The sequence below is a fragment of the Salinibacterium sp. NYA9b genome (assembly GCF_976973725.1).
The window spans coordinates 57672-286168 of sequence record NZ_OZ333476.1 but is presented as its reverse complement, the minus strand read 5'-3'; the positions used below and the strand labels follow the sequence as shown (position 1 = coordinate 286168).

The following is a 228497-nucleotide window of genomic DNA, read 5'->3' as shown; positions in this document are numbered from 1 at the left end:
GTACGACGATATGTATGTCTGGCGCAATGCCGAGCGCCAAAGCCTTGTCGAAGTCGACTGGAGCGGAATCGGATCATCCGGTTGGTACAACACCTACTTTTTCAGCCAACCTGCGCTTGAAGACCGCATGGAGGCGGTGCTCCTGGCATTGCCCACTGTGACGGTGCTTCGCGGATGGTCGGCAGAGGTCATCGCCGACGACGACGTTGTCTCAACCCGACTGAGCAACCTCGCCACAGCAGACGAGCTCATCGTGAAATCCCGCTACTTGGTGGGCGCTGACGGAGCGAACAGCACTGTTCGCCGGTGGGCCGGTATCGACTGGCACGACATGGGATTCTTCTACGACTGGCTTGTCGTCGACGTCATCCCCGATCCCTCTCTCGACTTTCCTCACGTCGCGATTCAGACCTGCGACATCGCTCGCCCCGCCACGATGGTTCCCGGTGGCCCCGGGCGACGGCGCTGGGAGTTCATGCGCTTGCCGCACGAGACCATCGAGTCGCTCAACAAGACCGAACGGGCGTGGGAGCTGCTCGAACCGTTCGGAATTCGCCCCGACAACTCTGAACTCGAACGACACTCGGTGTACACCTTCCAAGCCGGTTGGGCCACCAGCTGGCGTCAGGGCCACGTGTTGTTGGCGGGAGACGCCGCCCACCTCATGCCTCCTTTCGCCGGCCAGGGTTTGGGCGCCGGTCTGCGCGATGTCATGAACCTGTTCTGGAAACTCGGGGCTGTGCTTGACGGTCGCGCCGCCGAGAGTGTTCTCGACACCTACGAGACCGAACGCCTCACTCACATCCGTGAGTTCATCGACTTCTCCATTTCACTGGGGCGCGTGATCTGCATCACTGATCCCGCAGAAGCAGCAGAACGAGACGAACGGATGATCGCCGAGCTCGCCAAGGGACACGCTCCCCCTGCGCCACCAGCCCCGCTTCTGGGCCCCGGACTTCATCTCTCCGACGGCGGACAGCTTTCGCCCCAAGCGACTATTCACTTCGACGGTTCCGCTGCCCGCTTCGACGACTTGTATTCAGGGGCGGTACTGATGATGGCGCAGGCCGAGCTCTACACGCTTCTCTCCCCTGAGGCCGCCGCTGCGATCCGCGATCGGGGCATCACCGTCGTGGCCCTCTCCGGCGAGCATCCCGCCGTCATCACGATTGACGAAGTCGACGGCACGTACGCTGCCTGGCTCGACCAGCTCAACGCCGAGGGCGTGCTCATCCGCCCTGACTTCTACACCTTTGGCGCCGCCACTGGGGTCGAGACCAGCGCCATGATCCTCGCCTTCAGCGACCAGCTCGGCGTCTCCACGCTGGAGGCACGAGCATGACCGATACCGGTTCGCTCAGCGGCTATCTCGTGCTCGACCTCACTCGCGCCTTGGCCGGCCCTCACGCCGGGATGATGCTGGGCGACTTAGGTGCGCGAGTCATCAAAGTGGAGACCCCCGGCACCGGCGACGACACTCGCGGGTGGGGTCCGCCCTTTGTCGGCGACGAAGGAGCTCGGGAGTCGACCTACTTTCTCTCCACCAACCGGAACAAAGAATCGATCACCCTCAACCTGAAGGATGCAGCAGACTCGGCTCTGCTGGCAGACCTCATAACGCGTGCTGATGTTCTGCTCGAAAACTTTCGACCAGGAACGCTCGATCGCTTGGGCTTTTCCCCCGCACGCTTAGAAGAGCTCAACCCGCGCCTCGTGTTGTTGTCGATCAGTGGCTTTGGCCACGACGGTCCCGAGGGCGGGCGGGCAGGCTACGACCAGATCGCTCAGGGCGAAGCCGGGCTCATGTCGATCACGGGCAGCAAGCCAGACGATCCCCAGCGCGTTGGTGTGCCGATCGGCGACTTGCTCGCCGGCATGTACGGCGCCTATGGCGTGCTCGCGGCGTTGCTCGAAAGAGAGCGCACGGGACGCGGGCAGGTTGTTCGCACGTCGCTTCTCGCCTCCGTCGTGGGAGTGCACGCCTTCCAAGGCACGCGGTGGACTGTCGCCAAGGAGGTCGGGCTGGCGAACGGAAACCATCATCCATCCATCGCTCCCTATGGGCTCTTTCACACGGGATCCGGAGCGGTGCAAATTGCGGTGGGGTCGGAGAGCCTCTGGGCACGGTTGTGCGCCATGACCGGGATCGCAGTCGATGACGAGCGCTGGGCATCCAATGGTCAGCGTGTAGACAATCGTGACTCGCTCATCGCCGCCTTAGAAGAAGTATTCTCGGATTGGAATGCGGATGCCCTGCTGATCGCTCTCGAAGAAGCGGGAATCCCCGCCGGGCGAGTGCGCAGCCTGCAGCAGGTCTATGAGTGGGACCAAACGCAGTCGCAGGGACTCATCGTGGATGTCGACCACGCGACCCTCGGCGAGATCAGCCTGCCTGGCCCGCCATTGCGTTTCTTCAGCGCCGACGGCGAAGAACACACGCGCACGACACACAGCGCGCCGCCGACTCTCGGACAACACAACGACTCTGTGCGTGATTGGCTTAACCAATGAACACCCATCCCAGCGCTCGCGAGCTCATCGCTATGACACTCGATGATGACACCTTCGTCAGCTGGAACTCGCCGCTGGCTCCGTTGGCCATCGAGGAGAACTACCGCAGCGAACTGGAGGCGGCCCGCGCCAAGACCGGTGAAGACGAATCACTCGTCACCGGCGAAGGCCTACTCAATGGGGCGCGCGTCGCTGTCGTCGTGGGTGAGTTCCGTTTCCTCGGTGGCTCCATCGGCGTCAACGCCGCGACCCGGATGGTGGAGTCAATCCAGCGAGCAACCAGAGAGGGCTTACCGGTGCTTGCCGCCCCCGTCTCGGGCGGAACGCGCATGCAAGAAGGCACCCGGGCGTTCTTGCAGATGGTCAAGATCACCGAAGCAGTCGTGGCGCACAAAGCCGCGAAACTTCCCTACCTTGTCTACCTCCGGCATCCCACGACCGGCGGAGTTTTCGCTTCGTGGGGTTCGCTCGGCCACATCACCGTCGCTCAAACGGGCGCTTTGGTTGGCTTCCTTGGCCCCAAGGTCTACAAGGCGCTCTATGGCGCCGACTTTCCGGACGGTGTTCAAACCGCCGAGAACCTTTTCGCCCACGGCATTGTCGATGCCGTGCTCGATGCCAAGCATTTGCGCACGATGGCGGGTGAGGCTCTGGCAATCATCGCTGCCGCTGATGATTCCGCTCCCCCGCCGGCGGAGGAACCCGCGACGCAGATTCCCTCGTCGTGGGAGTCGATTCAGATTTCGCGCCGCAGCGGGCGCCCCGGACTGCGTTCGCTTCTGCGCTACGCCGCGACCTCCATCGTTCCCCTGAGCGGAACCGGTCAAGGCGAGTCGAACAAGTCGGCTGTGGTGTCCTTGGCCACCATCGGCGGACGAGGAACTGTTGTTGTCGGGCTTGACCAGCGAGCACAGGGCGACGCCGAGCTGGGTCCGGATGCTCTGCGCCAAGCCCGTCGCGGAATGGCTCTCGCCGCTGAGCTCGGGTTGCCGCTCATCACCGTCGTTGATACTCCCGGAGCAGCCCTTTCTCGCGAAGCAGAGGAGGGCGGTCTCGGCGGAGAGATCGCACGCTGCCTAGCCGAGATGTTGGATCTTTCCGTACCGACCGTCGCCGTAATTTTGGGTGAAGGTACCGGAGGCGGAGCGCTCGCTCTGATGCCCGCCGATCGCGTTATTGCAGCTAGGAACGGGTGGCTCGCGCCGCTGCCGCCCGAAGGAGCCAGCGTGATCATGTTCGGCGACACCACGCACGCCGCGAGCATGACCGTCGACCAGCGCGTGCGTTCTCAGGATCTGCTCGACGACGGAATCGTTCATGAAATCGTCGAAGAATGGCCCTCTGCTGACGTCGAGCCCGCTGAGTTTTGCCGCAGAGTCGGTCACGCCATCGTGCGCCAACTAGCCGACTTGGAGCGCCAAGACAACGATCAGCGCCGGGCCGCGCGCACGGCCAACTACCTCGGTCTCGGCATCGCCGACAGCGGTGCAGCGCGCCCCGACCAGATCGGCGACCACGACTAGCGTTCACGTCGCAACGAGCGAAAGGGCGGGCATCCGATGATCTGGATGCCCGCCCTTCGCCGTTATGCGATTATTCCGAGCTGTCGCTGCCCTCGGTAGCGCCGGCGGAAGTCTCGCTGAGTGCTACTTCTGCAAGCTTTGCTGCGAGCGAGTCATCAACCGAGTTGGTGGGTGAGCTGCTGGCAGCGCTGCCGCGAGCACCTTCACCAACAGCCTGACCAACGGCACGGCCCTGGATGATCGAGGCGAGGTCGAGACCCGTTGCAGCCTTGATCGATTCGAAGGAGCTACGCAAAGCGATTGAGCTTTCGTTTCCGATGGTGTCTGCTGCACTTGATCCGCTACCACCGATGACGGTGACAGAACCGATCTGGCCATAACCCTTTGCCCACTGCTCCATGACGAGCGGCAGCGATTCGAGGGCACGCTGGGCGAGGAGTGCATCTTGGTGCTTGGCGAGAGCCGCAGCTTCCGCCTCGATGCTTGCTGCGCGTGCTTCACCGGAAAGGCGAACGGCATCCGCATCAGCGGCGGCGCGAACGCGAACCGCTTCTGCTTCGACAGCCGCGATCTGGGCCTGGGCTTCGGCACCCTTGACCAGACGGTAGGCGTCGGAGTCGGCATCCTTCTGAGCCTTGTACAGGTTGGCATCGGCTACACGCTTCACGTCAGCGTCGAGCTCTGCCTGACGGTTCTCGGCACGCTGCTGCAGAACGCCCTGCTCGGCCGTGGCGCGAGCGAGCGCTTCAGCCTGCTCAGCTTCAGCGTTGGCCTTACCGACCTCAGCCTTGGAGTCTGCGGTGTTCTTGTCGAGCGCGGTCTGCTCGATCAGGTTCGCCTCGGCAACGGTGATGTTGCGCTTCGAGATCTCGCGGTTGGCGTCGGCCGTGGCGAGTTCTGCTTCACGACGCTTCGACTCGATCTGCGGAGTTCCGAGCGACTGGATGTAGCCAACTTTGTCGCCGATGCCCTTGATCTGGAAGGAGTCGAGAATCAGTCCCTGCTCCGACAGTTCGGTCGAGACATCCGTCGCGATCTGGTCAGAGAACTTCTTGCGCTCACGCATGAGTTCAACAACCGAGAGGGTTGCGACAACACCACGAAGAGCACCTTCAAGCTGCTCTGTTGTGAACTGCTCGATGGCGGCATCCTGCGAAGCGAAACGCTCGGCAGCACGACGAACCAGGGCAGGGTCAGAACCGATCTTCACGATCGCTACTGCTTCGACCTGAAGCGTTACGTTGTCAGCCGACTGCGCCTCTGCAGTCATTGACACCTGGCGCGAGCGAAGCGAAATCGTCTCGTGGCGCTGTGTGATCGGGTTGACCAGTGCCTTGCCATTCACGATGACCGTGACGGCCGAGTCCTTGCCCGAGGAGTCCTTTTGCGAACGCCCCGAAACGACGAGAGCCTCGTCGGCGCGAGCGACCTTGAACCAGGCGCGAGCGATCAGCAACATGACCAGGAAAAGTACAACAAGGATGACCACCCCGATTCCGATGAGGAGGACGAGTCCGCCAGTGGCGAAGATTTCCATGTATGCACCTTTCAAAAAATGAGCGATCTGCACCCATTGTCCTTGGTTAGAGGCCGCGCATCCACTCTTCGATGCCGGTTGCCGTAATGGGCAGCGCTTCGGAGAGAACTTCGTGCCCTGTTGGGGTGACCATCACGTTGTCTTCGATGCGCACGCCGAGGCCGCGCAGCTCGGGTGGCACGGTGTTATCCCACTCGTGAAAGTAGAGTCCGGGCTCGACCGCCATGACCATTCCGGGCACGAGTTCGCCGCTCTGGTAGGCGGAGTAGCTCGACTGTGCGCAGTCGTGCACGTCGAGACCGAGGTGATGACCGATGCCGCACACAATGAACCGACGGTGGTGCTGACCCTGCGGGCTCAGTGCCTCATCGACCGAGACAGGAAGCATGCCCCAGTCGTGCAGACCGGTCGCAATCACTTCGAGCGCGGCGAGATGAAAGTCGCTAAAGATCTTGCCGGGACCAACCGCCGCAAGTCCCGCACGGTGCGCCTTCTCTACGAGGTCGTGCGCTTGACGCTGAGCGGGCGAGAACGTTCCGGATGCCGGAAGCGTGCGCGTGACATCCGCCGTATATAAGGAGCGGGCTTCCACTCCCATGTCGAGCAGCACGGCGGCGTCGGGATTCACGGGGCCATCGCAGCGCACCCAGTGCAGCACGGGCGCATTCTTTCCGCTGCCGACGATCGTGGTGTAGCCGGTGCCATTGCCCACGGTGCGGGCGTAGCGATCAAAAGTTCCCTGCAACCAGCGTTCGCCACCGAACTCGATGGCTTGCGGAATCTCGCGGGCGACGGCCTTGAAGCCTTCGATCGTGTGGTTCACGGCACCGCGCAGTTCGGCGATTTCCCACTCGTCTTTGATCATCCGGATCTCCGAAAGCACACGACCAAGATCCTGCGAGACCGGGATGTCGCGCAGCAGCGGGCGGGCGCCGTGCAGCGATCCGGTGAGCGCAATATCGCTCGCACGCGCCAAAGCTGCATCGAGTTCCGAAAGTGGACGCGTCTCGATCTGCAGCGCGGCCGTCCACTCGGGCATGCCGGGTGCGGAGCCGACCCAGAGTTCACCGTGGGCGGCATCCGCAAAGAAATCTGCCTCACCGGGATATGCCGGAGCAGGAATAAACAGCGTCGCGTCGTGGCCACCGGCCGTGGGGCTCATCACGAGCACGGCGTCTTCGGCCGAGCATCCGCTCAACCAGAAGAAATTGCTGTCGGGGCGGAAGCCGTAGTAGTTGTCGTTCACGCGCACCGGAGCCGTGCCGCCGGCCACCACAATTGTGCGTCCAGCAAAGGCGGGGCTCAGTCGTGCGCGGTGCGCTGCCGTTGCCGCGGCGATGCCCGGCACGGTGTCGGGCGTGCGGTCGGGGGTAGCCCACCCGGTTTCCATGTACTCGATGAACCCGGTCGCGTTGCGCAGGTGCGGCAACCGTGGGTCGCCACGATCAGGGTGCGGCACTGACGCTGAGGGAGCGGTGTGCGGGTGGGCATCGGGCATGGGAACGGATTCCGGCGACATGGTTTCCTTTGAGCGAAGTGTTGGTGTCACCAGTCGGGTGAGAACTGGCTGCACCGCCACGGTATCAGCGCTGCAGCGCCCGATAGTGCCACGCAATTCGGCCTGGGATCGGTCTGCGCCGCCAGCACGCTCAGACGCGAGTAACTAGCGTGAGGGTGCTCTTGTCCACAGGCGCGCCCTCGCTGCCGTTGCGCGCGAGCCCGCTCGCGTAGTCTGACCGCCATGACCAAGATCCTTGTCGTGGAAGACGACGCGACCATGGGGGCTCTTGTGCAACATGGACTCGAGGATGACGGCCACGAAGTCACGCTCGTCACCAACGGTGTCGATGCCCTGATCGCCGTCGCCCACGACACCTACTCGGCCGCCGCGATCGACGTCATGCTGCCCGAAATGACCGGATTCGAAATCTGCCGTCACCTGCGCGAGCAAGGCAACCTGCTTCCCGTGCTCTTACTGACCGCCAGGGATGCTGTCGAAGACCGCGTGGTCGGCCTCGATTCGGGGGCGGATGATTACCTCACGAAACCGTTCGCTTTCGTCGAATTCTCGGCTCGTATCCGCGCTCTCGTTCGTCGAGATTTAGCTATCAGCAGAGCGACCCTCATCATCGGAAACCTCACGCTCGATGCCGCTACCGTGCGCGCTACCGTTGGCGGCACTCCCCTGCCCATGAGTTCAAAAGAGTTTGCGCTGCTCTGGATGCTCGCCTCGCACGAAGGCGAACCGCTCACCCGTTCGGTGATCTTGGAGGAGGTCTGGGGCACGACCGCGCACATTGATGCCAACGTGGTGGATCAATACGTGAGCTACCTACGCCGCAAGCTGCAGCCCACTCAATCGGCGCTCGCGATCCGTACCGTGCGCGGTGTTGGCTACGCGCTGTCAGTAAAGGCGTAATGTTTTCGGCCCTCTCTATCCGTGCCCGCATCACGTTGGGCAGTGTTGCGGCCGTGGCGGTCCTGTTGACGATCGCCCTGTTGGTCGTCCGTGCCTCAGTCGATCAGATGCTGATTGAGGCCGATTACAGCCTTGCCTCGAGCGACCTAGTCCCGCTTATCGCCGCCATCACTGAAAACCCCGACGGCACGATTGAGAGTCCCGGCACCGGCGTTCTCGTGTATGTGTGTGATCCCTCCGGAGCGGTGCAGGTCAACTCGGTGCCGTTCACGGTGAGAGAGGTCATCGATAGCCACGAACAGGTCACCGGAACCTTCGATTTTCGTGACGATGAGAAACACGCCTTTGTCATCTCCGGTGCTGTTGTTGCGACTACCTCCGGGGACTGGGTGGTCTGGGCAGCACGCTCCACTGCCGCCAGTGAACTAGCCCTGCAACGCCTCAGCGAAATTCTCGTGATCGCCGCCATCGTTCTGCTAGTCGGCTTCGCTCTCGCCTCGTGGATTCTTGCGACCGTCGCCCTCCAGCCGGTGAATGCGATGCGTCGCAAAGCCGAAGAACTCAGCGCAGACTCCGAAGCTACCCTTCCGGTTGGCCCTGCTCGAGACGAACTATCGGCCCTCGCTGAAACCCTCAACACCTTTCTTGCCGGCAGCCGCGCCTCTACCGAACGCGAAAAACAGATGGTGTCGGATGCGGCCCATGAGTTGCGCACCCCTCTGGCGGCACTCAAAACTCAGCTTGAGCTCGCACACTCTGACCTAGGAGATGCGGCTGCCCTCGCCGCCCACGTGTCATTGGCCAAGGCATCCGTCAATCGCCTGACCTCGTTGGCGTCGAATCTGTTGGAGCTCAATCGACTAGATACAGACTCTGGCACGATGCAGACCGCAGCCAACGGCCTTCTCGATGAGTTCATGGGCAGCATCGACCGGGCGCGGCTTGTGGGCATGGCCAAGTCGGCGCGGGTGGAGTTCACGGTCGATGTGGCTGATGAGAGCGCACGCTATGCCGTGGGCGTTCACACTTTTGGTCGACTCGTCGACAATCTGTTATCGAATGCGGTGGCCGCTATCGCCGCGAAGGGTGAGGTCGTTGCCACGCTGCATCAGGATGCGACACAACTGCGGTTGGAGGTGCACGACACCGGCCCCGGCATGTCTGAGGAGTTCATCCCGATCGCCTTCAATCGCTTCTCCCGTCCCGACAATTCCCGCACTGCCATGACGGGAGGGAGTGGTCTCGGACTCGCTCTGGTGCACGCGATCGCTGTGGCTGCCAGCGGCACGGCGACGTTGGAGAATACGGACACGGGGTTACGCGTGATCGTCACTCTGCCAAACATGTGAGTTCACTCATGTTAGAGCGGCCCATTTCTTAGCGTTCCCTTAGTTTGCAGGAACAGAGTGGGAGGATGCCCGCTACCCAGGCCAATACCCAGGCCACTTCCCGTCGCGCTGCCTCACAACCGCGCAATTCCGCCGCCAAATACCGACGCAAGTATGCCCGTCGCAACCGTCGTTCCGACATCCTTGTCATTGCATTCTGGGCCTCCGGGCCCGCCGCCGCCGCCCTCTACCTAGCCTCGCAAACCGCCAGCCAATTCACTGTCGGCGAAACCATCACGAGTATGGGCATCGTTGCGGGCCTGATTGGTACTGACTTCATTCTCGTGATGTTGGTGCTCGCGGCCCGCATCCCCTTCATCGATGCGACCATCGGCCACGACCGCGCTATCGCCATGCATCGTTCACTCGGCAAACCTGCGCTCTATTTACTGCTCGGCCATGCCGTCCTGTTGATCATCGGTTATGGGCTGTGCACAGGAGTTAACCCGATTGCCGAGATCGGCCCGATGCTTGCCCTCCCCGATATGCCGCTCGCCTTCATCGCCCTCGGGCTCATGATTGCTGTCGTGGTGTCGTCGCTCGTCGCCGTGCGGCGCCGTTTCAGCTACGAGGGCTGGCATCTCATTCACTTGCTCAGTTACGCGTCTGTGGTGTTTGCTCTTCCGCACCAGCTCAGCGTCGGCGGGGTGCTCGCTGAAGGAACGTTTCAGCGCATCTACTGGATCGCCCTCTACGTTGCGGCGATCGGTGGCATCGTGATGTTTCGTTTTGTCGAGCCGATAGTGTCGAGCATTCGTCACCGCCTTCGCATTTCGGCGGTCGACGTGATCGCTCCCGGGGTGACCGCAATTCAGTTCAGCGGTCATGCGCTGCGTGAACTTGACGCATCCGGTGGCCAGTTCTTCATCTGGCGTTTCTGGACGAGACGCACGTGGTGGCACTCGCACCCTTTTTCACTCTCCGCGATGCCGACCAACAGGTCAGCGCGCATTACCGTTCGAGCCCTCGGCGAAGGCAGCACTCAACTAGGAACCTTGCCGGTCGGCACCCGCGTGAGCTTCGAAGGTCCCTACGGGCTGTTCTCGAATGTCGCACGCACCAGCCCGAAAGTGGCGATCATTGCCGCCGGGATCGGTGTGACACCGGTGCGTGCCCTTCTCGAGCAAGCCAGTTTTGACCCCGGCGATGCGACTGTATTATTGCGCGCCAGCACTCCAGACGAGGCCTACCACTGGGATGAGGTTCGGGCGATCGCCACCGCAAAAGGTGCCGCTTTTTATACAATGATCGGGCATCGGTCTCGCACCACCTCGAGCTGGATCTCTGCCGCCGATGTCGATCGTGGTGTCACCCTCGCCACTATTTTCCCTGACCTGGCCGACTCCGATGTGTACCTCTGCGGGCCGACCCCGTGGCTCGATCTCGTTGAAGCAGAAGTGCGAGCCGCCGGCCTGCGCTCTCATCAGATTCACTCGGAAAGGTTCGACTGGTGAGAACACGAACAATGCTGGCGAGCATTCTGGCCGCCGGAAGCGTGCTGATCGTCAGTCACCAAGCAGGCATGAGAGTTGTCACGAGCGACGGCACGTCGTTGACGGCTCCAATCGATCCAACACCAGCTATCACTCCGAGCGTGGTGATCACGCCAGAGGAGGCCGTGCTAGATCTCGTTGACGGGACATATACCGGATCACGCATCAACACTCGTTTCGGCGATGTTCAAGTCGCCGTGACGGTCTCAGCCGGCATCGTTACCGAGGTTGCGGCTCTCACTCTGGCCGACAAATACAGTCGCTCTGACCAGACCAGCAACAAAACGGCACCGATTCTGCGTGCTGAAGTTATCGAGTCGCAGTCTGCTCAGGTCTCCAACGTGAGCGGTGCGACCTACACGAGTCAGGCCTATCTTGAGTCGGTGCAATCGGCACTCGACCAAGCTGCTTCCTGAGGCGGCTCGCGAACCTCGCTCTTCCCAACCCGGATCTCGCTCAGCTAATAGGTGGATGGTTCCGGGCAATCCCATAGCTTGAAGCCACAGGGTATACACATGACCACCCACGCCGCGACCCGACGCGTCGTCGCCCAATCCCCTATCGCTGGCGGCGACTACCGGCGTACGTTCGCGCGTCGTGGGCGTCGTTCCGACGCGCTCGTGATCGCGCTATGGGCGTCCGGGGCCGCGGCCGCTGCGCTCTTTCTGGCCTCCGGAGGCCTCAGCCAGTTTTCTTCGATCGCCGAAATCGTCACCAGCGTCGGAATCCTCGCTGGGTTGATCGGCACTGACTTTATTCTGGTGATGCTGGTGCTCGCCGCCCGCATCCCTCTCATCGATGCGACGATCGGTCACGATCGCGCCATCGCTCTCCACCGTTCGCTGGGCAAGCCAGCGCTCTACTTGCTGCTCGCGCACGCGGCGTTGCTCCTCACCGGTTATGGGCTGTCATCGGGCATCAATCCGATCGCCGAGATCGGTTCGATGCTGACCTTGCCCGATATGCCTCTCGCGTTTATCGCCTTGGGGCTCCTCATTGTTGTCGTCGTAACGTCACTGATCGCCGTGCGCAAGCGCTTCAGCTACGAGGCCTGGCACCTCATCCACCTCCTCAGCTACGCCTCTGTGCTCTTTGCGCTGCCGCATCAACTCAGTGTCGGTGGCGTGCTCGCCGAAGGCAGCTTTCAACGGGCCTACTGGATCTCGCTCTACATTGTCGCCATCGGCGGCATCGTGACATTTCGATTCGCCAAGCCGATTGTCTCGAGCCTGCGCCACCGCCTCCGCGTGTCATCCGTTACTGAGATTGCCCCGGGCGTGACAACCATCGAGTTTTCTGGTCGCAGGCTTCGAGCGCTGGGCACCTCGGGCGGACAGTTCTTTATCTGGCGCTTCTGGACGGGGCGAACCTGGTGGCACTCCCACCCGATTTCGCTTTCCTCGATGCCCAACAACCTTTCCGCGCGCATTACCGTTCGCGCTCTCGGTAAGGGCAGCGCTCAACTCGCCACCCTGCCGATGGGCACACGCGTAAGCATCGAGGGGCCCTATGGGTTGTTCTCGTCCGTCGCACGCACGTCACCGAAACTGGCCATTATTGCCGCGGGGATCGGTGTGACCCCCGTGCGCGCTCTGCTCGAAAATGCTGCGCTTGCCCCCGGAGAAGCGACCGTTCTGCTGCGAGCTAGTACAACAGAAGAGACCTATCACTGGGACGAGATCCGAGCGATTGCCGCCGCGCAGGGCACAACCTGCTACTCCATGATCGGCCACCGACCACAACACACGCCCAGCTGGATGGCTGCAGCGGATGCCGAACGCGGCGTCACCCTCGCGACCGCCTTCCCCGACCTGACCGACTCCGACGTGTACCTCTGCGGCCCCACGCCGTGGCTCGACCTCGTCGAAGCGGATGTTCGCGCCACCGGAATCCACCCCCATCAGGTTCACGCAGAAAGGTTTGACTGGTGAGAACCCGAGCAGTTCTAGGCAGCATTTTGGCGTCGCTGAGTGTTCTTGTTCTTGGTTATCAGGCCGGTGCGACGGTTATCGCGGGTGATGCGACCTCTCTCGTTCTGTCGACAGATACTGGCACCGAAACCGACGCATCCGAGTCGGATGCCGCTGACGACACCGTCCCCAACGTGACAGATGACGATGCTGCGGCCGACGAGACGGCAACCGACGAGGTGCCGTCCGAAGACGCAGAACCGACCGGTCCAGCCGATGGCACCTACTCCGGCGCGACGGTTGCGACCCGCTACGGCGACGTGCAGGTCGCCGTGACCATTAGCGCGGGGACCATCGCCGACGTTGCGACCTTGCAGCTAACCGCGACGGGACGGTCCGCTCAAATCAGCAACGAGGCGATCCCCATTCTGCGCGCCGCAGTGATCGAATCGCAGACTGCCGACGTGGCGAATGTGAGCGGCGCGACGTACACGGCTGACGCGTATCTGGCGTCGCTGCAGTCTGCTCTAGATGCGGCGGGTGCCTGATGCGCCACACGTTTCAGACGATGGGCACGGTCGCGTCCATCGAGCTGCCGCAGGACTGGGCGTCAGAAGTTGCAGCGCTCGAACGCATCTTTTCCCTGATCGACGAGCGTTTCAGCCTGTACCGCCCCGAGTCAGAACTCAGCAAGCTAGCGACCGGTCAACTGGTCTTGCCCAGCGCCAGCGCTGAGCTTCTCGCCAGTTACGCTCGCGCGCTCACCTGGCGCAACGAGACGGCGGGGCTGTTTAGTCCACACCGTCCCGACGGCACGATTGACCTCAACGGGATCGTCAAGGCCGAAGCGATTGAGCAGGCTGGCGAATACCTTACGTCGGTCGGATGCCCGCAGTGGAGCATCAACGTGGGTGGCGACATTCTCGTCTCCCCCACCGGCGCAGCCACCGCGGTCACCTCTTCGGCCGGGCAACTCGCGCCCCCGCTTCTGCGTGCCGGGATCGCCGACCCTGCCGCCCCCACGCAGCTCTTGTGTTCGCTGGAGTTGCGGCATCGGCGGCGCGCGATCGCGACCTCGGGCAGCGCTCAACGCGGCGATCACATTTGGCGCGGCGGCAGTTCTGAGCCTGCCGAGTTCGTGCAGGTCAGTGTTGTCGCGAATGACATTGTGACCGCTGACGTTCTAGCGACCGCCATTGTGGCGGGTGGCCGGGCTGCTCTCGACGATGTTGCTGATCGTTGGGATGTCGACGTCATCACGGTAGATCGTGCGGGCGACTTGCGGGCGACACCCGGGCTCGTGAGTGCGTTAGCTTCAGCCTCTTAGAACGGCCACACTCGCGTGACGGTCCAATAGAGTCCGATGAGCCCGATCGCAATGCTCGCGCTGACCCGAATGATTTCGAAGCGTTTGGGCACCAGTCGAGTCAGCACTGCCGCAACGGCGAGCACGAGCAGCACGACGATGGTCTGTGCAATGTCGATTCCGAGGTTGAAGCAGATGAGCGCAATGACGTGGTCAGAGGTGACGAGCCCGAGTTCAGAGAGGCTGGATGCAAAGCCGAGGCCGTGCACCAGACCGACGACACCTGCGATCCACCAGCGGTATTCGCCAGCTTTTCGTCGGAGTGCGAGAACCGAGGCGGCAACGATGGAGAGGGCGATGAGCGGTTCGACGATGCCCGCAGGAATCGACACGATGCTGAAGTAGGCAAGGCAGAGACTGAGCGCGTGCCCGACGGTGAACGCGGTCACGAGTTTGATGGCGGGCCACCACACGGCGCGACCCTTCTTGACTCCGACTACGCCCAACGCGAGCACGACAAGAAAGAGGAGGTGGTCAGGGCCGAGCTGAATGTGCTCGAAGCCCTGCAAGAGAAATGAGCTTGCGGTCGCCCAGGCGCCCAGCGTGAACGAGACTGCGCCCTCTTCGCTGAGGTGGCCGAGAACGGCGCCTTCCGCGTCAGAAAGCAGAATCGCATTGCTCGGTGAGGGGAATGTCCACGTAACGGCTAGTTCATCCAGCTCGCCTTCAAATTCTGCTGAAGCGAAAGCGACGCCAACGTATTTGGATGCCGCGAGTTCGGTATCGGTGCTGGATCCCTGAAACGAGAGCCCGGCCCCAATAATCTCAAGCGCCTCGCCATTGACGGTGAGGGTCACGTTTTCGCGAATGGTACCTACAAGCGTCGCCGCAACCGCGGCTTCTTGTTCGCTTAGTTCGGTGGCATCGATCAGGCCGTCGCCGCTGGTGTCTTCGAGGCCCAGTTCGGCGAATTCGACGAGTCCCGTCCCGACAACTCTTCCCTGATCGACGGTAAGAATGAGGGCTTCACTTGTGCCGTCGTGAGCGTATGCCGCAGTCGGCATAACGAGGGCCAGCGTTGCAACGATAAGCCCGGCCAGCACGGTGAGCCTCGCCAGAGGCGAGAACCCACCGTGCCGTGCGGATCGTGCTGTGGTGCTGTGGTGCACTACCTAGTTTCCTTGGCCAGGAGCTTCGCCGTCGGGCGGGCCACCGTCACCGGGTGCGCCGCCTCCGCCACCAGCGGTGCCGTTCGGCAACGCGACGTTGTCGCCGTCAGGGCTAGAGAGTGTTACCTCTGCCGTTGCCCCTACTCGGCACAGCGGCAGGTTGGATGCGTCGGTGCTGAGGTGGTAGTGGTACACCTCACCGAACTCTTCGGTGTCAGAAACGTGGCCGCCGCACTCATCGAGGTCGGTAGGTACTGCGCCATCCTCTTCTGAGCCATAGATCACGTAGCCGTCGTAGGCGAGCGCGACGGGAGCTTCGTTATCTTGCTCGATCGCACAGGTTGCGTTCGCACCTGCGGCATCCAAGATCGACTGGATCGACTCGGCGCCGAAGTGCCAGTGGTAGTAACCCGAGGGGTCGATGTGTCCACCACAGGCATCAAGCGCCGGGAGTCCGCCGGTGTCGAGCACCGAGGGAGCGTCGCCGAAGATGGTTACACCGTCAAAGGCGAGGCCGATCTGCGAGATCACCGAGAGGTCCGTTACTTCGTCAAGAAGCTCGGGCGTCGTGGGGATCAGCACCTGCAGGTGATAGCTGTCATCCGGTGTGGCCTGCAGGCAGGAATTCTCTGTCGTCGATGACGACGGAGTTCCGCCAGCAGGGTCCACGATCGTGATGTCGCCATCCGCGTCAGCGAACTCGAAGCCCTGCGACTCCATGAGGGCCCAGAAGTCTTCATCGAGCGCGTAGAGACCAGGTTCGTCCCCATCCCAGACCCAAATTCCACCCTCGTCTGTGGTGGTTTCGGGGCAGAACGGGCCCTCAGTATCGACCGCTGATGAGAGACTCGCGACCTCAAATTGGTAGCACGTTGACTCGCTGCCGTTGGAGAGGGTGCAGTCAACGGTGATCGCGTCTGACGTCAACGCTCCGTCGGCGAAGAGCGCTGCGACTTCAGAATCCGTCGCCGACGATACCGCGTCGCTAGTGCTGTCCGTCGAGTCGTCAGCTGCTGTGCACGCGCTCACTAGCAGCGCGAGACAGGCCAAGGGCACCAACACAAATTGGGCGGATGTTTTCATACTGATTCTCCAGAAGGTTTCGTCAGAAACGGTTCAGTTGCAATCGCCTTTGGGGCTATTCGTTAGGGTCAGCGGGTGCGCCACCAGCGGGCGGGCCGCCCGCGCCTTCATCGTCACTGGCTACCGTCTCGCCGACGAGGCACTGAATAACCTGGTTCTTTTCAGCGGAGTTCGCGTGGTAGTGGTAACCGAGTTCGTCGGTGGTGTGTCCGTTGCACTCGTCGAGCTCCACGTTGGCGAGCTCTTCGTCGCTGTAGGGGCTGTGCACGGCGAAGCCGTCCATCGCGTAACCGAAGATCGGGGTCTCGCCTTCGGCGGCATCGCCAACTTCGGAGCACCCTGTCGCACCGTGCAGGTGGTAGCCCTCGAACGGGTTGAAGTGGGCGCCGCAGTCGTCGAACGAGGCGATCGTGTAGGCGCCGAGGATGGCGTCAACGGGAGCGGACTCGGCGATGACGACACCGTCAAGAGTGATGCCCTGGTTGCCCTGCGATGCTGCTGACGCGTCAGCGGCAACAGGAGTGGTGGGGATCAGAACGGTCGACTCGATCGGCTCACCGTTGTCGAGGAAGTCATAGCTGCCCTCGATGCAGTAGTTCTGGTACTCGGGGTCGACATCCGGACGCGCTGCGGCTTCGAAGGCCTCAACGGTGTCGGTGACGTAGACGTTGCCGTCCTCGTCATACATGTGCCAGCCGTCGTCGCCGTAGGTCTCCGCGAGGTTCGCGATGAACTCACCATCGAGGTCGTAGACCTCTTCTCCATCGAACCAAATACCGGCGTCGTCAGCCGAAGTGGAGGTCGTGTCAGGGCAGAACGGGCCGATCTCGTGGTCGGTGGGGTATCCGGAGATCGTGATCTCGTAACAGGTCGTTTCCGTGCCGCCGTTAAGCGTGCAGTCGACGGTCGCTGGGTCACCAACGATCGCTCCATCAACGAACAGGTCAAGGTCGAGTCCAGCCGACACGGCAGTGGTGGAACCGTCGGTTGAGGTCGAGCTGGTGGTGTCGGCCGAAGCGCACGCTGCCAGCGCGAGGGCTGACAAGACGAGCACGCCCGCGAACAGCGGGGGACGTTTGAGGCGGATGTCGCGCCGTACAGTTGTGTTCATAGTGACACCCTCGGCGCGGTTGCTGTGGTCACGCTGTGGAATTCGCCACAACTGTGCCACAGTTTTTCTTGCTAGATTCAGGCCGTGTCGAACGCACCGCAGTCACCCGCCCATCGCATCCTCGTAGCCGAAGACAGCGAAGCGATTAGTGACGTCGTGACCACCGCTTTGAGCTTTCAGGGCCATGCGGTTACGAGCGTCGCCGATGGCCATCAGGCGCTCAGCTCGGCGCTCGCCCAGCCCACTGATCTCATCGTTCTCGATGTGATGCTCCCCGGCATTGACGGTCTCGAAGTGTGCCGCCGACTGCGCGCCACCGGGTCGACGACCCCCATTCTCTTTCTCACTGCGCTGGCGGAGCCCGAGGATCGCATCCGCGGATTCGCCACCGGCGGCGACGACTACCTGACCAAACCGTTCACCGTCGACGAGCTGGTGTTCCGCGTTGCGGCGATCCTGCGTCGCACCAGCCCGAGGACGGCTACAACCATGCTGCAGGTTGGCTCGCTCACTCTTGATCTAGCCGGCCACCAGGCTCGTCGCGGCGGAGCCCTCGTTGATCTTTCGGCCACAGAGTTTCGGCTCTTGCACTACCTCGTGGCCAATCGCGGCGTTGTGCTCTCTAAGGCCCAGATCCTCGTTGAGGTGTGGCAAGACGACTTCTCCGGCAGCGAGAATGTTGTCGAGTTATATATCGGCTACCTGCGGCGCAAACTCGACGACGGGCATCCGCCCCTGATCCATACCCGTCGCGGCATAGGTTACGTGTTGCGTGAGGAGGCTTCGTGAGACGCCTCTCTCTGAGATGGATGCTGCTGCTGCCCGTTCTCGCGACGATCGTCGTAGGCTTCCTCGCCTTCGCCCTTGCTGTGGACGTCAGCGAAAGCGCTCGTCGGCTCGCAGAAGTGGATGCCGAACTCGCCCGTGCGGAAGTGACCACTGTTCCACCGCCCGCCGACGCCGACCCCGACGCCCCTGCCCCACGCCCCGATTCTCTGCCCGATAGCGGCCCGACCACGGAGTCGGAGCAAGCGCCACCCACTCCGAACATTGATGACCAGAGCCTCCCGGTCCAGTTCACCGTCGCACCCGACGGTACTGTTCTCGACAATCTGGGGATCACAAGCCCGTTCGCTGCGGCGGATCTCGCGTACTTCGGGGCAACGACCACGAGCACTACAGTCACGGTCGACAACTATCGGGTGTCAATCTCGCCGACCCCGGATGGTGTGGTTCGCGTGACCGCGTTATCGCTCGATTCCTACAACGCAGCGTTGGCGAGCCTGCGCGGCACGCTAGTGGTCGGCGGGGTCACGATCGCCGTGCTCGAAGCTGCGATGGCCTGGTTCCTCGCCCGGCAGATCGCACGGCCACTCGCCGGAGTTGCTCGGAGCGTTACGCAGATCGCGGATGGCGGGCTTGATACCCCGATTGCACCGGCGGGTGGCTCGCGCGAGATCGCGGAGCTCTCGACCGATATCGATCGGATGGTGAACCGACTGCGGGATGCCCTCGCCGAGCGAGAGCAGTCCGCCGCCGATGCTACGCGGGCTCGAAATGACATGCGTCGTCTGCTTGCGGATGTCGCGCACGAGATTCGCACCCCACTAACCGCCCTCAAGGGTTACAGCGACCTCTACGCGCAAGACATGCTTTCCACTCCGGGCGCTCTCGATCGCGCAATGTCCCGCGTAGGCGACGAAAGCATCCGCCTCAACGTGCTCGTCAACTCGATGTTGCAACTGGTGCGGGAGGGAAAACCGCTTAAGGCCGTGCAGGAGGATGTTGACCTGGTCACGGTGGCAGAGAACGTGGTCGACGATCTACGGGTCGCTTTCCCGTCGCGCACGATCACGACCGATCTCGGCGCAGTAGTGAACGTTCCGCTCACCGGCAATCCGGCGCAACTCCACCAAGCACTGCTTAACCTCGTTGCGAACGCGTGCCGCCATACCCCGACTGATACCGCCGTCGCTGTCGTTGCGAACCTCATTGACAACGAGGCTGTGATCAGCGTCGTGGATCACGGACCAGGCATTGCCGAAGACGAGCGAGACAAAATCTTCCAGCCCTTCTATCGCTCAGATCCGTCTCGCGTACGGAGCAGTCACGACGGCGCCGGTCTCGGCCTTGCCGTCACTCTGGAGATAGCACTCCAGCATCACGGCTCTGTGCAATTGCGGCCAACCCCGGGAGGCGGTGCAACCTTCGAGCTGCACCTCCCCCTCGCCGAGGAGCCGACCATTCGCGACTGAACGGCCGACTCCTCCCGCGCGCCGGAGACCGAGCTCAGACTGTGGCTCGGCTCCTAGCAATGCTGGTTACACCGATTGAACGCTCGTAGCTGACGCCACGGTTTCAATATTGAGTTCGCCTTTCAGCCCTGCCACGCGATGAACCGCAGCGGCTTTCCACTCGTCCGTGCGGACCATGTCCACAAGATCGGACCTTTGGCCATAGCGCGCGATCATGATCTCGTCCCACAGCTCTTCGACCTCGCCGGTGTTCAGGAACGTTACGTCGCCGTCGAAGGTCACTTCTCCGCCGATGCCCCGGATCAGTTCTTCCGCCACCTTCGCGTAGAGGTGGTACGCCTCGCGGCCAGTGAGCTCGGTTTCTCTGCCGTCGGGGTACTCGGCGTGATCTTTGAACTTCAGCATGTTGACCATGAAGATGGGACCTTCCGGACCGGGTTGCCCGATTTCCTCGAGACGCTCCTTGCTGGTGGGCAGAACTTCGTTCTCAACATCCATGTGTGATCCTTTGGTTGGTGCCGGCCAACGGCCAGCCACGCTAGTGCACGCTACACCTCCGGATGGAGTCAGCAGTACCGGAGCAGTGCACCCTTCGAGCTTCACCGCCACTGAGACCGCGCCAGCGGCGCAACGGAGTGCGCACCTCGGAGCGACGTCGTCGACGGTAGCGTGAGTGCGCTCTAGCGCGAGCCCTGCGGTGCTTCGCCAGCAGCCCAGTTCGTGCGCACGTGACTGAGATGGTTGCGCATGATCTGCTCCATCGCGGTGCGATCGTGCTCAAGCGCCGCATCGATCATCGCGTAGTGCTCGTTCGTGTTTTCGACAAGGTGGCCCGCATCGGCAACCCCCTTGAGTCCGTGCAGGCGAGTGCGATCGCGCAGCTCCCGCACGGTCGCCACGAGGATCTCGTTGCCGTGCAGGGCAAGGAAGTGGGTGTGAAAAGTCGCATCCGCACTGAGGTACGCCGTGAGGTCCTTACGGCGGGCGGCATCCACCATCTCGTCGACGATGGGTCGCAGGGCGTTCAGCTGTGCATCCCGCTCAGCACCGGATGCCGCAGCCACTTCCACCATGATCGGCACTTCGAGCAGCAGGCGTACTTCGGCGATCTGGTCGAGGTCGTGCGCGGTGACCTCCGTTATGCGAAAGCCCGTATTGGGCACAACATCGACCATCCCGTCGCGGGCAAGATCGAGCATCGCCTCGCGAATTGGCGTTGCCGAAACGTCGAGCTGTTTCGCGAGCGCCGGGGCCGAGTAGACCTGCCCTGGCACCAGCTCGCCCGCGATGAGTGCCGCCCGCAACGTGTCAGCAACGTACTGGCGGATGCTCGCGCGTGGCGGTCGCGACGCCGCCGTCTGCTCAGTCATCAGTACCCGTAACGCCGTAGCCATCGTCGACCCTCGATGGTGCCGTTGCACGACTAATCGCGGACGCAACAGCGAGGTCTTCCCAACTCATCCCCGAGCTCTTGAACACCACCGGACGGTCAGCCTGCAGTTCGACCCGGCCGCACACGACATCGGCCATCGCAAGAAGGTTGTCGGCCGAAAGCACGCCCTCCCCGGTCGCGAGGATCACGTCGCCACTTTCCCGCAGTGCGGTTGGCACGTCTTCGACGATCACTTGCGCGCGCGCCATGAGCGCGGAGTCGAGTTCACGGGCATCCGGTTCGTGCGAGCCAACGGCAATCACGACGGCGTCATCTCGAACGGCCGCGGAGTCAAAGAGCGGAGTGCGGGCTGTCGTCGCGCAGATTATGAGACCGGCCTCGGCGACGGCGGCTTCGGCATCGGCGCTCCCCGCCGCCACGACCGTGGCTTCAACGACGTCAATGGGCCGCGGAGTGCGCACCACGAACGTGACCGAGGCGAGCTCACGCTTCGAGCCCAGCACAGCTTTCAGCGTTGCAAAATGATCGATTCCCTGCGGCCCGGCCCCGAAGATGACGACGTGGAGTGGCTCCGCGCTGCGCAGTAGCGCCCCCTCAGTGGCAGCCAACGAGACGGCGGGCGTGCGAATGTTCGAGAGCGCGGCCCCCTCCATCAGCAGTTGTGGCGTCAACGTTTCGCTGTCGAACAACACGTAGAGGCCTTGGATGCGCGGCAGTCCCCGCGCCGGATTCTCCGGACTGATCGTGATGATCTTGATGCCGGCGTAGGGCCCGACCTCCGAGGGCATCAGGAGAAAGTCGCCCTGGGTCAGCTTCTCGGTCGACCGCACATGGTCGGTTCCCGTATCGAATCCGGCGAGCAGCGCATCCTGAATTGCACCAACGGCTTCGACAGGGCTGATCGCGGCATACAGAGCCGCGGTGTCGAGGTAGCGGGGCGCGGCGCTCATCGCAGCACGAACCCTGGGGTGAGGGTGTCGCGAGCGTCGACGGTAAAGACATGCTCGCCCGTCTTGAACGCCATCCCCGTCACCTGCGGCATCACCGCGTCGTGGCCTTCCGCCTCGACGCGCTCGAGCACTCGCGCGGTAAATTGCGAGCCCACGATCGAGTCGTGCACCAGCGTTGCATCCTCAGCGAGAGTGCCGTTCGCCGTGAGGGTCGCAAGGCGTGCGCACGTGCCCGAACCGCACGGCGACCTATCGAGCTCGCCGTCGGCAAAGATCGTGGCATTGCGTTGGTGAACAGCGCCGCCCGGATGCGGTGGCAACGTTTCGTACACGATAGTTCCGTAGATGCCGCTCAGTCGCTCGTCGGACGGATGCACGGCACACGCCGAATCGTTGAGAGCCCACTTGATCTCCCGCCCGATCGCGATCACGGCTGCCGCATCCTCGGGAGTAACTGTGAGCCCGACGGATGCCGCATCCAGTTGCGCGTAGATTGCGCCGCCAAAAGTCACATCGACTACGACCTCGCCCCGCGAAGTAGCGACGGGAACGCGTTCGGCAAGCACGTAACTCGCAACGTTAATGAAGTCGACGCCGGTGACGGTGTCGCCATCGGTGTGCACGCGCGCCGTGACTCGCCCCGAAGGAACATCGATGACAACGTCGGTAAGCCCACTCGGGTCTATGGCAACGAGTCCGCTCTCGATGGCCCAGACGCCGAGCGCAATCGTGCCGTGCCCGCACGCGGTTGAGAAACCGTCCTTGTGCCAGAACAGCACGCCGAAGTGTGCGCCGGCGTCGTTCGGTTCAACGATGAAGCCGCCATACATGTCAGCGTGGCCGCGGGGTTCAAAGCAGAGAATCTGGCGGATGCGCTCGATCTCCGGTGATTGCATCGCGAAGACGCGCTTCTCGGGAACTCCCGCGCCCTCAATGCTCACCGGCAGCGACGAAACGATTCGGAACGGCTCACCGCCCGTGTGGTAATCCACCGTCGTATACTGTTCCGCCACGATTGGCCAGCCTTCCCGCGCTTCTGAGTGACATTGCAATTGCAATGCCATTCAGTCTGCCAGCGGCGACCCACTTTGTCGATGCGAAGTCAGCGGCCCCGCGCGGCGCGCCGCGCCCCGCACGCCGCGCCCCGCGCACTGGGCACTGCGCACTCAGATGCAGAGCGCGCAGCACTAGGCTCGCGCGCACGCATTAACTCGGTTCAACCCCGCCCATCGAGCTGGCACCCTTGTGCTGGTCAGCGCGACCGAAGGTGGTCTCGAGCACGTGCTGCATCTTTCGAGTGGCGCCGTTGAGTGCGCCATCCACCGTTGACGCGTTGTCGCTGGCAAGCTCGGGGGTGCGGTTCTCGGGGCGGGCTTCAAGCTGGCAGCGGATGTCGTCGCCTGTGCTGCGACCGGCACTCTCGTCACTCAGGTGAACTTCAAGTCGCGTGAGGTGAGCGCTGAAGTGCGCGAGCTTGGATTCGAGCTCCGCCGTAATTGACGCAATGGTGTCTTCGCTGAGGGTGATGTTGTTATCGGTATTGACGATGACCTGCATGGTCGCCTCCTGGCAGTTGGGGAGTGCTGCGAGCGTGCCCTGAAGTGAGGAGTTCGCGGGAGGGCCGCTAGTGCATCCACTCCTCACGCTACGCCGCGAAGCTGTACGCCCAGGCATTGCCTTTGTGACGCCATAGGTGGTTAAAGCAAAATAGCCACACCCCGAAGGGTGTGGCTATTTTACAATTGAAGTCCGGCGGTGTCCTACTCTCCCACAAGGTCCCCCTTGCAGTACCATCGGCGCAGAGAGTCTTAGCTTCCGGGTTCGGAATGTAACCGGGCGTTTCCCTCTCGCTATGGCCGCCGAAACACTATTGATTTATGTATCAGTCTGGGCCAGTTCACATCACAGAGCATTCCACCGAGGTGGGTGCTCAGCAGTGTGTGCTGGGCGCAGTTCCCGACCGTAAATCGGGAACCACAAAGTGGACGCGAGAATTCTTCTCATTCACCATTCGACGACCCTAAGGTCGCCCAGTGAGGTGGGGTGTTATCAATTTATCGACTTATTAGTACTGGTCAGCTCCACAGGTCGTTAGTCCCTGCTTCCACATCCAGCCTATCAACGCAGTAGTCTAGCTGCGAGTCTCTCGGCCTAAGCCATGGAAATCTCATCTCGAAGCTGGCTTCCCGCTTAGATGCTTTCAGCGGTTATCCATTCCGAACGTAGCTAATCAGCGGTGCTCCTGGCGGAACAACTGACACACCAGAGGTTCGTCCATCCCGGTCCTCTCGTACTAGGGATAGATCTTCTCAAATTTCCTGCGCGCGCAGAGGATAGGGACCGAACTGTCTCACGACGTTCTAAACCCAGCTCGCGTACCGCTTTAATGGGCGAACAGCCCAACCCTTGGGACCTACTCCAGCCCCAGGATGCGACGAGCCGACATCGAGGTGCCAAACCATGCCGTCGATATGGACTCTTGGGCAAGATCAGCCTGTTATCCCCGAGGTACCTTTTATCCGTTGAGCGACAGCGCTTCCACAAGCCACTGCCGGATCACTAGTCCCGACTTTCGTCCCTGCTCGACTTGTCAGTCTCACAGTCAAGCTCCCTTGTGCACTTACACTCGACACCTGATTACCAACCAGGTTGAGGGAACCTTTGGGCGCCTCCGTTACTTTTTGGGAGGCAACCGCCCCAGTTAAACTACCCACCATGCACTGTCCCTGAACCGGATTACGGTTCGAAGTTAGATATCCAATATGACCAGAGTGGTATTTCAACAATGACTCCACCTGAACTAGCGTCCAAGCTTCACAGTCTCCCACCTATCCTACACAGGCCACACCGAACACCAATACAAAGCTATAGTAAAGGTCACGGGGTCTTTCCGTCCTTCTGCGCGTAACGAGCATCTTTACTCGTAGTGCAATTTCGCCGAGTTCGCGGTTGAGACAGCTGGGAAGTCGTTACGCCATTCGTGCAGGTCGGAACTTACCCGACAAGGAATTTCGCTACCTTAGGATGGTTATAGTTACCACCGCCGTTTACTGGGGCTTAAATTCACAGCTTCGCCTTACGGCTAACCGTTCCTCTTAACCTTCCAGCACCGGGCAGGCGTCAGTCCGTATACATCGTCTTGCGACTTAGCACGGACCTGTGTTTTTAGTAAACAGTCGCTTCCCACTGGTCTCTGCGGCCCTGCAGCGCTCCCGGAGCAAGTCCGTTCACGCCTTAGGCCCCCCTTATCCCGAAGTTACGGGGGCATTTTGCCGAGTTCCTTAACCACGATTCTCTCGATCTCCTTAGTATTCTCTACCTGATCACCTGAGTCGGTTTGGGGTACGGGTAACTTGAACCTCGCGTCGATGCTTTTCTTGGCAGCATAGGATCACTGATTTCGTCCGTGAGGACTACCCATCGAGTCTCAGCCTTAATGAGAGACGGATTTGCCTATCTCTCGGCCTACATTCTTAGACCGGGACAACCATCGCCCGGCTCAGCTACCTTCCTGCGTCACACCTGTTAATACGCTAACCGCACCAGAATAGGGTCGTACGCTAGGCCCCACGCCTCACCCCGAAGGGATTGGTCTAGGGGATTCAGATACTTAGCATTACTGGATTGGTTTGGGCGGTTCTTCGTCAGTACGGGAATATCAACCCGTTGTCCATCGACTACGCCTGTCGGCCTCGCCTTAGGTCCCGACTTACCCAGGGCGGATTAGCCTGGCCCTGGAACCCTTGATCATTCGGAGGACGGGTTTCTCGCCCGTCTTTCGCTACTCATGCCTGCATTCTCACTCGTGTAGCGTCCACGGCTGGTTTACACCGCCGCTTCACTCGCCACACGACGCTCTCCTACCACTCCGTACGGCTGAACCACGAAGGCTTACCTAAAATACGAAATCTACAACTTCGGTGGTGTGCTTGAGCCCCGTTACATTGTCGGCGCGGAATCACTTGACCAGTGAGCTATTACGCACTCTTTCAAGGGTGGCTGCTTCTAAGCCAACCTCCTGGTTGTCTATGCAACTCCACATCCTTTCCCACTTAGCACACGCTTGGGGACCTTAGTTGGTAGTCTGGGCTGTTACCCTCTCGACGATGAAGCTTATCCCCCACCGTCTCACTGCTGCGCTCTCACTTACCGGCATTCGGAGTTTGGCTAACGTCAGTAACCTTTTAGGGCCCATCAGCTATCCAGTAGCTCTACCTCCGGCAAGAAACACGCAACGCTGCACCTAAATGCATTTCGGAGAGAACCAGCTATCACGAAGTTTGATTGGCCTTTCACCCCTATCCACAGCTCATCCCCTCAGTTTTCAACCTAAGTGGGTTCGGTCCTCCACGTGCTCTTACACACGCTTCAACCTGGCCATGGATAGATCACTTCGCTTCGGGTCTAGAACCAGCGACTAAAACGCCCTATTAAGACTCGCTTTCGCTACGGCTGCCCCACACGGGTTAACCTCGCCACTGATCACTAACTCGCAGGCTCATTCTTCAAAAGGCACGCTGTCACAGCTACTAAGGCTGCTCCAACGGTTTGTAAGCAAACGGTTTCAGGTACTATTTCACTCCCCTCCCGGGGTACTTTTCACCTTTCCCTCACGGTACTTGTCCGCTATCGGTCATCTGGAAGTATTTAGGCTTATCAGGTGGTCCTGACAGATTCACACGGGATTTCTCGGGCCCCGTGCTACTTGGGATACTCTTCGGACCATTGCAACATTTCGACTACCGGGCTGGCACCGTCTATGGCTGGGCTTTCAATCCCATTCGTCTATATCACTTTGTAATCCTTGCTGTACGGCAGTAACAGCTGAAAAGTCCCACTACCCCGACCATGCAACGCCTGCCGGCTATCACACATGATCGGTTTGGCCTCTTCCGGTTTCGCTCGCCACTACTAACGGAATCACGGTTGTTTTCTCTTCCTGTGGGTACTGAGATGTTTCACTTCCCCACGTTCCCTCTACCCGCCCTATATATTCAGGCGGGAGTCACTGAGTCGTCTTGCAACGCCCAGCGGGGTTTCCCCATTCGGAAATCCTCGGATCAAAGCTCTATTATCAGCTCCCCGAGGCTTATCGCAGATTTATACGTCCTTCTTCGGCTCCAGATGCCAAGGCATCCACCGTTTGCTCTTAGAAAATTGATATCACATGAGTATAAGAATCGATCGCGACACCTAAGTGCCGAGATTGACCAATGAATTATTCCCCACAACCAAAGCTGTGAGGGTCATCGTTTATTTCTTGTGATCCGACCTTTCGGTCAGATCTAAGATGCTCGCGTCCACTGTGTAGTTCTCAAAATACGGGCGGTATCCTCCACCACAACCCCAAAGGGAAGCAGTACCAGGATCCGTTAGACCCAAACACCCTTGACGGGTGTTCACGGCCCTAAGGTACGAACACGAACCATCACAGTCCGTGGCCGGTCCCTCAGGACCCAACAACGTGCAAAGACCAGCACCCCTGAAACCCCTCGTTCCAACCGGCAAGCCGGCGTACTAAAGAAACAACAGTTCCTCTGATCACAATGTCAATGTTCCACCCATGAGCGCCGTCCAACCCGAACAGGCTGGTACGACTCGGCAACATAAATTCGTTCCCCACTAACTCTGTGTATACCGCAGAGACGAGAAAACGAGTTGCACGTGCTCCTTAGAAAGGAGGTGATCCAGCCGCACCTTCCGGTACGGCTACCTTGTTACGACTTAGTCCTAATTACCAATCCCACCTTCGACAGCTCCTCCCCTTGCGGGTTAGGCCACTGGCTTCGGGTGTTACCGACTTTCATGACTTGACGGGCGGTGTGTACAAGGCCCGGGAACGTATTCACCGCAGCGTTGCTGATCTGCGATTACTAGCGACTCCGACTTCATGAGGTCGAGTTGCAGACCTCAATCCGAACTGAGACCGACTTTTTGGGATTCGCTCCACCTCGCGGTATTGCAGCCCTTTGTATCGGCCATTGTAGCATGCGTGAAGCCCAAGACATAAGGGGCATGATGATTTGACGTCATCCCCACCTTCCTCCGAGTTGACCCCGGCAGTCTCCTTTGAGTTCCCACCATTACGTGCTGGCAACAAAGAACGAGGGTTGCGCTCGTTGCGGGACTTAACCCAACATCTCACGACACGAGCTGACGACAACCATGCACCACCTGTTTACGAGTGTCCAAAGAGTGAACTATTTCTAGCCCGTTCTCGTATATGTCAAGTCTTGGTAAGGTTCTTCGCGTTGCATCGAATTAATCCGCATGCTCCGCCGCTTGTGCGGGCCCCCGTCAATTCCTTTGAGTTTTAGCCTTGCGGCCGTACTCCCCAGGCGGGGAACTTAATGCGTTAGCTGCGACACAGAAACCGTGGAATGGCCCCTACATCTAGTTCCCAACGTTTACGGCATGGACTACCAGGGTATCTAATCCTGTTCGCTCCCCATGCTTTCGCTCCTCAGCGTCAGTAACGGCCCAGAGATCTGCCTTCGCCATTGGTGTTCCTCCTGATATCTGCGCATTCCACCGCTACACCAGGAATTCCAATCTCCCCTACCGCACTCTAGTCTGCCCGTACCCACTGCAGGCTGGGGGTTGAGCCCCCAGTTTTCACAGCAGACGCGACAAACCGCCTACGAGCTCTTTACGCCCAATAATTCCGGATAACGCTTGCACCCTACGTATTACCGCGGCTGCTGGCACGTAGTTAGCCGGTGCTTTTTCTGCAGGTACCGTCACTTTCGCTTCTTCCCTACTAAAAGAGGTTTACAACCCGAAGGCCGTCGTCCCTCACGCGGCGTTGCTGCATCAGGCTTGCGCCCATTGTGCAATATTCCCCACTGCTGCCTCCCGTAGGAGTCTGGACCGTGTCTCAGTTCCAGTGTGGCCGGTCACCCTCTCAGGCCGGCTACCCGTCGTAGGCTTGGTGAGCTATTACCTCACCAACTACCTGATAGGCCGCGAGTCCATCCTTGACCGAAATTCTTTCCAGCTCCTAGCCATGCGGCTGAAGCTCGTATCCGGTATTAGACGTCGTTTCCAACGCTTATTCCAGAGTCAAGGGCAGGTTACTCACGTGTTACTCACCCGTTCGCCACTAATCCACCAGAGCAAGCTCCGGCTTCATCGTTCGACTTGCATGTGTTAAGCACGCCGCCAGCGTTCATCCTGAGCCAGGATCAAACTCTCCATAAATGTTTGATTGCACCAACAAGCCGAAGCCCATCAATGCACATCTTGCGTCACCCGCACCCGGAATAGGGTGTCGAGGCAACAAGTTTGAAACTGACAGAACAAATCAATACTGACTTGCTTTGTTGTTTATATCTTTTTCCAAAGGAATCCGCTGCATAAACGAAACCGTTCTGATTAGAACAATTCCCATAAACACAGTCGGGTTTTTGGCATTTGACATTGTGCACGCTGTTGAGTTCTCAAGGATCGGACGCTCCTGACCTCCACCGCAAAACGGCTTCACCCCAGGGCTTTCAAAACCTATGTTGGCAACCTCCGCTGAAAGCGAAAGGCAACCTGTCTAACTTACCAGCAATACCGCGCTTGTCAAACCAGCAGAACTGCACCAGAACGGCACACAACAACTGATCAACACGCGAATAAAGCGGGTTCTCATCCTAAGATCTGACACCGCAACCCACAAGAGGTAAACCGATGTTTGACTCGACCCAAACCTAAAAGATTTCGGAGGATGGTGGCCCCCACTTGAGGCCGGAAACCTAGCAGCAGAACTGCCCGGGACTTCCGCACCTTTGGGGTGACAAGAGGAAACATTACGTGCATTTTGCCCCCCTCGCCAACACCGCCCACATCCCGGGCGTGTCGCAAAAATGAGGCCCCCAAAACACTGTGTTTAGGATGCTTCAAGTCGCACCCGGTATCCCGGAGCGAAGAGAGCAGGAGGCAGCTCGATACCTACGCGCCGATAGACCTCGCGAGGAATCCCAATGTCGGCTAGCCAGAGCGCGCCGACGGCTTCGGCATCCAACCCCGTCTTCGGAGCAGCGAGGGTCATCGTGTGGGTGGCGGTGACGTGATCCCCTGGCGCTACGCCGGTCGTGGAGTCGACCCCGGATGGGATGTCGAGGGAGACGACCGGGGCGGGGTGGCGCGACATCCATCTGATGAGTTCGGCAGCTGCCCCGTGCGGTGCACCACCGAGGCTGTAGCCCAACACGGCATCGACGAGCAGCTCAGCATCCACGGTGTCGAGGTCAGCGACCGTCGCAACTCGTGCGCCAGTGGCGCGGTAGAGCGCGAGTTGGTCAGCAGGAACGCCCTTGAGATGAGACGGGTTAGAGATCACCAGAGTGACATTGCCACCGTGGTTGGCCAGATGGCGGGCGGCGCAGATTCCGCCGCCACCATTGCCGCCGGTTCCGGCCAGCACCACTATCGGTGCTGACGGCCAGCGATCGCCGAGGAGCTCCACACACAGCGACGCCAGATTGCGGCCCGCGTTCTCCATCATTTGATAGAGATTGGGCCCCAGCTCCTCGACCGCAACCCGATCAACCTCGCGCATCTGCGTCGTCGTAATAGCAGGCACGACAAGCCCGGTTTTTGTTCGAAAGCTGCTCGCTGCCATGACCCGCGCTCTTAGCTCGCAGAAGTCGACGGAAAGAAGTGCGTCTTGGCCTGAGTGAGCTCGATGCCATCGATGAACATGTCGAGCTTCTCGTTATAGAACGCCACGAGGCCGGCAATTGGCAACAGTTGTCGCGTGGGGAACGAGTACGACCACGCCAAATCGTCGTGGACCGTGCCGCCCACCTCCACCGACCAGTAGTCGGTAGTGGTGCCCTTATAAGGGCACTCGGTCACGGTGTCATTGGCGACGAGATGCTGAAAGTTCACGTCCGTGCGGTTGAGGTAATACCGCGTCGGCAAACCCGTTTCGTAGACCATGACCGGAGACGAGGACTCGGCGAGCACAACCCCCTCGAGTTCGACGCGCACCGTGCGGGTCGAGCGCACGGCATCCACTCGGGCATAGGGGCTTCGAGGGTGCACAAAAACTTGCTCATCCTCCTCGAACCAGGAGTCGAGAGCATCCCACTCAAAACGCACCATGTCGGCGAGGCCCTCTAGCCCGTCGCCAGCGTAAACCTTGGCTGCTGCCGGATGCTCGCGCTCCCCCACCGCAAGACCCTGGACTTGATAGGTGCCGCGCGCGGGATGGTCCTCCTGCCCTTCATCGACGAGGAACTCAGACTTCACATCGGCGAGCGGGATGTAGAACTGCGGATACGGAGCCCACTCCCACACATACAGCGCTGCTGTCGTGTCGAAGATGAGCTCGCCCGCGAAATAGCCGCGAATGCGACGCGGGACAGGCTCGATGAGGTTTTTCTTGGAAATCATTCCTGGATAGTCGTTCATCAGAACCCTCTTTCGTCAGTGGGTCCAGCCTGTCACCGTCGCCTGTGAGCAGCAATCAGCCGCCGAGGGTTAGCTACCTAAAGTTCACTCCACCATTGATGTCGATGACCTGACCGGTCACGAACGACGCGAGATCGGAAGCCAAGTAGAGAACGGCGCCCGCGACGTCATCTACGTTTCCGGCACGGCCGATCGGGATGCCGGCGATGATTCCCGCGCGTGCGTCATCCGGAGTGAAAGTGTCATGGAAGGGCGTGCCCTCGATGAAGCCAGGGGCCAAAGAGTTGACCGTGATGTTCTTGGCAGCCAGCTCCTTAGCCAGGGCACGCGTGAAACCAACGACGCCCGCCTTCGACGTTGCGTAGGCCACAGCTCCCCCGCCGCCACCATTTTCTGCCGCCAGGGAGGCCATCGTCACGATTCGCCCAGCCGACGACATCTCCAAGTGCGCGATTGCTGCGCGGCACACGTAGAACGTGCTCGCGAGGTTGACGTCGAGCACCTTCATCCAGTGGTCATCTGACATCGTGGCGACGGGTGCACGCCCCACCAGATGGCCGGCGTTCGTAACGACGATGTCGAGCCCGCCGAGAAACTCCGCGGCAGTAGCGACAAGGCGGTCGGCCTGAGCCGAGTCGGTGAGATCAGCTTGCACGGCCAGCGCTTGACCGCCGAGAGCCTGGATGAGGCCCACGGTTTCAGCGGCCTCATCGGCACTGCCGTTGTAGTGCACGACAACATCGGCACCCGCGCGGGCGAGACCGAGCGCGATTCCTGCGCCAATTCCGCGCCCGCCACCGGTAACAAGCACTCGTCGAGAAGTGAGATCGATCATTGTGTTTTACGTCCTAACCATTCGCCGTCGACTAGGACGGCTGTTCCATTGATGTAATTTGCAGCGCGTGAAGCCAGAACTGTCACTACAGCGGAGTGCCGGTTCTGTCAGCGACCACGGTCGTGGCGACTGAGGATATTCCCGCGGCAGCCCTCAGGCTGAGAGACGAACGTTCGCGGATGCCCCGAGCAACTTGGAGATTGTGTCGGCGGTCTGTCGCACGAGAGGCCCCAACACCAAGTCCAACTCTTCAGTGACCTTTGCCGCTGGCCCTGCGATGCTCACCGACGCGACGACCGCATCAGTGTGGTCGAAAATGGCTGCGGCATAACCACGAATGCCCTCGCGGTTCTCCATGTTGTCAATCGCAAAGCCCCGCTCACGCGTCACCGCGAGATCTGCCATCAGCGCATCCCGCGTCGTGATGGTGTTCTCGGTGCGAGCAGTCAAGGTTGCAGGAAGACGACGCTCGAGCCGGTCAGCACTGGTCCACGCCAAGATCGCCTTGCCAACACCCGTAGCAAACGCGGGAACCGAGTCGCCGACGCGGCTGAAGATTCGAACAGGCTCAGGGCTATCGACGACCTCGATGTAGACGACATCCGACTCGCTCAGCGTCGCCAAGTGAGCGGTGTCGCGGCTCTCCGCCACGAGCTCCCGCATCGCCGGAAGCGCAATGCGACGCAGGTCGATCCGGCGCAAGTACTCAGAGCCGATTCGCAAGTTGGCCACGCCCAGGCTGTAGACCATCGTTTCTTCGTCGTACGCGAGGAAATCCCGCGCCACGAGAGTGCGGAGCATCCGATGCGTCGTGGCCTTGCTGTACTTCAGCATCGTGCTGCACGCTGCCAAAGTGAGCCCTGGCTCCGGACTGTCGGCGATCGTGATCAGTACTTCAAGCGCGCGATCGAGACTCTGGGTTCCCGCAATCGGCGCGTCGTCACTTAGCTTGTCGGTGCTCATAAGAACTCCTCAGTCAAAAAGTCAGATGCGATCGGGGCATCGCGGTCGGGATTCATTCGCCAAGCTCAACAACTGAGACTTGGTCCATATCGGTGAAGCTTTGATTCTCCCCCGCCATGACCCAAACGAACGAGTAATTCGTCGTTCCGGCACCGAGGTGAACTGACCAACTGGGCGAGATCACCGCTTCGTGATTGCGGACAGCCACAACTTTTGGCTCGGCCGGAAGACCCATGAAGTGCTGGATGCGGTGCTCCGAAGGTAGATCCATATAGAGATAGACCTCGGTGCGGCGGTCGTGCGTATGCGGAGGCATGCTATTCCACACGCTACCCGGCTTCAGGGCCGTGATGCCAAGAACGAGCTGGGCCGTGCGCACCCCGTCTTCGTGCAAATGCTTGTAGATCGTGCGTTCGTTAGCAGTCGAGGAGTCGCCTGCCTCGGCACGCAACGCCTCACCCAACGGCACGAGAGTAGTGGGATAGGTCACGTGAGCCGTGGCCGAGGCGAGATAAAAGGATGCTTCTGCCCCCTCAGACTCGAAGCTAATCTCCTTCGCGCCCCGGCCAACATAGAGAACGTCCTTGGCAGCCATCTCGTAGCGAACACCATCGACTGTTACCAAACCTGGCGCTCCGACCGCGACAATCGCGAGCTCCCGACGCTGGCAGAAGTACTCCGAGCGAAGTTGATCGGGAGCCTCGAGCGTGAGCGGCGCTCCTGCCATGGGCACAGCACCACCCAGCACCATGCGGTCATGGTGGCTATAAACGAGAGAAACCTTGCCTGGCGTAAAGAGGTCACCGACGACGAACCTCGACTTGAGGCTCGCGAGGTCAAGTGCGGCGAAGTCGTCGGGATGTGTTGCGTAGCGAGTCTGCATGGGAGGCTTCCTAGTCGATGACGTTCGTCGGTGTGCCTGCGGCAAACGCCACAATGTTCTCGCCCGCGAGACGGAAAACGTCGTCGGCTTCATCCGTGTGAAAACCGATGTGAGGCGCAAGAACGCTGTTTGTCGCTGCGCTCGGAATCACGGATGCCGACGGCGGCTCCTCCACGAAGACGTCGAGACCCGCACCGAAGATGGCTCCGGCCTCAACGATTTCTTTGAGCGCGACGTTGTCCATGACTTCGGCACGCGCGGTGTTCACGAGGATGGCGGTGGGGCGCATGCGCTCCAAGAGAGACCGCCCAATCATGCCGTCGGTCTCTTTGTTGTGGATGAGGTGCAGCGAAACCACGTCGGAGGTCTCGAAGAGCTCCTCGAGTTCCACCCGCGGCGCACCGAGCGCTTCGTCACGCTCCGGTGACGCTGTTCTGCTCCAGTAAACGACATCCATTCCGAGCGCCTTAGCCATGGTGATGACACGGGCGCCAATAGCTCCGGCACCCACAACACCGAGGCGGCGGCCGGCGAGCTTCAGGCCCTGGTTCTTCGCCCACTCCCCCGAACGTACGATTGCATCGCCTTCGACAACGCGACGCGCGACCGCAAACATCAGCGCGATGGCGTGCTCGGCGACACTCTGGCTCGCGAAGTCAGGGACGTTAGTGACGGTGACTCCGCTAGCTGCGGCTTCATCCATCGAGACAAATCGGCGAGCGCCCGTTCCGACAAAACTCACCATGCGGAGCCCGGGGTTGTTCTTCATGAGGCCGGCAGGGACCGGACCTTGATCACCCACGACGTAGAGCACGTCGTAACCAGCGGCGCGGGCCGTTGCTGCCTCGATGTCATCAAACGACTCTTCGAACCAGTCGAAGGTGTGGCCCAGCTTTTCGAGGGGGATCTTTACATCCCGCTCAACGATTTCTCGGTACTGGGACTCGCCGTCGATGCAAACGATCTTCATGGTGTGTGTTCCTTGTCTTCGTGCGGTGTGATGCCAAGAGGGGATGCTCGCGCCAAGTGATCAGCGCGAGCATCCGATTAGTTGATTACTGCCCGACCCAGCGGTTGAACTGGTCGAGAACCTCAGTGAGGCTCTCCAGGTAGTAGTCGCTGTCCTGAAGAACGGAGCCATCAACGTTCGAGCCCACGGGCAAGAACGCCTGAACCTGTTCGGGGAAGTCGGTCGGGCTCAGAGCCTTGACCGATGCCGGGATGGGCGTCGGAACAACAGAAGCGAAAGCGATCTGGCCTTCGGTGTTGTTGATCACGTGAGCGAGCAGTTCCTGCGCAGCGGCCGCGTTGGGCGCACCGGCGGGAATCGACCACACGCTGTTGGAGTACCCAGCTTCGTTCCACGTGATGTTCATCGGGAAGCCGTTGGCGTCCAATGCCGTGAATGCACGGTTGGCCCAGAGGATTCCGATGTCGCAGGAACCGTTCTCGAAGGATTCGATTGACTGAGCTCCGCTGGTCCACCAGGTGATGTCGTTCTTGATCTCATCGAGCTTCTCGAGCGCGCGGTCAACATCCAGAGGATAGAGGTCATCTGCTGCAACGCCATCGGCGAGCAACGCAGCCTCAAGGGTCCAGCCGTACTGGGGGTTGTTGAAGAAGCAGCGTTTTCCGGGGAAGGTGTCGAGATCCCAGAGGTCAGCCATTTCCGTCGGCTTTGTGTCGGGGTAAGCGTCGTCATCCCAAGCGAGCACCATTCCGAAGGTTCCCACCTCGATGCCGTACTCGTTGTAGGTACCGTCGACGAGCTTGTCGACGGGAACGATCGACGTGTCGATCTTCTCAAGCAGGCCATCCGCAGCGGCAGTGGCAGCATCGTTAACCGTGGGGAAGAGCATCAGGCTCCACGGCATCGATCCGGCTTCTGCGGAAGCGAAGAACTTCGTCGCGGCTTCGTTGTAATCATCAGTCACTGAGACGCCAGTGTCGTCAGTGAAGTCAGCGAAAAGCGTTGCCGCTTCCGCCTCGTAGACCACGCCACCGCTGGTGTCGTAGAACAGGATGTCGCCGGAAATGGCACCAGCCGAGCCGGAATCTGCTGGCTCACTGGTAGTACACGAACTCAGTGCGAGGGCCGCAACGAGTGAACTCGCTCCGACGATCGAGAGTCGTCTGATTGTCTTCTTCATGGATCTCCTCGTTTCTCTGGTATCTGTAACGTGCTGCTTTGGTGCTGTAGTGATGTGGTGCGGTGGTGAATCTCTAGGCGGTTTCGCGCGGTACAAGCGCTGACTCGCCAATGCGAACGGAAAGGGTGACCCGTTCGCCGACGGCGGGGATCTGACCGTAAGGATCAAGATCTGCCGAACATTCCATGGAGTCCGTCGCGATGCGCACGCTCTGCCTCTGGCCGAGGAAGCGGCTGTCGGTGACGACTCCGGTGGTGAGTTTGTGGTGGCCCTCGGGTACGACATCCCCGCTGAGCACGATCTGTTCGGGTCGAACAGAGCAGTACACCGACGATGATCCGCCGGGAACTCCGGGGCGTGCGGTGACCTGGTGGTCTCCGATTCGAACGACGGCACCCTCAGATGACTCGCTCAGCACTTCTGCCTCGAACAGGTTTGTCTTTCCCAAGAAGCGAGCCACGAACAGGTCTTTGGGTGCGCGGTAGAGCTCCTCGGGAGTTCCGATCTGAGAGACCTTGCCGTCGCGCATGACGCCCATCCGGTCGGAAAGAATGAAGGCTTCATCCTGATCGTGGGTGACATAGACCGCAGTGGTCTGAGCCTCACGCTGAATGCGTCGGATCTCGGCGCCCAGATCTTGACGGAGCGCACGGTCGAGAGCGCCAAGAGGCTCATCAAGCAGGAGCACGCGGGGGCGCTGCGCGAGCGCCCGACCGAGGGCAACACGTTGCTGCTGGCCACCACTGAGTTGAGCCGGGTAGCGGTCGCCCAACCCACCCAGCGCAACGAGTTCGATCATTTCGGCAAGACGAGCGGCGCGCGCTACGGACTTGACCTTGCGCACCTTGAGCCCGAATTCGATGTTCTCGGCAACCGTCAGGTGCGGGAAGAGCGCGTAGTTCTGGAACACGAACCCGATATCGCGGTGCTGAGTGTCCACGTCGGTCACATCAGCGTCGTCGATGGAGATGGTGCCGCGTTGCGGTTCGAGAAGGCCCGCGATGATGCGCAGTAGCGTTGTCTTTCCCGAGCCGGAGGGGCCAAGAAGGGTGAAGAACTCACCTGCGTGGACCTCTACCGACGCATTATCGAGGGCAACGTTCCCGTTGTAGTCCAGTCCGATTCCCGAGGCGAAAACCTGGCCGCGGCGTGAGTGTGAAGCGGTCATCGTGATTCCTCCTGTTGAGCTGCGCGTCGCCGCGCGGATATTGAGCCGACAACGCCTCGAACGACGACGATCAGCACGACTAATGCGATGAGTAGCGAAGCGACAGCGGGAACCGTCGGGATGATGCCACTCTCGAGATATTTGTAAATGGTGACGGGCAAGGTTTTGGTTGGGCCCGTCTGCAGGAAGAGAGCGAGCACGACCTCATCCCATGAGGTCACGAACGCAATCGCGAATGCACCCAATGCACTCGGCAGGATTCCTCGAACAACCACTGTCCAGAATGTCCGGATTCGCGATGCACCCAGAGTCCAGGCTGCAGCTTCGATTCCGCGATCGGCACCCGCCATGGACGCCGCGATGAGTGCGTAGGAGAGGGGCGCCGCAATCACGGTGTGCGCCAAGATGAGCCCGATCACCGTGCCCGTCAGCTTGAGCTGGAGTTCGACGTCGAAGATTCCGATAGCGAGCAGGATGCTCGGCGCAATGATTGGCGCAAAGGCGAGACCGCCAATGATTGCTTTTCCGGTAGTCGACGTCATTTCGCTTGTGACCCGGGCCAGCGCGAGTGCGATACCGACAGACAGCACTGCGGTACCCACGCCGACGATCGAACTCTGCATGATCGGGCCGAGCCAAGTGTCGGTCGTGAACACCTGAACGAACCACTCCAAGGTGAAGCCGCGAGGCGGGAACACCACTGTGCCGGTCTCGCCCGTTGACAACGGGAAGACGAACAACACGGGGATCACCAGAATGGCGATGGTGATTGCCGAAAGCGCGGCCGACATGATCATGATGGGCGACCAGCGGAAAGCCTGCCCCGCGCTCACACCCTTTGCTTGAACCGAGCCGACTCCGCCGGGCTGGAAGGTTCCCGCAATGCGCACCACTCCGACGTAGCAAATGACTGTCGCTATAAGCAGCACCATTCCCATGGCGCTAGCGGTGCCCCACTGGAAGATGTCGATCTGCTGCTGAATATAGACAGCGATCGTCTGATCCCGAGGCCCGCCAAGGATGGCAGGTACAACGAAGAAGCTCAGCGCGAGGATGAAGATCAGTAGCGCACCGCTCAGAAGCGACGAGCGAATCATGGGTATGTAGACACGGAAGAAGGCGTAGCTCGCTGATGCGCCCATCGTTCGAGCAGCCAGCATGAGGTTGCTATCGACTGCGACCATGCCGGCGTAGAGCACCAGAATCATGTACGGCAGAAGGTACATGACGGTACCGACCAGCGTTCCCGCCTGGGTGTATAGCAACGATGTTTCGCCGAACCCGAGCGCGAGACTCGCCTGATTCACCGGGCCGTTCGGGCTGAGGATCGAGGTGACGGCAAAGAGTCGAACCACAATCGACACCCAGAACGGGATCAAGATCAGCAGCAAGAGTACGGATGCTGTCTTCCGGTTGAGCCGGGAGATGAAATAGGCCGTGGGAAACGCGAGTGCCGTCGTAATCAACGTTGAGTTGATCGCGAGCAACAGCGTGCGGCCCTCGATCAGGAGCAGGAAGTCATCACCGATTAGTTGGGCGAAGTTATCGAGCGTGAAACTCGGTGCTGCCGCATCGAACTTGCCGTCGAGACTCAAGCTGCGAAGGACCACCGTGAGGATGGGCCACAGAAAGAAGATCACATAGAAAGCAATGATCGGGGTCAGCAGCAGCCACCGGGACACAAGGCCTCGAACGCGGCGCGAGGGCGGCCGAGCAGTCAGCGATATCTGCGTAGTTTCCGCCTCGGTACTCATGGCCTTGTCTCCCGTTCCTGTTAGGCCTGCGCCGGGGCGGTCTTGTAGATCGTGTAGAGCTTGCGAGTGGTCTCTTCGATGTACCAAGTGCCCGTCCAGCCGGGAAGGAACTCGACGACGACACCAGCGGCGATCGGCGATACAGTGCCGTCCGGGTGTTCAATGTGACCCGCGCCTGATACGAACTGAACAACCTCACCGATGTCGTGCTTGACCGAATCGAAAACTCCGGGGGTGACTTCCCACACACCGATCTCTAGGGATCCCGTGTCGACAATCACTTTTTCCTTGCACGTGGGGTCGCCCGAAACGATGCGTGCAGGTGCCGGGCTGGGAGCCAACTCGGCGGTAGCGATGTCGAGCAAGTGGCTGTTGAGCTCAGTCATTTCTGATCCTTCTTTTCAAATTATGGAACAACGTACCAAAAAGTTATTTCCGGGGTGTTTCCCCACGAATTCCGGTTCGCGCTAATTGCTAGCGAGTCGCTCGAGCGTGGCCCGATTGGCCACGGTCGGGGCGGGTTTTCCGTCGAGTACTCCCGCGCAACGCTCGGCGAGCAGGTGCCGCAAGCGACGCTCAGACTGCTCGGAGTACCAGGCAATGTGGTTAGTGAGAGTCACGCGCGGGGCGTCAAGAATGGGATCTCCCGCCGGCGGCTCCGCCTCCAACACATCCAGGGCCGCACCGGCGAGACGCCCATCGTGAAGAGCGGCAGCGAGGTCAGCGCTGTTGATCAGGCCGCCGCGCGAGACATTGACGAGAACAGCGCCGGGCTTGACGTGGGCGAGCGCGGCAGCATCAATGAGGTGACGAGTCTGGTCATTAAGCGGGCAGTGGAGGCTAATGACATCGCCAGCAGCCAACGCCTCTTCGAAGCCGAGCAGCTCGACTCCGTCGGCCGGAGCAGCGAACGGGTCGTGAGCGACGATTCGACCGAAGAACGGGCTCATCAAGCGAATGGTTTCGGAACCGATGTGACCGATTCCGATGAGCGACAGAGTCGACTGAGAGAGGGCCTGAATGGGGCGAAGTTCGCTCCACGAGCCCCACGCGCCGTCACGCACGAGCAGGTCTGCTTCGCGGATGCGGCGGGCCGCCCCGAGGATTAGTGCCGCGGCGTGCGTCGCCACTTCCTCTTCGCAGTAGTCGGGAACGTTGACGACGGGAATACCCCGGAACGCGGCAGCCTCAAGGTCGATCGTGTCGACTCCGACGCCGTAACGCCCGATGACCTTCCACGAGGGGTTCGCATCCATTTCGGCAGCGCCGATCGTGGCGTACTGCACCAGGACTCCGTCGGCAGGAGAGGTGTTCTCGCGAGCATCCCGCACCGTCACCCCATGCGCGGCTGCGGCTTCGGCTTCGAGCACGACGTCGCCGTAAGAGCTATCGAGAACGGCGAGCGAGCGTTGCATCTTTTATCCCTTGTTCGGATTTTGATACACCGTTTCATATTCTGCAAAAGCTGTCAATCATTTTTTTCTAGAGCCACTCACCACGCGCACAATTGTTCGCTGTCGAATGAGACATTCCGCTGCGGTCGGAGTGAACGGTAACCGCCGAAAACCCCACATTTCTGTGGGGTTTTCGGTTGCTGCACGAGGCGATGAGTGGCGCAGACCCGCTCCGCGACCGTCGCTTTACATGAGCTTTCATGCCGTGACGTCGCCCAGTGTTACGGGCGAGGCTGGCCTCCTCCGCCGCCGCTTTCGCTTCCCGCTGCTGCGACTCCGGCTGTCACGGTTCCGGCTGAGTCGCCGCCAACCGTGATCGTGTAGGTGTCGCCGTTCGTGATGGCGGCATCCGACAGCACGACCGACTGGAACGACTTGATCGAGGTGAACTCGGCGATCATCGTGCCGCTGCTATCGAGCACCTCCACGGTCTGGTCGGCGCCGTACGCCTGCTCGAGCGAAGCGCTCACCCAGCCCTGCGCGGATGACGTTTCGGGCGCGGTTGCCATGAAGGTCATACCGACCGCCAGGACCGTTCCGCCGTCGACCACGATGGTGCCGTTCGCATCGAGCGCACCCTCACGGTCTTCAGACGAACCGAACACCGTGGTGGTGCCGCCCGTCACGAGCATGGAACCGTTGGAGTCGATTCCATCGCCGGCAGAGTTGACCGTGGTCTCGCCGCCGGTGATCGACACCATTGCTCCGTCATCCGCTTCGACGATGCCGCCGATGTCGGTGGTGGTGCTGGTGCCGCTCGTGGCGTTGATGCCGTCATCGCTCGCGTTGACCGCGAGCGCGCCGCCTTCGATCGTGATGTAGTACGACTCGATGCCTTCGTAAGAATTGGTGACAGCGGTTCCGCCGCCCGAGATCACGATGTTGACCTCTGACTTGAGCCCGTCGTCTTCGGCCGCGAGCGTGGTTGAACCGCCCGCGATCACGATGTCGGTCTCGGCCTGCACTCCGTCATCCGCCGCTGTGAGGTCAACAGTGCCGCCCGCGATGTACACGTAGCCGCGCGTTTCGTCTTCTTCGTTGTCTGACTTGAGCGCGTCGCCGCCGGCATCCACCGTGACGGTGCCGCCCTCGATGGTCAGCGAGTCTTTGCCGCGCAGTCCGTCATCACCGGCAGTGACCGTGATATCCCCCGAGAGGATGACGAGGTCGTCATGGCTCGTGATGCCGTCGTTGACCGAGCTGCTTACTGTGAGCGATCCGTCGCCCGAGATGGTGAGGTCGGCGTCGCTGAAGAGTGCGGCGTTGTAGTCGGCGTCGTCTCCCGTGGAGGAGAGCGTGTTGGTTCCGCTAAGCGAGACCACCACGTCTTCGGCGTTGACGACCGCGATCGCGGCGCTCGTTGAGTTGGAAATTTCTACGCCGTCGAGCACCAGTGCGACGACGTCTTCATCGTCGGTGTCGACGACGACTTGGCCGTCGAGCTGTCCCGAGAGAACGTAGGTGCCGGCCGCCGTGATGGTGATCGTGGAACCCGAGACGCTGACGCCATCGCCGTCGGCGGTCGCAGTGGATCCGTCGAGGGCAATCGAAACTGCGCCATCGAGGGTCCACTCGTCATCGTTCGTGGTCGTGGAGTTCGCGTTTGCCGCAAGAACTTCTGTCGCAACTGGGCCGAGGCTAAGCTCGACGCTCGCATCGCTGACCTCGGCCGTCACGCTGGAGGCGACGGTGGGTGTTTCGACTGCGGTCGTGCATCCGGCCAACAGCACCCCGCCAATCAAAAACGTGCTGACTGCGGCGGTAAGGGTGAAGTGATTTCGCTTCATGATCAAGCTCCTCTGGTGGGTGACGTGTTCCACTACACCGGGCTTCCCTATGACATTCCTATGAACGGGATATGCGTGAGCCGTGGATGTCGAAACGGCGCGACTACCGCGTCTTCTCCTCGTTCAGGAGGGATCACGGTTTCGTGAGCGAAGATGTACGCATGACAGCCGCTAGCGCTTCCGCCGCACCGGTCGGCAACCTCCGCGGTTGGGCTCGCGCGCCGTTCGCCGCCGCGGGCCTGACCTATGACTGCTTCGAAAAGGGTTCGGGGCCAGGAGTGGTGCTCATCCCAGAGATCCCCGGAATCACACCGGAAGTGCTTGGCCTAGCCGAGCACCTCGTCGCTGCCGGTTTCACGGTCGTCGTGCCCTCACCATTCGGCCAGCCAGGCAAAGCAAAGACCGTGGGCTACATGACGCGGATCGTGCTGCGGTTGTGCGTGGCCGCCGAGTTCCGCGCGTTCGCGACGAACTCATCGCGGCCTGTCACCGACTACTTTCGGGCGGTTGCCTCCGACCTCGCTGCCCGCACTCCCGGGCGAGGTGTTGGGGTGATCGGACAGTGCTTCACGGGCGGATTCGCCTTAGCCGCAGCGATCGACGATTCCGTGGCGGCATCCGTTCTCAGCCAGCCCGCCGTTCCCTTTCCGGTCGGCCGTGCGCGCCAGCTCGATGCCGGAGTTTCGCGCGACGAGTTCGATCGCATCGCTGCCCGGGCGGATGCCGGCGATGTCTGCGCGCTCGGCTTACGGTTCAGCGAAGATACCGCCGCCCCGCGCGCCCGCTTCGACACCATCAAGGCCCGTCTCGGCGATGCCTTCGAGATCATCCAGTTGGACTCGTCGCCGGGAAACCCTGACGGCTACGCCGCAACCGCCCACTCGGTGCTCACCGGCGAAGTGCGCGAGAATCCGGCCAACTCGGCGGCGGCGGCCCGCGACCGGGTGGTCACGTTCTTGCGCGAACGAATCGGGTGAGCGGCGTTGGCTGGTTGGGCGCGGCTGCCGAAATCTGCAGCCGCCGGTGTCGCTGACTGCGTGAACTGAACTGATCTAGCCGAGGCTCGATCCCAGGGCACCGACGATGTACGGGATAAGCCAGATTCCCCACACGATGACAGAGAACCGGTGAAAGCTAGTCTTCTCGGCTTCACGGTTGCGCACCAGCACGACGATTGCCCAAGCGAGGTGCACGGCCATGAGCACGATCGCGATCACTCCTGTGACGCCCATCAGCTGGTTCAAAGCGCTCTGCTCGATGCCGGCTGCACGATTCTCGGTCGCGATCAGGTTCATCAAGAACGTGCCCGTGGCATCCGCCGCCAATCCCAGTCCGAAGAGCACGACGTGCCACGGCTTGAGCACCTTCTGCACTCGCTCGCTCCACACCCCGACGGTGTAAAACACGAGGGCAAGAGTGATGAGGATGATCGCGGGAAGCAGCATCCCCCTATCCTGCGCGCTTTACGGCTCGAGAGCGAAAGCGGTTCGGGTTATTCAGCTATTTGCCTCGACCCGCTCAACCTCGTCAAAGTGCTCGACGAGCGGGAACGGTTCGTAAAACTCGTGCAGCAATGCTCGCCATTGCTGATACTCGGGCGAACCCCGAAATCCAATCTCGTGGTCGTCAACGGTGTCCCACCGCACGAGCAGCAGATACGTTTCGGGATGCTCGACCCCGCGTGAGAGCGTCAGTCCGCGGAATCCCGGCATAGCCGCAATGATGCTCTTCGCTTGGGCGAAAGCCGCTTCGAACTCCGCCTCAAGGCCGGGCTTCACCGGAAGTATCGCGTGCTCTATGACATGGCCACGTGAATCGTCTACGTTCTCATCTCGGGTTCCATCTCGCTTCAACATTCTTCCCCTTAAGGTTGCGCCCAGGTTTTTGGGAACTCTGGATGCGAACTCGGCGCGTGCCGATTCTGTTCTAGCGCACATCGCGCCGTTGCGCGAAGATTCGAGCGGCGGCTTAGAATTTCGCGGGTCGCAGCACATCGATATCGCTCATGAACAGGATCATGGCGTAGTCGGCGTAGTAGTGCTCCTGAAGGTACGCGGCGATTGCTTCGGCCGTCTCCGCGTCGCACACCACCTCGATGCGGATGTTGCTACTGGCCTCCCAGCCAGCATCGCGAACGCCGCGGTTACCTTTGCCGCGGGCATCTGTAATGGTGTACCCGTGGGCATTCAGCTGGTCGAGATCTCGAACAAGGGTGCTCTCGAGTGCGGCTTCAGTGATGACGGTTAACAACCTGCGGTGATAGCTCTGCATGGCTCTCATCCTCTCGCGAATGTATGTGCCCACACGGCAAGTGCGTGGTAGATCGGGATGCCGAGCAAGACGTTGAAGGGGAAGGTGATTCCTAGCGCCGCGGCGAGCGACAGCGTGGGGTTCGCCTCGGGCACGGAAATGCGCATTGCCGCCGGCACCGCGATATATGAGGCACTCGCCGCCAGCGTCGCCAGGATTGCTGTTCCGCCGACGGAGAGGTCAAGAACCCAGCCCAGCCAGGTGCCCACCAGCGCTGAGAAGAGTGGCATCCCGATTCCGAAGGCGACCAGAAATGGCCCGTAGCGGCGAAGGCTGCCGATTTGCTTCGCGGTGATCAACCCCATCTCCAGCAGAAACACGGCGAGGAATCCTTTGAAGAGATCGAAGAAGAACGGCTCTATCGGCTTCAACCCGTCCGGCCCGGCTGCCCAGCCAATGAGCAGTCCACCCAGCAGCAAAACAATTCCCTTGCCCAGGAATACCTCGTGGGCCACCGATCGCCAGCGCGTCTCGCGCGAAAGGCCCCGCGCCAGCACGATTCCCACGAGGATGGCCGGCACCTCCAGCATGACCAGAAGCAGCGGCATGTGTTCTTCGAAGGGGATCTGCCTGCTGCCCAGATAGGCGACCGCCACCGCGAACGTGCCGACGCTCACGGAGCCGTAATGAGCCGCGATAGAGGCGGCATCCGCGCGCGTGAAGCGTCCCAGATAGCGCAGGACGGGGAAGGCGAGCAGTGTGAGGACGAAGCCCATGACTATCACTGCCCCCATGTGTGGCAACAGGGTGGAAAAGGGCTGCTTGGCGAGTTCGACGCCACCCTTGAGCCCGATGGAGAGCAGCAGCACGATGCTGACGAACTCGTACACTGCTGCCGGAAGACGCAATTCCGACCTCAGCAGGCCCGCGACGGCTCCGAGCAGGAAGAACAGGATGATGGGATCGATCACGCGGTGACTCTCTGGTTCGCTTACGGTCCGTAGCCCCCAGGAGGAGCCCAAGGGCCAACCTCCTGAATATACGCTGTGCAATACACGATAACCATAGCGTGTATTGCACAGCGCGTGTCACCTAGGATGGAAAGATGAACAGCTGGACCTTCCTGACCAATCACGCACACGTTCTGTTGTGTGTTTCCAGGGATCCCACTATGCGGTTACGGGACATCGCCGAAGCCGTGGGCATCACCGAACGAGCCGCCCAGCGCATCATCGCCGAACTTGTCGAAGACGGGTATGTCACGCGCAAGCGGGATGGACGACGCAACAGCTACGAGCTGTACCCGGATCTGCCGCTTCGGCACCCCCTAGAGCACCACCACCAGATCGGCGAACTGCTCAAGACGCTGGGGTCCGAACACCGCGTGTAGGCGCAGAGCAGCCGAGGGTTTACCAATTCGGCCTGGCGCCGGGAGCCTTCGCCGCAGAGACTGGCCAAACGAAAAAAGAAAGACCCCGCCAAAACAGGCGGGGCCTTTCTCGAGTGGTGCGCCCGGAGGGATTTGAACCCCCGGCCTATTGATCCGTAGTCGAAAACCATTCCCGCAGCACTATGCGGAAGTGCCCATAATCACTGCGAAACGCTGCTGACAGGGCACTACTCGGATGCCGCGAGTTGACCACGATGTTCGCCGAGTGTGGGTGAAATGTGGGCACGGGCAGGCTCGTTTATGATTGGCAAAAAGCCCGCCTCCAGCCAATTGAACGATTCCCCAGGCACGAGAAGGTCCTGTTTCCGAGTGCCTAGATTACGTCCCAAATTTTCGAGGAGGCTCTTGGGGCTGTGAAACTCGTTTCAGGAACGCTGCCACCTTCATGCTGCTCCCCGACGCAAGCATGGCGTGGCTCGCACGCCGATCTGCTCACAGCGTGGCCAGCGAATTTTCACCAAATGGTTACTTACCGTTCGACTCCTTCCAAGGCACGGGCTGGACGATGCGAGACGGCTCCGAAAGAAGCGTTCTTAGCGAGTAATCGGCGCATCAAGTTGGGGCTCACTTTGCAGCCGGTCAGGACAGCGCTTGAGAGAAAGAACTTTCTCTGACGGTCCTACATTCCACAGCGGTTTGTTCGCAGGGCTTGGCTGCGTTCTTAATATTTGTGTTCATCGCAACCAGTTTTTGACCCGCCCCCAATAGCCGAATGAAGGTGCGCGTTATCGGGTTCCCCTCGGAAGGGGACGTTGCTCGATTACATCAGGGTCGCAAGACTGGGAGCGATACAGCTAGCGATACAGCTAGCGATACAGCTAGCGATAAAGTGCGAGAGAGCGAAATTGAGCGCAATGGCAGACGGAATGACCAGCTACGAGCAGCGCGCCTGGTCGAAGCTCATCGCGGATGAGAGATCCCGGCGTAAGAGTCTTCGGACACGCGCGACGAACAAAGTTTCAAACGCCGTGTCAACGGCGGCAACCAAGGCTGCGGAAGCTGCTCAGAAACTCCCGGGCGGCGAGAAGCTGACGGGAGGCATCGATGCCAGCATCCAGTACGCGCTGACCGGGGCAGCAAAAGCAATCTTCATGCCAGCCATTGCGTCTGTTTCCATCGAACGCCGTTCAAACCGCCTCCGCAAGCGGCACCCGGAAATCGGCGATACCTCTCCTTTCTTTTTTCTGGATCTGATGGCTCTCGACAAGGGCAGGCCGAGACAGATCATCCCCCTTACGGGCGCACTCGGTTCTGCGGGAGCGTCGATCGCGATTACTGGCGCGGAAGTTTCGGCAACCGTCAGCGGAGGCGCCACAGCAGGGGTGATAGTTGTCGCGATCGCTGGGGACGTTGGCGTGTCACTAGCGCTCTTAGGCCGGGCGATTGCCGAGGTTGCGGTTCACTATGGTTTTGACCCGAACGAGCCGAGCGAGGAAGCCTTTCTCATGGGAGTGCTCACCTACAGCACTGCGACGAGCCTCGAAGGCAAGGCGACTGCCCTCACTGCACTCGCGCGTCTCAGCCAGCAGATGATGCGGAAAGCTACGTGGAAGGAGCTTGAGAAGGACGTTCTCGTCAAGTTCATCCAGACTGTATTCACGAAGATCGGCGTAAAGCTAACGCACAAACGTTTGGCGCAAATAGTGCCAGTGCTCGGCGGCGTCATTTCGGCTGGATTGAGCTACGACATGTTGAGCCGGGCACTCGGAGATGCGACTCGCATTTATCGCGTGAGATACCTTTCAGAGAAGTACGGGTTGTCTTTCGACGACTGGTTGGATCAGACGATGGCTCACGATATGACTGAATTCGGCGAAACCAGTGACCTGGACGAGGAACCGATCGACGTAGTTGCTGAAGTCCAAGCGGCGATCCTCGGGAGTGAGCGCGACGAGATTTCTGCAACCCCTGAAGCTGCGAATTGATAAAGGAACCAGCTACAAAACGGATCAGCGAGCAGTCTGTCGATATGATTTTGTCCTGCTCGACGCCTCGAGAGCCCAAGCTGTTCAAGCATTCTTACTAAGCGAATTAGTCCCGCAAAACCAACCGAAATCCTTGCACCTGCGCTAGCCAAGCTCGACTCTATCGCCATCAGGCAGAACCTTCATCGATGTCCTTGGGACTCGCTAGCATTGTGCCATGTCAGAGATCTTCGCTACCGTGCTCGGCGCCCTCGCTGTTATCGGGATCCCCCTTGTCGCTTGGTTCTCACGACGCGCGACTCGTGAGGGGCGACTTCTGCTCCGCATTGAGCGCCTCGGGGCCGCGTATGCGCTGATGCCAATTTCGCCTGAGAAGGACAGTTTTGAAGTCCACCTGATCGGAGCAATCACGGATCTTAATGAGTGGCTGGAGGCCGATAATGCGAAGCGCCGCAAGTTGATTCGGCTTATCCACGGCTGGATTTATGCGATTGGAGTAATCGCGGTCTTCATCGCCATTCCGTCCTTGGAAACGGCTGAGAGGCCATGGCAGTCTTTTCTAATCGGCAGCGTCCTTGGAATAACGATCGCTGCTGTGACGATAGGTGCGTCATTCCTCTTAGAGCGAGGCGCACGCGCCAAGTCGGCCCTCGCGGCGAAGGAGCGCGAAGAAGGCGCAGCTGCCCTGCGCATGAAAGCGTTGCTAAAGGGCGAGCCGATTCCGATGGCGCAAGATTTTAAGCCGCGCCTATGAGCGCCCCTAAAGCCTCGAAACCCACGTCCGCCGAGTTGGAGGGTTGGATTCGGAAGGTCGCCGACGACTTACCTCGCGACGAGTTCATCATTCCCAAAGAGCGAGCCAGAGATTTTCAATTGCTCTACGGACTCTGCCAGCAGGCAGCTCGGTTCGCATCTAGCTACGTCCTGCTAAGCAATCAAGGGTTCCAGCGCGAAGCTGCCGCTCTCGCTCGATGCAGCTTTGAACACGCAGTCACCGCGCATTGGTCTTACTTCACGGAGGGTGGAGTGGAGCGGCTCGCCATCGATGTGAACCGAGACTTCAAGGGCTACTACATGGCCATGAGCGAGTATCTCGATGACGAGGAATTTCGTAAACAAGCGGAGTCGCACAAGGCACCTGACGGCAAAGGACTGCCGCCCTTCTCCCACATGATGTGCGATCTAGACAGCGGAGGGTTCCTCCGCACCTCGTACCGGAACCTTTCGTTGAGCGTGCATCCTACTCACCTCACCGTGAGCACGTACCTCGAAGAGACCGAGCCAGGCACTCAACTCCGGCACGAGCCCAGGGGCGGGGCTGAGTACGCCACGCTGTACACAACAGCCATCGCTGCGATGCTCGCCTACTCACTCGTCGAATACATTTCGGATCCTCTTGCCGCGAAGGTCTTGGTAGACGGTCCGTCCAATAAGCTGCGGTTGCCGCCATTCCTGCACGACTCGCTTCCGGATAAAAAGCGACGAGTGTTCGCAACCGCAGATCAGAAGTAAGAACATGATCGAAGAGAACCGTGCCGACGCGGGCAAACCCACGGTCTACACCAATGGTGTGGAAGGCAGCGAAGAGCTTCGACGTCAGCTTATTGCCGCGAGTGCTTCTCTGAGACACGGCGAGTCATTGGCCGATTTCGCAGCACGTCGACCTCAAATAGTGCGAGAGGGCGTCGAAAAGATCATCCGTCGCCTCCGAGGAGTCGACGCATTCGATGTACTGGAGCTGCTCCGCAACCGGGAGATCATGGCCGCACGCATGGGCTACGAAGAGGAGGTGACACCAGCAAGCCCGCAGACGCTCGAGATCGTGGGCACCGCACTTCTTTCCCGTGGCGCTCGTACTGTTGGCACGGCGGTTCGGGACAATGAAGGCCTGCAAGCGATGGAGATGCTCCACATCGTGGGGGCGAGGATCGGCAAGGTCGGCAAGGTCGGCACGTTCTCCGCCCTCGCTGATGCCGAGAAAGCCGGAGACCCGTGGGCACGTCTCGGTGCGAACTACCGGCTCACACGCTTGTCCATTCGAAATCTGCACTACCGAAGTATCGATGACGCGATAAACCAACGCCTGTTCGGGCAGGGAGCTTTCGCCGAGGAGCTAACTAAGCGATTGGAATTCACTTGGGTCGACTTCCAGAACGTACGAAATGCGATTATCGATGGCTATTCGACGGACCTCTTTGATTCATTCGACAGGTTAGCTTCCGAAACGCGCGAGCTATACGAATCCGAGGCAGTCCCCACCAGCGAGGAACGCGAGCGACTTCGCGCACTTCACGCATCGGTCATGACTCATCCAGGGCACAGAGCATCTTTCACAGCGGAGGAAATTGCCCGGCGCAGCGGGGTTGCTGTCCAGGTTACGGACAAAATCCTCCACCTTTTCAGCGTCAGATTCTCTGTGAGGGACCCGGTTGAAGCCGTCGAGGCATATCTAAGTGGGGTGAGCCCATTCGCCGGTGCCGCCCTGATTCGCGACGACGAGGGCAACTACCTCCAGCTCGGCCTCGAGATTGGTGACGACAACTACCGGCAGATCACCGAACGATCCCTCGGCCGCGATGTGCTTCAGCAGATGTACAACGACCACCGCCGAGAGGTAAGCGAAGCCACGGCTGGCGACTACCTGAGCCAAATACTCAAGGTAGCCCCTGCCGCATCCGCGTATTACTACTACGCCGAGAAGCAAGGGTTCACAGCCTCCGACCTTGGACCTACTGCACAGAAGCCGACGGCCGTGGGCAAAGAGTGCGAGGGAGACTTGCTCTTCCTAATCGACGATGTCGCCATCTGTGTAGAGGTCAAAGGTGCGTCATTTTCACAACAAGCTCGCTCCACGCGTCTTGACTATTTCGAGAATGAGGTCAAGAAAACGATCGGTGCCGGTGCCCAACAGGCCCGCCGCGTCGCGAAGCTGATACGCACAAACGGAGGGCTGTGGAAGCGAGATCGCACGTGGCTGGACCTCAGCAATGTCCGCGAAGTTCGCACTATCGTCGTCACCCTGGATGACCTCGGACCCCTCGGCAGTGAGATCGCCGATCTGGATGCGGCTGGAGTCATGACCCGTGATGACCCGCCATGGATCGTCTCGGCCTATGACTTGGCGATCATTGCTGACCTTATCCACGATCCATCCCAGTTCCTTCTCTACTTGCGCCGAAGGACCGACCCGGAGTCGGCAGCTAGGTGGCGCGTCGTTGACGAGCTTGACCTAGTCATGTTGTTTTTCCACACGGCGCTCCAGCACCAGCCCAAGCCTGCGCGGGTCACTGCGGAACACCCACTTGCACCGGCCCCAGGGCCCGACGAGCAGTTGCTCTGGGATGAACAGCCGACCAACTCGCGTGTCCACGATTACACGACGGCGATGCTCAACCCTTGGTACGAATACAAACAAGGTGACGGACCCAAGGCTGCGAAGCCGGAACTTTCAGTCGAGCCTTCGAACGCGGTGCTGGTACGCGCTTTTAGCTCATCACGCATGATCGGGGCGACGGTCGCGGCCGCTGACCTGCTCGGCCTTACCGTGGCGCAGAGAGCCACCCTTTTGTCCGTCGTCAGTAAGGCACAAATGGCAGCTGCTAGCCGCCGTCGCTGGGGCGAAAATTTGTCTCTCGCCGGCAGCTCTGGAGCCGGGGCGATCATCGTGTTCTCATCACCACAAGGCAGTGACGCCAACGACATCGAAGGACAGATGCGTTACGAGTTTGAATCCGTACTTTCGAAGTGGGCGTGCGACCGAGCATTTGGCATCGCCATCGGCTCGGCTGGAACCCCAGTAGTGATCGGATACATATCAACGACGCTCAAAGCTCAGTTTGTCCGGATCAAGATCGCACCTCTGCCACCGTCGAAGAGGAAACGCAAAAACAACAACAAGAAAAGGAAGAAGCGATGACTGAGCGGTAGCGACCCGCTCATTCACACATCAGAAGAGCCCACATCGGTTTCAAGGACCTAGCGCGGTTGATTCCGAAGACCGAAATTTGGACGGTCGGTTGGCCCTCATGGGGCAACTAGTTGCCCCTGTGCGATTTCTCCTGGCAATTGACGGGCTCAGAACCGTCGCGCAGAGCGTGATGACGTCATCAGTTGCCCGATTTAGCCAGCCACCCCTCGCTCCCGAACGATCCCGGATTGGCAATTATGAGGTTAGCTAAGCACATGAGCACTCTTTTCAATCAAGGTAATCCTGCGCCGCCGCCGACTGATCACGACCTTGAGTTGCTCGCAGGCGCGACTCTCGAAGTCACTAGTATCGCCAGCGAGTTGATAGCGTCCGGCGTAAATAGGTCCGACGGCTCAGGATCACCTGCCGAAACGAACATGTGGAGCGCTCGAAATCTCGCGACTGGCGGCCCCGCGAGTCTCGTCTACGACGCTCACGTAGTCATGCTCGTCACTAGCACCAGTGCGGTCGATCATGTCGAGCTCTACGCTGAGGGGGCTCGCCATCAGCTAGCCACGGTTGCTCTCGCTAGCGTCGTGCGCTCTGCCCTCGAGAACATGTCCCGCGCAAGCTACCTTCTTCGGGCAGACTCGTTCGATGAGCTGGTAACGCGGCTCGTTACTCTCAGCCACCATGACGTGATCCATCCGGCGCGAGTAAGAACCAAGTTTCAGGACGCGACAGGGGGGATCGTCGATCCGGAAGCATATCCACAACGCCTCACAACCGCGCTTACTGAACTAGGTTTGACGGCTCCCAAAATGCCGAGCGCCGAGAACTTGGTCAAAATGCTGATGCGCCCGATGCTTAAGACCGAGGCCGCAGACGAGGCCCTCCGTGAGGTCTACTCTCAATTATCTGGTGTCGCGCACGGCAACGTCACTTCACTCGGAATGTACCGCCGACCCGACGGCGGCCTTGGATATCCGCTTGAGCTCGCGATCCAGCACTCGGCCTATCTGTACACGTCTGCCTGCTCAGTCGGCGACGCCGCGGTCCAGTACTTCGGATCCGAGCGCCGTGAACGAGAGAGGTGGAATGCCGCCCGCGACAGGGCCACGGCAGCCATGATCGAATTATCGGGACGTTCCAACATTTAGGAGCGGAAAAACCAACCACTCACCCCAAATCTCGCTCGGCGATCTACAAGTCCCGTCTCTAGACACTGCAACTGATCACTCGCTCGCCAACTAGGGCTTTGTCCAGCGGTCAATAGGTCGCATCACATGTCCGATAAAAATCAGGCAGCCGTTAGTTCTGGAAGAGTGACTCAGTCCGAATTTCAGTCGGAATCTCACCCAAGACTTTTCCAAGTGTGGGCAAAATGTGGGCAAAAGAAAACAGGCCTGACCGCACTCCACGAGAAAGTGCTGGTCAGACCTGTTTTAGCTGGTGCGCCCGGAGGGATTTGAACCCCCGGCCTATTGATCCGTAGTCAATTGCTCTATCCGCTGAGCTACGGGCGCATCTCATTGACTTTCGCCAACCAGAAAACTATACCAGCGGTTTTGGCCTCCCACTGCCACTTTTGACAGTCGGATGCCGCGAGCGCCTACTTTCTGACGCGAAGGTGCGTTACTCCACCATCAACTTCGAGCGCGGTGCCCGTGGTTGAGCCGGAGAGCGGGCTCGCCAAATACGCGACCGCACCGGCGACTTCTTCTGGTGTCACCATGCGTCCGGTGGCCTGGCGGGCATCCAGGGCGGCGCGTTCAGCGACGGGATCGTCGAAACCCTGCAGCATCCGTTCGACAAAGGGGGTGGAGACGGTGCCGGGGCTGACGGCGTTGACGCGCACCCCATCCGTCACATGGTCGGTTGCCATGGCGTAGGTGAGCGCAAGAACGGCTCCCTTGGATGCGCTGTAGAGAGCGCGCTGCGGGAGGCCGTTGAGGGCGGCGATCGAGCAGAGGTTGACGATGGCGGCGTGCTGCGACTTGCGCAACCACGGCAGCGCTGCGGCCGACACTCTGGCCATACCGGTGACGTTGATGTTGAGAACACGTGCCCAGTCAGTGTCGTCGTTGTCTTCGACGGTGCCGACCGCGCTGATGCCGGCGTTGTTCACGACGATGTCGATGCCGCCCAACTTCTCGGCCGCCGCTTCGACAGCAGCGACCACGGAGGCACGATCAGACACGTCTGCTGCGAAACCGTGCAGGCGAGCATCCAACCCCTCGGGGTTCAGGTCGAGCACGGCAACAGTCGCACCACGCTCGGCGAGAGTGAGTGCTGAAGCTAAACCGATGCCGGATGCTCCCCCGGTGACTACGGCGACGAGGCCGTCGAACTCGGCGCTCATGCTTGCACCATCTCTTGGCGTGCGCGACCGAGGCCGTCGATCTCGAGCTCAACAACATCGCCAGCGCGCAAATACGGCTGGCCTTCAATACCCATTGCGACACCGGCGGGCGTTCCCGTGTTGATGACATCGCCGGGGCGCAGCACCATGAACTGACTCAAGTACCAGACGACGTAGTGGACACCGAACGCCATATTCGCAGTCGTGCCGTTCTGGCGTTCGACACCATTCACCCACAGGCGCAAGCCCAAGGCTTGAGGATCGGCCACCTCGTCGGCGGTCACCAGCTCAGGCCCGAACGGATTGAAGGTCTCGCAGCTCTTGCCCTTGTCCCAAGTTCCGCCACGTTCGAGTTGGAAAGCGCGCTCGGAAACGTCGTGCGAGACGGCGTAACCAGCAATGACGGCGGCCGCGTCATCCGGGGAATCAAGGTAGCGAGCGGTGGCGCCAATCACGACGCCGAGCTCGACCTCCCAGTCGGTCTTGACGCTCGTGCGCGGGATGAGCACGTTGTCAAAGGCGCCGACCATCGTGCTGGGGTCTTTCATAAAGATGACGGGTTCGTCGGGCAACGTTGCCCCGGTTTCTTCGGCGTGGTCGCTGTAGTTGAGACCGACGCAGACGATCTTGCCGGGCTGGGCGATTGCCGCACCGACGCGAACGCCCTCGGTCTCGACGGCGGGAAGCGTGCCAGCGGCGATTGCCGCACGAGCAGCGTCGACTCCGCCGGACTCGAAGAAAGCACCGTTGACGTCTGCCGCGATGGGGCGCAGGTCGAACGCCGCTCCGTCGTGCAGGACGACAGGAATTTCTGAGCCAACCGGCCCGAGTCGCGCAAATCTCACTGAGTGTTCTCCTTCGTTGCTAACGCGATACCTTCGCGTTCTTGTGAATCGTATCCAGCCTCAACAACAGCCATAGTACGTATTATGTCTTCTACCGAGGTGGGAAGTTCAGAAATCGAACCCTCGACGTAGCGCTGGAGCGCGCTCATGGAGCCGATGAAAGCATCCGGGAACCAGCTGCCCTCGAAAGGTACCGGCTGCCAGCCGAGCTCGGGCTTGTCCGTGTACGCAATCTCGAGAGCATCCGGGCCACCCCGCGGATAGTCGAGCATGAGACCCATCTGAGCGCGAATGGCACCCTTGGTGCCCTCCCACTTGATGAAACTCTCTTCGAACTTGCCGCCGAATCCGTGATCGTGGTTCGTGCTGATCGTGACCCGCAGCGGTCGATCCCGATAACGCATGATGATCGTCGAGCGAGTGTTCGAGACTTGAGGCTTGGCAGGGTGCCGCACCGTGACCGCACTCACGCCATCCGGGTCGCCCAAGAATGAACGCACGAGATCCATGTAGTGCACGCTGTGCATGTTGAGCTCGAGGCGTTCGATGCCGAGCACATGCGGGAAAATCTCCCAGGGCGTCTCGGTAGCGACGCGGATCTCCATGTCATAGAGCTCACCGATCGCACCCTCGGCGATGAGCTTGCGCGCCTCCGCGACGTACGGCGCGAACCGCAGCTGCGTGTTCACGGCAGCAACAAGGTTCTTGCGGTGACAAATCTCAAGGAGCACACGCGCCTCGGCCAGGTTCTGACCGAACGGCTTCTGGATGAGCACGGCCGCGCCATCGGGAAGTTGGTCGAGCACCGTCGGGTATTGCTCGGGCATGAGTGCGAGGTCGTAGACGGCGTCTTTCGGGGCCGCCGCTACGGCATCCGAGAGCGACGTAAACACGTTCGGGATGCCGAACTCATCGGCCAGCGCCTGCGCCTTGGCCGCCGTGCGGTTTACGATCCCCCACACCTCGAACCCCGCCTTGCGGTAGGCCGGGAGGTGCGCATCTTTGACGATACCGCCGGCGCCAATCATAACGATCGGGCGTGGATGATCGGGCATCACGACCGTGTACGCCTCGGCTGGCTGACGTTCGGGAAACTTCGACACGGGGTGCTCCGGCTCTCATAGACGGTAAAACTCGTGATCAAACGATATATCAAACGTCTGCACGCGGCAACGCGGCGGGCTTGTAGCTGTCGACCGTCACCTCCCAAAGAGTGGAAACTCAGGACATTTGAGCGCGCGATGGCCGTATCGGCAGGTTGGGAACCTCGAAAAGCCAAATCTCCTGAGTTTCCAACGATGGCGGGCCGGAGACCGCGCCGGCACCGACGACAAAGTGCGGCCCACCCCGAAGGGCAGACCGCACTTAAGTTACGTCAGTGAGCAGGTTTAGATCGCACCCCGCGGGCCCTGAATCAGATCGTCGTGATGAATCTGGGCAACGTTGGGGTGCGCCCGCATTCGGTAGCGAAGCGCATTATCTCCATACGTTTCGAGTATCGGGCTGTTCGTGGGGTCAAGCGACAGTCCGCGGGCTTGAGCGGCGAGCTCCGGCGGCAATTGCAACTGGGGAATCACAGTGTCGAGGGCCGGATTGAAGAAGAACGGAATCGAGATGCGGTCATCGCCGATGAGTGGCGAGATGACGCGGTGCAGCGTCGCCTTGAGGTAGCCCTCGGTAGCGAGCTCGAGCATCTCGCCAATGTTCACAACAAACGCACCGGGCTTCGGCGGAACATCGACCCACTCGCCCTGGTAGTCGACCTGCAGCCCACCCTTGCCCGGCTCCACCATCAGCAGCGTGAGAACTCCACCGTCACGGTGAGCACCAACACCCTGCTTGGGTTCCGGGTTGGACTCGCCGGGGTACCGCACGATCTTCAACTGCGGGAAAGGCTTGTCGGCAAATGCGTTGTCGAAGACGTCCTCCGGAGCGCCGAGAGCGTGAGCCCACGCGCGCAGAAGGCGCAACGAGACGGCGCTGAGTTTGTCGTTCCACTCATTGACCAACTCACGAAGCTGCGGCACGGCATCCGGCCACAGGTTCGGGCCTTCAAGACGCCAGTAGTCAGCGAGCCCGGCAGCGTTGTCGACAACGTCGCGCTCGGGGCCAACATCGATTTGCTCACGCCAGTCGGTCTTGCCCTCGGTCAGCTCGCCCCCGACGCGCGTGTAGCCACGAAACTGCGGGCTGTTGATGTTTTCGACGGCCAACTTCTGCTCGGCGGGCAAGGCGAAGAATTCACGGGATGCCGCAAGCAGGTCATCCATCAACTTCTCATCGACACCGTGCCCGACAAGGTAAAAGAACCCGACATCGTGGGTGGCACACAGCAAATCATCCCGGAACTTGGCAGCCGCTTCTGGGCCGCCATCAAGTAGCGAGAGATCAATGACTGGGAGCGCGGAATCGTTCATTTAACGATGTTCACACGCCAAGTCTGAGAGTTTTCCTTTGTTACGCTCACAGCGTGAAGCGCGGGCGTAACACGATCACAGTTCGGAAAATTATGCTCCAACTACGGCGCGTTCGGGAATAACCTGCGGGTGCGTTTGCCCCATATGCTCAATCACGCGCACCACCTGGCTGGTGTAGCCAAACTCGTTGTCGTACCAGACGTACAACACGAGATGCTTGCCCGTGCTGATGGTGGCAAGGCCGTCAACGATGCCCGCACGGTGCGAGCCGGTGAAGTCGCTCGAGACAACCTCGGGAGAATCGATGAAGTCGATCTGTTGCTGCAGAGTCGAGTCGAGCGAGAGGTCGCGCAAGTAGCGATTCACCTCGGCGCGCGTGGTTTCCGTCGCGAGATTGAGATTCAGAATCGCCATCGACACATTCGGAGTGGGAACCCGGATGGCGCTGCCGGTGAGCAACCCCGCGAGCTCCGGAACCGCCTTCGCGACGGCCTTCGCCGCCCCCGTTTCGGTAATGACCATGTTCATGGGTGCCGAGCGTCCGCGACGGTCGCCGGAATGGAAATTGTCGGTCAAGTTCTGGTCATTCGTGTACGAGTGCACCGTCTCAACATGCCCGTGCTCTATGCCGTACTGGTCGTTGATCGCTTTCAGCACCGGCGAGATCGCGTTCGTCGTGCACGACGCGGCCGAGAGGATGGCATCGGTGTCAGCGATCGAATCGTGGTTGAGCCCGTACACAATGTTCTTGATCTCGCCCTTGCCGGGGGCCGTGAGCAAGACACGCTTCACTCCCTGCGACTTGAGATGCTGACCGAGGCCCTCTTCGTCACGCCAGCGGCCGGTGTTGTCGACGACGATGGCATCCGAAATTCCGTACTCGGTGTAGTCGATCGTGGCCGGGTCGTTCGAGTAGATCACCTGGATGAGGGTGCCGTTGGCCAGAATCGTGTTGGCCTCGGTGTCGACCGAGATCGTGCCCTCGAACGGACCATGAACACTGTCGCGTCGCAACAGGCTGGCACGCTTCACGAGGTCATTGTCTGAACCCTTGCGCACGACGATCGCGCGCAAACGGAGTCCCTCGCCGTTGCCAGCGTGCGCGATCAGGATGCGGGCCAACAGTCGACCGATACGTCCGAAACCGTAGAGCACGACATCCGCTCCCGCTGGTTTCGTTTCGCTGCCGTTCTTGAGCACAGGCTCAAGCTCAGCCGCCAAGAAGCCATTGAGCTCGCCGCCAACTTCGCGAAAACGGTTCACGAGCTTCGCCAAATCGATGGATGCCGAATTGAGCGGCATTGCCGAGAGCGCCACCATGATCGGCATAGTCTCTTCGATCGGCAACTCGCTCTCGTTGAGCTGACGCGCAAAACGGTGAGCCTTGAGCACCTCGACGGGCGACTGGTTGATGAGGCGGCGGCCGTGAATCGAGGTCACGACGCCGTGGTTGCGATACAGCCCGCCGATAAGGGGGATCATTGCCTCGGCCAGTTCTTGGCGGGCATTCCACCGGTCAAATTCGTCGCTGTGTTCGCGTTGCATCAGGTTCCTTCCGACTGCGCTGTCTCGGGGCCGCGGGCGCGCTTGTAGCGCGGCTGGTCCCGCATCCATTCTCCCAGAGGGAAGCGCGGCACGCGCGCTCAGGAAGCCACAGTTCGGGCAACACTTTAGAGATCGCTAAAGGGGACGATTCTTAACGGTGCGGATGCCGGTTTGGCTGCGGATGTGGTGCCGAATGTGGGCGCAACCCAGAGCCGACCAGACGCAGGCGACTGGCGGCTGGCGGCTGGCGCGGAAGCTAGCGCGCTGAGTTCAGTGCGGCCGCAGCACGGATTAGCGCGTGGAATGCATCGGCGTCGATCGTGTCGCCCTCATGGAGATCGATCGCTCGCCTGACCTTCGCATCAAGGCTGCTGTTGAAGAGCCCGGCGGGGTCGTCGAGCGAAGCGCCCTGTGCAAACGTCAGCTTGACCTTGTCTTTGTAGGTTTCGCCGGTGCAGATCAGTCCGTCGAGGCTCCATGCGGCAACGCCGGCGGGATTGGAGGGCTTTCGCCACTTGACCTCTTCAACGACTGTGGGCTCGGCCTGCACGATCAGGGCGCGAAGGTGGGCAAGCATTTGGACACGCCAGTCGCTGTGGTCCGGGGTGACGTCATCCATGATGCTCACTCTAGTTGGCGTCATTAGTAGGATAATAAGACTTACTAACGGAAGGGCCCGCCGTGAAGATTGCACGCATCGAAACATTCCTCGTTCCACCACGCTGGTTGTTCGTGCGCATCGAGACTGATAGCGGCATCGTCGGCTGGGGCGAGCCCGTTGTTGAGGGCCAGGCCGACATCGTGCGTGCGGCCGTGGAACAGCACGCCGAATACCTTGTGGGGCTCGACGCCACCCGCATCGAAGACCACTGGCAAGTGCTCACCCGCGGCGGCTTCTACCGCGGTGGCCCCGTCGCCTCTAGTGCAATCGCCGGCATCGACCAAGCGCTCTGGGACATCGCGGGCAAAGCTCACGGTGTTCCCGTTCACGATCTTCTCGGCGGCGCCGTGCGCGACCGCATCCGCATGTACGGCTGGGTTGGCGGCGACGAACCCTCCGAGCTGCGCGACAACATCGCGCAGCAGGTCGAGTCGGGCCTGACCGCAATAAAGATGAACGCAAGCGGACGGATGTCGCCCCTCAGCACCGTAAGCGCCGTCGCCGAGGTCGTCGACCGGGCTGCGCTCGCACGCGAAGTTCTTGGCCCCGAACGGGATTTCGCGATCGACTTTCACGGACGAATGACCGCCGCGAACAGCCGCCGCATCCTTCCCCTTCTCGAGCCCCACGCTCCCCTGTTTGTGGAAGAACCGGTCGTGCCCGACAAGTCGCACTTGCTCGATGGCATCGTCTCGTCAACGTCGATCCCGATCGCCACCGGCGAGCGCCTCTTCTCTCGCACCGAGTTCTTGGGACCGCTGCAGGCGGGCATCGCCGTCGTGCAGCCCGACCTCTCCCATGCCGGCGGCATCTCCGAAGTGCGCCGCATCGCCGCCCTCGCTGACATGTTCGATGCTCAACTCGCGCCGCACTGCCCTCTCGGACCGATCGCCCTGGCGGCGAGTCTGCAGGTCGGCTTCAACACACCGAACTTCTTGATTCAGGAACAGAGCATCGGCATCCACTACAACGTCGGATCAGACGTGCTCGAATATCTGATGGATACGAGCGTCTTCGACTTCACTAGTGGCTACATCGAGCGCCTCACTAAGCCAGGCCTCGGCATCGACATCGACGAAGCTGCCGTGCGTGCCGCCGACAAGATCGGGCACCAGTGGCGCTCCCCCGTGTGGCGTCACGATGATGGGTCGCTCGCCGAGTGGTAACCGGTCGGCAACGCCAGCGATAGCCGAGCGCGCGGCCGCGAGTGCCCGCTAAGCGCCGAGCGTCGTTGTCATGCCGCCGTCGACAACGAGCGAAGCGCCCGTGATGTACGAGGCACCGTCGCCAGCCAGAAATTGGATGACCGACGCGACTTCTTCAGGTTTACCCAGCCGCTGCAGGGTGGCCTGGCGTCGCGCCAACTCTTGCGCTTCAGGGGTTTGGTGATCCCACTGCCGAGTCTCGATCGATCCCGGAAGAACGACGTTCACGCGCACGTGCGGGGCATAATCCAGTGATAGCTGACGGGTGAGCGAAATGAGCCCGCCCTTCGCCGCACCGTAAGCAGGCTGCTCGGCCCAGGACAGCACCCCGTGCACGCTCGACACATTGACCATGCTGCCCTTGGCTTCGGTGAGAGTGTCGTGGAAAGTGCGCATTGCGCGGTAGACGGATGACAGCGTCACCGAGAGCTGCTGATTCCAGTTGTCTTCGCTCTGTTCGTGTGCGATTCCCGCGACTTGGAAAAACGCGTTATTCACGATGACGGCGGGCGGGCGATTCGCGGTGCGCAGCTCACGCGAGAGCTCCTGCCAGTGCTCGGAGTCTGCGACGTCGAGGCGATGGGCGGTGGCGGCGCCACCGGCCGCGACGATCTCGGCGGCAACCGCGGCAGCGGCATCCACGTCAATATCGGTGACGACAACATCGTCGCCGGAGGCAGCGAAGAGGCGTGCAGCAGCGGCACCGATACCGTGGGCTGCGCCCGTGATGAGCACCGTACGGGCCGCCACTAGAGAGCCTGCTTGCGGTTGGCGACGAGCGCGGCGCCGGTCGGGTCTTTGCTCACGATCGTGTGCGAATCGAGGTTCGACTGGTCCATCAGCAGCTTCATCGCGGTGTGGGCTGCCTCGGCATCCTGCGCGACAATCGCCGTCACCACTGCGCGATGGTCATCCAAAAATTGGGTTGTTGTTTCGTTCTCAAACGCAAGCTCGTTGCGGGCATGCAGCGCGGGTTCGAGCACAACCTCAAAGCGAGCCAACAGTTCGTTGCCGGATGCCGCCAAGATCGCCCGATGAAAAGCCAAGTCCGCTGCTACGTGTGACGTCACTTCGGTGCTCTCGAAGGTCGCGGCCAACGCCGTCATCGCTGCTTCGATCTCGGCACACTGTTCGTCGCTGCGGCGAACGGCAGCCAGTCGAGCCGCCGCGGGCTCGAGCACTTGCCGCACTTCGCTGAGTTCGAGCACGAGCAGCGGGTCGGGCATTCCTTCCGAGCGCCACGTCATGACGTCGCGGTCGAGTAGCTGCCAGCGTTCCCGCGCGGTGACGAAGGTACCGAGGCGCGGCCGCGCGTCCACAAGCCCCTTCGTCGTGAGCACCTTGAGGGCTTCGCGGATTACCGTGCGGCTGACCTGGAATTCGGTGAGCAGCGCATCCGGATCGATGATGTCTCCCGACGCTAGTTCACCGCGCATAATGCGACGGCCGAGCACATCAACAACGTGCCCGTGCAAACCTCGTCGAGAGAAAGTAGTCATCACCGCGATAATACTGTGCCTGTCGCGAGCGCGGGGCTGCGTTAGGCCATGACCCCTATCGGCGACACCTTCCATTCGGGGAAGATGATGCTGGCATCGGCCGCGCTGAGATCAAGGCGGTTCATGACGACCTCGCCCAGAAGATCGCGGAAGTCGTTGCTGCCGGGAACGTCGCCGTGATCCAGCACGTCGGCGCCCAGGCCTTCCCACTTGCCGTGCACGCCACCGGTGACGCCACCGCCGAGAACCATGGCGAGGCCGCCGTGACCGTGGTCAACACCCGAGCTGTCGTTCTGACCGACACGACGACCAAACTCACTCATGAGCACCACCGTGGTGGTGTCAGCCTTCGGACCAAGGTCAGAGAAGAACGCGGCGAGACCGTTGCCCACAGCGCTGAGCATGTCGTGCATGTCGCCCTTGTCTGGCGTGCCGATGTCGGTGTGCATGTCCCAGCCACCAAGGTCCAACGTGCCAACTCGAAGTCCCACGTTCGCCCGGATGAGACTGGCCAAGGTCGCAAGATCGCTAGAGAAGTTGTCGTCCCCATAGCCACGCGCTTTCGCATCACCAGCGGACGCTGCAATTTCGGATGCTTCGCTGGAGGCGCTCAAGGCGAGGTTGGCCTGCTGCGCGATGGGATGATCCAGCCCGGTGTAGAGGCTTGCAAGGGCCGTGCGAGTGGGCTCGAGGAGCGAGTCATCCACGTCGATCGCCATGCGTTCAAGGTCGGGAACGACCAGCGCATTCGAACCACCCACGAGAGAGCGAGCAAGTCGATCGCTTGCCCCCACCCCGCGCCAGGTCGTTCCTGGGCCGCTCTGCTCAAGCGCGCGGTTGAGCCACCCTGTCTGCGAAGCGCTGCCAGCGGAGCCACCGCGTTCGAGGCAATCTTGCGCCTGAAAATGGCTGCGGGACAGATCGGGGGTGCCAATCGCTGGCACGGCAGCGATCTTGCCTTGAGCCAACATTGGCTTCAAAGCAGACAACGCCGGGTGTAGTCCGAAGCCGCGTTCGAACGGGATCAATCCCGAATTCTCCTTAACGGCAATACCGGGGCGCGCCTTCAAGAGGTCGGCGTCGGTTGCCGGAACGAGCACGGAGAGGCCGTCCATTCCTCCGCGGAGGAAGATCACGATGAGTGCACCCGTGTCTGGCGAGCCGGGGGCCGCGTAGGACGCCTGCGTGGTGACAATCTGGGAGCCGATGGCGGCGACTCCGGCCATAAGCCCGCCCTGCAGCATCCGTCGTCGAGTGAAGCCTTTCGACCACAACTCGCGTCGGGCCGCCTCTTCGGCCACCACGATTTCGCTATGGGCTCGCACCGCGGAATCTAAGTCGGTTGGCCCCAGCTGTCGCCAGTCGGGGCAGTCAGGGTGGAGGAAACGGGTCTCGGTCATTAGGAGGTTCTTTCTCGAGTCGGGTTCGAGCTACTGGGGAGGGTAATGCGGGTCAGCGCGGTTGATTAGCGCGGTTGATTAGCGCAATTGAAAATAGGGCGAGTCGAGCACGAGCGCCGCGAGAGCCGGAACTTGCCACGCATCGCCCGCCTCGGCCTCGGCCGAACCATCGGCACCGAGATAGGACAGCAGCACCGCACGATGGGTGTCGCTCAGCGGACGGCCGATCATGTGCTGAGCAATGCTGTCGATCCATTGAGAGTTCGACTGGCCCACGGTGGGAGCCAATTCTTCACTGAGCTTGGCTGGCGGAGTAAGCCCCTTCATCCAGCCACCGGTCAGGCCCCGGTGCAGATTCCAGCGCGAGACCGTCTGGCTGGCAGAAAGCCACGCTCCCGTGACGTCGGGGAATCCGTTAGGTGGGGTCCACGTGAGCGGCGCGTGACCAAGATTCTGCAGAACCCAGTAAAGATTCTTGGCGCCATCGGCAAGCTTGTCGCTGGGCTTGGCACCAACGGCACGAGCCGAGCCCACCGCATCTTCGAGCGGACGCCGTGCCTTCTCGCCGATTGCCGACCAGAACTCGTTGCTGGCGAAAAGCTGCTTGAGCACCGGAAGGATCGCGGTGTCATTGTCGAGGTACGTCTGAGCCAGACGGTCGAGCAGGGCCTGGGGCGGTGAATCCGAGACGAAACGAACTGCGAGTTTTCTGACAACCGTTGCTGCTGTTGCCGGATGGTGCGCCAGCACACTCACATAACGGTCGCCCATGTCGAGCCCGCCTTCAGCGGTCGCGTTCTCGTCGGCAAAGAACGAGGTGGCTACGGGGCCGACATAGTGACGGTCTGCGCGATAGCGAAATTCGCCGGTCTCGTAATCAATGCCGCGGCCCGAGAGGATCATGGCGCTGTTGCGCACATCGCCCTCGGTGTAACCGGAGGCGACCCCCAGCGTGTGCAGCTCCAGCAGCTCACGACCGAGGTTCTCATTGACGTTTACCTTGTTCGACTTCTCGTTGTTGAGATAGGTCAACATGGCGGGGTGCCGCATCGCCGCGTGCAACATGGCGGCGTAGCTGCCGAGAGCGTTCGCCCGGATAACCGAGTTCGCATAGTCGGGACCGGTAGCCCAGACGCTGTCCGACGGAGTTGTGACATTGAGCAGGTTCGAGAACACGTCAACAACAACCTCGAAGAGCTGGCGCTTGCTGAAGACCTGAGCAGCCAGGGTTGCTTGACCCGTCTGTCGTGCGGCTTCCCAGCTGTACTGCTTAACGGACGAGCGCACTTTAGCGGTGGACGACTTTGCCAGCGGGAAGGCAGCCCACGCGGCATCGCCATCCGGGTCTGCGATGGATGCCGGAGCGAGCTGGGCACCCAACCATTTGTCGATACCCATGGTTGACACATCCACGAAGTCGCTGCTGCGGGGGCCAAACGTCGCACGCGCCAGTAGATGGGCGTGGGTTTGGTCGTTGTCTGCAACGCCGGTGGAGATGAACTCGGGAGCCGTTGAGCCCTTCTGCGGGGTTGGCTTGGTCGCTGGCTTCGCGGCCGATGGCGTGTCGGCACGAGGGGTTGTGCCCGTTCCCGCACCCGGGTTTGCGTAACTCTGGTCGCGGTCTGCCGGCGGGTTTGCCGTTGCCGGTGAACGCGGGTCTTGAGTCGCGGGTGGGTTCGTGCCCCCGGTCGGGTTCTTCGTGGCCGGCGGTTTCGTGGATGTCGCACTCGGCGTCGGAGTGGTCGGCACCGGGGTGTTGCGGGGAGCAGATCCTGTCGACGGAGGCGTGACGGGAGGGCTCGCCCCGTCGGGAAGCAGCGAGATTGTGCTCGCGGGGCCGAATGCGGCGCTGCTCGCCGCGGCCGCGCCCACAGCGGCAAGCGCTGCGACACCACTCGTGATGATCATGCGGCGAGCGAGTAGAGCCTCGCCGTCACCTCGCGGACGTACGTCGGGATCTACAGGAGGATTCACGCCAAAGTCCTTCGTCGGGCTCACGCACGCTGCTGCCGACTAGGTTTCGACAGCCCTACACGCACTACTGAATAACGATTCAGCATCGACCTTATGGCGAGAAACACCCCTCTGTCTACCCCCATCAGGGGGACACGCGGGTAATTGTGAAAAACTTTCGCCGAACGAGGCGTGCACGACTCAGTGCGCGGGCGCTACCGTTCCGCGCGCGGGATAATCGGTCTCGGTGACGTACTCGAGACCATGAATGATGGCCTTCACGGGCATCCGACCGAAAGGCATGCTGGAAACAGTACTCCAGAACACGGTGTTGTCGGCGTCAAGGATGAACATGCCCGGCTCGCTAAACAGCTCCGGTTCGCCCTTCTTGAATCCGCTCGAGAGGAAGAGACCCCACTCGCGAGCCTGCTCTTCGCTCAACCCATAAGCAATCGGAAGCCGACTGAGTTCCCAATCCTCGATCGATATCGTGGCGCGCTTGAGGGTGTCCATGCTGATGGCCACGACGCGACCCACCCCGGCTTCATGCAGCGCATCCATGTTGTCGTCAAGTTCGCGAAGCTGCTTGCGGCACACCGGGCAGTGCAAGCCGCGGTAGAAAATGATGAGAGTGAAGCGCCCGTCAACGCCCGTGCCGAGCGCGAGATCCTCAATGGTGCCGCCTCGCGCGAGGGGCAGCGAAAGGGCAGGAGGCTGGGTGCGCGGCAGAATAGTCATCTTCTAGACCAACATAGTGGTGGGCCGCATTCATTCCGCCATGTCGTGAACGTCTATTTATTCGACGTCGTGGGTGTGCAGCGCCGAACTCACCGTCGTGCCGTTGAGTTCCAAATAGAGTTGCCCCTCCGTCACCGACAGGGTGACGGCGTTGCGTCGTTCGAGAGCGGCCACAGCATCCTCGATGAAACCGGGATCAAAGCTGCGGAAGACGATCTCGCTTGCGTTGTGGATCTTCTTGCCCGCCCAGGGAGCAGCAACCTTCACCGGGTCGCGGTGCGTGTAGATGGCGACCCTGTCGGCCAGCTTGCTGCCGTAGTGAAGTCGCGCAGCATCCGGTGCCCCGATTTCAATCCAGGCCGTAATCGTGCCGGTGAGATCGCGCACGAGCACCGCAGGTTCATCGGTCGACGAGACTCCCTCGCTAAACACGATGCCCTCTTCATACTCGAGGCAGTACGCGAGCACCCGAGTGATCATGTACAGATCGGTTTCAGAGGGATGCCGTGCCACGCGAAGCGTGAAGTCGTCGTAGACACCGCGATCCACATCTGCCAGTTGCACCGTGAAGGTGTGGATCGTTGCGCCAGTTGCCATAACGCCCGAGCCTAGCCTGTGGATGCGACGGCGCCAGCCAGCCTTTACGTTGCCGTGACGACGGCGTCGGCTCGGTCACGCGTCGTGCGGATGAGCACGGCATTGGGTTCGTCGACGTCGGCAACCCAGCGGGCCGCATCCGTCGCCGACCGCCCGTAGCGTCGGTGGCGAGCGATGAGCCTGTCTCGACGCAGATCATCGTCGATGTCGAGATACCAAACCTCGTCGAGTAGCGGTCGAATCGCACCCCAGCCGTCTTGGTCGTGGAGAAGATAGTTGCCTTCCGTCACAATCAACGGGGCATCACTGGGGAGAAAGATCGAGCCAGCAATTGAAGCATCGAGGTCGCGATCGAACCGCGGAGCAACGACAGTGTCGCCCACGCGCAGCCGGTGCAATGTCGAGGCGAAGCCCGCGGCATCGAAAGTGTCAGGGGCACCCTTGCGCGAACGAAGACCTAGTCGGTCAAGGTGTTCATTGGCGAAGTGGTAACCGTCCATCGGGAGGATGGGCGCCGCGAGTTGTTCAACGAAAGTGGATTTGCCCGCGCCCGGCGGCCCGACCATGCCGAGGAGAAAGGGCACGGTTGTGTCGCGCTGGGCAAGAACGCCAATTCGCGCGACAGCTTCGGCGACAGTGTAGGTCTCCACGAGGTCCCTTCACGCTGGCAAAAATGTGGTGGCGCTTAACGCAAGAAAACCCTTGAAAAATCAAGGGTTTTCTTCGCAGAGCGGAGACGGAGAGATTTGAACTCTCGGTACCCTTACGGGTACTCCACCTTAGCAGGGTGGTGCACTAGGCCGGACTATGCGACGTCTCCAGACGTACTCAGCAATCATAACCGCTCATGAGCGGAACGACGAACCGAGCCACAAATCGACTGATTTAGTAGTTGTTGGTTACCGAGCACGTGTAGTCAGCAGCGTTCTGACCACGGATGTCGAGCACGGGAAGATCTTCCTCAACCGGTGCTGCCGTAGCGCCGTCAGTTGGCTCTGGCGTGGCCTCGGCTTCGGGAGCGTTGGGGTCGAGGATCGCGCCAACACCGTCGCCGGCTTCTTCAAGGCTGAACGGTTGGTCGGCAGCGATGAATTCCATCATCTGGTTGCCCAGGTACTCGTTGGGCTGAACCTTGCCCGAGTACACGCCCGTTCCGCCAGTGCCGCCTGGGTACTGCACGAACTGAACGCGTTCGAGGGGAATGTCTTTCAGCGCGAGAGCGATCGACACCATGGTCGGAACATCCGCGAGACTGTTCGAGAGCTGCATGTTGGTGATGGCAGCATCGGCGAGGTTGTACAGCTTCTTGTAGTCGCTGAGAGTGTCTGAACTCTTGAGTGTGCGCACGAGCGAGGAGAGGTAGACCTGCTGCGAGCTGATGCGGGTCAAGTCACTACCGTCGCCAACGCCGTGACGTGAACGCAAGAATGCGAGAGCCTTCCAACCCTTGAGGTTGTACGTGCCCGCCTTGGGAAGATCGATCCCGGTGTACGGGTCGACGAGAGGCCCATCCACACAGACGTCAACGCCACCGATAGCGTTCGTCATCTCAATAACGCCGTCGAAGGTGATGATTCCGGCGAACTGGATATCGAGGCCGGTGAATTCAGAAAGTGTCAGAACTACGCACGGAAGGCCACCATACGAGAGCGCTGTATTGAGGGGCTCAGTTGAGTAGTACTTGTTGTAGTCGCCGTCGAGACTCGGGCACTCAGGGATGCCCATCACCATGTCGCGCGGGAAGCTAATGGCCACGGCAGACTGTCGGTCTTCGGCAACGTGCAAAATCATGTTGACGTCATTGAGTTCGCCAGAAGCGTCCTCAACTGTTCCGCCGATTCCGCCCTGATCTGCACGCGTGTCGCTACCCGCAATGAGAATGTTGAAGCCACCCTCAAAGCTGCCGATCTGAGGCGGTGGGCCTTCGGTCTCACCAATGAGCGCAACAGTGTCGCGCTGACCGTAAATGCTGTCGAAGGCAACGGCTCCTACGGCCGCGCCACTCACCAAAAGGACGGCGAGCGTTGCAGCAACGACCTTGGCAATCGAACCCCACGGTCCCGGTTTCTTCAACCGACCGTGACGTGCCAGGCCTTGCACTTCGGGCTTTTTCTTAGAGTCAGTGCGGTCGACAGAGCGCGAACGCAACTCTGAGCGCGGACGAAGTTCACTCATCGCACTCCCCTTTCTATTACCGGAAACAAAACATGACACGCAGAGCGGAGGGCGTGGGATTCGAACCCACGAGACATTTCTGCCCACCAGTTTTCAAGACTGGCTCCATCGGCCGCTCGGACAGCCCTCCTTGCGTGACGCAAGTTCAGAGTGTATCTGATGCCCGCAATGCGTACCTGAATGGCAGGCTAGAAGGCTCGAAATGGGGGTAGAGAGGTCTACTCGCGCAACCGAAGCGCCGCCCACACCTCAAGTCGCCCCTCGAATGACTCCAGATCGAGATTCAGGATGCTCGCCGCCTGGTCGATGCGCGAGCGCACCGTATGCCGGTGAACACCGAGCTTCGCCGCGGTCGCACCCCACGAACAATCGTTCGCAAACCAGGACAGCAACGTCTCCACGAGGGCAGCCCCCTGCTCAGCATCGAAATTGGTGAGCGGCGTGAGGACCCGGTGCGCCACCCGCTCAGCACCAGCAGACTGCAGCACCCCGAGCATCCCGGTGTCCGCAATTTCGGCGAAATCGGTGAGGCCAGCACGACCACCGCGGGAGTGGAGAGCACTGGATGCCTGCCCGAGCACTACGCTCAAGGCCGCGTAGTCGGTGGCCGCGGCACTGCCCGCTGCGAGATCGTGGTCGGTGATGAGTTGTTCCACCTCGCGCTGCACGTCGGTCTGTTCAACAGGCCCGCCAGCTGCCCGCTGAGCTGCAGCCTCGACGAGCACCACAATCACATCGCCACGGACAGCGAAGAAGGCACGACCGTCAGCGTCGAGGGCCAGTACATCGAGCGCATCGAGCACGAAATGGCTCTGGGTTTGCCGCGCAATCACCACGACGCTCAGCGGTTCCACCGGAAATGCTCCCCAGACTTCGCTCGCGATTGCCCGCGCTGCGCCAAGGTTGCCGGCAAGCACCAGTTCCAACAACGACGACCTCAGCTGCCCACGCGTGGCATCCAGAGTGCGGTTTTGTTCCAGAGCGAGCGTTGCCATCGCGATCACGCTCGTCACCAGTTCATTCTCGGCACGGTCAAGCGGCACTCCACGTCCGAGGGCGAGCGCTCCACGCAACTCTCCATTTTGGCCGAGGGTCTGGATCGTCACCTGACCCGAATCGAGAGTGAGAGCCGTGGATGACCGGCTGCCCTTGCGCAGCGCCCGCGCCACCTCATCCCGCACCGGCTGCGCAAAACGATCGCCAGATCGCTGCTGCCCCGGAACAGGAACCGGATGACCAGTCGCATCGAAGAGCCCCACCCAGCAGGAAAGCTGGCGCTCAAGCTCGATGAGGGTTGACCGCAGGCCCGTGGGCTTGAGGGCGGCATACGAGATCGCCTTGTGCGCGGCAATCGACCAGGCCATTCGACGGCTGCGCTCGGCCGCGATCTGGTCGGCCACCTCGCGGATGACCGCAATAAAAGGAACGCGATCCGGAACGTCGATGAGAGGGAAGCCAGCCCGCGCGCACGCTGCAGCAAGCCCGGTCGGCATTCCCTGATGCAGAAAGTGAGTCGCGAAGCCGAGCCCCACAAGACCGGCCTCGATGAGACGCGCCACATAAGAGTCGTAGTCGTAACGTTCAGCATCCGCACCAAAACCGAACTGCGCGCCATCGGTGAGCAAGACGTTGCCACGGCTGAGGAACGGCGTCGGGTCATCGAGATCGGAGCTGTGCACCCACGTAATAGGAGCGGTCATTCGCGACGCGAGCGCGGTGTTGGCGATCAGGCTTTCGCGGGACTGCGTAGGGGTGCCGGCCTCGAGCACACTGAGCCGCAGCGTGCGCTTCGTGAGCAGCCATTCAATCGTCGGGAGCATCCGGTTCTCCACTCATCGCCCTGTTGTCACATTATGTCGAACTATTGCCCCAACGGTATACATATTGGCAGCCACAGGCGATTGCGGGCGGACGATAGTGGAGACATCAGCTCCGTCATGAAAGGTGCCCTATGAACTCCGCGCCCGCAACACCCCAGCACAGCAACGCCGACACTGTCGCGCTCGACCGCGCCCACGTATTCCATTCCTGGTCAGCACAGGGCGCGCTCAAACCGCTCGTGCTCGAAGGCGGCCTCGGAAGCATGGTCTGGGACGACGAAGGAAACGAGTACCTCGACTTCTCGAGCCAACTCGTCAACATCAACATCGGCCACCAGCACCCGGCCGTCATCGCCGGCATCAAGGCACAAGCCGACATCATGGCCACCGTCGCCCCGGCACACGCCATCAACATCCGCGGTGAAGCAGCCCGCAAGATCACCGACCACGCACCCGAAGGCATGAACAAGGTCTTCTTCACCAACGGTGGAGCGGATGCCAACGAGAACGCCATGCGCATGGCCCGCCTGCACACTGGTCGCGACAAGATCATCTCGCGCTACCGCTCGTACCACGGCAACACCGGATCAGCCGTCGTCGCTACTGGCGACTGGCGCCGTATCCCCAACGAATACGCGCGCGCCCACGTGCACGTGTTTGGGCCCTACGAGTACCGCTCCGAATTCTGGTCGGACTCCCCCGAACAAGAATCCGAGCGCGCCCTGCACCACCTTGAGCGCACCATCCAAGCTGAGGGTGCAGAGTCAATCGCCGCGATCCTGCTCGAGAGCATCCCCGGTACTGCCGGCGTGCTGACCCCGCCGCCCGGCTACATGGCTGGCGTTCGCGCCATCGCCGACAAGTACGGCATCCTGCTGATCCTCGACGAGGTCATGGTTGGTTTCGGCCGCACCGGAAACTGGTTCGCGTTCGAAGCATTCGACGTCAAGCCCGACCTCATCACCTTCGCCAAGGGTGTCAACTCTGGCTACGTGCCCGTCGGTGGCGTCATCATCTCCGACGAGATCGCCGCAACCTTCGACGAGCGCGTCTTTCCCGGCGGCCTCACCTACTCGGGCCACCCGCTCGCTGCCGCCTCCATCGTCGCCTCCATCACCGCGATGGAAGAGGAAGGCATCATCGAGAATGCAGCCATGATCGGTCGCGAACACATTGGCCCCGGCCTTGCCGCTCTCGCCGAGAAGCACGACTGCATCGGCGATGTTCGTGGAAGCGGAGTCTTCTGGGCCCTCGAGCTCGTCGCGAATCGTGAGACCCGCGAACCGCTGAGCGCCGCAGACATGGGCAAGATCAAGGGCGCGCTCGTCAAGCGCGGGCTGCTGCCGTTTATCGCCGACAACCGCATCCACGTCGTACCGCCGGCCGTCGTGACTCCCGAGGAAGTTGCTCGGGCCATGGCGATCTACGACGAAGCGCTCAGCGAGCTCTAACAGAGTTCTGCGCCGAAGGGGTTCAGCGCAGAAAAGGGTGGTTTGGCCGGGCCCGGCGTTCGGGCTCGGGCTCGGCTAAACCGGCGCGTTACGCGTCGAACGCGGCAAGAATGAGCGCGGCACCGTCGTTGACATCACTCTCGGTGACCTCATTGGCCACCGCACGCACGTCATCCGGAGCCTGCCCCATCGCGACGCCGCGGCCGTGACGTGATGCCCATTCGAGCATGTCGATGTCGTTGCGACCATCGCCCATAGCGAGCACTCGCGTGCGCGGGATGCCAAGACGCGAACGCACATTTTCGAGCGCCGTCGACTTGTTGACCCCATCGGGCGCGATGTCGAGCCAGGCCGTCCAGCCGACGTTATAGCTGACCTTGTGAAGGCCCATCTTCTCGACAACCGAGAGGAAATCGTCGACCTGGTGCTGCGGAGAAATGACAACAACACGCGTGGCCTGCACCTTCACGAGCTCCTCGAAGGCCACATCTTCGCTGATGGCACCGAGGGCGCCATCGGGGAACTTGCCGTTGACGAAGAACTTGCCCGTCGCATCCTCGACCGCATAGTTCGCCGACCCCAAATGCTTCTTGATGCTCGTGAGCACCTCTTGGGGGTTGAACATCTCCACAAATTCGCGAGCGTAGCCGCCCTCGCCCAGCGGGTCGCGCTTGAGCGTGATCGCCCCGTTGGAGCAGACCACGTACTGCGGCTTCAGGCCCAACTTGTGCAGAATGGGCAGCGTCATGGCGACCGAACGACCGGTGGCCAACATGACTTCGTGGCCGGCATCCCGAACCTTCGCGACCGCCGCAATCACGGAGTCGTTCATCTCGCCCGACTCGAGCAGCACAGTGCCGTCGATGTCGAGTGCGATCATCCAGCGGTCATCCTGTGCTGCGGTTGTCACGCGATTGGCTCCAAAATCTCAAGGCCGCCCAGGTACGGGCGAAGTGCTTGCGGCACCACGACCGACCCGTCGGACTGTTGGTGGGTTTCAAGAATGGCAACCAGCCAGCGGGTGGTTGCAAGAGTTCCGTTGATGGTCGCTACCGGGGCAGTCTTGCCCGACTCGGTGCGATAGCGGGTGTCGAGACGGCGCGCCTGGTACGTCGTGCAGTTCGAGGTGGAAGTGAGTTCGCGATAGGTGCCCTGCGTGGGAACCCAGGCCTCGATGTCGTACTTGCGAGCAGCACTCGAACCGAGGTCGCCACCGGCAACATCAATCACGCGGTAGCTGAGCTCGCACGCCTGCAGCATCGACTCTTGGAACGACAGCAGCCGTTCGTGCTCGGCCTGAGCATTCTCGGGCAGCACGTAGCTGAACATCTCGAGCTTGTTGAACTGGTGCACGCGCAGAATGCCGCGGTTGTCTTTGCCCGCAGAACCGGCCTCGCGGCGGTAACAGGTTGACCAACCGGCGTAGCGCAGCGGGCCCTTCGACAGATCGAGGATCTCATCAGAGTGGTACCCGGCGAGCGCCACTTCACTCGTACCCGTGAGGTACAAGTCGTCGGCGGGCAGGTAGTAAATCTCGTCGGAGTGCTCACCCAAGAACCCGGTGCCGGCCATCATTTCTGGGCGCACCAGCGTTGGCGTGATGAGCGGGATGAAGTCGCCAGCGATAGCGCGATCGAGGGCCATGTTCATGAGGCCGATTTCGAGGCGCGCTCCAACACCCTTGAGGAAGTAGAACCGGCTGCCCGAAACCTTCACGCCACGGGGGATGTCGATGGCTCCCAGGATTTCGCCGAGATCGGCGTGGTCGCGGGGCTCAAAGTCGAAGGTTGCGGGAGTGCCCACTTCGCGCACGAGCTCCCAGTCATCCTCGCCACCGACAGGCACGCCTTCGACAGCGATGTTGCCGAGAGAACCGACGATGCGAGTGAACTCAGCCTCCGCCTCAGTCGAAACCACCTGAGCAGCCTTTACCCGAGCGGCCAGCTTCTGCGCCTCAGCGACGAGTGCCTTCTTCTCCTCGGATGGCGCCTGAGCCACCTTCTTGCCGAAGCTATTTTGCTCGGCCCGCAATGCCTCGAATTCGCCAATGCTGGCGCGACGCTTCTGGTCGGCGGCAATAGCGTCGTCGACCAACTGGACCGAAGCTCCGCGCGCGATTTGCGACTGCCGCACGGCTTCAGGGTTTTCTCTAAGAATTTGGGGGTCAATCACCCCTACAGCCTACCGATTCATGGCGTAGCGTTTATCTGTGCCCACCCCTCGAAACTCAAAACCTAAAGTTGCGGTTGTTTACAACCCCATCAAGGTCGATCTTGCGAAGCTCAAGAAGATGGTCACTGCTGCCGCAAAGGCAGCCGACTGGGCAGCGCCGATCTGGTTCTCTACGACCGTGAAGGATGCCGGCCAAAACGTCACTGGCAGCGCCATCCGACGGGGAGCCACTGTCGTCATCGCGGCAGGCGGCGATGGCACCGTGCGCGCTGTGGCCGAGGCCCTGGGCGGCAGCGGAGTCGCGATGGCTGTCGTCTCGGCAGGCACCGGCAACCTCCTCGCCCGCAACCTTGAGCTTCCGACGAACAGCATCCGCGACAGCATCGAACTGGCCTTCCACGGCGCCGACCACGCCATCGACCTCGGCATGGTCGAGATCGTGCGCGACAACAACGACCACGAAAAGCACGCTTTCTTGGTAATGGCCGGCCTCGGGCTCGACGCCAGGATGATCAAGAACACGAGCACGAAGCTGAAGAAAGCTGTCGGCTGGTTGGCGTATGTCGACGGCATTGCACGATCCATCCCCGAACTGAGGCCCGTAAAACTGCGGTACAGCGTGGATGGCGGCCCCAACCGCTCGCTCAGCGCCCACACCGTGATTATCGGCAACTGCGGATCGCTGCCCGGCGGGCTGCTTCTGCTGCCGGAAGCCCAACCCGACGACGGCATCCTCGACATGGCAGCCCTCGTGCCCCGCGGCCGCTTTGGTTGGCTCAACATTTGGAACAAGATCGCGTGGGAGAACGGTGTGCTGCGCAAGAGCGTCATCGGCCGCCGCATCATCGACCTCTCGAAAGACGTGCGCGACGTTCGCTACGCCAAGGGCAGTGACCTCAACATGATTGTCGACACTCCCGAAGAGTTCCAGCTCGACGGAGACGACTTCGGGCTCGCCAAGTCAGTGCACGCGTGGGTTGAACCCGGCGCCCTCATCATGCGGGTGCCGAAGGTGCACACCCGTGCCGAAGTGAGGGCGCACTCCAAAGCTCAATCGCAGGCGCGAACACACGCCCGCGCGACTGCCCGGACAACCGCACGCACGACCGCTCAAGCCAAAGCGCTCAGCAAGAAGGCTACGGCTCGCGAGTAGCCGAAGGCTCACGGGCGGTGATGGCCCGCAACCAATCACGCGCCTCCACAAAGACGTCGTTGCCATAGCGCGGCGTCACCGTTGTGGCGAGCTTGTCGGCCCGCGGGTAGCTGCCCAAGAAAATCACGTTCGGGCTGAAGCGCTTGAGACCGAGTAGGGCATCTGCCACTCGTTCATCGAGGATGTGCCCTTCAAGGTCGATGACAAAACGGTAGCGACCGAGCTCGTCACCAATCGGTCGCGACTCAATCAAACTCATGTTGACGCCGCGCGTCGCAAACTGCTCAAGCATTTCGAGCAAGCGACCAGGAGCGTTGTCGGGGAGTTCGACGATCACACTCGTCTTGTCAGCGCCGGTCGGCTCAGGCAGTTCGGTGTTCGACGAGACCAGCACAAAGCGCGTCACAGAATTCTGATTGTTGGCAATGTTCTCGGCGAGAACCTCGAGCGGGTAATGCTCGGTGATGCCGGGCGGGGCGACTGCGGCATCCGCAATGCTGTTTTCCAGCAACGATGCCGCGGCAGCAACATTAGAGCTCGCGGGAATGTAGCCGTGTTGCGGCAACTCTGCGTCGAGCCAGCGCCGAGTTTGCCCATAGGCGACCGGATGCGCGTTCACCGTCGTCACGTCGGCGAGCGTCGTGCCTGGTCTGGCCACGAGCACGAAATTCACGGGAACCAAGTATTCGCCCAAGATCCGCAGATTGGGGGTGGTGGTCAACGCATCCTGAGTCACACTGACGCCACCATCGATCGAGTTTTCGATCGCGATCATCGCGGCAGTGCTGCGGCCACTAGTGACATCGTCGAGAGCTTCGCCAACATTGTTGACGCCCTTCCAGTGGGCACCCACCGCTTCGGGAACCTGCTTAAGGGCGGCCTCCGTAAAGGTTCCGGCAGGCCCGAGGTAGCTGTAGCTCACAGTGTCGGGGTGCGGCGTCGAAGTCATGACACGAGTTTAGGGTGCCAGCGGCTAGCCATAGTTCGGTGCGGCAGGCAGCCCAAAGAACTCCTCCAGAGTTTGGATGCCCGTGCTGTGAAGTTCAGCGGCAAGTTCCTTGCCCACGTAGCGCATGTGCCATGGCTCGTACTCGTAACCGGTGATGTCGGTTTTTCCCTCGGGATAGCGGACAGTGAAGCCGTACTTCCACCCATTTGCCGCCAGCCATTGCCCCTGCGGAGTGTCACCAAAGCACTGATCGAGGGTGCAATTCGCAGGCAACGCGCTCACGTCAATCGAGAGACCGGTTTGGTGTTCGCTGTGTCCTGGTCGCGCGCTCGTGAGGTCAGCTGCCTCCTGACCGAGGCTAGATACCCATCCCGCGTACACGCTCTCTTGCGACCAGTAGCTGCGGTACGAGCTCTGCGACTGCATCTGGAGCCCGGTTTCGGCGTTGAACGCGGTGAACATCTCGACCACTGCGGCTGCGGCATCCGGCGTCAGATACGGCTCGTATGCATACGCGACATCGACGAACACGAGGTTTGGTTCGTAGGTTTGCGGGTTGAGCGGACGCAACTTGTTCGCGACGACCCAGAGGCTGGTCGCGTCGTCGTTGGAGAACTGAGCTTTGTCGAACGTGGGCGTGGGGGTAGGTGTCGGCGTCGGGGTGGGCGTGGGAGTCCGTGTCGGCGTGCGGGTTGCGGTCGCAACCGGCTCGGGACTGGGCTCAAGCGCGACAAACGAAGCCACAGCAGCGATAACGATCAGCACAAAGCCTGAGACGGCAATGATGATCAATCGGCGGCGTGACCCGCCGGATTTGGGGGGAGGAGAATCAGACACCCATCGATACTATTCCCATGCTTTGACGCGCCGCAGAACACATCCCCAGCAGAGACGCCGCGACTAGGCTTTGAGAATGGCCAGCGAAGTTATCCACGACCCTGCAATGCACCGGTACGAGTTGCTTGTCGATGGCGTGCAGGCCGGGCTCGCCGACTACCAACTGCGCGACGATCAGATCGTTTTTGTGCACACCGAGATTGATCCCAAATTTCGGGGCCGAGGTCGCGGCAGCGAACTAGCCCGCGGTGCCCTCAATCTGGTGCGTGCCGAAAGCGAAACCCGCGTAGTCGCGAAGTGCGAATTCATCGATAAGTTCATCACCGATCACCCCGAGTACCGCGACCTTCTCAGCCGCTAGTCGCTCTTTGCGGCCGGTCTTCTCGCCGCTGCCGTCAGCGGCGAGGGACGACTACCGGATGCCCACCGACGTCGTGCAAGTCGACGGCGAGACCGTACACGCGCTCTACCCGATCGGCGGTGAGCACTTCGCTGGGAGTGCCAATCGCGTCGAGAGTGCCGTGAGCAATAAGGGCGAGTCGATCGGAGTAGGCACCAGCGAGGCTCAGGTCGTGCAGCACGACCACGACGGCACGGCCATCGGCAGCTATCGAGCGAGCGACTCGCATGACGTCTTCTTGGTGGCGCAGGTCGAGGGCCGCGGTCGGCTCATCCAAGAACACGACAGGGGTGTGCTGAGCGAGAACCCGCGCGAGCGAGACGCGCGCCTTTTCGCCGCCGGAGAGCGTGGTGAACCGACGCTCCCCCAGATGGGCAACATCCGTCACGGCTAGCGCGTTATTGACGACGGCAACGTCGTCGCGGCTCTCGAGCGATCGCGACCAGGGACTGCGCCCCATGGCGACTACTTCAGACACTCGGAACGGAAAACTCACCGTGTTCTCTTGAGTGAGCACGGCACGCAGTCGGGCGAGCTCCGCATGTCGGATGCCGCCAAGGTCGCGCCCATCAATGGTCACGGTTCCGCTGTCTGGCTTGCGGTCGCCGCTCAAGACTGAGAGCAGCGTCGACTTTCCGGCGCCGTTGGGCCCGACGAGTGCGAGGACTTCGCCGGGGGCCACGTCGAGACTGACGTCGTCGAGGATGGCCCGAGAGTCGAGCCGAACGCTGACGTTGCGTGCACTAATCATGCCCAGCCTCCGCTCTGGCGGCGTTGGCGGAACAGGAGGTAGAAGAAGAAGGGGCCGCCGACGAGCGAGGTGAGGAGACCGATCGGCAGGTCACCGCCGGGCACGACAGAGCGGGCGAGCAGGTCGGAGAGCACGAGCAGCACTGCGCCGCCGACAGCGCTCGCGACGATGAGTGGGCGGTGCGCTGGCCCTATTGCCATGCGCATCGCGTGTGGCACAACAAGACCGACGAAGGCAATGATTCCAACAAACGCCACGGCCACACCGGTGAGTAGAGCGACGATCACGATCGACACGATGCGCAGGCGCTCAACGTTCACACCGAGGTGGCGAGCGTTGCGCTCCCCCAACGCGAGCAGGTCGAACGGGCGCGCGAGCACCACCGCGGCAACAAGGCCGATCGCAGTGACGAGAGCGACGATGAGCACTTCGCTCCAGCGCGAACCATTGAGCGAGCCCAGTTGCCAAAACACGATCTGCTCGCGACTGCCCGAGTCGGCGACGAACAGCAAGAACGCGAGGCCTGCGCCAGCGAAGGCGTTCACGGCGATACCGGTCAAGAGCAGCGTCACGACTTCGGTGCGACCGTTGGCCCGCGACACGAAGTAGACGAGCAGGGTCGCGAGCAGCCCGCCGACGAAAGCGAAGAGCGCGATCGCACTGTCACCGAGCGCGGCAACGCCCACCACGATCGCAATCGCGGCGCCCAGAGCGGCACCGGATGAGACTCCCACGACGCCAGGCTCCGCCAGCGGGTTGCCAAAGATGGCTTGCATCACGGCACCGGCAACGGCGAGTGCTGCGCCCACGACCATGGCCATCGCAATCCGAGGAAAACGCACCACCCAGAGCGTGGATTCCACAATCGAATCGGTGGGTGCCCAGGCGTTCTGGATGCCGAGCGAGCGCAGCAGAGACCCGCCAACTTCGGCGGCGCTCACGGGCAGTTGCCCGAGCACCGCCGACGCCACGATGCCGCCCAGCAGCAGCGCGGCAAGGGTGAGCGTGAGGGTCAGGCCGCGGAGAGTGGTGTTCACGGAACGCGCTGCAACCATTCTTCGGTGCCGAACTTTTCTGTCACGAGTTCTTCAGCACGAGCGATCTCGTCACTGGTCAATTCGCTTGCGGTGAGACCGTGCAGGCCGCGGAAAGTGGCAACCATGGCGTCAATGATGTCGGCGCGTTCCATACCGGTTTGACTGCGCAGCGGGTCGACGCGCTTGGCCGCCGATTTGGTGCCCTTGTCGCTCATTTTTTCGCGACCGATGCGCAGCACCTGCACCATCTTCTCGCCATCCATGTCGTAGCTCATCGTCACGTGGTGCAGCACGGCACCCGCGCCAAGGCGCTTCTGGGCTGCTCCGCCGATCTTGCCGGTCGGGCTCGCGATGTCGTTGAGGGGTTGGTAGCTGGCGTCAATGCCGAGTGACTTGAGGGCGATGATGACCCACTCGTCGAGGAAGGCATAGGAGTCGGCGAAGGTCATGCCCTGCACGAGTTCGACCGGCGCGTAGATCGAGTAGGTGATGACGGTGCCGGCTTCCATAAACATGGCGCCACCACCCGAGATGCGACGAACAACCTCGAAGCCGAATTTCTTCGCGTTCTCAAGGTCAACTTCGTTGCGCAGAGACTGAAAGCTGCCGATGACAACGGCGGGCTTGTTCCACTCCCAGATGCGCAGAGTGGGTTGGCGGCGACCGGACGCGACCTCTTCGGAGAGCACCTGATCCATCGCCATTTGCATGCGCGGTTCAAGAGGCGGCCCGGTGACGATCTGCCAGTCGTAGTCTTTCCACGTTGTGGCACGTTGCAGTGCACGACGGATGGCCGTGGCGACCGACTCGGCAGAGAAGCCGAGCATCACGGTGCCCTCGGGCAGCGACTGCTGAATCGCGGCCGTGATCGTCTTCGCGTCAGAGTTGGCGGGGAGCCCGTTGATGGCGGCGTTGATGTCTTCGAGAGCGTCATCCGGCTCGAGGAAGAAGTCGCCGGCGAGCCGGAAGTTGGTGATGGCGTCGTCGACAACGTCGAGATCGACCACTACGAGTTTTCCGCCGGGCACCTTGAATTCGCCGTGCATCACTCACCCCTGTCTAGTTGTACTGAATCCAGCCTACTGGGCAGTGTCAGCGTGCGGAATTGACCAGTCGAGCGGCGGCACGAACTCACCATGACCGTGCTCGATCATGCGGGCTCGCAATCGCTGAAAAGCCTCGTCGAGAGCGGCGGCACCCGGGTCACGGTTGATGCCCGTGTGGCTGTATTCATACACATTCCACGACGGCCAGACGTGCAAGTGCGCGTGCGGCACCCGGTAACCCTCGAACATGAGACCGACCCGGTCGGCATCCCACTCGTCACGCTGGGCGAGACCAATAAGCCGCCCGACACGGAAAATATGCATCGCGAGATCTTCGTCGAGCTCGCTCCACCGATCGACCTCGAGGCGCGGGATCACGAGCACATGACCTGGCTTGCGGGGCTCGATCGTGAGAATGGCAAAGACACGGTCATCCGCCCAGATAAAGCGCCCGGGCGAGCGGCCGTTCAGAATCTCAGTGAAAATTGATGCCATTTATTTGGGTTCGGTCGCCTCGGGGTGGGCTGGCGCCGGAGGCGTCGCATCAGGATGCACGGGCTTGAGCCGAGCATCGAGCCACACCACGAGGTCGGTGATGACGTCGTCTTTGTTGGTCTCGTTGAAGATTTCGTGGCGGGCACCCGGATACACGATGGCCTCAACGTCAGTGAGCTTGGAGCGCACCACGTAGTCTGCGGCGAGCGCCTCAATGCTTGCTTCGCCACCGAGCGAATCTTCGTCGCCGATCATGATGAGAATCGGGATGTCGCGAGCGAAGTGCTTTGCTGGGCGCCCCATCAGTCGCAAACCATCAACGGGACCGAAGAGTTTGAGGGCATCCGCATAGAAGGTCAGCGGGTCGTGAACGAAGTCTTCGGCGATCTGCGGATCCCGGCTGAGCCATTCGTAGCCGGTGGTGCCGAGGTCTTTGTGCTTGGCGTTGAGGTTGCCGCTGTTCATGTGGGCGAAGGTGCGGTGGGCGGTGCCGGTAAGGACCGCTACTTCATATTCCGTGGAATGGTGGTTGAGCACGTCTTGCACCATGAGCGAGCCCCACGAGTGGCCGAGGAGCGCCAGAGGGAGGTCGGGGTTGTCGGCCCGAATAATCTTCGTGAGGTCGCGGATGTTTTCGGTCGCCGCCCGCAGGCCGCCCTTGCCGAGTTTGCCCAGTTTGCTGGCGTCGCCCGCGTTTTGGTCGAGACCGGTTGCACCGTGCCCACGGTGGTCGTCGGCATACACCGTGTAGCCGGCAGCGACGAGCGCTTGGGCGAGGTATTCGTAGCGGCGGGCGTGGTCGCCGAGGCCGTGCGTGAGCTGAAGCACCGCATGGGCTTTGGGCGACTGCCACACGTAATAGTGAATCGTCACTCCATGGGCATCCGTGTAGGAGTGATCAGTTCGTGGCACTGTGAACTTGGGCATTGGGCCTCCTTGCTGCACCCATTCTACGGCGGTGAAGTTCGAAGCAATATGGGTAAAGTCGGCCAGATTCCCATTTAGTTAGCAAGACTAATTTGCTAAACTAACGAAAGTGCCAGACAAACTAGACGACGAGCTTCGAATCACCCTCATGCGTATCGCTCGTCGCATCCGCCAGCAGCGTCACGACGACACCCTCAGCGACAGCCAACTCTCCGTTCTCTACGTGCTGACTCACCACGGCGGCAGCACCCTCGCCGCCCTCGCCGAACATGAACACGTCACCCCGCCCTCGATGAACCGCACCGTCAACTGCCTCAGCGACGAAGGCCTGATCACCCGCTCCAGCTCGCCAGACGACGGCCGCAAAGTGCTCATTGAAGCCACGGATGCCGGAGTCGAGTTGGTAGACAAGACCCGTCAACGCCGCGCAGCCTGGTTCGCCGCAGAGCTCGAGGGGCTCAGCCCCGAGGAGCATGCCGCCCTGCACGCCGCCATTCCCGTTCTACTGAAGTTGGCCAATTCGTGAGCGCAATGTTCCGCTCGCTTCGCCTCTTCAACTATCGCCTCTGGATCATCGGTGCTGTCGTCTCCAACACCGGCGCCTGGATGCAACGCACCGCCCAAGACTGGATCGTGCTCACCGACCTGACCGATTATGACGCCGCCGCTCTCGGCTTCACCATGGCGCTGCAGTTCGGCCCCATGCTGCTGCTGATGCCGCTCACGGGAATCATCGCCGACCGCTTCGACCGCCGCACGGTGCTGCTGTGGACCCAGTTCAGCCAGTTTGCTCTTGCTCTCGGGCTCGGCATCCTCGTGATCTCGGGTCACGTGCAGTTGTGGCAGGTCTACGTCTTCGCACTCCTGCTCGGAGTCGCGACCGCGATCGACGCTCCGGCCCGCCAAGCGTTTGTCTCAGAACTCGTGAGCGACAAAGACCTACCCAACGCGGTGGCGCTCAACTCAATGTCGTTCCAGACCGCTCGCCTCATCGGGCCCGCCGTCGCGGGCGTGCTCGTCGCCGCGATCGGCGCCGGGCCGGTCTTCATCGTGAACGCGGCATCCTTCGCCGGCGTGCTGGCATCGCTCTGGTTCATGCGGCGCGGGCAACTCTTTCCGGTGGCCAAGCTCGGGCGAGCGAAAGGTCAGATTCGCGATGGGCTGCGCTACGTTCGCGGTCGACCTGACATCCTGATCGTGCTCGTCATGGTCTTTCTCGTCGGAACCTTCGGCTTCAACTTCCCGGTCTTCATCGCGACCATGGCCACGGGAGTCTTCGGCAAGGGAGCGGCCGAATTCGGCCTGCTCTCATCGATGATGGCGGTCGGTGCCGTCGTCGGCTCCCTGCTCGCTGCCCGCCGCGAGCGCGCGCGCTTTGGGGTGGTCATCGTGGGTTCTGCCTTCTTCGGGCTCGCCTGTCTCCTCGCCGCCTTCGCCCCCAGCTATTGGACGTTCGGCGCCGCCCTCACCATCATTGGCGTTTTCTCGCTCACCATGATGACGACCGCCAACGCCTACGTGCAGACCTCAACCACGCCCATCATGCGCGGTAGGGTCATGGCGCTCTATCTCGCGATCTTCGCGGGCGGCACACCGATCGGCGCCCCCATCGTCGGCTGGGCAGCCAACGAACTCGGACCCCGCTGGGCACTCGGTATCGGCGCTCTCTCCGGTTTGCTTGCCGCTGCTGCCGCCATCATCTGGCTCGTCTACAGTCGCGGGATGCGCGTGGGCCGCGTGCCCGAAAGCCGCTTCCGTCTGCGCTTGCGCTTCCCACCCGAGCCCACGCCCGATGAAGAGCGTGAGCTCGCGACGCAAGAGATCGCGATCGTGGAAACCACGACCCGACGCACCAGTTAGGCCTCGCGGGTAATCTCCACACTCACGAACAGCTTTGAGCCGAAGGGGCCCGCATAGACACCACGGAGCGGCGGCACGTCGTTGTAGTCGCGGCCGCGACCCACGAGCACGTGCCGGTCACCGATGTCGATGAGGTTGGTGGGGTCGTAGCCACGCCACTGCCCGTTGCAGAACCATTCGATCCACGCGTGGGATTCCCCGACGACCGTTTCACCAATTGCAGCATCCGGTTTCGGGTGCAGATAACCAGACACATAGCGGGCAGGAACGCCAACGGAACGCAGCGCGCCCAAAGCGAGATGCGCGATGTCTTGGCAGACACCCTTGCCTCCAGTCCAGGCCTCTGTCGCCGTCGTCGCTACCCCAGTGACACCGCTCATGTACTGAATCGCGTTACCGATGGCCATCGAAATTTCGAGGGCACCAGCACACGCATCATCTGACTTTGCTGCGATGTCTTTCGCGAGCGCAATGACTTCTGCCGGAGGTTCGGTGCGCAACGTCTGGCTCAAGTTCTCGACAGCTTCCATCGAGAGCTCAGCCGTGGCTGCCATCTCCGCCCAGCCAATGGACTCGGATTCGTGGGTGCGCTCGTGAACCTCGACCAGACTCGTCGCAGTGAGCGACAACTCCTTGTGACCCGTCAGCACCTCGAACGAGGCAACGCGGGTTCCCCAATAGTCGACGTAGTTGCTCTGGCTCGAGAGCGGCAAGATATCCAAGTTGGAGAACAACACGAGTTGACCCTCAACACTGGCAGGAAGCATCCGCGCCTCGTTATAAGAGGCCGTGACTTCTCCGCCGTAGCTAAACCCTGTGGAGTGCACGATCCTGAGACGCTTCATGAGATCTCTCCAACCCACTCGGGAGCAGCATTCGTGGGGAAGTAGCGCTGACGCACTGCCTCCGAAGCCGCACTCGTTGCTGCCTGCACACGATCCATGTGGTGCGGCAGGTCATCCAAAATTTCGGCAATCGGTCGATATTCGAGCTCACTGCGGATCTTGCCCAACAGTCGCTGAGCATCGTCGCCGACCCCCACCCGGTTCATGCGGCGCGGCTCAAGCTCACGCATGCAATCCTCTGCCCGCGACACCGAGAACAGGATGCTGCGCGGGAATAACCGGTCAAGCAGCAAGAATTCGGCCGCATTGCTCGCACTCGGCACACCGCGGTAGGTGCGTAAGTAGGGCTCGTAGGCGCCACACGAACGAAGGATGGTCGTCCACGACGGACCACTGGCCTCTGTGAGACTGCGGGTGGCCAGCAGTCGCGCCGTCATGTCTGCGCGCTCGAGGCTGCGACCGAGCGTGAAGAACTGCCACGCTTCGTCCCGACTCGTCGCGGACTCGATGATTCCCACGGCAAGAGCGGAGCGTTCGCGAACCCAGGCGAAAAAGTCACTGACTTTGTCTCCGGAAATGCGGCGCGGCATCCGAGCCTGAGTCGTGTTGAGGCACTCCCACAGTTCGGTCGACACGATCTCGCGAGCACGACGAGCGTTCTCGCGGGCGGCGCCGAGCGAATACGCAATCGAGGCGGGCTCGGTGCGATCAACGGCGAGGATCGACAGCACATCGCCGCGGGTGAGTACAGCATCGGCCGGAGCCTCGCTGCCCATCACGCTCAAGAGTGCGCGGCAGGCATCGTCTTCTTCAATCCACGGGTCTTCGAGCAACAGCTGAAGGTGAACGTCGAGGATGCGGGCGGTTCCGTCGGCACGCTCAATGTAGCGTCCGATCCAGAACAGTGATTCTGCAATGCGGCTCAGCATGATTGACCTTCCTCGGTGTCGTCACTCTGCTGTTGCTGCTCTTCTTGGCGTTGACGCTGAGTGAGCGATCGCGTGCTGTCCTGATCTTCAACATGGTCAGCGTGCCCAGATGCTTCGAGAAGCATCTCGGGAGTGATGATCGTGATTGCCTCGGTGTCTGCCTGGCGCTCCACGAGACCCTGGAGCGTACTCTCGGACTCCTGGACTTTCTCACGACCCACAACCCAGGTGTCTTTCGAGCCACCACCCTGCGAGCTGTTGACCACCAGTTGGCCTTCCGGCAAGGCGACGCGAGTGAGGCCACCCGGCAACACCCAGACATCGTTTCCGTCGTTGACCGCGAAGGGGCGAAGGTCGGCGTGACGCGGGCGCATACCGTCGTCCACGACCGTCGGAATCGTCGACAGTTGCACGACAGGCTGCGCAATCCAGCCCCGGGGATCCTTGAGGAGCTGTTTCTTGAGCGTCTCCAGTTCAGCCTTGGATGCCGCCGGGCCAATCACGAGACCCTTTCCGCCTGAGCCATCAACGGGCTTGATCACGAGCTCATCAAGACGGTCGAGCACTTCTTCGAGTGCTCCCGGATCTTCGAGCCGCCACGTATCAACGTTCGGGATGATCGACTTCTCGCCGAGGTAGTACTCGGTGAGATCGGGCAAGTAGGTATAGACGAGCTTGTCGTCGGCCACACCGTTTCCGACCGCGTTGGCGATCGTGACGTTTCCGAGGCGAGCAGCGAGCATCATGCCCGGGCTGCCCAACATCGAGTCCGCGCGGAACTGCAGCGGGTCGAGGAACTCGTCGTCAACCCGGCGATAGATCACGTCGACGCGGGTGGGACCGGCGGTGGTGCGCATCCAGACCCGACCACCAGAACAAAAGAGGTCACGACCTTCTACGAGCTCGACGCCCATGAGGCGGGCGAGCAGCGTGTGCTCGAAGTACGCGGAGTTGTAGACACCCGGAGTGAGCACAACGACGTTGGGTTCATCTACGCCGCCGGGCGCACTGGCGCGCAGAGCCTGCAGCAGCTTGTGCGGGTAGTCGCCGACGGGGCGAACCCTCATCGAGACGAAAAGTTCAGGCAGCGTCTGCGCCATCACTCGACGGTTCGAGATCACGTAGCTCACACCGCTGGGCACGCGCACGTTGTCTTCAAGAACGCGCCACGCACCGACCTCGTCGCGGATGAGGTCGATACCGCTGACCTGAATACGCACGCCATTAGCCGGCTCAATACCGGCCGCCTGCCGATGGAAATGGCTGGATGAGGTGATCATCCGGGCAGGAATCACACCATCTTTGATGGCATTCTGTGGCCCGTAGATGTCGGCCAGGAATGCTTCGAGCGCTCGAACGCGCTGCTTAACCCCCGACTCGACCTGTTTCCACTCGGAGAGATCAATAACTCTGGGAACAGCATCCAGAGGAAAGGGTCTCTCTTCGCCAGCAAAGTCGAAGGTAACGCCCTGGGCGAGGTAGCTGTCGGCGAGTGCTTCAGTACGTCCGCGCAGCTCTTCCTGCGTCATTTGCGCCAGCGCGTCATGAATCTCGCGGTAGGGGCGACGTATCTCGCTATCGGCAGAGAACATCTCATCCCACGCGGCTGGTCCGGTGCGTTTGGAGGCGCTTGATGTGTATCCGTCAAACAAATCTGCCATGTACAGACCCTAGGCCGATTGTGTAATTTCCGCTCGCTAGTGCGTTGATTCAGCCGAAATGTCTTGCACAATTTACAGTTAAGTAATGGCTGCCAACCTCCCCACAATTCTTGTTCTCCCCGGCGGAGGGTATTCGCGACTCGCACCCCACGAAGGCGAGCCCGTTGCTGCCTGGTTGCGATCGATTGGCTGGAATGCCCGCGTCGTTGAGTACCCCGTCAGCACGAAGCATCCAGCCCCTTTGCTGGCAATTCAGTCTGAAATTGCGAAAGAACGTGCGCTAGGGGCCCCGTTGGTGGGTGTTTTGGGGTTCTCGGCTGGCGGCCATTTGGCCGGCCACGCCGCCGTCGCGCCCGTCGCTAAGCCAGAAGAGCGCCCCGATTTTGCAGTGCTCGGCTACCCCGTTGTCAGCATGATGACGCCAACGCACGCCGGGTCACGCGAAGAACTCATTGGGCTGGATGCCAATGACTATCTTCGCGAAGACACCTCCCTTGAGTTGCTGGTGACGCCCGCCACTCCCCCGATGTTTATCTGGCACACCGCCGCTGACGAGCCCGTTCCAGTCGCAGAGCACTCCTACCCACTCGCTGCGGCATTGGCAGCGGCCGGAGTACGCCACGAACTGCACGTCTTCGCCGACGGCAAGCACGGCTTGGGCCTAGCCGAAGGCACGCCAGCCGAAGCGTGGCAGGCGCTCTGCGAGATCTGGTTGAGCTCGCTTCGCTAACAGCCGCTCGCGCGCACCGACTGCTTGGTCATCCCGTTAGCGACGGAGGCTGAAGGCTTCCGCTTTGTTTGTGGGGCCGGAAACAAGAATGGTGTCGTCGGCGGCGATCAGAGTGTCCTGGTCGGTGTAAGTCCACGCTCCGCCCTGCGGGCGCACCGCGGTAATCGTCACGCCCGCAGTGGCACGCACGCGGGATTCGCCCAGAGTCTTGCCCACAATGCTGGCTGGCGGAGCCATCTTCACGAGCGAAAACCCGTCGCCGATCTCGAGGTAGTCCTGCATCGAACCCCGCACAAGATGAGCGACCCGGCGACCCATCTCCTTTTCGGGATAGATCACGTGGCTCACGCCGAGCTGCTCCAAAATCGTGCCGTGCGCGTCGCTCACCGCTTTCGCCCACACGTGGGCAACGTTGAACCGCAAGAGCAGTGAGGTCGTGAGGATGCTCGCCTGAATGTCACTACCGATCGCGACAACCACGCGGTCGAACTCGGGCACGGCCAGCTGCTGCAGCACCTCTTCGCGCGTGGAGTCAGCCGCAACAACATGGGTGAGCTGGCCGTTGAGTTCTTGCACGATCGACTCATCAAGATCGACTCCGAGCACTTCGGTGCCGTTGGCCATGAGCTCCAGTGCGAGAGCGCGACCGAAACGGCCAAGCCCGATCACCGCCACCGAATCTGCCGCAGCCACGGTAGAGGCATCCGAACCAGAAAACATGCGCAACTTAGCCAATGATCGGCCTTTCTTTGGGAAGTTCATACAGGACAGCGCGCTCACGCAGAGCGAGCGCGGTAGCAAAACCAATCGGGCCAAGACGGCCCACAAACATGAGCACCGCAAGAATCAGTTGCGCCGCCACTGGCAGCTCCGGCGTAATGCCCTCCGACAGGCCCACCGTTCCGAAGGCCGACACCGTCTCGAACAGCACGGGGCCCAGCGGCAGCCCCGAGAGCAGCATGATGGCGATGGTGGATGTCGCGACGACGCCCACCGAGAGCAAGACCACCGCGATCGCTTGGCGGTGCACCGCGCGCGACAGTCGCTTGCCGAAAACGTTCACGACGCCGTCTCCGCGCACCTCCGCGAGGAGGATGAAGAACAGCACCGCAAACGTCGTGACCTTGATGCCGCCGGCAGTGCCGGCGGGGCCGCCTCCGATGAACATGAGCGCGGTCATCCCGAACTGGGTCGCTTCGCTCATGGCGCCGATATCGATGCTGTTGAAGCCGGCGGTGCGGGTTTGCACGGATTGGAAGAAGCCGGCCAGAAGCTTGGTGTGCCAGTCGAGCGGGCCGAGGGTGGCGGGGTTGTTCCACTCGATGAGCGTGATGTAGGCGGCACCCGCGACAAGCAGCAGCGGTGTCGCGGCAACGACGATGCGCGTGTTCATGCTCCACTTGAGGCGGTTGCCGCCAAAGCGCAGCAGTTGAATGATCACCGGGAAGCCGAGGCCGCCCAGGATGATTTCGGCACACAGTGTGAGCGAGACCACCGGGTCGTCAACGAACGACATCATGTTGTCGCTGAAGAGCGCGAAGCCGGCGTTGTTGAACGACGAGACTGCGTGGAAGACCGCAAGCCACGCCGCCTCTCCCACACTGTAGCCGTAGCGAAGCAGGAACCAGAAGAACAGGATGAGCGCACCGGCGCCCTCGATGATCAACGAAATCTTGAGCACGCCGAGAACCAGTGACCGCACGTCACCAAAACCAACATTCTTGGTCTCTGCCGCGGCTGTAATCCGAGAGCGCAGCGAGAGGCGGCGAACCACCGCAATGCCGATGATGGAGGCGAAGGTCATAACTCCGAAGCCGCCCACCTGGATGAGCACCATGATGACGACTTGGCCGAAGCCCGTCCAGTAAGTAGAGGTATCGACGATCACGTGGCCGGTCACACACATCGCTGATACGGCAGTGAAGAACGCCTCAACGAGAGTGGCGCCGCCGGGACCGGTACGCGAAATAGGTAGCGCCAGCAGGGCGGTGCCCGCTGCGATACCGATCAAAAACCCGAGAAGGGTGAGCTGCGCTGGGTGAACCAGTTTTCGCTTATTACCCGTCCCGCGAAGGATGTTGTGCACCGGCATACAGTACGCCTGTTTGGGGCCAAACGTAACGACTTCTCATTCGCTATTCTTAACATCAACCACCGCAACGACCGGAGACCTCGCCGTGCCCGACACCCCGGACGACCGGACTCGGGGCGACCGCACCCCCACCGATCGAGCGCAGGCCGAAGCCGACGAACTCCACGCACCCCTCCGACGGCCGTGGTATTTCCCGCGCTGGCGCCGACGCCTTCGGGCGCGGCTGCCCATGAACAGCGACATTGAGATAACCCGCACCGTTGTGGGGATGCCGGAGATGATCCGCATCCGGCCCCGCCATCTTGCGCTCGCTGCCCTCGGTGGCGGTCTCGGTGCTGCAGTGCGGTTCATCATTGCGCAGACCACCCCGATTTGGGAGACCCTGTCGCTCGGCACCGTCGTCGTCAACATCGCCGGCCCGTTCCTGCTCGGGCTGCTGCTGCAAACCCTGGCCGAACGTCAGGAATCGAGACGGATGCGCGTCATCCGCCTGCTCACCGCCGTCGGCTTCTTGGGAGCCCTCACGAGCTATGCGCAGCTCGCGGTTGACATCGTGATCGTCTCGGAACACCACCACGTGCTGCTCGCTGTTGCCTATGGCAGCGCAACCCTCATCGCCGGAGCGGGAGCGGTCTGGCTTGGCGTCTTCACGTCGAAGAGCTGGTACCGCATTGTGCGCCAACACGAACGGTTGGTCCGATGATCATCGGGGCGCTTTTCATCACAGTCGCGGGCGGACTCGGTGCCGCTCTTCGACTGGCAGTGAACGCGTTCGTGCACCGCCGCATCCGCACCAACTATCCGGTGGCGATGTCGATCATCAACATCAGCGGATCGTTCCTGTTCGGCCTGATTACTGGCATGACGGCCGGCCACTTCGTGCCCGAAGAACTCGGTCTCTATGCCGGGGTCGGGATGGTCGGAGGCTTCACCGCGTTCAGCACGACGAGCTTTCAGACCCTGCGCCTGCTGCAAGAAAACCGGGTGTGGCTCGCGATCGCGAACTCCTTCGGCATGCTTGCCGTTGCCGTACTGATGGCGGCACTCGGGCTCATGCTGGGTCGGGCACTCTGACCCGACCGTCCGCTCGGTCCCCACGGCGCGCTTAGGCGCTGATCGGCTCCAACACGAAGACCGGAATATCGCGCTCGGTCTTGGCCTGGTAGTCCGCATAGTCGGGGTACGCCGCGACCGAACGCTCCCACCAGAGCGCCTTCTCGTCACCGGTCACTTCGCGGGCCATAAAGTCGCCCTTGACACCCACATCGTGCAGCTCCACGTGCGGCTGAGCGACGATGTTGTGGTACCAGACCGGATGCTTCGGCGCCCCACCCAGCGAGGCAACAACGGCATAGTGACCATCGTGTTCCACTCGCATGAGCGCGGTCTTGCGCAGCTTGCCGGATTTGGCGCCCACCGTGGTCAACACAATGATTGGCATCCCGCGCATGAGGTTGCCCTCATGGCCGTTACTGTTCTCAAAAACGTCGGCCTGATTGCGGGCCCACTCTGACGTGCTGGGTTCGTACTCTCCTGTAAGCGGCATGGCTCCACGTTACCCGCCGAGCCTGAGCCTGTTACTCAGAGATAGGTAGTTTCTACTCACGCGCCCGAGCATGGCCGAGGAGTTTACTTGGCGCATGATCACTTCACAGCGCGCGCTGAAAAGCGCCATCGCCATCTCCCTCGCGGCAGGGCTCTCCGTCTCCCTCTCCGGTTGCTTCGGCAACCCGCTCGAGGACTTCACCGACAACCTCATCGAGAACACCGTTGAGAACGCGATTGAGGGCGCCACCGGTGTCGACGTGGATGTCGATGGCGACGGCACGGGAGGCTCGTTGCCGAAGTCGTGGCCTGCAGAAGTGCCAGCGCCAGACGGCGACATCCTCTTCTCGCTCGGCATCGATGATGGCTACAGCGCCACCATCAACGTGGGCGATGAAGCGGGCGCTCAAGCTGGCTACGACACGCTCATCTCCAGCGGCTTTGAAATGGTGTCCGAGATCTCTCTCGGCGACGAGGGATTCCTCTACGGTCTGCAAAACGACAACTGGATCATTCAATATTCCTGGGGAACCACCGAAGAAGACGGCACGATCGTGAACATGATCGTGTCTGCAAACGAAGGGTAACGACCCGCCGCGTTCTCGCCGCAGCTACAGCTCGGCAAGAACCTCTTCAAGCTCAACCCGACCCTTGACACCCAGCTTGCGATAAATGCGAGCCAAATGGTTGTCAACGGTTCTCACAGACAACCCGAGCTGCTGGCCAATCTCGCGACTGCGTTTGCGGCTAGCAGCAGCCCGGGCAATCGTCCACTCCCGTTCAGTGAGCTCGGCAGCGTGCGACTCCCCCGGCACCTGATCCATATCGGCAGCGAGGCGGCGGGCGAGCAACGTTGCCTTGCGCTCCAACTCGCGCCGGTCTGCCTTAGCCGCGCAGCGCGCACCGTTGAGAAGACCATCGACCGCGAGCGCAGCCACTCCCGACGAGGCAAGGGCAGGGGCGAGTTCACAGAGGCGAGCGACATCCGCTTCGGCTGCCACCTCTGCCCAGTCGCGGATGCTGGCCACCAGCGGCGACGGCGAGAGGTGCGTCAGCAGTTCCAGTTGTTCGCGCGCGGCAGCGGGATGCCCCACCCGAATCGCCACAGTAAGAGTCAGGGCGCTCAGCAAGAAGTGACCGAGGATGATGCCCTCGGCGGCAGCAGCGACGATCACGCCGGCCGCTTCGTCGGTGCGCCCCTCGGCCGCGAGCAGCCAAGCCTCGCACTCGGCCCGCTGCAAAATGACTTTGGCGTCGCCGGCATTCTCTGGAGTGATTTCGGAGAGCAGCTCTCTGGCCGATTCGGGCTCGCCCAACTGCGCGTCGACGGTCGCGTGCAAGGCAATAGCGGTGCCCAGCAATCCCGTGAAGTCGCGCCATCTCAATTGCTCAACGGCGAGAGTCGCGAGTGATTGGGCGTCGCTCAGCCGGCCCTCGTGAAGGCGCACAGTGGCGAGTGCATAGGACCACACGCCTGCGGAGTCTGCGAAACGGTCGAGGCGGCGCTGGGCGGCAAAATCGCGGGCACGAACCATCTCCGCGGCGGCAACGAGTGCCAAAAACTCGGAAAGGTCGAGAAGCGAGCTCGCAAAGGGAGCTTCGAAACGGAAGGCGTCAGCAAGGGGGCGGGTGTGAGCAATTGCCGCAAAAGCATCCTCAGGGTGGCCCGCCATCGTTGCCATCATCGCCGCTGTGAGGCCCGCGTTGACGGCGCCGAGTCCGCCATCTGACGACACCGGGTCAGCGGCGTGGGCGAGGGCGTGAGCGTCTCCGGTCATGAGCTGCCACTTGGCGAGTTCTGGCCGCAGCACGGCCTGGCCGCGAGCATCCATTCTCGACAGTTCGCACGTGACCCGATCAACCGCATCGGAGGGGCGGGACAGCCGGTAAACCATGTGCTGCCCCCAGCGGGCGAGCGCCATGGCACGCTGTTCGTCGTCATTCGCAAGACGGATCGCAGACTCAAACACCGCAGAAGAACGATCAGACTCCGCTAGCGCAGAAAGCGCACTGGCCAACACGAGCTCGGGCGCAAAGCGCCGCTCAGTGAGCTGGGCGCGTTCCGCGAGTGAGGCCGCAACAGCATGGTCGCCCGCCGCATGCGCGTAACTCGCTGCCCAATCGAGGTCGTCGTCGCTGATCGCGGCGTCGGTCGAGGTAAGCAGAACAGTCGCGGTGAATCGCAGTTGCTGATCGCCCATCGGCAGCAGTCGGCCCGCGATCTCTTTCACTAGTTCCGCACGTTCGGCCTGCAGGAGATCGATCGTGAGTGCCTCCGCGAAGAGAGGGTGGGCAAGCCTCACCAGCGGGGTGAGCTCATCGCCGGTGTCTTCCACGATGCCCTCGCTCGTGAGGAAGGCGAGCGCATCGCCTTCGGCCTCACGGATCACGGCTCGCGGAATCGGCTGCGCAATAGCGATGAGCTGAGCGAGACGACGCTCGGCCGCAGTGAGCTGCTGAACTCGATCGGCAATCGTTGCGCGCACGTGCTTCGGTAGGGTCGCGACCGACACCTCGACACCAAAATCGCCGCTGCGGATGCCGCCAGCTCGCCCAGCCGCGAAGATCAGTTCGCGCAGCATCAGCGGGTTGCCGCGGCTCGCCTCGAACAGGGCACGAAGGCTCTCGGGGCGCAGTGTTCCGCCCAAATACTGTTGGAGGATCGACTGGCTGTGTTCGAGACTCAACCCGTCGAGCTCGACAATGTCGATGAGGTTTTCGTGCAGCAGCCGAGCAAGGGGGCCGACGACTTCGTGGGAGTCGCGCGCGGTCAGCAGCGTTGTGACGCCGAAGACGCGCACCAGTTGGTAGAGCACGCTCGCCGAAACAGCATCCAAGAGCGGAGCGTCATCGATGACGAGCACGAACTTCTGCGGGTTCTCCCCCACCACCCCAACGAGAGCTTGAACACGGTCACTCACGCTCTCGATGTCGTGCCTTCCCGAGCTCGCCAACACCGGGGCGAGGGCGCCGAGGGGAACATCCACGAGTTCAGCCAAGCCAATGACGGGGATCACGGTGCGTCCATCGGCGCGCAAAGCCTGCGAGATGTGGGCGCCCAATGTTGTCTTGCCGACGCCACTCGGGCCGCGCAACATCACCGAACGTGGTCGAGGGCCGCGAAGGGCCGCAAGCACAGCATCCCGCTCACTTTCACGGGGCAGAACCGGCCACCGTGCCATGACCTGCCTCCCCGCCTCGACCAATGATGTGGCCGCCAGCATAGTGGCCGGGCGTTACAACCTGAATAACCATCCATAAGGCATGCTGGAATGATCGCCGCCCGATGCCCCACTCAGGAGACCTGCGCCATGATCACCATCGCCCTACCGGACCAGCACATTCACGACCGACTGGCTCCGCAATTGCCCGACGTGAACGTCATTCTCTGGGGCCCAGCCGACGGTGCTCCCCCGGTGCACGTCGACCTCGCGCTCCTCGGCTACCTCGGCGCGAGTGGCGGTCTCGCATCCTTTGCCGGAATGGATGTCGCAGCACTCCAGTCGCAATCCCTCGGTTATGACGGCGTCGAGAGCCGTCTGCCGGCTGGCATCACTTACTGCAACGCCATCGGTGTGCACGAAGCCTCCACCGCGGAGCTCGCGGTCGGCATGATCATCTCTGAGCAGCGCGGCTTTCCTCAGCACTTCGCTCACCAACAGACCGGCATCTGGGACCAGCACGAACAGCCCGGAGTTGCGGGCACAACCGTCGTCATCGTCGGCGCCGGTGGCGTCGGCAACCAGATCGCCGACAAGCTTGCCCCCTTTGACGCCAACGTGGTGCGCGTCGCCCGCACCAACCGCAGCGATGCCCGCGGCGCCGTGCAATCAATGGATGCCCTGCCCGCGTTACTCGCCAAAGCCGACATCGTGGCGATCGCCGTGCCCCTCAGCGATGAGACCACCGGGCTCGTCGACGCCTCCTTCCTGGAGGCAATGAAACCCGGCGCGCTTCTCGTGAATGTGTCTCGGGGCAAGATCGTCGACACCGACGCCCTCGTGGCTGCGGCATCCGCTGGCCATGTTCGAGCAGCACTCGACGTCACCGAGCCGGAACCGCTGCCCAGCGATCACCCGCTCTGGACTACGCCCGGCGTCACCATCACCCCGCACATCGGCGGCGCAACCTCAGCGATGCACGCCCGAGTGGATGCCGTCATGCGCGAGCAAGCGCGTCGGCTCGTCGCTGGCGAGCCGCTTGCGCATGTGGTGATTGACGGGCACTAGGGCTTTAGCTACGCAAATGGCCCACCGGTTTCTCAACCGATGGGCCATTCGTGCGTTGCGGGAGACTTAGAAGTCGAAGTCCGCGATGTTGTCCTTGTTGAAGGTGTACGGGTCGCCCAACAGCACAACGCCGTCGGCGCCGACCGTGTAGCTTCCGAGCTTTCCAGCGTCGAACTCGTCGCCTTCTGCACCAGTGATGTCGCCCTCGATCAGTGCCTTGGCACCGTAAGCAGCAAGGTAACCGAGGTCACCCGGGTTCCACAGAGCGAACGCCGTAACGGTTCCGTCATTGACGAAATCGCGCATCTGGTTCGGGGTTCCGAGACCAGTCAGCTGAACCTTGCCCTTGAAGGACGAGTCCTGAAGGTAACGAGCCGCAGCCGAGATACCAACAGTGGTGGGCGAAACGATGCCCTTGAGCTCCGGGTAGGTCTGCAGCAGTGCTGCAGTCTTGTCGAAGGACGTCTGGTCGTCGTCGTCACCATAAACGACCTCGACGAGCTCGATGTCGGGGTGGTTGGCGGCGAGCTCAGTCTTCATGAGTTCGATCCACGCGTTCTGGTTCGTTGCGTTGGCGGTAGCCGAAAGGATAGCGATCTGTCCTGCGTCACCGATCTGCTCAGCGATCAGGTCAACCTGAACCTTAGCGATTCCTTCGGAGTCAGCCTGGTTGATGAAGAGGTCGCGGCAGTCGGCGCTGGTGTCAGCATCGAACGTGACGACCTTCACGCCAGCATCCCGTGCCTCGCCGATGGCGTCGCAGAGAGCCGAGGGGTCGTTAGCCGAGAGAGCAATCGCTCCAACACCCTGCTGGGTAAGCGTGTTGATGTAGCTGACCTGTCCGTCGGGGCTTCCCGTTGCGGGGCCAACTTCAGCGAAGGTCCCACCGAACTCGGCGATGGCTTCTTCTCCACCGGCATCCGAAGTATCGAAGTAAGCGTTTCCGAGGTTCTTGGGCAGGAAGGTGATGGCCAAGTTGCCATCGCCGTCGCCGCTGCTGTCGCCACCGGTTGCAGCACAACCTGTGGCCACAAGCGCGAAGCTCACTGCGAGTGCAGCGAATGCTCCGGCGCGCTTTGAAGAGTTAAACATCGTCGTTCTCCTTTGGGGATGTGAGTCGATGACTGTGACACCGACACTGGTGCAAGAAACTCAACCGGTCGCGGTCGGTGAGCTCCCTTTGGTTCCTCCAGGACGAGCGCGCTTATTGCGCACCCAAGCCAAGAAGCTTGTTCCCACCACAGACGCGATCAGCAGCGTTCCTGTGATGACGTTGATGACGTCAGACGTGACGTTGGCGAGCCGAAGTGCGCTCGCGAGGGTTCCGATGAGCAGCGCTCCGGCGAGTACACCGGGAAGAGCGCCACGACCACCGAAGATCGAGACCCCGCCGAGAAGCACTGCGGCGATGACCGACAGCTCAAGGCCCGTCGCGTTATCGCCACGAGCGCTGCCGAAGCGAAGGGTGTAATAGATCCCTGCGAGTGCCGAGACGATACCGCTCAGCATGAAGAGGATGAACTTGGTGCGTTCAACGTTCACGCCCGAGAAGCGAGCTGCCTCAGGGCTGAGCCCGATCGCGAAGATGCCCCGGCCGAAGGTAGTGAAGTGGAGCAGGATGCCGAACACCAGCGCCAGCACCACGATCAGAATCACCACACTGGGGATCGCAGTGTCGCCGATCTTGGACTTAGCGAGGTCAGTCCAGAACTTGTTGAACTCGGTGACTGCTGTCGTGCCGAGGAGGCCCACAGCGAGCCCGCGGTACAGCGCGAGCGTGCCGATGGTCACGGCAAGAGACGGAAGCCCCACCATAGTGATGAGCGCTCCGTTGATTGCACCGGCGATGAGACCCACCAAGAGCGCGACCAGCGCAGCAGCAGGAATCGGCACCCCATTTTGGTGAAGCACACCGACGGTGACACTCGACAGACCAACAATGCTGGCCACCGAAAGGTCAATCTCGCCGGTGATGATCACCAGAGTCATGGGCAGTGCGATCAAAAGAATGGGCGCAATGTCGAGGAACAGGTAAGTGACCGTGATCGGCTGAGCGAAAGCCCGCACGGAGATCATCGAGACGATGATGACGAGGGCGAGGGCGCCGATGACGGCGGCTTCGCGGGAGATGAGGAGACGGCGCCAGAGGGGCTGAGAGTAGTCGCGGTACGTACGTGCCGCTGTGGTGCCGGTCATGACTCGTCCCTCATTTCCAGTAGTTTGCGAGATTGTCGAAGCGCGAGGACGCGGTCAAGCACGATCGCGCCGATGATAAGAACGCCGACCACCGCTCGTTGCCAGAAATCCTGAACGCCCAAAATCGGCAGCGCACGGTTGATAGTGAGCAAGAGGAACGCACCGATTGCGGCACCCCAGACCGTTCCGCTGCCGCCGAAGATGGCGACACCACCGATCACAGCAGCACCGACGGCCTGCAGCTCAAGGTTGACTCCGGCTTGGGAACTCACGGTTCCATAGCGGGCGGCGTAGAGAACACCGGCGAGCCCGGCAAGAGCTCCCGAGAAAACAAACGCAACGAGAACGCGCTGAGTGACCTTGAGCCCGTAGAGGTTCGCGGCTTCAGGATCGGACCCGATCGCGTACAACTCGCGACCGGCGCGCTGCGTGCGCAGGAACCATCCGGCAGCCACCAGCACAACGAGGGCGATGATGGTGAGCCACGGGATTCCGAAGAGCGAACTCGTGCCGAGGCTCAAGAACGCGGTCGGAAGGTCCGAACCGTTGATGCGGTCGCTACCGGTCCACAACACATTGATGCCGCGGTAGGCATACAACGTGCCCAGAGTAATAACGAGTGCCGGTACTTTCGCGAACGCCACCAAGGCACCGTTGATAAGCCCTAAGAGGCCACCGAAGACGATTCCAATGAGAAACACCGCGATGATCGGGATGCCAGGCAGATCAATGAAGAGACGGCCGGTTAAGTAGGCCGTGAGCCCCAGCACTGAGCCGACCGAAAGGTCGACGCTGCGCGTGATGATGACGATCGCCTGGCCGACCGCGAGAAGCAGCAGGATCGACGGTGTCAGCAGCAGGTCCCGAAAACCGTCAGGGCTGAAGAGGAACGTAGGGTTGCGCGCTGTCGCGACAACCACCACGAGGATGAGCGCGATCATGATTCCGGTCTCGCGCGCCTTGATCAGTTTGCTGAGGACTCTCATGAGGCCACCTCCGCGTGGGTTGCGGCGAACATGACGGACTCAGCCGTGGCATCCGCTCGATCAATTTCTGCCGTGATGCGACCTTCGTGCACCACGAGAACTCGGTCGGCCATGCCCAATACTTCAGGCAGTTCGCTCGAGATCATGATGATGGCGAGGCCCTCAACGGCGAGTTCGGAGAGCAGACGGTGCACTTCGGCTTTCGTGCCCACGTCGATTCCACGGGTTGGTTCGTCGACAATGAGCAAGCTCGGGTTAGTGGCAAGCCACTTAGCCAGCACCACCTTCTGCTGGTTTCCCCCGCTGAGGGTGCCGACTTCGGTATCGAGCGCCGATGTCTTCACTTCAAGTTTTTGAGCCCAGGTGCGGGCGCTCGCGTTCTCCACGGCACTCGTAATAAAACCGAACTTGGCCAGTGCTGAGCGAATAGCGAGCGTCGCATTCTTACCGACGGATGATTCGAGAACGAGCCCTTGGCGACGACGATCCTCTGGCACGAGCGCAAGCCCGAGGTTCATGGCTGCAGCCGGATTGCGTTTCGGAACGCGCACTCCGTTGATGGTGACGGTGCCCGCCTTGTAGGGATCGACTCCGAAGATGGCTCGTGCGATCTCGCTGCGGCCGGCCCCGACGAGCCCCGCCAGCGCGACGATCTCACCGGAACGAACCGAGAAGCTGATGTCGTGGAACTCGCCCGGCTCGGTGAGCCCGGAGACCACAAGAACTTCGTCTCCGATGGGAGCATCAATCTTGGGGAACAACTCTGCGACATCACGGCCGACCATTTGACGAACGATCTCGTCTACGGTCGTCTCGGCAATGGGGCTGGTAGCGATGTAGGCACCGTCGCGCATGATGGTCACGGTGTCGCAGAGTTCGAAGACTTCCTCGAAACGGTGCGAAATGAAGAGGAGCGCCCGGCCTTCGTCGCGCAGGCTGCGGGCGACGGCGAAGAGCCGTTCAACCTCAACGCCGCTGAGGGCGGCGGTCGGCTCATCCATCACGAGCACTTTGGCGTCAAGGGAGATGGCTTTTGCGATCTCAATGATCTGCTGATCAGCGATTGAGAGCCCCTGGGTGGGGCGATCAGGATCGATGCGCACTCCAAGGCGTTCAAAAAGGCCGAGTGCTTCGGTATGCATCTTCTTGCGATCGATGCGCCCGAGCGACTTGACGGGCTGGCGACCCATGAAAATATTCTCGGTCACCGACAGATCAGGAAAAAGCGTCGGTTCTTGGTAGATGACAGCGATGCCCGCGCTCTTGGACTGAGCGGTCGAGGTGAAGTCGACGGTTGTGCCTTCGAGAGTGAAGTCGCCGCCATCGCGCTGGTAGAGACCGGCGATGATTTTCACCAGGGTGGACTTGCCCGCGCCGTTTTCTCCGACGAGAGCGTGAATCGAACCGGGGTGCAGCGCGAGGGTTCCGTCGGTCAGCGCGACGACAGAACCAAAAGTCTTGGCGATGTGTGAGAGCTCAAGCGTCGGTGCGCTTGGCTTCGTGCTTATCGACATCGTTGTCTACCTCGTTGTAATAGATGAGCTTAAGTGAAACGATTCACTGCTGTTCAGAAACGATAGGTGGCGATCACTGTTCCCGTCAAGTCCAGCCATCGAATTGGGCATACTCTGTGATCAGAAATGCCGGAACTGCGGTTATCCTCGAGCCTTTTCGCGGGATAGCGCCGCACGCCCCGCTGCGGCCGAGGGCGCCAACCGATCTACCAGAAGGAACAAAATGACTCGCGTGTGCTTCCAATTACAGGTTCGACCAGAGCGACTCGACGAGTACCTCGAGCGCCACACCGCGGTCTGGCCTCGAATGCTCGAGGTGATCGCCGCATCCGGCCGCCGCAACTACTCGCTCTTCGTGCGCCAAGACGGAATGCTCATCGGCTACTACGAAACGGACTCCGTAGAAGCGTCGCAGGACTACCTCGATCGCAGCGAGATCGCGGCCAAGTGGGAAGCCGAAATGGCCGAGTTCTTTGTCGCGCTCGACGGGCGGCCCGACCAAGTCGCGACGACACTCCCCGAAGTTTTCAACCTCGACGACCAGCTCGCCGCCGCGCGCTAGACAGCGTCGACAGCGCTAGCCGAGGTAGAGCGACGCACAACGAGCTCCGGCTGAAACTCGACGTGACGCGGAGCAGCCTCAGGGTCTGCGACCTCTTCGAGCAGGATCTCAAGCGCAGTGTGCCCGATCATCCCGGCCGGCTGACGGATCGAGGACAGCGGAACCACTGCGGCTGACGCGAAGTCGATATCGTCGTAACCAATGAGGGCGATGTCCTCAGGAACGCGAACGTTCGACCCCTGCAGCATCAGCGCTTGCAGCACTCCCATTGCCACCAGGTCGTTCGCCGCGAAGATAGCGTCAGGTTGCTCGGAGCGGGCAGCAATAGCCGCGCCGGCCTTGCGCCCCGCAATCACGCTGAGCGAGTCGAGCGCGACTACCTCGAGAGAAACACCCGCTCGCGACTGCACTGCAAGTTCTGCACCCTCGAGTCGGTCAGCGACCTGGCGGATCGAGAGCGGCCCACCGACGAACACGATGCGAGTGCGGCCTTCGGCAATCAGATGTTCGACCGCCATACGGCCACCGGCTACGTCATCGACCGTGACCGAGCTAAAGCTTCGATCGGGGCTTGCCCGGTCGACCAGAACGGCGGGAATGCCGCGCGCACGCAGTGCCCTGAGTCGGGCGCTAATGTCACCAATCGGCGAAATCAGCACACCATGGGAGCGCTGCTGCTCGAAGAGTTCTAAATAAGCCTGTTCACGCGCCGGGTCTTCATCGCTGTTGCCGAGAATGACCGAGAGGCCTTCTTGACTTGCCCGCGTTTCTGCGCCGCGGGCGACATCCGTAAAGAAGGGGTTGCGCACATCAAGAACGACAAGGCCAACAGTCTTGCTGTGGCCATCGCGCAGTTGCCGGGCCGCGTCGTTCCGAACGAAACCGAGCGCCTCGATCGCATGCTGGACTTTCGTGACGGTTGCTGGCGCGACTTTCGACGGGTGATTCATCACGTTGGAGACAGTGCCCACCGACACTCCCGCATGCCTGGCGACATCTTTTACGCTGACCCCGCTCATGCACTCCCACTTTCTCAGCCGCGTTGCTGACTAGCTTTTTGAATCGTTCAATAGTGGCACGAAATCGAACCACCTTGACGAAAACCCACACAAGACCTTATTCTCGATCTGAACAGTTAAAACGATTCAATGAAGAGTTGATGAGTGAGACACAGCCACTCGCTGCCCGAGTGTGCCCCGTCATCGCTTCGCAAGAACAAAGGACCAGCAGTGACCAGCTTCAGCTCAATCGCACCCCGCCTCGAAGAGCAGGCCATCGAGCTCCCGTCATGGGCCTTCGGCAACTCGGGCACACGATTCAAGGTTTTCGGCACCCCCGGCACTCCCCGCACTCCGGAGGAGAAAATCGCGGATGCCGCCCAAGTCAACAAGTACACGGCACTGTCTCCGACGGTCGCCCTGCACATCCCGTGGGACAAGGTCGACGACTACAGCGCACTGCGCAGCTTCGCTCAGGACCACGGTGTTGACCTCGGAACGGTGAACTCCAACACCTTCCAAGACGACGACTACAAGTTCGGTTCGCTCACTCACGTCGACCCCACGATTCGCCAGAAGGCCATCGACCACCACTTCGAGTGCATCGACGTCATGGACCAAACCGGGTCACGCGACCTCAAGATCTGGCTTGCCGACGGCTCCAACTACCCCGGCCAGGCCGACATCCGCGGTCGCCAAGATCGCCTCGCCGACTCACTTGAGCAGATCTATGGTCGTCTCGGGCAAGAGCAGCGCATGGTGCTCGAATACAAGTTCTTCGAACCCGCTTTTTACCACATGGATGTGCCGGACTGGGGAACCAGCTACGCCCAAGTAGCAGCCCTCGGCGAGCGCGCTCTCGTGTGCCTCGACACCGGCCACCACGCGCCGGGCACCAACATCGAGTTCATCGTGATGCAGCTGCTGCGCCTCGGCAAGCTGGGTTCGTTCGACTTCAACTCGCGCTTCTATGCCGATGACGACCTCATCGTGGGGGCGGCTGACCCGTTCCAGTTGTTCCGCATCCTGTACGAAGTGGTTCGCGGCGGCGGATACGGCACCGATAGCGGTGTGGCGTTCATGCTCGACCAGTGCCACAACGTCGAAGACAAGGTTCCCGGACAGTTGCGTTCGGTACTCAACGTTCAAGAAATGACGGCGCGTGCGCTTCTTGTCGACTCGGATGCTCTGACCGCTGCCCAAGAGGCGGGCGACGTTCTCGGTGCCAACGCCATCATGATGGATGCCTTCTATACCGACGTGCGTGCTGACCTCGCCGCGTGGCGTGAATCGCGCGGCCTACCTGCCGACCCGATGGCAGCGTACGCGGCATCCGGCTACCAGCAGAAGATCGCGGACGAGCGTGTTGGTGGCGTTCAAGCCGGGTGGGGTGCCTAACTAACGGCCTGGTGTGAGATTTCGTGGGTTGTAACATGAAATCTCACACGAACTCCGAGGAGCACCATGGCCACTGTCGGCACTCTGGGCGCACAACAACGCAGAGCGATGCTGCAAGAGCGCCTCAACCACGACGGCGCTCTGCGTCTCGACGACATCGCAGAAGAACTCTCGGTCTCCGCCATGACCGTTCGACGTGATCTCGATGACATGGAAGCCGAAGGCCTCCTGCGACGCGTCCGTGGTGGCGCGATCTCTATCGCCGGGCCCCGCCCCTTTGACGAACGCCGGGCAGTGCGCTCCCGCGCCAAGCAGGTCATCGCCAGCAAAGCCGCCGCCCTCATCCCCCAGTCGGGCTCGATTGCCCTCGACGCCTCCACCACCACCGGCACGATCGCCAGCACGCTTGGCCAACGCGAAGGCCTCTCGGTCGCGACCAACTCCCTCGAAAACTTTGTGGTGCTGCGAGCGATTCCCGGCGTCACCGGAATGGTGACCGGCGGCGAATCAGAGCCGAACACCGAAAGTCTGGTAGGGCTCCTCGCCTGCCAGGGTGCGGCATCCGTTCTGTATTCGCGTTTTTTCTCTTCGGCGAGCGCCGTTGACCCGGTACTCGGCAGCTCGGAGGTTTCGCTGGCGGAGAGCCAAGTGAAGCAAGCGTTCGCGAGTGCGGCCCGCGAAACAATCCTCTGCGTTGATTCGTCGAAGCTCGATGACCGCTCGATCTCTGTGAGCTTCAATTTGCGCGACGTGGCCATGCTCATCACCGAACTCGACCCCCGCGACTCTCGTCTCGATGCGTACCGCGAGCATGTTGAGTTGCTGTGATGCCCCCTTGCGCTCCAGCGTAAGTTATTGTTAGATTTCACAAATACTTACAAACGCGACGACACAGGACACTCGGATGACAAACCCCACTGCAGCTGAACTCATCGCACGCTCGAACCGTCTCGGTTCCGATCCGCGCGTCACCAACTACGCCGGCGGCAACACGTCGGCTAAGGGCACCGAAACGGATCCCGTTACCGGCGAGCCCATCGAGCTCATGTGGGTGAAGGGCTCCGGCGGAGACCTCGGCACCCTGAAGGAAGCCGGCCTCGCCGTGCTGCGCCTCGACCGCCTGCGTTCGATGACGAACGTCTACCCGGGCATCGACCGCGAAGACGAAATGGTTGCCGCGTTCGACTACACGCTGCACGGCAAGGGTGGCGCCGCGCCATCCATCGACACCGCCATGCACGGACTCGTGGATGCTGCGCACGTCGACCACCTGCACCCTGACTCCGGTATCGCCATCGCGACCGCCAAGGATGGCAAGAAGCTCACCAAGAAGGCTTTCGGCGACAAGGTTGTCTGGGTTGACTGGCGACGCCCCGGCTTCCAGCTCGGACTCGACATCGCCGCCATCAAGGAAAAGAACCCGAAGGCCGTCGGCTGCATCCTCGGCGGCCACGGCATCACCGCGTGGGGCGACACGAGCGATGAGGCCGAAGCCAACAGCCTCTGGATCATTAAGACTGCCGAAGAGTTCATCGCCGCCAAGGGCAAGAAGGCCCCGTTCGGTCGCACCGTCGCCAAGAACGCCGCGCTGCCCGAAGAGGAGCGTCGCACCAAGGCCGCTGCCCTCGCCGCCACCATCCGCGGTATCGCCAGCCACGACCGCCCCATGGTCGGTCACTTCACCGACGCCGACGTCGTTCTCGACTTCTTGGCTTCCGCTAACGCCCCAAAGCTCGCCGCCCTCGGCACGAGCTGCCCCGACCACTTCTTGCGCACCAAGGTGAAGCCGCTGCTGCTCGACCTGCCCGCCAACGCCTCGATTGAGAAGAGCATCGAGCGCCTGAAGGAACTCCACGAGGAGTACCGCAAGGACTACACCGCGTACTACGACAAGCACGCCACCGATGACTCCCCCGAGATCCGTGGCGCTGACCCGCTCATCGTTCTCGTTCCCGGGGTCGGCATGTTCAGCTACGGCGCAAACAAGCAGACCGCTCGTGTTGCCGGCGAGTTCTACGTCAACGCCATCAACGTGATGCGCGGCGCCGAAGCCCTCTCCACCTACGCTCCCATCAGCGATGCCGAGAAGTTCAACATCGAATACTGGGCACTCGAAGAAGCCAAGCTGCAGCGGATGCCGAAGCCCAAGTCGCACGCCACGCGCGTCGCTCTCGTGACTGGCGCAGCATCCGGAATCGGCAAAGCCATCGCTACCCGTCTGGCAGCGGATGGCGCCTGCGTCGTCATTGCTGACCTCGACCTCGAGAAGGCCCAGGCCGCTGCTGCCGAAATCGGCAACACGGATGTCGCCATCGGCCTCAAGGTCAACGTGACCGACGCTGCTGCAATCGAGCGCATGGTGCAGGATGCCGTCCTCGCCTTCGGCGGTATCGACATCGTCGTGAACAATGCGGGCGTTTCACTCTCGAAGCCCCTGCTGGAGACCACCGAGCAGGATTGGGACTTCCAGCACGACATCATGGCCAAGGGCTCGTTCTTGGTGTCGAAGGCTACCGCGCCGGTGCTCATCGAGCAGGCCATGGGCGGCGACGTCATTTACATCTCGTCAAAGAACGCGGTCTTCGCTGGCCCCAACAACATTGCGTACTCAGCCACGAAGGCCGACCAGGCTCACCAGGTTCGCCTGCTCGCAGTCGAGCTGGGCGAGCACGGTGTGAAGGTCAACGGCATCAACCCCGATGGCGTTGTACGCGGTTCGGGAATCTTTGCGGCAGGCTGGGGCGCCAACCGCGCCAAGACCTACGGCGTTGAAGAAGAAGACCTCGGCAAGTTCTACGCGCAGCGCACGATCCTCAAGCGTGAGGTTCTGCCCGAGAACGTTGCCAACGCTGTCTCGGTGCTCACGGGCCCCGACCTCAGCCACACCACCGGTCTCCACATTCCCGTTGATGCTGGTGTTGCGGCGGCCTTCCTCCGATGAACGCACAAGTTGTCGCCGCGGTCGATCTGGGTGCGACCAGTGGCCGAGTCATGCTCGGCCACGTGGGTCACAACGAGCTCACGGTTCGTCCCGTGGCACGTTTTCCCAACGGGCCAGTTCGCCGCGTCGATGGCTTGCACTGGGACATTGATGCGCTCTACTCGAGCGTGCTCGCCGGTTTGGCGGCGGCGGTTCGTGAAGAGCCGCAGTTGTCGAGCATCGGTGTTGACTCGTGGGCGGTCGACTACGCGTTGATGACGGACGGGCAGATGGTTGCTCCTCCGTTCCACTACCGTGACGATCGCACCGCGGCCGGAGTAGAGCGTGTGCACGCGATTGCCGATCACGCCGAGCTCTATGCCTCCAACGGGTTGCAGTTTCTCCCCTTTAATACGCTGTACCAGTTCGCCGCCGAGCAGAACCTTGCCGATGCCGATGGTTTCTTGCTCGTGCCCGACCTCATCAACTACTGGTTGACAGGCCGTCAGGTTGCCGAGCAGACCAACGCCTCGACCACGGGATTGCTCAACATTGCAACCGGCCAATGGGATGACGCGCTCATCGAGAAACTCGGATACTCCCGCAGCCTCTTCCCCGAGCTGGTTACTCCCGGCACAACATTGGGGCCGGTGCGCGACGAGCTCGGCATCCGTGCCGACGTGGTCGCCGTTGGATCGCATGACACGGCATCCGCTGTCGTCGCGGTTCCGGCAACGAACGACGACTTCGCGTACATCTCCTGCGGCACTTGGGGGCTCGTGGGCGTCGAACTCAACTCCCCCGTGCTCACCGAAGCCAGCCGTGCCGCCAACTTCACCAACGAGGGCGGCGTCGACGGACGGGTGCGCTACCTGCACAACGTCATGGGCCTGTGGCTGCTGAGCGAATGCGTGCGCGACTGGCAGAAGGATGACGCCAGCGTTGACCTTCTCGAACTGTTGGCTGCGGCATCCGCTCTCACGACAACGGTGCCGATCTTTGACGCCAACGACCCACGCTTTCTCGCGCCTGACGGCATGCCCGAACGTATCGCCGCCTGGTGCACCGAACACGATGTGCCAGCACCGCAATCGCGCGTGGAGTTTGTGCGCAGCATCATCGAAAGCCTCAGCGTTGCTTTTGTGGATGCCGTACGCACGGCATCAGACCTCTCAGGGAAGTCGGTGTCGGTCATCCATATCGTCGGCGGTGGCTCGCAGAACGAGTTGCTCTGCCAACTGATCGCGGACCGCAGTGGAATGCCGGTGCTCGCCGGCCCCGTGGAAGCGACCGCCATTGGCAACGTGCTCGTTCAAGCGCGGGCTCAAGGTTTCGTCGAGGGCTCGTTGGAGGCGTTGCGTTCGCTCGTCACCACCGCGTTCTCGCCTAAGCGCTACCTTCCGCGTTCGCGCTAGGGTCCGCGTTTTCGTTTAACAGCACAGCGCCTGCCACCGTTCGATTCGGCAGCAGGCGCTGTGTTGTTGAACCGCGTTAGCGCGCGCTAGCTTTCGTCGAGCATCGGGTAGGTCAGCCCGATCTGGCGGCGGATCTCGTCGAGCGTGTGCATGATCTCGATGGTCTCGCTCGGCGACAGAATGTCGTTGGCGATCTCGCCTGCGGTGACGAGCCGTTCAAGTTCTGCGGCCTGAAATTGCATGCCGCGACCGGTGACGGTGCCATCGAATTCTTCGACAACGTTGCCCTGGCCATCGAAGCGCGTGTAGGTCGTGGGCGCGTACCAAGTCTCGGCGATTTCGATGCGGCCTTCGGTGCCGACAATCACGGCGCGCGTGGGGCCGGCGAGGTCGAGCGTCGTCTGCAGCACTGCTTGAGCTTCGGTGCCGTAGCTAAAGATCATCGAGGTCTGGCGGTCGACATCCGTCACTGTCTTGGTGGCGACGGCCACGATGCTCGTGGGAGCGCCGAGGATGTCGTAGGTGAACGACACCGGGTAGATGCCGAGGTCGAGCAGCGCTCCACCGCCCAAGAGCGGGTTGTTGAGGCGGTGCAGCGGATCCATCGAGATGTTCTGGTTGTGGTCAGCCATCACGCTGCGGATCTTTCCGAGCGCGCCCTCGGCGATGAGCTGGCGGATGCGCACCATGTGCGGCAGGTAGCGCGTCCACATGGCTTCGAGCACAACAAGGTTCAGTTCGGATGCCCGGGAGACGACGTTCTCGGCCTGGGCAGCGTTCATCGTGAACGCCTTCTCCACGAGCACATGCTTGCCGGCGTTGAGGGCCAGCAGCGCGTGCTCTTCGTGGAACGGGTGAGGAGTAGCGACGTAGATGGCGTCAACGTTGGGGTCGGCAACGAGGTCTTCATAGCTGCCGTGAGCGGTCGGGATGCCGTACTCGGCAGCGAACTTGTCGGCCGATTCCGCGGTGCGTGATCCCACTGCAACGACGTTGTGGCCGTGCTCAATGAGGTCGCTGGTTTGCAGGCCCGCGATCCACCCGGTGCCCAGAATTCCCCATGCCACTTGCTTCGTCATGCCATCTCCTTTGTTGTGCACGAGAACATATGAAATCAATCTAACAGGTGTCTATTTTGCTTTGTCTTACATTCTGCTAGATTGTTTGACAATCCGAATCAACGAAGAGGGAGCGCACCATGATTGAGAACGCTGCAGTGCTCCCCGAGACCGTTGCTCAGAAGCTTCGCGCCGACATCATCGCCCAGCGCGATGCCCCCGGATCGGCCATCACCGAGTCGGCCGTCGCCCTGCGTTTCGGCGTTGCCCGCCCCACCGCGCGCATCGCCATTGACCGCCTCGTCGCTGATGGCATCCTGCGTCGCGAAGCTCACCGGGCCGCGCGCGTTCCCGAGCTCAGCTACGACGACGTGCTCGACCTCTTTGACACTCGTTCCATCGTGGAGACCGCCGCGATGGCGGCGCTAGCCGAGGCCGGCGCGATTCCGGCAGAAGCGCTGGCAGCCCATCGGGCGCTCACGGCCACCGATGATTTCGCGCACCACGACATCCAATTCCACCGCGCGCTCGTCGCCGGTCAGCCCAGCTCACGCCTCACTCGTCTGCACGAACTGCTCATGGGCGAAGTCGAGCTGTGTATTGGGCAGGTTCAGTCCGCTCAACTCATTACCGCCCACGAGGTGGCCGAACAACACCAGGGCATTCTCGATGCCATCACCGCCGGGGATGCCGCCGCCGCAGAGCACCTCACCCGCGACCACATTCTGGGGGCGCGCGATCGCCTCCTCACCCACCTCGACACCGACACCGATCTCGACACCGACAGCTAAGGCACCTCATGGTTAAGCGTCAATTTCCGAACCCCGTAGAGCTTGCGAAGCTCATGAAATTCAAGGGCCCCGAGCTCAACGGCAAGAAGCGCCGACTCGACAGCGCGCTCACGATCTACGACCTCAAGGACATCGCCAAGCGCCGCACGCCCAAGGCCGCCTACGACTACACGGATGGCTCGGCCGAAGGCGAAATCTCGCTGAGCCGGGCGCGCCAGGCCTTCGAAGACATCGAGTTTCACCCGTCGATCCTTCGTGACGCCTCGAACGTCTCCACCACCACCCAGATCCTGGGCGGCACCTCCGCGATGCCCTTCGGTATTGCGCCAACGGGATTCACGCGCCTCATGCAGACCGAGGGCGAGATTGCGGGCGCGGGCGCCGCAGCGGCAGCAGGCATCCCGTTCACTCTCTCGACGCTCGGCACGACATCCATTGAAGACGTGAAGGCCGCGAACCCGAACGGTCGCAATTGGTTCCAGCTGTACGTCATGCGCGAGCGCGAAATCTCGTACGGACTCGTCGAACGCGCGGCCGCCGCCGGCTACGACACCCTCATGTTCACGGTCGATACCCCCATCGCCGGTGCCCGCTTGCGCGACACCCGCAACGGATTCTCGATTCCGCCGCAGCTGACGCTCGGCACGATCGTTAACGCGATCCCCCGCCCCTGGTGGTGGTTCGACTTCCTCACGACTCCCCCGCTGGAGTTTGCGTCACTCTCCTCGACCGGCGGCCGCACCGTCGGCGAACTGCTCAACTCGGCGATGGACCCGTCGATCAACTACGAAGACCTCAAGATCATCCGCGCCATGTGGCCGGGCAAGATCGTCATCAAGGGAGTGCAAAACCTCGAAGACTCGAAGCGCCTTGCCGACCTTGGTGTTGACGGCATCCTGCTCTCGAACCACGGTGGCCGCCAGCTCGACCGCGCGCCCATCCCGTTCCACCTGCTGCCCGAAGTCGCCCGCGAGGTCGGCAACGACGTCGAAGTAATGGTCGACACCGGCATCATGAACGGTGCGGATGTTGTGGCTTCGATGGCGCTCGGCGCCAAGTTCACGCTCATCGGCCGCGCCTACCTCTATGGCCTCATGGCCGGAGGACGCGAAGGCGTCGACCGTACGATCGAGATTCTCTCCAGCCAAATCGTGCGCACCATGAAGCTGCTGGAAGTCACCAGCATCGAAGAGCTCGAGCCCAAGCACGTCACCCAGTTGCAGCGTCTCGCACCCCGTGCCGTCGCGCCGAGTGCCGCCGCCGCGGTTCCCGCTAAGCGTGCTGCGCCGCGCAAGGCTGCCACGTCGGCTCCGGCCACAGCGAAGGCCGTCACCACGAAGGCTGCCGTAAAGAAGTAAGACCACTCGTGCCGCAGGTTGTGGTGGGCTGCCGCGCGAGTTCTCTACCCCCGCCGAGTCTGGCTTCTGACGTGAGTCGGCTAGGACTCGGCGGGGCATAGGGTTAATCACCGTGACTCAGAACTCCCTCGATACTCCTCCGCCTGTGTGGCGCGCTCCCGGAATGCCAGCCTTGCTGGTGCTGACGGCGGCAGGCTTCGGGGGTTTCGTTGTGCTGATTCCCGTCGCTCCCTTGTGGGCCATTCAGGGCGGCGCGACAGAAGCAGGCTCCGGTCTCGTCAACGGTTTGTTGCTGTTCGTCACCGTCATGACGCAACCCTTTGTTCCACGCCTGCTTGATCATTTCGGCACCGGGCGCGTACTGGCCGCCGGGCTTGCGCTTCTGGGGGCTCCCCCGCTGCTACTCCTTCTCTCTGATCAGCTGGCATGGATTCTCACTATCTCGGCGGTGCGCGGTGTTGGCTTCGGCATCCTGACCGTCACAGGTTCGACCGTGGTGGCGAATCTCGTCGATCGCGCTCAGCACGGTGCCGCCGTCGGAATCTACGGTGCTGCGATTGCTATTCCGCAAATTCTGCTCGTGCCGACCGCAACGCTGCTTGCCGATTCCGTCGGCTTCTGGGCCGTCTTCGCCCTCGGTGCGCTCCCCCTCCTCGGCATCAGTTCTGCACCACGCCTTGCACGCATTCTTCGCGGGCAGGCCGCCGAACGCGACCTTCTGCCGCCCACCGGTTCCACGCCGATCGTGTCGACTGACGGCGGAAAATCTCAGCGACGGATGCTCGCCATCAGCCTCCTACGCCCGATGATGTTGCTCAGCGGTGTCACCCTCGCCGGTGGTGCACTGCTCACTTTCGCGCCGCAGATGAGCTCCTCGCCGGCAGCAACAGCCGGCGCGCTCGCGCTGTTGACCCTCAGCGCCGCCGTCACGCGCTGGGCCATCGGTGGGCTCTCCGACCGCTACGGCGCCCACCGCTTTCTGTGGCCGCTCGTCGTCATTTCGGTCGCGGGCCTCCTCGCGATCGCCCAAGCCGTGCAGAGCCCAGACGCGACCGGCATCCTGCTGTTCCTCCTCGGCATGACCCTTGTTGGCATCGCCTACGGCGGACTGCAAAACCTCACCCTCGTGATCTCGCTCGCCGCCGTGCAACGCAAGCAATACGGCACCGCTAGCGCCGTGTGGAACATCGGCTTCGATCTCGGAACAGCGCTCGGCTCCGTGCTCGTCGGAACCCTCGCGACCGCGTTCGGATTCCCGCCCGCCGTTTTGGTCGCAGCCGCAATCTCGCTACTGACCCTGCCACTCGCGTTTATGCGCAGACCAAAGGTCACCGACTAGCGAACGCGCGGGGCGCGATCAGCAGTGCTCGAAGGTGTACCCGGCTGCGCCAGACGGCGTGAGGGCGCTGGGCTCAGCTGTTAGCGGAGCTGAGGCCGAGCATCCGGCCAGCACGACGAACACCGCCGCGACACAGAGCGCAGGTAGCGAGGATCGCCGCGCGCGCTGTCATGCGGTGGAGCTTAGGCCGCTCCGGTGCGACGCGAGATGTACGTCGCACGCATGTGGGAGCGATGAGGTGGCAGCTCTGCCCGAATGAGCGCGAAGCTCGAAACGATTGCCAACAGAGCAGAAAGACCCAACACCAGGGTTGGGAGCGGCGGGATGCCCGCGGCTACGTCAAGCCCGGTGCCGGCCACGATCAGCCAGACGGCGGCTGCCGCAGCGGCGGTAAGGCTCGCCAGAAGAACCACTACCCACCCGAATACTTTCTTATTCATAATTGCCCCCGTGCTTTCAGCTCTGCCTGGTTAATGCGACTGTGTAGCGTGAGCGAAAGCCTGAGGCTTTCTCTCTACTTGAACGCTAGACCCCAAATGGGGGCCAATCTAGTCGTCATTAAGGCGGACTAGCTCGTGTCGCTCTAGGCGAGTCGAAGCAGTCGAGCGCGCAGTTCTTTAGGCGTCGATTCGGGCATTGCTGAGGAGAGTTCGCTGCGCTGGGGTAGCGCTCCGCCTTCGGAGACAATCGTGATGGCGCGGGCGAGGCTGCCACGGCCGACGTGCACGAGGGCGTTGTCATCGGCGTGCATTTCGAGCAAGAGGGCGACTTCGCGGGAGGCGTTGCGCGCGGTGGGCAGCCAGGGCAGCGACACTTTCCATGCGGTGAAGAAGATCAGCACGATGTCGTGGCGCAGACGAACGTGGGCTCGTTCATGCTCGATGACCGCTTGAAGTTCTTCTTCGTCGAGCAATTGCAGCAGCCCGGCGCTCAGCACAGTGATGGAGGTGAGTGCGCCGGGGAGGCAGTACGCGACGGGAGCGGGGGTGTTGATGACTCGCGTGCCGGGGCGATCAGACATCGGTTCGCTCAGCAGGGTGATGAGTTGGGAGTGCCGCGCGCGTTCACGCTCCGCGTAGACGACGGTGACGAGGAGATTGAGCAGCAGGTGCGCGGTGAGGAAGAGAGCTCCCGAGAGGGCGAGTAACGACCACACCGAGGAGCCTTCGGGGAGTTCGTTGTGGGTGACGAAGCGCCACATGCCGGTGGCGGCATCCGGAAGGTCGGTTGCGAAGGTCGCCGCACCGAGCAGCACGAGTGAGACGATCATGCTGAAACCACCGACGAGCGCGACAAGTTGCCACACCAGCAGACCGAGGGTGGGGCGACGGTAGGCCCAGGTTGCTCCGGCCAGCAGTGCGGGCAGAGGCCACGCCAGCAGGATTGCGATGAGGCCGAGTGTGATCGCGGCGGCTACCACTGCTAGCGTCCGGCGAGAATGCGGCGGAGGGTTTCGGCTTCTTCGTTCGTGACCTGCCCGACGAAGCGCTCAAGAACAGCGGTGCGGTCGTTGGCCCCGCCCAGCACTTCGTGCATGAGGTCGGCCATGTGCTCAGCACGAACAGAAGCGGCACGGTAACGGTGGGGGCGCACGTCGCGCTCACGCACCACGAAGTTTTTCTTTTCGAGACGCGAAAGAACGGTGAGCACGGTCGTGGCAGCGAGCTCGCGGCCCGACGATTCGGGGGATGCGAGTGCGGCCTGCAGGTCGTAGGCCGAGAGGCTTTCGCTATTCGCCCACAGCAGGTCCATCACGCTGCGTTCGAGTTCACCAAGGGAATTCATGAGCCAATTCTACCCTAAGTAGAAATAATTTCTACGAGGGTGTAGAAATGTATACACAGCAGTTCTACAGAATGTAGAACTAGAGCGCCGTCACACAGCAGCAGCAGAAAGGTCCGGAGTGGATCCCCTAGAAATCGCCAGATGGCAATTCGGAATCACCACCGTCTACCACTTCATCATGGTTCCGCTCACGCTCGGCCTCGGCCCTGTCGTGGCGCTCATGCAAACCCAGTGGGTGCGCACGGGCGACGAGAAGTGGCTGCGCATGACCAAGTTCTGGGGCAAGTTATACCTCATCAACTTCATTATGGGTGTGGCCACCGGCCTCGTTCAGGAGTTCCAATTCGGCATGGCCTGGAGCGAGTACTCCCGCTACGTCGGTGACGTCTTTGGTGCCCCGCTCGCCATGGAGGGCCTGCTCGCCTTCTTCTTCGAATCCGTCTTCCTCGGTCTCTGGATCTTCGGCTGGGATCGTCTCGGCAAGAAACTTCACCTCGCGACCCTCTGGATCGCCGTTGCCGGTTCCGTCGTCTCCGCCTTCTTCATCATCGTGGCCAACTCGTGGATGCAGCACCCGGTGGGTGTTGAGCTCATCGACGGTCGCCCCGTCATGACCGACATCTGGGCCGTGCTCACCAACAACACCGCCCTCTCCGCCTACTCGCACACCGTCATGGGCGCCATCGCGGTGGGTGCTGGCTTCGTCGTCGGCATCTCTTGGTACCAACTCTGGCAGCGTCGTCGCGACGGAATCGACACCGTGGATGCCACGGGCCGTGTCGTCGTCGGCGAGAACCTCAGCATCCCGGGCCGCGATCGCAAGGACCACTCGGTTTGGCTCACGAGCATCCGCATCGGTGCTGTTATTGCAATCGTCGGATTCGGCGGAGTTGCCATCACCGGCGACCTGCAGGCCAAGCTCATGTTCGAACAGCAGCCGCTCAAGATGGCCGCCGCAGAAGCTGCCTGCCACGACGGCACGAGCTTCTCGGTGCTCTCGATTGGCCCGCTCGGCAGCCAGAACTGTGAAGACGTCGTGGGCATCATCGAGATTCCCGGCATCCTCTCTTTCTTGGCCCACGGTGACTTCGACACCGAGATCAAGGGTGTGAACACTCTCATTCCCGAGTACCAGGCGTTGTACGGCACCAACCTGCCGGATGACCCGCTGTACGGCGAGCGTGCCGGCCAAGAGATCAACTACCTGCCCATCATGGAGGTCACCTACTGGGGCTTCCGCCTCATGATTGGCTTCGGAATGCTCGCGGCCGCGTTTGCCGCCCTGACCCTGTGGATTGTTCGCAAGGGAACCGTTCCGCAGTCCAAGTTCCTGATGGGAACCGCTCTGCTCAGCATTGCCGCCCCCTTCGGCGCCAACATCGCCGGCTGGGTCTTCACCGAAATGGGCCGCCAGCCCTTCGTGGTCGTGCCCAACCCAACGCCCGGTGGCGTTGACGGCGTGTATATGTTCACCGCGGCTGCCGTCTCCCCTGGAGTCAGTGGCGAAGAGATCATCTTCTCGCTCGCGGCGCTCGCTCTCGTCTACGCCTTCCTGCTGGTCTTCGAGGTCAAGCTGCTCATCAAGTACGTGCGCGGTGGCGTTGCCTCAGCGATGCCCGAGCTCGGGCATCCCGAAGGCGACACCGGCGATGGCAGCGACCCAGACGATCCCAACAAACCAGACAAGCGCGACGACGTTCTCGCGTTCGCCTACTAAGCAGAAGGGCAGCTACTCATGGAACTTCTTCCTACAATCTGGTTTATCGCGATCGCGGCGTTGTGGATCGGCTACCTCCTTCTTGAGGGCTTCGACCTCGGTGTCGGGATGCTGCTGCTCTTCAGCACCCGCAAAGACCGCGAACGTCGCCTCATGCTCAATGCCATTGGCCCGGTCTGGGACGGTAACGAGGTCTGGCTGATAACGGCCGGAGCCGCCACCTTCGCTGCATTCCCGTTTTGGTATGCATCGCTCTTCTCGGCGCTCTACATCCCGCTGACGATTGTGCTCGTGAGCCTGATCTTCCGCGCGGTTGCGATTGAGTACCGCGGCAAAGGCTCCACGGACAAGTGGCGCATGTGGTGGGACCGCGCTCTCGGGCTCGGCTCGCTCGGTTCGGCTTTCGGTATCGGTGCAGCCCTCGCGCTCACCACCACCGGCCTCCCCATCGACGCCAACGGTGACCGTGTTGGCGGTGCCTTCGCCTGGTTCACGCCGTACGCCGTCCTCGGTGGCCTCGCAGTAGTCGGCTTCTCTCTCGTTCACGCCTCCGTCTTCCTCGGCCTCAAAACCGATGGCGCGGTGCGTGTTCGTGCCCGCAACTTTGTGGTGCGGTGGAGCCCCGTTGCCCTGCTTCCGATCGTCGCGTGGGTGCTGATCATCCAGTTCCAGAACGGCACCCTCATTACGTGGTTGCTTGTGGTCATCGCCGTGATCGCGGTGGTCTTCGGCTGGATCAGTGCGCGTGCCGGGCGTGAAGGCTGGGCCTTCATCGGTATCGCAGCGTTCTTGGTGGCCGGAGCGTCATCCATCTTCGCCGCGGTCTACCCCGTGGTGCTGCCGTCGACGCTTGACCCCGCGTTCAATCTGACTATCTCTAACGCGGCGAGCGGCGAATATACGCTTGGCGTCATGAGCGTCGTGACCGCGTTTGGTCTGCCACTGGTGTTCATCTACCAGGGCTGGACCTACTGGGTCTTCCGCAACCGCCTGAGCGATCACCACCTCCCTGAGGCGCACATCGTGAAGCCTGCGGTTGCCCCCGCTTCTTCAGCTAGTCCCCCCGCTTCTTCAGCGAGCTAGGGCACGATGGAGGGCATGAGAGCCAAACTCCACGAACGACTCGCAGCGGGCTTTGGCCCGGGCGGTGTGCACACACTGTTCGGGCTGGGGTTGCTGTCGTCCCTCAAGGGATTGGCGCTCGTGCTCATGGCCGAGGCGGTTGCTCGTGGTGTCGTCGGCGTCATTGAAGCGGATGCCGCAGCCTGGCAGTTCGCAATCGTTCTTGGTATCGCGGCTGGCCTCCTCCGCGCGGCTACCGCGTGGGCTACGGAGAGTTTCGCGACCCGCGCCGCGTTAGGCGCCAAGGAGTCTCTGCGCCACGAACTCGCGGAGCGAGTACTCACCGGCTCCGACGCCCGCTCGGGAGCGAGCACCGCGATTGCGACCGTCGGTCTTGATGAGCTCGACAACTACTTCCGCGTGGTGCTGCCGGCGATTGTGATGACCGCAACGGTTCCGCTGCTGGTCGGCCTCCGCATCCTCTCGGTCGACTGGGTGAGTGCGCTCATCGTTGTGCTGACGATTCCGCTCGTTCCGGTGTTCATGGTTCTTGTCGGCGGCCACACGCGCGAGCGTGCCGATGCGGCCAGCGCCAGCCTCGAACGGCTCTCTGATCATCTGGTCGAGTTGGCCCGCGGCCTTCCCGTTCTGGTGGGTCTTGGCCGTGTCGCCGAGCAGTCGAAAGCCTTGCGGTCGATCTCCGCAGAGAACCGCACGAAGACGATGGAAACCTTGCGCACCGCTTTTCTCTCGGCGCTCGTGCTCGAACTCATCGCCACGATTTCGGTCGCGGTCGTCGCCGTCTTCGTCGGTGTGCGGCTCGTGGATGACCAGCTCTCCCTCACCGTTGGCCTCATCGCTCTCGTGCTCGCGCCCGAGTGTTTCGCGCCGTTCCGCGAGCTGGGTGCGGCGTTCCACTCCTCCGAGAATGGGCTCACTGCTCTGCGTCGTGCCCGCACGATCATCGACGCACCGCGCGCTCGGGAGCATCGCCAAAGCGCTGGTGCCTTCCGCGTCGTGAACCTCACGATCGCCTACGAGGGTCGTGCCCTTCCTGCAGTCAACGAGCTCAACTTCCGCGCGACGCCCGGCACCATCACCGCTCTGGATGGGCCGAGCGGCAGCGGAAAATCCAGTGTTCTTGAGGTGCTCGCAGGCAATCGCGAGCCCAGCGGCGGCAGTGTGTGGGGCATCGACGTCTCCCGCGTGGCCTGGGTTCCGCAACATCCGCACACCGTTGCTGACACCGTAATCGACGAACTTCGCCTCTACAGCAGCGACGAAAAAGCCATCAAGTCGGTGCTGCTTGACCTCGGCCTCACCGCCGTTGCCGAGGCTGACCCGCGCCAGGTGAGCCCCGGCGAGCTGCGCCGCATCGCCGTCGCGCGCGGACTGCTGCGCGTCGAAGCGGGCGCCACCCTGTTGCTGCTCGATGAGCCGACCGCCCATCTCGACCCCGCATCCGCCGCTCGCGTTGAAGCCGCGATCGCTGAGCTGCGCGGTCGCCCCGTCACGGTGCTTGTTGCGTCACACGAGACCGGCATTGCGGCGCTGGCCGACCAAGTTATTGCCGTCGGCGCCTCGGGTGGAACGCGCGCCGTCGAGTCTCGAGTTGACCCGCTCACCGTCGACGACGACGTGGATGTTGACGCTCTCGATGCGCCTCGCTCCCCCCGCGCGACTCTCGCCAGTCTGCTCGAGTTCGTGCGCCCCTCGCTCGGAACCCTCGTCGGAGCGATTGCTCTCGGTGTGGGCGCGAGCCTCTTCGCGATCTCGCTGACCGCGATTTCGGGCTGGCTGATTGTGCGGGCGAGCGAGCATCCGCCGATCATGTTCTTGCTCGTGGCCATTGTGGGCGTGCGCTTCTTCGGCATCGGCCGTGCGGCTCTGCGCTACGCGGAACGCCTCGCCACCCACCGCGCCGTGCTCGGTTCGGTGATCGAGCTGCGGGTCGCTCTGTGGAACGGCCTCGGCGCTCGCGCTCTGGGGTCGCGCGCTCTCGCCAATGGCGGGGTCGCCCTCGACTACCTTGTTGCCGCGTCTGACCGGGTGCGCGATCTCGTTCCCCGCGTTGTGCTGCCGCCCGCCGTCGCCCTCGGAACGTCGCTCGCCGCACTCATCGCGGTCGGCCTGCTGCACGCGCCCGCCGTCCCTGTCTTGCTCGCGGGTCTCGCCGTCGGGCTTATTGCGGCGCCCCTCATCGCCGTGATCATCGACCGATCGGCCGCCAACGGCATCGCCGAAGTGCAGTCCCGCGTCGTGCGCGCCTTCGCTGCCATGACCGGTGCGGCCAGCGACCTGCGCGCCAACGGTGTCGGCCAGCGGATGCTCGCCCGCCTCGATCACATTGACGCCGAGGCTGGGGCGCTCTCCCGCCGTAGTGCCCGCGCCCTCGGAATCGGCAACGCCGTCCTCGTGCTCGCCTGCTCGGTGACCGCCGTCGCGATGCTGCCCGTGGCCGCACCCGCCGTCATCGCCGGAACACTTCCCATCGGCATCGTCGCCGTGCTCGTGCTCATCCCGATTGGGCTCGTCGACTCGTTGATCGCGTTCGTTGACTCCGTGCAGCAGTGGCCGGCGCTCAGTGCTGCGCTTGCGAAGGTTCGCGGGGTTACTGCGGGAGTTGAGCGTGCGGATGCTGCTGGCGGTGCCGTTTCGGGCGGCGCTACTGCGCGCGGTACTGCAGGCAAGCGCGGCGGCGACCGCGCGCAGGCCGGAGCCGCGAGCGCAGACCAACCACTTGGTGACGTGACCGTTCTGGAATTGCAGGAGCTCGGCATCCGCTGGCCTTCGAGCCCGACGCTGGCGTTCTCGGGCGCGACCGCTCGGGTTGCGCGTGGCGAGTGGCTTGTCGTGGAAGGGCCTTCGGGCGCGGGTAAGTCGACACTGTTGGCGGCGCTGCTCGGGTATCTTCCGGCGGCCGCTGGCTCGTGGAGTCTCAATGGCGTGGATGCTCGCGAGCTGTCGCCCGAGCAATTGCGCGCGGCGGTCACGTGGTGCCCACAGGAGTCGCACCTCTTCGATTCGACGATCCGCGCGAACTTGCTGTTGGGCCGCGCTCACGACGATCAGCCGACCGAGCAGGAGCTCGTTGCGGTGCTGCGTCAGGTCGGTCTTGGCCCGCTCTTCGATTCGCTCGACCGCGGGCTCGACACTCGCGTGGGTTCTGCGGGCGAAAGCCTGTCGGGCGGCGAGCGTCAGCGCTTGGCCGTTGCCCGCACCCTTCTCACGCGGGCCGATGTTGTGCTGCTCGATGAGCCGACCGCCCACTTGGATGCCGCGAGCGCCGAGCAACTCATCAGCGACCTGCGCACGGCTCTCGCCGACAAGATCGTGGTGCTCGTCAGCCATCACGACGACGAGCGTCGCGACGACGACGAGAGCCTACGGCTCGGGGCGCGCGAGCAGGTTGCTGCGGGGTAGCGCCGAGCTTCAATCCGGCCCGCCGACCATACGGCGGGAGGGAACGTGCGCCGCTTCGGATAGACGTGGACGCGCTTTCTCCCGTTGCCGCTATTTAGCTATTGGCGACTTTGCTCCGATGCTCCAAGGGTGCAGCGCCGCAATTTGACGCCCTGCACTACGCGTATAAATTGCCAATCGGCAGACCTCTCCGCTTGAGAGGATTGCTTGAAGCATGCTCAGAGCAGAATGAGCCCTGAGTCCGTACCAAAAATCGCGACAGAGGACTACCCGCGAGCCCGAAAGTCGAGCTATAATCACACTTGGAGGTTCGAATGAATGAGTTATCTGAACTCACCCTAGGAGAACTGGCGTCCTCGCTTCGCGCTGAAGCAAACGCGAGCTCCGGGGGTGACTCGGACGCCTGGGAACAGCTGGTTCAGATAGCCGACGATCTGGACAGCAGCGACCGGGATGACTTGCTTACCAAGAACCGGAAGTGGCAATTACGCCAAGTCTCGGTCTCGGGCTTTCGCGGGGCAAAACACGAAGTCACCCTCTCGATCGACGGCTTGCAGGGCGTAACCGTTCTCTATGGCGAGAACGGCTCTGGCAAGTCCAGTCTCGCTGAGGCAGTGCGCGTGGCTCTCGAAGGACGAACAGGTGCCACCCATCTCGGCGACGAAGGATCCGTCCACGAACTCTGGGGCGCGAACGATCAGCGCAGCCAAGGTGTCGAAGAAGCCACTGTGAGCGTTGTTCTTTTCGACGAGGCGACCTCGGACACCCTCTCGATACGCGCCTCGATCACATCTTCCGGTGTAGAACGGACCGGGTTGCTTCAACGCGATGGTGAAGCGCATGAATTAGACAGTCGTTCTCCGGCATGGGCAGTTTGGTCAGACGCAATTCGGGCTTCCCCTCCAGTACTTGCATATGCCGAACTTTCGGATGAACTGCAGAAAAAGCGAGATCTCCAAATCTGGCTTAGCTCTTGCTTGGCAATGGATAACGCCAGTCGCGTCTTCGATTCTCGCCTTAAGGCCCAAATCGACACGGCGCAAGAGGCTGAAAAAGCCATAAAGACCGCGAAGCAATCCAGCACTCGCATGGTGGAAGAAGTCGATGAAGCGGCAAGGCGGCAAGGGGTTGACGGAATTCAGCCGCTTACGTGGATTGAACCGAAAACGCTCGAAGAACTTGCGGACTGGTTAGGACACCACTCCCTCGTAGAACGGCAAAAACTCGAGAATCACTTGGACGCGAGCCTGCTTAAGGCACTGCCGGTCCTCGGAAAAGCATTTAGGACTGCTCGGGTGAACTGGTCAAAAGCGGCAACCAAGGCGCTGCTCACAGCTCAAGTTACAGACTCGATCGTTGACATGAATGAACGAGTGATCGATTCAGGCCAGGGCGACAACAACGAAACCTGCCCGACGTGCGGAACCTCTCACATCGACTGGCGCGAGCACCTCAAGCGGGAGGCAGAACGCCTGAAAGAGGCTAAGGAGTCCGCCGCCGAACTAAAAACTCTGGTCCGCCGAAGCCAGCACGAGATCGTCGCCCCACTCAGCGCGTGCCTTCGGGTGCTGCCCACCGAATTTGACTCCGCCGAAAGCGCAGTTCTCTCGAAGATGCTCGACGAAGCGACGATAGCCCGCCAAGACACCGATGACCTCAATGAAAACCTTTTGACCGCACTCCATAACCTTTCAAAGTGGAGTGAGCAACCAGAAGCGCATCTGTTGATCGAAGCAGCACTGGAAGCGTCAGGATTCAAGCACCAGTGGCGCTGTGACCGATGGGCCGCTGTCTCCCCCTACCTATCGGCGTTCAAAACGAACATTAACCACGCCAGCAAGACCACGGTATTGCGAAAGGCGCGCAGCAAGTGGAATAAGCACTTAGCCCAAATACGGAGCGAGCGGAGCTCCAGCCTTCACGCTCTAGTAGGGCCAGCTGTTGCGACGCTGCTTGGCGATGTTGGGATCTCTGTATCAGCGATCCGCATCAACAAATTGGAAAGCGAACTCGAGCTTCAAGATGCGAATGGCCAAAGTGTGGAGTTGGCGCATCTCAGCGCTGGCCAACGAAATGCACTAATTCTCGGGCCAGTGATTGCGACGGCGGAATCAGGTATATTCGCCTTTTCCATCCTCGATGACCCAGTCCACGCGTTCGATGACTTTAGAGTCGACAAATTGTCGTCGACCTTGGCCGAAATTGGGAAGAACCAATCTCTCATCCTTACTACGCATGACGCTCGGTTCGTTGAGTACCTGCGCGTACACGCGACGTTGGCTTTCGCAGTCCTGGCCACGAGTCGAGACAGCAACGGTCAGGTAAAGCTGACTGCCACTGAGGACCCTTCTGCGGAGCTAATAAAATTTGGGCGGAAGTTAGCCTCGGACCTCAGGAAGGCCCCAGCCCCTGATGGCAGAGGCGAAGTCACGGCGCTGCTTCGCATGGCGCTAGATGAAGCATTCGAACGCGTTGCACTTCGCCACTTCGCGAGGCTGACCTCGGTTGCAGCCAAGCAGGCACGCGAGGACTTTGAGGGGGCGATGCTGACTCGCGACAGAAAAGACGCTCTTAGAGTATTTCTTGCCGATAGCCCGCCACAGCTGGCGCTGCTTACTGCAGCTTGGCAGTTGCTCGCGGTGCCCTCCAAGCGCTGGTCTGACGCGGTTCATGACCCAGCCGCAATTCCTGACGCCGATCAGCTGGACGCGGACTTCGACGTCGCTGAGGCCGCGATCGACATGCTTCGCACGATTCACTGGTGACTATGCTGCCCTACGAAGTTAAGCGGGAGGCTCTTCGCCTGCGGCGAGAGGTCGAAACCGTCTCGGTCGAGATTTGGGTGGCGGTTTCCGGCCAACCCTCGAATACGGTCTCCACGCGTTTCGTCGAGCGTCGGCTGCTTCTGTTAGTCACGATGGTGGATGACCCTCTTCGGTTGGAAGCCTTTAGAGCAGCCAGGCAAGCTGGTCGTGTTTACGCCGAAACGTCAGACGTTCTTCACGGACGCACAAGAGCATCCCGATTCCACAGCACCCATATTGAAGAGTGGAAGAACGATTTGTCACGATTGCAATCCCTTTGGACTCTCGTTCAGTGAGCCCCTCGCAAAGCGCCACAAGACGCTCCCATACAGCAGTACTTGGCACCAACGTTGTGATGCCCGCGAGCTCTCGCCCGAGCAATTGCGGGCGCCCGTGAGGTAGTGCCGGCAGGAGCCGCACCTCTCGGGTTCGACGATCCGCGTGAACTTGCTGCTGGTCCACGCACACAATAACCAGCCGACCGAGCAAGATCTTCTTGCCGCGAAGTCCGATTTCCGCGAGTTGTGCGGCCCCGTCCGCCCGATACTGATGAGGTGAATACCTCAAGTTCGGATGCCACGCGATGACGATTGCTACGTTCGCAGCGCTCATCGTGTTCCTCTTTCCGTTGGCGTACAGCCCGGGACCGGGCAACACGTTCTTTGCGGCGATCGGAGCATCACGCGGACCTCGGGCTGCCCTGCCCGCTCTCGCCGGCTATCACGCAGCAACATTCATCGTGACGACGGCGATCGGCTTGGGCCTTGGCGCGACAGTGCTGATGCATCCCGCCTTTGTCGTCGTGCTGAGCGCTGCCGGCAGTCTGTATGTGTTGTGGCTCGCGTTCACGTTCATCCGCAGCGCTCGGGCTCGGGCAGGGGCTCTCTCCGAGGCACTAGCTGCAGAACTGGTCGCGTCGAACTCAGCGGCGACTTCGGCAGAATCGACCGAGTCGCCGACGCCAGCACTCCCTGAGCCTGCGCAAAAGATCGGCTTCTGGAGCGGCGCATTAGTGCTGCTCTTGAACCCCAAGGCGTATTACATCATCGTCGTCATGTTCGCCCAGTTCCTGCGCCCCGAGGCGAACAGCGGGCTCGCAGCCGTGCTGCTCATCACTGCAATCTTCACGCTCAACAACCTGATCGCCTTCATCATCTGGACGGCAGGCGGGCGGATGCTCACCGCTCTCTTTCACGGCGAACGAGCCCAACAGCTCATCGACTACCTCTTCGCGGCAACCCTCATCGGCGTCGCAATCTGGATGGCGCTGCCGCTGTTCGGGCTCGGTTAGAGACTCGACTCCCCGAAGCGCTCGCTTCCGAGTACCCACTGCACGTCCTCCGGTGCAGACACGAGCCCCACAGCCCAGTCGACATCCAGCCGGATGCCTGATCCGGGCGGGCCAGCCAGATCGTTGCTCACAATGGCATCGGCAATGCTCGCCGCATCATGCGGCTCGAACTCTGCGGTCAGCTCGTCCACGTCAAAGGCTGCTCCGAAAAGCGTCGGGCTCTCCAACCAGCGGCACAGCACAACGAGTCGCGTTTCGCTGAGGGTGCGCCCGGCCACGAATTGCGTCTCGCGCGAAACCGCGGTCGCCTCCGCCGCGCGCTGAACAAAGAGCGCCTCAATCGCGGTGAGCAGTTCACTTGCGTTCGTCATGTTTCACTTCCCACCTAGCTCCCGAACAGGTCGCTCGCGACGGTCTTGTACACCGATTCCGGGTTCGAGGGGTGGTAGATGCCGGCGAGCACATCGCGTTGCAGGCGCGAGAGTTCGCTCGTGCTGCGGAAGGCTCCTCCCCCGGCTGAGCGCATCACCTGGTCGACAACGTGGCGTGCGGTTTCGATACTGCGGTGCTTCACACCGGTCAGTTTGCGGAACCACCCAGCCCCGTGATCCACGAGCCCATCAACGTCATCGACGATGCTGTGCAGTTGGGGTTCGATCGCATCGAGCGCGAGGGCGGCATCTGCCATTCGCCAGCGCAGATCCGGATGCTCGGAGTACGCCTCACCGCTGATGGCCGAGCTGCGCTGCTGCAGTGCTTCGACCCCGAGTTCGAGGGCGCGGTCGGCAAGGCCCGCATACACGGAGGCGATGAGCGGCAAGAAGTTGGCGAACACCGCGAAGATGAACGGATCGGCGTTGGGCCCGACGGGCAGCACGCGGGCGACCCTGTTCGCGGGAACGAAGGCGCCATCCAACACTGTCGTGTGGCTTTGGGTGGCGCGCATGCCGAGGGTGTCCCAGTCGCCGAGCGAACGCCATCCGGGCTCATCGCGAGAGATGAAACCGTGCACGAGGGTTTCGGTGCCGTCGTCGGCGGTGTGCTTGCCGAAGAGTCCGAGCTGGGTCCATGCGGGAGACAGCGAGGTGAAGATCTTGGTGCCGGTGAAGGCGTAACCGCCCTCGACGGTTTCGGCGGTGGTGAGCGAGTCCCACATGACGAGATCGTTGCCGGGTTCACTCAAGCCGAAGGCAAAGACTTCGCCGGCTTCGGCATCCGCCAACAGCCAGTCGAGGCTCGAGTCGCCGCGCTCGCGCAAAGCCCAGGCGACACCGATCCACACGAGGTGCATGTTGATGGCGAGCGCCGTGGCCGGAGCGTAGGCCGCGAGCAGGCGCTGGTCATCCGACAGCTCACGCAAACTGCGCGGCTTCAAGTAGCCAACGGCACGCAACTCTTGCAGGTCTTCGGTGAAGAAGATGTTCTCGCGGTCGTAGCGCGCGGCGCGCGAGCGGATGCGGTTGAGCAGTGCTGGGGTGAGTACCGTCATGGTGCAACGCTACTGTGCCGCGCCGGACGCTGCACTGAAATGAGACTTCACAGAGCCTCCTGCTCAGTCGCACACAGCAGATCAGCTAGCGAGCGGCATGACCTGGGGTTGAGGCTTTTGCCGTTCAACCCACAGATCGTAGCTGGTCTGCATTCCGAGCCATAGCTCGGCGCTCGTGCCAAGAAGTATCCCGAGGCGAACAGCCATATCCGCGCTCACTGACGCGTGCCCATTCCGGATGCGCGACAGCGTGGCCCTCGTGACGCCCAAACGTCGAGCGGCTTCCGCAATGCTGATGTCACCGAGATAGTCCGCGAGAAGGACGCCGGGGTGGGGAGGGTTATACATGCTCAATGTCCTGCTCCTTCTAGTGATAGTCGAGGTAGTCAACGAGGTACACGTCTGTGCCGTCGAATGTGAAAACCACACGCCAATTGCCGCTGTAGTTTCTTCGCGTGATCCGGTCGGATCCCTGATTTCTTGCCGCTCACAAAGAATGCTTCGAGGCCCTTGTGGCGAAACGACTTGATCACGCCATAAGTGCATTGTCACACTATACGTATAGCAAGGGCATACGGTCTCGCCGTCGGGCGTCCGTTACCCTCCCTGGGGCGTCACGCCCTGATGACCGACAGCACGTTGCCAGCGGGATCCTTGAACCACGCAATCTCCGGCCCGTGCCCGCGCATGATGCCTTTCGCGTCAGTGCCGAGGTCACCCATGAGGTCGCCGTCGCCATAGATCTTGGTGACCACGCCACGCTCGTTGAGCGCATCGACGGCAGCTTCGACATCCTCCACCGCAAAGTTCAGGATGGTGAAGCTCGCCGGTTCGTGGTTCTCCTTGGGGTAGATGGTCACTTCGGCGCCGCCGGGGAGCGTGAGCCGCAGCGTGCCCATTCCGCCGTCGGCGACTGCGAGACCGAGGCTGTCACGGTAGAAGGCTGCAGCGGCATCAAGATCGTTGACACTAAATCCCGAAAAGGCGTTCTTCGGAGCAAACATCGTGCACCACTCTTTCTTCACTAGTCCTGCTTGGCCTCAAGTTTTGCTGCGCGCATGCGTCCCGTCAATAGTGCGACGGCCAGCAGAATTACCGAGACCACCGCAATAGCCACAGCCACACCGATAGTGCCGATGGCGGATGCCGCCAGCGGCAGCGCCAGCATCACGAGTACCGCAACGACGGTTGCCGATCGCGGAATCGACACCCGCTCCACCATGGGCGCGTGCAACAGCCACAGCAGCAGAACGAAGAGCGCGACGGGCAGCGCCAGTGAGTAGCCGACCACGAGCTCGCTCGACTCGAGGTCTGTCGTGACGGATCGCACCGCCACTTCAATGCCGGTTCCGACGGCGGCGAGCGCCGCAAACAAGAAGTAGTGACCGTAGTTCCACAACAGGTAGCGATCGCGCCTGTTTTCTAGGCCCTCGGCGGCGGGTTCAGAGAAGTACAGCCACCACAGTGCGAACAGCAGCACGAGGCCAGCAACCGAGGCGACTACGAGCGAGGGCGTCAGCCCCTCTTCGAGCGCCGCCTGCACCGCAAACGTCGAGGCGAGCACGCTTTCGCCGAGCACCAGGATCGTGAACTTTCCGTAGCGCTCCGCGATGTGGTGCGGATGCCAGGACAGTCGCTGTGCACGGTCAGCCCAGAGCGGCACGGCCAGTTCGGCGAGCACGATGATGACGAACGACACCATGGCCAGCTCGGCGGGAAGCAGCAGCCGCAACAACCAGCCAACTTGCACGACCCCGATACCGAGCGCGTAACGTCCGGCGGTGGCGCGCGTTTCGGGATCATCTTTCACCGCGCGCAGCAGGGTAGCGATAAGCCCGATTCGCAAAATCAGGTATCCCGCGGTGACGGCTGCAAAGTTGCCGTCGTCGAAGGCCATAGGAACGCCGGCGGCGAGAACGAGGATGCCGCCCATCTGCAACATGGTGAAGAGACGGTAGGGAACGTCATCCGTGTCGTACGCCGAGGCCAGCCAGGTGAACTGGTTCCACGCCCACCAGATGGAGAAGAAGACCATCAGAAACGGCGCGATGGCTTCGAAAGCATGCCCCACCTCGACGGCGTGCGTCAGCTGCCGCACGACCGAGGCGACCGCGACCACGAAGGTCAGGTCGAAGAGCAGCTCAAGGGGAGTCGTTTTGCGGTGCGGCTCGTCGATATCGCGAGCCACCACCCGCGAGCGCAGTGCGTTCATGCAACAACTTTACGCACCAGCATCCCCACTCGCCTGAATCCCGGCCCGCCAGAGGCGAGTACGATTTTGGCTATGCGTTGCGGCAGGAGTCGCGGCGCCAAGCGCTGGCCCGACGGTGGGTTCGAAGGGTTGAGTGGTTGTGGTTTCCTCTGACGTGAACGTGGCCCAAACAGGGCGACGTTCTCCAGCGCGACGTTCTCCGGTGAAGTGGTTGCCGTGGGTGAGCTTGGTCGCGGCTGCGGGCGTCATCTCGGTGATGACCGCTCCGGGTCAGACCGCCGGAATCTCCGTCTTCACCGACCCCCTCATCGCGGAACTCGACGTCTCCCGCACCGGAATCTCGGTCAGCTACTTCTTCGGCACGATCGTTGGTGCCGCCGCCCAACCCTTCATCGGCCGCGCCCTCGACCGCTTCGGCGCCCGCTACGTCACGATCGCCATCGGCGCCCTGTTCGCGAGCGTGCTGCTTGCCCTGAGTTTCGTCGACGGCATCGCTGGTCTCACCGCCGGTTTCGTGGGGGTGCGGATGCTCGGCCAGGGCGCCCTCAGCCTCGCCGCCACCACGGCTGTCGCCCGCGCCATCACTCACCGCCGCGGACTGGCGCTGGGCATCACAGCCGCCATCGGATCCGCCGGAATTTCCCTCGCCCCCGTCGGTCTCGAGCGGCTCATCTCAGCCGTCGGCATCCACGCAGCCTGGCGGTGGGAAGCCGCGATCGTGCTCGCCGTCGTCGTACCGCTCGCGTTCATCCTGCCGAAGCGCAGCCGGGTTGCCGCCCAGACCGAAGATCTCTCGACGGCTCAGATCGTCATCCAGAAAGAATCGTGGATGCTCGGCGAAGCAGCCCGCACCGGTATGTTCTGGGTCATCGCCTCCTCCCTCGCCGTCTCGGGCATGCTGAGCACCGGCCTCGCCTTCCACCAGATCGCGATCCTCGGCGAGCGCGGCCTCACCCCATTCGAAGCGGCCGCGAACTTTCTGCCGCAAACCGTCACCGGCATCGCCGCGACCCTCATCGTCGGAGCGTTCGTCGACCGCGTGAGCCCCAAGCTGTTCGTGATCTTCTCGATGCTCACGCTCGCCGGCTCACTGTTGCTGCTCCCAATCGTCGGCCCCGACGGCACGGCCATCCTCTACGGCCTCGTGCTCGGCGCTGCCGGCGGAAGCCTGCGTGGGATGGAAGCGGCAGCTTATGTGCGCTACTACGGCACCGCCCACATCGGCTCCATTCGCGGCGTCACTACCGCTATCGCCCTGGGCTCCACGGCTCTCGGCCCCATCGCCCTCTCGCTGGCCTTCGATTTCAGCGGCAACTTCACCGAGCCGGCCTTCTGGTTCGCGAGCCTGCCGATAGCCGTCGCAGTGCTCGCACTCTTCGTGCGCCCACCGCAGCGCCGAGCGAGAATAGACCTATGAGCACTAGCAACCGCCTCAGCGACCTCGGCATGAAACTCATGAACGGTGTGCACCGCGCGATCCTTGCCGTCTCGGGCGGTCGCCTGGGCTGGACTCTGGGCGGCATGCCCTCGCTCGAGCTTCACACCACGGGTCGGGTGTCGGGCATCCGCCGGTCAACGATGCTGACTGCTCCCGTGCACAGCAAAGGCCGTTGGGTGATTGTCGCGTCAAAGGGCGGCGACGACCGCGACCCCCTCTGGTACCGCAACCTGCAAGCGGATCCGGATGCCGAACTCACCGTGCGCGGACGCACCATCCCCGTGCACACCCACACCGCGGATGCCGCAGAGAAGGCCGAGCTGTGGCCCCAGATTGTGGCCGCCAATTCGCGCTATGCCGAGTACCAGACCAAGACCGAGCGCGACATCCCCGTGGTGATCTGCGAAGAGCGCTAGCCCGCGCAGTACGGCAGCAAAAACACGAATGGCCCGCGCTCGAGTCGCAGGCCATTCGTTCTGTTCAGTGCGCCAGGCGCATCTCGCCGCTAGCGGCGAAGTTATCGGTACCGTGCCGCTAGCGGCGAAGTTCCAGGGTGCAGCACTTCACGCCGCCACCGCCGAGCAGCAGCTCGGAAAGGTCGACGCCGATGGGGTTGTAGCCGCGTTCTTTGAGCTGACGCTCGAAGTCTTTGGCGCGGGCAGCGATGACGACGTTGTAGCCGTCACTGTAGGAGTTGAGTCCGAGCACTGCCGCATCCTCTTCTGTAGCGAGGATGGCGTCGGGATACAGTGCACGGAGCTTTTCGAGAGAGGGCTCATCGAACGCGCTCTCCAGGTAGGCGATGTTGGTTTCGTCGAGCTTCGCGATGGCGGTGTCGACGTGGTAAAAGCTGGGGTTAATGAGGTTGAGGGAGACAACGTTGCGGCCCGAAAGCTCTGCAAGCTCCCGGTGGCTTTCGACCGAGGTGCGGAAGCCCATGCCTGCAAGGATGTTGTCGCCGACAAGGAGGAAGTCGCCCTCACCCTCATTAACGTTCTCGGGGGAAGCAACCTCGAGGCCGTTGGCGCCGAACCACTCCATGTAGGCGGGGCCTTCTGCTTTACGCTCGTCGTAGGTGAAGAGGGCGCCGTAGGCTTTGCCGTCGATCACGAAGCCGCCGTTTGCGGCGTAGACCATGTCGGGCAGGCCATCGATGGGGTCGATGAGTTCTACGGTGAAGCCGAGGTCAATGTAGGTGTCGTAGAGCGTCTGCCACTGCTTAACAGCGAGGCTGGTGTCTGTGGGATCGTTGGGGTTCATCCACGGGTTGATGCTGTAGGTGACCGTAAAGAAGTCGGGACGGCACATCAGCACGGTCTTCGCGATGGCCTGGCGGGCAGGCGTGGTCGATGAGGTGTCAGTGATCGTCATAGCCCCAGTGTTTCACGCACCTATCCGCAATGTCTCGGCAATCTGCGCACTAATTCGGCGCAATCCCTAGCCACAGCACAACAATCCACCGTACTCTGGGGAGATGGACAAGCTGGACGCAGGAATCATCGACATGCTCCGCCTCAACGCCCGCGCAGGCTATGGAGATATAGGAGAAGCCGTGGGGCTTTCCGCCTCCGCAGTTAAACGTCGCGTCGACCGTCTCGTCGCCAACGGCACCATCCGCGGCTTCACCGTGCAGGTCGATCCCGCCGTCGACGGCTTGGGAACCGAAGCCTACGTCGAGCTCTTTTGTCGCGGCAACGTGGCTCCGCACGAACTCAAACGAATCCTGAGCGCCATTCCCGAAGTGGTGGATGCCGGAACAGTCAGCGGATCGGCCGACGCCGTCGTCCACATGCGCTCGCGCGACATCCACTCGCTTGAGATCGCTCTCGAGCGGCTGCGCACCGCCACGAACATCGACAACACCCGTAGCTCTATCGTGTTGTCGCGCCTGATTCACCGTCGTTACGAGTAGCAATCTGCCTCGTTGTCGTTCTTGGCGATCTCTTAGATTTGCGCCGTGAAATCGACTCAAAACGACGAAATCCGTTCCGTAACACGATCTTAACCATGTAAACCGTTGCGTCTCATCCGTTTTTCCGGTTGACTACACCCACAGTCGCGAATAAGTTTTCGCGATCTTGGAGGTACGTAGCGTCGTGACAGAGTCATCCCAGAACACAGCCCCCGCCGGTTCAGCCGCAGTGGGTTCCAGTGCACAAACGACGAATGCTAGCGAGCCTGAGGGTTCCGTCGTCCTCGAGGGTGTGACCAAGAAGTTTGGTGGCGCTGTCGCCGTCGACAACATCAGCTTGCACGTGCGTCCGGGAGAGTTCCTCTCCTTGCTCGGCCCTTCCGGTTGCGGAAAGACAACAACCTTGCGCATGCTCGCCGGCTTCGAAGAGCCGACCTCGGGCAGCATCCGCATCTCTGGTCAGGATGTTGTGGGCATTCCTCCCCACAAGCGCAACGTCAACACGGTGTTCCAGGCCTACGCTCTCTTCCCGCACATGAGCGTTGCCGAGAACGTGGCCTACGGGCTTCGCCAAAAGGGCACCCCCAAGTCTGAAATCCGCGAACGCGTCACCGAGTCACTTGATCTCGTGCAGATGCGCTCATTCGCCGATCGCAAGCCCACCCAGCTTTCGGGTGGCCAGCAGCAGCGCATCGCGTTGGCCCGGGCCCTCATCAACCGCCCTGCCGTTCTCCTTCTCGATGAACCGCTGGGTGCTCTCGACCGCCAGTTGCGCGAAGAAATGCAGATCGAGCTCAAGCTTCTGCAGTCGCGCCTCGGCATCACCTTCATCTTTGTCACGCACGATCAGGGCGAAGCACTCTCGATGAGTGACCGCATCGCGATCATGCGCAAGGGACGCATCGAGCAGTTGGATGACGCGGACTCGATCTACGATTCGCCCGCGAGCGCCTATGTTGCCGGCTTCATTGGCCAACAGAACTTCATCCCGGGCACGATGACAAGCAGCCTCACCGTTATGGAATCGCCGTTCGGCATTATTCATGCAGCCGAGCCGCACGACGACGTTGACCCCGGGATGGCAGCGCAGGCAGCCGTGCGACCCGAGGCTGTCTCCGTGGCGCTCGCCTCGGCATCCGCAAGCTCAGCCCCCACGGCAGAGAATCAGATTCCGGGCACCGTTATTGGTGTCTCGCACCAGGGCGAGACCCTGCAGTTTCTCGTCTCTATTGGTGAAGACCAGACGTTGCTGTCGCGGGTTCCGCGCCCGAATGCGCCCCGACTGGCGATTGGTGACTCCGTGCTCTGCACGTGGGACACCGCATCCGTTCATGTTTTCCCGAGTGAGCAGGCGACTCAGGCTCAGGCCGACATTGCTCGTGCGGTCTCCAACCCAGCACCACCAACCAGTTCAATTTCCCTTTAGAAGGAGCAGCCCGATGTCCCACGAAACTCCCATTCGCATTCTTGCGTCAACGTCAGCAACGAAGATCATCAAGAGCCAGTTGAACCGCCGCCGTTTCCTCGCGCTTTCTGGCGCGGCAGCGAGCGCTGCGGCACTCGCGGCCTGCAGCACCGATTCAGGGTCTAGCTCTTCGCCGCAGGCTACCGGTGGCGCACTCGAGGGTTCGCTCTCGGTCTACAGCTGGGGCGACTACGACGACCCCGACCTGGTCACCGAGTACACCGACGAGCTCGGCCCCACGGTCACGTTCGACGCCTTCAACTCGAATGAAGAGCTCATCTCCAAGCTTGTCGCTGCGCGAGGCACGAGTGGCTACGACATCGTCGTTCCCACCGGCCCGTTCATCCCGCAGATGATCGAGAACGGCTTGCTCAGCAAGCTCAACCTCGACCTCATCCCGAATATCGCCGACATGGATCCCGACTTCCTTGGTCGCGACTGGGACCCCAACAACGAGTACTCCATCTGCAAGGCCTGGGGCACGACTGGTTTCGTTTACGACAAGACCAAGATCACTCGCGAACTCACCAACTGGGCTGACTTCATCGACGCAGCCCAGAACGAGGCCAGTGGCAAGACCTCGGTGCTCGACGACCCCGCTCCCCTGCTCGGTATCTACTACTGGGCTAACGGAATCGACTGGAACACCACCGACGAGGCCGACCTTGCCGCTGCGGAAGAGTTCCTGACCACTCAGCTGGCCCCGCACATCTCCGCTTTCGACTCCTACCCCGGTGGAGCCGCTATTCCGCAGGCGCAGCACATGCTCATGCAGTCGTGGAACGGTGATGCTCGCATCGGCATCATGGAGAGCGACGACCCCGACCGCTGGCAGTGGGTTCTCGGTTCGCCTGACACGGAACTGTGGATGGATAACTGGGCTATCGCTGAGGGCGCACCCAACCCTGAAGCGGCTCACGCCTTCATTAACTACGTGCTCACACCAGAGGCATCGCTGCGCGAACTCGACTACATCGGCTACCACACCGGTGGAACGGGCATCGAGGACACAGCGCGTTCCGAGGGCCTCGAAATGCTCGACCTCGTGTTCTTCGATGAGGCCCAGATCAGCACCATGCACACTCAAGCCATCGGCGAGGCACAGCAGCGCATCGTTGAAATTTGGGACAAGACGAAGGCGTCGGCCGGCGCCTAACCCGCGACCATCCGGAATTTACTATGACCACTACCGTTGAAGGCCGAACGGCCCCACCGCGAAAGGCGCCCTCGAAGCGCCCTCGCTGGTTGAAGCTGCCCAGCTTTGCCCTCGCCATCCCGGCGTGGGCCTGGCTGTTCGCCTTCTTCGTTGCGCCCGTCGCGCTCGTGGTCTGGTTTAGTTTCGGATACAAACCGGGCATCTTCGGAACTCACGCCAACGACGTGCTGTCTTTTGACCGCTACGCCGAGGCGTTGTCTCCGACGTTCTTTACAACGTTCCAGAACACACTGTGGGTGGGGGTGGTCGGCACCCTGATATGCCTGGCCATCTCCATCCCGTTTGCGTATTGGCTCGCCTTTAAGGCTCCGGTCGCACGACGTGGCATCCTGCTTGCGATGGTCATGATTCCGTTCTGGACGAACTTCCTGGTTCGCACCATCGGATGGCAGATCATCCTGGCGCCGAGTGGAATCCTTTCGGACGCCCTTCAGTCGATCGGCATGCTGAACGAGCCCCTCGAAATTCTTTACACCCGCACCGCCGTGCTGATCGGTGTGGTCTACAACTACTTGCCGCTCATGATCCTGCCCATGTTTGTGGCATTCGACCGCGTATCGCTCCCGATGCGTGAAGCGAGCAAAGATCTTGGTGCTGGCCGCTGGTCGACCTTCATGAACGTGACCCTGCCGTTGGCCAAGCCGGGCATCATCGTCGGCATCCTGCTCGTGTACATCCCACTCATGGGTGACTACATCACGGCAACGGTGCTCGGTGGAGCAAAGGGAAACATGGCGGGCCAAATGGTCGCTAACCAGTTCCAGACCGCTCAGAACTGGGCGCTCGGATCAGCAATGGCTGTTGTGCTCGTGCTCACGATTCTCACCACGGTGGGCATCGCCGCGCTTGTCACGTGGCTTGCGGCATGGCCCCTGCGCGCCAATCAAAAACTCGTGTTGGGAGACAAGTCATGAAGCGACTCGCCCTGACAGATATTTCGCTCAAAGTATGGGCCGTGATCGTCTTCGCGTTCCTCTTTGCGCCCATCGCCGTCATCATCATCTACTCGTTCAACGAGGGCCGCCTTTTGGTCTCGTGGGATCAGTTCGGTTTCGGCTCGTTCGCGGCGATCGTCACAAAACCAGCGATCACGGATGCCGTGCTGGTGTCGATCCAGACCGGTTTCATTGCGGCGCTCATTGCGACCGCTCTCGGAACAATGGCGGGCGTTGCACTGGCTCGTCGGGCCGGCAAGTGGGCACCAGCGTTCCTGATTCTGCTCGTGCTTGTCACCGTCACCCCTGAAATCGTGGATGCCGTTTCACTCTTGCCGTGGATGGTCTTCCTCGGTCAAGATGTCGGCCTCAGCATCTTCGACAACGGAATCGTGCGACTCGTCGTTGGTCACTCCCTGTTCGCAACCGCTGTTGTTGCCTACATTGTGCGCTCGCGCCTCGTCGGAATCGACGAGAGCTTGGAGGAGGCCGCTGCCGACCTGTACGCTCCCCCCTTCAAGCGCTTCACGCAGATCACTCTCCCGCTCGTGATGCCGGCTGTACTCGCCGGTGGCCTTCTCTCGTTCACCCTCAGCCTCGACAACACGATCGTTTCGGCCTTCGTGCAGGTATCGGGTTCAACCCCGTGGCCCGTCTACGTGCTGAGCGCTGTGCGCACCGGGCTCCGCCCCGAGATCGCGGCCGTCTCCACGATCATGCTGCTGCTCACGCTTGCGGCACTCGGTCTCGTTGCCTACGTCTTGCGTCGCGCTGGCGACTCGGCCACCGACATCGCCAAGACTGTGGGTGGCGGCTAGGTCGCTCCCCCGCTCCTGACCGCAGCAGTTCGAACGAACCAGAAGGTGCACGACCATGACGTTTGCTGACCTCGTTTTTACCGGTGGCCCCGTCTTCACGGCTACCGGCGATGAACCGTGCCGCGGAAGCGTGGCCGTGCGCGACGGCCGCATCATCGCTGTCAGCAGCGTCGACGCCGACATCCAGCCCTTCATCGGTCCCGCTACCGAGGTTGTTGACCTTGACGGCAAACTGCTGATCCCCGGATTTCAGGATGCCCACGTGCACGCCGTGTGGGGCGGGCTCGACCTCATCCGCTGCGATCTCTCCGGGGACTCGACGCGCGATGAGTATGTAGCGCGGCTGAAGAACTATGCAGCGGCGAACCCTGAGCTCGAGTGGATTCTGGGCGGTGGCTGGAACATGTCGGCCTTCCCCGGGGGCACGCCAACGGCATCCGACCTTGATCTGGCTGTTGCCGACCGACCCGCGTTCATCCCGAACCGCGACGGCCACGGCGCCTGGGTGAACTCCCGCGCGCTGGAGCTTGCCGGAATCACCGCCGCGACGCCCGACCCCGCCGATGGCCGCATCGAGCGCGACGCCGCCGGCAATCCCACCGGCACGCTGCACGAGGGCGCGATGTCGCTCGTGAACGCGCTGCTGCCCGAAACGTCGCCCGAGGATTACAGTCGCGCGCTTCTGATCGGCCAAGAGTATTTGCACTCCCTAGGCATCACCGCGTGGCAAGACGCCATCTTGGGCGGCTATGGGGATGCCGGCGATGCCACTCCCGCCTACATGGCGGCGGCCGAATCGGGTGACCTGACCGCGCGCGTTGTCGGCGCTCTCTGGTGGGATCGCACGCGTGGGCCCGAACAGATTCCCGAGCTTGTGATGCGCCGGGACAAGAACGCCACCGGGCGCTTCGCTGCGACGAGTGTGAAGATCATGCAAGACGGTGTTGCCGAGAACTTCACCGCCGCGATGCTCGAGCCCTACCTCGATGGTTGCGGTCACCACACCGACAACTCGGGAATCTCCTTTGTGGATGCCGCCCAGCTCATCTCGAACGTCACTGAACTCGACGCTCTCGGTTTCCAAGTGCACTTCCACGCCATCGGCGACCGCGCCGTGCGCGAGTGCCTCGACGCGGTTGAGGCAGCGCGAGCGATCAACGGTCCCAACGACAACCGTCACCACATTGCGCACCTTCAGGTCGTGCATCCGGATGACATTCACCGCTTCGCTGAGATAGGCGTGACAGCCAACCTTCAGTCGTACTGGGCCGCACTCGAGCCGCAGATGGTCGACCTGACCCTGCCGTTCCTGGGCGACCCGCGCAGCTCGTGGCAGTACCCGTGGGCCGACCTGCACCGCGCCGGAACGCACTTGGCGTCCGGCAGCGACTGGTCGGTGTCGAGCCCTGACCCGATGGCGGCCATCCACGTTGCCGTCAACCGCAGGGCAGCTCCCGGCCACGAAGAGGGCGACTACGACGCGTTCTTGCCCGAGCAGAGCATTAATCTGCTCACCGCGATGACCTCCTACACCGCCGGTTCAGCGTTCACCAACCATCTCGATGCGACGGGCACGATCGCGGTCGGCAAGCTTGCCGACCTGGTCGTTCTCGATCGCAACCCCTTCGCGGGTGCCACGGCCGACATCGGCCGCACCCGCACCGAGCAGACGTTCGTCGAAGGCGAGCGCGTGTACCGCGCGCCCGCCCAACCATAAAGCTCGCCGCCAGGCGAGAGAGGAAAGTGCCCCATGGGCAAGATAGTGTTCGAAAGAAATGTGCCAGCGGCATCCGTGATCAGCCACTCCCTTGAGGGCTCGATGCACACGCCGTTCTGGATTGATGACGTGAAGGATGCCCGCACCTTCCCCGCGCTGGCTGGCGATGTAACCGCCGACCTCGCCATTGTGGGAGGAGGATATCTCGGCCTCTGGACCGCGGTGCTCGCGAAGCAACGCAACCCCGGTGCTCGCGTTGTGCTGCTCGAAGCCCGCGAACTCGGCTGGGCCGCCTCGGGCCGCAACGGTGGTTTCTGCGAAGCCAGCCTCACCCACGGCGAAGAGAATGGCAAAAGCCGCTGGCCGAAAGAGTACGACCAGCTTGACCGCCTCGGCCTGCAGAACCTTGACGAGATTGAGGCGACAGTTAAGTCACTGAAGCTCGACTGCGATTTCGAACGCACCGGTTCGCTCGACCTTGCTATTGAAGAGCACGAGATCGAGTGGCTGAAAGAAGCCGAGACCAACGACGACACTGTCTTCCTTGACGAGGCTGCTATTAGGGCCCAGGTCAACTCGCCCACCTACCTCGCCGGCGTCTGGAACAAGCGCATCAATGCGATCATCCACCCCGCCAAGCTCGTTCGTGAACTGGCGCGAGTCGCGAGCGAACTCGGCGTCGAAATCTTTGAGCACTCGCCGGTGCGCGAGGTCGAGACATCCGGTGGGCCAACGGATGCCGCAGTCGTGCACACCAAGAAGGGTCGCGTTCACGCGGCCAGGGTTGCGCTCGCGACGAACGCTTTTCCGTCGTTGCTGAAGCGTGCGCGCCTGCACACGGTTCCCGTCTATGACTATGTGCTCATGACGGAACCCTTGAGCCCTGAGCAACTCGCGTCGATCGGGTGGTCGAACCGTCAGGGTCTTGCGGACATGGCAAACCAGTTCCATTACTACCGTCTGAGCGCCGACAACCGCATTCTGTTCGGCGGCTATGACGCGGTTTACCATTACGGCCGCAAGGTTCGCGATGAGTACGAGAACCGTCCGGAGAGCTTCGAGCGCCTTGCGAGTCATTTCTTCACGACGTTCCCGCAGCTAGAGGGCCTCAAGTTCAGCCACCGCTGGGCGGGCGCGATTGACGCGTCAACTCAGTTCAGCGCGTTCTTCGGTCTGGCTCGCAACGGTCGCGTGGCATACTCGGCTGGCTTCACGGGGCTGGGTGTCGGAGCGACTCGCTTCGCCGCGCAGGTGATGCTCGACAAGCTCGACGGTCTCACGACCGAGCGCACCGAGTTGGAGATGGTGAAGAAGATGCCGCTCCCGTTCCCGCCCGAGCCAATCGCCTCCGTGGGCATTCAGGCCACGCGCTGGTCGCTCAATCGTGCCGACCACAACGAAGGTCGCCGCAACGTGATTCTGAAGACGCTGGATGCTCTGGGCCTCGGTTTCGACTCGTAGCAAGTCGTTCGCGCGGCCGGTGCTTTCGCGGCTTCGGTCGCGCAACAATCCGCGCCGCGCGACCGCACCTGTCAGTCACCTGTAATAACTTGCACAGCAATGTGCAAGTTATTACAGTGGCTGCATGACAACTTCCGCTCCCCGTCGCCCGCGACAGGACGCAGTCGATAACCGCGCCGGCATTCTCAGTGCCGCCACCGCCGCGATTGCCCACGACCCCCAGGCGTCGATCAACACGATCGCCCGCAGCGCCGGGCTCTCACGCCGCGCGCTCTACGGCCACTTCGCCGATCGCAACGCGCTTCTCACCGAGATCATCGAAGCAGGCGCCGAACGCTTCAACCGCATCGCCATTGACGTTACCGACGCCGACGCTCAAGTCGCGCTTGCCCGCCTCACCTCACTGCTGTGGCAACAGGCTGCCCACGTGCAGGTTGCCGCCTCCATCGCGCTCGATGACGCCCATCTCGAAGCCACCGGGAAGGCGCTCGCACCACTCCGTGCCGCTGTTGCCGCCATCCTGCAGCGCGGTCAGAATGACGGCACTCTCCGTACCGATGTGGATGTCACGACCCTCGCCCGACTCGTCGAAGAAGCAGCTCGCGCCGCCATCACTCGCGTCGATGCGTCTCTGCCCGAAGCCCGTTCCCTCGCGGTGCGCACCACGCTCAGCATGGCTGGGCTCTCGTGGCGCGAAACGGTAGCCCTGCTCGAGGCGCATCCCGATATTCTCGGTGCTCCGGCCGCTGACGGCGCTGCCCCTGCCGACGTCGCTCCGGCTGCTGGCGACGCTGCTCCCGCTGCCGGCGATACTCCCGCCGCTGGGGCCAAACGCTGATGCGCGTCGAGTTGAGCGGAGTGACGAAGGGTCACGACGCCGAAGATTTGCCCGCGACATCCACCACCTTTGACAGCGGCACAGTGACGCTGGCGGTTGCCGAAACTGAACAGCGCCCGACCGTGCTTGGGCTCATCGCCTCTGGTCGCATGCGGCCAGACTCGGGCACCGTCACGATCGATGGTCGAGCGGATGCCCGTGCGCTCCGCCGCGGCGTCGCTCTCGTTGACGCCCCCGGAGTTTCTGACCCGGATGCCGGAGTGCCGCTCGTCGGTGTCGTCGCCGAAGAGCTCATGTTCGCTGGCCGTCGCGCCGACCCCCTCTCGGCCCGGCGCTGGCTCGACGCGGCAGGCTTTCGTTCCCTCGCCTCGACTGCGATAGCCGACATTGAGCCGATCACGAGACTGCGGGTGCTGTGCGAGCTAGCCGTGCTGCGCCCCCACGTCGAAGCCCTCGTCGTGACCGCACCGGACCGCCATGGCGGCCAGCCCCTCGACTGGTGGACCCTCTTCGGCGAGTTTGCTGATCGTGGTCTCGCCGTTCTCGCGGTCGCCGGTCGCGCCTCCGAATGGGCCATTACCCACGCCGATGTGATCGAGCGTGCCGAATCTGCCGAAGCATCCCTGCGCAACAGCCTGGGCGCTTTCGACGAACGTAGCGCTGCCTGGGCCCAAAGTGGCGGCGGCGTAGGAGTAGACAACGTATGAAGGTTCCCGCAATGATCGCCGCTGAACTGCGGCGACTCACTTCGTCACGCATGGCGATGCTCGCTTTGCTCGCGCTCATGCTCGTGCCTGTGCTCTATGGCGGCGTGTACCTGTGGGCCAACCAAGACCCCTACGGCAGCTTTGCTGAAGTGCCGGTCGGGTTGGTCGTCAACGACGATGGTGTGCCCGCAGATGACGACGACGAGGCGGTGAACTACGGCCAGCAAGTCGCCGACGATCTGCTCGATGGCAATGACTTCGAATGGCACGTGCTTTCCGCCGCTGACGCCGAGACGGCGCTGGCCGACGGCGATGTCGACTTCACGGTGACCATCCCGCACGATTTCTCAGATGCCCTCACCTCCATCGCAGACACCGATCCCCATCAGGCCGAGATCGACCTCGAAACTAACGATGCCAACAACTACTTGGCGTCCACCATCGGCAAACAGGCCGTCGAACAGATCCGGCGGTCGGTAGCGCAACTCGTGGGAGAAGAAGCGGCCGGCACTCTGCTGACGGCGATCTCTGACATCCGCTCTGAGCTGTCGGATGCCGCCGATGGTGCCTCCCAACTTCTCGACGGTTCGCACGATGCCGTCTCCGGTGCAGGTGAACTGTCGGATGGCGCGAGCACTCTGACTTCGGGACTGACCGAGCTCAGCACCGCCACCGACACTCTCGCGAGCGGAGCCGACCAACTCTCCGCCGGAGCAGCGCAGGTCGCCGCCGGCAACACCGAGCTTGCGGGTTATGCCGATCGCGCGGGCACGGCCGCCCAAGACATCGCAGATGCCCTCCCCACCGCTCGCGCCGACCTCGTGACCGCGCTCACCGAGCAGGGGCTCGACGCGACCGAGATTGACGACGTGCTCTCGGCACTCGACCCGCTCAGTGATCGCATCGCGGCGGGCAACGGCACCGTGCAGTCCGCGGTGTCGCAGGTCGATGAACTTGCCGCCGGCGCGAACACGCTCGCGAGTAGTGCAGCTGAGCTCGCCTCGGGGGCGCAGCAGATCGCCACAGCGACCGGCTCCGCAACATCCGGAGCATCAACACTCAGTGATGGAGTGAGCACCCTCAGAGACGGCCTCGGCACTCTCGCCGACGGAACCGCCGAACTGCGCGATGGGCTCGCGAGCGGCGTCGAAGCTCTGCCCGATTCGAGCGAAGCGCTGCGTGCCCTTCAGGCCGAAACGATTGCTGACCCGGTCGCGGTCGAGACCAGCGCCGTGACGACCGCGGGCAACTATGGTGCTGGCCTTGCCCCGTTCTTCACGGCTCTGGCGGGCTGGATCGGCATCTACGCCCTCTTCCTCATCGTGAAGCCCGTCTCCAAGCGTGCCGTGACCGCCCTGCGATCACCGATTCGGGTGACTCTGGCCGGCTGGCTCACCCCCGCCGTGCTCGGCGCGCTGCAAATGGTGGCGCTGTTCGGCATTCTCGCCATCGCTCTCGGCTTCAACTTCACGCATCCCCTCGGCACCCTCGGCGTGATGATCGCGGCAAGCTTCACTTACGCGGCCATCATTCTGGCCCTCAACATTTGGTTCGGCTCCGTCGGCCAATTCTTGGGGCTCGTGCTCATGGTGCTGCAACTCGTCACCGCCGGCGGCACCTTCCCGTGGCAAACCCTGCCCGCACCGCTGGCCGCCCTGCACCACGTGCTGCCGATGGGCTACGTCGTGGATGCCATGCGCCAGTTCATGTACGGCGGCGACATCGCCCGAGTCGGCACCGACGCTCTCGTGCTCGGCGCCTGGCTCGGTGGCGCGCTCATCCTCTCTGCCATCGGAGTGACCCGCATGACCCACCGCCGCACCCTGCGCGATCTGCAGCCCAGTCTCATAGGCTGAGCCCATGACCGAACCCGCAGCACTCCTCAGCCCCGGCACGCCCCTTGCGGCGAGCGCCGTCCCCGTCGCCCACGAAGCCCTTGAGGCAGACGAAGTGGTTGAGGGCACTCCGACCGCGGGCTACGCCGTGCTCGACACCCTCGGCGACAGCGAGATCGGCATCTGGGAAATGACCGTGGGCACCGCAACAGACACCGAGGTCGATGAGGTCTTTGTGGTGATTAGCGGGCGCGCCAGCATCCACTTCGCTGCGGATGATCGCACCGTCGTTGTCGGCCCTGGCGATGTTGTGCGACTCACCGAGGGCATGCAGACCACCTGGATGATCACCGAAACGCTGCGCAAGATCTACATCAGCTAGCTCGCGTGCGCCGCCGAGCACGGCTGCGTCGCGTACCGTAGGAGCATGATCACACGCCGGGAAGTTGCACTCCGCCTCGACATTCCTTTGGAGATGGCGAGACGGCATGACCTCCCGAATCGGATGTCGGATGCCGAGTTCGAAGAGCTACAAGCCAACCCGCCAGCGTGGCTGGTTCAGTCGCTCGCCAACCGCACCGGCAAACGCCCCGTGTGGATGCAGCTGACCTGCACGGTCTGCGGCTTCACGGAGGCGGCCCGCCCCAAGAAATGGTGGCCAGCGTTCACGTACCTGACGTGCGATTGGCATGACGCAGATGAGCTTCCCGCTCCCGCTGACGGGGTGTTCCGCTCGGAGATCGACGGCATCGGCAGTCGCTTCGTGGGCATCGTCGACGAAGCCGTTAAGTCCTGAGATGACTCCCCGGCGGCGTTCGAGCGGGCGCTGAACTACTTCTTCGGCAGTGGTTTTGCTGCGACGGCAAGAACGAGTGCCACTACAATCGGCACTCCGATTGCGAGCAGAGCGCCCCTGATTCCGACGGCGTCGCCGAGGAACCCCAGCAGTGGCGGTCCGGCAAGGAATGCCACGTAGCCGATAGTGGCAACGACAGACACTCTGGCCGCAGCGTGCTTCGGGTCATCGGCCGCTGCCGACATCCCCATCGGGAAGGCGAGCGCGGCGCCAACTCCCCAGAGTGCAACACCGATCAGAGCGAGCCAGAGGGTGGGCGCGAATACGAAGATGGTGAGGCCAATGGCGGCAGCGGCCATGCTTCCCCGCAGCACGGCGACGCGACCGAAAGCATCGATCACCCTGCCGCCAAAGAAGCGCATGGCCGTCATCGCCAGCACGAAGGTCGCGAACATGAAGGCGCCGTTGGCTTCGGTTACCTCTAGGCCATCAACGGCCGCCTTGGCGATCCAATCGTTTCCGGCGCCCTCGGTGAGCGTCGCCCCGAGCACCACGACGCCGATGAGCAGGGTGCGGCGGTCGCTCCAGGCGCTGCGCACCTTGGGCGACGCAATATCGTCTGTGGGCTGAGTCGGCTCCGGGACACGCGGCACAAAGTAGCGCGGAAGCCATTGCGTCGCCACCGCGACCACGATGGCGATGACCAGGAGGTGACCCGGTAACCCGACACCGAGGTTGGCAAGGCCCGCACCAATAACCGCTCCGAGGAACGCTCCCCCGCTGAAAGCGGCGTGCAACTGCGGCATGATGGTGCGCCCCAGTCTGTGTTCAACGTCGGCACCCTCGATATTGATCGCGACATCCCAGAGCCCGATTCCGATCCCGAAGACGAAGAGCGACACAGCGGTGCCGGCAGTGGTCGCAGCGGAAAGCGAGAGCGCGATCCCTGCCGCGGCGAGAGCCGCGATCAGGCCGGCGACTCGTACTGTGTTGGCGGCGCCGATTCGCTGAGTGATGGAGCCCGCCGACGGGAGCGCGATAAGAGAACCCACAGCGAGGCACAACAGCAGACCACCCATCTGCCCCGGCGTGAGGCTCAGGGTTTCAGTCACGGCAGGAATGCGGGCCGCCCAGCTGGCGAACACCAGGCCATTGATTCCGAAGACGAGAAACGTCGCAATCGCAGCAGCGCGAAGGCGGGCCGGCGTGGCAGTGGCGGTCATGGGATCAATTCTCTCAGCAACCCTCCGCCGCGGATTACGGCAGCGGCATTGGCGAGATGTAGACGTCTACCGCGCCGAGGGTAAAAAGAGGAGCGTGCCCCCGCCGCTCCAGTCCGTGCTCGGGATCAGCGAGAACCAGGCATAACTGATGATCAGGGACGCGACCGCCAGAATGACGATGCCTGCGACGGCATGGTCGAGATAGCGAATCGTCTCCGCAACAGTGCCCGCCCGGCGCTGCACTGTACGGATCGCAAAAATCGTGGTGACAGCGATCGCGACGTAGACGAGGCCGCTGGGCGCCTGAGTCAAAGAGATGCACTGCGGCACACTGACCATGACATTGCGGTCCGCGTCGATAAAGCCGCCTCCGCTATTGAGCACGCCAGCACAAATTCCCTTGCCCGCCAAAAGAAACGCGCCGTAGCCGACCGTCGCAAGCGCCGCCGTGACAATCAGCCGTTGGGTGCCCGCCACGATCACCTTGACATGCGACAGGTCGGCCGACTCCACCACCTTGGTCATCGAGTCCTGTGACATGAGAAAATCCTCGCGATCGTTCGTAAGCCCCTTCCCCACCCTTAGGCTAGGCCGAAAGTCGAGAAAATGTCGAGCGATTAATGGGCAAACGACAATTAATCGCCGCAAACGTGGACAGCCATAGTGCAGTCGGACATGTACTGAGTAGGAGCAACCCTACGAAGCGGAGAACGTGATGGACCGAACAACCGAACTGCTCAACGCGAGCGCCCCCCGACGCCCCGTCTCCACACCCGCCGTGTCGGCGGCCCTGAGTAACGTCGTCGATTCATCGACGCGAACACCTCGATTCCGACGGCCCCTTGTCATCACCGGGCTTTCCGCGCTCTTCCTCGGAGCTGGCACCGCAGCGGCAGCCGCTGCCGGGCTTCTGTTCCCCGTCCTTCCGCCCTCCCTGCTCGACACCGGAGAGCCCTACGATTTCGAGTGGACGGCCACCATCACGGTCAGCGATGAGGACTATGCCTGCAGCGGTGGATTCATACTCATTGCTGTACCCGAACGGGCGAACTTCAATCAAGCAACTTTTAATGAGGCGAGAAGGTTCATCCAAACGCAGGACTGGTCAGCCATCGAACCAGACCCTGCCCTTGTCCTTTCACCCGGCGTCCTACTTGGCAATAACCACCAAGGAGCCGCGGAATACCTCTCGCGCACGATCAAGACACAAGTCATCTCCGCCACTCAAGCGGAGTTCGACCGCCGCGGAACCCCAGTGGGCGGGTTCGATCTGAGAGGGATCGACGAGTGCACGCTGTAGATATGCGTGCTCAGGATGCCATCCGATTGCACCAGACTGCACTCCTCGCCTATTTCACGTACCGCGTCGCAAACGTTGAGGACGCTGCAGACCTCTTTTCTGAGACAGCTCTTGTCGCGTGGCGCCGACGACGCACGATGCCGGAGCTCGATGACGAGGCCAAACGGTGGCTCTACGGTGTCGCCCGCAACACCCTCCTCAACCACCGCCGCGCAGTGCGCCGGCGCGGCAACCTTGTCGAGACCTTGCGCACTGAGCTGATGCGCGCTGACACGATCGCCGTCGCCGAAAGCGTGGATGACGCTCAAGGCGAGGTACGTGCGGCACTCGAAGCTTTGCCTGCCGCCCAATCAGAACTGTTGAAGCTCATCCATTGGGATGGCCTCACGATCGCGGATGCCGCTGCCGTGCTCGAACTCAACGCCTCGACGGCGCGCAGCCGCTACGCAGCAGCTAAAGCGGCCGTCGAAGCCGAGCTTTCCGCGAGCGTGCGGATCAGCTAACCCAGCTCGCGGAGCGCCGAAGTGCGGTCTCCGCCAGCATCGCCGGTGTTCACAGTGCCGCCGAGTTCGATGATGACGGCGGATACCTCGCACTCAGCCTTCGGGCAATGCTCAACGCCGCGAGGGATCACAAACAGTTCGTTGGGGCTGAGCACAATGTCGCGGTCCCGCAGTTGGATGGTGAGCTGCCCCTCCACCACCAAAAACAGCTCATCTGTTTCAGGGTGGGAATGCCACACGAACTCGCCCTGTAGCTTCACGATTTTCACATCGTGGTCATTGACGCGTGCAACACGGTGCGGCTGCCAATGCTCAGAGATGCTGGCGAGGGCGGCGGTGAGGCTGGATGCGGTGGCTGACATGCGCCCACCCTAGCGGGGCGATTGGCGAGCGAAAACGAGGCTCTCCTCGATGATCGATACGACGGCATCCACCTCGCTAGTGGTTCGCGGTCCGTAGATCAAGAACTCAGTGCCGAAGTCTTCGTACTGGTGGGGTTGACCCCAGCCCAACTTGGCGAGTTCCTGTCCCCTCTCAGCGGGAAGGCACAGGTGAAGGCTCGTATCGGAGACAGTGCGAAGGTCCGGTGAACTAGCTGACCCCCATAGTTCAGGTGTCGAGCGTTGGGAAACTCTGCCAACTTCTCCCGGAGCGCAGCCGCCGCGTTTACTCCCTATCCGACCGTTTTGTCTACCCCTCGCTCAACGAGTGAGCATGAACAGGTAGACCAGTTTGTCGACCACTAAAAGCCGTCTGCCTCTCGGCATCGCCGAGAAACGGAAGCGACTTCCCTGATGCGCTCACAGCAACCCCTGCTGCAGCCAACTTTGGCGGTCCAGTCGTGCTGATTCCTGGCAACGCGAGCAAGGTTGACGCGGCAACAGTAACGCTGTTGAAGTCTCTGGGAGTGACCTCGGTGAAGATCGCCGACGGCAGTGGCGCTGTCTCTAGCGCCATCCTGACCAACCTGAAGACGAACTTCTCGACCGTCAAGCGCAACAGTGGTTCTGACCGCTACGCGACCGCGGTTGCAATCAATGCGAACGAGTTCTCATCAGCGAGCACCGTCTATCTCGCTACAGGCTCCGGGTTTGCGGATGCTCTCGCCGGTGCCGCTCTCGCAGGATCACAAAAGGGAGTGTGGTCCGCACCAGTGCGGGTCACGCTCCCTTTGCTCGTGCAGAGCGCGGTTAACCGAGCTGCCGCCACCGCCCTGTCTGCTCGTCTCGCATCCACGAGGCGTCAGAACCCGGATGCGTCACAACATCGGTGAACCAGTAAGTTTCGTCGGGATTCCACCCGGCAATGACACTCGCGAAGCCGTCGTCGAGCGGGATAGCGACTCCGGCAGCAGAGAGATAGGCCGCGAGAGTAAGGTGCACCGCATCGAAATCGTCGGCGACTCGCGACCAGTCAGGCATCATCCATTTTCCGCTACGGCCTGTGGTGCGGTACCAGTCGTGGCGCCAGGTAGCGGTGATCTCGAGCGGATACCGCCGGCAAAGTTCGGCCCACGACTCTGCAGCAACAATTTCGAACACACGCGGAGTGCCTTCGTAGGACACCGCGTGAATATCCGCTGGTTCTTCGTCAGAGCGATCTTCGACCAGCCAGAGCCCGACCGGGCCTAGACCGGGCAGCGCCCGCGTTGTCGTGGTAAGCCCGAACGGTGGCCGCGACCACCAGCCACCCGAATCATCAGCGGTGGGATCTGCCGGGCGATCTCGAAAATTGACCGCCCACTGCTGCGGCGCCACGGGGTCACTCCACCACTCGGTCGTCGGCGACGTCACGATGTGCTCCGCGACGCGCATCAGCGAACGCTCGAGGCGGGCATCCGCTAAAAGTTCGTCTCTGCCATCGGGTTCTTGCCAATAGCGTGCGCTATCCACAGAAGCGGCGCAGGCTTCAAGAGCATCAGGGATACCGATCGACGTCAGAGGGATCCTGTCGAGGGCCTCGGCAATGTCCTCGACACTGGGCTCGGGAAGCGGATTGGGAAGGCCCCAGCCGAAGATAGCTCCCCCTTGCCCTCGCGCTTTCTCTCGATGATGGGCGGCATATACAAGAAGGTATCCGAGCGATGCCGCTGCCGGGATTGACTGATGAGGGTCGTGCTGAGCCACAGCAACGCAAAGACGACGGCCGCGCGGTCCAGACAGAAGCGTGCGAGCATCCAAAGGCATGACGTCAGCCTAAATCTCGAAGCCCGCAGAATGAAGCTTTACTCGGCAACGAAATTCGTGCTCTCGGCAGTGAGAGCGCCCGCGCGGCACGCGTTCCGTTGCGCGACTCACTCCGGTCGTGGCAGTACGCGCCTAGTGCGAATTCTCGGCCACATGAGAATGAGCGCTCCGACAAAAGCGGCACCCGCGACTTGAATTTTTAGATAGCTCGACCAGTCGTAGAGAACGTATTCCAAGGGAGGCAGGCGCAGTATTGCCAACGCGAAGAAGCCGATAGCGACCAGGAAGAGTGCACCGCCCGCTCGAACGAGGTCAGCCTTCGAACGTAAAGGTGACGCCGCAATCAAGCCGAATCCCGCGAAAATAGCGATGGCAAGAAGACTCGGACCAAGCCACGAAAATGTGGCTGACAACACCCCAATGACTATCACTGAAGCAACGCTGAACAATGCAACCAGGCGCGCGCTCTTGACTCGCCCACACAGGGCGAGCACGAACGCACTGACCAACATGACGCTGACAATCACCATCGGGTTAGAGAACGGGCCAAACGTGCCTACAAAGTCAAGGCCAGGCGACCATGTGATTACAGCCGCGTACCAGAGCGCGAATACTGTGGCCGCGATAAGGGCTGTGAGGTTGAAGCGGTTGAGTCGTTCCGGCGCGATCACTCGCTCATAGAGACCACCAACCACTAGCGCGCTTCGATCTGCGGTGCTCGGTGACGTTCGGCCCGCAGCATCGTCGGCATCGAGCAGCGTGGCGACAACGGCTTCGCCATTTCTGGCGCGCCACACTGCGGGATACCAGCGGATGAGTTTGCGGTAGCGGGAGGTTCTTTCGTCATTCATAAGAGTTCCTTGGGGATGGGACGGGCGTCGGTGCTTTACGTCGCGCTCTGGAGGCGCGCGGTGGCTGGCCTCGTGGCGCGGTGCTTGTCTAAGCGGGCGCGGGCTTGACGCGCATTGGCCTCAAGTCGATTCACTTCACTTTCGAGCCGCGCCGCACCTTCATCGGTGATCCGGAAGTACCGGCGCAACCGCCCATCGACAACTTCGTCTCCGTCGAGAATCACCCAGCCCTGGCTCCCCAGCCGATCGAGCGAGGCATACAGAGTCGCGACCTTCAGGTTGACTCTGCCCTCAGACAGGATGCGCGCCTCTTCGATCAGCGCGTAGCCGTGTCGGCGCCCACCCATCAGAACGGTCAACACCCAGAACGTCGGCTCTCGCATTTCAGTTGCCATTCCCAAAAGATACTCTTGTAACTGGAATATAGCAACGGCAGGTGCATCGGAATCTCCCTCGCGAGGTCCGCAAAGTCATCCTTACGGCGGACCCCGCCACGCGAGCGCGCTCGTACACTTAAGACATGATTGAAATTCAAGGACTAACCAAGAGGTATGGCGCCAAAACCGCCGTCGACAACATCACCGCGACCATCCGTCCCGGTCTCGTTACCGGCTTCCTCGGCCCGAACGGCGCCGGCAAGTCCACCACTATGCGCACCATCATCGGCCTCGATCGCCCCGATTCTGGCTCGGTTACCGTGAACGGCAAAAAGTACGCCCAACACCACAACCCCATGCACGAAGTGGGTGCGCTGCTCGACGCGAAAGCAATCCACACCGGGCGCACCGCCTACAACCACCTCCTCGCCATGGCCGCCACCCACGGCATCGGCAAAGCACGCGTGCACGAAGTCATTGCGATGACCGGCCTCGAATCTGTCGCCAAGAAGCGTGTCGGCGGCTTCTCGCTCGGCATGGGCCAACGCCTCGGGATCGCCGCAGCGCTCCTCGGTGATCCCCAAACCCTGATCCTCGATGAGCCAGTAAACGGCCTCGACCCCGAAGGCGTCATGTGGGTGCGCAAGCTCACGAGACAACTCGCCTCAGAGGGCCGCACAATCTTCCTCTCCTCTCACCTCATGAGCGAGATGTCTCTCACCGCAGACCACCTCATCGTGCTCGGGCGCGGCCGCATCATTGCGGATGCCCCCGTCGGCGATATTTTGGCACTAGCGACCGGCACCGCCGTGCGAGTGCGCACTCCGCAGGCCGCTGAACTCGCAAACCGGCTATCCGGAAGCGAAGCGACGATCACGAGCGTCGAAGGTGACCTTCTGACCATCGCCGGTCTGGCATCCGCTCAGATCGGTGAGGCAGCAGCACAGGCGGGCATCGTGCTTCACGAGCTCACTCCGCTCGCCGCCTCGCTTGAGGATGCCTACCTAGAACTCACGCAAGATGACGTTGAATACCACTCGGAGGTTTCCCGATGACCAACACCACCCTCGAGGCTTCCCCCGCTGCGGCAGGTCAACGCTCTACACACTTGAGCTTCCTGCGCGTCGTGCGCTCCGAATGGATCAAGCTGCGCACGCTTCGCTCGACCCGGTGGTCGTTTGCGATCATCGTGCTGCTCACGGTCGGATTTGGCCTCCTCATGACAGCCACCATCGACACCTCGGCAGGCCCTGCCCTTGACGTCGAAACGCAGAAATCATTCACGGTGATGGTGGCAACGCTTGGCGTGAACTTCACGCAGCTTGTCGCCGCCGTGCTTGGTGTGCTCATCATTAGCGGTGAATACACGACGGGCATGATCCGTTCGACGTTCGCGGCGGTGCCCAAAAGATTGCCGGCCCTCTTTGCGAAAGCGCTAGTGCTGGCGGTAGCCACTTTCGCGGTCGGTCTCCTCTCAATCGCCCTCACAGCACTGGTTACCGCGCCGATACTTGCGAGCAAGGGTGTTGAAGGGCAACTTCTGGATGGCGACGTGATGCGTGCTCTCGTGGGTGGCGCCGGTTACCTGACCCTCATTGCGCTTCTGGCTTTCGGTTTCGGTGCGATTCTACGTAACAGCGCTGGTGGCATTGCGACGGTGCTGGGGCTGCTCTTGGTGGTGCCCACCGTGCTCTCTATCCTCGCGAGCGTGGCGCAAGTGGCGTGGATATTCAACCTCTCGGCGCTACTGCCGTCATCCGCTGGCAGCCAAATGTATGCCATCGGTAGCGACTCCGCCGCAGGCGGTCCAGCCCTCGGAGGAATCGCCGACGAAGTACTCACCCTCGATCCCACCCGAGGCTTCCTAGTGCTACTCGCCTGGGTTGTCGTACTGCTCATCGCCGCATCCGCGCTCATTAAGCGTCGCGACGCCTAGACGTTTCGACGGAGCAGAAGCTCGCCCGTCTCCTTCAGCCACACCGTTACCGTAGCTGAAGGAGGCGGGCGTTTTCCTTGCATAATGAGGAGATGAACCCACGCACGCGTTCGACTCCCATCGACGTGCGCCCGTATCGGCCAGCGGATGCGGTGCCAACGCTGGCAGTGTTCCTTTCTGCGATTACCGTCACGGCATCCGCCGACTACTCGCCGGAGCAGATTGCGGCGTGGGCGCGCGCAAACGAGCGCGAGGTGCCGGCCTGGAATCAGTCCATGAGAGCCCGCAACAGTTTCGTCGCTGTGGTCGACGGTGAAATCGCGGGTTTCTCGGATGTTAGCTCCGACGGCGACATCGACATGATGTTCGTTTCTCCCCAGCACTTGCGCCAGGGCGTCGCGTCTGCGCTGCTGACGTTCATCGAGGTCGTCGCCCGCGAGCGAGCGTGCCCGTTGCTCTCCGCCAACGTGAGCGTCACGGCTCGGCCGTTCTTCGAGAAGCGGGGCTTCCAGGTGGAAGCCGAACAGCATCCCGTGATGAATGGTGTTCCGCTGATGAATTTTCGGATGACCAAATCGCTCAATAGCTCTTCGGCAGCGCGCCAGTGACAACGAAGGATGCTGCAGCACGCGCGTGAAACTGCGTCGCCACACCCCTTACCGTTGCCGCGACCCGTGGCTACGCTGAGGTTATGAACGAACACGAGCACGCGAAAGGCGAGGATGAAACGTCTGGCCCTGGAGGCTACGTCGGATTCATCGATTGGCTGAACGAAAAACTGTTTCCGATTCTGGGCGTACCTGACCTAGGGCCATACGAGGCAGTCGTTGAGAAGGTTGCGGATGCAGTGTGTCCCGTGTGCGGGCGGCCGATATCTGAGCACTTCATCGACCATTCCACACCGAACACAATTCTCAACTGCCCCATTGAGCACCAACCGCAGCCGGTGGATAACTCACCACTGAACGAACTCGGGATGGACATCCCTTCCACCGACAGCTAATCCGGTCGATGGTGCGCTAACACTGTCTTACAGTGGGGATTATGGCATCCGATATTCCCCCGCGGCCGGCGACAGCACAGCCCATCGTGACCCTCACGATCAACCCTGCCCTCGACATCAGCACGTCGACTCCGCGGGTGATCAAGGATCACAAGATGCGCTGCGGCCCCAGCCGGATCGACCCTGGCGGGGGCGGCGTCAATGTGGCGCGCACGATCCACAAACTCGGCGGCGGCGCGCTCGCCATTTACGCTGCGGGTGGACTCACCGGGGCCACCTACCGCCAGTTGCTTGAGGCGGAAGGCGTGCCCAGCCTCGCCGTGCCCATCGCCGGCACAACGCGGGAGAGTTTCACTGTTGACGAGAACGAGTCGAGTGAGCAGTTTCGTTTTGTGCTGCAGGGCCCCGAGCTTTCTGAAGCCGAGTGGCGAAGCTGTCTCGCAACCCTCGAAGGCGCAATCATTCCCGGGGGCTACGTCGTGGCTAGCGGCAGCCTGCCGCCCGGAGTGCCCACAGATTTCTACGCCCAAGTCGCGCGCCTGGCTCACCGCCGCGGTGCACGCTCGATCGTTGACACCTCTGGCGAAGCGCTCACGGATGCCCTCGCCGAGGGCGTTTATCTCGTGAAGCCAAGCCTGCGCGAACTGAGCGAACTTGTCGGAAGAGAGCTCACCAGCGAGCAGAGTGAAGTGGATGCTGCCGCCGAACTCGTCGCTCGCGGCTCCGCCCAGCTCGTTGCTCTCACTCTGGGCGAAGCAGGCGCTGTGCTTGCGTCGGCTGCTGGCGTCATCCGTTTGCCAGTTCCTCAGGTGCGGGTACAGAGTGCCGTTGGTGCGGGCGATGCGTTTCTTGGGGCGTTCGTGTGGCGACTGTCGCAGGGGCGCAATCCGGAGACTGCGTTTCGTTCTGCCGTTGCGGCAGGCAGCGCAACGGCAGCGAAGCCAGCAACCGAGATGTGTGCCCTCGCCGAGGTGGAGGCCCTCGAAATGCTCCTTCCCGAGGCCACGCGTTACTAGTTGTGAATAGCCCCGGTTGCCTCAGAACCCCGTGTGAGAGAATCAACCATGGCTGAATCGTGGCGTCGCACACCGACCGAAAGTCCCGTCACTTTTGAGATCGACACTGCGGCATCCGTTCCTCCGTTTGAGCAGATCAAAGCTCAAGCCATCGCTCAGATCACGAACGGTGAGCTTCTTGCTGGCACCAAGCTCGCAACCGTCCGTCAGCTTGCCACCGACCTCGGCATCGCGCCCAACACCGTGGCGCGGGCCTACCGCGAGCTCGAGGCCGACGGTTTTCTGCACTCGCGTGGCCGCAACGGCACCGTCGTAAAAGCCCAGCCTGGCGACGCCGCAGCGCTTCTCCAGCTCGATGCCCGAGCGTATGCCAACCGAGCAGCCGAACTCGGCATCAACGCCGACGAGGCACTGCGTTTCATCACCATCGCCCTCAAGGGCTAGTCAGCCAGAACTGCCGCAGCAGGCCGAATGAGCGTGGCAGCCCGAACTACCGCAGCACCCCAAGTTCGCGCGCCTTCGACACTGCAGCGGTACGCGACGACACATTCAGCTTCGAAAAAATGTGCACCAGGTGCGACTTCACCGTCGTTTGCGAGACAAAGATTTCTCCCGCGATCGCCGCGTTCGACATCCCGGCGGCAACGCGCTCAAGCACCTCGATCTCGCGCTTGCTCAGACTCACCTGCGGCGCCCGCATCCTGTCTAACAACCGCCCAGCAATCACAGGAGCCAGGGCACTCTCCCCCGCAGCCGCAGCACGAACCGCCGCAATCAGTTCATGGGGCGGGGCATCCTTCAGCAGGTACCCGCTGGCACCAGCTTCTACAGCACCCAGGATGTCGCCATCGGTGTCGTAGTTGGTGAGAACCAACACATACGGGGCCGCATCGAGCGCGCGGATGCGGCGCGTGACATCCGCGCCTGACTCCAGCTCCCCGAACTGCAAATCCATCAAAATCACGCTCGGGTTCGCCGCCTGAACGAGCGCAAAAGCCTCGTCGGGGGTTGCCGCCTCGCCCACAACAGTGAGGTCAGTTTCATGTTCGAGCAGGGCGCGTAACCCAGCACGAACGACCGGATGATCGTCGGCAATCGCCACCCGGATCACGCCGACTCCCCCGTCGATGGGCTCAGCATCAGATCAACCGTCACCGTGGTGCCAGCGCCGGGGCTCGACTCCACCGTCAACGTGCCGCCCAGTTGCTCAACCCGTTCGCGGGTTGCCGTCAGCCCGAAGGAATCCGTGACGCCGCGCGCCGACGCCGCCTTCACCCGTTCGGGATCAAAACCTCGCCCGTTGTCGGCAATCGTGAGCCGCACATCCGAATCATTGCGCTCGATGGAGATCGTGGCCTGCGTTGCCTCCGAGTGCTGCACGACATTCGCCATCGCCCCCTGAGCAATCCGCAACAGCGCGGTCTGCACGGGCATCGGCAGGTCAAGAGCATCCGCCACCCGCACCCGGATCTCACGCTCGGGGGTCTGCCACTGGGTTTCAGCCAGCCGACGCAAAGCCGCGCCCATCCCCTGCTCCACGAGGGCTGCCGGGGCAAGCTCGCGAATGAAGTTGCGGGTGTCGGCCAAGTTGGCGGCGGCCGTCTCGCGGGCAAGCCGCACGTGCTCAAGTCCCGCAGCATTCGGGTCAGCACGTTCAGCAGCGTGCAGCAGCATCTGGATGCTCGACAACCCCTGCGCGACGGTGTCATGAATCTCGCGCGCAAGTCTTGCTCGCTCCGCCAGCACCCCGGATTCACGCTCGGTCTGCGCCAACTGATCCCGCGTCTCGAGGAGTTGCTTCACCAACAGTTCGCGTTCCGCAGCCTCGGCCGCGAGTGATTTGTAGCCAAGACCGATCACGATCGCAACGCCCGCTCCGACGAGCGGCCCGACGACTCCGCCAACAGTCCATTCGCTGTGCAGGCCGAGCGCCGCGATGGCGAGCAACGTGGAACCCAACACCGCGAGGGTGCGCCAGCCGCGAGGCAACAAGTGCAGATAGAGAAAGAACAGGGGGAACACCAGGTAGGCGGCATCCAGACTCAACCACATCAGCACGAGCCACTCTGCCGACAACACCAGCGCCCACAGGTAGGCCGTCACCGACTGCGCGCTCGCCCCCGAACTCATCGCGTGTCTCGCCAGATAGCCGCCGAAACCATAGGTGATGAGCAGCAGCGCCGCGAGCGAAACCACCGCTACTGCGTTCGGGTTGCCGTCGACGAATGCCCGCACAACAACAAGCACAGTCAAAGCAACAAAGAGGATGTGCAAACTGGTGCGCAACCCCACAAAAACGGGGGTCAACGCAGTGTGGTTCATCATTCGACCCTACTGCCGTGCACGACTGCTTCTATCCATCGAAAGGATGATTGTGCCCTCCGCACTACGCGTCACGAAAGGTACTCTCCCGGCCGATGCCCTGCCGCGCCCACGAGAGGAGGCTAGTTACTGTCGCATTCGTCGACGCCGAAAGGACTCCCCATGTTTGTTGCCTGGCGCGATCTGCGCTTCGCCCGCGGACGATTCGTGCTCATTGGCACCGTCGTCGCCCTCATCACTTTGCTCGTGGGGTTCCTGAGCGGCCTCACCGGTGGGCTCGCTGCCCAGAACATTTCGGGGGTGTTGTCACTGCCCGCCGACCAACTCGTGTTCGCGACCCCGAGCAGCAAGGGTGCCGATGAGGCGAGCTTCTCTGACTCCGACGTCACCGAGAAGCAGGCAAACATCTGGGCTGCGGCGGACGGTGTCGAATCGGCCAACCCGATCGGCGTCTCCCAGACGAAGGCAGAATCGCCCGAGTCCAGCACGGCCATCGCTATCTTCGGCGTTGTCGCCGACTTCGACGAGACCGCCCCGAGCGGCGATGGCAAGGTCGGCCTCTCAGAGGATGCCGCCACCGGCCTCGACGTCACCACCGGTGACACCATCACCATCGCCGGCACCGACTACACGGTCGAAAAGGTCAGCGGTAACTGGTGGTACAACCACACCCCCGTCGTGCAGATGACTCTCGAAGACTGGCAAGGCTACTCCGCTACGACCGGCAACCCCGACGCGTATGCGACCGCCATTGCGGTCAACGGCGACGCTGACTGGGATGCCATCAACACCGAGGCCGACACCCTCAGCAACTCGGTGCTGTTGTCGCTCACCGCGGTCAGCTCGTTCCGCTCGGAAATCGGTTCGCTGCTACTCATGGTCGCGATGCTGTTCGGAATCTCTGCCCTCGTCATCGGTGCGTTCTTCACCGTGTGGACGATGCAGCGCAAGGCAGACATCGCCGTGCTGAAGGCGCTCGGAGCATCCACTCCGTCACTCGTTCGCGACGCGCTCGGCCAAGCCCTCATCGTGCTGCTGATCGGTGTCGGAATCGGCATCGGAGTGACCGCCATCCTCGGGGCCCTCATGGGCGACGCTTTGCCCTTCATCCTGAGCCCCCTCACCACCCTGTTGCCGGGCGTCATCATGATTGTGCTCGGCCTTGCCGGTGCTGCATTCGCGCTTCGCTCCGTCACTACCGCCGACCCCCTCACCGCCCTTGGGAGCACCCGATGATTCAGCTCAACAACGTCACGCTCACCTTCCCCGACGGCGACGGCCGCGTCACCGCGGTCGATCACGTCACCCTCAGCGCACGCCCCGGCACCGTCACCGGCATCACCGGGCCAAGCGGCTCTGGCAAGTCGAGCCTGCTCGCCGTTGCTGCCACCCTCATCCGCCCCGACTCCGGTCAGGTCATGATCGATGACGTGGATGCCGCCCAACTGTCGGCCACCGAGGCAACGGTGTTGCGTCGCGACGCCATCGGCATTGTCTTTCAGCAGGCCAACCTGCTGCCCTCACTGACTGCGCTCGAACAGCTCGCCGTGATGAACGAACTGGGTGCGCCGCACAGCCGCGGCCGCCGTGCCGCTGTGCGCACACACGCCGCCGAGCTGCTTGAATCGGTGGGTCTTGGTGACCAGATGCACAAGCGCCCCCACCAGTTGTCGGGCGGTCAGCGTCAGCGCATCAATATCGCACGCGCTCTCATGAACGACCCGAAGGTGCTACTCGTCGACGAACCCACGAGCGCACTCGACCAGGAGCGTGGTGCGAGCATCATCGACCTCATCCTGCGCCTTACTGACGAACGCAACACGTCAACGCTGCTCGTCACCCACGACCTCGTTCACTTGCCGCGGATGCACGCCGTCATGAACATGGTCGATGGTGCTCTCACCACAGTGCGCAGCGAAGAACTCGCAGCCACGCACTAGCAACCACCCGGCTCGTGTGAGCTAGTGCCCGATCTCGTCGGAGTCAGCGCCCGACCCCGGCACATCGATTGCCGCGATCGCTTCAAGGTCGCGGGCGTCGAGCTCGAAATCGAAGATCGCAATGTTGTCGGCCAGCCTCTCGGGGTTGGCCGACTTCGGGATCGCGACAAGCCCGTTTTGCAGGTGCCAGCGCAGCGCAATCTGCGCCGCTGAGCGCTCGTGCTTGGCCGCAATCTCCAGCAGAACCGGCTGGTCGAGAACACCCTTGATGGGGCTCCACGCTTCCGTGACGATTCCGCGGGAGTCGTGATAGGCCCGCTCCGTCAGGCGAGCGTTGGTCGGCGAGAGGTCGACCTGGTTCACGGCCGGAACGGTCGCGCCAGCATCCGCCAGCACCTCAAGGTGGGTCGGCTTGAAGTTGGAGACACCGATCGACCGCGCAAAACCGTCGGCTTGCAGCTTCTCGAAGGTACGCCAGGTCGAGAGAAATTCGCCGCGGTCGGGCAGAGGCCAGTGGATCAGCAGCAGGTCAACGTAGTCGAGGTCAAGGCGCTCAAGGCTGCCACGAAGACCCTCAATCGCAAGGTCGTCGCCCTGAAATTCGCCATCAAGTTTGGTGGTCACAAAGAGTTCGTCGCGGTCAATGCCACTGCGACGGATGCCCTCGCCCACGCCCGCTTCGTTGCCGTATCTCACGGCCGTATCGATGTGGCGGTACCCCAGCTCGATGGCGGTCGGAACCACGACAGCAACTTCAGCATCGCTGAGCGGCCACGTGCCGAGACCAAGCTGGGGGATGCTGTGGCCGTCGTTGAGAGGAATCGAGGGGATCATCCTCTTAGGCTAAACGACGCTCAGGACAGTGCGCGGGGACTCGCTGTAACGAATCCCCGCACACCCTGTGAGTTCTTTAGACCTCGAGCGCGGCCATGGCCAGATCGGGGTTTCCGAAGCGGTGTGCTGTGATCGACAGTGACTGCTCTTGCAGGAAGATCAGCAGTTCAACGCGACCGGATGTCGTGACTTCACCTGACCACACCGCGACGTCAGGGTTTCCGCCAACGGCTTCTGCGATATCGACAGGGGAACCACCGATGAGGCGCACGCGGCTGGTCTTCAACTCGCCCTTGGCCGCACGCTCGTTCCAGCGAGCATCCGACTCAACACGAACCTGAGCAACCGAGACGCCGGCATTTGCCGACTCGAACGATTCAGTGAGCAGCGACGGCAACGGGATAGCGGAGCTGATGTGAATGGTCGCGCCGACACGAGCGGCACCGGCGATCATCCGCACCAGGTGGCCCATCGGTTCGCCCTCTGACAGGCGAATGGTGACGGGTACCGGGCGGTAGCGGAAGACGTTGCGCTCGACGCCGAGGTCTGAGACATCACGGCTGACGCCGAACTCGGTCTCCCACGCGCGCTGGTCGCTTTCGGCGGCGCGACGAACACGGTCGAACTCGTCGAATTCCATGCCCGACTGTGCCTTCTTGATAACCGAAGAGACCTGGTCGCTGAGACCGCGGACTTGAATGTCGCGAGCGGCGGGCTGCTCGACGGCCTTCCACTGTCCGAGTGTCATCAGGTAGTTGGGTCCGCCAGCCTTGGCGTGGCAGCCAACGGCTGAACGCTTCCACCCACCGAAGGGCTGGCGGCGAACAATGGCGCCCGTGATTCCGCGGTTGACATAGGCGTTTCCGGCCTGAACTTCATCGAGCCAGCGTGCGACCTCTGTGGGGTCGAGCGAGTGGATGCCCGCCGTCAGTCCGTAGTCCACGGCGTTCTGCATCTCGATCGCTTCGGTGAGGTTCTTAGCGCGCATCACACCGAGAACGGGCCCGAAGTATTCGGTCATGTGGAACTCGCTGCCGGGGACAACACCGGTGCGAACTCCGGGAGTCCACTGCTTGCCTTCGTCATCGAGCTGACGTGGCTTTACGAGCCAGCTCTCACCGGGAGCGAGAGTCGTGAGTGCACCAAGCAGCTTGCCCTGAGCAGGCTCAACGATCGGGCCCATCATGGTGAGAGGGTCCTGAGGGAGACCAACGCGCAGAGTGCGCACCGAGTCAACCAGCTGACGCTCGAAACGTTCGCTCTTACCAACCGAACCGACCAAGATCACGAGCGAGGCTGCCGAACACTTTTGCCCAGCGTGGCCGAAGGCGCTCTTGGTGACGTCGGCGACGGCGAGATCGAGGTCTGCGCTCGGCGTCACGATGATGGCGTTCTTGCCACTGGTCTCCGCGAGAATCGGCAGGTCATTGCGCCAAGAACGGAACATGGCGGCAGTTTCCCACGCCCCCGTCAGGATGACGCGGTCAACAGCGGGGTCGGCAATCATGACGCGACCGAGTTCACGATCCTTCAGATCAACGAAGGCGAGCACTTCACGCGGCACGCCCGCTTCCCAGAGCGCTTCGACCATTACGGCGGCGCTGCGCTGCGAAAGTTTCGCTGGCTTGATGATGACGCCACTGCCCGAGGCGAGTGCCGAAAGCACGCTGCCGGCGGGAATGGCAACCGGGAAGTTCCACGGCGGAGTAACGATGATGAGCTTTGACGGCACGAACGTGGCATCGTCGATCGCTTCAAGGTCGAGAGAGCGCTCGGCGTAGTAGTGCGCGAAGTCAATCGCTTCGCTGACCTCTACGTCACCTTCGGCGATCGTCTTGCCGGCTTCGGTAGCCATTACCTCGATGAGGCGGGCACGCGAGGCTTCGATCGCGTCGCCGGCGCGGTGCAAGATTGCGGCGCGTTCTGCGGCGGGCCTGCTACCCCAGTTCGCTCCGGCAGTGGTGACGGAACTGAGGATGCTCTTCATCTGCTCAGGGGTACTGACAGCGCCAGCCTTAACAGTGTCAATGCCGAGTTGTGAGTCGCCGCTGCGCGCCAGGATTGCACGACCCCACGTGCGGTTTTCGCCAATGGCCTGGTCAGTATCTGCGACGTTGTTGAACGGGCGGTCGCCGATGAGCGCGGCGGGCTGGTTGCGGTCCTGCACCCGGTTGGATACCTGTGCTGGTGCATCGAGGTTCGCGAGCGACGCCAAGAAGCGGTCCTGCTCGCGCACGAAGATGTGTTCGTTGCTGGAAAGCTCGAACAGTCCAGACATGAAGTTCTCGGTGCTGGCGTTCTCTTCGAGGCGGCGCACGAGGTAGCTGATGGCCGAGTCGAACTCGCTCGGCTGAACGACGGGCGTGTACAGCAGCAGGCTGCCGACATCCTTCCTGACTGCTTCGGCCTGGCCGGTAGCCATTCCGAGCAGCATTTCGAATTCGATGCCCTCGGTTACGCCACGCTCTTGAGCGAGGTGCCACGCGAATGCGATGTCGAAGAGGTTGTGGCCGGCAACACCGATGCGAACAGCGTCGATGTGCTCGGGGGTGAATGCCCAATCGAGCACGCGCTTGTAGTGAGTGTCACTGTCTTGCTTGGTTCCCCACGTAGCCATCGGCCAGTGGTGAGTTACCGCGTCGACGTGTTCCATCGCGAGGTTGGCGCCCTTAACAACGCGCACCTTGATGTTGGCGCCGCCGCGAGCGCGACGAGCCGTTGACCAACGGGTCAGTTCCTGCAGCGCCGTGAGGGCATCCGGCAGGTACGCCTGAAGCACGATGCCCGCTTCAAGTTCGAGCAGTTCTGGCTGGTCGAGAAGCTTCTCGAAGACCGCGATCGTAAGGTCGAGGTCTTTGAATTCTTCCATGTCGAGGTTGATGAACTTCTTCGACGGCGAGCGCAAGGCAAGCAAGTAGAGCGGGGTGAGGCGGTCAACAACACGGTCGACCGTCTCATCGAAAGCCCACATGGAAAGCTGCGACACGACTGACGACACCTTGATGGAAACGTAGTCAACGTCATCCCGGTTCAGGAGGGCGCGCGTTCCGGCGAGACGGTTGTCGGCTTCGTCGTCACCGAGCACGGCTTCACCGAGCAGGTTGAGGTTCAGGTTGACGCCTTCACGACGAAGGTGCACGAGAGCCTTGTCGAGCTTCGCTGGGGTCGCGTCGATGATGAGGTGGCCAACCATGCCGCGGAGCACGCGGCGAGCGATCGGAACGATGATCCACGGAAGCAGGGGCGCGAAGCCACCGCCGACGAGGATGGCGAAGCGGAGGTACCACGGCAGGAACGCCGGGATGATGTGGGTGAGGCGCTCGAGGTTGCGGCCGGCGACACGCAAATCTTCGGGGCGAACCACGGTGTCGATGAAGCCGAGAGTGAACTCGAGTCCGTTCGGATCTTTCAGTACGCCAGCGAGGCGCGTGGCGCTCGCATCGGTCGGAAACTCTTCACTTTCAGCCAGCCAGCGACGAACGGTGGCTACCGTTTGGTCGGCAATCTGCTGGTGTGAAGCATCGAGGTTGTCGGTAGAAGTTGACATGCTCACGAGAATAGGCCTCCGAACGGGGATTGGGCTGGAACTCTCAGTGTGCGCCCGGGAGTGCCTTTAGCAAAAGCGACGGAAATCGCAGGGTTTCAGTTAGAATTAGTTAACGATTGGCGGAGAAATGCTCGACGTAAGACGGCTGCGACTTTTGCGAGAACTCAAGCTTCGCGGCACCATCGCCGCAGTGGCAAACGCCCTCAGTTACACGCCGTCTGCAGTGTCTCAACAGCTCGCTCTTCTCGAAGAAGAAGCGCGAGTTCCGCTGCTCGTCAAAGCGGGTCGACGGGTGCAACTCACCCCCGAAGCCGAGCTGCTTGTTGAACACACCGTTGCCCTCCTCGAACGCCTCGAACTCATGGAAGCGGAGATCCACTCCTCCCTCACCGAAGTGCGCGGAAAGGTGCGTCTCGCTGTATTCCAATCGGCAGCACTCGGCATCATTCCCCAAGCGCTCAGCATCATCGCCAACGAACATCCCCAACTGCGCATCGAGATGACCCAGCGCGAGCCCGAGAGCGCCCTCTTCGAAACCTGGACGCGCGAATTCGACCTCGTGATCGCCGAACAGTATCCCGGTCATGCCGCACCCCGGCATCCCGACCTCGACATGCTCCCCCTCTATGCCGACGAACTCTCGCTCGCTGTTCCTCACGAGAGCGGAATCATGAGCCTCGCCGACACCACCCAGAGCGCGTGGGTAATGGAACCCCGAGGCACCGCATCCCGCCACTGGGCAGAACAGCAGTGCCGGCGCGCAGGGATAGAGCCCGACGTGCGCTACGAAACCGCCGACCTTCAGGCCCACATCCGTCTGGTTGAATCAGGCCACGCCACCGCGATCTTGCCCGGTCTGGTCTGGGGAACACGCACGCCGACCGTCGCTTTGCGGCCGATGCCCGGCCTTCCCCGACGCACCGTCTTTACGTCGGTGCGCGACTCGAGCGTCAGCCGGCCATCGATTGTGGCGTGCCGAGAAGTGCTCGAGCGAGTCGTTCTCGCGCTCGCGCCGGAGTAGCCCCGTTCGCTGCAGTGGTGGCTGAAGCTGCTGCAGTCGCTGTGGTCGCCGCAGCGGCGAAACCTAGCTACGCAGAATCGCGGATGACGAGCTCAGTGTCGAGGGTCGTCACGGTGTCGACTGGTCGGTTTTCAATCAGGCCGACAATCATTTCTGCCATGCGTCGGCCCATCTCGACGGAGGGTTGGCGCACTGTCGTCAGTGGCGGAGTCGCGGTGCTCCCATAGTTGTCGTCGTCGAAACCAACCACGGCGATATCGGCAGGCACGGAGAGCCCGGCTTCGCGGATCGCCGAGTAGGCGCCGATGGCCATCTGGTCGTTGGCCGCGAAGATGCCGTCGATGGGCTCACCGCGGGCAAGCAGTCGACGCATTGCTTCTGCTCCGGAGGGCGGCGAGAAGTCGCCGACTTCAACGAGGTCGCTCGTGAGTCCGTGCTTGCCAAGAGTGGAGTGGAAGGCAGAAAGGCGGTCTACGCCCGGGGGCATATCTTGCGGGCCGGCGATCGTAGCTAGCTTGGTGCGGCCGGACGCGATCAAATGCTCAACGGCGGTGCAGGCACCAGCGAAGTTGTCGACATCCACGTAGTAGTTGTCGCCGCTAACGTCGCTGAGCGGGCGCCCACCGAACACGACAGGCAAGGTGCGGCTGAGCTCAGAGTAGGAGTGGTCGCCCGTGTGGTGCGAGACCACCAGAGCGCCATCGACGTTGCCGCCGAGGAGGTAGCGCCGCGTCTTGTGTGATGCGGCGCCTGACTCGATGATCATGTTGAGCGTGTAATCCGTGTCTTCGAGATAGAGCGCAACGCCCTGAACGACCGCCGCGAAGAAGGGGTCATCGAAGACCTTGGCTGCCGATTCCGGAACCACCATCGCGATGGCCTGCGTCTTGCGACTCACGAGCGAACGGGCAGCGCGATTGGGCACGTAGTTGAGCTCGTCGATGGCGGCCTGAACGACAGTGGCGACATCCGGGCTCACCTTAGGAGAACCGTTGACCACGCGAGACACGGTGGCGCGCGAAACGCCTGCCTGTGCCGCCACCATTTCGAGTGTTGGCATGGCCCCGCTGCGCAGTTTCTCCGCCACGAGCTCGCTCTCTATTAGAAGGTCTTGCCTAACCCTAACGATCAGGAGGCCTTCTTCGTGGCAGCGATGTGGGCTGCGTATTCCGTGGCGCTGCGCTTCGGGATGCGCTCTTGAGTGTCGTAATCGACGTAAACAATGCCGAAACGTTTGTTGTAGCCCCACGCCCATTCGAAGTTGTCGAGGAGCGACCACACGAAGTAGCCGCGCACATCAGCACCGTTTGCAATGGCATCCGCCACAGCCTGGATGTGTTGCGCAACGTAGCTGGCACGCTGGGGGTCGTCGATCGTGTCGCCCTCACGAGTGTCGTCGTAGGAGGCACCGTTTTCGGTGACATACAGCGGCGGCAATGTGGGGTACTCCTTGCCCAAGCGCACAAGGAGGTGCTGCAAACCGCTCGGGTTGACTTCCCAATCCATCGCCGTGCGAGGGAGGTCACGCGGGGGCATCGTCACGAACTCGCTGCCGACAAACATCGAGCGACCGGGCTTAGTGGTTGGCCGAAGTCCGGGTGCTGCATCAGCGGGAGCGGGATGCCCACTCACGTTGTCATCGTGGTAGTGGTTCACTCCCAAGAAATCGATGGGCGCCGAGATGATGTCCAAGTCTCCGGGCTGAACATACTGCTCGAAGTTGTAGTCGCGCATGTCTTCGAGCACGTCAGCCGGGTAGGCGCCGAGCACGAGCGGCTCTAAGAACATGCGGTTCCAGATGCCGTCGATGCGACGCGCAGCGTCGAGGTCAACAGGATCGTTCGGATCGTTGGGTACGGCGTTCGTGAGGTTCAGCGTGATGCCGAGCTCTATCTCGCGGCCCTTCGCGGCAGCAAGCTTGCGCAGGCGAGCCGCAGCCAAACCGTGAGCCAAGTGCTGGTGGTGCAGCGCGGCGAGGCCCTGATTCGGGTCAGTGAGGCCGGGAGCGTGCTCGCCCGCGATGTAGCCAATCAGCGACGAGCAGAGCGGCTCATTGAAGGTTGTCCAGTGGCTGACGCGATCGCCGAGCGCGGTGTAGACAGCTTCGGCATAGTCCGCGAAACGGTACGCGGTTTCGCGGTTCGCCCATCCGCCCTTCTCCTGAAGTGCCTGTGGCAAGTCCCAGTGATAAAGCGTGAGCCACGGCAGGATGCCGGCCTCCAGCAGCGAGTCAACAAGACGACTGTAGAAGTCGAGGCCCTCGGCGTTGGGCTCGCGGTCGCCGGGAACAACACGGGCCCAGCTGGTGGAGAAGCGGTAGGAATCGAGCCCCAGCTTCTTCATCAACTGCACGTCATCGTTCATGCGGTAGTAGTGGTCGACCGCAATTTCGGGGGTGTCTCCGTTGGCAACGGCGAGGGGCTGGCGGGCATAGTGATCCCAAATGGAATCCTCTTTGCCGCCTTCGTGAGCTGCTCCCTCGATCTGGGCAGCCGCGGTGGCGGATCCCCAGAGGAAGCCTTTCGGCCAGGTGGTGGTGAGAGTGTTCATTAGCCTTTTACTGCTCCTGCCATGATGCCCGAGACGAGTTGCCGTCCGGCGAGAATGAAGATGATGAGCAGCGGCAAGGTGGCAAGCACCGCTCCCGAAAGCACGACCGAGTAGTCCACGTATTTTGCGCTCTGCAGTTGGCTGAGCGCAACCTGCAGGGTCGGATTTTGTGGTGCGACCAGCAGAGGCCACAAGTAATCGGTCCACGCGGTCATGAACGTGAAGAGTCCGAGGATCGCCATCGCGGGGCGAGCTGCCGGAATCCCGACGCTCCAGAAAGTGCGGAACATGTTGGCCCCGTCGACACGGGCCGCTTCGATGAGTTCGTCAGGGATGACATCCACCAAATATTGGCGCATGAAGAACACACCGAATGCTGTCACGAGCGTTGGCACGACAACAGCCCCGAGCGTGCCGGTCCAGCCGAGCTCTTTCATGAGCATGAACTGCGGGATGATGCCGAGCTGCGTTGGCACTGCGAGCGTCGCGATCACGAAGATCATGAGCCCTTCGCGGCCTTTGAAGCGCAGCTTGGCGAACGCATAGCCGGCGAGCGTCGAGAAGAAGATCACCGAGGTGGTGATGATCGTTGACACGATGATGCTGTTCAGCAGCGACTGCCAGAAGGGAACGGTCGAGAGAACTTCGCCGACGTTGATCCAAAAGCGACCGCCGGGCAGCAGCGGCGGCCAGGTTTCAGTGATGGCGGTGTTGTCGCTCGAGCCAACAACGTACGACCACCAGAGCGGGTAGGAGCCGCCGAGGAAGAGGGCCATCAGCAGGCCATAAACAAGGAAGCCGGGGCGTTCAGCGAGTCCGCGTGCACGGCCTCTGCTGCGGCGCTTCTCGTCGGCTACGGCCTGCTTGTCGGCGGCGCGATCGGGGGTTCGTGTGGGGCTCGTGGTGCTCATGAGCTCTTCTCCTCGTCTACGACGGATACCGCCGGCACAGCAGTGGGGTTGGCCGCGGTGGTGGCGCGGTAGCGCGCAAGCTTCTTAGCTCGACGCTTGGAGATGACCTTCACTTCGGTGGAGGCGATCTTGCGCGAGATCATGAAGTTCAGCAGTCCGATGCCGACGATGATCAGGAACAGCAGCCAGGCAATCGCCGAAGCCTTGCCAAAGTCTCCGCGGTTGAAGGCCATATCCCACAGGTACAGCACGGTGGTTTGGTACTCGCGATGGGCACCGCCCAGGTTCGCGCTGGTGGGGTTGAAGAGCTTCGGTTCGGTGAAGATCTGCAGGCCACCGATCGTGGCGGTGATGATGACGAAGATCATGGTGGGGCGGATGCTCGGCAGCGTCATCGAGAAGAACCGACGCACGGCGCCCGCTCCGTCCAGGGATGCCGATTCGTAAATGTCGCGGGGAACGGCCTGCATCGCTGCGAGCAGGATGAGCGCGTTGTAGCCCGTCCAGCGCCAGTTAACCATCGTGGCGATAGCGAAGTGGCTCGGGAATACTTCGCTCTTCCACAGCACCGGGTCGATATTGAACGAGGTCAGAATGTTGTTGATGAGCCCGTACTTTTCACCGAACGCACTCGAGAAGATGATGGCCACAGCAACCGGGGTCACGATGTACGGGATGAGGATGCTCATGCGCCAGAACGTCTTAGCGCGAAGGTTTTGGTCGAGCAGAGCCGCGATGAAGACGGCCGCGACCAGCTGCGGAATCGCGCTGAGCAGGAAGATGCTCATGGTGTTGAAGAGCGAGTTCCAGAAGTAGGGGTCGTTCAGTTCGGCGACGTAGTTGTCGAAACCGATCCACTCGCCGGCACCGCTCAGGATGTCCCAGTCGTTCAGTGACACCACGAAGGTGTAGACGAGCGGGAAGAGCCCGATGAGTGCAAAGAGCACGAAGAAGGGGGCGATGTAAAGGTAGGGGGATGCCTTCACGTCGAGGCGACTCAGACGTTGCCGCCTGGTGAGCTGGGTGGTTGTGCGCGTGGAGCGCTTCTTCGCCTCACCTGAATCAGGTCGGGGCGGGCTCGTCATCGTCGTCATGAGATATCGCTTTCAAGAAGTGAGGCCCCCGGCAGAGGGGACGCCGGGGGCCTCAATTACTGCTGTGGACTAGTTGAGGTCGAGGTTCTTCAGAACCTCAATCGCGTTGTTCCACGCGGTGTCACCGTCAACACCCGAGTCGAGTTCCTTGGTAGCGGGGCCGAAGACCTGCTCCTGGATAACTGAGTCGTTCGGGCCCTTGAACTGCGAGGTCACGCCTTCTGCACGCGATCCGAGGATCGTGCCGATGGGGGCATCGTTGAAGAAGGTGCTGAGCTCGCTGCCGCCGGTTACACCGTCGTCAGTCTGAGCTGCGATAACGCTGGGGAACGTTCCTGCAGCCTGGAAGGCAGCAACTTCGGATTCAGCGGAGGTGAGGTAAGCGGCAAGCTTTGCTGCCTCTTCAGGGTGCTCAGACTGAGTCGGAACGGTCAGGAAGGCGCCGCCCCAGTTTGCTGCTCCACCGGGGAAGACATCTGCGAAGTCCCAGCCAGTGCTGGCGTCTCCGCCTGCTGCTTCAACCTGTCCCTTGACGACACCGAGCATCCAGCCGGGGCACATGAACGTAGCGAATGAGCCATCAGTGAAGGCCTTTCCCCCGCCCCAGTCCCACGCGCTCTGCTGGCTAGAAAGTCCAGCTGCTGCGCCATCGGCGAGCTTGTCCCACTGCGACTGCAGTGCGGAGTTGCCCTCGACGTTGATTTCGCCGTCAGCGGTGTAGTAGCCCTCGTCAAGCTGGTTGACCATGGCGTTCCAGACGAAGCCGGAGTGGTCGTAGAAGGCCTTGCCGGTTGCTGCGTTGTAGTCCTTGCCGACCTGGAAGAATTCATCCCAGGTTGCGTCGTCGCCACCGAAGAGCTCGGCAACGGCGTCGCGGTCAGACGGCATGCCGGCTTCTTCGAGAAGTGCGCCGTTGTAGCAGAGGCCTTCCGGTCCGATGTCGGTTCCGTAGCCGATGATGCGGCCGTCGGCGTCGGTGCCCTGAGCGAGCTTCCAGTCGACCCAGCGGTCCTTGATGTCGTCTGCGCCATATTCGCTGAGGTCTACGAACGTGTCGGAGACCTGCATGACCTGGCCGAGCCATCCTTCTTCAACGGCCTGAACGTCGGCGAGACCAGCGCCTGCTGCCTGCTTGGTCTTCCAGTCGGTCAACGCGTTTCCACCGGTGTCGATGTTGGTTGCCTTGATGGTGATGTTGGGGTTGTCGGCTTCGTACGCTGCGTACAGTCCGTCGAGTCCCATCGTGCCGAAGGTGGTCACGGTGAGGGTGATGGGGCCATCGCTGTCTCCACCGTCAGTTGCTGAACAACCGGTGGCGAGAAGAGCGAGAGATGCTGCGCCGGCGACGGCTGCAACCATCTTGGTGCGTCGTTGAGATTTCACGGTCACTTCCTTGTGAATGAGGGTTATTGGTGTCCGAAAGAGACCCCCATCAGGAATGAGAGCGCTCTCACGATTGCAGACTGATCTTATGAGAGCGCTCTCTCGAATGTCAAGAGAGCGCTCTCATAAAGGTGAAAGTCATACAAATCACTGCAAACGCTTGCTGTTAGCGCTTACTCCCAGGTGCTGGGCGCATCGGCGCGACTGACGGGCAGAGCAACATGATCAGCCCACTCCTGAACCCAGTCGGGCATGACGGGTTGTTCGTCATCCCAGCCAATGGTTTCGAGCAGTTCGGCGACGCTGACGGTGCCGCCAGAGCTCCGCAGGAAGCGGGCGCGGGTCATCGCCTGGGCGTAAATCTGGCCGTCGACCACAAAACGTTGCTCGACAAAGACGGCCTTGTCGTCGTAGCCGACAACGCGCGATTCGAGCTGGAACTTCTTCCAGAGATCGAGCGACTTGCGAAAGCTGATGGTCTCGTTGGCCATCACCGGGTAGAACCCTTTGGCTCGAAGCTTCTGCCAGCCGCCGGCACGGATCAAGAGGTCCATGCGGCCGATGTCCATGATGGAGAAGTAGCGGCCGTTATTCATGTGGCGCAGTAGGTCAACATCGGTCGGCAGAACCTTCATCGTCATGCTGCCCACATCGGTGATGCCGAGGGCCGATCGTCGCGTGCTGAGGATGCGGTGCAAGATGGTGCGGAAGATCAGGTTCACTCGCCCAGATTAGGTGAATCGTGATCGACTCCGTGAATCGTTTGTAGGGATGCTCTAGCGAGTGGAGCTATTTTGTTCCGGCAAAACGCACAACAGCCTGCACGGGCGTGTGATCCGACGGCCAGCCGCCCGCATACCGCGTGACATTGATGCCCGCCTCCATCACGGTCACATCGGGCGTTGCAAGAACCCAGTCAATCCGCTTGCGATTGTGCTTCGGCGGGCCGTAGTTGGGGAACGTTCCCCACACTTGGGTGAGACGCTCCTCGGCGGTGTTCCACGTGTCTACGACCAGTCCATTACCGGTGAGCTGGCTATAAGGGTGAGTGTCAGCATCCGTATTGAAATCGCCGGTCAGGATGCTGGGGTGCGGTGTCGCCTGCACGATGTTTCTCAACGCGTCGGCGGAGTGAAGGCGCGACGTGCGAGACCGGTGGTCGAGGTGAGTGTTCACAGCCTGAAAGTGGATGCCGGTGGCGAGGTCGCGGAAGATAGCTTCCACCACGACGCGAGGCGTGCGATTGCCCCACGAGACCGATCCCGGAACATTCGGAGTATCGGAGAGCGCCGACTGCCGCCATTCGACCGCCTCCAGACGAGTGGAGTCGTAAAAGATGGGGCAGCCTTCGCCGCCCGTGTTCCTCTCGCGACCATGGCCGAGCGAACGGTAGTGCTCCCCCAACGACTGGCGCACAAAACGCGCCTGAGTGAAGAGGGCTTCTTGCACGCCGACCAGCGCCGGTTGTTCGGCGAGGAGAAGGCGTCTCATTAAGGGCTGACGGTGCCGCCACTGGTCGGGATTGCGCGGCAAAAGCTTGGGCAGGCGCCGACGGATGTTGTAGCTCATCACATGCAGGCCGGGGGCGTCGACGGGGCCGATCATCGAGCTACCGCGTGGAGGGAACGCCAGTTGGGGCTCACGCTCCGGGGCGAGCGCAGAAAAGTGCTTCGACCGTGGGGTGGTGATTCCCGTCATAGTTCAAGCCTAGGGCGTGGTCTGGCGTTTCGGTGGGGGTCGGGCGCGTGAAATGTCTCGTCGAAGTGACTGGTCGATCTGCACGCTCGATCTGCGTTCCTGCGTGACCGATGTGCGCGGTAGCGGCACGGGTCAACGACGATGTCGCTCCCCGGCCATATTCTGATCGAGACATGTACCTACTCACCGACACCGCTCTCGTGACGAGCGCCAGCGATCTGACCCAAGCGTCGAACTGCGAGTTCGGGTTTCTGCGCGTGCTCGACAAGCGGTTGGGGTTCTCTACTGATCCGCTGCCCGCTGACGATGCGATGTTGATGCGGGCGGCAGAGCTGGGAAACGTTCATGAGGAACGGCTGCGGGATCGCTATCGTGCCGAGTTCGGTGATGCGATGGTCGAGTTCGATAAGCCCCCGGGGCGCGACGCCGCTGTTTTGCGTGACTACGCGGCACGCACACGCGACGCTCTGCTCGCCGGTGCCCCCGTCATCTTTCAGGGAGTGTTCTTCGACGAGTCCGATCCTGAGTCACCCTTCATCGGCTACGCCGACTTTCTGGTCAAGCAGCCCGACGGCAGCTATCGGGTGGTCGACTCGAAGCTCTCGCGCCACGTGCGGGTCACCGCGCTGCTGCAACTGGCGGCGTACCACGAGCAACTTCAGAAGCTCGGCGTTCCGGCAGACGGCACCGTCGAGCTCATTCTCGGCAATGATGCCTCCGAGCTCGCTGCGGTGGCCGACATCGCCCCCGTCTTTCGCCACCGTCGGGCTCGCATGCACGCGATCATCGCCGAACATCGCGCCGAAGGTAAGCCGGTCGACTGGCACGATGAGCGGTATGCGCGGGATGGCCGCTGCAAGTTCTGCACGGAACCCGCCAAGAAAGCCGATGACCTGTTTACCGTCGCGGGGCTGCGCGCCGGTCAACGCACGAAGTTTCTGGCGGCGGGCATCCGCACCCTCACCGACCTGGCCGAAACTTCGGAACGTCCCGAAGACCTCGCCATCCCGAAAGCGAGTTTTGCCAAGCTTCACCTGCAGGCCAAGCTGCAGCACACGGTCGATCCGGCCGACAGCCACGCCATCCCGCCCGTCGTTGTCGTTGACCCCCGGCCGATCGCGAACCTGCCCGCGCCCAACGCCGGTGACCTCTTCTTCGACTTCGAGGGCGACCCGATGTACTCCGAGCCGGGCATCAGCGGGGTGCCGCGCTGGGGCCTCGACTACCTCTTCGGGTGGGTCGATGCCGAAGGCGACTTCGATTGCCTGTGGGCGCACTCCCATGCCGAGGAGCGGATCGCGCTGCGTTCGTTCCTGGACTTCGTCACGGAGCGGCGGCAGCAGCATCCGGGTCTCCACATTTATCACTACGCCAGCTACGAGAAGACACATCTGCTGAGCATCGCCGCCCGGCACGGCGAGGGTGAGGATGTTGTCGACCAGTTGCTGCGTGATGGCGTGCTGGTCGACCTGTACCCGATCGTGCGGGGTGCGCTGCGCATCGGAACGCCGTCGTATTCGATCAAGAAGCTTGAGCCGCTCTACATGGGCGAGGCCGAGCGTGCCGGGGTCACCAACGCTGCCGACTCCATTGGTGAGTATGTCGACTCCAGTGTCGCGGCCGCGAACGGCAACGTGCAGCGCGCGACCGAGATTCGCGATGCGATCGCCCGCTACAACGAGTACGACTGCGTTTCGACGCTCAAGCTGCGCGATTGGCTGCGGGCGTTGCCCGAAGTGCAAGGCGTTAAAGTCGAGCCGGTCGATGAAGAATTCGAGGGCAAGGTCTTTGAACCCAGTGCGCTCGACGTCGCGCTGCAAGCACTCGGCGATGACGCTGAAGGAGCGGGCGATCATCCGACCGCTAGTGCGTATCGCATGGCCGCCGCGGCGATCGATTACCACCGGCGCGAGGTCAAAAGTTTTTGGTGGGAGCACTACGACCGCCTCGAGCAACCGTCGGAGTTGTGGGAAGACACCCGTGGGATGTTCGTCGTCGATGGCGCCCAGCTGGATCGCGATTGGCACAAAGAGGGGCGCCAGCGCAACGAGCGTCGGCACCTTTATCTCCGCGGTCAATGGGCTCCGGGCAGCAGTGCCCCACGCCCGGGCGGCGATGTTTTTGTCGTCTACGGCGACCCGCTGCCTTATCTTCCGCCGGGCCATCGCGCCGGCGCGCGCCTCGCCCGCGGGGTTCGTTTCGCTGACCCCGCCGAGGATGAGGGCGGCATTTTCGTCATCGAGTCGAGGCCCGATGACATCCCGGCATGGGATGAAATCCCCACCCACCTCACGCCGGGCCCGCCACCGCGCGCCGACAGCATTGTTGCCGCGATCGAAGAGTGGGGCGAGACCGTCGTGGCCGCCGCACCGGAGTGGCCGGACGACGCGATGTCTGACCTTCTGCTGCGCAAAGCTCCCGCCGAGGTCGGCCCGCTTGAGCCCATGACGAGCGCGGATGATGGTGTGCGCGCCGTGATCGCCTCGCTGCTGTCGCGGGAGAGTGGATACCTCGCTGTGCAGGGCCCACCCGGCACCGGCAAGACGTACCTCGCTGCGCACGTTATTCAGCGGCTGGTCGAGAAGCATCACTGGAAGGTCGGCATAACCGCGCAGTCACACAAGGTGGTCGAGAACGTTCTCGACGCTGTGGTTCTCGACGCGAGCCTCGACCGGGAGCTTGTCGCGAAAGCGGTGCCGGGAGAGTTCGGTGTCGGCTACTACGCCGATGGTCCCTTCAGCGAGTTGCCGGCGAATGGTCACGCGGGCTTTGCGCGCGATCACGACTCGACGGGCTATGTCATCGGCGGCACGGCCTGGGACATGACCAATCGCAAACGCGTGCAGGCAAACCAACTCGACCTCCTTGTGATCGATGAGGCCGGGCAGTTCTCTCTTGCGAACACGATCGGTGTTGCCGCGAGCGCGAAACGCATTCTGCTGCTGGGCGACCCGCAGCAGCTCCCCCAGGTGAGCCAGGGCATCCACCCGGCGCCGGTCGATGGTTCGGCGCTCGGTCATGTGATCGGCGAGCTGGCGGTGCTGCCGGATGACTTCGGCTACTTCCTCGAAGAGAGCCGCCGCATGGATGAGGCCGTCACGCGCCCCGTCTCGCAACTCTCCTATGACGGCTTGCTGCGCTCACACGCGTCAACGGCGGGGCGGATGCTCGAGGGCTTCGCCCCCGGACTGCACTCGGTTCCGACCACTCACGTCGACAACTCCACCTTCTCTGCCGAAGAAGCCGAGCGCGTCGTCGAGCTGGTGCGTGAGCACCTCGGCGCAATGTGGACCTCCGAAGCCGGCGGTAAGGCAAAGCCGCTCGACGAGGACGGCATCATCGTGGTGACGCCGTACAACGCGCAGGTGGAGCTCCTGCGCAGTCATCTCGACGCTGCGGGGTATTCGCGCGTTGTCGTTGGCACCGTCGACAAGTTCCAGGGCCGAGAAGCGGTCATCTCGATCATCAGCCTCGCGGCCTCCAGCGCCGACGACGTGCCCCGCGGCCTCGACTTCCTGCTCTCCCGCAACCGCCTCAACGTCTCGATCTCACGCGCCCAGTGGGCGGCGTACCTCGTCTACTCGCCAGCGCTGCTCGATTCGCTGCCGCAGTCGGCGGAGGGCGTGGCGACACTGAGTCGGTTTATTTCGTTGGTTGAGGGGGCTGGCGCTAATCCCGCGGAATTGTTTAGCTGAAGTACGCACGAACGTCGGACGCCTGTGACTCCGTGAGATGCCACCTCGTTTCGAACGACGGGAGGGTTCCATACTTACTGCGCAGGTAATCTCGAATCTTTTTCGCGCTGACGCCAAGCTCGCGCGCAAGGTCATTTGGTGTGATCAGATCAGTCATTCGTTTTCTTCTCCGCTTTCTCTGCCGACAACTTCGGTGGGCTCAAATCCAGCGACGGCAATGCAGCGCCATCCACTCCGCGCCGCTTGAGAATTTCCAACATGTCCTCTTGGCGCGGTTGCCCCAGTGTGAACCGATAGAGAGTGAGTGCTTCCTTCATTCGGTCGATCTTGGCAAGATCGCGGCTGAGGGGGAATGAAACAAGCTGTCGTTCGATCTTCGCTTCCCCTGGATAAACCCAAAATGGCGAGAACTCTCCGAGGCCGGTGCGCGTTTCTATCGCTGCGTTGAACGCTGCGCGCCAAGGATTCGAGTCGGTTGAGGTCATTACGTCCCCGCTATGAGCAGCGGCAATGTTCTTGCGCACCGCGTGACCGGCGAAGCGATTGACCCTGCCTTCACGTTGCTCGAAATCGACAGGATTGGATGGCACGTTCCAGTGCACAACGGCGTGACTCCACCAATGGAAGTCGATCCCCTCTTGGCCCACGCTGGTCGAGGCGAGAACGAATGGCCAGAAGGGGCTGTTAAAGGCGTTTCGGATTTCGGGTTGCCGCGCGCTCTCTTCATTCTGTGTCTTGCCGCCGTATCGCAGAGCAAATCGCGCACTGAAGGAAATGTGGTCACCATCTGGGGCAAGGTCACGCGCTTGATAAATGGAGGGGCGCAGCGCAATCGCAGTGACGGCCCTGACAGCAAGAGCCATCAGCAAGTCATCATCGAGAGTTGCCCCCGCAGCCTCGCTGCGAAGCTGAAAGAGGTATTCGTCCAGCGCGGCTTGCAAGTTGCCATCGGCGCAATAGTCGAGGACTGCGAGCCAGTAGTACTCGTCCTCAGTGTCTTTCACCTTATCGAGCAGAAGCATGCTCTCCGTGCGGTTGAACAGACTGCGAAGGCCGTTCGACAGCATTGCGGCAGCTTTCCACTGGCCGGCATCGCTGCTCTCATCGTCGCCGTCGCGCAATCGTCCGAGCGCACGATATGCGATGTTACCTGGCGAGTGTAGGGCGAGTCTTGCGAGATCCGGATGCGACGACGCGGACTCTGACGCCCTCATCGATTCCAGAGCTAACTCGACGTGCGCGGTGATCTGCTGGCCTGCAGCACCCACGCTGTCTTCTTCTGAGTCAATAGGTCTCGCCGCCAGCATTTGAGCGAGCGTCTTGGAATCGAGAGCAAGCCCTTGCGGCGTTGCCCCCGGTTGAGCGAAGAACGCTTCCCACGCTCGCGACGACTTCGTTTCAGTGTCGAGCTGAGCCGAGATGGCCGACTGCGCGTCCTCCGCCGAAACGCTGTTTTGCTCGCTTTCCCGCGCAACCCTTAACGGATCCGCCACTTCAGCGAGCGCGGGGTGAGGCCAGAACAGAGCCAAGGTCGACATGTTGGCGGGGCTGGAATCCGCAGACTTTTTGTAATCAAGGCGTGCGGAGATTGCCTTCCGCGCGTCTGACGAATTAACCCGAAGGCGTGAGCCGCTCACGATCCGGCGCTCTGCCTCGTAGCTCAGCAGGCTCGCAATGGCCGTCGGGGTCGCAGTCCACGATGAGAACACGACCCGTTTGGTCACGCTCTCTGGCGCGACAGAGCTGTAGACACTACCTGGCGAAAAGTACGGGAGGGATGGGGGCAGCCACAGCAGCTTCCACCAGCCGGCGTCGACAGTTTCTTGAGCAAGCGCACCCAAATGGCTGTTGCCCAGTTCGATCTGTTCATAGCGACCAACAGCATCCGCATCGATCTGTTGGAGTTCGCGGAGGTGTCGGTCGATGCTTCCGTCATTTTCGGCCAGACGCTTGTCTACCGCGCTCGCTATTTTGTAACCGTCCATGAAACTCGCGAAGTAGGGAATCGATTTCCAGTACTCGAGCCCGATGGGAACGTCGAGCTCCGCCGATAGCCGCTCAAGCGCAACGTAGCCGGCAAAATCTGCATCCGCTGGGGACAGCGAGGGCAGTCGGCGCTCCCGAACCATGTCTCCTGCTTGCGGGCGCTCAGTTCGGCTCATCACTGTGAGGAGGCTGGCGCGTAATCGATCAACATGTTCGGTCGACGCCCTGCCGTTGACGACCTGCTGTCGGTACTGGGCGAATCCTTCGCGGATCTCGGCCAGCGAAACTGCGGAGCCTGCGGACAGAAATCCGAGGGTCGTCATCAGGTCTTTATAGTGATCGTCGCCAGCCTCATCCGCGGCCTCCGTAAATGGCTTGTACGGAGTCGCGGAGAGCAGCAGCACCTTTGCCGCCGAGTAGTTGAACAGGGTATGAGCCAGCTCGGCAGCGTCGCCTCCTTCTTCCACGTTGAGGAGGTGTCGGAAGCGTTGAAACTCGTCGAGGATGACCAGGTCGGGTTCGAGCGAATCCACACTCGCGCCAGCGAGAGCCGCCCGGAGCTTGGCCGTGAGATGCCGAATCGAGTCTTTGAGCGATGGCGGCACTTTGTGTTTCCCTGCCAGATTCCCCAACAAACCGAGATAACTATCGCGCAAACCGGAATCGGTGATGCTTCGATCAAATGCGCCGAGAATCGCCGGATCGACGGATCCATTGAGCCTGTGGCGCATGCGCTTCACTCGGTACGCGAAAGCTTCGGGGGTCTTGATTTGCCCTTGGAAGAGCATCCGCGATGCTCGCTGCTGTGCCCGTGAAAGCCCTAGCAGCTCGGTGAGCATGATGTGCAACAGCGCTCGTTCTTTTCCTGACCCAGAGCGCCACGAGCCCATATCGAACGAAGTTCCGGGGGTGAACGAAACCAGGTTGACCGGCTTTCGCCCGGCTGAGTTCGTTCCCGCGAGACGATGTGACTCACGCGCGAGCAAGGTGAGCCTGCTGGTGAGTCCGATGTGAGGATCGCCGGTGACATTCAGCCGACGCAGGTTCTGCGAGGCAAGATCCGAGTTGGAGCAGATGTAGACGATGTCGATTCGGTCGACGGTGTCATCATGTTGTAACCGCTCGATGGTTCGCGCGATGATTCCCCGAGCAATAACGCTCTTTCCTAGACCTGTCTCGTCTGCGACCAAGAAGCGCCCGCTGGCGTTGGGAGCGTCGTAGAGCCGGTACATCACATGTTCGACGGCGTCTCGTTGGAAAGACTTGAGTTCGGCGAGGATTGCCTCCGCGGAAAAGTCGTTCATACTGCGCCTCCTTTCTGCGCAAGCCGTGCGCGCCAGACTGGCTCCCAGAGATCGTCGAACCCTGCGGGTAGCGATCCTGAAGAAGTTGCGTCGCGCATCCGTTCGACAAGTCTGGCGAGATCATCTAGGCCCTCAGGGTTTTCAGCGAGAGAACGAACGAGAGTTTCAAAAACTCCCGCACCGTCACTCGACCAGGAGCCGAACCCGCCCGAGCCACCGAGGGGCATGTGTGCGCCCACGGAACCGCCGAGGCTAAGCATCAGGTGAAGGAATCGCAAAAACTTCTCTGGCGTATCGATCTGCCGCGCAAGAACTGCATCTCGGCGGTGATCACGATCACCGATCAATTCGGCACACACCACAGTGCTCCGCTGTTCGCCGCGAGTGTCCGTGACGCGAATGACTACGAAGGGCGTGATGTCTGTGAGATCAAGCTCGGCGAACACTGCGGGCGGACCATCGAGGGTTGGCAGGGAGTGTATATTTCCAGGCTTGGTGAGCAACTGCACTTGTGTGTCGATCTCCCCCGTGGGCTTCGAGTTGGTGACCGCTTGAACGTCGATCGAGAACTTGTCGTCCTCCTCGAGGTGGACAGTGTTGCGGAGACGAGTGCTCGCGAGTGAGCGAATGGCGTCGTCTAGTGCTCGGTCGGCTTTCTCCGTGTCAGTCTCTTGACCTCCCCCGGTGGTCACGTAGGGCATGGTGAGCTTACGGAGTTCAGAGTCTTCACCGAACACGGCCCTGACCCCGATTCGCGGCTGAGAGCCGACCATTTCGATAAGGAACTCGACGTTGCCTCCGAAGGCAGCGTGCGTGGCATTGGCTGAACCGACCACAGCTCGTGACGTGGGAGACCGGTCGAGAAAATAGGCCTTGGCGTGCAGCCCGACCAGCGGGTCGCCGTCGACCTCCTCGCTGTCACGAACCGCATCGTCGAGCACGTAGGCGTCGACGAATTTGAGCGTCTCCGGGCGTAGCCGGTCGAAGCTTTCGGCGCGCGAGATGACTCGCACCCTTTCTCTGCTTGACGAAGCTATATCCGCGAGGCCGTCATCCGAAATGAATGGGGAGATGACGAGGTGCCGCTTGCCCGTGAAATCAATAGTCTTCGCCCTGCCGATTCCTAAAGCGTGAAAATCCAACTGGCGGATGTCGGCGGGAAGCTCCCACGAGACCTTCGAGAGCCGCTCTGCTAATCCTTCAATTCGATCCCGACGTTCTTGCGCAAGCGGGCTAACCGCCAGCGAGGGGAGGCTCCGGAGGAGATCGCCCAGGGGTTCGTTCTGCTCTAGGGTTTCATCCCCTTCGGTACCGTCGAGCCTCACTACAAGGTCCCAACTGCGATCACTCGTGATGTTTCTACTGGAGCACAGCAGCCGATAGCTACGGTGCAACCCTCGTGCGTACTCAAGGATCCACACCTTCGGATGGAAGAGCGCCCCGGGCCGACCAACAGCAACAGGGTGGACCATGGGCTCTAGAAAGGCGACGAGGTCGGAGGCTTGCCGCGGCACCGCGATGAGCCCTGCTTGCGCGAAAATGTCCACGCGGTCGGCAGCCCGGCGCACCGCATCTAGGATCGCGATCGGGTCGTCGCTTTCGCGGACGTGGTGACCCGCGAACGACAGCGGTACCGCGAGTGCACTCGTGAGATCAAGGGTAAAGGTGGTTCCCACTGCGTGCACTAACTCGAAGCCACTCGGCGGGCGCAGCTGTTCAGTAAGAGCTGCGCGGGAATCTGGCTCAAGCATCTGCTCGCTCCAATCCGTCGTGCAGGTCAGCGAGGATGGCTCTCACTTGCCGCCACCGGAAGGTGAGTTCGCTGGCACCCGAAGCTCCCTGCCACGTCTCCAGAAGTCGAGGGTTATACAGTCGCGCTTGAGGTCCCTTATGGCGGCGCTCCCGCTGCCTGATAAAAGAGCGGAGACCTTCGTCGTCTGCGATCGAGAGCGATTCGCTGCCTGTCACTGCATCAAGCCACGTAGCTATAAATGATCGCAATTGAGGATTGATGCGGGGGTTCTTCGCGTAGACAAGCGACCAAAACTCGCTCCGGTCCCACGAGGAAAGATTTGCCGACGCCTCAGCGCGAACACTCTGCCATTTGCTCAAGCGCTCACGATAGAGCTCGACTTTGCCGCTGACGCGATCGTTCCCGGCGGCTTCGTACGTTTCCGCCAGCAGAAGGTTGTAGAGCAGCGATGCACCGTGGAAGGCGAGAGAGAACATTCGAGCATGAAACAAATCGCTGGTAACGCGTGGAGATGCCCCCGCAACGGCGGGTTCCAACCAAGGCGCAACACTTTCGGCTCGCGGACGATGGTCGAGGAAGTGAGCGAGCAGGGATCCTTCGCTTCCGTTGAGCATCCGATCCCGCAGCCATTCAGCTTCGGTGCGACTCAAATCGAAACCGCCCGCAGTCTCGCCGGGGAAGCCTTCGGGAACCGGAGGGAGGGTTGGCGACCATGGGCCGACCGAGCGCGGTTCATCGTTATCAGTAGCCGGAGCATGCTGGATGCTGGCCGCGACAGCATCCGCTTGGTTCTGAGAGGGGTCGAGGAGAATCTCGTATTGCCGGAGCGCAGCCCAGTATGTGCTTGAAGGAAGCGTCTTGAGTGCCGCCCCCGCGGTCTTGCCGAGCAGTCCCTCTCCGTCAGTTTCTCGTTTGAGAGTGGAGATCAGATTGCGCTCATTCCTGTCGACTCGACGTGCAATCTCATCGACGCTTAGGCCCTGCCTCGCGGCTGCAGAAAACGCCCAAGGGATGAAAAGCATGTACCGAGCCCGCGTGAGCAGTGTTGACGTTCCCGGGAAGAGTGTGTCGCTCAGCACGTCGCGAATCTGTCCAACCCCGAGCTCATCCCGGCTATCGCGTTCGCTGAATAGATTGACGATCTCGCGCATGCGACGTTGGTCTTCGCTCGATGCGTCAAGCCACGCTATAAGTGACGGCAATGCCCATTCCCCCTGCGCCGCCGATCGGGCATCGGTGCGCGCACTCTCAGACTATCGATGTGGCCCGACAGCGCGTCGCGGGGTAATTTACGTGCCACGCTTCTCATCAAGCGCGGCTGGTTAGCCATACGAGGTCGTTATAGGTTGCTTCCTTCGAATGGTCATGCCCACATTCAAACTGGTTCTCACGGATATCTGCGGCAACTGCCTCAACCTTGGCCCTAATTTCAGCCAGAAGCACGTCGTTAACTGGTTCGTTAAGCCCATCACCCTTCGAATCGAGATTCAGCACTTGGATACGGTCTGCCGATTCGCCAGTGAGTTCGCGGTAACCGAGCGCATAGACGCTGAGTTGGTCCCGAGTCACCCCAGTTGCCTGTGACTCCTCCGTTGACTTGAAATCAACAATTGAAGTCTCATTCGTTTCCAGCCGCTTTACTAGATCGATGCGGCCGTTGACGGTGACACCCGGTGCGACGAGCACCTCGATCTGCTTCTCAGAGTGAATTGTGCGGGTTAGGTCGTCACCGTGCTCGACGAAATATCGCCTGATCGCAGAGTTCGCGGCTTTCTGCAATTGCTCGCGGAGCGCTGGATAGGCATATGGCGTGTGAAGGTGACGATTCACTAGATCAGCAGCTTCTTCGGGTTGAGGCACATCGCCTGTGAGCGCGCGCTTATGCATTTCCGCCAACGCATCGTGTAGACCCTTGCCGTATCCGAGGGCTTCGTGAATTGGTGGATTGAAGCCATACATGAATCGCAGCTTGAATTGATAGGGGCACTCAATCAGGTATTTCAGTTCCGAAAACGAGATCGAGATGGCCGGTGTCTCTACCTTTGGCGTCGGAGCTAGTCGTACTGTGTCGGGCAGTCCTTCGTCGGCCGTAGAGACCCAGTCTGATTTGGTCGAATGCAGGTAGAAGGCTGACGGCTTCTTTGCTTGGTTACTCTCTCCGGGCGCGAACGTCATATACAAATACTTCTGCGCACGGGTGGTCGCGACGTAGAAGAGTCGTGTCTCATCGGCAAGCCCACCACGGTAGCGGGTGCCGTTCGGCACTGCCTCCTGTGGGATTACGTGAAACACATTGAGCCCGCCACTCACCCTGCTGGGGAAGCGATTCCTGCGCAGGCAAGGAATGAACACTGCCGGCCATTGCATTCCCTTGGAACGGTGCACCGTAGTGAGAGTGACCGCATCAGGGGTCGCATACCCCGAGTCTTCGTCGGACTCTTCGTAATACGAAGGGGCTTGATGCGTGAGGAAACCAACGAAGGATTTGTATTTGGATTCAGGACTAGACGCGAAGTAAATCGTCTCAAAGTCAGAAATTACTTGAGAAAACTTGCCTAGCTGGTACATGACCAACTCAGCCCTTGCTGGTGTTCCAGGAATCGTAGCTTCGCGAATGTCAAGCGCCTCGAGCACGCTTAGGTAGAGACGCTGAATGTTATAAGTGCCCCATCGATCGTCGTCCCCGAACGCGGCACCCTGATCGAGCAATGAGATGGCTCGTGCGAAGTGTTCGGGGTGCGGCAGTAGATCCGCTGCATCGAACAATGACTTAAGTTCTTCCCGGCTGATTTCATCGAGCATGTAGCGGAATAGCCCCACAAGCGCGACGATCTCCGGTGCATCGAAAAGTCGAGCTAACCCTTTGATGATGTACGGGATGCCACGCTTTCGCAGCTCCGCCACAATCGGTTCCGCGTCCTTGACAGTTCGGAACAGCACGGCACAGTCAGACCAAGACAGTCCCCGTGGTGGGCGATTCGGTGCATCCACGAACGGTAACCCCTGAAGCGCGTCGATTCTGTCTGCGATCCAGGCTGCCTCTAATTCGAGGCCGTCGAACTCCAGCGCCACCAAGTCACCGCGCTTCCATTTTTGGTGGGACGCGTACTCCATTTCTTTCGAGAGTCGCTCCTCCTCAGGGAGGAGTTCCGCCACGCTGCGGCCGAGGCGGACGATGCCTTCCGTGGAACGGAAATTGTCGGCGAGTTGGATTGTACGAACGTTCTCATAGCGCTCAGCGAACGACAAGATGTTGGAGACTTCACTGCCGCGCCATTGATAAATCGTCTGGTCGTCATCACCGACGACGCAGAGATTCGCCCCAAACCTAGTGAGGGCAGCGATCAGTTTCTCCTGCAGCGGATTGACGTCCTGGTACTCGTCGACGACAACATACTTGATGTCATCCTGCGCGTGCCGGAGAAGTTCTCGTTCTGTGCTCTCGAGCGTAGGGTCATCGGGTTCAGACTCGAGGTAGGCAACCGCTCCTGCGATCATCGAGGTGAAGTCAAAGTACTTTTGCTGGGCGAGCAGCGTTAGATATGATTTCAGGCTCGCATCGACCTCATCGGGAATCAGGTCCCACTCGATCTCATCTTCCTGAAGGATGGACAGTACCTGCATATAGAGTTTCGAGTCTGCATATCGCCACAATGTGGGTCGGCTTGGCGCAGTCGACGGGCAGGTCGTGAGTCCTGATTTAGAGCTCTGTCGATCGATTAGGAGCCGCTGCGTGATCTCGGTGAGCACACCGTATTTGAAAGCTTCAGGGATGAAGGTTTGGAGCAGGTTAAGGCAGTATCCGTGCATGGTGCCCACGTACATTTCAGCAAGCCCGGGCAAGTCACCATGTTCCGCCTTGACGATCGTGTAGATACGGTCCTTGAGCTCTGCGGCGGCTTTCTCCGTGAAAGTGAAAGCGACAATGTTTGCGGGTCGGATTCCGGGCTGACTAAGAATTCGAGAGATCCGCTGCGAGATGACTTGAGTCTTTCCGGAGCCGGCGCACGCGATGAGTTGCAAGGGCCGCTCGACTTCGTCGATCGCGGACTGCTGGCTGACGGTATATGTGGGCACGGAACTCACACTATCCGTAGGGGGCGACACGCTATTCGTCTGCGCCGAGCACCAATCAAGACGGTATCTTGAAGGCATGTCTCCTCTTTGGAATCCAGTCGAAGTTGGATTCGGTGATCTTGACCTCGAGGATCCTGAGGAACAGATGGGCTCAAAAGATAAGTATTGGGTTCGGCTACCCAATGACGATCGCCGGTGGCTCGTGAAACTGGCCCGCACCGACGAAAGAGACGGAACGGTAAGCGGAGAAGATTGGGCGGAGTGGTTAGTCCAGTACTTCGCCACGATGCTTGGATTACCAACAGCCTCCGTGCGTCCGGCGATCTTCGATGGCCGTCGCGCGATCGTTTCTCGGTCCATGCTGAGAGACTCATCAGATTCACTCGCCCACGGGAACGAAATCTTAGGCGGTCATTTCCCTGGGTATGATCCCTCCATCAGAGGTGAGAATTCCGGGTACTCGGTTCCCAAGGTGCAGGAGGCGCTCACGAGCACTCTTCCCCCGTTTGACCGTCCCGATCTCTCTCAGTTCAGCGGTTTCGGCGTGTGGGCAGGGTATTTGCTCTTGGATGCGTGGGTCTCGGGTCGCGACCGGCACCACGAAAACTGGGGAGTTATCCTCCGGGGAACAGAGAAAAGACTCGCGCCGTCGTTCGACCACGGGAACGCACTCGGGTTTCAAGAGCGTGACTCTCGTCGTGAGCGCATGTTGGGAGATTCGGCGCATCTCGAGAGATGGCTCGAACGCGGCACAAGTCAACACTTTATTGGTAAACCTGGGCTCATTGCCCTAGCGCACGAAGCGCTGCAGAGTGCCGAGCCAGACGCCGCCAATCATTGGTACAACCAGCTTCGACAAGTTGACGCGCAAACAGTCGAAAATACAGTGAACGCCGTGCCAGACACTGTAATGTCAGAGACGTCGCGTAGGTTCGTAATTCAGCTACTGGATGCCAATCGGAGGAGGATGCTCGATGGCTACTGAGTTCCTTAAAATCGACAAAGCGAATGTGGCCGCGAGCGAGCGTTCGCTCTTGCTCATCTGGCAGAACCCAACTTCGCGGCTTCTCACGAAGGTGGGTCAGCTTGACGCCCTCGCTCAAGGTCGCTTCACTTTCCACTATTTCAAGGACGCGTGGGCTGACCCTCAATTTCAACCGTTGGTGGAATTCCCCGACAAAGACCGCGTTTATAGCTCTCAGGAATTGCCAGCCTTTTTTTCCAACCGTATTCGGTCTCCGGAACGCTCCGGTTATGGAACTTATCTCCGTTGGTTAGGAATTGAAGGCCTTCAGAAGCAGGATGTACCGCTCGAGGTATTGGCTCGAACTGGAGGCGGGCGCGCGACCGATACTTTTCATATTGTTGAAACGCCTCTAAGGGACTCCGGAAGGTTCACGAGTCGATTCTTTGTCTCGGGAGTTCGCTACACAGCGGACGCTGATTGCGTGCTCGCAGGAATTTCAAGCGGGGATCGGCTCAAGCTACATCTTGAGGGTGACAACCCGGTCAATATCAAAGCAGTTATTGTCGATCACACGGACGGCAGGAAAGTCGGATACGTACCCAACTGGCTTTGTGATGAGGTGCACGACTTGGTTGGCGCTGGCTGGACAGTGACCGCTGTCGCAGAGAGAGTGAATCGTGATGCGCCCGCGCACGCACGATTGCTCTGCAAGATTGAAGCCATTCGCGCCTAGGCTAATGACTTACTGCCGATTCCGGTCCGTATGCGGAGGTGGCGCTGAGAGCACCGCGCGCAGGTTAGAGTCCGTGGAACTTTCGCCACACCCACCGTTTCGCCAATGGGTCAGCGCCGCCCGTTCGTACGAGCTCCCGCAACAGCGGGTAGAACGAGTCATCAAGCTTCGCGAGCTCGGCAGTGTAAACGGGTTCCGCAGTTTGGTCCAGCGCAGCTCCTGACCAAAATTGCCAAGTGCTATCTGTAATTCTTCCCAGTCGGCGAAGATCAATCTCGTCTTCGCACAACTGCAAGTAACCCCGCACAATAGAGCGGTCCTCTTTGCCAATCCTCCCCTTCAGAGCAAAACCCACCGAACGCTTGTCCATAAGAACCCAGTACCGCTCCACATAGAGATGCTCGAATTCTCGGTGCATCTGCCTGCTGTGGAAGAGGAGTTGCCAGGCCGCGAAAATAATCGCCAACGCGGTGAGCGCCTGGACAATGGTGGAGAACAACTGCATTTGTTACGCGACCTCTATGACCTTCATGACCTCGTCGCCGTAGTCGTTGATGATCTTGATGGCGATCTTGCCGGTAGAAGGCTTGTTGAAGGGAAGCGACTCCTCGCGGTACAACGCTGCCCAAGCCTCCGGGTCGATGTCCGCCTTGAGCGCGGCCTTCAATGACTTGTATGGGTCGTTCTCGCCGAGGAAATAGCAGTGGCGGACAAAGAAAGACTCCTCGTTGTAGTCAGTGTCGATCATCCATAGTGCGATGTCCTTGCGGTTCGAGCTACGTACCGCGCCGGTCGAAGGATCATAGACATCGACGCCATTGAGAATGACCTTGAGCTTGTCTTCGGCGACCTCGCAGATCGAAACGTCTGGTTCGCCGAAGACAGTGAAGAGGTTGCCGCTGCCAGTCTTCTTGAGTTCCTCACCCATCAGCAGATCAGCATTCATTCGCACGAGCAATACTTGGATGCGGCCGAGCTTACGCTCGCCCTCTACCGTGGCGAACTCCTGAACGACGGTTACACCGTCATCCTCAGTGACACCGGTTGCTAGTGGATCAAACGCAAAGCCAAGCACGCAAAGCAGATCAACCGATTCGTCGGCGATAGCCTCCTTTGCCGCGGCCTTGATGAAGCTGGGGCTCACTGTCCCATATTGTGGGCCGAGCGCAATCGCAAGCCGTGCCGGCGCGGACGAGTTATCGTCGTCCTTTCGGTCACCGATCGCCTGGACATACACGCCGCTGTGCTGTTCAAGCGTGTCAAACTCGATGCGTTCCGCTCGACGTCCGTTCTGGATGCCCGCGCGGCGCAGGTTCGCGAGGATGGATTGCTCAAAACCAGTTTCGGCATCCGTCGCGTCTGAGTCGGCACGGAGTGCATCTGCCTCGTCAAAGCTCAGGGAGCGATGGGGGGAGAGCGACTCGACTGTAAATGGACCAGTGACGCGGACTTTCGACTTGTCCTCTTTAGGCTTGTCGTAGAGGAACTCAAAGTCCGCATGCTTCTTTACTGCCGCGTCGATCTCCCCACGGGACAGGCCCGGCTTGATATCAGGGTTGTTCGCAATCGACTTGAGTGTGATGTGCTGCACCTTGTCGTAGATGAAGCCGGCCCGGATGTCACCGAACGTCTCGCCCGGCGGCAACCCGTCCAATTTGCGTCCATCCGCGCTGTCGAATTTTATGTAATAAGGGAACCTCGCACCCAAAAGGCGCTGTCGAGCGAGAGTGAGCGCCACCCGTGAGGTGTCTATTGTGATCCAACGACGCCCCCATTGTTCCGCAACAAATGCCGTGGTACCCGCTCCACAAGTAGGGTCCAGCACAAGGTCACCTGGGTCTGTGCACATGAGCATGCAGCGTTCCAGCAAAGAAGTCGAAGTTTGGACCACATAGATTTTCGGGTCTGATCTTGATTGGACGGATCCGCTTATATCAGTCCACACATTGTTGATCTCGCGGACTGGGAAATCGTCTGCGTAGCGTTTGTAGCGCAACGTCGTGCGTGCTGCGCCGAGGCGATTCGCCGCAGCGAGGCGCTCCATTCCCGCGAGATTAGTCTTCCAGTGGTTTCCACTGCTAGGTAGATATACAACATTGGAAAAGACAAAAGACTGGTCTTCGTTTGCGGGGCCTGAACTAGTTAGATTATCTAGCTGGAATCGGGCACCAGTGCGTTCATCGACTTGGTCATATCGCAACTCCGCGCCTTCAGCTCTTTGGGTGTAGAGCTGTCGATATTTGAGGCTGTCAATGCTCTTTGCGAACCAGATTACGTAGTCAGCAGTTGCAGCCAACGCGCTTGATTGAACACCGCTTAGCTTTGCCATCGTAATTTGCGAAACGAAGTTCTCACTTCCGAAAACTTCATCAAGCAGACTGCGGACAAGGTGCACGTTCTCATCGCCAATTTGGACAAAGACCGATCCCGACTCGTTTAACATTTCCCGTGAAGCGATGAGACGATCGCGAAGATAAGAGAGGTAGGAATGTATTCCGAGCTCCCAAGTGTCGCGGAAAGCTTTAATCTGTTCTGCTTCGCGAGCCGCATCCTCAAGCTTGCCGTCTCTGACATCCCGCTTTCCCGCACGTACTTGCCAATTCGAACCAAACTTGATGCCGTAGGGCGGGTCGATGTAGATCATCTGAACTTTGCCACGGAGTGCTTCGCGCTCGGCAAGCGATCCCATGACTTGGAGGGAGTCGCCGAGGATCATCCGGTTCTTCCAGCTCTCTTCGTGCTGGTAGAACTCGACCTGGCTCAACTCATCGAGGGAATCGAAGTCTTCGAAATCAAAGAGGCTGGGAGTATCGTCATTTTCACTCCCATGGCCCTGTGTGCGAATGTTGGCAATGATCGCTCGCGGATCAACCTTCTCCTGAATGTAAATAGGCGGCGCATCCACGATGAGGTCTTCGCCATCCTGATCATCCTTACCCCTCCAGACAAGTTGAGGATCCAGAGTTGGGTCGCGGGGGTAACGAAGCGGCGGTCGCGTCGCGGCGGCATCATCAAAGAAGTCGGCAGCCGCATCAGCGGTCGGGATGTTGGCCCGTTTGTCTTCATGTTGGATCGACTCGACGGGGGTAGGCCCCTTCTGTTTGCTCGTACGTGCCATTAGTCCTCCGTGAATCGGGCTATGCCGGCCAGCAGCCGGCTCGAGAGAAGATCGGGGTCCCCGATGATCGGTGCATCCTTGCGAAGTTGATCAATTCGCGCGCGTAATTCGTGCTCGGCGTCATCCACCTCAGCCTTGCCTAGCTCGGTGTAGCCCCAGCGACCAAAACCCCCGTGATTGTTCACAGCGGCACACCATGAATCGCGCGCCGTGCGGGCCTTCTCTTTCGTGGGACCAGGGCTCTTCTGAGATCCGGAGACCTCCACGATGAGAGTGCGTGGGAAGTCTTCGCCTTCGATTGGCGCGAGACGAAGCAGGAAGTCAGGCCAATACTCGTGGCTGCGCCCTTTGTGCACGTAAGGGATCGTGAAGTCGAGACGGTCATTTTTAGCGTAGCTCGTAAGCAGCCCCTCCGCGACGAGATACTCGCACACCTGGGCAATATGCCGCTCCCAAGTGTTGCCATCCTTCCCATCGAGTGTCACATGACTGACGTGGGAGTAGGTTGTCTCGTACGTCTTCTTGCGGGTGTCAAACCATACGCCGTCAGTTGAACCTTCGGCAGGGTCGCGAAGAATCGGACGCACAAGCTTGCGTCGGGACTCCTCATCTTCAAGGCGACTAATCGCGTTGTATATCGCCTCAGCCGCGAGTTCCTGCGGCTCCGCGAGTGAGAGAAATCCAATACCGTAGCCCGATTCAATGTGTAGTTTCGCAGCAAGCCACCGTTTTGTGATCTCCACTAGTTGCGGGAAGAGCCAGGGCCGAGCATCATCTTGCGATGTGAAGAAGCGCTTGAGTACGCGGCTCGCTACACGGAATGCAATTTCCTGCTCACGAATCTCTGTGATTCCCTCAATGCGTTCCTTCTCCCCCACGATCCCTTCGTTCTGCACCCAACTCGGCACGGTTGCGGCGCCAATCGTCAGCGAGTCGGCGTCCTCGGGGTCGAAAAGGAGCGGGGCCTCCGGCATTTCGATCCGGTAACCACCAACTCGGGGAAAGTCGATGGCCAGACTCGCTCGATCATCTAGAGCCTGCACCCGGGTCGGCGGGTCAAGCGGCTTGGGATCGAGAGTCGGGGCATCCCCAGGAATGAAAGAGAAAGGGATGCCATAGACATTGGAGTATTCGGCGCCGAAGAAACCCGACTCCTCGTCGATCGAGTAATCCCGACGACGAAGCCCGCGGCCGACAACCTGCTCGCACAAGAGCTGCGAACGGAATGGGCGCACACCCAGGATGTGCGTCACTGTATTCGCGTCCCATCCCTCAGTCAGCATCGAAACGCTCACAACACAACGGACCTGTTCGCCGAGCTTTCCTTTCTTGCCAACCGTATTCATGACCTCACGAAGCAGGTCAGCATCGGTGACATCGTCGGCGCTCCCGCGCTGAACGCGATACTCCTTCTTGAAGGCTTCGATCTCGGCGGCGGCCGCCTTCTTGAAGTCGTCCTTCAGCGCATTATCCGACTCAAGTTGCTTCGAGTCGATGATAATCGTGCGAGGCCGGGCTATCGCCTGACCGTTCTCTACGTTGCTGAAGAGGGAGAGAGCTCCGGCGACTTGCTTTGTTTGCTCGCCCACGGTGAGCTCGTACCCAGCGATCCAGTCATAAATAAGCTTGGAGGCAACGGTATTAGGTGCGACCACGATCATGACCGGCGGTGGCTCGCCAAGGTCTTTGAGTGTGCGTTCCCAACCGTCGTAGGCACGCTCATAACTCTTGTAGAGGCTGCGAATCGCCCCCTCGAGAGCGACCGGAATCACCCAATCAGCGGGGGACTTCGGCGCACCCTTAATCGTCTTTGGCCAATTGGGATCGTCTTTAATCTGATCGTAAAGGTGTAAGTAACTAACCTGGTCGCCCATTGCATCATCGTCGACAGGTAGTCGTGGCACCTTGACGATGCCCGATTCAATGGCATCCATGAGGGAGAAGTCACATACTGTCCAAGGAAAGATAAGACCTTCACTCCAACCAGATCCGCCAAGATAGAACGGAGTCGCTGAGAGGTCGTAGACGGTCTTCAACTTGGCGTGTTTGCGTAGAGCCGCAATGCCCTTGAACCACACTCGCGCATCCTCGTTCGCCTCTTTTGCCTCGGCGTCAACCTTTTCGTCACGGTCACGGGGCTGGTAGCAGTGGTGCGCTTCATCATTGAGCACCACGATTTCCCCTTTTCCGGGAAGGGACTTCAGCAGGCGGGTGATGACAGCCTGCTGAGTTTCCTTGAACGGGTCTTCAGTCTTGCCCGCTAGGAGCAGCTTGCGAGTGCCGGAGGCAATTCCCTTGATCTCTTTCGCATCGCGAGGCATGAACTGGTGGTAGTTGACAATAAAGACGCTCGCGGAGTTAAGCGGAAGACGAAGGTCTGGCGGCACGAGCCCACGCATGTCGTAGTAGTTGTCTGGGTCACCAGGTTGAAGGACCTTAAGCCGGTCCCGGATCGTTATGCCGGGAGTCACGACGAGGAATCGGTTTGAGAAACGTGCGTCGTGCGGAGCGTGAAACTTATTAAGCGACTGCCAGGCGATGAGCATGCACATAACCACGGTCTTGCCTGACCCAGTCGCCATCTTGAGCGCCATACGTGGCAAACCAGAATTATGGGTGGTATTGACTTCCGCGAGCGTATCCCGCCAGTCGATTCCCCCCGCGCGACTGCGCGTGTACTTATCGCGGCCGACCACCTCCGCTAGGTAGATGGCAGTTTCTGCCGCTTCGCGTTGAGCAAAAAGTATACGGTTTTCACGATTGGGATCAGACCAGTGCTCAAGCAGCTTCCGGCTAATCGGAGTCACGCCCGGATAGCCCTGATGACGCCAATAACGAATGTCATCACGTAGCTGGTCGATCGCGTCATTGCGCTCGACTCTCTCGTCGGTCAGATCGAAGGCGAGTTGCGTTTCGCCAGCCGTCTTTCTGCCCTTCTTTGGTTTAGGAACCGGGACAAAGAACTCGCTTCGACGTCGGGATTCAGCGATTTTGCCCGTTGGGCGGCCCTGATCATCGAGTGCAAAGTGACGTGACGGTTCGACATAGGGCGAGTTAATCACCGGATTGGCAAGCACATCCATGCTGGTGTTTCCCCCTGCTCTAGATGCCGTGACCTCTCGCCTTGACGCCAGGCCATCTCGTCGTTGAGACTATCGCAACTTCGCTTGGGTGGGCGATCCATTGCTCAGCCTCAGTTCAGACGAACGCACCAGTCGGGTTGCTTTGAATGCTGGCGCTTTGGCAGGTGACCATGTTCGGTCAACGGGAACCTCGTCCTCACTTGACTCGTTCTCCACGGCGTACTGGCAATTCCCATCCAAGTCTTCCGTTACGTCGCCGATCGGGCGAAGTGCAAGCACGAGAGCCTCCGCGAACGGGAGGCCCGGGTAGGCAGCGTGCGTGTGGCGATGCCACCGCGATGGATGACGAGGTCGGCCATCGAGCATCCAAGAGCGGAGTTTGCGGTTCTCAATTTCCGCGAATAACCAAGCGAGCTGGGCGCGGAAATGGAAACGGGCAAGCCCTGACGGTTCTTGGCACCCATAGCCGAGGACCACAGCGTCAGCGGAAGAGAGCACCTCAGAAAGTTCAGGGCGGGCATTGAGCCAGCCGACCTCCACCGCCCCGACCTCCGATATACCGCCCGTGCGGTATGTCGGAATGGAAAACAAGTTGACGACTACGACAGACGCATATCCCAGAGTTTGTCGGGCTAGCTCCACCCGCTGAAGGGTCCGGAGCCCACTGGTGGTCGGTGGATTCGACAAGACCACCGCCAAGCGGCCGATAGTGCTTCTACTGACAGAATTCATCGAGCTCCAAACTAGCTTAGGCAAGAGCGTTCGGCCGGGAAATCAACTAGATGGGCCATTGGCGTCGGGCTGCCGGATTCACGAACTCTAAGCAGTGGGGTATCTCCCCAAAATCTGACCCACGGGCTATCGGCACGAATCATTAGATGAGGTCCGAGAGACTCGGCACGACTTCGCCCGAGGGCCAAGTCAAGCCGATGCAAACAGCCGCGCAGGCTTCCCCACCGTGCCCGCCGCAACCTCGCCAGTTACCCGCAGCTGCGGCTCCATCGCGCGCCGAAAGCTGTCGCGCATCAGCGGCTCGCCCGCGACTGCCTCGTGCAGATCCTGGAGTTGGCGGAGGGTGAAGGCGCCGTCCAGGAGGTGGAGCGGATCGGGCGCCGACGCATAGCTCGAGCGCAGCGTCGCCACCGCGCGGTCGAGGATCTCGTTGTGCCCATAGGGCAGGGTGCCAACATCCGTCACCGGCACCACTCGCGCTAGAGCGGCGTCGATGCTGAGGCGAGACCACGGCACGGCGTCCAGGTGGGCGACCGAGAGCACCCATCCGCGATTGTCGCGAGCGGGGTCGTCGAAGACGTGGAGCTGGCGAGGCGACAGGCCTGATACCCCGGCCTTGATCTGCAGCGAGCGCAGCACAGCATCCGCGAGCCTCTCACCCTCGTGCAGGAAGGTGCCGGGGAGGCGCCAGTCGTCGCCGGTTCGCACGAGCAGCACGCTGAGGGCCGCGCCCGGCGGAACGGTCAGCACGGCGGTGTCGACGGCGACGGAGGGCCGCGGGTAGTCGGTGAGTGCTCGGTCGTGCGAGTCGCGGTAGATCTCCATAGAAAGGATTATCGCAGATCCGCGCTAATTGTCGGTGGGGTGTCATACTCTGAATTTGCGCAACAATGCGCTAACTATCGGAGGCTAAATGAACGGACACCAGAACAGAGCAGTACCTCAGCTCCATGTGGGGCACGGCAGCCACCACGGAGCTCTCAGCATTTTTCCCGTCTGGGTGGATGCTCCCCGCCTGACTGGTCTCGACTGGAAAGCCGACAGTATCCGCACCGCCGAACGCGAAGGCTCCCCCGTCGTCGGCGAACTCGTACTGCACAACAGCACTGCCCGCCCGGTCGTCGCCCTCGAAGGCGACCTGCTAAAAGGTGGTTGGCAAGACCGGATGCTCGCCGCCAGCCTTCTCCTTGAACCGTTCGAGGCGCGAGTCGTCGCCGCGCTCTGCGTCGAGCACGGGCGGTGGGGCGGACGCACGTCGGAGAGCCAAGGCATCCACGAGACCAGCGGGCGCCGCAGTGCCCTCAGCGTGCGCCACGGCAACGTGCGCGGCATCGACCAGCAGGGCGAGGTGTGGCGGCGCATCGGCCGTTACGAGAACACCCTCGGCGCGACCGCCAGTTCGTCGATGCTCGACCACCTCGACCGCTCCGGCACTATTGACGCCCACCTGCTCGAAGGGCAGCGCGGCGTGATCATCGGCATCGGTGGCCGCGTCGTTGGCGCAGAAATCTTCGGCAGCAGCACCGGCCTGAAAACCCGGTGGCAGGGCATCCTCGATGCAGCAGCACTCGACGCCCGGCTCGCTCCACGCCGTCGCACCAGCGCCCACGATGCCCGGGTTTTCGCTCGTCATCTGCAGGCCGTGACCCTCGAAGACGGAGGCGACGCGGGGCTGGCCCGAGCGGTACGTTCACCAGAGGGCCGACTGCGGGCATCCGGAATCGTGCACACAAACGCACGCACAGCACCCCCGAGCATCATCCACCTGACTGCGTTTGACGACGCGCACCCGCTATTGGAGAACGCATGAACGAGCTGAACACCACCCCAGAACGCCCCACCACCGAGCCGCAACGTTTCTACACCCGCTTCACGGACACCGGCTTTCTGCACGTCGGCACCTTCACCGGCATCACCCTCAACGGCGAGCGCCGCTACTTCATGTGGCAAACAGACCAGTGGAAAGAGATCTACATCTCTGGGTTCGAGGACTACCGTGACGACGGTGACACCCATTTCGCGGAAACTAGTCGCGCCGACATCCAGCAGCTCAACCCTGGCGCTGTCGAGACAGAACCGGGCGGCGGAAGCTTTCTCGACGCCTACTTTGGCCACGATCCCGATGACCCTATCAATCAGCAGTGGCGCACGACGGAACAGGCTGAACCCGCTGAAGACGAAAGCTACGCGGACGACACCGAAGAGGACGAAGACGAGGACGACATGCTCATGACCGAAGTGGATGCGATGGTGCAGCACGGCATCGCCGTCGGCATCGCGACGATCGCCCACCGCGGGCAGCTCGACAAGCTCGGCTACGACTACATCGACCACCCCGCGCGGGTCGCGGAGAATTTCGACTGGCTCAACGAACCAGTCGAGCACTGCACGGCCTGGCTGCACGATGTGATCGAAGACACCGACATCAGTGCCTCCGACCTGCTGAAGGCGGGCATGCTCCCCGAGATCGTGACGGCTGTCGAGCTGCTGACCCGACGGGCGGATGTCGCTGACGCCGACTACTACGGCCGCATCCGCCAGAACCCTGCTGCCCTCGCGGTGAAGCTCGCGGACATCAACGACAACCTCGCCGATTGGCGCTTTCGCAAACTCGACTATGACACCCAAGTGCGGTTGTCGAACAAGTACTTCCAGGCGCGGCAGCTTCTGCAGCCAACGCCTGATGAAACGGAGAACTCATGAAACTGACTAGTGCACAATCTGACCGCGCCGCTGGCGTCATGCTCGTGATGGCCTGCGGTGACGCTCTCGGTGCCGGCTATGAATTCGGCCCGCCCTTCGAAGGCGAGGTCGTGATGAGGGGCGGCGGCGGTTTCAACTGGGCCCCCGGCGAGTGGACGGATGACACCTCCATGGCCGTGCCGATCCTGCGGGCCGCGGCATCCGGCCGTGACCTGCGCGAAGAAGCTGTTCTCGACGAGATCGTTGCGGCGTGGGCCGACTGGGCCAAGACCGCGCCGGATGTTGGGGTGCAGACCAGCGGGGTGCTGCGCGGCATCGAACCCACCGCGAGCGCCGCACGCGCATCAGCCCAACGGCTGCATGACGCCCGAGGCCAGAGCGGTGGCAACGGTTCCCTTATGCGCACCGCGCCGGTCGCGCTCGCGTACCTCGATGACCCTACCGGGCTCGTCGAAGCTGCCCGCGCCATTAGCGACCTCACTCACTTTGAGGAGGATGCCGGCGACGCCTGCGTGCTGTGGTGCCTCGCCATCCGTCACGCGATCCTGACCGGCGAAGCGGATGTTCGGGTCGGCCTCTCGGCCCTCTCCCCCGACCGCGCTGCACTCTGGTCCGACCGCATTGACGACGCCGAGACGAAGCAGCCGCGCGACTTCACCAAGAACGGCTGGGTTGTCGAAGCGCTGCAGGCGGCCTGGTCGGCGATCGTGAACGGCGAGGGTCTCGTCGATACTCTCGAGCGCGCTGTCCGCGGCGGTCGTGACGCTGACACCGTCGCCGCCATTGCGGGTGGACTCGTCGGCGCGCGCCAGGGTCTCTCCGCGATCCCCGCTGCCTGGCAGCGGATCGTGCATGGTTGGCCGGGGCTGCGCAGTCTCGATCTCGTGCGCCTCTCCACCGAAGTGCTGCGGGGCACGCCGACGGACGAACGCGTCGACTACGCCGGGTATGGCGACATTTCGACGTTGGTGCAGCATCCGCATGATGACGGCGTGTGGCTCGGCGCGGTCGGGGCTCTCGATAACCTGCCGCCCGAGGTGGATGCCGTGGTGTCGCTGTGCCGCATCGGCTCGAAGCAGGTGCCGGCCCGCATCCGCGAGCGCCTCGAGATTCGGCTGATCGACAAGGCTGACCCCGCCGAGAACCCGAACCTCAACTTCGTTCTTGCGGATGCTGCGGATGCCGTCGCCACCCTCCGCGCCGAGGGCCACACCGTGCTGCTCCACTGCGTGCAGGCGAAGAGCCGCACCCCTACCGTCGCAGCGCTGTATGCGGCCCGGCACCTCGACATCCCGATCGAGCGCGCACTCTCAGAAGTCTCGGCAGCGCTGCCGAACGCGCGCCCCAATCGCGCCTTTCGTAACGCGCTGTCCGATCCCCAGCGCACGACGCAAACATCACCCACAACAGACGGGCTCACCTCATGACGATTGACCTCCATACTCACTCCGCAGTCTCCGATGGACTCGATGCACCAGCAGAACTCATGCGCCTCGGAGCCGCATCCGGCCTCTCGGTGATCGGCCTCACCGACCACGACACCACGGCGGGTTGGGCAGAAGCTTCTGACGCCGCGGCGCAAAACGGCATCCAGTTGCTTCGCGGCGCAGAGCTTTCCACGACGGATGCCCGCGGCGGCACCGTACACATGCTCGCCTACCTGTTCGACCCGGCGGCCCCCGAGCTGCACGCTGAACTCGCGAAAGCTCCGCAGCAGCGAAGGGATCGTGTGCAGGCGATTATCGAACGGCTGAAGGTGGATTTTCCGGTCTCATTCGATTCCATCGTCGAACGCGTCGGCGAAGAGGGGATGTTCGGCAAACCGCACATTGCAGCTGAACTCGTGGCAATCGGTGAGATCGAGAACCCGATCGACGCATACACGAGCATCCTCGCCGACGGCAGCAAGTACCTCGTTCCGCTCGAACGGATGAGCCCGCTCACCGCTGTAGACCTCGTGCGCAAGGCCGGCGGCGTCACGGTGATCGCGCATCCGCGGGACGGAGGCCGAGGCACCGGGTTGAGCCACGGTGAAATCGCTGAGCTGCGGGATGCTGGCCTCTTCGGCCTCGAAGTGAACCACCGCGAGCACAGCGACCAGGCTCGCTCGGAGCTCACCGCCATCGCTGCCGACTTAGGACTGCAGATGACCGGCTCGAGCGACTACCACTCCACCGTCAAACCGAACCAGCTCGGTGAAAACACGACAACTCCCGAGGTGCTCGACGAGTTACTAGCGAGTGCAACCTCGCGCATGGGGCTCATCTAGACATGGAACACGACTACCTCCTGCGCCGCGTTCCCGCACCTGAGCTCACACCGCTGGCCGCAGCGAGCGATCTCGGCGGCCAACAGGACTGGTTCTGGGGAATGCCCGGCGTCCACCAAGCACTAGCGTCACCGTGCTCGTACGCGTCGATACCGGAACCCCCGCGCGGTACAGCGGCACCGCATCACGCATCGCTCGGCTATTGGGCTCCCCTCCACAACCTGCTGCTCTACCGTCTCGGCTGGAGCCGACCGGATCGCGGCCTGCGCTGGTGGTACGACGCCGGAAAACCTGTCGATGACCCGACACTCGCTTTCATCGCTGCCGTCTGGGACCGTGATGGACGCCTCGATGGTTATCTCGCCTGGTTGCTGCGCTTAGAGAGCGTTTTTCTCGATCCCACCCGCTCCGCTTACGGGCAACATCCCGGCCATGACTTCACACTGCCGGAGACATGGCAACGCTGGTTAGCGGAGACGATTCGCACTCGCGACGAAACACGGTATCCCCATTTCGGGTTCGATATGTCGGGGGATCCTCTTCATCTCTGCAGCTCCGGCGGTCAGCACAATCAGGTGGATGCGAAGGCGACGTTGGTGATCATCGCTCCGAGCAAACGAACAGCGGCATTCCATGCCGATCGAGCCGACAGTTGGTACTTCACCCTGATGGCAAACGCGAGCACCCTGCCCGACATCGGCAACAACTCTTGGTACGTCGATGTCTATGTAAAGCCAATCGGCTTCCTTGGCACATTCCGTCGGTCGCGCGTCACGGGCAACTGGTTCTCGGGCCGTCACCACATTCATTCACAGGGCAACTAACTAATCCCCGCGAACCCCAAACAGCGAAACCATGGCGGGCTCGACGTCCGCACGCGAGATGTGCCCCGCCACGACGAGTTCAGCGAGCCCATGCACGACGCCCCACACCGCGGTCCCGAGCGCAGCCGCGGGGGCCTGCTGCTCGGGCGGGAGTAGTGCGGCGGTTGCGCGCGCCAAGATCCCTTCAACCTGCTCCAGGAGGGGCTTCATCTCTGCACTGGGCGCCCCGGGGATGCACACGCTCGGGTCATAGATCAGGCGAAAGCGCTCGGGATAGTCGGCCGCGTACCCGACGTAGGCAGCTCCGATGGTGACGGCGTGCGCCCGCGCCGCATCCGCGGATTCCCGCCCCTGACCCTCCGCTGTCTCGAGCTGCTGCGCCTGCTCCACCGCTTGCAGGGTGCTCAGCAGCTCGCCCATGCTGCGCTCACTCAGGCGCTTGAGCAGCGCGGCCCGATCGCCGAAGTGATGGTACGGCGCGTTGTGGCTCACACCCGCGGTGCGCGCCACTTCGCGCAGGCTCAGCGAAGCGTGCCCCTGGGTGCGCATAAGTTCGAGCGCGGCGCTTTCGAGCGTCGGCCCAAGGTTGCCGTGGTGGTACGCAGAATCGGATCTTGACACGAGCAACATCGTACCCCTAGAGTCAAAGCGAGCAATCTAGACAGTGTCCAGATTGCCTCGACATGCCCCCGAGCCGCTGCCCAATGCAGCTCGGTACCCCATCCGATTCACCATCCCTTGGAGCGACATGAACACTCTTATCATTGACGGCCACCCCAATCCCGACTCTTTGTGCGCCGCCATCGCCTCCGCCTATGCCGAAGGCCACGGCGACGCCACCGTTGTCGCCCTGCGAGATTTGCAGTTCGAACCGAGCCTTCACTTCGGCTACACACGCCGCCAAGAACTTGAGCCCGACCTCGAACGCGCTTGGCAGTTGCTGTTGGATGCCCGGCACGTCGTCGTGGTCACGCCCGTCTGGTGGGGCTCCGTCCCGACACTGCTGAAGGGTTTCTTCGACCGAATCCTCCTCCCGCGCCGCGCCTACCGAATCAGAAAAAATGGAACCCCCGAAGGTCTACTCACCGGGCGAACCGGTCGCGTCATCGTCACCGCCGACTCCCCCTCCTGGTATCTCCGGCTCGTCGGCGACACCACGGTTCGACACGTCCGCGACCGCACGCTTGCCTTCTGTGGAATCAAGCCCGTGCATACAACACGGTTCGGCCCGGTGAAGAATTCAACGCTCGAGCAACGCGAGGGTTGGCTGGCGAAATCCGCGAGCCTCGGTCAAGCGGATGCTGCGCGGCTGGCCAGAAAGCGCCCGACAGGTAGCACTACAGAAGCAACCGCCGCCGAACGCGTGGACGCACGCTAAAGGACTCGCACGCCACTAATGCCCGCGATGATCCTGAATCGTCATCCGCGCCCCAAAAGCCGGCTTGCGAAACCCAGATGCCGTGATGAGCCGCACGACGCGTTGCCGGTGGCCGCGCCAGGGCTCGAGCAGTTCGAGCATCCGCTCATCGTCGACGGGTTCACCAATCAGCGCCCAGCCGACAACGGCGGCCAGGTGGTAATCGCCAACACTGGGGCTATCGGGGTCGGCGTGCGCGCGCTGCATGGTTTCGGCGGCCGTCCACACGCCAACGCCCACGACTGATCGCAGCGCGGCTTCAATGCGCGGCCCGCCACGCCCCCAGTCGGCGGTGCGCTCGAGGGATGCCGCCACTTGCGTCGCGCGCATTACGGTCGCCGAACGCTGTGGCCCGACCCCCGCGCGGTGCCACTCCCACGACGGAATTCGTGCCCAGCCCTGCGGCGTCGGAACAACGCGCATCCCGGCCGGGGCGGGCCCCGGCGCCGGTGAACCGTGCTTGGTGACGAGGATGCGCCACCCCCGCTTCGCTTCAATGCCCGTGACCTTCTGCTCCAGAATGGCCATCACGAGCGCCTCGAACACAAGCTTGGTGCGCGGCAACCGCAAGCCGGGGTTCTGACGCTGAGCTTCAGCTGCGAACGGAAGCGCCGATATGTCGAAGTCGCTCCAGTCGTCGCCCTCCCCCAGCAGCTCGGGAACGCTCTCGATCGCCCACTCCGCTCCGGGGCCCCACGCGGTGCAGTCCACATGCGACTGGTGCTGCACGAGACGCAGAGTCGCGGGGCCGTGCGGCGTGAGCATTGTGCGCCAGGTGCTCGCGCCATCCACTCGCATCGTCGGGTCACCGACACCGCGCTTGAGCGGTCGCAGCGTCGCACGAACATCAACGGGCCGCCCGGGCGCAAAACGCATGCGCACCGGCTCGTCGACGGCGAGCGCTTCGGTCATGAGCCCTAGATTACGCGCCACCCCTGACGTAGAGTTTCACTCATGATCTGGCTCGCGATAATGACTCTCAGCGGGGCAAGCCTCGGCATCTATCAAGCGCTCGCGATGGTGCCGAAAGTACGAACGTTGCCCTTCATCGGTCAAGCGCTGATCATCGCGGGGCTGATCGTGTGGCCCAACATCCCGCCCAACGACGTTATCGCTCCGGCGTGGCTCAACTTCGCTGGTGTTGCAGCTTTTGTGATCACTATGGCGAGCGCATCCACTTTGTATTCGGCCAGGCTGTGGATGGATTACTTTCCCGAGGCGGGCCTCACGTACCGGGAGTTTGCGTGGCGAGACTTCACCGGCTCCTTTTATATACGGCAGCAGTATGCGGCGATGCTCGCTGACCGCGAAGAACTGCGGGGAACTTGGGACTACGACGGCCGCGGCGCTATCAGGCCAGCGAATGACGAAGCCAGCACCAATGAGCCCTAGATAACGCGCCACCCCTGACGTAGAGTTTGGCTCATGATGTGGTTGGTTGTTGCAGCGGTGATCGGATTGATCACGGGGGTTCTGTCGTGCGAAGCACGCACTCCCACCTATAAGCCCCTCCCTAACCTCGTCATTCTCATGGTGGGCATGGGCGCGGTAATCGTCATCACCGCAACAACAGGAGGCCACGGGCTGATGAGTTACGCCTTCCTCGGTGGCCTCATCATTACCCAAGTCGCCTACGCCCCACGGATCTGGCTACGGGTCTTCCCCGAATCCGGCTTCAGCTACTGGCAGCTTGTTGCGCGCCAATTCACCAACCCCCGCGACCTGCGCAAGGAGTACGCGGCGATGCTCGGAGAGCGCGCAGACCAGCACCCGGCCGCTGGCTAAACTTCGCTCATGCTCCTCTTCGTCGGCGCGATCATCGGCGGCCTCCTCATCGGGGCCGTCTATGCCAAGGCACATGTGCCCGCCCCTCGGCGCCTCCCCCGTGTCGGCGCGATTCTGCTTGGCTTCGCCGGCGCGATGGGCGTGCTCTTTCTGCAGCCTGAAGGCGACCCGCTGCAGCAGGCATTGAACACCCTCGTCGCCTACGCGCTCAGCTTCTTGCTGGCCTCGACACTTGTGGGAGGCATGCTCTGGCACCGGTTACTCCCCAACTCGGGCCGCACTCTCGCGCAGACCATCGGCCGCGTCTTCCTGCGCCCCGACGAGATCTACGACGAGTGGATGCTCTTCCTCCAGTCCGAGATCGCCGTCGCCACCGCAGCCGAAGAATCTGCCCCCAGCTAACAGCCGTAAACTTGCCCCGTGGCTGTTCCCAAGATCCTTCTCTTCTACGTGTTCACGCCGCTGGCCGATCCGGAGGCTGTGCGGTTGTGGCAGCGCGACCTCTGCGAGTTCCTCGGGCTCGGCGGTCGCATCATCCTCTCTAAAGACGGCATGAATGGCACCGTCGGCGGCGAGCTCAAAGACATTAAGCGTTACGTGCGCAAGACGCGGGAGTATCCGGCGTTCAAGAACATCGACTTCAAGTGGAGCGAGGGCCAGGGCGACGACTTCCCGAAGCTCAGCGTGAAGGTGCGCGACGAGATCGTGAGCTTCGGCGCCCCCGGTGAGTTGAAGGTCGACGAGAACGGCGTGGTTGGCGGCGGCACGAAACTCAGCCCCGAAGAGCTGCACGAGCTCGTTGCCCGCAAAGAGGTCACCTTCTTCGACGGCCGCAATCCCATCGAGGCTGCGATCGGCAAATTCACCGATGCGATAGTTCCGGATGTCGCAACCACTCGTGACTTCGTCGCCGAACTCGACAGCGGCAAGCACGACCACCTCAAAAACAAGCCCGTCGTCACGTACTGCACGGGCGGCATCCGCTGCGAGGTGCTCTCCTCTCTTATGCGCAGTCGCGGATTCGGCGAGGTCTACCAACTCGAGGGCGGCATCGTTCGCTATGGCGAAAAGTACGGCGACTCCGGTCTGTGGAACGGTTCGCTCTACGTCTTCGACAAGCGCATGGCCATCGACTTCACGGCAGACACCGAAGCGATTGGCCGTTGTTACCAGTGCGGTGCGGCAACCAAACGGGTCGAGAATTGCCACAACAAGGCCTGCCGCGAGCAGTTCGTGGTGTGCGATGAGCACGCAGACTCCGTGGCGTGTGCCGCGCATCCGATCACAGAAGCAGCAATCAGCCACTAAAGCGACGCGGCGCTTCGAACCAGATCGTGGCTCGGAAACGCACAAAAATGCGCCATGATGGGTTCATGAAGATCGGAATCCTGACCAGCGGTGGCGACTGCCCCGGGTTGAACGCAGTTATTCGCGGCATCGTGCTCAAGGGCACGCAGGTCTACGACAAAGAGTTCGTCGGCTTCCGCGACGGTTGGCGTGGAGTCGTTGAAGGCGACGCCATGCCCCTCACGCGCAAAGACATTCAGGGCATCTCCAAGCAGGGTGGCACCATTCTGGGCACCTCGCGCACGAACCCCTTCGAGGGCACCGACGGCGCAGACACCGTGCGCGAAAACATGGAACGCCTCGGCGTTGACTCCCTCATCGCCATCGGTGGCGAAGGAACTCTCGCTGCTGCCAAGCGGCTGACGGATGCCGGAATCAAGATCGTCGGAGTCCCCAAGACGGTAGACAACGATCTTTCCGCCACCGACTACACGTTCGGCTTCGACACTGCCACGCAGATCGCGACCGACGCCATGGACCGCCTGCGCACCACCGGCGACTCGCACGGCCGCTGCATGGTTGCTGAAGTAATGGGCCGCCATGTTGGCTGGATCGCTCTGCACTCGGGCATGGCTGCCGGCGCCCACGCGATCCTCATCCCCGAACAAAAGACTTCGATGGCTCAGATTGTGGAGTGGGTCACTTCGGCTCGCGACCGCGGTCGTGCCCCTCTCGTTGTTGTTGCCGAAGGCTTCACCCTCGACACCATGGACGACGCCCACTCCGAGCGCGGCCTCGATGCCTTCGGTCGCCCCCGCCTCGGCGGAATCGGCGACATGCTTGCGCCCGAGATTGAAGCTCTCACCGGCCTCGAAACTCGCTCAACCACTCTGGGTCACATCCAGCGCGGTGGAACGCCCAGCGCCTATGACCGCGTGCTCGCCACTCGCTACGGCCTCGCCGCCGTCGACGCGGTCATCCACGGTCGCTGGGGTCGCATGGTGTCGCTGCAGGGTACCGAGATCACCAACGTGGCGTTCGAAGATGCCCTCGGCAAGCTCAACACCGTGCCGCAGTCACGCTATGACGAAGCTGCGATTCTCTTCGGCTAAACCTACTTTCTGACTCAGAACCCAGCCTGCGGTTCTAGGCTGACCGTATGTGGCGTGGAATCGAAGTAGTCAAGAACGAGTCCGACCGACAAGCTCCGGCGCACGTCGAGCTCTCTGAGCAACTGGATGACAGCATCCTGATGCCCGGAGATGTCACGATCGATGTCGAGTTCTCCAGCCTCAACTACAAAGACGGCATCGCCCTCACCGGCAGACCTGGCATCGTTCGCGCCCCGCGCCTGATCGCCGGTATTGACCTCGTCGGCGTTGTCGCCGAGTCGACGGATGACCGCTTTAGTGCTGGTCAGCGGGTGTTGGTGAACGGCTGCGGGCTTAGTGAAACCCACCATGGCGGTTACGCTGAGCGGGCACGCGTTCCCGGCGATTGGGTCGTTCCGGTGCCCGACGGAATTAGCAATCATCAGGCCGCCGCCATCGGCACGGCAGGGTTCACGGCCATGCTCTCGGTACTCGCGATCGAGCGCGGTGGGGTCTCCGGCGAGGTTCTCGTCACCGGTGCCGCCGGCGGGGTGGGGTCTGTGGCCATCGCCCTGCTCACCAAGCTCGGCTACAGCGTGACGGCATCCACTGGTCGCGAAAGCGAACACGACTACCTGCGCGCCCTAGGCGCCACCACCATCATTGACCGCCCCGAACTCAGCGCCGAGCCCAAAGCCCTCATGAAGCAGCGCTGGGATGGCGCCATCGACGCCGTCGGCGGCACCACTCTGGCCTCGGCGATCGCCGCCACCCAGTACGGCGGAACGGTGACCGCGTGCGGCAACGCTCAATCGAGCGATCTACACACGAGCGTGATGCCCTTCATCTTGCGCGGCGTGAGCCTCGTCGGCATCAACTCGGTCTTCACTCCGCGAGCACACCGCCTCGAAGCGTGGGAACGCCTCGAGCGCGATCTCGACCTCAGCTTGCTCGAGAGCACGACTTCCACGATCGGGCTCAGCACCGCTATCGCGGCCGGAGAAGACATCATTGCGGGGCGCATCCGCGGTCGAACGGTCATCGACGTGCACGGCTAGCAACCCGGCTGTGCCACACTTTTGAGCATGAACACTGCTTTAGCCATCCTCGGATCAGCTTTTATCTTTCTCGCCGCGCTCGTGCACCTCATGATTTTCTTCATGGAGAGCGTGCTCTTTCACACGCCTCGCGTGCAGCAGATCTTCGGCGTGCGCCCCCAGGATGCGGATGCCGTGAAGCCGTGGGCCTACAACCAGGGCTTCTACAACGTCTTCCTCGCTCTCGGCGCCGGAACGGGTCTCGTGCTCATGGGCACCACCAACCTGTGGCCAGCCGGCATTGCCCTCGCCATGTTTGGCGCACTCAGCATGGTGCTCGCTGCGATCGTGCTCGTCACGTCGCAGCCTAAGACGATGCTGCGTCCCGCCATCGTCCAGGGCACCCCGCCTTTGCTCGGAATCATCTTCCTGGTGCTGGCGCTCAACGTCGGCTAGAGCTCACCACCAACTTTGAAGGTGTGGAGGCTGACCCGATCAGCCTCCACACTCGCACTTAGCGTGCGGTTCGTCCCCGACGGACGATGAGCAGGACCGCGCCGCCGAGTAGGCCGCCGAGTCCCCACACCAGCAGAGCACGGATACCCTGTGCTCCGGTGAAGGCGAGCAGCGCTGGTGAATAGGTGTTCACCAGGGTCGCGCTCTGCGCAGTCGGCATGGCATCTGTAACTGCCGCCGCTGTAGCGACCGTCACCGTTTGCGGGCCGTTGCGTTCTTGTTCCCCAAACCACCCGAGCACACCATCCTCGGTGACGACACAGTCCGCGCCCTGCGGGATGCCATCGATGCGGGCGGTGTAATCCCCGGCGGCCTCTAGGGTGAGTGCTCCCACCGAGCCCATCTCGATCTCTGCGCCCAACACGGTGCACTCAACGCCAGCGGTAATCGTTTCCGGCGCCCGGCTCGATTCGGAACCCTCGATCACTTTCGAGACGGTGATGGGGCCGGCGAAGAGTCCAATCCCTGCCTTGATGGGCTCTTCCGGCGACGGCGGGTTCGCACCAGAAATGTAGGTCGGGTAGTAACCGAAGGAGTTCCAGGCGCGCACGTTTTCGAACGGCACGGTCAACGGAACACGACCATCCGCGCCGGTTGTGCTTGGGGTGTTCGTCGTCGTGTAATTCACGGTGAGCACGGATGCCGGCGGCAGAGCTCCCTGGTCAAGGCCGCTGAAGTCGAAGACGGCTTTGATACCGGTGACGTCTGCCTCGGCGCCTGCGGCGAGGCTGCTGGACGGCATCCACTCCCCCGGTGAGCAGTCTGCCGTCGCGGGGAAGAGATCCGCGGTGCAGACGTTTGCCTCGGTTGTGTAGAACCATTCGAAGCCGACGCCTGCCGTCGTGCTCGTGAAGGTCACATCACCGTTGAACTCGGGAGCGAAGAGCGATCCGCGAGGCGAGGGGTCAACAACACCGACGTCACTGACGTGCGGGAAGATGTCCACAAGCTCAAGGGTGGAGGCGCCAATCGTTCCTCCATTGACGAGCTGGAGTTTCCACTCATCAATCCCCCCGATTGTGCTGTCGGCGGCGCACGGGTAACGGTAATAGCCGTCGGCATCGGCTGAGCAGCTCACCGCGGGATTGATCACGTTGGTGGCGGTTCCGGCTGTCGACTTCACGCCTTTGAGCGCGGAGAACGAGCCAAGTGACAGCACCGTGACAACGTTGCTCGTCGCGCACGTATTGTCGGTCAGCGTGACAGCTCGGCCGTTTGCGCTGTTGAGCGGCGTGCAGGCCTCCACCTGACGATCGTTGGTGAAGTCCAGTCCGTTCTCTGCAATAGATGCCGCGGCCAGGCCAGGCTTCACTTGCAGACGCAGGGTGATCGAGTACGTTTCGCCGGGTGCAAGCTGCGCTCCGGCGGGCCACGCGAAGCTGATCTCTCCGGTAGCAGCGTCAAAGGTACGAACGATCTGGGCGGCATCCGTCGTGAGGGTTCCACCACTTGAGGTCGAGTACACGGGGTTGTCGGTCGGCACATAGATCAGTGATCCGTCTGACGGGAGTCGGTCGGTAATGACCGGGTTCACGAGATAGCCAGTGCCGGTGTTGCGCACGCGCAGAGTGAACGGAATCTCCTTACCCGCTGCGGTCTGTCCGATCGAGGTCTTCTCGATAGCGACCCGCGCGGTGCCAGTGTTGAGCGTGAAGGTCGCGCCCGCATCGTCAGCGTCGTTCAGCTCGTCGTGAGCGATAACAGCAGCGACCGTGTTGGTGATCTGGCCAGCAACGGACTCCCCTGGCATCGCCGTTGGACTATCGGATGCGGTGACCGGCCCCGACCCGTCACGCAATTGCGTGCGCAGTTCGGCAACGATCTGCAGATTCACGGCGTCGTTGGTGGCGGCAAATTCGGTGCCATCAGCGCGCGTGAAGGTGGCCCGCACGCCGATTATGTCGTCGAGATCAACGCTCGAGGGTAGTGCCGCGAGCGCCGCTGTCGTCGGCCCGGCGCTCACCCAGCTCGATCCGACGAGGGCCGCGATCTCTACGCGATCGGCGCCCGCCGGCATCGTGGGCACCTCGGCCGCTACCGCGGTAAATGCGTTCCAGAATGTTGCTGCGTCATCCTGAATCACGAGCGATTTCGGCGCAACAGTTCCCGTGGAACGCGCCCGAAGATCGACCTGCGTCAGCGTATTCGGTGCAGCCAGCAACGCGCTGCTGGGGGTAACAGCCTTAGCGGTCTCCACAGCAATGTAGCCATCGTCGATGGCGAGCGGGCTTCTCGCAATGTCTTGGTTGAAGATGGCCGGGTAGAGCACGTTGTCATGCACTCCCACCAACACCGAGTTCGGGATGCTTGCTGCTGTCATAGCAGCGCCAGTGCTGCGGAGCGTGGTGCGCAGTTGGGTCTCGAAGGTTACCGTCGCGAGAGCACCGGGCGTGATCGTGCCGCCGTCAGCTGACTCGCCCGCGAAGAGCGCGGTGACTCCGACTGCGCTCTCAAGCTGGGCTGAGGTCAGCGCTTCGGCCTGTGCTTCAGTGTAGGGCCCGTCGACGCTGAGCGTTCCTGCAGCATCTCGATTCCACACGTAGATCTCGCTGTTATCGATGCCAGATGCCCCCGAGAAAGCAATCGCGATTCCGGTGAGGTTAAGGCGTTCGAATGGGTTGCGTGCGGGATCGTAGCTGGCGCCCACAAACGGGATGTCGGCTACGTCGAAGGCGCAGCTTGCGGCGTCGAGACACAGGGACGGATCTGTCAGTCGCAGTTGCCACACGTTCGTGGGCGATGTGTTCTGAACCGTCGTTGTGTAGGTGGCACGCGGGTAATCCGTGCCAACCACCTCTGGACGCGGAATCGTCACTGTCGTCGGCGTAACCGTCTTCGTGGCGGTCACCGTCGGCGGTGTCTGCACGATCGCAATGTCAGCGGAGTCCACTGCCGAGACGGGAGTGCCTGTCGCCGGAGTTGCGAAGACTCCCACCGTATTGCGCACGACTCCAGGATCGGGCCGGTTATACATCTCGAGTGCGGTGACCCATTTCGAATCGGTGCCAGAATCATCACGCACGACGCTACGCAGTTGCCAGTCGAGGTGAATCGTTCGTCCGGCGGATGACGCTCCCGGGTAGCTGCCGCTCGGCAGGTTGGCAACACCGGAACCTACTGGCGGTGCGAGCGGGTCGCCGGAGGCAGCGATGATCGCCGCTCGGTCGGAACGTTCTACAAACGTCAGGCGCACACCAATGGTGTCTGCTCGCTCTGCCGCGCTCAGGGTGTAGCCGGGGAAGTTGCCGGTGCAGTTGGCAGCCGAGCTGCAGGCAGCGGCCGTGACATCAATCCACGAATCGCTGGTGGCGCTGTAGAGCTCAACGCTCTGCACGGCATCCCACCGAATCAGGGGGTCCTGAGCGGGGCTTATGGAGTCAATCCGGGTGAGGTCAAAGGCTTGGAACATCGTGGTTGCCACGGATGCCGCCGACGGGTTGGCCGTGTCAGATACTGCGACGGAGTCGTAGCCTGCACTCTGCACTCCCCACGTGAGGGTGCTTCCCGCCGCGTCGTGCGACTGCGCAAGAACGGTGGCTTGATCCATCGACTTGTCGACGATGCTCGGCGCGGGGCCAGCCCCTTCGGTCGGGATAATCGTCGCGTTGTCACACGCGGCAGCGTTATCGGTGAGTGAGGTGGCGTTCAGTGTTCCACTCGCCACGACGGCTGCGCAGTTTTCGTAGGATGCCCACGTCGAGTTGTCGTCCGGGGTACCTTCAGCCGTCGGGCCGGAGCCGTCGCGCAGCTGAGAGCGCGCTTCGAAAACGATGGTCGGCTTGACCGTGACCGCGCTTGCGAAGCCGTCGGCATCCGTGAAGCTAAAGCGCAAACCTTCAACATCGTCGGTCGTGACACCCGCGGGCAACATGCTGGCAAGATCCCCGGTGAAGATCTGCGCACTCGTGGTGGCATCCACGGTTCCGCTTGATCCCGCCATGCTCTGCCAAGCGCTGCCGTCGTAGTACTCGACGGTCAGCACGGAGCCCTGCGGGACTGCCGTCGACCCGATTGCAACGGGGGTGAATGCGTTCCAATATTCGCTCGCCCCCAACACGGATGGCTCAGTGATGATGATCTCGTCAGGGCGCACCGTGCTCGTGCCGGCAGGGGTCGTTGCGGTCAGTTCGACGATGCTGTTTCCGCCGGAGTACACAGCGCTGGGGCGGATGCTCTTGGTCAGCTCCACCTCAATGGCGGGAGTCCACACCTCGAGATCGGCGCTCGTAGAGTCCTCACCGGTTCCGGCAGTATTGGTTCCCGCTGCGGCAACTTCGTTGGGATAAACGGAAGCACTGCCTGTTGTGACGGCTGCCGCCGCCGTGGTGACGATTTTCACTCCGGCGCGGGCCGTTGCTCCAACCTCGATCGTGCCGGTGTACTCGATAACAAAACCGGTCACGAACTGGCCACCGATCAGTACCGGCGCTGCGGGAAGCCCGGATGCCTCGGTGAAACTGCTCGACGCTGGCGCTGCTCCGCTATCAACGAGCCAGGTGACAGTTCCGGCCGTCGCGCCCGCAGGCCATGCGGTCACTGTCGAGTCGAATCCGTCAAACACGATGCTGTCGGAGAAGAAGCTTCCACCGGCCGCAGGCTCAGAAACGCTGAGGCTCGTCAGTGCCCCCGTTGAGGTGTTGCGGGCGGCGATTGTCGCCAGCGTGCTCTCTCCGGCGGGAACCTCGCTCGGGGTGAAGGACTTTGTCACGGCCACGGTCGCTGTTAGCGGTGCAACCACCTGAGTGTCCCGGGCATCCGGAGCATCCGCCTGTCCTTCAGGAGTGACGACGGATGCCGCCGCGATATTCTCGCGGGCACCTCCGGCGGCTAATTCTTCGCTGGGGTTCGCACGATTCGTCTCGCGCTGAGCGAGGGACAACTCGACGGTACCGCTAGTGCCGCGCGCGTCAATGGTGGTTCCCGCGCTTGAGGTGAAAGTGAAGCGCAGGCCTTCGACGGCGCTGGCGATGACACCCGAAGGGAGTAAGGCCATGGCTTGTGCTGTGCCGTTCGTCCATGATCCACTCGCGAGCGCATCCACTTGGATGCGGTCAGCGCCCTCAGGAAAGGTCACTGCGCCCAGCGCGTCGAGGTCGTAGAAGTTGAACGAGCTAGTGGCGGCTGCGGGAAGCGCAGGTTCACGCACAACAAGCTCCGACGCGGGGATGTTGGAGCTGTTGGCAACCGTGAGAGTGACAGTGGAGAGGTTTCCCGGGCCGTACTCCGCCGATGCCGGAGTCCAATTCTTTGCTAACGACGCGGAGATCTCGGTCGGAACTCGCAATGCCACCGTCGCGTCAGCGGTACGCGGCGAAGCGTTAACCGCCACCAAATCGGCTTCATTGAGCACGCTGGCGCCATCCCATGACTTGTCGAGGTCAGCGGGGACCCGCACGGTAATCTGCACAGTTCCCGTCGTGCTGTCTGCGAGGCCAGTGCTGGGCGGATCGGTGTTGGCTACGGCGTCGGCAAAAGCGACCTCGACCAGATTTCCCGTGACGGTGACGGTCGACGATCCGACGCCGGCCACGAGCGGCGACCCCACGATTTCGAGAGGTGCAGGAATCTCGTCCGTCAGTACGGCATCCACACAGCCCGTTGTTGTCGAGGAACAGCCGAACCCAAGGGTGTAGGTGAATGTCGAGCCCGGAAGCTGCGGTGTCGTCACGCTGGCGCTCTTCGACAGGCTCACAACGCCACTGCCCAGTTCATCGGCGTGCGCGGGCAGAGCTGTGGCCACGCTCGAGCTGGCAATGAGGATGCCAACGGCCAAGGCCGCAATCGCGCGAGTGAATCCCGACCACATCAGAAGGCGCGAACGGGTGGTGCTACGGGGCGCGCGGGCGCGCACCGACGTGGGCTTAGTCATTGTGGAAACTCTCCGGGTAGCGCCGGAAGCTTCGTTGTCCTACGGGCAGGGCAACGCGGACTCAATCACTGTGCTGGTCGGGTCCCGGCATTTCTCAATCCAGAGTGCAGCCGGGTCCGCGCTGCCAACGAGTTGAGGACGCGAATTCACACCGCGATTCACCCTTTATGGCCCAAGAAGGCACCGCGACACCCCCGCTCGGGGGATGCTAGCGGCGCAGGTACTCCACGAGCGTCTCGACGAGAGATTCGCTCGAGCGGTCTTCGGCGATCACGTGCACGGTGAGTCCAGCGGCACGCGCGTCGAACGCCGTGCGCGGTCCGATGCAGGCGACGATGGTGTCGTCGGGCAGCGGCGCGAGTTGCTCGGCCACTTGACGCGCGACTGAGCCAGAGCTGATCAGCACGGCTCCGATGCGACCGGATGCAACATCCTCCCGCACCTTGTCAGCCACAGGCACTCCGACGGTGCTGTACGCCGAAACGCTCACTACCTTGTGACCGAGCGCACCGAGCCCATCGATGAGAGTCGTATCGGCAAGGTTCGATTGCGGTGCCAGAACCCGCAGACCTGGTGATGCATCGGGCCACTCTTTGACGAGCCCGCGACCGGAGTTATCGAACTCGGGAACGAAATCGACCCGGTGTCCGGCAAGCATGAGTGCGCTGGCGGTGGTTTCTCCCACAGCAGCGATCTTGGTGTTTTCGGGGATCTTGACGTCGCTCGCGATCAACACATCAACGGTGGTCGCGCTCGTGACAGCGATCCAGTCGAACTGCCCATCATTGAGTTCATGAAAGGCGTTGGCGAGCGCGGCGACATTCTCCGAGGGCGCGAAATTGATGAGGGGTGCGATCACGGGAATGCCCGAGTGACCCCTCAAAAGTGCTGCGACGCTGTCGCCCCAATTGCCTCCGCGCGGGACGAGCACGCGCAAACCATCGAGTGCTTTTCTTGCCATGCTCTCTATACTCCCCCTGTTGGGGAGTCAGACGCTAATCGAGCTAGTCGTCGTCGCTGAGAATTGCCCATGCAACGACAGCAACTACAGAGACTGCGGCCGCTGCTGCGCCAATAATCCACGGCAGCGGGTTGCTCTCGTACGAGTTGCGCACGGTGGTTGCAACTTCATCAACGCGCTTGCCGACGTTGAACTTATCTTCGATCGCGTCGAGTGTTTTTTCGAGTTCGGCGCGGGCCTGCTCGATGCTCTTGTTGGTGTCCTCAGACATTATGACCTCCGCTTTCGGGTGCCTTTGATGGCACGAACGTCGCTCTTAATACTTTCAATCGTTTCGGTGGGTGCCGGTGGGGTTCCCTTTTTGACGAGCGCAACGCCCGCCAACACAAGGATCGCCACAATGAGCAGCAGGATGCCGGCCACGATCAGCGCGGCGGCCCAGGCTGGCACTACTTCAGCAAAGCCAAGCACGGCAGCGGCGATGAGAACCATCAGTGCGAACAGCGCGATAAACGCGGCGCCCACAAACAGCCCGATGCCAATGCCCGCGTGCTTGAGCTTGTCGACCATCTCGCTCTTGAGCGATTCGATCTCTCCGCGCACGAGGTCGCCGAGAAGGCGAGGCACGTCGGCGATTAGTGCAGCCAGTGACCGCTTGGGGTCGCGCTGCGAGTCTGTATTCGGTGATTCACCGTACATGGCAGCCCTACTTCGAGTTGGTGGACTTCGTCGTGGATGCCGCTGACGAAGACTTCTTGGCGGCAGGCTTCTTCTTGGGAGCGCTGCTGGTGGTCGTCACTTCTTCTGACGCCGACTTGTTGCTCTTGCTGGAGGCAACCTGCTTGACGACCTTCTTGGCGCCGTCTGCAAGGAACTCCGCAACATCCGGAGCCTTGTCTTTCACAAAGTCTTCAGCGTTATGGCGTTGCTGCGTGATGCGGGGATCGTTCCACAGCTTGCCTGCCGTGGCCTTGATCTTTTCGTACTTTTCGCGGCCAGCGCGGGTTCCGAGCACGTAGCCGATGCCGAGTCCTACTACTAGGAGGATCTTGCCCTTCATGGTGAACTCCATTTCGTTGCCGGTTGGTTCTTCCAACATACTCGCGATAACTGCAGACGGTGGTCAGCTTTTTCTGTTATCGCAGGTAACTAGTCTGGAGCATATTCTCAGATTGGCATAGGGCAACGTCCAGAACTCACACAGAGTTTACAGACGAGTCATTGTGGCGAATGGAATCACGCTCCGGGCCCACGCGAGCCCAGCATCCCTTCTCGCTGTTACTGCGGGGCGGATGCCGCGGCGGCAGCCTTCGCGGCGGCGGGCAGTGCCTCGACAATCTTCGAGACCACGCCATCGTCGTGGGCTGCCGACACGAACCACGCCTCAAACACACTCGGAGGCAGTGACACCCCCGACTCCAGCATGGAGTGGAAGAAGGGTGCGTAGCGGTAGCCCTGCTGGGCCTTCACGTCGGCAAAGTTCATGGGCTCGGCGCCGCTGAACACGAACGAGAACAGGTTGCCCGCGTGCTGCACAACGTGCTCAACACCCTCGGCGGAGAGTGCGTCCGACGTTTCGGTTGAAAGCGTTTCGGCAACCTGGTTGAGCCGCGAATACACGGCGTCGTCGGCGAGCCGAAGCGTAGCGAGGCCCGCGGCGACGGCGACCGGGTTTCCGCTCAGGGTGCCTGCTTGGTAGACGGGGCCGAGTGGAGCCAGCAACTCCATGATGCGAGCCGAACCGCCCAGAGCGGCCAACGGCATCCCGCCACCGATGACCTTGCCGAAGGTGAAGAGGTCGGGAACCCAGCGGGCGTCAGGGGCTTCGGGGTTTGCGGCGGCGGCGCGAGCATCCAAGCCCCAGTAGCCAGCGGGGTCGACGCGGAAGCCCGTGAGGACTTCGTCGCTGATGGCGAGGGCGCCGTGCTCGTGGGCGATGCGCACGATGGCTTCGTTGAAGCCGGGTTGTGGCGCCAGAACGCCCATGTTCGCGGCGGCGGCCTCGAAGATAATCCCGGCAATGTCGTGGCCGTGTTCGGCAAAGACCTGCTCGAGGGCGGCAACGTTGTTGTACTCGATAACGAGAGTTTGGGCTGCGGTCTCGGCAGTGACTCCGGCAGAGCCGGGCATCGAGAGCGTCGCAAGACCAGAACCGGCTTCGGCCAGAAGCCCGTCGGAGTGACCGTGGTAGTGCCCGGCGAACTTCACGAGCAGGCGACGACCAGTAGCGCCGCGAACCAAACGGATGGCCGTCATGGTCGCTTCAGTGCCGGTGGAAACGAGGCGCAAGCGTTCGATCGGGCTGACTCCCCCGACGCTGATGCGCGCACGCACGAGTTCGGCGAGCTCGGTCTCAGCGGGAGTGGATGCTCCAAAGCCGAGGCCGCGCGACGCTGCCTGCTGAACGGCGTCGATCACTTCGGGATGAGCGTGGCCGAGGATGGCGGGGCCCCAGGAGTTGACGAGGTCGATGTACGACCGGCCCTCAACATCCGTCACGTACGAGCCAGAGGCTTTCACGTAGAAACGGGGCGTTCCGCCGACGGAACCGAAGGCCCGCACGGGCGAGTTGACTCCCCCGGGCAGCACGCCGCGGGCGCGGTCGAACGACTGCTGGTTGGTAACGGGTGCGGACGGGGTGTTGGACGTGGTGTCGCTCATTCGCGTAGCCATTCTGCAAGTTCGGTTGCGTAGTAGGTGAGCACCGCTTCGGCGCCGGCCCTCTGGATGCTGAGTACTGATTCTTCAATAGCGCGGCGGCGGTCGATCCAGCCGTTCGCTGCGGCGGCTTCGATCATCGCGTATTCGCCGGAGACTTGGTACGCCCACACGGGCACGCTGCTGATGGCGCTGGCGTCGGCCAGCACGTCGAGGAAGCTCATGGCGGGCTTCACCATCACGACGTCGGCACCCTCGTCGATGTCGAGTTCGACTTCGCGCACGCCCTCGCGGCGGTTGGCGGGGTTCTGCTGGTAGGCACGGCGATCGCCCACGAGCGAGGACTGCACGGCTTCACGGAACGGCCCATAGAACGCCGAGGCGTATTTGGCGGCGTAACCGAGCAAGGGGGTGTCAGTGTGGCCGGCGGTGTCGAGCGCGTCGCGCACGGCGGCAACTTGGCCGTCCATCATGCCGCTGAGCCCGAGCAGTTGCGAGCCGGCTTCGGCCTGAGCCACACCCATCTCGCGGTAACGCTCGAGTGAAGCGTCGTTGTCGACGACGAGTTCAGTCGCGCCAGTGACAGGGTGAGTGCGCTCGCGCAGCACACCGCAGTGACCGTGATCGGTGAATTCGTCCAAGCAGAGATCGGTTTGCACGACGAGGGCGTCACCGGCCTCGGCGACGGCCGCGCGCGTAGCGACGTTGAGGATTCCGTTGGGGTCAATTGCCCCCGAGCCTTCGGCATCCTTGTGCTCAGGAACGCCGAAGAGCATCACGCCACCGACACCCAGCTCGGCGGCTTCGGCAATCGCGCGGCGCATGGAGTCGAGCGAATGCTGCTGCACGCCCGGCATCGAGCTGATCGCGGCAGGCTCGGTGAGCCCTTCGCGCACAAACATCGGCAGAATGAGCTGGTTCGGGTGGGTGCGGTTCTCGGCGACGAGACGACGCATCGCCGGGCTCGACCGCAAACGGCGGGGGCGGATGATCACGCTCGTGCCCCGGTAAGTTCCCCAGCGCCCTGTGCCAAAAGATCGTCGGCGACCCGCTGTGCTGCCTCGCGCGCCGGGTCATCCACATCGTTGACGTACAGCGCGTGCGAGCTGGTGAGGTAGCGGGAGCCATCGAGGGCGTAGACCCGCGCATCCAAGAACAACAGGCCGTCGTCGATCACGGCGTGCGCTCCGAGAGGAGCCGAGCATCCGGCGTCGAGGAAAGCGAGAACGTAGCGTTCGGCGTCAGTCTTCGTGCGGCTGGGTTTGTGGTCGAGCACTGCCGCGAGCTTCTCTTCACCCGTGCGCGTTTCGATCGCGAGGGCGCCCTGGCCGGGAGCCGTTGGCCAGCCCGAAATGCCAAGGTGCTCGGTGACGGCCGCCGAGCGACCGGCACGAGCGAGGCCGGCAGCGGCGAGGATGACGGCATCCAGTTCACCGTTGGTGACTTTGTCGAGGCGTGAATCGATGTTGCCACGAATGTCGACAACCTCAAGGTCGGGGTAGAGCGAGCGCAACTGAGCCTGGCGACGCGGCGAACCGGTGCCGACCGTGGAACCAGCGGGCAGCGTCGCGAGGGTGAGCTCATCGCGAGCACACACCACATCGCGCTCGTCGGCACGCTTGGGGATGGCCGCGATCGTGAGACCGGGCACGGGAGCGGTCGGAAGATCTTTGAGTGAGTGCACGACAACATCGCACTCCCCCGCGAGCAGCGCTTCGCGCAGAGCATTCGCGAACACACCCTGCCCGCCGATCGTGGAGAGCGATTCTGTTGAACGGTCACCCTGAGTGGAGATCGGAATGATTTCCGTCTCGACGCCGGTCTTGCTTTCGAGCTGGCGTGCCACCGTGGTGGTCTGCGCCATTGCGAGTGTGCTGCCTCTGGTGCCAATACGAATTACGGTCACGGTGCTACCCCCGCGGCTGCCGGCTTGAAGCCGAGCCGCACGTTTTCACAGCATCCAGGACGACAGACGTCGTACCAGGGGCCGATTGTTGTTAGTGCGGGGCGGTCTGCCACCGGCACTCCGTCGCGGCGCTCCAACACGAGGTCGATAAGACCCGTGACGAACGCCGGATGTACGCCGGGCGTAGGAACGCGAACGGCAACCATGTTGTGGCCTCCCGCAGTTTCCAGCGCCTCCGTGTCGAGATCCCACTTCACTTCCATGTGGTCGGAGATGAAGCCGACCGGAACAATAACGACCGCTTCGATACCATCGGCGGCGAGCGCATCAATCGCATCGTTGATGTCGGGCTCCAGCCACGGCATCGAGGGCGGGCCACTGCGCGACTGATACACGAGGCTGTGGGCCGGCAGCGTGCTGGCGGAAAAGTCTTCCGCCTGCGCCGCCATGACAACTTCTGAGACGGCGAGGTGCTGTGCCGCGTAGGCACCGCCCTCTCCGAAACCGCGCGACTCCGGGCCGCTCTTGGCGGCATCCGTCGACGGAATCGAGTGGGTCGTGAAGAGCACATGCGTCTTCTCGGGCGCAATGCCCTTGGCGGCGATCTGAGCGAGACCGTCACGAACACCGTCGATGAACGGCTGAACGAAACCGGGGTGGTCGAAGAACTGACGCACCTTGTCGATCTGGATCGTGCCTTCGAGACCGGTCTGCTCGAGAGCGATTGCGTAGTCTTCGCGGTACTGGCGGCAGCTGGAGTACGAGCTGTACGCACTCGTGCCCACGGCTATGAGCTTCGTGTAGCCGCGCTCATTGGCCTCGGTGAGCGCATCGCTCAAGTAGGGGTTCCAGTTGCGGTTTCCCCACAGCACGGGCAGGTCGATTCCGCGACGAGCAAGCTCGGCTTCGAGCGCTGCCTTCAACTCACGGTTCTGGTCGTTGATCGGGCTAATGCCACCGAACGCGCGGTAGTGATGCGCGACCTCTTCGAGGCGCTCTTCGGGAATGCCTCGTCCGCGCGTGACATTCCGCAGGAACGGGATGACATCGTCTTGACCCTCAGGCCCGCCAAAACTCGCGAGGAGAATGGCGTCGTAGGCCACGGCTTCTTCAACGTGTTCGGGACCGGATGCCGCGGCATCCGTTGCACCAAGAACGTGGGTCATGCCAGCACCTCAGAGATCTCGTCGAGAGTGATGCGGCGGCCCGTGTAGAAGGGGACCTCTTCGCGCACGTGAAGGCGGGCATCCGTTTGGCGGAGGTGACGCATGAGGTCGACAAGGTCGACGAGTTCGGGAGCTTCGAGCGCGAGCATCCACTCGTAGTCTCCGAGCGCAAAGCTCGCGACAGTGTTGGCGAGAACCTGGGGCATCTCCGAACCCTTGATGCCGTGGTCGCGGAGCATCGTGCTGCGCTCGGCGTCGGGCAATAGGTACCACTCGTAGCTACGAACGAAGGGGTAAACGGTGAGCCAGGCTTCTGGCTCTTTGCCGCGCATGAACGCGGGCATGTGGCTCTTCGAGAACTCGGCGTCGCGGTGAACACCCATGGCGTTCCAGGTGGGAAGCAACGAGGCAAGCGGGTCGCTGCGACGCAGTTCGCGCAGCGCCCACTGAATGTCTTCGGGGTTGCTGCCGTGCAACCAAATCATGATGTCGGCGTCGGCGCGCATGCCTGAAACATCATAGAAACCGCGGATGGTCACTCCGCGAGCCTCGACAGCGGCCACGGCCTTGTCGAGGTTGCCGGCGAGCGCCGGACGGTGCGGATCACGACGGAGAACCGCCCACAGTGTGTAACCCAAAACTTCAGTGGACTCGTCGACGTCTGTCATGTCTTCCATTCTCTCCCGCGCCTTCTGGGCACACTGGGAAAATACCGTGAGTTAGGTGAACCTAACTATTCTATCTCTTCGGCTGCCTCGGCGGCGGGCTCGGTAGCTGCCTCGGTGGCGGGCTCCTCGGCGGCGAGCGCGAGCAGGCGATCGGCCGTGGCGTTGGAGTGCGTGACGATGCCAGCCAGCCCGGTTCCGCCGACAGTTTCGCCGACAACGACTACGCCATCCGTGCGCTCAGCGGCGGCGAGCGCGGCCGGGCGAACCCATTCGCGACGAGCAAAATCAATGACCGACTCTGGCGGTAGCGAGACCCCGAGCAGCACTTCGGCATCGAGGCGGGCAACCTCGGCAAACTCTCCGGCCGGCACCTCGTTGTAGGAGAGGCGCACAACGTGGCGGCCATCCGCCTGCTCTTTCAGCCACTGCCATTTCGCCGTCGCATGGGTGAGCGCGCGAGCGGAAACGGCGGTGCAGCCGGGGGCGACGAGCACTCCTGAACCGCGGGGTTCGGCATCCAACGCGGGCGCATCAAGCACGAGGGTTGCGAGCGTGACGGTGCGGCCACGAACCGGGGCGAGGATGCCGGGAGCGGCCACAATGACGGTGCCGTCAAGGTCGGCGAGCTCGTCGGCACTCTCAATGCGCCGGTCGAGCTCAACAATCACGCCGTAGGTCTTCAGGTCGGCGGCCAACTCAGTGACGAGTCGATTGATGCCGCCCCGGATGCCCTGAACCGCGGTTCCGGCCGGCATCGCGCTGCGCATCGAACGCACCGCTGCCGCCAGCGACCCGTGGAGGGCGAGGCGTTCCTTGAGCGTTGCAACACGGTCGAGCGGAAGATCGTCGGGGTGCAGCGAGTACACGCCGTGCACGACAGGGGCGACCAGTTTCTCGACAACGGCCTTGCCCATGCGGCGACGAACGAGTGCTCCGAGCGACACGTCAGTGCGCTTTCCGAACCACGGAATCAAAGAATCGAGTTGCGCACGCAGAGCGCCGCCCATGCCCAGAACTGCGATCGTCTGCGCGTCGAGCGGTGTCGCCGGAATGCCCAAAATGCCGGTGCTGGGCAACGGGAGGGCCGCGCCATCCACGGGCTGCAACCAGGCACCTTCGTCGCTCGGCGAAACGATGTCGTCGCCAAGACCCAGCTCGCGAGCGAGGTCGGCAACAGTATCGCCGCGGGTGGCGAAGCTTTCGGCTCCGGCATCCAGATTGATGCCGCCGACAAGGTGGGATGCCACGGTGCCGCCCAGATGATCGCTTGCCTCCATGAGACGCACGGTCCGTCCCGCCATCGCGAGGCGACGCGCCACAACGAGGCCGGCAATGCCCCCGCCAACGACGGTGAATTCTGTCGTGCTCACGGCACTAACCTTCCTGGTGAACGAGCTCCACGATCTTGGTGAGCACATCCGGGTCAGTGTCGGGGCCAACACCGTGGCCGAGATTCACGACGTGGGCTGGGGCAACCCGGCCGCGGTTCATGACGTCGCGCACGTGCGCTTCGAGCACATGCCACGGGGCGCCAAGCAACGCGGGGTCGATGTTGCCCTGCAGCGGAACGCCGCCACCGAGGCGACGATCAGCCTCATCGAGCGGGATGCGCCAGTCAACACCCATGACGTCGGCACCAATGCCGTGCATGGCCTGCAACACTTCGCCGCTGCCGACACCGAAGTGAACCTTCGGAACCTCGTAACCGCGCAAGTGCGACAGAACGCGCTTGGAGTGCGGGGCAACCCGGCGCACGTACTGCTGCTCGGAGAGCGAGCCGACCCAGGAGTCGAACAGCTGAACGGCAGAGGCGCCAGCCTCAACCTGGGCGATCAAGAATTCGCCAGCGACATCCGCACACCAGTTGAGCAAGTTCGCCCAGGTCTGCGGGTCGGAATACATGAGCGTGCGAGCACGCTGCTGGTCTTTGCTCGGGCCACCCTCAACCATGTACGACGCGAGAGTGAATGGTGCTCCAGCGAAACCGATCAGCGGGGTGGTTCCGAGCTGAGCAACGGTTTGCGCGACAGCCTCGCGGATGGGGGCAAACGCAGCCGGGTCGATCGGGTGCAGCTTGGCGACATCCGCCGCCGTACGAATCGGGTTAGCGAACACGGGGCCACGACCGGGAACAATCTCGACCTCAACGCCGGCAAGCTTGGCGGGGATAACGATGTCGCTGAAGAAAATAGCGGCGTCGACATTGTGGCGACGCACGGGCTGCATCGTGATTTCGCTCGCGAGGTCGGGCGTGAGGCACGCCTCCAACATTTCGTTGCCTTCGCGCAGTTTGCGGTACTCGGGAAGGGAGCGGCCGGCCTGGCGCATAAACCAGACGGGAGTGGTTTCGGGGCGATCGCCGCGGTAGGCCCGGATGATAGGCGAGTTAGCTGTGCGGCCATCGAGAAGTGGGTGGTCAGAATTCAAAGTCACGGGGTTAACATTAGGTTGTGCTCCTGTGTCTTAGCTCGAATCATCGCAACGCGAGCTTAGACGTACTCGAAAGTCTGTCTGAGGTCGCCCCGGCGGCCACCGTCGACCTCGTTTCGCACAATGATTTCGTTGCCGGAGCCGTTCTGGTTGCCACCTGCAACCGCTTCGAGGCCTACCTCGATGTCGAGGAACCGCTCACTGCCGCCACGGCCATTACGGTCTGCTCGCTGCTCGAATCACTGAGCGAGCGCACCGGCCTCAGCATCGACACGCTCCATTCCTCCATCGCCGTTCATGAGGGGGCGGATGCCGCAGCTCACCTCTTCGCGGTGACCTCGGGTCTTGAATCCGTCGTGATCGGTGAAGCCGAGATCTCAGGCCAGGTCAGCCGCGCGCTCGATCAGGCACGCAAAGACGGTACGACCACTCGCGACCTCGAGCGCCTCTTTCAGCGCGCCACTCACACGAGTCGTGGCATCAAGAACAACACGGCCATCGGCGGGGCAGGCAAGTCCCTCGTGCGCCTCGCTCTCGAACTGGCCTCAAGCCGCGTCGCTGACTGGTCGACCGCGAGCGTTCTCGTCGTCGGCACCGGCCGCTACGCCGTCACGACCGTCAACGCCCTGCGCGACAAGGGCGCACTCGACCTTCGCGTCTTTTCGCCCTCGGGCCGCGACGCCGCCTTCGCCCTCAAGCACGGCCTCACCCCCAGCGAAGACTTCGACGTCGACGTCATCGTCACGTGTACCGCAAGCGCCGTGCTCGGCACCGAGCGCTTCTCGGCCGCCAGCAAGTGCCTCGTGCTCGACCTTGGTCTCCCCCGCAACGTTGACCCCGCGGTTGGCCAGCTCGACGGCGTCGACCTGCTCGACCTCGAAACCATTAGCCTGCACGCACCGCTCGAAGAGCTGAACGCGCACGCGGATGCTCGCGACCTGGTTCGCACGGCCGCCCACGAATTCGCTGCCGAAAGCCAGGCGGAGCCAGCCATCGTTGCTCTTCGCAAGCACCACTTCGCCCTCCTTGAGGCGGAAATTGCTCGCGCCACTGCTCGCGGAGCCGGCGACGAAACCATTTCGGCGCTGCGTCACCTCGGCGGCGTTCTACTGCACGGCCCTTCGGTGCGCGCCCGCGAGTTCGCGGCGGAAGGCCGCGTCGCAGAGTTTGATGCTGCCCTCTCAGCGCTCTACAACATCCCGGTCGAACGCACGGCACGGGCAAGCGACGCCCAGGCGCGACCGCACACGGCGTAATCACGGGTCGCGATACTGGCCTTCGGCACCACCCACAACGATGAGGGGCTCGCATGAAACCGTATGAGTCAACAACGCCCCTCCACACCGAGCGCCTCGTGCTGCGCCGTCTCACTCTCAGCGAGCACGATATCGATGACCTGCACACCCAGCAGTCAGACCCCGAGCTCACCACCTACATGCTCTACGAGCCCCGCGACCGGGCCACGATAATCGAGAAGATCACCGAGTGGACGGTCAGCGAAGTGCTCGCGGAGACTGACGATTACGTGCAGCTGGCCATTGAGCTTCCGGATGCTGTTCCTCCCGTTGCTGCGGGTGCGGTGCGCTCAGCTCACCACCGCGAGCGCCGCCCTGTGATGATCGGCACCCTGTATTTCAAGATCGAGAGCGCTGAGGATTCGAACGCTGAGATCGGCTGGGCACTGCATCCCGATTTTCAGGGCAAGGGCTATGCCCGGGAGGCGGCATCCGCTCTGCTCGATCTCGCTTTCGATACCCTGAAGCTGCACCGAGTTTTCGCCAATCTGGATCCCCGAAACGACGATTCCGTTCGCTTGTGTCTCGCGCTTGGCATGCGGCATGAAGCGCACCACGTAGAAGATATGTGGTTCAAGGGCGCGTGGGCCGACACCGGCATTTACGCAATTCTCGATCGCGAATGGGCTGCACACCCGCCCGGTTAAGGCTCCCGCTCCCCCGCCTTAGTCTGCGAATTCCCCCAATTTCCGCGGAAAATGCACACCCAGACTAGGGGACAGACAGAACGTTCTGGTGCAGTTTTCTGCGGGTTCTAGTTTCACGTCCCCCGAGTGGGGACTCGTGAAGATTTTGGGCAACACCGATTCTATTAACGCCACAAACGATGATCGATCGTTTCGCACATTTTTCACGCCCATCTGATGAGGCGTTCGCTCCGAACCACTAACCAACCGAAAGAGATCTATGTCTGAGCACGTCGTTTTGTTTGCTGGCCCCATGGGCTCCGGCAAGACGACCGCTATTCGCAGTCTGAGCGAAATCGATGTGGTGTCGACCGAGGCTACCAACACGGATCGCGAGACAGCGGATAAAGAGACCACTACGGTGGCGCTTGACTACGGCGAGATCACCATCGACGATGTCACGAAGGTTCGCCTCTACGGAGTTCCGGGGCAAAAGCGCTTCGATTTCATGTGGTCAATTTTGGCGGGCCGCGCACGTGGTCTACTGCTGCTGATCAACAATGATGCGCCCGACTCTGTGGCGTTGCTTCTCGAATACCTCAACGACTTCCGTGACCTTCACTCCCGCGGCGCAGTCGTCATCGGTGTCACGAAGTCTGATGTTTCCGAAACACCCAGTGTTGCCGACTACTCGGCCGCACTTACCGCTGCGTCTCCCGACCAGCTGATTCCCGTGTTCACCGTCGACCCTCGCAATGCCGAAGAGATGCGCACCCTGTTGCTCACCCTCGTTGCCAGCGTCGAAATGCGTGAACTCCTTGCACCTGCCCCGACACCGATTTCCGAGAACATCTAATGAACCTCACCCCTACGCCCGTCGCCGCTATTGCGTCGCACCTGAACCCCGTCCACATCGATGCCGGCAACCGCACCCTCGCCGAAATGCAGGATCTTGCGAGCTCACTCACCTTTGCTTCGCTGCTCACCGATGACGGCTTCGAGATCGTTCACCTCAATGGAACCCATACGGATGGCGGACGCTTCGCCAGCATGTCCAGCTCAGTGCAAGCACTCAGCGATGCTGTCGCCCACGAACTGAAAATCGGCACCAACGAGTACGTGATCATCGCATCCGAACTCGGCCACGTCATCCAACTGCGCGTTCAAGGGCACCCCATCGTGCTCGCTGCGCTGTTCGATACTCATGAAACTTTGGGCAAAGGCCTCTCGATCGCTCGCATCGCCGCGCGTCGCATGGCCGAACTCATTGCTTAACCAGCATCACATCGAAGTAACACCAACCCGACACCTAAACGGAGAACACAATGTCAAACATCACTGAAACCCTCGCCGCTCTTCTCGAGACCGATGGCGCTATGGCTGCCGCAGTAGTCGACAGCGGATCGGGCATGCTGCTCGGAAGCGCCGGAAGCGGCATCGACCTCGACGCAGCAGCAGCCGGAAACACCGAGGTTGTGCGCGCGAAGCTCAAGACCATGAAGGCTCTCGGCCTCAAGGACTCCATCGATGACATCCTCATCACGCTCTCGAGCCAGTACCACATCATCCGCCCGTTGGCATCGAACCCCGAGGTCTTCATCTACTTCGTACTCGACAAGGCGAAGTCGAACCTCGCGCTTGCACGTATCAACGTCAAGACCGCCGACTCCAGCCTCGGCCTCTAAGAATCCACTCGCTGTGGCGGTCATTCGATGACCGCCACAGCAGGCTTTACTGCTCAGAAAGAAACATCATGACCGACGGCACCAGTATCCCCGCTGGGTGGTACCGCGACCCGCTTGGCGCTCTGCAACTTCGCTGGTGGGATTCCGCGTCTTGGACCGAGCACGTTTCGGCCCTCGACAGCTCGCCAACACCACTAAACGACACGATCGCTGAAGAACAGTTCAACGTCAGCGCTCCCGCCACCGCCGCGGACCCCGAGGTGCTCATCATTCACCCGGCCGCCCGCAAGAGCGCCCGCGATCATGCGAACGCGAGTGCCTCCATGGCCTCGGCAATGCCCGCAATGGGCGGCACGACAACTACGGCGACGGCCACCGCCCCTATCCCGGTCACAGCCTCATCGACGGTCGCCGCTGCTGCTTCACCTGCTGACGAGCCGACGCGCGCCACGGCACACATTCTCAACGTCACCCCGATAGACGACGACAACACTCGAGCGGATGCCGCCTCCGGTGCGTCTGCAGCCGGCAAGCGCCGCACCGGTCCCGCTAGCAGTGTTGATATCGCTCTGCCCGCAGCTACGTGGAACGCGCTGAACCGCGCCATCACCGAAGCCGTTCATTCCGCTGCGGAACCGCTCGTGGAACTCCGCTTCGCCGACGCCCCCACCCTGGTCATTGACCCCCGCGGCGGCGTCTACTGGTGGGCCCAACCTCTCGAAAAACTCTCTGCGACGAACACCGATGGTGATGTGGAGACCGTCGCTCGCCCGCTCGCGATTCACCACAGCGAGGCCGGCCGCGACTGGGAACCCCTGATTTGGCTCATTGGCACGCAGGCTCAGCCCGAGTCATTCGATCCGTTGAGCCTTTCGGGTGCTCGCTTCAAGCTGCGTCGCTGGCCAAACCTCACCACGCTCACGCACACGACCGATCAGATGAGCATGACCGCAATGCTCGGCGCCGCCTACCTCACGATCACCGAACTCGCGTCACTCGCGCATGTTCCCGAAGACGAAGCGCGTCGTCTGGTCTCCACTTTTGAACTGATGGGTCTGTTGACGCACACCGTCGATACGACCGCAGATGTGATTCGGATGCCTGAGCCGGAAGCCTCGAAAGAGGGAATCTTCTCTCGACTGAAGGCACGATTCAGTCGCTAGCCGCGGGGTGCGTCTTAGTGCACGTACTCCAGCAGGTCGAGGCCGAAGGTGCGCATCGCTTCAATCACGCGCAAGCGTGAACGAAGGTTGGCGTCATCAAATTGAATGGATGCCGCATACGCGACCGCGCGCTTGTTGCCTCTGAGGGCGCCCGCTTCCGCTCGCACCCCCTGGTCGATTCCGGTCTTGTTGACCAGCAGTGTGTTGTGGTCTGCTCCCCGGTGAGCCAGGGGATCAAGCCCGAACGCACTCGCCACGAGCGACAGATCGGTGTTGAGCGAGAGCCAACCGAGCACGCGCTGGCTGGCGATCGAGTTCACAATTTCGCCACGGGCGAGGGCTCCGAATAGCCAGCTGAGTTCGATGGCGGAGCCGACGGAAAGCTGGGGTGCATCGTCGGGACCGCGAGTGTCACGCACGAGGTCGAGAAGTGCTGTCTTGGTGAGGCCGAGGGATTCCGTGCGGGCTCGCACAGCATCCAACCCAATGAGGCGCAGCAGGATGTTGGTCGCGAGGTTGTCGCTGGTCGCACCGACGAGAGCCGCCAAGTCCGCCACCGGAAGTGATGGTGCCTGCAAGTGCTGCCACAGCCCTGCAGCACCGACGGAGGCTCCGGGAACTTTGTCGAGGATGCCGTAGGGCGCAAAGTCACGACTATCGAATCGTGCCGCTACTTCGATGAGCAACAGGATCTTGCCGATGCTGGCCGTGGGAAGCTCTACCCGATCGTCGATGCTGAGGATCGTCTTGCCCGTGTTGATGTCGACCGCACTGGCGGATACGCGCACGCTGCGATCGGCAAGTTTCAGTTTTCCAAGCGCGGCAAAGGTACTGGTGAAGTTGGGTACTTCTCCAGTTCCGGCATGCTTCGCAACTCGGGGGGTGCGAATGCGATTCCGGCGTTCTCGGGTTTGCTCGATCTCTACCAAATAGTGACGCGATCTTTCGGGTCCAGCCACAACGAATCGGATTTCGTAACACTAAATGTCTCATAGAACGCGTCAAGATTGCGAACAATTTGGTTGCATCGGAACTCGTTCGGCGAGTGAGGATCGATCGCGAGCAAGCGAATTACCTCTTCGTCGCGTCCCTTTTGCTGCCACGCTTGCGCCCAGGACATGAAGAATCGCTGCGCACCGGTGAGACCGTCGATGACGGGAGCTTCGGCGCCGTCGAGAGAGATTTGGTAGGCCTTCCACGCAATCGCGAGCCCACCGAGGTCGCCGATGTTCTCGCCAATCGTGAGTGACCCATTGACGTGGTGCTCGGGAACCTGAGCCGGAGCTAGAGCGTCGTACTGGTCGATGAGCGACTTGGTGCGCTCTTCGAACGCGGCCTTGTCTTCGGGAGTCCACCAGTCAATGAGGCGACCGTCGCCATCGTATTTGGAACCTTGGTCGTCGAAGCCGTGACCGATTTCGTGCCCGATAACGGCACCGATGGCTGCATAGTTGGCGGCGTCATCCCGACCCTCGTCGAAGAAGGGGTACTGCAGGATGGCGGCGGGGAAGACGATCTCGTTGAAACCGGGGTTGTAATAGGCGTTGATGGTTTGCGGCGTCATGAACCACTCGTCGCGGTCGAGCTCTTTGCCGATCTTGCCGAGTTCACGCTGGAACTCGAATTCGTTGGCCGCACGCACGTTGCCAGCGAGGTCATCCGCGCTGATCTCGAGCGTGGAATAGTCGCGCCACTTTTCGGGGAACCCGATCTTGGGCGTGAACTTGTCGAGCTTGTTGAGAGCACGCTCGCGCGTGGTTGGGCTCATCCACTCCAGCTGAGTAATCGACTGGCGGTAGGCCTCAACGAGGTTAGCGACGAGAATATCCATCGCCGCCTTGGCCGTCGGCGGGAAGTGGCGGTCAACGTAAATCTTGCCCACGGCTTCGCCAAGCACACCCTCGACCAGCGAGACGCCGCGCTTCCAGCGGGCACGAAGCTGGGGAGTGCCCGACAGCGTGCGACCGTAGAAGTCGAAGTTGGCCTCCACAAAATCACCCGACAGGTAGGCGGCGTTGTTGCGGATGACCTGCCACGACAACCAGTCACGCCACGCCTGCAGGTGGTCGTCACTCAGCACCGCCTCGAGCCCTTCGGCGAAGCTGGGCTGGCGCACAACAACCTCGTCAAAGGAGTGGGCGGGAACATCGATGGCGTCGAGCCACACGTTCAGGTCGACAGAACCCGTGAGGTCGTTGGCGGCGTGCCACGTCATCGGGTTGTAGGTCTTTTCGCTGTCG

Annotated in this window: 205 protein-coding genes, 3 tRNA genes, 3 rRNA genes and 1 pseudogene (2 of these 212 cut by a window edge); 91 read left to right on the top strand and 121 right to left on the bottom strand. The window is 61.8% G+C overall.

What is annotated here, in order from left to right:
• The 3 genes in view from mhpA to ACWFSR_RS01325 are tightly spaced (each overlapping or abutting the next) and all read left to right on the top strand, a layout consistent with a single transcriptional unit that may run on beyond the window.
• A protein-coding gene (gene mhpA, locus ACWFSR_RS01335) for a bifunctional 3-(3-hydroxy-phenyl)propionate/3-hydroxycinnamic acid hydroxylase MhpA (protein ID WP_447522883.1) crosses the window boundary here: on the top strand, positions 1 to 1342 show its 3' portion. It extends 245 nt beyond the left edge of the window; the window shows 1342 of its 1587 coding nt (coding positions 246-1587); its start codon lies beyond the left edge, outside the window; its stop codon occupies positions 1340 to 1342.
• On the top strand, positions 1339 to 2511 hold the full coding sequence (locus tag ACWFSR_RS01330; RefSeq protein WP_447522882.1) for a CaiB/BaiF CoA transferase family protein: 1173 nt from the start codon (positions 1339 to 1341) through the stop codon (positions 2509 to 2511). Before mhpA ends, ACWFSR_RS01330 begins: the two co-directional genes overlap by 4 nt.
• Positions 2508 to 4034 carry a carboxyl transferase domain-containing protein gene (locus tag ACWFSR_RS01325; RefSeq protein ID WP_447522881.1) on the top strand — a complete coding sequence of 509 codons (1527 nt, stop codon included), beginning with the start codon at positions 2508 to 2510 and terminating at the stop codon, positions 4032 to 4034. Before ACWFSR_RS01330 ends, ACWFSR_RS01325 begins: the two co-directional genes overlap by 4 nt.
• Before the next feature lie 70 nt (positions 4035 to 4104).
• Here the strand turns inward: ACWFSR_RS01325 and ACWFSR_RS01320 are convergent, their stop codons facing one another.
• Positions 4105 to 5571 carry an SPFH domain-containing protein gene (locus ACWFSR_RS01320; protein WP_447522880.1) on the bottom strand — a complete coding sequence of 489 codons (1467 nt, stop codon included), beginning with the start codon at positions 5569 to 5571 and terminating at the stop codon, positions 4105 to 4107.
• Positions 5572 to 5617: 46 nt separating this feature from the next.
• Positions 5618 to 7090: an aminopeptidase P family protein gene (locus ACWFSR_RS01315; RefSeq protein ID WP_447522879.1), complete on the bottom strand. Its 1473-nt coding sequence runs from the start codon at positions 7088 to 7090 to the stop codon at positions 5618 to 5620.
• 222 nt (positions 7091 to 7312) lie between these two features.
• Here ACWFSR_RS01315 and ACWFSR_RS01310 point away from each other — a divergent pair, with 222 nt between their 5' ends.
• From ACWFSR_RS01310 to ACWFSR_RS01280, 7 genes are all read left to right on the top strand, one after another.
• Entirely contained in the window at positions 7313 to 7990 is a 678-nt protein-coding gene (locus tag ACWFSR_RS01310; RefSeq protein ID WP_197110537.1) for a response regulator transcription factor, read from the top strand.
• Positions 7990 to 9339, top strand: a complete 1350-nt coding sequence (locus ACWFSR_RS01305) for a sensor histidine kinase (protein WP_447522878.1) — start codon at positions 7990 to 7992, stop codon at positions 9337 to 9339. The genes ACWFSR_RS01310 and ACWFSR_RS01305 overlap by 1 nt, the downstream gene beginning before the upstream one ends.
• A gap of 65 nt (positions 9340 to 9404) precedes the next feature.
• Positions 9405 to 10832, top strand: coding sequence for a ferredoxin reductase family protein (locus ACWFSR_RS01300; RefSeq protein ID WP_447522877.1), 1428 nt, complete (start codon positions 9405 to 9407; stop codon positions 10830 to 10832).
• Complete coding sequence (locus ACWFSR_RS01295; RefSeq protein WP_307783983.1) at positions 10829 to 11287, top strand: FMN-binding protein; 459 nt, start codon at positions 10829 to 10831, stop codon at positions 11285 to 11287. The genes ACWFSR_RS01300 and ACWFSR_RS01295 overlap by 4 nt, the downstream gene beginning before the upstream one ends.
• 99 nt (positions 11288 to 11386) lie before the next feature.
• The gene (locus tag ACWFSR_RS01290; RefSeq protein ID WP_447522876.1) at positions 11387 to 12802 is read left to right on the top strand and encodes a ferredoxin reductase family protein; all 1416 of its coding nucleotides are present in this window, start codon (positions 11387 to 11389) and stop codon (positions 12800 to 12802) included.
• Positions 12799 to 13329, top strand: a complete 531-nt coding sequence (locus tag ACWFSR_RS01285) for an FMN-binding protein (RefSeq protein WP_447522875.1) — start codon at positions 12799 to 12801, stop codon at positions 13327 to 13329. The genes ACWFSR_RS01290 and ACWFSR_RS01285 overlap by 4 nt, the downstream gene beginning before the upstream one ends.
• On the top strand, positions 13329 to 14108 hold the full coding sequence (locus tag ACWFSR_RS01280) for an FAD:protein FMN transferase (protein WP_447522874.1): 780 nt from the start codon (positions 13329 to 13331) through the stop codon (positions 14106 to 14108). The genes ACWFSR_RS01285 and ACWFSR_RS01280 overlap by 1 nt, the downstream gene beginning before the upstream one ends.
• On the opposite strand, the gene ACWFSR_RS01275 is transcribed toward ACWFSR_RS01280, so the two are convergent.
• The 3 genes from ACWFSR_RS01275 to ACWFSR_RS01265 are packed head-to-tail and all read right to left on the bottom strand — an operon-like array spanning position 14105 to position 17450.
• Positions 14105 to 15256 carry a HupE/UreJ family protein gene (locus tag ACWFSR_RS01275; protein ID WP_447522873.1) on the bottom strand — a complete coding sequence of 384 codons (1152 nt, stop codon included), beginning with the start codon at positions 15254 to 15256 and terminating at the stop codon, positions 14105 to 14107. The two genes, ACWFSR_RS01280 and ACWFSR_RS01275, sit on opposite strands and share 4 nt — an antisense overlap.
• A 3-nt stretch (positions 15257 to 15259) precedes the next feature.
• Positions 15260 to 16339: a YHYH protein gene (locus tag ACWFSR_RS01270; protein ID WP_447522872.1), complete on the bottom strand. Its 1080-nt coding sequence runs from the start codon at positions 16337 to 16339 to the stop codon at positions 15260 to 15262.
• Positions 16340 to 16394: 55 nt separating this feature from the next.
• Positions 16395 to 17450 carry a YHYH protein gene (locus ACWFSR_RS01265; RefSeq protein ID WP_197110543.1) on the bottom strand — a complete coding sequence of 352 codons (1056 nt, stop codon included), beginning with the start codon at positions 17448 to 17450 and terminating at the stop codon, positions 16395 to 16397.
• 84 nt (positions 17451 to 17534) lie between these two features.
• Here ACWFSR_RS01265 and ACWFSR_RS01260 point away from each other — a divergent pair, with 84 nt between their 5' ends.
• Entirely contained in the window at positions 17535 to 18239 is a 705-nt protein-coding gene (locus ACWFSR_RS01260) for a response regulator transcription factor (protein WP_447522871.1), read from the top strand.
• A complete protein-coding gene (locus tag ACWFSR_RS01255) occupies positions 18236 to 19705 on the top strand; it encodes a sensor histidine kinase (RefSeq protein WP_447522870.1) in 1470 nt (489 codons plus the stop codon). The genes ACWFSR_RS01260 and ACWFSR_RS01255 overlap by 4 nt, the downstream gene beginning before the upstream one ends.
• A 66-nt stretch (positions 19706 to 19771) precedes the next feature.
• Here the strand turns inward: ACWFSR_RS01255 and ACWFSR_RS01250 are convergent, their stop codons facing one another.
• The 20 genes from ACWFSR_RS01250 to ACWFSR_RS01155 all read right to left on the bottom strand — a co-directional run bounded on the left by ACWFSR_RS01250 (position 19772) and on the right by ACWFSR_RS01155 (position 42444).
• Positions 19772 to 20203 (bottom strand): hypothetical protein, encoded by a 432-nt coding sequence (locus ACWFSR_RS01250; protein ID WP_197110545.1) that lies wholly within the window; start codon positions 20201 to 20203, stop codon positions 19772 to 19774.
• A gap of 182 nt (positions 20204 to 20385) precedes the next feature.
• Positions 20386 to 21075 carry a GntR family transcriptional regulator gene (locus tag ACWFSR_RS01245; protein ID WP_447522869.1) on the bottom strand — a complete coding sequence of 230 codons (690 nt, stop codon included), beginning with the start codon at positions 21073 to 21075 and terminating at the stop codon, positions 20386 to 20388.
• Positions 21068 to 22048, bottom strand: coding sequence for an ornithine cyclodeaminase family protein (locus ACWFSR_RS01240; protein WP_197108473.1), 981 nt, complete (start codon positions 22046 to 22048; stop codon positions 21068 to 21070). Before ACWFSR_RS01240 ends, ACWFSR_RS01245 begins: the two co-directional genes overlap by 8 nt.
• Positions 22045 to 23061, bottom strand: a complete 1017-nt coding sequence (locus tag ACWFSR_RS01235) for a proline racemase family protein (RefSeq protein WP_447522868.1) — start codon at positions 23059 to 23061, stop codon at positions 22045 to 22047. Before ACWFSR_RS01235 ends, ACWFSR_RS01240 begins: the two co-directional genes overlap by 4 nt.
• 193 nt (positions 23062 to 23254) lie before the next feature.
• Entirely contained in the window at positions 23255 to 23605 is a 351-nt protein-coding gene (locus ACWFSR_RS01230; RefSeq protein WP_447522867.1) for an HPF/RaiA family ribosome-associated protein, read from the bottom strand.
• A gap of 190 nt (positions 23606 to 23795) precedes the next feature.
• Positions 23796 to 23912, bottom strand: a 5S ribosomal RNA gene (gene rrf, locus ACWFSR_RS01225).
• Positions 23913 to 24093: 181 nt separating this feature from the next.
• A 23S ribosomal RNA gene (locus tag ACWFSR_RS01220) occupies positions 24094 to 27211 on the bottom strand.
• Positions 27212 to 27723: 512 nt separating this feature from the next.
• A 16S ribosomal RNA gene (locus tag ACWFSR_RS01215) occupies positions 27724 to 29248 on the bottom strand.
• Together the 16S, 23S and 5S rRNA genes form the textbook arrangement of a ribosomal RNA operon.
• Before the next feature lie 673 nt (positions 29249 to 29921).
• Complete coding sequence (locus tag ACWFSR_RS01210) at positions 29922 to 30656, bottom strand: NAD(P)H-hydrate epimerase (protein ID WP_447522866.1); 735 nt, start codon at positions 30654 to 30656, stop codon at positions 29922 to 29924.
• An 11-nt stretch (positions 30657 to 30667) separates the two neighbouring features.
• Positions 30668 to 31450, bottom strand: coding sequence for a DUF427 domain-containing protein (locus tag ACWFSR_RS01205; RefSeq protein WP_447522865.1), 783 nt, complete (start codon positions 31448 to 31450; stop codon positions 30668 to 30670).
• 73 nt (positions 31451 to 31523) lie between these two features.
• Entirely contained in the window at positions 31524 to 32285 is a 762-nt protein-coding gene (locus tag ACWFSR_RS01200) for an SDR family NAD(P)-dependent oxidoreductase (protein WP_197107088.1), read from the bottom strand.
• Between the two features lie 153 nt (positions 32286 to 32438).
• On the bottom strand, positions 32439 to 33248 hold the full coding sequence (locus ACWFSR_RS01195; RefSeq protein ID WP_197107087.1) for an IclR family transcriptional regulator: 810 nt from the start codon (positions 33246 to 33248) through the stop codon (positions 32439 to 32441).
• 52 nt (positions 33249 to 33300) lie between these two features.
• Positions 33301 to 34131, bottom strand: coding sequence for a 5-dehydro-4-deoxy-D-glucuronate isomerase (gene kduI, locus ACWFSR_RS01190; protein WP_197107086.1), 831 nt, complete (start codon positions 34129 to 34131; stop codon positions 33301 to 33303).
• Positions 34132 to 34141: 10 nt separating this feature from the next.
• A complete protein-coding gene (locus tag ACWFSR_RS01185; protein ID WP_197107085.1) occupies positions 34142 to 35101 on the bottom strand; it encodes a 2-hydroxyacid dehydrogenase in 960 nt (319 codons plus the stop codon).
• An 85-nt stretch (positions 35102 to 35186) separates the two neighbouring features.
• Positions 35187 to 36281 carry an extracellular solute-binding protein gene (locus ACWFSR_RS01180; RefSeq protein ID WP_197109039.1) on the bottom strand — a complete coding sequence of 365 codons (1095 nt, stop codon included), beginning with the start codon at positions 36279 to 36281 and terminating at the stop codon, positions 35187 to 35189.
• 73 nt (positions 36282 to 36354) lie between these two features.
• A complete protein-coding gene (locus ACWFSR_RS01175; protein ID WP_197107083.1) occupies positions 36355 to 37449 on the bottom strand; it encodes an ABC transporter ATP-binding protein in 1095 nt (364 codons plus the stop codon).
• Positions 37446 to 39203, bottom strand: coding sequence for an ABC transporter permease subunit (locus ACWFSR_RS01170; protein WP_197107082.1), 1758 nt, complete (start codon positions 39201 to 39203; stop codon positions 37446 to 37448). The genes ACWFSR_RS01175 and ACWFSR_RS01170 overlap by 4 nt, the downstream gene beginning before the upstream one ends.
• A 20-nt stretch (positions 39204 to 39223) precedes the next feature.
• The gene (locus ACWFSR_RS01165; RefSeq protein ID WP_447522864.1) at positions 39224 to 39589 is read right to left on the bottom strand and encodes a cupin domain-containing protein; all 366 of its coding nucleotides are present in this window, start codon (positions 39587 to 39589) and stop codon (positions 39224 to 39226) included.
• Between the two features lie 81 nt (positions 39590 to 39670).
• Positions 39671 to 40618, bottom strand: coding sequence for a C-terminal binding protein (locus ACWFSR_RS01160; protein ID WP_447522863.1), 948 nt, complete (start codon positions 40616 to 40618; stop codon positions 39671 to 39673).
• A gap of 260 nt (positions 40619 to 40878) precedes the next feature.
• The gene (locus ACWFSR_RS01155; protein WP_447522862.1) at positions 40879 to 42444 is read right to left on the bottom strand and encodes a carbohydrate-binding domain-containing protein; all 1566 of its coding nucleotides are present in this window, start codon (positions 42442 to 42444) and stop codon (positions 40879 to 40881) included.
• 161 nt (positions 42445 to 42605) lie between these two features.
• Here ACWFSR_RS01155 and ACWFSR_RS01150 point away from each other — a divergent pair, with 161 nt between their 5' ends.
• Positions 42606 to 43421 (top strand): dienelactone hydrolase family protein, encoded by an 816-nt coding sequence (locus ACWFSR_RS01150; protein ID WP_447522861.1) that lies wholly within the window; start codon positions 42606 to 42608, stop codon positions 43419 to 43421.
• A gap of 75 nt (positions 43422 to 43496) precedes the next feature.
• On the opposite strand, the gene ACWFSR_RS01145 is transcribed toward ACWFSR_RS01150, so the two are convergent.
• The 4 genes from ACWFSR_RS01145 to ACWFSR_RS01130 all read right to left on the bottom strand — a co-directional run bounded on the left by ACWFSR_RS01145 (position 43497) and on the right by ACWFSR_RS01130 (position 45665).
• Positions 43497 to 43889 (bottom strand): HsmA family protein, encoded by a 393-nt coding sequence (locus ACWFSR_RS01145; RefSeq protein WP_197107077.1) that lies wholly within the window; start codon positions 43887 to 43889, stop codon positions 43497 to 43499.
• A 51-nt stretch (positions 43890 to 43940) separates the two neighbouring features.
• Positions 43941 to 44300 carry an antibiotic biosynthesis monooxygenase family protein gene (locus tag ACWFSR_RS01140; RefSeq protein ID WP_447522860.1) on the bottom strand — a complete coding sequence of 120 codons (360 nt, stop codon included), beginning with the start codon at positions 44298 to 44300 and terminating at the stop codon, positions 43941 to 43943.
• 112 nt (positions 44301 to 44412) lie between these two features.
• Complete coding sequence (locus ACWFSR_RS01135) at positions 44413 to 44715, bottom strand: P-II family nitrogen regulator (protein ID WP_447522859.1); 303 nt, start codon at positions 44713 to 44715, stop codon at positions 44413 to 44415.
• Positions 44716 to 44720: 5 nt separating this feature from the next.
• Complete coding sequence (locus tag ACWFSR_RS01130; protein WP_197109043.1) at positions 44721 to 45665, bottom strand: sodium-dependent bicarbonate transport family permease; 945 nt, start codon at positions 45663 to 45665, stop codon at positions 44721 to 44723.
• Between the two features lie 134 nt (positions 45666 to 45799).
• On the opposite strand from ACWFSR_RS01130, the gene ACWFSR_RS01125 reads away from it, so the two are divergent.
• From ACWFSR_RS01125 to ACWFSR_RS01100, 6 genes are all read left to right on the top strand, one after another.
• Positions 45800 to 46084: a helix-turn-helix transcriptional regulator gene (locus tag ACWFSR_RS01125; RefSeq protein WP_447522858.1), complete on the top strand. Its 285-nt coding sequence runs from the start codon at positions 45800 to 45802 to the stop codon at positions 46082 to 46084.
• Between the two features lie 812 nt (positions 46085 to 46896).
• A complete protein-coding gene (locus ACWFSR_RS01120; RefSeq protein WP_447522857.1) occupies positions 46897 to 48069 on the top strand; it encodes an EcsC family protein in 1173 nt (390 codons plus the stop codon).
• 217 nt (positions 48070 to 48286) lie between these two features.
• Positions 48287 to 48823 (top strand): hypothetical protein, encoded by a 537-nt coding sequence (locus ACWFSR_RS01115; protein ID WP_447522856.1) that lies wholly within the window; start codon positions 48287 to 48289, stop codon positions 48821 to 48823.
• Entirely contained in the window at positions 48820 to 49581 is a 762-nt protein-coding gene (locus tag ACWFSR_RS01110) for a DUF5677 domain-containing protein (protein WP_447522855.1), read from the top strand. Before ACWFSR_RS01115 ends, ACWFSR_RS01110 begins: the two co-directional genes overlap by 4 nt.
• Before the next feature lie 4 nt (positions 49582 to 49585).
• Complete coding sequence (locus ACWFSR_RS01105) at positions 49586 to 51985, top strand: hypothetical protein (RefSeq protein WP_447522854.1); 2400 nt, start codon at positions 49586 to 49588, stop codon at positions 51983 to 51985.
• A gap of 266 nt (positions 51986 to 52251) precedes the next feature.
• The gene (locus ACWFSR_RS01100; RefSeq protein ID WP_447522853.1) at positions 52252 to 53136 is read left to right on the top strand and encodes a hypothetical protein; all 885 of its coding nucleotides are present in this window, start codon (positions 52252 to 52254) and stop codon (positions 53134 to 53136) included.
• Positions 53137 to 53426: 290 nt separating this feature from the next.
• Here ACWFSR_RS01100 and ACWFSR_RS01095 read toward each other — a convergent pair.
• The 7 genes from ACWFSR_RS01095 to ACWFSR_RS01065 all read right to left on the bottom strand — a co-directional run bounded on the left by ACWFSR_RS01095 (position 53427) and on the right by ACWFSR_RS01065 (position 59764).
• Positions 53427 to 53502 (bottom strand) — tRNA-Arg (locus tag ACWFSR_RS01095).
• Positions 53503 to 53588: 86 nt separating this feature from the next.
• Positions 53589 to 54338: an SDR family NAD(P)-dependent oxidoreductase gene (locus tag ACWFSR_RS01090; protein WP_197107072.1), complete on the bottom strand. Its 750-nt coding sequence runs from the start codon at positions 54336 to 54338 to the stop codon at positions 53589 to 53591.
• Positions 54335 to 55183 carry a fumarylacetoacetate hydrolase family protein gene (locus ACWFSR_RS01085; RefSeq protein WP_197107071.1) on the bottom strand — a complete coding sequence of 283 codons (849 nt, stop codon included), beginning with the start codon at positions 55181 to 55183 and terminating at the stop codon, positions 54335 to 54337. The genes ACWFSR_RS01090 and ACWFSR_RS01085 overlap by 4 nt, the downstream gene beginning before the upstream one ends.
• Positions 55180 to 56286, bottom strand: a complete 1107-nt coding sequence (locus ACWFSR_RS01080) for a Gfo/Idh/MocA family protein (protein ID WP_447522852.1) — start codon at positions 56284 to 56286, stop codon at positions 55180 to 55182. Before ACWFSR_RS01080 ends, ACWFSR_RS01085 begins: the two co-directional genes overlap by 4 nt.
• A 285-nt stretch (positions 56287 to 56571) precedes the next feature.
• The gene (locus tag ACWFSR_RS01075) at positions 56572 to 57600 is read right to left on the bottom strand and encodes an isopenicillin N synthase family dioxygenase (protein ID WP_197107069.1); all 1029 of its coding nucleotides are present in this window, start codon (positions 57598 to 57600) and stop codon (positions 56572 to 56574) included.
• A 90-nt stretch (positions 57601 to 57690) separates the two neighbouring features.
• Positions 57691 to 59145 (bottom strand): glyceraldehyde-3-phosphate dehydrogenase, encoded by a 1455-nt coding sequence (locus tag ACWFSR_RS01070; RefSeq protein WP_447522851.1) that lies wholly within the window; start codon positions 59143 to 59145, stop codon positions 57691 to 57693.
• A 256-nt stretch (positions 59146 to 59401) separates the two neighbouring features.
• A complete protein-coding gene (locus ACWFSR_RS01065) occupies positions 59402 to 59764 on the bottom strand; it encodes a DUF1801 domain-containing protein (RefSeq protein ID WP_197107067.1) in 363 nt (120 codons plus the stop codon).
• Between the two features lie 62 nt (positions 59765 to 59826).
• Here ACWFSR_RS01065 and dgoD point away from each other — a divergent pair, with 62 nt between their 5' ends.
• A complete protein-coding gene (dgoD, locus tag ACWFSR_RS01060; protein WP_197107066.1) occupies positions 59827 to 60972 on the top strand; it encodes a galactonate dehydratase in 1146 nt (381 codons plus the stop codon).
• Positions 60973 to 61020: 48 nt separating this feature from the next.
• Here the strand turns inward: dgoD and ACWFSR_RS01055 are convergent, their stop codons facing one another.
• The 11 genes from ACWFSR_RS01055 to ACWFSR_RS01005 form a co-directional block, all read right to left on the bottom strand.
• The gene (locus ACWFSR_RS01055; protein WP_197107065.1) at positions 61021 to 61761 is read right to left on the bottom strand and encodes an SDR family oxidoreductase; all 741 of its coding nucleotides are present in this window, start codon (positions 61759 to 61761) and stop codon (positions 61021 to 61023) included.
• The gene (locus ACWFSR_RS01050; protein ID WP_197107064.1) at positions 61761 to 62510 is read right to left on the bottom strand and encodes a FadR/GntR family transcriptional regulator; all 750 of its coding nucleotides are present in this window, start codon (positions 62508 to 62510) and stop codon (positions 61761 to 61763) included. The genes ACWFSR_RS01055 and ACWFSR_RS01050 overlap by 1 nt, the downstream gene beginning before the upstream one ends.
• 41 nt (positions 62511 to 62551) lie before the next feature.
• Positions 62552 to 63910: a DUF1501 domain-containing protein gene (locus tag ACWFSR_RS01045; RefSeq protein WP_447522850.1), complete on the bottom strand. Its 1359-nt coding sequence runs from the start codon at positions 63908 to 63910 to the stop codon at positions 62552 to 62554.
• 78 nt (positions 63911 to 63988) lie between these two features.
• Complete coding sequence (locus tag ACWFSR_RS01040) at positions 63989 to 65884, bottom strand: DUF1800 family protein (protein ID WP_447522849.1); 1896 nt, start codon at positions 65882 to 65884, stop codon at positions 63989 to 63991.
• 180 nt (positions 65885 to 66064) lie between these two features.
• Positions 66065 to 66601 carry a redoxin domain-containing protein gene (locus tag ACWFSR_RS01035; RefSeq protein WP_447522848.1) on the bottom strand — a complete coding sequence of 179 codons (537 nt, stop codon included), beginning with the start codon at positions 66599 to 66601 and terminating at the stop codon, positions 66065 to 66067.
• Positions 66602 to 66658: 57 nt separating this feature from the next.
• Positions 66659 to 67198 (bottom strand): YaeQ family protein, encoded by a 540-nt coding sequence (locus tag ACWFSR_RS01030; RefSeq protein WP_197107060.1) that lies wholly within the window; start codon positions 67196 to 67198, stop codon positions 66659 to 66661.
• A gap of 44 nt (positions 67199 to 67242) precedes the next feature.
• Positions 67243 to 67848, bottom strand: a complete 606-nt coding sequence (locus tag ACWFSR_RS01025) for a nucleoside/nucleotide kinase family protein (RefSeq protein ID WP_447522847.1) — start codon at positions 67846 to 67848, stop codon at positions 67243 to 67245.
• 81 nt (positions 67849 to 67929) lie between these two features.
• A tRNA-Ser gene (locus ACWFSR_RS01020) sits at positions 67930 to 68018 on the bottom strand.
• A 65-nt stretch (positions 68019 to 68083) separates the two neighbouring features.
• Entirely contained in the window at positions 68084 to 69373 is a 1290-nt protein-coding gene (locus ACWFSR_RS01015) for an LCP family protein (protein WP_447522846.1), read from the bottom strand.
• Between the two features lie 45 nt (positions 69374 to 69418).
• Positions 69419 to 69503 (bottom strand) — tRNA-Ser (locus ACWFSR_RS01010).
• An 88-nt stretch (positions 69504 to 69591) separates the two neighbouring features.
• The gene (locus tag ACWFSR_RS01005; protein ID WP_447522845.1) at positions 69592 to 71193 is read right to left on the bottom strand and encodes a PucR family transcriptional regulator; all 1602 of its coding nucleotides are present in this window, start codon (positions 71191 to 71193) and stop codon (positions 69592 to 69594) included.
• A gap of 131 nt (positions 71194 to 71324) precedes the next feature.
• Between ACWFSR_RS01005 and ACWFSR_RS01000 the strand changes: the two genes are divergently transcribed.
• A complete protein-coding gene (locus tag ACWFSR_RS01000; protein WP_447522844.1) occupies positions 71325 to 72644 on the top strand; it encodes an aminotransferase class III-fold pyridoxal phosphate-dependent enzyme in 1320 nt (439 codons plus the stop codon).
• A gap of 88 nt (positions 72645 to 72732) precedes the next feature.
• Here ACWFSR_RS01000 and ACWFSR_RS00995 read toward each other — a convergent pair whose 3' ends face one another.
• Positions 72733 to 73554, bottom strand: a complete 822-nt coding sequence (locus ACWFSR_RS00995; RefSeq protein WP_307783729.1) for an HAD family hydrolase — start codon at positions 73552 to 73554, stop codon at positions 72733 to 72735.
• Entirely contained in the window at positions 73551 to 74816 is a 1266-nt protein-coding gene (gene serS, locus ACWFSR_RS00990) for a serine--tRNA ligase (RefSeq protein ID WP_197107055.1), read from the bottom strand. The genes ACWFSR_RS00995 and serS overlap by 4 nt, the downstream gene beginning before the upstream one ends.
• 37 nt (positions 74817 to 74853) lie before the next feature.
• Here serS and ACWFSR_RS00985 point away from each other — a divergent pair, with 37 nt between their 5' ends.
• Positions 74854 to 75969 (top strand): diacylglycerol/lipid kinase family protein, encoded by a 1116-nt coding sequence (locus ACWFSR_RS00985; RefSeq protein WP_197107054.1) that lies wholly within the window; start codon positions 74854 to 74856, stop codon positions 75967 to 75969.
• Here the strand turns inward: ACWFSR_RS00985 and pheA are convergent.
• A complete protein-coding gene (gene pheA / locus ACWFSR_RS00980) occupies positions 75953 to 76918 on the bottom strand; it encodes a prephenate dehydratase (protein WP_447522843.1) in 966 nt (321 codons plus the stop codon). The two genes, ACWFSR_RS00985 and pheA, sit on opposite strands and share 17 nt — an antisense overlap.
• A gap of 24 nt (positions 76919 to 76942) precedes the next feature.
• The gene (locus tag ACWFSR_RS00975) at positions 76943 to 77755 is read right to left on the bottom strand and encodes a M15 family metallopeptidase (RefSeq protein ID WP_447522842.1); all 813 of its coding nucleotides are present in this window, start codon (positions 77753 to 77755) and stop codon (positions 76943 to 76945) included.
• Positions 77756 to 77831: 76 nt separating this feature from the next.
• On the opposite strand from ACWFSR_RS00975, the gene ACWFSR_RS00970 reads away from it, so the two are divergent.
• Entirely contained in the window at positions 77832 to 78116 is a 285-nt protein-coding gene (locus tag ACWFSR_RS00970) for a GNAT family N-acetyltransferase (RefSeq protein ID WP_197107051.1), read from the top strand.
• A 34-nt stretch (positions 78117 to 78150) separates the two neighbouring features.
• Here the strand turns inward: ACWFSR_RS00970 and ACWFSR_RS00965 are convergent, their stop codons facing one another.
• From ACWFSR_RS00965 to ACWFSR_RS00945, 5 genes are read right to left on the bottom strand one after another with little or no spacing between them, the layout of a single operon-like run.
• On the bottom strand, positions 78151 to 78906 hold the full coding sequence (locus ACWFSR_RS00965) for a heme ABC transporter ATP-binding protein (protein ID WP_447522841.1): 756 nt from the start codon (positions 78904 to 78906) through the stop codon (positions 78151 to 78153).
• Positions 78903 to 79961 (bottom strand): FecCD family ABC transporter permease, encoded by a 1059-nt coding sequence (locus ACWFSR_RS00960; protein ID WP_197107049.1) that lies wholly within the window; start codon positions 79959 to 79961, stop codon positions 78903 to 78905. The genes ACWFSR_RS00965 and ACWFSR_RS00960 overlap by 4 nt, the downstream gene beginning before the upstream one ends.
• Complete coding sequence (locus ACWFSR_RS00955) at positions 79940 to 80989, bottom strand: lipoate--protein ligase family protein (RefSeq protein WP_447523459.1); 1050 nt, start codon at positions 80987 to 80989, stop codon at positions 79940 to 79942. The genes ACWFSR_RS00960 and ACWFSR_RS00955 overlap by 22 nt, the downstream gene beginning before the upstream one ends.
• A 33-nt stretch (positions 80990 to 81022) precedes the next feature.
• Positions 81023 to 81484 (bottom strand): HIT family protein, encoded by a 462-nt coding sequence (locus tag ACWFSR_RS00950; protein ID WP_197107048.1) that lies wholly within the window; start codon positions 81482 to 81484, stop codon positions 81023 to 81025.
• Positions 81485 to 82411: an alpha/beta hydrolase gene (locus ACWFSR_RS00945; protein WP_197107047.1), complete on the bottom strand. Its 927-nt coding sequence runs from the start codon at positions 82409 to 82411 to the stop codon at positions 81485 to 81487.
• Positions 82412 to 82520: 109 nt separating this feature from the next.
• On the opposite strand from ACWFSR_RS00945, the gene ACWFSR_RS00940 reads away from it, so the two are divergent.
• Both ACWFSR_RS00940 and ACWFSR_RS00935 read left to right on the top strand, forming a co-directional pair.
• A complete protein-coding gene (locus ACWFSR_RS00940) occupies positions 82521 to 82937 on the top strand; it encodes a MarR family winged helix-turn-helix transcriptional regulator (protein WP_197107046.1) in 417 nt (138 codons plus the stop codon).
• Entirely contained in the window at positions 82934 to 84271 is a 1338-nt protein-coding gene (locus ACWFSR_RS00935) for an MFS transporter (protein WP_197121894.1), read from the top strand. Before ACWFSR_RS00940 ends, ACWFSR_RS00935 begins: the two co-directional genes overlap by 4 nt.
• On the opposite strand, the gene ACWFSR_RS00930 is transcribed toward ACWFSR_RS00935, so the two are convergent.
• From ACWFSR_RS00930 to ACWFSR_RS00920, 3 genes are read right to left on the bottom strand one after another with little or no spacing between them, the layout of a single operon-like run.
• Positions 84268 to 85116 carry a transglutaminase family protein gene (locus ACWFSR_RS00930; RefSeq protein WP_197109069.1) on the bottom strand — a complete coding sequence of 283 codons (849 nt, stop codon included), beginning with the start codon at positions 85114 to 85116 and terminating at the stop codon, positions 84268 to 84270. The genes ACWFSR_RS00935 and ACWFSR_RS00930 overlap by 4 nt on opposite strands.
• Positions 85113 to 86045: an alpha-E domain-containing protein gene (locus tag ACWFSR_RS00925; protein ID WP_197107043.1), complete on the bottom strand. Its 933-nt coding sequence runs from the start codon at positions 86043 to 86045 to the stop codon at positions 85113 to 85115. Before ACWFSR_RS00925 ends, ACWFSR_RS00930 begins: the two co-directional genes overlap by 4 nt.
• Complete coding sequence (locus ACWFSR_RS00920; RefSeq protein ID WP_197107042.1) at positions 86039 to 87706, bottom strand: circularly permuted type 2 ATP-grasp protein; 1668 nt, start codon at positions 87704 to 87706, stop codon at positions 86039 to 86041. The genes ACWFSR_RS00925 and ACWFSR_RS00920 overlap by 7 nt, the downstream gene beginning before the upstream one ends.
• Before the next feature lie 85 nt (positions 87707 to 87791).
• Between ACWFSR_RS00920 and ACWFSR_RS00915 the strand changes: the two genes are divergently transcribed.
• A complete protein-coding gene (locus ACWFSR_RS00915) occupies positions 87792 to 88436 on the top strand; it encodes an alpha/beta hydrolase (protein ID WP_447522840.1) in 645 nt (214 codons plus the stop codon).
• A 36-nt stretch (positions 88437 to 88472) separates the two neighbouring features.
• Here ACWFSR_RS00915 and ACWFSR_RS00910 read toward each other — a convergent pair whose 3' ends face one another.
• A complete protein-coding gene (locus ACWFSR_RS00910; protein ID WP_231599606.1) occupies positions 88473 to 89171 on the bottom strand; it encodes a potassium channel family protein in 699 nt (232 codons plus the stop codon).
• A complete protein-coding gene (locus ACWFSR_RS00905) occupies positions 89164 to 90522 on the bottom strand; it encodes a TrkH family potassium uptake protein (protein WP_197107040.1) in 1359 nt (452 codons plus the stop codon). The genes ACWFSR_RS00910 and ACWFSR_RS00905 overlap by 8 nt, the downstream gene beginning before the upstream one ends.
• Positions 90523 to 90613: 91 nt before the next feature.
• Between ACWFSR_RS00905 and ACWFSR_RS00900 the strand changes: the two genes are divergently transcribed.
• Both ACWFSR_RS00900 and ACWFSR_RS00895 read left to right on the top strand, forming a co-directional pair.
• The gene (locus ACWFSR_RS00900; protein ID WP_447522839.1) at positions 90614 to 91231 is read left to right on the top strand and encodes a fluoride efflux transporter FluC; all 618 of its coding nucleotides are present in this window, start codon (positions 90614 to 90616) and stop codon (positions 91229 to 91231) included.
• Positions 91228 to 91602 carry a fluoride efflux transporter FluC gene (locus tag ACWFSR_RS00895; RefSeq protein ID WP_197107038.1) on the top strand — a complete coding sequence of 125 codons (375 nt, stop codon included), beginning with the start codon at positions 91228 to 91230 and terminating at the stop codon, positions 91600 to 91602. The genes ACWFSR_RS00900 and ACWFSR_RS00895 overlap by 4 nt, the downstream gene beginning before the upstream one ends.
• A 31-nt stretch (positions 91603 to 91633) precedes the next feature.
• On the opposite strand, the gene ACWFSR_RS00890 is transcribed toward ACWFSR_RS00895, so the two are convergent.
• A complete protein-coding gene (locus tag ACWFSR_RS00890; protein ID WP_447522838.1) occupies positions 91634 to 92074 on the bottom strand; it encodes a nitroreductase family deazaflavin-dependent oxidoreductase in 441 nt (146 codons plus the stop codon).
• 94 nt (positions 92075 to 92168) lie between these two features.
• Between ACWFSR_RS00890 and ACWFSR_RS00885 the strand changes: the two genes are divergently transcribed.
• Entirely contained in the window at positions 92169 to 92660 is a 492-nt protein-coding gene (locus ACWFSR_RS00885) for a hypothetical protein (RefSeq protein WP_197109072.1), read from the top strand.
• Between the two features lie 24 nt (positions 92661 to 92684).
• Here the strand turns inward: ACWFSR_RS00885 and ACWFSR_RS00880 are convergent, their stop codons facing one another.
• Positions 92685 to 95255 carry a LuxR C-terminal-related transcriptional regulator gene (locus ACWFSR_RS00880; RefSeq protein ID WP_447522837.1) on the bottom strand — a complete coding sequence of 857 codons (2571 nt, stop codon included), beginning with the start codon at positions 95253 to 95255 and terminating at the stop codon, positions 92685 to 92687.
• Between the two features lie 129 nt (positions 95256 to 95384).
• Between ACWFSR_RS00880 and ACWFSR_RS00875 the strand changes: the two genes are divergently transcribed.
• Complete coding sequence (locus ACWFSR_RS00875; protein WP_197107034.1) at positions 95385 to 96302, top strand: NAD(P)-dependent oxidoreductase; 918 nt, start codon at positions 95385 to 95387, stop codon at positions 96300 to 96302.
• A gap of 66 nt (positions 96303 to 96368) precedes the next feature.
• Here ACWFSR_RS00875 and rhaS read toward each other — a convergent pair whose 3' ends face one another.
• The 4 genes from rhaS to ACWFSR_RS00855 are packed head-to-tail and all read right to left on the bottom strand — an operon-like array spanning position 96369 to position 100998.
• Positions 96369 to 97394, bottom strand: coding sequence for a rhamnose ABC transporter substrate-binding protein (gene rhaS, locus ACWFSR_RS00870; RefSeq protein WP_197107033.1), 1026 nt, complete (start codon positions 97392 to 97394; stop codon positions 96369 to 96371).
• 60 nt (positions 97395 to 97454) lie between these two features.
• Positions 97455 to 98498: an ABC transporter permease gene (locus ACWFSR_RS00865; protein ID WP_447522836.1), complete on the bottom strand. Its 1044-nt coding sequence runs from the start codon at positions 98496 to 98498 to the stop codon at positions 97455 to 97457.
• Entirely contained in the window at positions 98495 to 99484 is a 990-nt protein-coding gene (locus tag ACWFSR_RS00860; protein WP_197107031.1) for an ABC transporter permease, read from the bottom strand. Before ACWFSR_RS00860 ends, ACWFSR_RS00865 begins: the two co-directional genes overlap by 4 nt.
• Entirely contained in the window at positions 99481 to 100998 is a 1518-nt protein-coding gene (locus tag ACWFSR_RS00855; protein WP_197109074.1) for a sugar ABC transporter ATP-binding protein, read from the bottom strand. Before ACWFSR_RS00855 ends, ACWFSR_RS00860 begins: the two co-directional genes overlap by 4 nt.
• A gap of 223 nt (positions 100999 to 101221) precedes the next feature.
• Here ACWFSR_RS00855 and ACWFSR_RS00850 point away from each other — a divergent pair, with 223 nt between their 5' ends.
• Positions 101222 to 101560, top strand: coding sequence for an L-rhamnose mutarotase (locus tag ACWFSR_RS00850; protein ID WP_197107029.1), 339 nt, complete (start codon positions 101222 to 101224; stop codon positions 101558 to 101560).
• On the opposite strand, the gene ACWFSR_RS00845 is transcribed toward ACWFSR_RS00850, so the two are convergent.
• Positions 101557 to 102579 carry a LacI family DNA-binding transcriptional regulator gene (locus tag ACWFSR_RS00845; protein ID WP_197107028.1) on the bottom strand — a complete coding sequence of 341 codons (1023 nt, stop codon included), beginning with the start codon at positions 102577 to 102579 and terminating at the stop codon, positions 101557 to 101559. The genes ACWFSR_RS00850 and ACWFSR_RS00845 overlap by 4 nt on opposite strands.
• A gap of 210 nt (positions 102580 to 102789) precedes the next feature.
• On the opposite strand from ACWFSR_RS00845, the gene rhaI reads away from it, so the two are divergent.
• From rhaI to ACWFSR_RS00825, 4 genes are all read left to right on the top strand, one after another.
• Positions 102790 to 103956 carry an L-rhamnose isomerase gene (rhaI, locus tag ACWFSR_RS00840; RefSeq protein WP_197110096.1) on the top strand — a complete coding sequence of 389 codons (1167 nt, stop codon included), beginning with the start codon at positions 102790 to 102792 and terminating at the stop codon, positions 103954 to 103956.
• Positions 103957 to 104022: 66 nt separating this feature from the next.
• Positions 104023 to 104784, top strand: a complete 762-nt coding sequence (locus ACWFSR_RS00835) for a DeoR/GlpR family DNA-binding transcription regulator (protein ID WP_197107020.1) — start codon at positions 104023 to 104025, stop codon at positions 104782 to 104784.
• Between the two features lie 76 nt (positions 104785 to 104860).
• Positions 104861 to 106897 (top strand): bifunctional aldolase/short-chain dehydrogenase, encoded by a 2037-nt coding sequence (locus ACWFSR_RS00830; RefSeq protein ID WP_447522835.1) that lies wholly within the window; start codon positions 104861 to 104863, stop codon positions 106895 to 106897.
• On the top strand, positions 106894 to 108291 hold the full coding sequence (locus ACWFSR_RS00825; protein WP_447522834.1) for a rhamnulokinase: 1398 nt from the start codon (positions 106894 to 106896) through the stop codon (positions 108289 to 108291). The genes ACWFSR_RS00830 and ACWFSR_RS00825 overlap by 4 nt, the downstream gene beginning before the upstream one ends.
• A gap of 86 nt (positions 108292 to 108377) precedes the next feature.
• On the opposite strand, the gene ACWFSR_RS00820 is transcribed toward ACWFSR_RS00825, so the two are convergent.
• Positions 108378 to 109370 (bottom strand): Gfo/Idh/MocA family protein, encoded by a 993-nt coding sequence (locus ACWFSR_RS00820; RefSeq protein ID WP_447522833.1) that lies wholly within the window; start codon positions 109368 to 109370, stop codon positions 108378 to 108380.
• A 119-nt stretch (positions 109371 to 109489) separates the two neighbouring features.
• On the opposite strand from ACWFSR_RS00820, the gene ACWFSR_RS00815 reads away from it, so the two are divergent.
• The 3 genes from ACWFSR_RS00815 to ACWFSR_RS00805 all read left to right on the top strand — a co-directional run bounded on the left by ACWFSR_RS00815 (position 109490) and on the right by ACWFSR_RS00805 (position 112837).
• On the top strand, positions 109490 to 110140 hold the full coding sequence (locus ACWFSR_RS00815; RefSeq protein WP_197107016.1) for a GntR family transcriptional regulator: 651 nt from the start codon (positions 109490 to 109492) through the stop codon (positions 110138 to 110140).
• Positions 110141 to 110148: 8 nt separating this feature from the next.
• Entirely contained in the window at positions 110149 to 111498 is a 1350-nt protein-coding gene (locus ACWFSR_RS00810) for an alpha-hydroxy acid oxidase (RefSeq protein ID WP_447522832.1), read from the top strand.
• Positions 111499 to 111610: 112 nt separating this feature from the next.
• Positions 111611 to 112837, top strand: a complete 1227-nt coding sequence (locus tag ACWFSR_RS00805) for an MFS transporter (protein ID WP_447522831.1) — start codon at positions 111611 to 111613, stop codon at positions 112835 to 112837.
• Positions 112838 to 113019: 182 nt separating this feature from the next.
• On the opposite strand, the gene ACWFSR_RS00800 is transcribed toward ACWFSR_RS00805, so the two are convergent.
• From ACWFSR_RS00800 to ACWFSR_RS00790, 3 genes are all read right to left on the bottom strand, one after another.
• Positions 113020 to 113277, bottom strand: coding sequence for a hypothetical protein (locus ACWFSR_RS00800; RefSeq protein ID WP_197107014.1), 258 nt, complete (start codon positions 113275 to 113277; stop codon positions 113020 to 113022).
• A gap of 143 nt (positions 113278 to 113420) precedes the next feature.
• On the bottom strand, positions 113421 to 114257 hold the full coding sequence (locus tag ACWFSR_RS00795; protein WP_197107013.1) for a M56 family metallopeptidase: 837 nt from the start codon (positions 114255 to 114257) through the stop codon (positions 113421 to 113423).
• 2 nt (positions 114258 to 114259) lie between these two features.
• On the bottom strand, positions 114260 to 114622 hold the full coding sequence (locus ACWFSR_RS00790) for a BlaI/MecI/CopY family transcriptional regulator (protein WP_197107012.1): 363 nt from the start codon (positions 114620 to 114622) through the stop codon (positions 114260 to 114262).
• 118 nt (positions 114623 to 114740) lie between these two features.
• Between ACWFSR_RS00790 and ACWFSR_RS00785 the strand changes: the two genes are divergently transcribed.
• The 5 genes from ACWFSR_RS00785 to ACWFSR_RS00765 all read left to right on the top strand — a co-directional run bounded on the left by ACWFSR_RS00785 (position 114741) and on the right by ACWFSR_RS00765 (position 124919).
• Positions 114741 to 116339: a cytochrome ubiquinol oxidase subunit I gene (locus ACWFSR_RS00785; protein WP_197109083.1), complete on the top strand. Its 1599-nt coding sequence runs from the start codon at positions 114741 to 114743 to the stop codon at positions 116337 to 116339.
• 18 nt (positions 116340 to 116357) lie between these two features.
• The gene (gene cydB / locus ACWFSR_RS00780) at positions 116358 to 117422 is read left to right on the top strand and encodes a cytochrome d ubiquinol oxidase subunit II (RefSeq protein ID WP_447522830.1); all 1065 of its coding nucleotides are present in this window, start codon (positions 116358 to 116360) and stop codon (positions 117420 to 117422) included.
• Between the two features lie 15 nt (positions 117423 to 117437).
• Complete coding sequence (gene cydD, locus ACWFSR_RS00775; protein ID WP_447522829.1) at positions 117438 to 120824, top strand: thiol reductant ABC exporter subunit CydD; 3387 nt, start codon at positions 117438 to 117440, stop codon at positions 120822 to 120824.
• Between the two features lie 314 nt (positions 120825 to 121138).
• On the top strand, positions 121139 to 123589 hold the full coding sequence (locus ACWFSR_RS00770; RefSeq protein ID WP_447522828.1) for an AAA family ATPase: 2451 nt from the start codon (positions 121139 to 121141) through the stop codon (positions 123587 to 123589).
• A 622-nt stretch (positions 123590 to 124211) separates the two neighbouring features.
• Positions 124212 to 124919, top strand: a complete 708-nt coding sequence (locus ACWFSR_RS00765) for a LysE family translocator (protein ID WP_447522827.1) — start codon at positions 124212 to 124214, stop codon at positions 124917 to 124919.
• Here ACWFSR_RS00765 and ACWFSR_RS00760 read toward each other — a convergent pair.
• The 5 genes from ACWFSR_RS00760 to ACWFSR_RS00740 form a co-directional block, all read right to left on the bottom strand.
• Positions 124916 to 125290, bottom strand: coding sequence for a hypothetical protein (locus tag ACWFSR_RS00760; RefSeq protein ID WP_197107006.1), 375 nt, complete (start codon positions 125288 to 125290; stop codon positions 124916 to 124918). The two genes, ACWFSR_RS00765 and ACWFSR_RS00760, sit on opposite strands and share 4 nt — an antisense overlap.
• 14 nt (positions 125291 to 125304) lie before the next feature.
• Positions 125305 to 126408: an acyl-CoA dehydrogenase family protein gene (locus ACWFSR_RS00755; RefSeq protein ID WP_197107005.1), complete on the bottom strand. Its 1104-nt coding sequence runs from the start codon at positions 126406 to 126408 to the stop codon at positions 125305 to 125307.
• An 81-nt stretch (positions 126409 to 126489) separates the two neighbouring features.
• Positions 126490 to 126756 (bottom strand): HigA family addiction module antitoxin, encoded by a 267-nt coding sequence (locus tag ACWFSR_RS00750; protein WP_231603899.1) that lies wholly within the window; start codon positions 126754 to 126756, stop codon positions 126490 to 126492.
• A gap of 266 nt (positions 126757 to 127022) precedes the next feature.
• Complete coding sequence (locus ACWFSR_RS00745) at positions 127023 to 127412, bottom strand: VOC family protein (protein WP_197107231.1); 390 nt, start codon at positions 127410 to 127412, stop codon at positions 127023 to 127025.
• A 20-nt stretch (positions 127413 to 127432) separates the two neighbouring features.
• Positions 127433 to 128620, bottom strand: a complete 1188-nt coding sequence (locus tag ACWFSR_RS00740) for a low temperature requirement protein A (RefSeq protein WP_197107003.1) — start codon at positions 128618 to 128620, stop codon at positions 127433 to 127435.
• A gap of 202 nt (positions 128621 to 128822) precedes the next feature.
• On the opposite strand from ACWFSR_RS00740, the gene ACWFSR_RS00735 reads away from it, so the two are divergent.
• Both ACWFSR_RS00735 and ACWFSR_RS00730 read left to right on the top strand, forming a co-directional pair.
• Positions 128823 to 130037, top strand: coding sequence for an MFS transporter (locus ACWFSR_RS00735; RefSeq protein ID WP_447522826.1), 1215 nt, complete (start codon positions 128823 to 128825; stop codon positions 130035 to 130037).
• Positions 130034 to 130474: a nitroreductase family deazaflavin-dependent oxidoreductase gene (locus ACWFSR_RS00730; protein ID WP_447522825.1), complete on the top strand. Its 441-nt coding sequence runs from the start codon at positions 130034 to 130036 to the stop codon at positions 130472 to 130474. The genes ACWFSR_RS00735 and ACWFSR_RS00730 overlap by 4 nt, the downstream gene beginning before the upstream one ends.
• A gap of 118 nt (positions 130475 to 130592) precedes the next feature.
• Here the strand turns inward: ACWFSR_RS00730 and ddaH are convergent, their stop codons facing one another.
• A complete protein-coding gene (gene ddaH, locus ACWFSR_RS00725) occupies positions 130593 to 131429 on the bottom strand; it encodes a dimethylargininase (RefSeq protein WP_447522824.1) in 837 nt (278 codons plus the stop codon).
• A gap of 103 nt (positions 131430 to 131532) precedes the next feature.
• Here ddaH and ACWFSR_RS00720 point away from each other — a divergent pair, with 103 nt between their 5' ends.
• From ACWFSR_RS00720 to ACWFSR_RS00665, 12 genes are all read left to right on the top strand, one after another.
• Entirely contained in the window at positions 131533 to 131970 is a 438-nt protein-coding gene (locus tag ACWFSR_RS00720; RefSeq protein ID WP_197106998.1) for an Lrp/AsnC family transcriptional regulator, read from the top strand.
• Positions 131971 to 132154: 184 nt separating this feature from the next.
• A complete protein-coding gene (locus ACWFSR_RS00715; protein ID WP_307783737.1) occupies positions 132155 to 133396 on the top strand; it encodes an ABC transporter ATP-binding protein in 1242 nt (413 codons plus the stop codon).
• A 13-nt stretch (positions 133397 to 133409) separates the two neighbouring features.
• On the top strand, positions 133410 to 134591 hold the full coding sequence (locus tag ACWFSR_RS00710) for a polyamine ABC transporter substrate-binding protein (RefSeq protein WP_197106996.1): 1182 nt from the start codon (positions 133410 to 133412) through the stop codon (positions 134589 to 134591).
• Between the two features lie 23 nt (positions 134592 to 134614).
• Positions 134615 to 135565, top strand: a complete 951-nt coding sequence (locus ACWFSR_RS00705) for an ABC transporter permease (RefSeq protein WP_231599610.1) — start codon at positions 134615 to 134617, stop codon at positions 135563 to 135565.
• A complete protein-coding gene (locus ACWFSR_RS00700; protein ID WP_197106995.1) occupies positions 135562 to 136404 on the top strand; it encodes an ABC transporter permease in 843 nt (280 codons plus the stop codon). Before ACWFSR_RS00705 ends, ACWFSR_RS00700 begins: the two co-directional genes overlap by 4 nt.
• Before the next feature lie 55 nt (positions 136405 to 136459).
• The gene (locus ACWFSR_RS00695) at positions 136460 to 138121 is read left to right on the top strand and encodes an amidohydrolase (RefSeq protein ID WP_447522823.1); all 1662 of its coding nucleotides are present in this window, start codon (positions 136460 to 136462) and stop codon (positions 138119 to 138121) included.
• 33 nt (positions 138122 to 138154) lie between these two features.
• Positions 138155 to 139582 carry an NAD(P)/FAD-dependent oxidoreductase gene (locus tag ACWFSR_RS00690; RefSeq protein WP_447522822.1) on the top strand — a complete coding sequence of 476 codons (1428 nt, stop codon included), beginning with the start codon at positions 138155 to 138157 and terminating at the stop codon, positions 139580 to 139582.
• 124 nt (positions 139583 to 139706) lie between these two features.
• Positions 139707 to 140420 carry a TetR/AcrR family transcriptional regulator gene (locus ACWFSR_RS00685; protein ID WP_447522821.1) on the top strand — a complete coding sequence of 238 codons (714 nt, stop codon included), beginning with the start codon at positions 139707 to 139709 and terminating at the stop codon, positions 140418 to 140420.
• Positions 140421 to 140440: 20 nt separating this feature from the next.
• A complete protein-coding gene (locus tag ACWFSR_RS00680) occupies positions 140441 to 141127 on the top strand; it encodes a hypothetical protein (RefSeq protein WP_447522820.1) in 687 nt (228 codons plus the stop codon).
• Positions 141124 to 142983: a YhgE/Pip family protein gene (locus tag ACWFSR_RS00675; RefSeq protein WP_447522819.1), complete on the top strand. Its 1860-nt coding sequence runs from the start codon at positions 141124 to 141126 to the stop codon at positions 142981 to 142983. Before ACWFSR_RS00680 ends, ACWFSR_RS00675 begins: the two co-directional genes overlap by 4 nt.
• A 4-nt stretch (positions 142984 to 142987) precedes the next feature.
• Positions 142988 to 143344 carry a cupin domain-containing protein gene (locus ACWFSR_RS00670; RefSeq protein WP_447522818.1) on the top strand — a complete coding sequence of 119 codons (357 nt, stop codon included), beginning with the start codon at positions 142988 to 142990 and terminating at the stop codon, positions 143342 to 143344.
• A 45-nt stretch (positions 143345 to 143389) separates the two neighbouring features.
• Positions 143390 to 143758 (top strand): hypothetical protein, encoded by a 369-nt coding sequence (locus ACWFSR_RS00665; RefSeq protein WP_447522817.1) that lies wholly within the window; start codon positions 143390 to 143392, stop codon positions 143756 to 143758.
• Positions 143759 to 143793: 35 nt separating this feature from the next.
• Here ACWFSR_RS00665 and ACWFSR_RS00660 read toward each other — a convergent pair whose 3' ends face one another.
• Positions 143794 to 144981 carry an MFS transporter gene (locus ACWFSR_RS00660; RefSeq protein WP_447522816.1) on the bottom strand — a complete coding sequence of 396 codons (1188 nt, stop codon included), beginning with the start codon at positions 144979 to 144981 and terminating at the stop codon, positions 143794 to 143796.
• Between the two features lie 66 nt (positions 144982 to 145047).
• Entirely contained in the window at positions 145048 to 145521 is a 474-nt protein-coding gene (locus ACWFSR_RS00655; RefSeq protein WP_447522815.1) for a hypothetical protein, read from the bottom strand.
• A gap of 175 nt (positions 145522 to 145696) precedes the next feature.
• Here ACWFSR_RS00655 and ACWFSR_RS00650 point away from each other — a divergent pair, with 175 nt between their 5' ends.
• Complete coding sequence (locus ACWFSR_RS00650; RefSeq protein WP_447522814.1) at positions 145697 to 146281, top strand: hypothetical protein; 585 nt, start codon at positions 145697 to 145699, stop codon at positions 146279 to 146281.
• Positions 146269 to 146784: an RNA polymerase sigma factor gene (locus tag ACWFSR_RS00645; RefSeq protein ID WP_447522813.1), complete on the top strand. Its 516-nt coding sequence runs from the start codon at positions 146269 to 146271 to the stop codon at positions 146782 to 146784. The genes ACWFSR_RS00650 and ACWFSR_RS00645 overlap by 13 nt, the downstream gene beginning before the upstream one ends.
• Here ACWFSR_RS00645 and ACWFSR_RS00640 read toward each other — a convergent pair.
• Positions 146781 to 147146 carry a cupin domain-containing protein gene (locus ACWFSR_RS00640; protein ID WP_197106981.1) on the bottom strand — a complete coding sequence of 122 codons (366 nt, stop codon included), beginning with the start codon at positions 147144 to 147146 and terminating at the stop codon, positions 146781 to 146783. The genes ACWFSR_RS00645 and ACWFSR_RS00640 overlap by 4 nt on opposite strands.
• Before the next feature lie 9 nt (positions 147147 to 147155).
• Positions 147156 to 147461, bottom strand: a complete 306-nt coding sequence (locus ACWFSR_RS00635; RefSeq protein WP_447523458.1) for a luciferase domain-containing protein — start codon at positions 147459 to 147461, stop codon at positions 147156 to 147158.
• Positions 147462 to 147571: 110 nt separating this feature from the next.
• Between ACWFSR_RS00635 and ACWFSR_RS00630 the strand changes: the two are divergent.
• Positions 147572 to 147730: pseudogene (locus ACWFSR_RS00630) on the top strand (cell wall-binding repeat-containing protein); the annotation flags it as partial.
• Positions 147707 to 148057, top strand: coding sequence for a cell wall-binding repeat-containing protein (locus ACWFSR_RS00625; protein WP_447523457.1), 351 nt, complete (start codon positions 147707 to 147709; stop codon positions 148055 to 148057). The pseudogene ACWFSR_RS00630 and the gene ACWFSR_RS00625, both read left to right, overlap by 24 nt.
• Here ACWFSR_RS00625 and ACWFSR_RS00620 read toward each other — a convergent pair.
• The 3 genes from ACWFSR_RS00620 to ACWFSR_RS00610 form a co-directional block, all read right to left on the bottom strand.
• Positions 147975 to 148970 carry a hypothetical protein gene (locus ACWFSR_RS00620; protein WP_447522812.1) on the bottom strand — a complete coding sequence of 332 codons (996 nt, stop codon included), beginning with the start codon at positions 148968 to 148970 and terminating at the stop codon, positions 147975 to 147977. The genes ACWFSR_RS00625 and ACWFSR_RS00620 overlap by 83 nt on opposite strands.
• Before the next feature lie 107 nt (positions 148971 to 149077).
• Positions 149078 to 149821: a hypothetical protein gene (locus ACWFSR_RS00615; protein ID WP_447522811.1), complete on the bottom strand. Its 744-nt coding sequence runs from the start codon at positions 149819 to 149821 to the stop codon at positions 149078 to 149080.
• A 35-nt stretch (positions 149822 to 149856) separates the two neighbouring features.
• Positions 149857 to 150216 (bottom strand): PadR family transcriptional regulator, encoded by a 360-nt coding sequence (locus ACWFSR_RS00610; protein ID WP_197106977.1) that lies wholly within the window; start codon positions 150214 to 150216, stop codon positions 149857 to 149859.
• 125 nt (positions 150217 to 150341) lie between these two features.
• On the opposite strand from ACWFSR_RS00610, the gene ACWFSR_RS00605 reads away from it, so the two are divergent.
• The 6 genes from ACWFSR_RS00605 (at position 150342) to ACWFSR_RS00580 (ending at position 154597) form a co-directional block, all read left to right on the top strand.
• Positions 150342 to 151253: an ABC transporter ATP-binding protein gene (locus ACWFSR_RS00605; RefSeq protein ID WP_447522810.1), complete on the top strand. Its 912-nt coding sequence runs from the start codon at positions 150342 to 150344 to the stop codon at positions 151251 to 151253.
• On the top strand, positions 151250 to 152134 hold the full coding sequence (locus tag ACWFSR_RS00600; protein ID WP_447522809.1) for an ABC transporter permease: 885 nt from the start codon (positions 151250 to 151252) through the stop codon (positions 152132 to 152134). Before ACWFSR_RS00605 ends, ACWFSR_RS00600 begins: the two co-directional genes overlap by 4 nt.
• Positions 152135 to 152226: 92 nt before the next feature.
• Positions 152227 to 152742, top strand: a complete 516-nt coding sequence (locus ACWFSR_RS00595; RefSeq protein ID WP_447522808.1) for a GNAT family N-acetyltransferase — start codon at positions 152227 to 152229, stop codon at positions 152740 to 152742.
• An 83-nt stretch (positions 152743 to 152825) separates the two neighbouring features.
• Positions 152826 to 153137: a hypothetical protein gene (locus tag ACWFSR_RS00590; RefSeq protein WP_447522807.1), complete on the top strand. Its 312-nt coding sequence runs from the start codon at positions 152826 to 152828 to the stop codon at positions 153135 to 153137.
• Between the two features lie 41 nt (positions 153138 to 153178).
• Entirely contained in the window at positions 153179 to 154153 is a 975-nt protein-coding gene (locus ACWFSR_RS00585; RefSeq protein ID WP_447522806.1) for a 1-phosphofructokinase family hexose kinase, read from the top strand.
• 48 nt (positions 154154 to 154201) lie between these two features.
• The gene (locus ACWFSR_RS00580) at positions 154202 to 154597 is read left to right on the top strand and encodes a GntR family transcriptional regulator (protein WP_447522805.1); all 396 of its coding nucleotides are present in this window, start codon (positions 154202 to 154204) and stop codon (positions 154595 to 154597) included.
• A gap of 46 nt (positions 154598 to 154643) precedes the next feature.
• Here ACWFSR_RS00580 and ACWFSR_RS00575 read toward each other — a convergent pair whose 3' ends face one another.
• Together ACWFSR_RS00575 and ACWFSR_RS00570 are read right to left on the bottom strand one after the other, a co-directional pair.
• Positions 154644 to 155264 carry a response regulator transcription factor gene (locus tag ACWFSR_RS00575; protein ID WP_447522804.1) on the bottom strand — a complete coding sequence of 207 codons (621 nt, stop codon included), beginning with the start codon at positions 155262 to 155264 and terminating at the stop codon, positions 154644 to 154646.
• Positions 155261 to 156475, bottom strand: a complete 1215-nt coding sequence (locus ACWFSR_RS00570) for a sensor histidine kinase (protein WP_447523456.1) — start codon at positions 156473 to 156475, stop codon at positions 155261 to 155263. Before ACWFSR_RS00570 ends, ACWFSR_RS00575 begins: the two co-directional genes overlap by 4 nt.
• A gap of 162 nt (positions 156476 to 156637) precedes the next feature.
• Here ACWFSR_RS00570 and ACWFSR_RS00565 point away from each other — a divergent pair, with 162 nt between their 5' ends.
• Positions 156638 to 157711, top strand: a complete 1074-nt coding sequence (locus tag ACWFSR_RS00565) for an ABC transporter permease (RefSeq protein WP_447522803.1) — start codon at positions 156638 to 156640, stop codon at positions 157709 to 157711.
• Entirely contained in the window at positions 157708 to 158415 is a 708-nt protein-coding gene (locus ACWFSR_RS00560) for an ABC transporter ATP-binding protein (RefSeq protein ID WP_447522802.1), read from the top strand. The genes ACWFSR_RS00565 and ACWFSR_RS00560 overlap by 4 nt, the downstream gene beginning before the upstream one ends.
• 21 nt (positions 158416 to 158436) lie before the next feature.
• On the opposite strand, the gene ACWFSR_RS00555 is transcribed toward ACWFSR_RS00560, so the two are convergent.
• Together ACWFSR_RS00555 and ACWFSR_RS00550 are read right to left on the bottom strand one after the other, a co-directional pair.
• The gene (locus ACWFSR_RS00555; protein ID WP_447522801.1) at positions 158437 to 159249 is read right to left on the bottom strand and encodes an aldo/keto reductase; all 813 of its coding nucleotides are present in this window, start codon (positions 159247 to 159249) and stop codon (positions 158437 to 158439) included.
• A gap of 76 nt (positions 159250 to 159325) precedes the next feature.
• Positions 159326 to 162796, bottom strand: a complete 3471-nt coding sequence (locus ACWFSR_RS00550; RefSeq protein ID WP_197109117.1) for a bifunctional proline dehydrogenase/L-glutamate gamma-semialdehyde dehydrogenase — start codon at positions 162794 to 162796, stop codon at positions 159326 to 159328.
• A gap of 127 nt (positions 162797 to 162923) precedes the next feature.
• Between ACWFSR_RS00550 and ACWFSR_RS00545 the strand changes: the two genes are divergently transcribed.
• The gene (locus ACWFSR_RS00545) at positions 162924 to 163817 is read left to right on the top strand and encodes a LysR family transcriptional regulator (RefSeq protein WP_197106967.1); all 894 of its coding nucleotides are present in this window, start codon (positions 162924 to 162926) and stop codon (positions 163815 to 163817) included.
• A 67-nt stretch (positions 163818 to 163884) separates the two neighbouring features.
• On the opposite strand, the gene ACWFSR_RS00540 is transcribed toward ACWFSR_RS00545, so the two are convergent.
• The 7 genes from ACWFSR_RS00540 to ACWFSR_RS00510 all read right to left on the bottom strand — a co-directional run bounded on the left by ACWFSR_RS00540 (position 163885) and on the right by ACWFSR_RS00510 (position 171453).
• Positions 163885 to 164877: a LacI family DNA-binding transcriptional regulator gene (locus ACWFSR_RS00540; protein WP_197109118.1), complete on the bottom strand. Its 993-nt coding sequence runs from the start codon at positions 164875 to 164877 to the stop codon at positions 163885 to 163887.
• 68 nt (positions 164878 to 164945) lie between these two features.
• Positions 164946 to 166367 (bottom strand): GH1 family beta-glucosidase, encoded by a 1422-nt coding sequence (locus tag ACWFSR_RS00535; protein WP_447522800.1) that lies wholly within the window; start codon positions 166365 to 166367, stop codon positions 164946 to 164948.
• Complete coding sequence (locus tag ACWFSR_RS00530) at positions 166367 to 167278, bottom strand: carbohydrate ABC transporter permease (protein WP_197106964.1); 912 nt, start codon at positions 167276 to 167278, stop codon at positions 166367 to 166369. Before ACWFSR_RS00530 ends, ACWFSR_RS00535 begins: the two co-directional genes overlap by 1 nt.
• Positions 167275 to 168372 carry a carbohydrate ABC transporter permease gene (locus tag ACWFSR_RS00525; protein WP_197109121.1) on the bottom strand — a complete coding sequence of 366 codons (1098 nt, stop codon included), beginning with the start codon at positions 168370 to 168372 and terminating at the stop codon, positions 167275 to 167277. The genes ACWFSR_RS00530 and ACWFSR_RS00525 overlap by 4 nt, the downstream gene beginning before the upstream one ends.
• Before the next feature lie 69 nt (positions 168373 to 168441).
• Positions 168442 to 169755 (bottom strand): ABC transporter substrate-binding protein, encoded by a 1314-nt coding sequence (locus ACWFSR_RS00520; RefSeq protein ID WP_197109122.1) that lies wholly within the window; start codon positions 169753 to 169755, stop codon positions 168442 to 168444.
• Positions 169756 to 169928: 173 nt separating this feature from the next.
• On the bottom strand, positions 169929 to 170477 hold the full coding sequence (locus ACWFSR_RS00515; RefSeq protein ID WP_197106961.1) for a thioesterase family protein: 549 nt from the start codon (positions 170475 to 170477) through the stop codon (positions 169929 to 169931).
• A gap of 67 nt (positions 170478 to 170544) precedes the next feature.
• Complete coding sequence (locus ACWFSR_RS00510) at positions 170545 to 171453, bottom strand: endonuclease/exonuclease/phosphatase family protein (protein ID WP_447522799.1); 909 nt, start codon at positions 171451 to 171453, stop codon at positions 170545 to 170547.
• 173 nt (positions 171454 to 171626) lie between these two features.
• Here ACWFSR_RS00510 and ACWFSR_RS00505 point away from each other — a divergent pair, with 173 nt between their 5' ends.
• Positions 171627 to 175148, top strand: coding sequence for a TM0106 family RecB-like putative nuclease (locus tag ACWFSR_RS00505; RefSeq protein WP_447522798.1), 3522 nt, complete (start codon positions 171627 to 171629; stop codon positions 175146 to 175148).
• Between the two features lie 149 nt (positions 175149 to 175297).
• On the opposite strand, the gene ACWFSR_RS00500 is transcribed toward ACWFSR_RS00505, so the two are convergent.
• The 4 genes from ACWFSR_RS00500 to ACWFSR_RS00485 all read right to left on the bottom strand — a co-directional run bounded on the left by ACWFSR_RS00500 (position 175298) and on the right by ACWFSR_RS00485 (position 184268).
• Positions 175298 to 178438, bottom strand: a complete 3141-nt coding sequence (locus ACWFSR_RS00500; RefSeq protein ID WP_447522797.1) for a helicase-related protein — start codon at positions 178436 to 178438, stop codon at positions 175298 to 175300.
• Positions 178435 to 180189 (bottom strand): phospholipase D family protein, encoded by a 1755-nt coding sequence (locus ACWFSR_RS00495; RefSeq protein ID WP_447522796.1) that lies wholly within the window; start codon positions 180187 to 180189, stop codon positions 178435 to 178437. Before ACWFSR_RS00495 ends, ACWFSR_RS00500 begins: the two co-directional genes overlap by 4 nt.
• On the bottom strand, positions 180182 to 181393 hold the full coding sequence (locus tag ACWFSR_RS00490; protein WP_447522795.1) for a DUF6361 family protein: 1212 nt from the start codon (positions 181391 to 181393) through the stop codon (positions 180182 to 180184). The genes ACWFSR_RS00495 and ACWFSR_RS00490 overlap by 8 nt, the downstream gene beginning before the upstream one ends.
• A 106-nt stretch (positions 181394 to 181499) precedes the next feature.
• The gene (locus tag ACWFSR_RS00485) at positions 181500 to 184268 is read right to left on the bottom strand and encodes an ATP-dependent helicase (RefSeq protein WP_447522794.1); all 2769 of its coding nucleotides are present in this window, start codon (positions 184266 to 184268) and stop codon (positions 181500 to 181502) included.
• Between the two features lie 974 nt (positions 184269 to 185242).
• On the opposite strand from ACWFSR_RS00485, the gene ACWFSR_RS00480 reads away from it, so the two are divergent.
• Positions 185243 to 185968: an HIRAN domain-containing protein gene (locus tag ACWFSR_RS00480; protein WP_447522793.1), complete on the top strand. Its 726-nt coding sequence runs from the start codon at positions 185243 to 185245 to the stop codon at positions 185966 to 185968.
• A 64-nt stretch (positions 185969 to 186032) separates the two neighbouring features.
• On the opposite strand, the gene ACWFSR_RS00475 is transcribed toward ACWFSR_RS00480, so the two are convergent.
• The 5 genes from ACWFSR_RS00475 to ACWFSR_RS00455 form a co-directional block, all read right to left on the bottom strand.
• Positions 186033 to 186473: a hypothetical protein gene (locus ACWFSR_RS00475; RefSeq protein WP_447522792.1), complete on the bottom strand. Its 441-nt coding sequence runs from the start codon at positions 186471 to 186473 to the stop codon at positions 186033 to 186035.
• A gap of 3 nt (positions 186474 to 186476) precedes the next feature.
• Entirely contained in the window at positions 186477 to 189086 is a 2610-nt protein-coding gene (locus ACWFSR_RS00470; protein WP_447522791.1) for a site-specific DNA-methyltransferase, read from the bottom strand.
• Positions 189086 to 192169: a BPTD_3080 family restriction endonuclease gene (locus ACWFSR_RS00465; RefSeq protein WP_447522790.1), complete on the bottom strand. Its 3084-nt coding sequence runs from the start codon at positions 192167 to 192169 to the stop codon at positions 189086 to 189088. Before ACWFSR_RS00465 ends, ACWFSR_RS00470 begins: the two co-directional genes overlap by 1 nt.
• Positions 192170 to 192238: 69 nt before the next feature.
• On the bottom strand, positions 192239 to 192901 hold the full coding sequence (locus ACWFSR_RS00460) for a DUF1643 domain-containing protein (RefSeq protein WP_447522789.1): 663 nt from the start codon (positions 192899 to 192901) through the stop codon (positions 192239 to 192241).
• A gap of 189 nt (positions 192902 to 193090) precedes the next feature.
• Positions 193091 to 193726, bottom strand: a complete 636-nt coding sequence (locus tag ACWFSR_RS00455) for an NUDIX hydrolase (RefSeq protein WP_447522788.1) — start codon at positions 193724 to 193726, stop codon at positions 193091 to 193093.
• An 88-nt stretch (positions 193727 to 193814) separates the two neighbouring features.
• On the opposite strand from ACWFSR_RS00455, the gene ACWFSR_RS00450 reads away from it, so the two are divergent.
• Genes ACWFSR_RS00450 through ACWFSR_RS00430 form a run of 5 tightly spaced genes read left to right on the top strand, consistent with a single transcriptional unit; the run spans position 193815 to position 198697 of the window.
• Entirely contained in the window at positions 193815 to 194711 is an 897-nt protein-coding gene (locus tag ACWFSR_RS00450) for an ARPP-1 family domain-containing protein (RefSeq protein ID WP_447522787.1), read from the top strand.
• Positions 194708 to 195604 (top strand): hypothetical protein, encoded by an 897-nt coding sequence (locus ACWFSR_RS00445; RefSeq protein WP_447522786.1) that lies wholly within the window; start codon positions 194708 to 194710, stop codon positions 195602 to 195604. Before ACWFSR_RS00450 ends, ACWFSR_RS00445 begins: the two co-directional genes overlap by 4 nt.
• Positions 195601 to 197031, top strand: a complete 1431-nt coding sequence (locus ACWFSR_RS00440; protein ID WP_447522785.1) for an ADP-ribosylglycohydrolase family protein — start codon at positions 195601 to 195603, stop codon at positions 197029 to 197031. Before ACWFSR_RS00445 ends, ACWFSR_RS00440 begins: the two co-directional genes overlap by 4 nt.
• Complete coding sequence (locus ACWFSR_RS00435; RefSeq protein WP_447522784.1) at positions 197028 to 197873, top strand: PHP domain-containing protein; 846 nt, start codon at positions 197028 to 197030, stop codon at positions 197871 to 197873. Before ACWFSR_RS00440 ends, ACWFSR_RS00435 begins: the two co-directional genes overlap by 4 nt.
• A 2-nt stretch (positions 197874 to 197875) precedes the next feature.
• Positions 197876 to 198697 (top strand): hypothetical protein, encoded by an 822-nt coding sequence (locus ACWFSR_RS00430; RefSeq protein ID WP_447522783.1) that lies wholly within the window; start codon positions 197876 to 197878, stop codon positions 198695 to 198697.
• On the opposite strand, the gene ACWFSR_RS00425 is transcribed toward ACWFSR_RS00430, so the two are convergent.
• The gene (locus tag ACWFSR_RS00425) at positions 198698 to 199318 is read right to left on the bottom strand and encodes a TetR/AcrR family transcriptional regulator (RefSeq protein WP_447522782.1); all 621 of its coding nucleotides are present in this window, start codon (positions 199316 to 199318) and stop codon (positions 198698 to 198700) included.
• A 127-nt stretch (positions 199319 to 199445) separates the two neighbouring features.
• Here ACWFSR_RS00425 and ACWFSR_RS00420 point away from each other — a divergent pair, with 127 nt between their 5' ends.
• Positions 199446 to 200075, top strand: a complete 630-nt coding sequence (locus ACWFSR_RS00420; RefSeq protein ID WP_447522781.1) for an NAD(P)H-dependent oxidoreductase — start codon at positions 199446 to 199448, stop codon at positions 200073 to 200075.
• A 15-nt stretch (positions 200076 to 200090) separates the two neighbouring features.
• On the opposite strand, the gene ACWFSR_RS00415 is transcribed toward ACWFSR_RS00420, so the two are convergent.
• Entirely contained in the window at positions 200091 to 201026 is a 936-nt protein-coding gene (locus ACWFSR_RS00415) for a DNA-3-methyladenine glycosylase family protein (protein ID WP_447522780.1), read from the bottom strand.
• A gap of 42 nt (positions 201027 to 201068) precedes the next feature.
• Between ACWFSR_RS00415 and ACWFSR_RS00410 the strand changes: the two genes are divergently transcribed.
• From ACWFSR_RS00410 to ACWFSR_RS00380, 7 genes are all read left to right on the top strand, one after another.
• On the top strand, positions 201069 to 201506 hold the full coding sequence (locus ACWFSR_RS00410; RefSeq protein WP_447522779.1) for a hypothetical protein: 438 nt from the start codon (positions 201069 to 201071) through the stop codon (positions 201504 to 201506).
• 33 nt (positions 201507 to 201539) lie between these two features.
• The gene (locus ACWFSR_RS00405; RefSeq protein ID WP_447522778.1) at positions 201540 to 201899 is read left to right on the top strand and encodes a hypothetical protein; all 360 of its coding nucleotides are present in this window, start codon (positions 201540 to 201542) and stop codon (positions 201897 to 201899) included.
• A gap of 9 nt (positions 201900 to 201908) precedes the next feature.
• Complete coding sequence (locus tag ACWFSR_RS00400) at positions 201909 to 202301, top strand: hypothetical protein (RefSeq protein ID WP_447522777.1); 393 nt, start codon at positions 201909 to 201911, stop codon at positions 202299 to 202301.
• An 18-nt stretch (positions 202302 to 202319) separates the two neighbouring features.
• The gene (trhO, locus tag ACWFSR_RS00395) at positions 202320 to 203207 is read left to right on the top strand and encodes an oxygen-dependent tRNA uridine(34) hydroxylase TrhO (RefSeq protein ID WP_447522776.1); all 888 of its coding nucleotides are present in this window, start codon (positions 202320 to 202322) and stop codon (positions 203205 to 203207) included.
• A gap of 65 nt (positions 203208 to 203272) precedes the next feature.
• A complete protein-coding gene (locus ACWFSR_RS00390; RefSeq protein ID WP_197106950.1) occupies positions 203273 to 204298 on the top strand; it encodes a 6-phosphofructokinase in 1026 nt (341 codons plus the stop codon).
• A 47-nt stretch (positions 204299 to 204345) separates the two neighbouring features.
• Positions 204346 to 205335 carry an MDR family oxidoreductase gene (locus ACWFSR_RS00385; RefSeq protein WP_447522775.1) on the top strand — a complete coding sequence of 330 codons (990 nt, stop codon included), beginning with the start codon at positions 204346 to 204348 and terminating at the stop codon, positions 205333 to 205335.
• Between the two features lie 27 nt (positions 205336 to 205362).
• Entirely contained in the window at positions 205363 to 205770 is a 408-nt protein-coding gene (locus ACWFSR_RS00380) for a DUF1304 domain-containing protein (RefSeq protein WP_447522774.1), read from the top strand.
• Positions 205771 to 205828: 58 nt separating this feature from the next.
• Here the strand turns inward: ACWFSR_RS00380 and ACWFSR_RS00375 are convergent, their stop codons facing one another.
• From ACWFSR_RS00375 to hemE, 12 genes are all read right to left on the bottom strand, one after another.
• Positions 205829 to 211699, bottom strand: a complete 5871-nt coding sequence (locus ACWFSR_RS00375; RefSeq protein WP_447522773.1) for a DUF5979 domain-containing protein — start codon at positions 211697 to 211699, stop codon at positions 205829 to 205831.
• Positions 211700 to 211907: 208 nt separating this feature from the next.
• Positions 211908 to 212660: a uroporphyrinogen-III synthase gene (locus ACWFSR_RS00370; protein WP_197109136.1), complete on the bottom strand. Its 753-nt coding sequence runs from the start codon at positions 212658 to 212660 to the stop codon at positions 211908 to 211910.
• Between the two features lie 43 nt (positions 212661 to 212703).
• Complete coding sequence (locus ACWFSR_RS00365; RefSeq protein ID WP_197106945.1) at positions 212704 to 212931, bottom strand: DUF3618 domain-containing protein; 228 nt, start codon at positions 212929 to 212931, stop codon at positions 212704 to 212706.
• On the bottom strand, positions 212931 to 213359 hold the full coding sequence (locus tag ACWFSR_RS00360) for a phage holin family protein (RefSeq protein WP_197106944.1): 429 nt from the start codon (positions 213357 to 213359) through the stop codon (positions 212931 to 212933). Before ACWFSR_RS00360 ends, ACWFSR_RS00365 begins: the two co-directional genes overlap by 1 nt.
• Before the next feature lie 7 nt (positions 213360 to 213366).
• On the bottom strand, positions 213367 to 213720 hold the full coding sequence (locus ACWFSR_RS00355) for a YtxH domain-containing protein (RefSeq protein ID WP_231599612.1): 354 nt from the start codon (positions 213718 to 213720) through the stop codon (positions 213367 to 213369).
• A 218-nt stretch (positions 213721 to 213938) separates the two neighbouring features.
• Positions 213939 to 215321 carry a glutamate-1-semialdehyde 2,1-aminomutase gene (hemL, locus tag ACWFSR_RS00350; protein WP_447522772.1) on the bottom strand — a complete coding sequence of 461 codons (1383 nt, stop codon included), beginning with the start codon at positions 215319 to 215321 and terminating at the stop codon, positions 213939 to 213941.
• Positions 215318 to 216313 (bottom strand): porphobilinogen synthase, encoded by a 996-nt coding sequence (hemB, locus tag ACWFSR_RS00345; protein ID WP_447522771.1) that lies wholly within the window; start codon positions 216311 to 216313, stop codon positions 215318 to 215320. The genes hemL and hemB overlap by 4 nt, the downstream gene beginning before the upstream one ends.
• The gene (gene hemC, locus ACWFSR_RS00340; RefSeq protein WP_197106940.1) at positions 216310 to 217224 is read right to left on the bottom strand and encodes a hydroxymethylbilane synthase; all 915 of its coding nucleotides are present in this window, start codon (positions 217222 to 217224) and stop codon (positions 216310 to 216312) included. The genes hemB and hemC overlap by 4 nt, the downstream gene beginning before the upstream one ends.
• A complete protein-coding gene (locus ACWFSR_RS00335; protein ID WP_197106939.1) occupies positions 217221 to 218390 on the bottom strand; it encodes a ferrochelatase in 1170 nt (389 codons plus the stop codon). Before ACWFSR_RS00335 ends, hemC begins: the two co-directional genes overlap by 4 nt.
• Positions 218387 to 219067, bottom strand: a complete 681-nt coding sequence (gene hemQ, locus ACWFSR_RS00330) for a hydrogen peroxide-dependent heme synthase (protein WP_197109140.1) — start codon at positions 219065 to 219067, stop codon at positions 218387 to 218389. Before hemQ ends, ACWFSR_RS00335 begins: the two co-directional genes overlap by 4 nt.
• Before the next feature lie 56 nt (positions 219068 to 219123).
• Positions 219124 to 220428: a protoporphyrinogen/coproporphyrinogen oxidase gene (locus tag ACWFSR_RS00325; protein WP_447522770.1), complete on the bottom strand. Its 1305-nt coding sequence runs from the start codon at positions 220426 to 220428 to the stop codon at positions 219124 to 219126.
• 4 nt (positions 220429 to 220432) lie between these two features.
• Positions 220433 to 221491: a uroporphyrinogen decarboxylase gene (gene hemE, locus ACWFSR_RS00320; RefSeq protein ID WP_197106936.1), complete on the bottom strand. Its 1059-nt coding sequence runs from the start codon at positions 221489 to 221491 to the stop codon at positions 220433 to 220435.
• 17 nt (positions 221492 to 221508) lie between these two features.
• On the opposite strand from hemE, the gene ACWFSR_RS00315 reads away from it, so the two are divergent.
• The 6 genes from ACWFSR_RS00315 to ACWFSR_RS00290 all read left to right on the top strand — a co-directional run bounded on the left by ACWFSR_RS00315 (position 221509) and on the right by ACWFSR_RS00290 (position 226257).
• Complete coding sequence (locus ACWFSR_RS00315; RefSeq protein WP_197106935.1) at positions 221509 to 222744, top strand: glutamyl-tRNA reductase; 1236 nt, start codon at positions 221509 to 221511, stop codon at positions 222742 to 222744.
• 53 nt (positions 222745 to 222797) lie between these two features.
• The gene (locus ACWFSR_RS00310; protein WP_447522769.1) at positions 222798 to 223430 is read left to right on the top strand and encodes a GNAT family N-acetyltransferase; all 633 of its coding nucleotides are present in this window, start codon (positions 222798 to 222800) and stop codon (positions 223428 to 223430) included.
• Between the two features lie 259 nt (positions 223431 to 223689).
• Entirely contained in the window at positions 223690 to 224265 is a 576-nt protein-coding gene (locus ACWFSR_RS00305; RefSeq protein WP_197106933.1) for a GTP-binding protein, read from the top strand.
• Positions 224265 to 224684, top strand: a complete 420-nt coding sequence (locus ACWFSR_RS00300) for a roadblock/LC7 domain-containing protein (protein WP_197106932.1) — start codon at positions 224265 to 224267, stop codon at positions 224682 to 224684. The genes ACWFSR_RS00305 and ACWFSR_RS00300 overlap by 1 nt, the downstream gene beginning before the upstream one ends.
• Before the next feature lie 50 nt (positions 224685 to 224734).
• A complete protein-coding gene (locus tag ACWFSR_RS00295) occupies positions 224735 to 225094 on the top strand; it encodes a hypothetical protein (protein WP_197106931.1) in 360 nt (119 codons plus the stop codon).
• Positions 225095 to 225162: 68 nt separating this feature from the next.
• On the top strand, positions 225163 to 226257 hold the full coding sequence (locus ACWFSR_RS00290) for a DUF2510 domain-containing protein (RefSeq protein WP_447522768.1): 1095 nt from the start codon (positions 225163 to 225165) through the stop codon (positions 226255 to 226257).
• Between the two features lie 14 nt (positions 226258 to 226271).
• Here ACWFSR_RS00290 and ACWFSR_RS00285 read toward each other — a convergent pair whose 3' ends face one another.
• Both ACWFSR_RS00285 and ACWFSR_RS00280 read right to left on the bottom strand, forming a co-directional pair.
• Entirely contained in the window at positions 226272 to 227186 is a 915-nt protein-coding gene (locus ACWFSR_RS00285) for a serine hydrolase (protein ID WP_197106929.1), read from the bottom strand.
• Positions 227180 to 228497: the 3' portion of a M13 family metallopeptidase gene (locus ACWFSR_RS00280; protein WP_447522767.1), read on the bottom strand. It continues 650 nt past the right edge of the window; only the last 1318 of its 1968 coding nucleotides appear in the window; its start codon lies off the right edge, out of view; its stop codon occupies positions 227180 to 227182. Before ACWFSR_RS00280 ends, ACWFSR_RS00285 begins: the two co-directional genes overlap by 7 nt.

What these genes read in the sequence shown, in the direction of transcription:
- ACWFSR_RS01330 (WP_447522882.1), top strand. Translation starts at nt 1,339, where the DNA reads ATGACCGATACCGGTTCGCTCAGCGGCTATCTCGTGCTCGACCTCACT.
- ACWFSR_RS00920 (WP_197107042.1), bottom strand. Translation starts at nt 87,706, where the DNA reads ATGGCAGATTTGTTTGACGGATACACATCAAGCGCCTCCAAACGCACC.
- ACWFSR_RS01150 (WP_447522861.1), top strand. Translation starts at nt 42,606, where the DNA reads ATGACAGCCGCTAGCGCTTCCGCCGCACCGGTCGGCAACCTCCGCGGT.
- ACWFSR_RS00845 (WP_197107028.1), bottom strand. Translation starts at nt 102,579, where the DNA reads ATGAGCGGGGTCAGCGTAAAAGATGTCGCCAGGCATGCGGGAGTGTCG.
- ACWFSR_RS00820 (WP_447522833.1), bottom strand. Translation starts at nt 109,370, where the DNA reads ATGACGAAGCAAGTGGCATGGGGAATTCTGGGCACCGGGTGGATCGCG.
- ACWFSR_RS00510 (WP_447522799.1), bottom strand. Translation starts at nt 171,453, where the DNA reads ATGACGGGAATCACCACCCCACGGTCGAAGCACTTTTCTGCGCTCGCC.
- ACWFSR_RS01280 (WP_447522874.1), top strand. Translation starts at nt 13,329, where the DNA reads ATGCGCCACACGTTTCAGACGATGGGCACGGTCGCGTCCATCGAGCTG.
- ACWFSR_RS00450 (WP_447522787.1), top strand. Translation starts at nt 193,815, where the DNA reads ATGAACGGACACCAGAACAGAGCAGTACCTCAGCTCCATGTGGGGCAC.
- ACWFSR_RS01180 (WP_197109039.1), bottom strand. Translation starts at nt 36,281, where the DNA reads ATGAAGAAGACAATCAGACGACTCTCGATCGTCGGAGCGAGTTCACTC.
- ACWFSR_RS00760 (WP_197107006.1), bottom strand. Translation starts at nt 125,290, where the DNA reads ATGACGAACGCAAGTGAACTGCTCACCGCGATTGAGGCGCTCTTTGTT.
- ACWFSR_RS00695 (WP_447522823.1), top strand. Translation starts at nt 136,460, where the DNA reads ATGACGTTTGCTGACCTCGTTTTTACCGGTGGCCCCGTCTTCACGGCT.
- ACWFSR_RS01000 (WP_447522844.1), top strand. Translation starts at nt 71,325, where the DNA reads ATGAACTCCGCGCCCGCAACACCCCAGCACAGCAACGCCGACACTGTC.
- ACWFSR_RS00740 (WP_197107003.1), bottom strand. Translation starts at nt 128,620, where the DNA reads ATGAACGCACTGCGCTCGCGGGTGGTGGCTCGCGATATCGACGAGCCG.
- ACWFSR_RS01165 (WP_447522864.1), bottom strand. Translation starts at nt 39,589, where the DNA reads ATGACTGAGCTCAACAGCCACTTGCTCGACATCGCTACCGCCGAGTTG.
- ACWFSR_RS00465 (WP_447522790.1), bottom strand. Translation starts at nt 192,169, where the DNA reads ATGGATGTGCTTGCCAATCCGGTGATTAACTCGCCCTATGTCGAACCG.
- ACWFSR_RS01115 (WP_447522856.1), top strand. Translation starts at nt 48,287, where the DNA reads ATGTCAGAGATCTTCGCTACCGTGCTCGGCGCCCTCGCTGTTATCGGG.
- ACWFSR_RS00865 (WP_447522836.1), bottom strand. Translation starts at nt 98,498, where the DNA reads ATGACCGGCACCACAGCGGCACGTACGTACCGCGACTACTCTCAGCCC.
- ACWFSR_RS00670 (WP_447522818.1), top strand. Translation starts at nt 142,988, where the DNA reads ATGACCGAACCCGCAGCACTCCTCAGCCCCGGCACGCCCCTTGCGGCG.
- ACWFSR_RS01325 (WP_447522881.1), top strand. Translation starts at nt 2,508, where the DNA reads ATGAACACCCATCCCAGCGCTCGCGAGCTCATCGCTATGACACTCGAT.
- pheA (WP_447522843.1), bottom strand. Translation starts at nt 76,918, where the DNA reads ATGACTTCGACGCCGCACCCCGACACTGTGAGCTACAGCTACCTCGGG.
- ACWFSR_RS01310 (WP_197110537.1), top strand. Translation starts at nt 7,313, where the DNA reads ATGACCAAGATCCTTGTCGTGGAAGACGACGCGACCATGGGGGCTCTT.
- ACWFSR_RS00730 (WP_447522825.1), top strand. Translation starts at nt 130,034, where the DNA reads ATGAGCACTAGCAACCGCCTCAGCGACCTCGGCATGAAACTCATGAAC.
- ACWFSR_RS00750 (WP_231603899.1), bottom strand. Translation starts at nt 126,756, where the DNA reads ATGTATAACCCTCCCCACCCCGGCGTCCTTCTCGCGGACTATCTCGGT.
- ACWFSR_RS00855 (WP_197109074.1), bottom strand. Translation starts at nt 100,998, where the DNA reads ATGTCGATAAGCACGAAGCCAAGCGCACCGACGCTTGAGCTCTCACAC.
- ACWFSR_RS00825 (WP_447522834.1), top strand. Translation starts at nt 106,894, where the DNA reads ATGAACGCACAAGTTGTCGCCGCGGTCGATCTGGGTGCGACCAGTGGC.
- ACWFSR_RS00540 (WP_197109118.1), bottom strand. Translation starts at nt 164,877, where the DNA reads ATGCCAACACTCGAAATGGTGGCGGCACAGGCAGGCGTTTCGCGCGCC.
- ACWFSR_RS00850 (WP_197107029.1), top strand. Translation starts at nt 101,222, where the DNA reads ATGACTCGCGTGTGCTTCCAATTACAGGTTCGACCAGAGCGACTCGAC.
- ACWFSR_RS01005 (WP_447522845.1), bottom strand. Translation starts at nt 71,193, where the DNA reads ATGCTCCCGACGATTGAATGGCTGCTCACGAAGCGCACGCTGCGGCTC.
- ACWFSR_RS01050 (WP_197107064.1), bottom strand. Translation starts at nt 62,510, where the DNA reads ATGACTACTTTCTCTCGACGAGGTTTGCACGGGCACGTTGTTGATGTG.
- ACWFSR_RS00875 (WP_197107034.1), top strand. Translation starts at nt 95,385, where the DNA reads ATGATCACCATCGCCCTACCGGACCAGCACATTCACGACCGACTGGCT.
- ACWFSR_RS00960 (WP_197107049.1), bottom strand. Translation starts at nt 79,961, where the DNA reads ATGGTTGCAGCGCGTTCCGTGAACACCACTCTCCGCGGCCTGACCCTC.
- ACWFSR_RS00580 (WP_447522805.1), top strand. Translation starts at nt 154,202, where the DNA reads ATGGCTGAATCGTGGCGTCGCACACCGACCGAAAGTCCCGTCACTTTT.
- ACWFSR_RS00950 (WP_197107048.1), bottom strand. Translation starts at nt 81,484, where the DNA reads ATGGCATCAATTTTCACTGAGATTCTGAACGGCCGCTCGCCCGGGCGC.
- ACWFSR_RS00925 (WP_197107043.1), bottom strand. Translation starts at nt 86,045, where the DNA reads ATGCTGAGCCGCATTGCAGAATCACTGTTCTGGATCGGACGCTACATT.
- ACWFSR_RS00550 (WP_197109117.1), bottom strand. Translation starts at nt 162,796, where the DNA reads ATGTCAACTTCTACCGACAACCTCGATGCTTCACACCAGCAGATTGCC.
- ACWFSR_RS01175 (WP_197107083.1), bottom strand. Translation starts at nt 37,449, where the DNA reads ATGACCGCTTCACACTCACGCCGCGGCCAGGTTTTCGCCTCGGGAATC.
- ACWFSR_RS00470 (WP_447522791.1), bottom strand. Translation starts at nt 189,086, where the DNA reads ATGGCACGTACGAGCAAACAGAAGGGGCCTACCCCCGTCGAGTCGATC.
- ACWFSR_RS01160 (WP_447522863.1), bottom strand. Translation starts at nt 40,618, where the DNA reads ATGCAACGCTCGCTCGCCGTTCTCGATAGCTCTTACGGCGACGTCGTG.
- ACWFSR_RS00475 (WP_447522792.1), bottom strand. Translation starts at nt 186,473, where the DNA reads ATGCAGTTGTTCTCCACCATTGTCCAGGCGCTCACCGCGTTGGCGATT.
- ACWFSR_RS01065 (WP_197107067.1), bottom strand. Translation starts at nt 59,764, where the DNA reads ATGGATGACGTCACCCCGGACCACAGCGACTGGCGTGTCCAAATGCTT.
- ACWFSR_RS00435 (WP_447522784.1), top strand. Translation starts at nt 197,028, where the DNA reads ATGACGATTGACCTCCATACTCACTCCGCAGTCTCCGATGGACTCGAT.
- ACWFSR_RS00355 (WP_231599612.1), bottom strand. Translation starts at nt 213,720, where the DNA reads ATGAAGGGCAAGATCCTCCTAGTAGTAGGACTCGGCATCGGCTACGTG.
- ACWFSR_RS00440 (WP_447522785.1), top strand. Translation starts at nt 195,601, where the DNA reads ATGAAACTGACTAGTGCACAATCTGACCGCGCCGCTGGCGTCATGCTC.
- ACWFSR_RS01205 (WP_447522865.1), bottom strand. Translation starts at nt 31,450, where the DNA reads ATGAACGACTATCCAGGAATGATTTCCAAGAAAAACCTCATCGAGCCT.
- ACWFSR_RS01290 (WP_447522876.1), top strand. Translation starts at nt 11,387, where the DNA reads ATGACCACCCACGCCGCGACCCGACGCGTCGTCGCCCAATCCCCTATC.
- ACWFSR_RS00830 (WP_447522835.1), top strand. Translation starts at nt 104,861, where the DNA reads ATGACAAACCCCACTGCAGCTGAACTCATCGCACGCTCGAACCGTCTC.
- ACWFSR_RS01155 (WP_447522862.1), bottom strand. Translation starts at nt 42,444, where the DNA reads ATGAAGCGAAATCACTTCACCCTTACCGCCGCAGTCAGCACGTTTTTG.
- ACWFSR_RS00305 (WP_197106933.1), top strand. Translation starts at nt 223,690, where the DNA reads ATGTCTGAGCACGTCGTTTTGTTTGCTGGCCCCATGGGCTCCGGCAAG.
- ACWFSR_RS00570 (WP_447523456.1), bottom strand. Translation starts at nt 156,475, where the DNA reads ATGAACCACACTGCGTTGACCCCCGTTTTTGTGGGGTTGCGCACCAGT.
- ACWFSR_RS00335 (WP_197106939.1), bottom strand. Translation starts at nt 218,390, where the DNA reads ATGACCCACGTTCTTGGTGCAACGGATGCCGCGGCATCCGGTCCCGAA.
- hemQ (WP_197109140.1), bottom strand. Translation starts at nt 219,067, where the DNA reads ATGGAAGACATGACAGACGTCGACGAGTCCACTGAAGTTTTGGGTTAC.
- ACWFSR_RS01245 (WP_447522869.1), bottom strand. Translation starts at nt 21,075, where the DNA reads ATGACTGAGCAGACGGCGGCGTCGCGACCGCCACGCGCGAGCATCCGC.
- ACWFSR_RS00945 (WP_197107047.1), bottom strand. Translation starts at nt 82,411, where the DNA reads ATGCCCAAGTTCACAGTGCCACGAACTGATCACTCCTACACGGATGCC.
- ACWFSR_RS00665 (WP_447522817.1), top strand. Translation starts at nt 143,390, where the DNA reads ATGATCACACGCCGGGAAGTTGCACTCCGCCTCGACATTCCTTTGGAG.
- ACWFSR_RS01250 (WP_197110545.1), bottom strand. Translation starts at nt 20,203, where the DNA reads ATGGATGTTGAGAACGAAGTTCTGCCCACCAGCAAGGAGCGTCTCGAG.
- ACWFSR_RS00930 (WP_197109069.1), bottom strand. Translation starts at nt 85,116, where the DNA reads ATGAAGCGTCTCAGGATCGTGCACTCCACAGGGTTTAGCTACGGCGGA.
- ACWFSR_RS00370 (WP_197109136.1), bottom strand. Translation starts at nt 212,660, where the DNA reads ATGGCAAGAAAAGCACTCGATGGTTTGCGCGTGCTCGTCCCGCGCGGA.
- ACWFSR_RS00965 (WP_447522841.1), bottom strand. Translation starts at nt 78,906, where the DNA reads ATGATTAGTGCACGCAACGTCAGCGTTCGGCTCGACTCTCGGGCCATC.
- ACWFSR_RS01240 (WP_197108473.1), bottom strand. Translation starts at nt 22,048, where the DNA reads ATGAGCGCCGCGCCCCGCTACCTCGACACCGCGGCTCTGTATGCCGCG.
- ACWFSR_RS00300 (WP_197106932.1), top strand. Translation starts at nt 224,265, where the DNA reads ATGAACCTCACCCCTACGCCCGTCGCCGCTATTGCGTCGCACCTGAAC.
- ACWFSR_RS00610 (WP_197106977.1), bottom strand. Translation starts at nt 150,216, where the DNA reads ATGGCAACTGAAATGCGAGAGCCGACGTTCTGGGTGTTGACCGTTCTG.
- ACWFSR_RS01300 (WP_447522877.1), top strand. Translation starts at nt 9,405, where the DNA reads ATGCCCGCTACCCAGGCCAATACCCAGGCCACTTCCCGTCGCGCTGCC.
- ACWFSR_RS00500 (WP_447522797.1), bottom strand. Translation starts at nt 178,438, where the DNA reads ATGAACGACTTTTCCGCGGAGGCAATCCTCGCCGAACTCAAGTCTTTC.
- ACWFSR_RS00815 (WP_197107016.1), top strand. Translation starts at nt 109,490, where the DNA reads ATGATTGAGAACGCTGCAGTGCTCCCCGAGACCGTTGCTCAGAAGCTT.
- ACWFSR_RS00620 (WP_447522812.1), bottom strand. Translation starts at nt 148,970, where the DNA reads ATGCCTTTGGATGCTCGCACGCTTCTGTCTGGACCGCGCGGCCGTCGT.
- ACWFSR_RS00400 (WP_447522777.1), top strand. Translation starts at nt 201,909, where the DNA reads ATGCTCCTCTTCGTCGGCGCGATCATCGGCGGCCTCCTCATCGGGGCC.
- ACWFSR_RS01070 (WP_447522851.1), bottom strand. Translation starts at nt 59,145, where the DNA reads ATGCAACGCGAACACAGCGACGAATTTGACCGGTGGAATGCCCGCCAA.
- ACWFSR_RS00545 (WP_197106967.1), top strand. Translation starts at nt 162,924, where the DNA reads ATGCTCGACGTAAGACGGCTGCGACTTTTGCGAGAACTCAAGCTTCGC.
- ACWFSR_RS00800 (WP_197107014.1), bottom strand. Translation starts at nt 113,277, where the DNA reads ATGAATAAGAAAGTATTCGGGTGGGTAGTGGTTCTTCTGGCGAGCCTT.
- ACWFSR_RS00555 (WP_447522801.1), bottom strand. Translation starts at nt 159,249, where the DNA reads ATGATCCCCTCGATTCCTCTCAACGACGGCCACAGCATCCCCCAGCTT.
- ACWFSR_RS00480 (WP_447522793.1), top strand. Translation starts at nt 185,243, where the DNA reads ATGGCTACTGAGTTCCTTAAAATCGACAAAGCGAATGTGGCCGCGAGC.
- ACWFSR_RS01320 (WP_447522880.1), bottom strand. Translation starts at nt 5,571, where the DNA reads ATGGAAATCTTCGCCACTGGCGGACTCGTCCTCCTCATCGGAATCGGG.
- ACWFSR_RS00360 (WP_197106944.1), bottom strand. Translation starts at nt 213,359, where the DNA reads ATGTACGGTGAATCACCGAATACAGACTCGCAGCGCGACCCCAAGCGG.
- ACWFSR_RS00655 (WP_447522815.1), bottom strand. Translation starts at nt 145,521, where the DNA reads ATGTCACAGGACTCGATGACCAAGGTGGTGGAGTCGGCCGACCTGTCG.
- ACWFSR_RS00790 (WP_197107012.1), bottom strand. Translation starts at nt 114,622, where the DNA reads ATGAATTCCCTTGGTGAACTCGAACGCAGCGTGATGGACCTGCTGTGG.
- ACWFSR_RS01035 (WP_447522848.1), bottom strand. Translation starts at nt 66,601, where the DNA reads ATGACTATTCTGCCGCGCACCCAGCCTCCTGCCCTTTCGCTGCCCCTC.
- ACWFSR_RS00410 (WP_447522779.1), top strand. Translation starts at nt 201,069, where the DNA reads ATGATCTGGCTCGCGATAATGACTCTCAGCGGGGCAAGCCTCGGCATC.
- ACWFSR_RS00460 (WP_447522789.1), bottom strand. Translation starts at nt 192,901, where the DNA reads ATGAATTCTGTCAGTAGAAGCACTATCGGCCGCTTGGCGGTGGTCTTG.
- ACWFSR_RS01200 (WP_197107088.1), bottom strand. Translation starts at nt 32,285, where the DNA reads ATGATCGATCTCACTTCTCGACGAGTGCTTGTTACCGGTGGCGGGCGC.
- ACWFSR_RS00720 (WP_197106998.1), top strand. Translation starts at nt 131,533, where the DNA reads ATGGACAAGCTGGACGCAGGAATCATCGACATGCTCCGCCTCAACGCC.
- ACWFSR_RS00605 (WP_447522810.1), top strand. Translation starts at nt 150,342, where the DNA reads ATGATTGAAATTCAAGGACTAACCAAGAGGTATGGCGCCAAAACCGCC.
- ACWFSR_RS00710 (WP_197106996.1), top strand. Translation starts at nt 133,410, where the DNA reads ATGTCCCACGAAACTCCCATTCGCATTCTTGCGTCAACGTCAGCAACG.
- ACWFSR_RS00860 (WP_197107031.1), bottom strand. Translation starts at nt 99,484, where the DNA reads ATGAGAGTCCTCAGCAAACTGATCAAGGCGCGCGAGACCGGAATCATG.
- ACWFSR_RS01210 (WP_447522866.1), bottom strand. Translation starts at nt 30,656, where the DNA reads ATGGCAGCGAGCAGCTTTCGAACAAAAACCGGGCTTGTCGTGCCTGCT.
- ACWFSR_RS00675 (WP_447522819.1), top strand. Translation starts at nt 141,124, where the DNA reads ATGAAGGTTCCCGCAATGATCGCCGCTGAACTGCGGCGACTCACTTCG.
- ACWFSR_RS01100 (WP_447522853.1), top strand. Translation starts at nt 52,252, where the DNA reads ATGAGCACTCTTTTCAATCAAGGTAATCCTGCGCCGCCGCCGACTGAT.
- ACWFSR_RS00290 (WP_447522768.1), top strand. Translation starts at nt 225,163, where the DNA reads ATGACCGACGGCACCAGTATCCCCGCTGGGTGGTACCGCGACCCGCTT.
- cydD (WP_447522829.1), top strand. Translation starts at nt 117,438, where the DNA reads ATGAGAGCCAAACTCCACGAACGACTCGCAGCGGGCTTTGGCCCGGGC.
- ACWFSR_RS00530 (WP_197106964.1), bottom strand. Translation starts at nt 167,278, where the DNA reads ATGAGCACCACGAGCCCCACACGAACCCCCGATCGCGCCGCCGACAAG.
- ACWFSR_RS00915 (WP_447522840.1), top strand. Translation starts at nt 87,792, where the DNA reads ATGGCTGCCAACCTCCCCACAATTCTTGTTCTCCCCGGCGGAGGGTAT.
- rhaS (WP_197107033.1), bottom strand. Translation starts at nt 97,394, where the DNA reads ATGTTTAACTCTTCAAAGCGCGCCGGAGCATTCGCTGCACTCGCAGTG.
- ACWFSR_RS00585 (WP_447522806.1), top strand. Translation starts at nt 153,179, where the DNA reads ATGGCATCCGATATTCCCCCGCGGCCGGCGACAGCACAGCCCATCGTG.
- ACWFSR_RS00685 (WP_447522821.1), top strand. Translation starts at nt 139,707, where the DNA reads ATGACAACTTCCGCTCCCCGTCGCCCGCGACAGGACGCAGTCGATAAC.
- ACWFSR_RS00690 (WP_447522822.1), top strand. Translation starts at nt 138,155, where the DNA reads ATGGGCAAGATAGTGTTCGAAAGAAATGTGCCAGCGGCATCCGTGATC.
- ACWFSR_RS01030 (WP_197107060.1), bottom strand. Translation starts at nt 67,198, where the DNA reads ATGGCAACTGGCGCAACGATCCACACCTTCACGGTGCAACTGGCAGAT.
- ACWFSR_RS00835 (WP_197107020.1), top strand. Translation starts at nt 104,023, where the DNA reads ATGGCCACTGTCGGCACTCTGGGCGCACAACAACGCAGAGCGATGCTG.
- ACWFSR_RS01270 (WP_447522872.1), bottom strand. Translation starts at nt 16,339, where the DNA reads ATGAAAACATCCGCCCAATTTGTGTTGGTGCCCTTGGCCTGTCTCGCG.
- ACWFSR_RS00445 (WP_447522786.1), top strand. Translation starts at nt 194,708, where the DNA reads ATGAACGAGCTGAACACCACCCCAGAACGCCCCACCACCGAGCCGCAA.
- ACWFSR_RS01015 (WP_447522846.1), bottom strand. Translation starts at nt 69,373, where the DNA reads ATGAGTGAACTTCGTCCGCGCTCAGAGTTGCGTTCGCGCTCTGTCGAC.
- ACWFSR_RS00595 (WP_447522808.1), top strand. Translation starts at nt 152,227, where the DNA reads ATGAACCCACGCACGCGTTCGACTCCCATCGACGTGCGCCCGTATCGG.
- ACWFSR_RS00525 (WP_197109121.1), bottom strand. Translation starts at nt 168,372, where the DNA reads ATGACGACGATGACGAGCCCGCCCCGACCTGATTCAGGTGAGGCGAAG.
- ACWFSR_RS01315 (WP_447522879.1), bottom strand. Translation starts at nt 7,090, where the DNA reads ATGTCGCCGGAATCCGTTCCCATGCCCGATGCCCACCCGCACACCGCT.
- ACWFSR_RS00295 (WP_197106931.1), top strand. Translation starts at nt 224,735, where the DNA reads ATGTCAAACATCACTGAAACCCTCGCCGCTCTTCTCGAGACCGATGGC.
- ACWFSR_RS00810 (WP_447522832.1), top strand. Translation starts at nt 110,149, where the DNA reads ATGGTTAAGCGTCAATTTCCGAACCCCGTAGAGCTTGCGAAGCTCATG.
- ACWFSR_RS01140 (WP_447522860.1), bottom strand. Translation starts at nt 44,300, where the DNA reads ATGTTGAAGCGAGATGGAACCCGAGATGAGAACGTAGACGATTCACGT.
- ACWFSR_RS00560 (WP_447522802.1), top strand. Translation starts at nt 157,708, where the DNA reads ATGATTCAGCTCAACAACGTCACGCTCACCTTCCCCGACGGCGACGGC.
- kduI (WP_197107086.1), bottom strand. Translation starts at nt 34,131, where the DNA reads ATGCAGACTCGCTACGCAACACATCCCGACGACTTCGCCGCACTTGAC.
- ACWFSR_RS00885 (WP_197109072.1), top strand. Translation starts at nt 92,169, where the DNA reads ATGATCACTTCACAGCGCGCGCTGAAAAGCGCCATCGCCATCTCCCTC.
- ACWFSR_RS00590 (WP_447522807.1), top strand. Translation starts at nt 152,826, where the DNA reads ATGAACGAACACGAGCACGCGAAAGGCGAGGATGAAACGTCTGGCCCT.
- ACWFSR_RS00375 (WP_447522773.1), bottom strand. Translation starts at nt 211,699, where the DNA reads ATGACTAAGCCCACGTCGGTGCGCGCCCGCGCGCCCCGTAGCACCACC.
- ACWFSR_RS00700 (WP_197106995.1), top strand. Translation starts at nt 135,562, where the DNA reads ATGAAGCGACTCGCCCTGACAGATATTTCGCTCAAAGTATGGGCCGTG.
- ACWFSR_RS00600 (WP_447522809.1), top strand. Translation starts at nt 151,250, where the DNA reads ATGACCAACACCACCCTCGAGGCTTCCCCCGCTGCGGCAGGTCAACGC.
- ACWFSR_RS00640 (WP_197106981.1), bottom strand. Translation starts at nt 147,146, where the DNA reads ATGTCAGCCACCGCATCCAGCCTCACCGCCGCCCTCGCCAGCATCTCT.
- ACWFSR_RS00455 (WP_447522788.1), bottom strand. Translation starts at nt 193,726, where the DNA reads ATGGAGATCTACCGCGACTCGCACGACCGAGCACTCACCGACTACCCG.
- ACWFSR_RS00310 (WP_447522769.1), top strand. Translation starts at nt 222,798, where the DNA reads ATGAAACCGTATGAGTCAACAACGCCCCTCCACACCGAGCGCCTCGTG.
- ACWFSR_RS00955 (WP_447523459.1), bottom strand. Translation starts at nt 80,989, where the DNA reads ATGCACGGCGAATTCAAGGTGCCCGGCGGAAAACTCGTAGTGGTCGAT.
- ACWFSR_RS00765 (WP_447522827.1), top strand. Translation starts at nt 124,212, where the DNA reads ATGACGATTGCTACGTTCGCAGCGCTCATCGTGTTCCTCTTTCCGTTG.
- ACWFSR_RS01045 (WP_447522850.1), bottom strand. Translation starts at nt 63,910, where the DNA reads ATGACCGAGACCCGTTTCCTCCACCCTGACTGCCCCGACTGGCGACAG.
- ACWFSR_RS00770 (WP_447522828.1), top strand. Translation starts at nt 121,139, where the DNA reads ATGAATGAGTTATCTGAACTCACCCTAGGAGAACTGGCGTCCTCGCTT.
- ACWFSR_RS01145 (WP_197107077.1), bottom strand. Translation starts at nt 43,889, where the DNA reads ATGCTGCTTCCCGCGATCATCCTCATCACTCTTGCCCTCGTGTTTTAC.
- hemL (WP_447522772.1), bottom strand. Translation starts at nt 215,321, where the DNA reads ATGAGCGACACCACGTCCAACACCCCGTCCGCACCCGTTACCAACCAG.
- ACWFSR_RS00415 (WP_447522780.1), bottom strand. Translation starts at nt 201,026, where the DNA reads ATGACCGAAGCGCTCGCCGTCGACGAGCCGGTGCGCATGCGTTTTGCG.
- ACWFSR_RS00505 (WP_447522798.1), top strand. Translation starts at nt 171,627, where the DNA reads ATGTACCTACTCACCGACACCGCTCTCGTGACGAGCGCCAGCGATCTG.
- ACWFSR_RS00430 (WP_447522783.1), top strand. Translation starts at nt 197,876, where the DNA reads ATGGAACACGACTACCTCCTGCGCCGCGTTCCCGCACCTGAGCTCACA.
- ACWFSR_RS00745 (WP_197107231.1), bottom strand. Translation starts at nt 127,412, where the DNA reads ATGTTTGCTCCGAAGAACGCCTTTTCGGGATTTAGTGTCAACGATCTT.
- ACWFSR_RS00405 (WP_447522778.1), top strand. Translation starts at nt 201,540, where the DNA reads ATGATGTGGTTGGTTGTTGCAGCGGTGATCGGATTGATCACGGGGGTT.
- ACWFSR_RS01135 (WP_447522859.1), bottom strand. Translation starts at nt 44,715, where the DNA reads ATGCAGAGCTATCACCGCAGGTTGTTAACCGTCATCACTGAAGCCGCA.
- ACWFSR_RS01075 (WP_197107069.1), bottom strand. Translation starts at nt 57,600, where the DNA reads ATGAACGATTCCGCGCTCCCAGTCATTGATCTCTCGCTACTTGATGGC.
- ACWFSR_RS00755 (WP_197107005.1), bottom strand. Translation starts at nt 126,408, where the DNA reads ATGACGGTACTCACCCCAGCACTGCTCAACCGCATCCGCTCGCGCGCC.
- ACWFSR_RS00895 (WP_197107038.1), top strand. Translation starts at nt 91,228, where the DNA reads ATGATCATCGGGGCGCTTTTCATCACAGTCGCGGGCGGACTCGGTGCC.
- ACWFSR_RS01230 (WP_447522867.1), bottom strand. Translation starts at nt 23,605, where the DNA reads ATGCAGGTCATCGTCAATACCGATAACAACATCACCCTCAGCGAAGAC.
- ACWFSR_RS00615 (WP_447522811.1), bottom strand. Translation starts at nt 149,821, where the DNA reads ATGAATGACGAAAGAACCTCCCGCTACCGCAAACTCATCCGCTGGTAT.
- ACWFSR_RS01195 (WP_197107087.1), bottom strand. Translation starts at nt 33,248, where the DNA reads ATGAGCACCGACAAGCTAAGTGACGACGCGCCGATTGCGGGAACCCAG.
- ACWFSR_RS00650 (WP_447522814.1), top strand. Translation starts at nt 145,697, where the DNA reads ATGGACCGAACAACCGAACTGCTCAACGCGAGCGCCCCCCGACGCCCC.
- ACWFSR_RS01110 (WP_447522855.1), top strand. Translation starts at nt 48,820, where the DNA reads ATGAGCGCCCCTAAAGCCTCGAAACCCACGTCCGCCGAGTTGGAGGGT.
- ACWFSR_RS00880 (WP_447522837.1), bottom strand. Translation starts at nt 95,255, where the DNA reads ATGGCACGGTGGCCGGTTCTGCCCCGTGAAAGTGAGCGGGATGCTGTG.
- ACWFSR_RS01125 (WP_447522858.1), top strand. Translation starts at nt 45,800, where the DNA reads ATGAACAGCTGGACCTTCCTGACCAATCACGCACACGTTCTGTTGTGT.
- ACWFSR_RS00705 (WP_231599610.1), top strand. Translation starts at nt 134,615, where the DNA reads ATGACCACTACCGTTGAAGGCCGAACGGCCCCACCGCGAAAGGCGCCC.
- ACWFSR_RS00385 (WP_447522775.1), top strand. Translation starts at nt 204,346, where the DNA reads ATGTGGCGTGGAATCGAAGTAGTCAAGAACGAGTCCGACCGACAAGCT.
- ACWFSR_RS00660 (WP_447522816.1), bottom strand. Translation starts at nt 144,981, where the DNA reads ATGACCGCCACTGCCACGCCGGCCCGCCTTCGCGCTGCTGCGATTGCG.
- ACWFSR_RS00890 (WP_447522838.1), bottom strand. Translation starts at nt 92,074, where the DNA reads ATGCCGCTTACAGGAGAGTACGAACCCAGCACGTCAGAGTGGGCCCGC.
- ACWFSR_RS00565 (WP_447522803.1), top strand. Translation starts at nt 156,638, where the DNA reads ATGTTTGTTGCCTGGCGCGATCTGCGCTTCGCCCGCGGACGATTCGTG.
- ACWFSR_RS00390 (WP_197106950.1), top strand. Translation starts at nt 203,273, where the DNA reads ATGAAGATCGGAATCCTGACCAGCGGTGGCGACTGCCCCGGGTTGAAC.
- ACWFSR_RS00365 (WP_197106945.1), bottom strand. Translation starts at nt 212,931, where the DNA reads ATGTCTGAGGACACCAACAAGAGCATCGAGCAGGCCCGCGCCGAACTC.
- ACWFSR_RS01185 (WP_197107085.1), bottom strand. Translation starts at nt 35,101, where the DNA reads ATGAAGATCGTTTGCATCGACGGCGAGTCCCAGTACCGAGAAATCGTT.
- ACWFSR_RS00535 (WP_447522800.1), bottom strand. Translation starts at nt 166,367, where the DNA reads ATGAACACTCTCACCACCACCTGGCCGAAAGGCTTCCTCTGGGGATCC.
- ACWFSR_RS01265 (WP_197110543.1), bottom strand. Translation starts at nt 17,450, where the DNA reads ATGAACACAACTGTACGGCGCGACATCCGCCTCAAACGTCCCCCGCTG.
- ACWFSR_RS01105 (WP_447522854.1), top strand. Translation starts at nt 49,586, where the DNA reads ATGATCGAAGAGAACCGTGCCGACGCGGGCAAACCCACGGTCTACACC.
- ddaH (WP_447522824.1), bottom strand. Translation starts at nt 131,429, where the DNA reads ATGACGATCACTGACACCTCATCGACCACGCCTGCCCGCCAGGCCATC.
- ACWFSR_RS00380 (WP_447522774.1), top strand. Translation starts at nt 205,363, where the DNA reads ATGAACACTGCTTTAGCCATCCTCGGATCAGCTTTTATCTTTCTCGCC.
- ACWFSR_RS00970 (WP_197107051.1), top strand. Translation starts at nt 77,832, where the DNA reads ATGGCCAGCGAAGTTATCCACGACCCTGCAATGCACCGGTACGAGTTG.
- ACWFSR_RS01090 (WP_197107072.1), bottom strand. Translation starts at nt 54,338, where the DNA reads ATGAGCGCCGAGTTCGACGGCCTCGTCGCCGTAGTCACCGGGGGAGCA.
- ACWFSR_RS01305 (WP_447522878.1), top strand. Translation starts at nt 7,990, where the DNA reads ATGTTTTCGGCCCTCTCTATCCGTGCCCGCATCACGTTGGGCAGTGTT.
- ACWFSR_RS01170 (WP_197107082.1), bottom strand. Translation starts at nt 39,203, where the DNA reads ATGAGTACCGAGGCGGAAACTACGCAGATATCGCTGACTGCTCGGCCG.
- ACWFSR_RS00420 (WP_447522781.1), top strand. Translation starts at nt 199,446, where the DNA reads ATGAACACTCTTATCATTGACGGCCACCCCAATCCCGACTCTTTGTGC.
- cydB (WP_447522830.1), top strand. Translation starts at nt 116,358, where the DNA reads ATGGAACTTCTTCCTACAATCTGGTTTATCGCGATCGCGGCGTTGTGG.
- ACWFSR_RS00495 (WP_447522796.1), bottom strand. Translation starts at nt 180,189, where the DNA reads ATGCTTGAGCCAGATTCCCGCGCAGCTCTTACTGAACAGCTGCGCCCG.